Origin of the sequence: Knoellia sinensis KCTC 19936, from assembly GCF_000768705.1 — a bacterium.
GTDB lineage: Bacteria > Actinomycetota > Actinomycetes > Actinomycetales > Dermatophilaceae > Knoellia > Knoellia sinensis.
In genome coordinates this window covers 1-201,975 of record NZ_AVPJ01000007.1, presented here as the reverse complement: position 1 = coordinate 201,975, position 201,975 = coordinate 1, and the positions used below count along the sequence as shown (strand labels likewise).

Annotated in this window: 176 protein-coding genes and 2 pseudogenes; 118 read left to right on the top strand and 60 right to left on the bottom strand. The window is 68.7% G+C overall.

The window, feature by feature from the left end; all coding sequences use genetic code 11:
* Positions 1 to 293: 293 nt before the first annotated feature.
* Genes N802_RS11335 through N802_RS11310 form a run of 6 tightly spaced genes read left to right on the top strand, consistent with a single transcriptional unit; the run spans position 294 to position 6,600 of the window.
* The gene (locus tag N802_RS11335) at positions 294 to 1,304 is read left to right on the top strand and encodes a glycosyltransferase family 2 protein (protein ID WP_245613917.1); all 1,011 of its coding nucleotides are present in this window, start codon (positions 294 to 296) and stop codon (positions 1,302 to 1,304) included.
* A gap of 5 nt (positions 1,305 to 1,309) precedes the next feature.
* Positions 1,310 to 2,527 carry a glycosyltransferase gene (locus tag N802_RS11330; protein ID WP_052109839.1) on the top strand — a complete coding sequence of 406 codons (1,218 nt, stop codon included), beginning with the start codon at positions 1,310 to 1,312 and terminating at the stop codon, positions 2,525 to 2,527.
* A gap of 10 nt (positions 2,528 to 2,537) precedes the next feature.
* Positions 2,538 to 3,407: an ABC transporter permease gene (locus tag N802_RS11325; protein ID WP_245613916.1), complete on the top strand. Its 870-nt coding sequence runs from the start codon at positions 2,538 to 2,540 to the stop codon at positions 3,405 to 3,407.
* Positions 3,385 to 4,191, top strand: a complete 807-nt coding sequence (locus N802_RS11320) for an ABC transporter ATP-binding protein (RefSeq protein ID WP_245613915.1) — start codon at positions 3,385 to 3,387, stop codon at positions 4,189 to 4,191. The genes N802_RS11325 and N802_RS11320 overlap by 23 nt, the downstream gene beginning before the upstream one ends.
* Before the next feature lie 4 nt (positions 4,192 to 4,195).
* Positions 4,196 to 5,308 (top strand): glycosyltransferase, encoded by a 1,113-nt coding sequence (locus tag N802_RS11315; protein ID WP_035916195.1) that lies wholly within the window; start codon positions 4,196 to 4,198, stop codon positions 5,306 to 5,308.
* Positions 5,305 to 6,600 carry a glycosyltransferase family protein gene (locus tag N802_RS11310; RefSeq protein ID WP_156971372.1) on the top strand — a complete coding sequence of 432 codons (1,296 nt, stop codon included), beginning with the start codon at positions 5,305 to 5,307 and terminating at the stop codon, positions 6,598 to 6,600. Before N802_RS11315 ends, N802_RS11310 begins: the two co-directional genes overlap by 4 nt.
* Positions 6,601 to 6,732: 132 nt before the next feature.
* On the opposite strand, the gene N802_RS11305 is transcribed toward N802_RS11310, so the two are convergent.
* Together N802_RS11305 and N802_RS11300 are read right to left on the bottom strand one after the other, a co-directional pair.
* Positions 6,733 to 7,557: a hypothetical protein gene (locus N802_RS11305; protein WP_035916193.1), complete on the bottom strand. Its 825-nt coding sequence runs from the start codon at positions 7,555 to 7,557 to the stop codon at positions 6,733 to 6,735.
* Entirely contained in the window at positions 7,554 to 8,897 is a 1,344-nt protein-coding gene (locus N802_RS11300) for a glycosyltransferase (RefSeq protein ID WP_035916191.1), read from the bottom strand. The genes N802_RS11305 and N802_RS11300 overlap by 4 nt, the downstream gene beginning before the upstream one ends.
* 114 nt (positions 8,898 to 9,011) lie before the next feature.
* Between N802_RS11300 and N802_RS11295 the strand changes: the two genes are divergently transcribed.
* Genes N802_RS11295 through N802_RS11285 form a run of 3 tightly spaced genes read left to right on the top strand, consistent with a single transcriptional unit; the run spans position 9,012 to position 11,718 of the window.
* The gene (locus N802_RS11295; protein WP_035916189.1) at positions 9,012 to 9,638 is read left to right on the top strand and encodes an acyltransferase; all 627 of its coding nucleotides are present in this window, start codon (positions 9,012 to 9,014) and stop codon (positions 9,636 to 9,638) included.
* A complete protein-coding gene (locus tag N802_RS11290; protein ID WP_035916188.1) occupies positions 9,635 to 10,732 on the top strand; it encodes a DegT/DnrJ/EryC1/StrS family aminotransferase in 1,098 nt (365 codons plus the stop codon). Before N802_RS11295 ends, N802_RS11290 begins: the two co-directional genes overlap by 4 nt.
* Positions 10,732 to 11,718 (top strand): Gfo/Idh/MocA family protein, encoded by a 987-nt coding sequence (locus N802_RS11285; protein ID WP_035916187.1) that lies wholly within the window; start codon positions 10,732 to 10,734, stop codon positions 11,716 to 11,718. Before N802_RS11290 ends, N802_RS11285 begins: the two co-directional genes overlap by 1 nt.
* Positions 11,719 to 11,804: 86 nt before the next feature.
* Here N802_RS11285 and wecB read toward each other — a convergent pair whose 3' ends face one another.
* Positions 11,805 to 12,875 (bottom strand): non-hydrolyzing UDP-N-acetylglucosamine 2-epimerase, encoded by a 1,071-nt coding sequence (gene wecB, locus N802_RS11280; protein ID WP_035916185.1) that lies wholly within the window; start codon positions 12,873 to 12,875, stop codon positions 11,805 to 11,807.
* 85 nt (positions 12,876 to 12,960) lie between these two features.
* Here wecB and N802_RS11275 point away from each other — a divergent pair, with 85 nt between their 5' ends.
* Together N802_RS11275 and N802_RS11270 are read left to right on the top strand one after the other, a co-directional pair.
* Complete coding sequence (locus tag N802_RS11275) at positions 12,961 to 14,262, top strand: nucleotide sugar dehydrogenase (RefSeq protein ID WP_035916183.1); 1,302 nt, start codon at positions 12,961 to 12,963, stop codon at positions 14,260 to 14,262.
* Positions 14,263 to 14,501: 239 nt separating this feature from the next.
* Positions 14,502 to 16,061 (top strand): N-acetylmuramoyl-L-alanine amidase, encoded by a 1,560-nt coding sequence (locus N802_RS11270; protein ID WP_052109836.1) that lies wholly within the window; start codon positions 14,502 to 14,504, stop codon positions 16,059 to 16,061.
* Between the two features lie 45 nt (positions 16,062 to 16,106).
* Here N802_RS11270 and N802_RS11265 read toward each other — a convergent pair whose 3' ends face one another.
* On the bottom strand, positions 16,107 to 16,745 hold the full coding sequence (locus tag N802_RS11265) for a CoA transferase subunit B (protein WP_035916181.1): 639 nt from the start codon (positions 16,743 to 16,745) through the stop codon (positions 16,107 to 16,109).
* A 1-nt stretch (position 16,746) separates the two neighbouring features.
* Positions 16,747 to 17,529, bottom strand: a complete 783-nt coding sequence (locus N802_RS11260; protein WP_035916179.1) for a CoA transferase subunit A — start codon at positions 17,527 to 17,529, stop codon at positions 16,747 to 16,749.
* Positions 17,530 to 17,824: 295 nt separating this feature from the next.
* Between N802_RS11260 and N802_RS11255 the strand changes: the two genes are divergently transcribed.
* Complete coding sequence (locus N802_RS11255; RefSeq protein WP_156971371.1) at positions 17,825 to 19,651, top strand: peptidoglycan-binding domain-containing protein; 1,827 nt, start codon at positions 17,825 to 17,827, stop codon at positions 19,649 to 19,651.
* 2 nt (positions 19,652 to 19,653) lie between these two features.
* On the opposite strand, the gene N802_RS11250 is transcribed toward N802_RS11255, so the two are convergent.
* Positions 19,654 to 20,355, bottom strand: coding sequence for a TIGR03089 family protein (locus tag N802_RS11250; protein WP_035916176.1), 702 nt, complete (start codon positions 20,353 to 20,355; stop codon positions 19,654 to 19,656).
* Positions 20,356 to 20,391: 36 nt separating this feature from the next.
* On the opposite strand from N802_RS11250, the gene N802_RS11245 reads away from it, so the two are divergent.
* Positions 20,392 to 22,482: a hypothetical protein gene (locus N802_RS11245; protein ID WP_156971370.1), complete on the top strand. Its 2,091-nt coding sequence runs from the start codon at positions 20,392 to 20,394 to the stop codon at positions 22,480 to 22,482.
* Positions 22,483 to 22,603: 121 nt separating this feature from the next.
* On the opposite strand, the gene N802_RS11240 is transcribed toward N802_RS11245, so the two are convergent.
* The 4 genes from N802_RS11240 to N802_RS11225 form a co-directional block, all read right to left on the bottom strand.
* On the bottom strand, positions 22,604 to 23,392 hold the full coding sequence (locus N802_RS11240; protein WP_035916272.1) for an inositol monophosphatase family protein: 789 nt from the start codon (positions 23,390 to 23,392) through the stop codon (positions 22,604 to 22,606).
* Positions 23,393 to 23,464: 72 nt separating this feature from the next.
* Positions 23,465 to 24,223, bottom strand: coding sequence for an alpha/beta hydrolase family protein (locus N802_RS11235; RefSeq protein ID WP_035916172.1), 759 nt, complete (start codon positions 24,221 to 24,223; stop codon positions 23,465 to 23,467).
* A gap of 40 nt (positions 24,224 to 24,263) precedes the next feature.
* On the bottom strand, positions 24,264 to 25,358 hold the full coding sequence (locus N802_RS11230; RefSeq protein WP_052109835.1) for a succinylglutamate desuccinylase/aspartoacylase family protein: 1,095 nt from the start codon (positions 25,356 to 25,358) through the stop codon (positions 24,264 to 24,266).
* Positions 25,355 to 25,834, bottom strand: coding sequence for an ATP-dependent zinc protease family protein (locus tag N802_RS11225; protein WP_035916170.1), 480 nt, complete (start codon positions 25,832 to 25,834; stop codon positions 25,355 to 25,357). The genes N802_RS11230 and N802_RS11225 overlap by 4 nt, the downstream gene beginning before the upstream one ends.
* A gap of 25 nt (positions 25,835 to 25,859) precedes the next feature.
* Between N802_RS11225 and N802_RS11220 the strand changes: the two genes are divergently transcribed.
* A complete protein-coding gene (locus tag N802_RS11220) occupies positions 25,860 to 27,050 on the top strand; it encodes a RimK family alpha-L-glutamate ligase (protein ID WP_035916167.1) in 1,191 nt (396 codons plus the stop codon).
* A 139-nt stretch (positions 27,051 to 27,189) separates the two neighbouring features.
* Here N802_RS11220 and N802_RS11215 read toward each other — a convergent pair whose 3' ends face one another.
* Complete coding sequence (locus N802_RS11215) at positions 27,190 to 27,825, bottom strand: trimeric intracellular cation channel family protein (protein ID WP_052109834.1); 636 nt, start codon at positions 27,823 to 27,825, stop codon at positions 27,190 to 27,192.
* A 405-nt stretch (positions 27,826 to 28,230) separates the two neighbouring features.
* Here N802_RS11215 and N802_RS11210 point away from each other — a divergent pair, with 405 nt between their 5' ends.
* The 11 genes from N802_RS11210 (at position 28,231) to N802_RS11160 (ending at position 42,470) form a co-directional block, all read left to right on the top strand.
* Positions 28,231 to 29,463, top strand: a complete 1,233-nt coding sequence (locus tag N802_RS11210) for an MFS transporter (protein ID WP_245613914.1) — start codon at positions 28,231 to 28,233, stop codon at positions 29,461 to 29,463.
* 11 nt (positions 29,464 to 29,474) lie between these two features.
* A complete protein-coding gene (locus N802_RS11205; RefSeq protein ID WP_035916164.1) occupies positions 29,475 to 30,641 on the top strand; it encodes a glycosyltransferase family 2 protein in 1,167 nt (388 codons plus the stop codon).
* Positions 30,634 to 32,565, top strand: a complete 1,932-nt coding sequence (locus N802_RS11200) for a glycosyltransferase family 4 protein (protein WP_035916162.1) — start codon at positions 30,634 to 30,636, stop codon at positions 32,563 to 32,565. Before N802_RS11205 ends, N802_RS11200 begins: the two co-directional genes overlap by 8 nt.
* A 42-nt stretch (positions 32,566 to 32,607) precedes the next feature.
* Positions 32,608 to 33,540: a lysylphosphatidylglycerol synthase domain-containing protein gene (locus N802_RS11195; RefSeq protein ID WP_035916160.1), complete on the top strand. Its 933-nt coding sequence runs from the start codon at positions 32,608 to 32,610 to the stop codon at positions 33,538 to 33,540.
* A gap of 10 nt (positions 33,541 to 33,550) precedes the next feature.
* Positions 33,551 to 34,402, top strand: coding sequence for a class I SAM-dependent methyltransferase (locus N802_RS11190; protein ID WP_035916158.1), 852 nt, complete (start codon positions 33,551 to 33,553; stop codon positions 34,400 to 34,402).
* A gap of 13 nt (positions 34,403 to 34,415) precedes the next feature.
* Complete coding sequence (locus tag N802_RS11185; protein WP_035916154.1) at positions 34,416 to 35,345, top strand: DNA-3-methyladenine glycosylase family protein; 930 nt, start codon at positions 34,416 to 34,418, stop codon at positions 35,343 to 35,345.
* Between the two features lie 158 nt (positions 35,346 to 35,503).
* Complete coding sequence (locus tag N802_RS11180) at positions 35,504 to 37,348, top strand: DUF3556 domain-containing protein (protein WP_035916150.1); 1,845 nt, start codon at positions 35,504 to 35,506, stop codon at positions 37,346 to 37,348.
* On the top strand, positions 37,330 to 38,826 hold the full coding sequence (locus tag N802_RS11175; protein WP_035916145.1) for a class I adenylate-forming enzyme family protein: 1,497 nt from the start codon (positions 37,330 to 37,332) through the stop codon (positions 38,824 to 38,826). Before N802_RS11180 ends, N802_RS11175 begins: the two co-directional genes overlap by 19 nt.
* Complete coding sequence (locus tag N802_RS11170) at positions 38,823 to 39,626, top strand: SDR family oxidoreductase (RefSeq protein ID WP_035916143.1); 804 nt, start codon at positions 38,823 to 38,825, stop codon at positions 39,624 to 39,626. The genes N802_RS11175 and N802_RS11170 overlap by 4 nt, the downstream gene beginning before the upstream one ends.
* Positions 39,627 to 39,661: 35 nt before the next feature.
* Positions 39,662 to 40,945: a PucR family transcriptional regulator gene (locus N802_RS11165; RefSeq protein ID WP_052109832.1), complete on the top strand. Its 1,284-nt coding sequence runs from the start codon at positions 39,662 to 39,664 to the stop codon at positions 40,943 to 40,945.
* A gap of 85 nt (positions 40,946 to 41,030) precedes the next feature.
* Positions 41,031 to 42,470, top strand: coding sequence for a phytoene desaturase family protein (locus N802_RS11160; RefSeq protein ID WP_035916142.1), 1,440 nt, complete (start codon positions 41,031 to 41,033; stop codon positions 42,468 to 42,470).
* Between the two features lie 18 nt (positions 42,471 to 42,488).
* Here N802_RS11160 and N802_RS11155 read toward each other — a convergent pair whose 3' ends face one another.
* The 4 genes from N802_RS11155 to cofD form a co-directional block, all read right to left on the bottom strand.
* Positions 42,489 to 44,372, bottom strand: a complete 1,884-nt coding sequence (locus N802_RS11155) for an HNH endonuclease signature motif containing protein (RefSeq protein WP_156971369.1) — start codon at positions 44,370 to 44,372, stop codon at positions 42,489 to 42,491.
* Positions 44,373 to 44,497: 125 nt separating this feature from the next.
* Positions 44,498 to 45,091: a hypothetical protein gene (locus N802_RS11150; RefSeq protein WP_035916137.1), complete on the bottom strand. Its 594-nt coding sequence runs from the start codon at positions 45,089 to 45,091 to the stop codon at positions 44,498 to 44,500.
* 118 nt (positions 45,092 to 45,209) lie between these two features.
* Complete coding sequence (locus N802_RS11145) at positions 45,210 to 46,334, bottom strand: coenzyme F420-0:L-glutamate ligase (protein WP_035916133.1); 1,125 nt, start codon at positions 46,332 to 46,334, stop codon at positions 45,210 to 45,212.
* 7 nt (positions 46,335 to 46,341) lie between these two features.
* Positions 46,342 to 47,313 carry a 2-phospho-L-lactate transferase gene (cofD, locus tag N802_RS11140; protein WP_035916131.1) on the bottom strand — a complete coding sequence of 324 codons (972 nt, stop codon included), beginning with the start codon at positions 47,311 to 47,313 and terminating at the stop codon, positions 46,342 to 46,344.
* Between the two features lie 196 nt (positions 47,314 to 47,509).
* Here cofD and N802_RS11135 point away from each other — a divergent pair, with 196 nt between their 5' ends.
* From N802_RS11135 to N802_RS11125, 3 genes are all read left to right on the top strand, one after another.
* A complete protein-coding gene (locus tag N802_RS11135) occupies positions 47,510 to 47,773 on the top strand; it encodes a WhiB family transcriptional regulator (RefSeq protein ID WP_035916127.1) in 264 nt (87 codons plus the stop codon).
* 76 nt (positions 47,774 to 47,849) lie between these two features.
* Entirely contained in the window at positions 47,850 to 50,849 is a 3,000-nt protein-coding gene (locus tag N802_RS11130; RefSeq protein ID WP_169743420.1) for a glycosyltransferase, read from the top strand.
* On the top strand, positions 50,846 to 52,306 hold the full coding sequence (locus N802_RS11125; protein ID WP_035916123.1) for a DUF5719 family protein: 1,461 nt from the start codon (positions 50,846 to 50,848) through the stop codon (positions 52,304 to 52,306). Before N802_RS11130 ends, N802_RS11125 begins: the two co-directional genes overlap by 4 nt.
* A 25-nt stretch (positions 52,307 to 52,331) precedes the next feature.
* Here the strand turns inward: N802_RS11125 and N802_RS11120 are convergent, their stop codons facing one another.
* On the bottom strand, positions 52,332 to 52,757 hold the full coding sequence (locus tag N802_RS11120; protein ID WP_245613913.1) for a metallopeptidase family protein: 426 nt from the start codon (positions 52,755 to 52,757) through the stop codon (positions 52,332 to 52,334).
* A 60-nt stretch (positions 52,758 to 52,817) separates the two neighbouring features.
* On the opposite strand from N802_RS11120, the gene N802_RS11115 reads away from it, so the two are divergent.
* Positions 52,818 to 53,219, top strand: coding sequence for a DUF3499 domain-containing protein (locus N802_RS11115; RefSeq protein ID WP_035916119.1), 402 nt, complete (start codon positions 52,818 to 52,820; stop codon positions 53,217 to 53,219).
* 105 nt (positions 53,220 to 53,324) lie between these two features.
* On the opposite strand, the gene N802_RS11110 is transcribed toward N802_RS11115, so the two are convergent.
* Positions 53,325 to 55,715, bottom strand: coding sequence for an ATP-binding cassette domain-containing protein (locus tag N802_RS11110; protein WP_035916117.1), 2,391 nt, complete (start codon positions 55,713 to 55,715; stop codon positions 53,325 to 53,327).
* Positions 55,716 to 55,847: 132 nt separating this feature from the next.
* Here N802_RS11110 and N802_RS11105 point away from each other — a divergent pair, with 132 nt between their 5' ends.
* From N802_RS11105 to N802_RS11095, 3 genes are read left to right on the top strand one after another with little or no spacing between them, the layout of a single operon-like run.
* Positions 55,848 to 57,281, top strand: coding sequence for a phosphomannomutase/phosphoglucomutase (locus tag N802_RS11105; protein WP_035916115.1), 1,434 nt, complete (start codon positions 55,848 to 55,850; stop codon positions 57,279 to 57,281).
* A 1-nt stretch (position 57,282) separates the two neighbouring features.
* Positions 57,283 to 57,468 carry a Trm112 family protein gene (locus N802_RS11100; RefSeq protein ID WP_211254386.1) on the top strand — a complete coding sequence of 62 codons (186 nt, stop codon included), beginning with the start codon at positions 57,283 to 57,285 and terminating at the stop codon, positions 57,466 to 57,468.
* 24 nt (positions 57,469 to 57,492) lie between these two features.
* Complete coding sequence (locus tag N802_RS11095) at positions 57,493 to 58,680, top strand: SIS domain-containing protein (protein WP_035916112.1); 1,188 nt, start codon at positions 57,493 to 57,495, stop codon at positions 58,678 to 58,680.
* Positions 58,681 to 58,797: 117 nt separating this feature from the next.
* Here the strand turns inward: N802_RS11095 and N802_RS11090 are convergent, their stop codons facing one another.
* From N802_RS11090 to N802_RS11075, 4 genes are all read right to left on the bottom strand, one after another.
* Positions 58,798 to 59,346, bottom strand: coding sequence for a YbaK/EbsC family protein (locus tag N802_RS11090; RefSeq protein WP_035916108.1), 549 nt, complete (start codon positions 59,344 to 59,346; stop codon positions 58,798 to 58,800).
* Between the two features lie 5 nt (positions 59,347 to 59,351).
* On the bottom strand, positions 59,352 to 60,389 hold the full coding sequence (locus N802_RS11085) for a DUF808 domain-containing protein (protein WP_084072151.1): 1,038 nt from the start codon (positions 60,387 to 60,389) through the stop codon (positions 59,352 to 59,354).
* 123 nt (positions 60,390 to 60,512) lie between these two features.
* Positions 60,513 to 61,118, bottom strand: coding sequence for a CsbD family protein (locus tag N802_RS21050; protein ID WP_084072150.1), 606 nt, complete (start codon positions 61,116 to 61,118; stop codon positions 60,513 to 60,515).
* 111 nt (positions 61,119 to 61,229) lie between these two features.
* The gene (locus N802_RS11075; protein WP_035916105.1) at positions 61,230 to 61,535 is read right to left on the bottom strand and encodes a hypothetical protein; all 306 of its coding nucleotides are present in this window, start codon (positions 61,533 to 61,535) and stop codon (positions 61,230 to 61,232) included.
* A gap of 176 nt (positions 61,536 to 61,711) precedes the next feature.
* On the opposite strand from N802_RS11075, the gene ahcY reads away from it, so the two are divergent.
* Positions 61,712 to 63,145, top strand: coding sequence for an adenosylhomocysteinase (gene ahcY, locus N802_RS11070; RefSeq protein WP_035916103.1), 1,434 nt, complete (start codon positions 61,712 to 61,714; stop codon positions 63,143 to 63,145).
* 149 nt (positions 63,146 to 63,294) lie between these two features.
* On the top strand, positions 63,295 to 65,619 hold the full coding sequence (locus N802_RS11065; protein WP_084072149.1) for a spermidine synthase: 2,325 nt from the start codon (positions 63,295 to 63,297) through the stop codon (positions 65,617 to 65,619).
* A gap of 96 nt (positions 65,620 to 65,715) precedes the next feature.
* Here the strand turns inward: N802_RS11065 and N802_RS11060 are convergent, their stop codons facing one another.
* Together N802_RS11060 and N802_RS11055 are read right to left on the bottom strand one after the other, a co-directional pair.
* Complete coding sequence (locus N802_RS11060; RefSeq protein WP_245613912.1) at positions 65,716 to 66,084, bottom strand: DUF1304 family protein; 369 nt, start codon at positions 66,082 to 66,084, stop codon at positions 65,716 to 65,718.
* A gap of 36 nt (positions 66,085 to 66,120) precedes the next feature.
* Positions 66,121 to 67,203 (bottom strand): methyltransferase, encoded by a 1,083-nt coding sequence (locus N802_RS11055; protein ID WP_035916098.1) that lies wholly within the window; start codon positions 67,201 to 67,203, stop codon positions 66,121 to 66,123.
* Positions 67,204 to 67,273: 70 nt separating this feature from the next.
* On the opposite strand from N802_RS11055, the gene N802_RS11050 reads away from it, so the two are divergent.
* The 13 genes from N802_RS11050 to N802_RS10995 all read left to right on the top strand — a co-directional run bounded on the left by N802_RS11050 (position 67,274) and on the right by N802_RS10995 (position 80,559).
* Positions 67,274 to 67,693, top strand: a complete 420-nt coding sequence (locus tag N802_RS11050) for a MarR family winged helix-turn-helix transcriptional regulator (RefSeq protein WP_245613911.1) — start codon at positions 67,274 to 67,276, stop codon at positions 67,691 to 67,693.
* A gap of 107 nt (positions 67,694 to 67,800) precedes the next feature.
* Entirely contained in the window at positions 67,801 to 68,478 is a 678-nt protein-coding gene (gene mtrA, locus N802_RS11045) for an MtrAB system response regulator MtrA (protein ID WP_035916095.1), read from the top strand.
* Positions 68,479 to 68,627: 149 nt separating this feature from the next.
* Entirely contained in the window at positions 68,628 to 70,214 is a 1,587-nt protein-coding gene (mtrB, locus tag N802_RS11040) for an MtrAB system histidine kinase MtrB (protein WP_035916093.1), read from the top strand.
* Positions 70,211 to 71,980: an LpqB family beta-propeller domain-containing protein gene (locus N802_RS11035; protein WP_035916090.1), complete on the top strand. Its 1,770-nt coding sequence runs from the start codon at positions 70,211 to 70,213 to the stop codon at positions 71,978 to 71,980. Before mtrB ends, N802_RS11035 begins: the two co-directional genes overlap by 4 nt.
* Before the next feature lie 181 nt (positions 71,981 to 72,161).
* On the top strand, positions 72,162 to 72,359 hold the full coding sequence (locus N802_RS11030) for a Flp family type IVb pilin (protein ID WP_052109831.1): 198 nt from the start codon (positions 72,162 to 72,164) through the stop codon (positions 72,357 to 72,359).
* 78 nt (positions 72,360 to 72,437) lie between these two features.
* Positions 72,438 to 72,599: a Flp family type IVb pilin gene (locus tag N802_RS19915; protein WP_084072148.1), complete on the top strand. Its 162-nt coding sequence runs from the start codon at positions 72,438 to 72,440 to the stop codon at positions 72,597 to 72,599.
* Between the two features lie 9 nt (positions 72,600 to 72,608).
* The gene (locus N802_RS11025; protein WP_035916087.1) at positions 72,609 to 72,998 is read left to right on the top strand and encodes a TadE/TadG family type IV pilus assembly protein; all 390 of its coding nucleotides are present in this window, start codon (positions 72,609 to 72,611) and stop codon (positions 72,996 to 72,998) included.
* Positions 72,999 to 73,051: 53 nt separating this feature from the next.
* Positions 73,052 to 74,251, top strand: a complete 1,200-nt coding sequence (locus N802_RS11020) for a TadE/TadG family type IV pilus assembly protein (protein WP_169743419.1) — start codon at positions 73,052 to 73,054, stop codon at positions 74,249 to 74,251.
* A 51-nt stretch (positions 74,252 to 74,302) separates the two neighbouring features.
* Complete coding sequence (gene cpaB / locus N802_RS11015; RefSeq protein WP_052109830.1) at positions 74,303 to 75,124, top strand: Flp pilus assembly protein CpaB; 822 nt, start codon at positions 74,303 to 74,305, stop codon at positions 75,122 to 75,124.
* The gene (locus N802_RS11010; protein ID WP_035916080.1) at positions 75,121 to 76,299 is read left to right on the top strand and encodes a CpaE/TadZ family protein; all 1,179 of its coding nucleotides are present in this window, start codon (positions 75,121 to 75,123) and stop codon (positions 76,297 to 76,299) included. Before cpaB ends, N802_RS11010 begins: the two co-directional genes overlap by 4 nt.
* Positions 76,296 to 77,678, top strand: a complete 1,383-nt coding sequence (locus N802_RS11005; protein WP_035916079.1) for a TadA family conjugal transfer-associated ATPase — start codon at positions 76,296 to 76,298, stop codon at positions 77,676 to 77,678. The genes N802_RS11010 and N802_RS11005 overlap by 4 nt, the downstream gene beginning before the upstream one ends.
* 131 nt (positions 77,679 to 77,809) lie before the next feature.
* Positions 77,810 to 79,651, top strand: coding sequence for a type II secretion system F family protein (locus N802_RS19470; protein WP_052109829.1), 1,842 nt, complete (start codon positions 77,810 to 77,812; stop codon positions 79,649 to 79,651).
* The gene (locus tag N802_RS10995) at positions 79,651 to 80,559 is read left to right on the top strand and encodes a type II secretion system F family protein (RefSeq protein ID WP_035916075.1); all 909 of its coding nucleotides are present in this window, start codon (positions 79,651 to 79,653) and stop codon (positions 80,557 to 80,559) included. The genes N802_RS19470 and N802_RS10995 overlap by 1 nt, the downstream gene beginning before the upstream one ends.
* A gap of 11 nt (positions 80,560 to 80,570) precedes the next feature.
* Here the strand turns inward: N802_RS10995 and N802_RS10990 are convergent, their stop codons facing one another.
* Together N802_RS10990 and N802_RS10985 are read right to left on the bottom strand one after the other, a co-directional pair.
* Positions 80,571 to 81,200, bottom strand: a complete 630-nt coding sequence (locus N802_RS10990) for a response regulator transcription factor (RefSeq protein WP_035916072.1) — start codon at positions 81,198 to 81,200, stop codon at positions 80,571 to 80,573.
* A gap of 29 nt (positions 81,201 to 81,229) precedes the next feature.
* Complete coding sequence (locus tag N802_RS10985; RefSeq protein WP_169743418.1) at positions 81,230 to 82,879, bottom strand: GAF domain-containing sensor histidine kinase; 1,650 nt, start codon at positions 82,877 to 82,879, stop codon at positions 81,230 to 81,232.
* A gap of 129 nt (positions 82,880 to 83,008) precedes the next feature.
* Here N802_RS10985 and N802_RS10980 point away from each other — a divergent pair, with 129 nt between their 5' ends.
* The 8 genes from N802_RS10980 (at position 83,009) to N802_RS10945 (ending at position 89,362) form a co-directional block, all read left to right on the top strand.
* Complete coding sequence (locus N802_RS10980; RefSeq protein ID WP_052109828.1) at positions 83,009 to 83,467, top strand: response regulator; 459 nt, start codon at positions 83,009 to 83,011, stop codon at positions 83,465 to 83,467.
* A gap of 190 nt (positions 83,468 to 83,657) precedes the next feature.
* Positions 83,658 to 85,013: a hypothetical protein gene (locus tag N802_RS10975; RefSeq protein WP_035916066.1), complete on the top strand. Its 1,356-nt coding sequence runs from the start codon at positions 83,658 to 83,660 to the stop codon at positions 85,011 to 85,013.
* Between the two features lie 206 nt (positions 85,014 to 85,219).
* Positions 85,220 to 85,858 (top strand): ComF family protein, encoded by a 639-nt coding sequence (locus N802_RS19910; protein WP_084072145.1) that lies wholly within the window; start codon positions 85,220 to 85,222, stop codon positions 85,856 to 85,858.
* Positions 85,859 to 85,954: 96 nt separating this feature from the next.
* Entirely contained in the window at positions 85,955 to 86,614 is a 660-nt protein-coding gene (gene hpf / locus N802_RS10965) for a ribosome hibernation-promoting factor, HPF/YfiA family (protein ID WP_035916065.1), read from the top strand.
* Positions 86,615 to 86,735: 121 nt separating this feature from the next.
* Positions 86,736 to 87,452 (top strand): response regulator, encoded by a 717-nt coding sequence (locus tag N802_RS10960; protein ID WP_052109826.1) that lies wholly within the window; start codon positions 86,736 to 86,738, stop codon positions 87,450 to 87,452.
* A 43-nt stretch (positions 87,453 to 87,495) separates the two neighbouring features.
* Positions 87,496 to 88,689 carry a winged helix-turn-helix domain-containing protein gene (locus N802_RS10955; RefSeq protein WP_211254384.1) on the top strand — a complete coding sequence of 398 codons (1,194 nt, stop codon included), beginning with the start codon at positions 87,496 to 87,498 and terminating at the stop codon, positions 88,687 to 88,689.
* A complete protein-coding gene (locus tag N802_RS10950; RefSeq protein WP_035916063.1) occupies positions 88,686 to 88,997 on the top strand; it encodes a hypothetical protein in 312 nt (103 codons plus the stop codon). Before N802_RS10955 ends, N802_RS10950 begins: the two co-directional genes overlap by 4 nt.
* Positions 88,994 to 89,362 carry a hypothetical protein gene (locus N802_RS10945; protein ID WP_035916061.1) on the top strand — a complete coding sequence of 123 codons (369 nt, stop codon included), beginning with the start codon at positions 88,994 to 88,996 and terminating at the stop codon, positions 89,360 to 89,362. Before N802_RS10950 ends, N802_RS10945 begins: the two co-directional genes overlap by 4 nt.
* On the opposite strand, the gene N802_RS10940 is transcribed toward N802_RS10945, so the two are convergent.
* On the bottom strand, positions 89,321 to 90,445 hold the full coding sequence (locus tag N802_RS10940) for a GNAT family N-acetyltransferase (protein ID WP_052109824.1): 1,125 nt from the start codon (positions 90,443 to 90,445) through the stop codon (positions 89,321 to 89,323). The two genes, N802_RS10945 and N802_RS10940, sit on opposite strands and share 42 nt — an antisense overlap.
* 182 nt (positions 90,446 to 90,627) lie before the next feature.
* Here N802_RS10940 and secA point away from each other — a divergent pair.
* Both secA and N802_RS21110 read left to right on the top strand, forming a co-directional pair.
* Positions 90,628 to 93,156, top strand: a pseudogene (gene secA / locus N802_RS10935) (preprotein translocase subunit SecA); the annotation flags it as partial.
* A gap of 45 nt (positions 93,157 to 93,201) precedes the next feature.
* Positions 93,202 to 93,510 (top strand): SEC-C metal-binding domain-containing protein, encoded by a 309-nt coding sequence (locus tag N802_RS21110; protein ID WP_425402481.1) that lies wholly within the window; start codon positions 93,202 to 93,204, stop codon positions 93,508 to 93,510.
* Between the two features lie 97 nt (positions 93,511 to 93,607).
* On the opposite strand, the gene N802_RS10930 is transcribed toward N802_RS21110, so the two are convergent.
* Both N802_RS10930 and N802_RS19460 read right to left on the bottom strand, forming a co-directional pair.
* The gene (locus N802_RS10930) at positions 93,608 to 94,153 is read right to left on the bottom strand and encodes an Rv3235 family protein (RefSeq protein WP_052109823.1); all 546 of its coding nucleotides are present in this window, start codon (positions 94,151 to 94,153) and stop codon (positions 93,608 to 93,610) included.
* Positions 94,150 to 95,016 (bottom strand): LysM peptidoglycan-binding domain-containing protein, encoded by an 867-nt coding sequence (locus N802_RS19460; RefSeq protein ID WP_052109822.1) that lies wholly within the window; start codon positions 95,014 to 95,016, stop codon positions 94,150 to 94,152. Before N802_RS19460 ends, N802_RS10930 begins: the two co-directional genes overlap by 4 nt.
* Positions 95,017 to 95,089: 73 nt before the next feature.
* Here N802_RS19460 and N802_RS10920 point away from each other — a divergent pair, with 73 nt between their 5' ends.
* Positions 95,090 to 95,632 (top strand): hypothetical protein, encoded by a 543-nt coding sequence (locus tag N802_RS10920; RefSeq protein WP_035916055.1) that lies wholly within the window; start codon positions 95,090 to 95,092, stop codon positions 95,630 to 95,632.
* Positions 95,633 to 95,654: 22 nt separating this feature from the next.
* Here N802_RS10920 and N802_RS10915 read toward each other — a convergent pair whose 3' ends face one another.
* Positions 95,655 to 95,867: a helix-turn-helix domain-containing protein gene (locus N802_RS10915; protein WP_035916054.1), complete on the bottom strand. Its 213-nt coding sequence runs from the start codon at positions 95,865 to 95,867 to the stop codon at positions 95,655 to 95,657.
* Positions 95,868 to 96,122: 255 nt separating this feature from the next.
* On the opposite strand from N802_RS10915, the gene N802_RS10910 reads away from it, so the two are divergent.
* Both N802_RS10910 and N802_RS10905 read left to right on the top strand, forming a co-directional pair.
* The gene (locus tag N802_RS10910; protein WP_052109821.1) at positions 96,123 to 96,815 is read left to right on the top strand and encodes a CpaB family protein; all 693 of its coding nucleotides are present in this window, start codon (positions 96,123 to 96,125) and stop codon (positions 96,813 to 96,815) included.
* Positions 96,812 to 98,248 (top strand): CpaE/TadZ family protein, encoded by a 1,437-nt coding sequence (locus tag N802_RS10905; RefSeq protein WP_035916052.1) that lies wholly within the window; start codon positions 96,812 to 96,814, stop codon positions 98,246 to 98,248. Before N802_RS10910 ends, N802_RS10905 begins: the two co-directional genes overlap by 4 nt.
* 5 nt (positions 98,249 to 98,253) lie before the next feature.
* Here N802_RS10905 and N802_RS10900 read toward each other — a convergent pair whose 3' ends face one another.
* Positions 98,254 to 99,462, bottom strand: coding sequence for a sterol desaturase family protein (locus tag N802_RS10900; protein WP_084072143.1), 1,209 nt, complete (start codon positions 99,460 to 99,462; stop codon positions 98,254 to 98,256).
* 104 nt (positions 99,463 to 99,566) lie between these two features.
* On the opposite strand from N802_RS10900, the gene N802_RS10895 reads away from it, so the two are divergent.
* The 5 genes from N802_RS10895 to pruA all read left to right on the top strand — a co-directional run bounded on the left by N802_RS10895 (position 99,567) and on the right by pruA (position 105,081).
* A complete protein-coding gene (locus tag N802_RS10895; RefSeq protein ID WP_052109820.1) occupies positions 99,567 to 100,160 on the top strand; it encodes a TetR/AcrR family transcriptional regulator in 594 nt (197 codons plus the stop codon).
* Between the two features lie 100 nt (positions 100,161 to 100,260).
* Complete coding sequence (locus N802_RS10890) at positions 100,261 to 101,385, top strand: PQQ-binding-like beta-propeller repeat protein (protein ID WP_156971366.1); 1,125 nt, start codon at positions 100,261 to 100,263, stop codon at positions 101,383 to 101,385.
* Positions 101,386 to 101,452: 67 nt separating this feature from the next.
* Positions 101,453 to 102,883, top strand: coding sequence for a WS/DGAT/MGAT family O-acyltransferase (locus N802_RS10885; protein ID WP_035916047.1), 1,431 nt, complete (start codon positions 101,453 to 101,455; stop codon positions 102,881 to 102,883).
* A 12-nt stretch (positions 102,884 to 102,895) separates the two neighbouring features.
* Positions 102,896 to 103,309 (top strand): DUF6912 family protein, encoded by a 414-nt coding sequence (locus tag N802_RS10880; RefSeq protein WP_035916046.1) that lies wholly within the window; start codon positions 102,896 to 102,898, stop codon positions 103,307 to 103,309.
* A 143-nt stretch (positions 103,310 to 103,452) separates the two neighbouring features.
* Positions 103,453 to 105,081 carry an L-glutamate gamma-semialdehyde dehydrogenase gene (pruA, locus tag N802_RS10875; RefSeq protein WP_035916043.1) on the top strand — a complete coding sequence of 543 codons (1,629 nt, stop codon included), beginning with the start codon at positions 103,453 to 103,455 and terminating at the stop codon, positions 105,079 to 105,081.
* 104 nt (positions 105,082 to 105,185) lie between these two features.
* Here the strand turns inward: pruA and N802_RS10870 are convergent, their stop codons facing one another.
* Genes N802_RS10870 through N802_RS10860 form a run of 3 tightly spaced genes read right to left on the bottom strand, consistent with a single transcriptional unit; the run spans position 105,186 to position 106,544 of the window.
* Positions 105,186 to 105,674, bottom strand: coding sequence for a DUF2505 domain-containing protein (locus tag N802_RS10870; RefSeq protein ID WP_035916040.1), 489 nt, complete (start codon positions 105,672 to 105,674; stop codon positions 105,186 to 105,188).
* Between the two features lie 49 nt (positions 105,675 to 105,723).
* On the bottom strand, positions 105,724 to 106,248 hold the full coding sequence (locus N802_RS10865) for a hypothetical protein (protein WP_035916037.1): 525 nt from the start codon (positions 106,246 to 106,248) through the stop codon (positions 105,724 to 105,726).
* A complete protein-coding gene (locus N802_RS10860; RefSeq protein ID WP_035916035.1) occupies positions 106,245 to 106,544 on the bottom strand; it encodes a hypothetical protein in 300 nt (99 codons plus the stop codon). The genes N802_RS10865 and N802_RS10860 overlap by 4 nt, the downstream gene beginning before the upstream one ends.
* A gap of 142 nt (positions 106,545 to 106,686) precedes the next feature.
* On the opposite strand from N802_RS10860, the gene N802_RS10855 reads away from it, so the two are divergent.
* Both N802_RS10855 and N802_RS10850 read left to right on the top strand, forming a co-directional pair.
* Positions 106,687 to 111,618 (top strand): NAD-glutamate dehydrogenase, encoded by a 4,932-nt coding sequence (locus tag N802_RS10855; protein ID WP_035916032.1) that lies wholly within the window; start codon positions 106,687 to 106,689, stop codon positions 111,616 to 111,618.
* A gap of 25 nt (positions 111,619 to 111,643) precedes the next feature.
* A complete protein-coding gene (locus tag N802_RS10850; RefSeq protein WP_035916030.1) occupies positions 111,644 to 113,128 on the top strand; it encodes a sensor histidine kinase in 1,485 nt (494 codons plus the stop codon).
* A gap of 74 nt (positions 113,129 to 113,202) precedes the next feature.
* Here the strand turns inward: N802_RS10850 and N802_RS10845 are convergent, their stop codons facing one another.
* The 3 genes from N802_RS10845 to glgX all read right to left on the bottom strand — a co-directional run bounded on the left by N802_RS10845 (position 113,203) and on the right by glgX (position 120,257).
* Positions 113,203 to 113,451 carry a WhiB family transcriptional regulator gene (locus tag N802_RS10845; protein ID WP_035905910.1) on the bottom strand — a complete coding sequence of 83 codons (249 nt, stop codon included), beginning with the start codon at positions 113,449 to 113,451 and terminating at the stop codon, positions 113,203 to 113,205.
* A 261-nt stretch (positions 113,452 to 113,712) separates the two neighbouring features.
* The gene (locus N802_RS10840) at positions 113,713 to 117,945 is read right to left on the bottom strand and encodes a type VII secretion EssC family protein (RefSeq protein WP_156971365.1); all 4,233 of its coding nucleotides are present in this window, start codon (positions 117,943 to 117,945) and stop codon (positions 113,713 to 113,715) included.
* Positions 117,946 to 118,091: 146 nt separating this feature from the next.
* Positions 118,092 to 120,257, bottom strand: a complete 2,166-nt coding sequence (gene glgX / locus N802_RS10835; RefSeq protein ID WP_052109819.1) for a glycogen debranching protein GlgX — start codon at positions 120,255 to 120,257, stop codon at positions 118,092 to 118,094.
* A gap of 89 nt (positions 120,258 to 120,346) precedes the next feature.
* Here glgX and N802_RS10830 point away from each other — a divergent pair, with 89 nt between their 5' ends.
* Both N802_RS10830 and N802_RS10825 read left to right on the top strand, forming a co-directional pair.
* A complete protein-coding gene (locus tag N802_RS10830) occupies positions 120,347 to 120,862 on the top strand; it encodes a T3SS (YopN, CesT) and YbjN peptide-binding chaperone 1 (RefSeq protein ID WP_035916026.1) in 516 nt (171 codons plus the stop codon).
* Positions 120,859 to 121,653, top strand: coding sequence for an enoyl-CoA hydratase/isomerase family protein (locus N802_RS10825; RefSeq protein ID WP_035916025.1), 795 nt, complete (start codon positions 120,859 to 120,861; stop codon positions 121,651 to 121,653). Before N802_RS10830 ends, N802_RS10825 begins: the two co-directional genes overlap by 4 nt.
* 8 nt (positions 121,654 to 121,661) lie before the next feature.
* Here the strand turns inward: N802_RS10825 and N802_RS10820 are convergent, their stop codons facing one another.
* Positions 121,662 to 122,267, bottom strand: coding sequence for an HAD family hydrolase (locus tag N802_RS10820; RefSeq protein WP_052109818.1), 606 nt, complete (start codon positions 122,265 to 122,267; stop codon positions 121,662 to 121,664).
* A gap of 201 nt (positions 122,268 to 122,468) precedes the next feature.
* Here N802_RS10820 and N802_RS10815 point away from each other — a divergent pair, with 201 nt between their 5' ends.
* From N802_RS10815 to N802_RS10780, 8 genes are all read left to right on the top strand, one after another.
* The gene (locus tag N802_RS10815) at positions 122,469 to 123,260 is read left to right on the top strand and encodes an electron transfer flavoprotein subunit beta/FixA family protein (RefSeq protein WP_035916022.1); all 792 of its coding nucleotides are present in this window, start codon (positions 122,469 to 122,471) and stop codon (positions 123,258 to 123,260) included.
* A gap of 13 nt (positions 123,261 to 123,273) precedes the next feature.
* The gene (locus N802_RS10810; RefSeq protein WP_035916019.1) at positions 123,274 to 124,230 is read left to right on the top strand and encodes an electron transfer flavoprotein subunit alpha/FixB family protein; all 957 of its coding nucleotides are present in this window, start codon (positions 123,274 to 123,276) and stop codon (positions 124,228 to 124,230) included.
* 106 nt (positions 124,231 to 124,336) lie between these two features.
* Positions 124,337 to 125,515, top strand: a complete 1,179-nt coding sequence (locus N802_RS10805; protein ID WP_035916017.1) for a cysteine desulfurase family protein — start codon at positions 124,337 to 124,339, stop codon at positions 125,513 to 125,515.
* The gene (gene mnmA, locus N802_RS10800) at positions 125,515 to 126,636 is read left to right on the top strand and encodes a tRNA 2-thiouridine(34) synthase MnmA (RefSeq protein WP_035916016.1); all 1,122 of its coding nucleotides are present in this window, start codon (positions 125,515 to 125,517) and stop codon (positions 126,634 to 126,636) included. Before N802_RS10805 ends, mnmA begins: the two co-directional genes overlap by 1 nt.
* A gap of 104 nt (positions 126,637 to 126,740) precedes the next feature.
* Complete coding sequence (locus N802_RS10795) at positions 126,741 to 126,989, top strand: cupin domain-containing protein (protein WP_035916015.1); 249 nt, start codon at positions 126,741 to 126,743, stop codon at positions 126,987 to 126,989.
* Positions 126,990 to 127,086: 97 nt separating this feature from the next.
* Positions 127,087 to 128,220 carry a tyrosine-type recombinase/integrase gene (locus tag N802_RS10790; protein ID WP_156971364.1) on the top strand — a complete coding sequence of 378 codons (1,134 nt, stop codon included), beginning with the start codon at positions 127,087 to 127,089 and terminating at the stop codon, positions 128,218 to 128,220.
* Positions 128,221 to 128,702: 482 nt separating this feature from the next.
* Positions 128,703 to 130,646 carry a tyrosine-type recombinase/integrase gene (locus tag N802_RS19455; protein WP_169743417.1) on the top strand — a complete coding sequence of 648 codons (1,944 nt, stop codon included), beginning with the start codon at positions 128,703 to 128,705 and terminating at the stop codon, positions 130,644 to 130,646.
* Positions 130,639 to 131,232, top strand: coding sequence for a DUF6262 family protein (locus tag N802_RS10780; RefSeq protein ID WP_035916013.1), 594 nt, complete (start codon positions 130,639 to 130,641; stop codon positions 131,230 to 131,232). Before N802_RS19455 ends, N802_RS10780 begins: the two co-directional genes overlap by 8 nt.
* Positions 131,233 to 131,556: 324 nt before the next feature.
* Here N802_RS10780 and N802_RS20220 read toward each other — a convergent pair whose 3' ends face one another.
* The gene (locus N802_RS20220; RefSeq protein ID WP_156971363.1) at positions 131,557 to 132,102 is read right to left on the bottom strand and encodes a hypothetical protein; all 546 of its coding nucleotides are present in this window, start codon (positions 132,100 to 132,102) and stop codon (positions 131,557 to 131,559) included.
* On the bottom strand, positions 132,099 to 138,950 hold the full coding sequence (locus N802_RS10775; protein ID WP_035916010.1) for an RHS repeat protein: 6,852 nt from the start codon (positions 138,948 to 138,950) through the stop codon (positions 132,099 to 132,101). The genes N802_RS20220 and N802_RS10775 overlap by 4 nt, the downstream gene beginning before the upstream one ends.
* Before the next feature lie 241 nt (positions 138,951 to 139,191).
* Between N802_RS10775 and N802_RS10770 the strand changes: the two genes are divergently transcribed.
* The 3 genes from N802_RS10770 (at position 139,192) to N802_RS10760 (ending at position 141,494) form a co-directional block, all read left to right on the top strand.
* Positions 139,192 to 139,941 (top strand): pirin family protein, encoded by a 750-nt coding sequence (locus N802_RS10770; RefSeq protein ID WP_084072140.1) that lies wholly within the window; start codon positions 139,192 to 139,194, stop codon positions 139,939 to 139,941.
* A gap of 162 nt (positions 139,942 to 140,103) precedes the next feature.
* Positions 140,104 to 140,502 carry a hypothetical protein gene (locus tag N802_RS10765; RefSeq protein ID WP_156971362.1) on the top strand — a complete coding sequence of 133 codons (399 nt, stop codon included), beginning with the start codon at positions 140,104 to 140,106 and terminating at the stop codon, positions 140,500 to 140,502.
* A gap of 62 nt (positions 140,503 to 140,564) precedes the next feature.
* Complete coding sequence (locus tag N802_RS10760; protein WP_211254383.1) at positions 140,565 to 141,494, top strand: DDE-type integrase/transposase/recombinase; 930 nt, start codon at positions 140,565 to 140,567, stop codon at positions 141,492 to 141,494.
* Between the two features lie 92 nt (positions 141,495 to 141,586).
* Here the strand turns inward: N802_RS10760 and pdxR are convergent, their stop codons facing one another.
* Positions 141,587 to 143,005 carry a MocR-like pyridoxine biosynthesis transcription factor PdxR gene (gene pdxR / locus N802_RS10755; RefSeq protein ID WP_035916004.1) on the bottom strand — a complete coding sequence of 473 codons (1,419 nt, stop codon included), beginning with the start codon at positions 143,003 to 143,005 and terminating at the stop codon, positions 141,587 to 141,589.
* A 77-nt stretch (positions 143,006 to 143,082) separates the two neighbouring features.
* Between pdxR and N802_RS10750 the strand changes: the two genes are divergently transcribed.
* From N802_RS10750 to N802_RS10740, 3 genes are read left to right on the top strand one after another with little or no spacing between them, the layout of a single operon-like run.
* Positions 143,083 to 143,724, top strand: coding sequence for a pyridoxamine 5'-phosphate oxidase family protein (locus N802_RS10750; RefSeq protein ID WP_035916001.1), 642 nt, complete (start codon positions 143,083 to 143,085; stop codon positions 143,722 to 143,724).
* Complete coding sequence (locus N802_RS10745) at positions 143,721 to 144,722, top strand: uroporphyrinogen decarboxylase/cobalamine-independent methonine synthase family protein (protein WP_035915999.1); 1,002 nt, start codon at positions 143,721 to 143,723, stop codon at positions 144,720 to 144,722. The genes N802_RS10750 and N802_RS10745 overlap by 4 nt, the downstream gene beginning before the upstream one ends.
* Positions 144,722 to 145,732 carry a DMT family transporter gene (locus N802_RS10740; protein ID WP_052109814.1) on the top strand — a complete coding sequence of 337 codons (1,011 nt, stop codon included), beginning with the start codon at positions 144,722 to 144,724 and terminating at the stop codon, positions 145,730 to 145,732. The genes N802_RS10745 and N802_RS10740 overlap by 1 nt, the downstream gene beginning before the upstream one ends.
* A 68-nt stretch (positions 145,733 to 145,800) precedes the next feature.
* Here the strand turns inward: N802_RS10740 and N802_RS10735 are convergent, their stop codons facing one another.
* Positions 145,801 to 147,312 carry a long-chain-fatty-acid--CoA ligase gene (locus tag N802_RS10735; RefSeq protein ID WP_035915997.1) on the bottom strand — a complete coding sequence of 504 codons (1,512 nt, stop codon included), beginning with the start codon at positions 147,310 to 147,312 and terminating at the stop codon, positions 145,801 to 145,803.
* Between the two features lie 89 nt (positions 147,313 to 147,401).
* Between N802_RS10735 and N802_RS10730 the strand changes: the two genes are divergently transcribed.
* Both N802_RS10730 and N802_RS10725 read left to right on the top strand, forming a co-directional pair.
* The gene (locus N802_RS10730; RefSeq protein WP_035915995.1) at positions 147,402 to 147,899 is read left to right on the top strand and encodes a mycothiol transferase; all 498 of its coding nucleotides are present in this window, start codon (positions 147,402 to 147,404) and stop codon (positions 147,897 to 147,899) included.
* Positions 147,899 to 148,309, top strand: coding sequence for a hypothetical protein (locus N802_RS10725; RefSeq protein ID WP_035915993.1), 411 nt, complete (start codon positions 147,899 to 147,901; stop codon positions 148,307 to 148,309). Before N802_RS10730 ends, N802_RS10725 begins: the two co-directional genes overlap by 1 nt.
* Before the next feature lie 72 nt (positions 148,310 to 148,381).
* Here the strand turns inward: N802_RS10725 and N802_RS10720 are convergent, their stop codons facing one another.
* The 6 genes from N802_RS10720 to N802_RS10695 form a co-directional block, all read right to left on the bottom strand.
* On the bottom strand, positions 148,382 to 149,182 hold the full coding sequence (locus N802_RS10720; RefSeq protein ID WP_035915991.1) for an ABC transporter permease: 801 nt from the start codon (positions 149,180 to 149,182) through the stop codon (positions 148,382 to 148,384).
* Positions 149,179 to 150,075 (bottom strand): ABC transporter ATP-binding protein, encoded by an 897-nt coding sequence (locus tag N802_RS10715; RefSeq protein WP_035915989.1) that lies wholly within the window; start codon positions 150,073 to 150,075, stop codon positions 149,179 to 149,181. Before N802_RS10715 ends, N802_RS10720 begins: the two co-directional genes overlap by 4 nt.
* A gap of 123 nt (positions 150,076 to 150,198) precedes the next feature.
* On the bottom strand, positions 150,199 to 150,849 hold the full coding sequence (locus tag N802_RS10710; protein WP_035915986.1) for a response regulator: 651 nt from the start codon (positions 150,847 to 150,849) through the stop codon (positions 150,199 to 150,201).
* Positions 150,846 to 152,015, bottom strand: a complete 1,170-nt coding sequence (locus N802_RS10705) for a sensor histidine kinase (RefSeq protein WP_035915982.1) — start codon at positions 152,013 to 152,015, stop codon at positions 150,846 to 150,848. Before N802_RS10705 ends, N802_RS10710 begins: the two co-directional genes overlap by 4 nt.
* Positions 152,016 to 152,079: 64 nt before the next feature.
* A complete protein-coding gene (locus N802_RS10700) occupies positions 152,080 to 154,071 on the bottom strand; it encodes an FtsX-like permease family protein (RefSeq protein ID WP_035915978.1) in 1,992 nt (663 codons plus the stop codon).
* Positions 154,068 to 154,922 (bottom strand): ABC transporter ATP-binding protein, encoded by an 855-nt coding sequence (locus N802_RS10695; protein ID WP_211254382.1) that lies wholly within the window; start codon positions 154,920 to 154,922, stop codon positions 154,068 to 154,070. Before N802_RS10695 ends, N802_RS10700 begins: the two co-directional genes overlap by 4 nt.
* A 190-nt stretch (positions 154,923 to 155,112) precedes the next feature.
* Here N802_RS10695 and ligA point away from each other — a divergent pair, with 190 nt between their 5' ends.
* The 3 genes from ligA to N802_RS10680 are packed head-to-tail and all read left to right on the top strand — an operon-like array spanning position 155,113 to position 158,259.
* Positions 155,113 to 157,275, top strand: a complete 2,163-nt coding sequence (gene ligA / locus N802_RS10690) for an NAD-dependent DNA ligase LigA (protein ID WP_052109813.1) — start codon at positions 155,113 to 155,115, stop codon at positions 157,273 to 157,275.
* A gap of 38 nt (positions 157,276 to 157,313) precedes the next feature.
* Positions 157,314 to 157,616 (top strand): hypothetical protein, encoded by a 303-nt coding sequence (locus N802_RS10685; RefSeq protein ID WP_156971361.1) that lies wholly within the window; start codon positions 157,314 to 157,316, stop codon positions 157,614 to 157,616.
* Between the two features lie 22 nt (positions 157,617 to 157,638).
* Entirely contained in the window at positions 157,639 to 158,259 is a 621-nt protein-coding gene (locus tag N802_RS10680) for a hypothetical protein (protein ID WP_156971360.1), read from the top strand.
* A gap of 126 nt (positions 158,260 to 158,385) precedes the next feature.
* On the opposite strand, the gene N802_RS10675 is transcribed toward N802_RS10680, so the two are convergent.
* Together N802_RS10675 and N802_RS10670 are read right to left on the bottom strand one after the other, a co-directional pair.
* Positions 158,386 to 159,423, bottom strand: a complete 1,038-nt coding sequence (locus tag N802_RS10675) for a hypothetical protein (RefSeq protein WP_035915969.1) — start codon at positions 159,421 to 159,423, stop codon at positions 158,386 to 158,388.
* Positions 159,420 to 159,722: a hypothetical protein gene (locus N802_RS10670; RefSeq protein WP_035915968.1), complete on the bottom strand. Its 303-nt coding sequence runs from the start codon at positions 159,720 to 159,722 to the stop codon at positions 159,420 to 159,422. The genes N802_RS10675 and N802_RS10670 overlap by 4 nt, the downstream gene beginning before the upstream one ends.
* A 116-nt stretch (positions 159,723 to 159,838) precedes the next feature.
* Between N802_RS10670 and N802_RS10665 the strand changes: the two genes are divergently transcribed.
* The gene (locus tag N802_RS10665) at positions 159,839 to 160,207 is read left to right on the top strand and encodes a hypothetical protein (protein ID WP_035915967.1); all 369 of its coding nucleotides are present in this window, start codon (positions 159,839 to 159,841) and stop codon (positions 160,205 to 160,207) included.
* 27 nt (positions 160,208 to 160,234) lie between these two features.
* Here the strand turns inward: N802_RS10665 and N802_RS10660 are convergent, their stop codons facing one another.
* Positions 160,235 to 160,615, bottom strand: coding sequence for a hypothetical protein (locus N802_RS10660; RefSeq protein ID WP_035915955.1), 381 nt, complete (start codon positions 160,613 to 160,615; stop codon positions 160,235 to 160,237).
* Positions 160,612 to 161,046, bottom strand: coding sequence for a hypothetical protein (locus tag N802_RS10655; RefSeq protein ID WP_156971359.1), 435 nt, complete (start codon positions 161,044 to 161,046; stop codon positions 160,612 to 160,614). Before N802_RS10655 ends, N802_RS10660 begins: the two co-directional genes overlap by 4 nt.
* Positions 161,047 to 161,134: 88 nt before the next feature.
* On the opposite strand from N802_RS10655, the gene gatC reads away from it, so the two are divergent.
* The 4 genes from gatC to N802_RS10635 all read left to right on the top strand — a co-directional run bounded on the left by gatC (position 161,135) and on the right by N802_RS10635 (position 166,128).
* Positions 161,135 to 161,431 (top strand): Asp-tRNA(Asn)/Glu-tRNA(Gln) amidotransferase subunit GatC, encoded by a 297-nt coding sequence (gene gatC, locus N802_RS10650; RefSeq protein WP_035915953.1) that lies wholly within the window; start codon positions 161,135 to 161,137, stop codon positions 161,429 to 161,431.
* Positions 161,432 to 161,519: 88 nt separating this feature from the next.
* Entirely contained in the window at positions 161,520 to 163,052 is a 1,533-nt protein-coding gene (gene gatA / locus N802_RS10645) for an Asp-tRNA(Asn)/Glu-tRNA(Gln) amidotransferase subunit GatA (protein WP_035915948.1), read from the top strand.
* Between the two features lies 1 nt (position 163,053).
* Positions 163,054 to 164,580 carry an Asp-tRNA(Asn)/Glu-tRNA(Gln) amidotransferase subunit GatB gene (gatB, locus tag N802_RS10640; RefSeq protein WP_035915933.1) on the top strand — a complete coding sequence of 509 codons (1,527 nt, stop codon included), beginning with the start codon at positions 163,054 to 163,056 and terminating at the stop codon, positions 164,578 to 164,580.
* Between the two features lie 96 nt (positions 164,581 to 164,676).
* Positions 164,677 to 166,128, top strand: a complete 1,452-nt coding sequence (locus N802_RS10635) for a glyceraldehyde-3-phosphate dehydrogenase (RefSeq protein ID WP_035916213.1) — start codon at positions 164,677 to 164,679, stop codon at positions 166,126 to 166,128.
* 123 nt (positions 166,129 to 166,251) lie between these two features.
* Here N802_RS10635 and N802_RS10630 read toward each other — a convergent pair whose 3' ends face one another.
* Complete coding sequence (locus N802_RS10630; protein ID WP_035916211.1) at positions 166,252 to 166,866, bottom strand: DUF937 domain-containing protein; 615 nt, start codon at positions 166,864 to 166,866, stop codon at positions 166,252 to 166,254.
* A 113-nt stretch (positions 166,867 to 166,979) separates the two neighbouring features.
* The gene (locus N802_RS10625) at positions 166,980 to 168,155 is read right to left on the bottom strand and encodes a PQQ-dependent sugar dehydrogenase (RefSeq protein ID WP_035915919.1); all 1,176 of its coding nucleotides are present in this window, start codon (positions 168,153 to 168,155) and stop codon (positions 166,980 to 166,982) included.
* Positions 168,156 to 168,220: 65 nt separating this feature from the next.
* Between N802_RS10625 and N802_RS10620 the strand changes: the two genes are divergently transcribed.
* The 6 genes from N802_RS10620 (at position 168,221) to ilvC (ending at position 175,258) form a co-directional block, all read left to right on the top strand.
* Complete coding sequence (locus N802_RS10620; protein ID WP_035915913.1) at positions 168,221 to 169,150, top strand: 2-hydroxyacid dehydrogenase; 930 nt, start codon at positions 168,221 to 168,223, stop codon at positions 169,148 to 169,150.
* A gap of 31 nt (positions 169,151 to 169,181) precedes the next feature.
* The gene (locus N802_RS10615) at positions 169,182 to 169,730 is read left to right on the top strand and encodes a SixA phosphatase family protein (RefSeq protein WP_035915911.1); all 549 of its coding nucleotides are present in this window, start codon (positions 169,182 to 169,184) and stop codon (positions 169,728 to 169,730) included.
* Between the two features lie 55 nt (positions 169,731 to 169,785).
* Positions 169,786 to 171,486 carry a dihydroxy-acid dehydratase gene (ilvD, locus tag N802_RS10610; RefSeq protein WP_035915909.1) on the top strand — a complete coding sequence of 567 codons (1,701 nt, stop codon included), beginning with the start codon at positions 169,786 to 169,788 and terminating at the stop codon, positions 171,484 to 171,486.
* Positions 171,487 to 171,731: 245 nt separating this feature from the next.
* Positions 171,732 to 173,603 carry an acetolactate synthase large subunit gene (locus tag N802_RS10605; protein ID WP_035915908.1) on the top strand — a complete coding sequence of 624 codons (1,872 nt, stop codon included), beginning with the start codon at positions 171,732 to 171,734 and terminating at the stop codon, positions 173,601 to 173,603.
* 1 nt (position 173,604) lies between these two features.
* Complete coding sequence (gene ilvN / locus N802_RS10600; RefSeq protein WP_035915906.1) at positions 173,605 to 174,117, top strand: acetolactate synthase small subunit; 513 nt, start codon at positions 173,605 to 173,607, stop codon at positions 174,115 to 174,117.
* Between the two features lie 52 nt (positions 174,118 to 174,169).
* Positions 174,170 to 175,258, top strand: coding sequence for a ketol-acid reductoisomerase (gene ilvC / locus N802_RS10595; protein ID WP_169743416.1), 1,089 nt, complete (start codon positions 174,170 to 174,172; stop codon positions 175,256 to 175,258).
* Between the two features lie 94 nt (positions 175,259 to 175,352).
* On the opposite strand, the gene N802_RS10590 is transcribed toward ilvC, so the two are convergent.
* The 3 genes from N802_RS10590 to N802_RS10580 all read right to left on the bottom strand — a co-directional run bounded on the left by N802_RS10590 (position 175,353) and on the right by N802_RS10580 (position 177,061).
* Positions 175,353 to 175,754: a hypothetical protein gene (locus N802_RS10590; protein ID WP_035915902.1), complete on the bottom strand. Its 402-nt coding sequence runs from the start codon at positions 175,752 to 175,754 to the stop codon at positions 175,353 to 175,355.
* Between the two features lie 145 nt (positions 175,755 to 175,899).
* Entirely contained in the window at positions 175,900 to 176,616 is a 717-nt protein-coding gene (locus tag N802_RS10585) for an alpha/beta fold hydrolase (protein WP_035915899.1), read from the bottom strand.
* A gap of 103 nt (positions 176,617 to 176,719) precedes the next feature.
* Positions 176,720 to 177,061, bottom strand: coding sequence for a hypothetical protein (locus N802_RS10580; RefSeq protein WP_035915896.1), 342 nt, complete (start codon positions 177,059 to 177,061; stop codon positions 176,720 to 176,722).
* 186 nt (positions 177,062 to 177,247) lie between these two features.
* Here N802_RS10580 and N802_RS10575 point away from each other — a divergent pair, with 186 nt between their 5' ends.
* The gene (locus N802_RS10575; protein WP_035915893.1) at positions 177,248 to 181,354 is read left to right on the top strand and encodes an nSTAND1 domain-containing NTPase; all 4,107 of its coding nucleotides are present in this window, start codon (positions 177,248 to 177,250) and stop codon (positions 181,352 to 181,354) included.
* A 45-nt stretch (positions 181,355 to 181,399) separates the two neighbouring features.
* Positions 181,400 to 181,876 carry a DedA family protein gene (locus N802_RS10570; protein WP_245613910.1) on the top strand — a complete coding sequence of 159 codons (477 nt, stop codon included), beginning with the start codon at positions 181,400 to 181,402 and terminating at the stop codon, positions 181,874 to 181,876.
* A 9-nt stretch (positions 181,877 to 181,885) separates the two neighbouring features.
* On the opposite strand, the gene N802_RS10565 is transcribed toward N802_RS10570, so the two are convergent.
* The gene (locus N802_RS10565) at positions 181,886 to 182,668 is read right to left on the bottom strand and encodes an SDR family oxidoreductase (protein ID WP_035915891.1); all 783 of its coding nucleotides are present in this window, start codon (positions 182,666 to 182,668) and stop codon (positions 181,886 to 181,888) included.
* A 222-nt stretch (positions 182,669 to 182,890) separates the two neighbouring features.
* Here N802_RS10565 and serA point away from each other — a divergent pair, with 222 nt between their 5' ends.
* The 12 genes from serA to N802_RS10505 all read left to right on the top strand — a co-directional run bounded on the left by serA (position 182,891) and on the right by N802_RS10505 (position 195,464).
* Positions 182,891 to 184,474, top strand: a complete 1,584-nt coding sequence (gene serA / locus N802_RS10560) for a phosphoglycerate dehydrogenase (RefSeq protein ID WP_035915888.1) — start codon at positions 182,891 to 182,893, stop codon at positions 184,472 to 184,474.
* A 107-nt stretch (positions 184,475 to 184,581) separates the two neighbouring features.
* Entirely contained in the window at positions 184,582 to 184,911 is a 330-nt protein-coding gene (locus tag N802_RS10555) for an HU family DNA-binding protein (RefSeq protein WP_425402477.1), read from the top strand.
* 296 nt (positions 184,912 to 185,207) lie between these two features.
* Complete coding sequence (locus N802_RS10550; RefSeq protein ID WP_245613909.1) at positions 185,208 to 185,309, top strand: 3-isopropylmalate dehydrogenase; 102 nt, start codon at positions 185,208 to 185,210, stop codon at positions 185,307 to 185,309.
* A 98-nt stretch (positions 185,310 to 185,407) separates the two neighbouring features.
* Entirely contained in the window at positions 185,408 to 186,487 is a 1,080-nt protein-coding gene (locus N802_RS10545; protein WP_052109812.1) for a 3-isopropylmalate dehydrogenase, read from the top strand.
* Between the two features lie 39 nt (positions 186,488 to 186,526).
* A complete protein-coding gene (locus N802_RS10540) occupies positions 186,527 to 187,624 on the top strand; it encodes a branched-chain amino acid aminotransferase (RefSeq protein WP_035915881.1) in 1,098 nt (365 codons plus the stop codon).
* Between the two features lie 115 nt (positions 187,625 to 187,739).
* The gene (locus tag N802_RS10535) at positions 187,740 to 189,296 is read left to right on the top strand and encodes an amino acid permease (RefSeq protein ID WP_052109842.1); all 1,557 of its coding nucleotides are present in this window, start codon (positions 187,740 to 187,742) and stop codon (positions 189,294 to 189,296) included.
* Positions 189,297 to 189,298: 2 nt separating this feature from the next.
* Positions 189,299 to 190,027: a FadR/GntR family transcriptional regulator gene (locus N802_RS10530; RefSeq protein WP_035915879.1), complete on the top strand. Its 729-nt coding sequence runs from the start codon at positions 189,299 to 189,301 to the stop codon at positions 190,025 to 190,027.
* Between the two features lie 16 nt (positions 190,028 to 190,043).
* Positions 190,044 to 191,429 carry a glutamine synthetase family protein gene (locus tag N802_RS10525; protein ID WP_052109811.1) on the top strand — a complete coding sequence of 462 codons (1,386 nt, stop codon included), beginning with the start codon at positions 190,044 to 190,046 and terminating at the stop codon, positions 191,427 to 191,429.
* Positions 191,430 to 191,454: 25 nt separating this feature from the next.
* Complete coding sequence (locus tag N802_RS10520) at positions 191,455 to 192,828, top strand: aldehyde dehydrogenase family protein (RefSeq protein WP_035915878.1); 1,374 nt, start codon at positions 191,455 to 191,457, stop codon at positions 192,826 to 192,828.
* 15 nt (positions 192,829 to 192,843) lie between these two features.
* Positions 192,844 to 193,611 carry a 3-oxoacyl-ACP reductase gene (locus tag N802_RS10515; RefSeq protein ID WP_035915876.1) on the top strand — a complete coding sequence of 256 codons (768 nt, stop codon included), beginning with the start codon at positions 192,844 to 192,846 and terminating at the stop codon, positions 193,609 to 193,611.
* A 4-nt stretch (positions 193,612 to 193,615) separates the two neighbouring features.
* On the top strand, positions 193,616 to 194,344 hold the full coding sequence (locus N802_RS10510) for a gamma-glutamyl-gamma-aminobutyrate hydrolase family protein (protein WP_035915873.1): 729 nt from the start codon (positions 193,616 to 193,618) through the stop codon (positions 194,342 to 194,344).
* 10 nt (positions 194,345 to 194,354) lie between these two features.
* Positions 194,355 to 195,464: an MBL fold metallo-hydrolase gene (locus N802_RS10505; protein ID WP_052109841.1), complete on the top strand. Its 1,110-nt coding sequence runs from the start codon at positions 194,355 to 194,357 to the stop codon at positions 195,462 to 195,464.
* Between the two features lie 7 nt (positions 195,465 to 195,471).
* Here N802_RS10505 and N802_RS10500 read toward each other — a convergent pair whose 3' ends face one another.
* Positions 195,472 to 195,999: a hypothetical protein gene (locus tag N802_RS10500; RefSeq protein WP_035915870.1), complete on the bottom strand. Its 528-nt coding sequence runs from the start codon at positions 195,997 to 195,999 to the stop codon at positions 195,472 to 195,474.
* On the bottom strand, positions 195,986 to 196,261 hold the full coding sequence (locus tag N802_RS10495; RefSeq protein WP_035915867.1) for a hypothetical protein: 276 nt from the start codon (positions 196,259 to 196,261) through the stop codon (positions 195,986 to 195,988). The genes N802_RS10500 and N802_RS10495 overlap by 14 nt, the downstream gene beginning before the upstream one ends.
* A 168-nt stretch (positions 196,262 to 196,429) precedes the next feature.
* Between N802_RS10495 and N802_RS10490 the strand changes: the two genes are divergently transcribed.
* Complete coding sequence (locus N802_RS10490) at positions 196,430 to 197,737, top strand: DUF2786 domain-containing protein (RefSeq protein ID WP_169743415.1); 1,308 nt, start codon at positions 196,430 to 196,432, stop codon at positions 197,735 to 197,737.
* 3 nt (positions 197,738 to 197,740) lie between these two features.
* Here the strand turns inward: N802_RS10490 and N802_RS10485 are convergent, their stop codons facing one another.
* On the bottom strand, positions 197,741 to 198,202 hold the full coding sequence (locus N802_RS10485; RefSeq protein WP_035915865.1) for a YdeI/OmpD-associated family protein: 462 nt from the start codon (positions 198,200 to 198,202) through the stop codon (positions 197,741 to 197,743).
* 364 nt (positions 198,203 to 198,566) lie between these two features.
* On the opposite strand from N802_RS10485, the gene cimA reads away from it, so the two are divergent.
* From cimA to N802_RS10465, 4 genes and pseudogenes are all read left to right on the top strand, one after another.
* The gene (gene cimA, locus N802_RS10480; protein WP_035915862.1) at positions 198,567 to 200,195 is read left to right on the top strand and encodes a citramalate synthase; all 1,629 of its coding nucleotides are present in this window, start codon (positions 198,567 to 198,569) and stop codon (positions 200,193 to 200,195) included.
* Between the two features lie 55 nt (positions 200,196 to 200,250).
* The gene (locus N802_RS10475; protein ID WP_052109808.1) at positions 200,251 to 200,763 is read left to right on the top strand and encodes a GNAT family N-acetyltransferase; all 513 of its coding nucleotides are present in this window, start codon (positions 200,251 to 200,253) and stop codon (positions 200,761 to 200,763) included.
* Between the two features lie 108 nt (positions 200,764 to 200,871).
* Positions 200,872 to 201,327, top strand: a complete 456-nt coding sequence (gene arfB, locus N802_RS10470) for an alternative ribosome rescue aminoacyl-tRNA hydrolase ArfB (RefSeq protein ID WP_035915859.1) — start codon at positions 200,872 to 200,874, stop codon at positions 201,325 to 201,327.
* Between the two features lie 191 nt (positions 201,328 to 201,518).
* Positions 201,519 to 201,975 (top strand): annotated as a pseudogene (locus N802_RS10465) (DUF222 domain-containing protein); the annotation flags it as partial.

The window sequence follows — 201,975 nt, the reverse complement described above, 5'->3', positions numbered from 1 at the left end:
CGGGCGCGGGCGTGGCTCCCGTGCGGCGGACGACTCCGGGCGTGGGGCAGGGCGGCGAGGAGCGCTCGCAGGCCGGCGCCCGCGCGTGTCCACCGTGAAGACGGCGTCGTCGTCACCGACGGGACGTCGAGGCGCCCGCGGCCGACCCCTCTGGGGGATGGGCTGGGCGTCGTCTCCGCGAGTCGGGCGTTCGGGCATCAGCCCATCCTCCGCTGCCTGCGGTCATCGACGCAAAACGGCGCGCCGACCCCTGGGCGCGATTGACTGCCGGGGGCTGGGGGATGATCGACGCGATGAGCGAGTCCTCCCAGCCCCCACCGTCCCGCCACGGCGCGAGTCCCACGCACCCTGCAGTGAGTGTCGTGATCCCGGTCCTCAACGAGAGTCGCCACCTGCGCGACGCCGTCGGCCAGGTCCTGGCCCAGTCGTATGCCGGCGACCTCGAGGTCGTGCTCGCGCTCGGCCCGTCGACGGACGACACCGATGCCGTGGCCGCCGACCTCGCGCGTGGCGACGAGCGGGTCCGTCTGGTGCCCAATCCGAGTGGTCGGACGCCGGCAGCCCTCAACGCGGGCATCGCCGCCGCACGCCACGACATCATCGTCCGGGTCGACGGCCATGCCGAGATCCCGGAGGACTACGTCGCGACGGCCGTCCGCACGCTGGACGAGACCGGTGCCGACAACGTCGGCGGACTCATGAAGGCCGTGGGACGCACGGCGTTCGAGCGTGCCGTGGCGTGCGCCATGCGCAGCCGGATCGGTGTCGGCGGCGGCACCTTCCACGTGGGCGGGGGAGCGGGACCGGTGGACACCGTCTATCTCGGCGCGTTCCGGCGCAGCGCCCTCGACCGGGTGGGCGGCTACGACGAGCGCTACACGCGCACGCAGGACTGGCACCTCAACCTCAAACTGCGCCAGACCGGTGGGACGATCTGGTTCACGCCCGACATGGAGGTGACCTACCGGCCGCGCTCCAGCGTCAAGGCGCTCGCGAAGCAGTACTTCCAGTACGGCCAGTGGCGCCGGGTCGTGGCCCGCGAGCACCCCGACACCCTCAACGCGCGCTACCTCGCGCCCCCGGCGATGGTCGTCGGCACGACGCTGGCGACCGCGCTGGGACTGGTCTGGGCGCCTGCGCTCCTGGTGCCAGCGGCATACGTCGCAGGAATCACCGCGGGAGGTGTGGCGATCAGCGGAGGCGAGCCAGCACGGACGCGGGCGCTCACCCCGGTTGCGCTCGCGGTGATGCACTGGTCGTGGGGCACCGGATTTCTCACCAGCCCCCGCTCCTTGGGACGATGACGCCCATGCGCATCCTGATGCTCGTCGCCACGAGTCTGGCGACGGACACCCGAGTCAAGCGCGAAGCGGCGGCCCTCGTCGACGCCGGACACACGGTGCACGTCGTCGGTCGGTCGGTGCCCGAGGACTTCGTCGCAGGCCCCGGAATCACCACCTCGTCGGTCGGCACGTCGTCGGTCTTCCGCAAGGAGGGCGGGACCTCGCTCCAGGGCCGGCGGCTGCCGTGGCACCTGCGCCTCGCGCGCTGGGTCCTGCTGCCGCAGCACAGCAAGTCGTCGTTCACACGCTGGGCGTCGGGGGCCTACGAGGACGCACGCGGGCGCGAGTTCGACGTCGTCCACGCCCACGACTTCACCGCCCTCGAGGCGGGGGAGCGGCTCGCCAGAGAGCACGACGTCCCGCTCGTCTACGACACCCACGAATACTGGCCGGGCCGTACCCGTTCGCACCGCCCCACTCCGGTGCAGCGCTGGCGCGAGGCGCGCGTCGAGAAGCGGCTCGGTGACCGTGCCGCTGCCGTCATCACGGTCGGCGACGGGGTGGCCGACGCCCTGCGGCGCGACTACTCGTGGCCGCACATCACGGTCGTGCGCAACTCGTTCCCGCTGCCGACCTCACCCGACCCGGAACTCACCTCACCCACCGGTGCCCTGTATGCCGGCCGCCTGGCTCCGTTCCGCGATCTCGAGACCGTGGCCCTCGCCAGCCGCACCTCGTCGGTCCCCATCGAATTGCGCGGGCCCGCCGATGAGAGCTGGCTCGACACGTTCGAACCGGAGCAGCTCACCGTGTCACCGCCGGAGTCGGTGGACGAGGTCACCGAACGCCTGCGCCGCCTGGGCATCTCACTGGTGACGATGGCTCCGGGCTGGGAGAACAACGTCCTCGCCATGCCCAACAAGATCTTCCACGCGGTCCACGCCGGAGTGCCCATGGTCGTGAGCGACGTCGGTGAGATCGCCCGGCTGACCCGCGAGCTCGGCCTCGGTCGGACCTACGCCCCCGGTGACGCGCAGAGCCTCGTCGCGGCCCTCAACGAGGTGGCCGCCGACTACCCAGCGGTGCGCGCGAAGGTCATTGCGGCACGTGACGAACTGAGCTGGCCGCGGGACGCAGCAGCGCTCACGGAGGTCTACCAGCGGTTGCAGTCGAGGCCCTCGGGCTCCTCTACACTCGGGGAGCCCGGATCGACCGATCCGAGCGGGAGCGAGGACGATGAGTAGCGAATCATCCGTGGCTGCGCGTGAGTCGGAGAACGAGTTCACGACCACGCACCACGTGTACGAACCCCACACGGCCGGGCTGCCGCCCATCCGGTCCTACGCAACCGAACTGTGGCGTCGGCGCGAGTTCGCGGCCGCGGCCTCGCAGGCGAACCTGCGGGCTGCCAACACCATGACCGTCTTCGGTCAGCTCTGGATGGTGCTCAACCCGCTGCTGCTCGCCGGGGTCTACTTCCTGCTCGTGAACATCCTGTCAGGGGGCGGCAGGGGCATGGACTTCTTCGCCAGGCTCACGGCCGGCCTGTTCACCTTCTACTTCGTCCAGGGCGCGATGACCAACGGCGCGGGATCGGTGATCGGGGGCGGCAAGCTGCTCCTCAACACCGCCTTCCCCCGGCTGCTCATGCCGTTCTCCGCCGTCCGGACCGCGTTCTTCCGGTGGCTGCCGACGGTGCCGATCTATTTCGTCTTCCACATCTGGGCGGGCAACCCGTGGAAGTGGCAGATGCTCGCGGCGATCCCGTTCCTCTTCCTCATCGTGATCTTCTCGATGGGACTCGCCGCCCTGTTCGGCGCGCTTCAGGTCTACTTCCGCGACACCTCGAGCTTCCTGCCCTATCTCAACCGGATCTGGCTCTATGCCTCGCCCGTGCTGTGGCAGATCACGGACCTGCCCGCGCGGATGGCTGGCGTGGCACCGATCCTCGAGACGGTGAACCCGCTCTTCTCGTTGCTCGGTGGCTACACGGAGGCGCTGACGCAGGGCATCATCCCGGACTTCAAGGTGTGGGTCATCGCGACGATCTGGGCGGTCGCCTCCTTCACCATCGGTTCGCTGTTCTTCATCTCGAGGGAGCGTGAGTTCGCTGTCCGGCTCTAAGAAATCTGTTCCCACCCCGGGCATCACCGTTCGTGTCGAGAACCTCTCGATCAGCTACCGCACCACGTTCGAGCGGGTCCCGACCTTCAAGAACGCCATCACGCGCTTCGGTCGCGGGCAGCGCGCGGTCAAGGAGATCAAGGCGCTCAAGAACGTCACCTTCGACGTTCCCGACGGCACCTTCCTCGGCATCATCGGCTCCAACGGCGCCGGCAAGTCCACGCTCATGCGCAGCATCGCCGGGATCCTCCCGCCCAACGAGGGCCGCATCGAGGTCAACGGCCGCATCTCGCCGCTCCTGTCGCTCGGCGTGGGCTTCAACGCCAACCTCTCGGGTCGCGAGAACATCACGCTCGGCGGTCTCGCCGCGGGTCTCTCGCGCCGTGAGGTCGCCGACCGCGCCGAGGCGGTGACCGAGTTCGCCGGCATCGAGGAGTTCATCGACGCCCCGATGCGGACCTACTCCTCGGGCATGTATTCGCGTCTCGCGTTCTCCGTCGCCGTCCACATGGACCCCGACATCCTCATGATCGACGAGGCACTGTCCGCCGGTGACGCAGCGTTCAAGACGAAGGCCGCCGAGAAGATGCAGGAACTGCGCGACAACGCCCGCGCGATGTTCCTCGTGAGCCATTCGATGGCCTCGATCACCCAGCTCTGCAACCGCGCGATCTGGCTCCACAAGGGCCAGCTCATGATGGAGGGCGAGCCCAAAGAGGTCATCGACAAATACAACGAGTTCCTCAAGGTGGGGCCGTCGGCCGTGACCCTCGAGGACCTCTGACCTCGTGGATGTCTCGCTCCTCAGCTCGGGCCATGACGTCTCCGACGCTCGGCTCCACCGGATCGCCGCTGCATGCATCCGGGCCGGGCTCGAGGTCGAGGTGCTCGGACTCGGTGATCCCGGCGGTGCGCCCCGGGGCATGAGCCGGGTCACGTCGCGTCCGCGACCCGGCATGGTGGGCCGAGCCCTGCTCGCCGGGCGTTATGCCGCTCGCGCCGAGGGGCAGGTCATCGTCGCCCTCGACCCGGACTCGCTCATCGCCAGCCTGTTGCTCGGGCGCCCGCGCGGCCGCAAGGTCGTCGCCGACGTGCACGAGGACTATGCGGCGCTGCTCGCGGACCGAGCGTGGGCCACGGGAGTGACCGGTGCAGTGGCCCGTGGGGTCGTCGGTGTCGCCAATTCCGCTGCTGCCCGGGCGGACCTGACGTTCGTCGCGGACGAGCACGTGCCGCCGCGCACAGCCCGGCGACGGGTCGTCGTGCGCAACACCCCGGACCGGTCCATGCTGCCGATGCAGACCGAGATGACGCCGTCGGACGAGCCGCGAGCCGTCTATGTGGGTGACGTCCGGCGCAGCCGCGGCCTGTTCGCGATGGTGGGAGCACTCGCAGAGGCATCGACCTGGCACCTCGACCTCGTGGGCCCGGTCGCAGCGGCGGATCGCGAGGAGCTCGACCTGGTGCTCCGCGAGCCGGGACTGCGGGACCGGGTCACCCTGCACGGCCAACTCCCGCCGGACCAGTCGTGGGCCGTGGCTCGACGCGCATGGGTTGGCCTGAGCCTGCTCGCCGACACCCCGGCCTTCCGCGACGCGATGCCGAGCAAGGTCATCGAGTACCTCGCGTGCGGCCTTCCCGTGCTCACCACCGACCTTCCCCGTCCTGCTGCCGCCGTGCGGGATGCCGGCGCCGGGGCGGTCGTCCCGGCTGGAGCCGACGACGAGGTCGCCCTCACTGCCGCGCGGGTGCTGCGAGGCTGGTCCGAGGACCCGGGGAGTCTCGCTGCTGCCCGGGCCGCTGCGTCGGCCACCAATGGCCGTGCCCACGCCGAGCCCAGCCCCTACGACGAGGCCGCCTCGGCCATCAGTGACCTCGCCCGAGACCGGAGGACTCCATGACGACACCCTCACCCGCAGAGCGGGCACGCACTGTGGCGGCCGGCATACGACGTCGCGCGAAGCGCGCTCTATCACCCGGTGGGCGAGTGCACTCGGCCATCCCGCCGCAGGTCAAGGAGGTGCTGCGAGGCGTGCGACGACGACTGCCCGCCTCGGGTGCCCGGGTCCTCGACCGCGCCACCGGCACGACCGCGCTGCCGGCCGACAGCCACCCTCCCCGTCCGGTGGTTGCAGACGAGCCGGTGCGACTGCTCGTCGCGCCGGCGAACTTCGCCGGCCAGGGTGACGCGTGGGCCCGCTGTGCGCGCGAGCACCTCGACGGCGTCGCGAGTGTGTCGATGATGACCGACAACAAGTTCGCCTTCTCCGTCGACCAGGAGGTGCCGCCGGACGTCTATCGCGACCGTGCCTGGCAGCTCAGCCAGCGCGAATGGGCTCTGGGCACCTTCACGCACGCCCTCGTGGAGGCCGTTCGCCCCGTGTTCGGGCCCCTCTACGGCCCCACCGCGGCGGGTGACGTCGCGCAGCTGACCAAGCACGGCGTGTCCGTCGCGATGATCAGCCACGGCAGCGACATCCGGGTGCCGAGCGCGCACGCGGCGCGCTTCCCGCACTCGCCCTTCGACGACGCGGAGGACCGCACGACGACGATCCTCGAGGCTCGGGCCAAGCAGAACGTCGGCATCCTCGAGAAGTTCGACGGACCCGTTTTCGTGTCGACGCCCGACCTCCTCGACTACGTGCCCAAGGCGACGTGGTGCCCGGTCGTCATCGAGCCCGACCGCTGGGTCAGCCAGGTCCCGGTCCTCGAGCGAGAGGTACCCGTGGTCGTCCATGTCCCGAGCAGCTCGCGCCTCAAGGGGTCCGAGCTCGTCGACCCGATCATGCGGGAGCTGGAGGCCGAGGGGCGCATCGTCTATCGCTCGGTGCGCGACCTGACCCATGCCGAGCTGGCCGAGGTCTACAAGGACGCCGACATCGTGCTCGACCAGTTCGTCCTCGGCCTCTATGGCGTGGCCGCTGCCGAGGGCATGGCTGCGGGCCGGGTCGTCGTCGCCTATGTCACCGACCCGGTGCGCGAGCGTGTGCGTGAGGCCACCGGCCTCGATGTGCCCATCGTCGAAGCCGACCCCGACTCCGTGCGTGAGACCCTGCTGGACCTCCTCGCCGACCGCGAGAAGGCCAGGACCATCGCGGCTCGTGGCCCGGAGTTCGTGAGGTCGGTCCACGACGGCCGGATGTCGGCGGGCGTCCTCAGCGGCTTCCTCGGAGTCCCGGCGCCGAACGCCTGAGCGGAGTTGACCCACTGGCGTGAACCCGGCGTCCTCATCGCCGCAACCGCGCTCAGGTCGAGCGATGCACCAATGGGCGAGCCGACCACCCACGGATGGTCGGCTCGCGAATTGGTGGCTCGCTCGAGCGGTCTAGTCGCGCGCGGAGACGGCCCGGCGCCCGGCGACGGCGCGGCGGGCTGCGTTGATGCCGACCACCACGTCGGGGTGTGGGGTCCGCTGCGCGAGCAGCCACGCGGCCTTGTGCGAGCGGGCGTCGTGGCTGAAGACGACGTCGCAGGTCGCCGCGAGCTCGATGGCGTTCCGGCTGGTCGCGGTGGTGTAGCCGAACTTCGTCCCGACGTTGGGGAGCACCTTCTTGATCGCGTCACGCGTCACCACGACCGGGGTGACCTCGCTCGAGTTGATGCGGCGCTTCGCCGAGGCCTTGCCGCGCCGGTAGGTGTCACGGGCCTTGAGGCGCACGGCGTTGCTGCGCCAGCGGGCGGCCGCGACCACTCGCTCGGGGAGCGGGGTCGACGCAGGGGCGACGGACGCGGGGACCGCCTCGGGACTCGCCCCCGGCGTGGCGTCGTGGTGCTCGTGCTCCTGCATCGACTCGGGCAGCTGCTCCTCGAGCTGCTCGGTCGGCACACCCAGCTCGTCCTCGGACGCGTCGATGTCCTTCGCCTCGGCGTCGTCGTCGTCGTCGCGGCGTGCCACTCGGCGCAGCGTCGCCGCGTCCACGTCGACCTGGGCGTCAGGTCCGTCGAGCAGGGTCTCGATGCGCAGGGTGCGCTGGAGGACGCCCATGCGGGGGCGGGTCACCAGGTGCGCGACGACGGGCAGCGGCTCCTTGGGGAGCTCCCGCGCCACCCAGACGACCTCGTCCAACGGGTCGAGGCCCAACTCGTCGCGCAGTGAGTCGACGAGTCCGGCGTGGTGGCCACGTCCACTGTCGATGATCATGACCCTCATGCCGTGCGTCCTTCCAGGGAGTCGCGGCCGCCGGCGAGTTCACGCAGCGCTTCGACCCGAGGCTGGAGCTGCAGGTCGCGGGCGAACGTCAGTGAGTAGTCGCGGCAGGCCTGACGGACCTCGGGGGTGGCGTTGCGCGCCGCCTCGGCGGCAGCCTCGAGGGCTCGGGCGATCGACTCGGGTTCGAGGTCGTCGACCGGGAACCACAGTGGATAGTCCCGAAGGACGTCGCTCGCGGCGTTGCCGGGGTCGTGCACGGAGACGATCGGGAGGGCTGTCGAGGTGTATTCGAAGACCTTGCCGCTCGTGACGTACTTGCCCGCGCCGAGGATGAGGAGGCAGACGTCGAAGTTCTCGTAGACCTGCCGGACCTCGGCCTTGGGGACCGGGCCGCCATAGCTGAGGTTGACGTCGGAGTACTCGTCGATGAGGTTCAGGAGCACCGGGCTCGGCGTCGAGTAGAAACCGAGGTAGCCGCGCACCTGGGCGGTCGCCGTCGCGAGCTCGGGGTGTCGCTCATGGGCGACGCGCCAGCCCTCCGCGAACTCGGCGAGGGGCACCTTGGGGGAGACCGTCCCGATGTAGCCGAAGGAGAGGGGCTTGTCCGCTGGCGGGGCCTCGAGCTGGGGCTCGGGAGCGAACTCCGGGTCGTAGCCGTTGGCCACGACGTGCATGCGGTCGGCGATGTCGGGGTGGCGCTCGGCGTGCCACGCCCGGATGGGTTCGTTGACGAACCACACCTCGGACGACTTCTCCAGGAGTGAGCGCTCGAGCTGCTCGACCCGTCCACCTTCCTCATGGAGAAGTGAACCGTCGAAGACATCGAGCATCCACGCGTCGCGGTAGTCCATGACGTAGGGGACACCGTGCTGCTCGTTGAGGATCTGGGCCGCGGCGAAGTCGACGTTGGGGTTGGCCGTGGCCACGACGAGGTCGACGGCGTCACGAGCGTGGATCTGCAGGGCTGCCGCGCGCAGGGGTCCCCACCACGGGCCGTAGGCCGCCTCCGGGAAGTCCTTCTGGTCCTCCTTGGCCCGCCACTTGCGCCAGAGCCTCGGGGCGAAGACCCGCGCGGCGCTCCAGCGCCGCAGGTCGCTCTCCATGCCCGGCCAGTCGAACGGGATGCGCACGACCTCGATGCTCTCGTCGACCTGCTCCTCCATCGAGGGGTCCGTGCCCGTGTAGCGCTCGAACGCCTCGCGCTCGGCCGTCAGGACCGTGACGCGGCACCCGGCGCGGGCGAAGGCGTTCGCGGTCGCGAGTGCCCGGTAGACCCCGCCTGCCCGGCACGGGGGGAATCCCCATGCGACATAGAGAACGTGGGGCGACTCGTCGGGCATCAGACCTCCGGCATCGATCGATCACGCGCACGACAAGAGGTCGCGGCGCATGTGGACCTGATCGAGGATATCGGCCCTTTCGTCCCCGCGCCCCGTGGCCCCTAGTGTGTGCGCATGACCGACGCAGCTCAGGCGCAGCCCGCCGATGTTCGAATCGTCCCGTCCGCCGACGTCTCGCCCGAGGCGGTGATCGGCTCCGGCTCGTCGGTCTGGCACCTGGCGCAGGTCCGCGAGAAGGCCGTTCTCGGCAAGAACTGCATCGTGGGGCGCGGCGCCTATGTCGGCACCGGCGTGACGATGGGTGACAACTGCAAGCTGCAGAACTACGCGCTGGTCTATGAGCCGGCAGTCCTCGAGAACGGCGTCTTCGTCGGTCCCGCAGTGGTGTTCACCAACGACCACTTCCCCCGCTCGATCGATCCGGACGGCAATCTCAAGCGCGGCGACGACTGGGAGGCCGTGGGCGTCACGTGCAAGGAAGGATCCTCCATCGGCGCTCGCTCCGTGTGCGTCGCGCCGGTGACCATCGGTCGGTGGGCCCTGGTCGCCGCGGGGTCGGTCGTCACCAAGGACGTCCCCGACTTCGCCCTCGTCGCCGGGGTGCCCGCGAGGCGGATAAGGTGGGTCGGCCGTGCCGGCGTCCCCCTGGAAGCAGGCACCGAGCCGAACACCTGGGTCTGCCCCAAGACCGGTGAGACCTACATCGAAGACCACGAGAGCCTGACGGAGGCTACGAAGTGAACGAGTTCATCCCCCCGGCAAAGCCCCTCATCGGAGACGAGGAGCGCGCTGCCGTCGACCGCGTCCTGCGCAGCGGCATGCTGGCGCAGGGCCCGGAGGTCAAGGCGTTCGAGGAGGAGTTCTCCGCGCACTTCAACCTCGGTCGCGCCTGCGTGGCCGTGAACTCGGGCACGAGCGGCCAGCACCTCGGTCTGCTCTCGAGCGGCGTCAAGGCCGGCGACGAGGTCATCGTCCCGTCCTTCACGTTCGCGGCGACGTGCAACTCCGTGGCGCTCACGGGTGCGAAGCCGGTCTTCGCCGACATCGACGCCGATGACTTCTGCATCTCGCCCGCCGCCATCGAGGCCGCGATCACCGACAAGACCGTCGGCATCATGCCGGTCCACCTCTACGGTCACCCCGCCAAGATGGACCAGATCATGGCCCTCGCCGACAAGCACGACCTGCAGGTCTACGAAGACGCGGCTCAGGCGCACGGCGCCTCGCTGGGCGGCACGCCGGTCGGCGCCTTCGGCACGTTCGCGATGTTCTCGCTCTACCCGACCAAGAACATGACGTCGGGCGAGGGCGGCATGGTCTCCATCGCCGACGCGGAGATCGAGCGCCTCATGCGCCTCTACCGCAACCAGGGCATGGAGAAGCAGTACCACAACGAGGTCGTCGGCTTTAACACCCGCATGACCGACATCCACGCCGCGATCGGCCGTGAGCAGCTCAAGAAGGTCGACGCCTGGACCAAGGCCCGCCAGGACAACGCGGCCTTCCTCAGCGCGAACCTCGAGGGGGTCACGACGCCGCCGGTGGCCGAGGGTGCCGTGCACGTCTACCACCAGTACACCGTGCGCGTCCCCGAGGACCGTGACGGTCTGGCCGCCGCGCTCAAGGAGCAGTTCAACGTCGGCTCGGGCATGTTCTACCCGGTGCCCAACCACCAGCTGAAGCCCTTCGCCGGTGGCACGAACGACGCGGACCTCCCCGAGACGATGAAGGCCGCCGCCGAGTGCCTCTCGCTCCCCGTCCACCCGAGCCTGAGCCAGGCCGACCTCGAGCGCATCGTCGAGGGCGTCAACACCCTTGCCAAGGCAGGTGCCTGATGGCCAACCTGCGCGCGGGCCTCATCGGCCTCGGCATGATGGGCCGCCACCACGGCCGGGTCCTCGGCAGCCTTCCGGGCGTCGACCTCGTGGCCGTGGCCGACCCGGGCGGTGACGTCCACGGGATCGCCGGTGGTCGTCCGGTCCTCGAGAACATCGAGCAGCTCATCCAGCAGGGCATCGACTACTGCATGGTCGCGGTCCCGACGATCTATCACGAGGAAGTCGGGCTGGCGCTGGCCGAGGCCGGCGTGCACGCGATCATCGAGAAGCCCCTCGCCCAGGACACCCCGGCTGCCACCAAGGTCGCGGATGCGTTCGAGGCCAAGGGCCTGGTCGGCGCGGTGGGTCACATAGAGCGCTACAACCCGGCACTGCAGGAGGCGCGCCGCCGCCTCGAGGCCGGCGACCTCGGTGACGTCTACCAGGTCTCGACGCGTCGTCAGGGACCCTTCCCGGCACGCATCGCCGATGTCGGCGTCGTCAAGGACCTCGGCACCCACGACATCGACCTCACGGCGTGGGTCACCCAGCAGACGTTCACCGCGGTGGCCGCGCGGACGGCATACAAGAGCGGTCGTGAGTTCGAGGACCTCGTCGCCGTGACAGGTCAGCTGTCCAACGGTGTCGTGACCAACCACCTCGTCAACTGGCTGTCGCCGCTCAAGGAGCGGGTCACGATCATCACCGGCGAGAAGGGCGCGTTCGTCGCCGACACCCTCACCGCGGACCTGACCTTCTATGCCAACGGCGAGATCGCGACGACGTGGCACGACATCGCGCAGTTCCGGGGTGTGTCCGAGGGCGACGTCGTGCGCTTCGCGATCGCCAAGCCGGAGCCGTTGCGGGTCGAGCACGAGCAGTTCCGTGACGCGGTCCTCGGCAAGGAGGCCGACATCGTCACGATGAAGCAGGGTCTCGAGACCGTGCGCGTCGCCGAGGCGTGCATCGAGTCCGCCAAGACCGGACAGACCGTCACGCTCTGACGCACCTCACGACGAAGGCCCACCTCCCGCGGAGGTGGGCCTTTGTCATTCCCGTATGCCGGGTGCGCGCCGCTCGTGGACGGCGCTCAGTCGCGCGGTCGCACCCGTTCGGCGAGAGCGGCCACCGTGGCGTCGGCCGCCTTGCCGTCGCCGTAGGGGGTCGCGTCGGTCGGCTCCGGCGCCGGCCGGTCGACGAGCGAGGTGAGCTGGTCGAGGTCGAGGGCCAGGACGTTCCAGCCGAGGTCGACCGTCTCGGTCCACTCCGTCTCGGTGCGCACGGTGGTGCAGGGCGTCCGCAGGAGGAACGCCTCCTTCTGGAGGCCGCCGGAGTCGGTGACGACCGCGCGAGCGTGCTGGACCGCGGCGACCATCGCGGGGTAGTCGAGCGGCTCGACCGTGTTGAGGGAGCCCTGGGTGAGGTCGATGCCGTGCTCCTTGGCCTTGGCGACCAGTCGCGGGTGGGCCGTGAGGACGACCGGGTAGGGGAGGGCCGCAAGTCCGGAAACGATGGCACCGAGGCGCTGTGGGTCATCGGTGTTCTCGGCGCGGTGGATCGTCGAGAGGACGTAGGTGCCGGACTCCACTCCTTCGGGCAGCGGCGGCGGGGTGTCGCGGACCTTCTCGGCCGTGGCGAGGCAGACGTCGGTCATGACGTCACCCGTGACGATCGCGCGCTCGCCCAGACCTTCGGCGCGGAGGTGCTCGGCAGCGACGTCCGTGGGGGCCAGGCAGAGGTCGGCGGCGTGGTCGGTGAGGACCCGGTTGTGCTCCTCGGGCATGCGGCGGTTGAAGGATCGGAGGCCGGCCTCGAGGTGGGCCAGCGGGTAGTGCAGCTTGACGGCCGAGAGGGCCCCGGCGATGGTGCTGTTGGTGTCGCCGTAGACGAGCACCCAGTCCGGGTCGTGCTCGTCGAGGACCGCGTCGAGCTGGGTCAGCATCGAGCCGGTCTGGACGCCATGCGAGCCGGAGCCGACGCCGAGGTGGACGTCTGGGGCGGGGATCTGGAGGTCCTCGAAGAACACGTCGGACATCTTCGTGTCGTAGTGCTGACCGGTGTGGACGATGACGTGGTCGTGGCCCGCAGCCGCCAAGGCCTTGGCGATGGGTGCGAGCTTCACGAACTGGGGGCGGGCGCCGACGATGCTGAGTACCTTCACGGGCCCCAATCTAGGGGGTCCGAGCACCCGCGCCGATCTCGGTACCATGGTCGGCGTTGCCCCCTCACCTCTTTTAGGAGTTTTCGTGAAGATTGCCGTCGTCGCACTCGGCAAGATCGGTCTTCCGCTCGCAGTGCAGTTCGCCAGCAAGGGTCACGACGTGGTCGGAGTCGACGTCAACGAGGCTCTCGTCAACGTCGTCAACGAGGGCCGCGAGCCCTTCCCCGGTGAGGCCGAGCTCGACGAGCGCCTCTCGAAGCTCGTGCCCGAGGGCAAGCTCACCGCCACCACCGACTACTCGCAGGCGATCCCCGGTGCCGACGCTGTCGTCGTCGTCGTGCCGCTCTTCGTCAACGACGAGACGTGGCAGCCCGACTTCGGCTGGATGGACTCCGCGACGAAGTCGATCGCGGAGCACCTGACGCCCGGCACGCTCGTCTCCTACGAGACCACCCTCCCCGTCGGCACGACGCGCACCCGGTGGAAGCCGATGCTCGAGGAGGGTTCGGGCCTCACGGAGGGCAAGGACTTCCACCTCGTCTTCTCGCCCGAGCGCGTGCTCACGGGCCGCGTGTTCGCCGACCTGCGCAAGTACCCCAAGCTCGTCGGTGGCCTCAGCCCCGAGGGCGCGGCCAAGGCGACCGAGTTCTACGAGGCCGTCCTCGACTTCGACGACCGCCCCGACCTCGAGCGCGGCAACGGGGTCTGGGACCTTGGCTCGGCCGAGGCGTCCGAGCTGGCCAAGCTCGCGGAGACGACCTACCGCGACGTCAACATCGGCCTCGCGAACCAGTTCGCGAAGTTCGCCGAGGGCAACGGCATCGACATCCACCAGGTCATCGACGCCAGCAACAGCCAGCCCTACAGCCACATCCACCGTCCCGGCATCGCCGTCGGCGGACACTGCATCCCGGTCTACCCGCGCCTCTACCTCTTCAACGACCCCGAGGCGACCGTCGTGCGTGCTGCGCGCGAGGCCAACATGGGGATGCCGGACCACGCCACCCTCCTGCTCGAGGGCGCCTACGGCGACCTCACCGGCGCACGGGTCGCCGTGCTCGGCGCGTCCTATCGCGGTGGCGTCAAGGAGACGGCGTTCTCGGGTGTCTTCCCGCTCGTCGAGGCCCTGCGCGCCAAGGGCGCGGAGGTCTTCGTCCACGACCCGATGTACACCGATGAGGAGATCCAGGGCTTCGGCTGGACGCCGTTCCACATCGGCGAAGAGGTCGACGCCGCGGTCATCCAGGCTGACCACGCCGAGTACCGCGAACTCTCCTCGGCGGACCTCCCCGGGATCAAGGCGCTCGTCGACGGTCGCAAGGTCACCGACCCGGCCCGCTTCGACGGCATTCCGCACCGCGTGATCGGCCTCGCGACCGCAGGCTGATCCGCGCGCTCCAGCTCCACCTGTGGCCCCAACCCCCTCGCCGGGTTGGGGCCACAGCCATGTCCGTGGACATGCGAGTCCGGATCACCTGTGCGAAAGTTTCTTGCGCGAGCAGGTCCGCCGATGCAACCTGGCCACGCGGGTCTGCGTCTGTTCAGCTGACAGATCGAGCTGGCAGATGGAGCTGACACAGAAGGATCTGACACCGAACGTGTCGGACCACAACGTGGTGGGGACCCATGCGACACGAGCACCGCTGGAACGTCCGAGTCCGTCGAACCGGGGCGGCGTTGGTCGCCCTGTCGGCGATGCTCATCGCCCCGATCGCACCGACCGCACCGAGTGCGGCGTCCGAGAGGCCGGTCCCGCCGGAGCGTTCGAGCGTGGCCCTGGGCGGCGTCGACCCCCGAGCGCGGCAGGACCTGACGTCGTCGCCGAAGGTCGCCGCGGGACTGAAGGTGGCCGCGCTGTCCTCGCCCATCGGAGTCGGGCAGCGAGAGGTCGTCGGTGTCACGTGGTCGGCCGACACCCTCAGCGGCGAGGTCGGCGACCTCCTCGTGCGGACTCGCGATGACGGCCGATGGTCCGCCTGGGAGGAGCTGCACGTCGACGAGAGCCACGCGCCGGACGGCTCGACCCTCGAGGGGAGGCGTGCCCGCAGGGGCAGCGCACCGCTCGTCGTCAGCGGGGCGGATGACGTGCAGGTTCGAGTCGCGACGGCCTCGGGCCGCGCCCCTCGGGGTTTGCGGGTCGAGCTCATCGATCCCGGACGCGCTGCGGCCGATGCGAATGCCGCAGCACCGACTGCGACTGCGACTGCGACTGAGACTGAGACTGCGACTGCGGTCCGTCCGACGATCCGCACGCGGGCGGAGTGGGGTGCAGACGAGTCGATCCGCAAGGGAGCTCCGGCCTACGGCACCGTGGACGTCGGCTTCGTGCACCACACTGCCGGGAGCAACTCCTATGCGGCCGAGGACGTCCCGGGCATCATCCGGGGCATCTACGCCTACCACGTGACGTCGTTGGGCTGGAACGACATCGGCTACAGCTTCCTCGTCGACAAGTGGGGCCGTCTCTGGGAGGGCCGGGCCGGCGGCGTCGACCGTCCCGTCATCGGCGCGCACACCCGCGGCTACAACGCACACTCGTTCGCCCTGGCGACCCTGGGGGACCACCAGACGGCACCCGTCCCCGAAGCCGTCGACACGGCATACACGACTTTGTTCGCCTGGAAGCTGGGGCTGAGTCACGTCGACCCGACGAAGACGACGACTCTGACGGACGCGGACGGGTCGCCGACCAAGGTGTTCCGCAACATCTCGGGGCATCGCGACTTCGCGGACGCGACCAAGGCCACCGAGTGCCCCGGGCAGGCGCTCTACGAGCGCATCGAGCCGCTGCGACCCCGCGTCAGGTCGGCTCAGGGGGCGATGTTCTATCGCCCGCTGATCGACCGGCCAGGCTGGAGGCGGGGCGACCCCGGGGGCGTGACGGTGCGAGCGAGTGCCAGCGCGGCCCTGACGTGGAGCCTGGAGGTGAGGAGCGCTGGAGAGTCGCGGATCGTGGCCACCCGCACCGGTTCGGCGACGTCGGGGTCGGGTCTCGTTGCTCGCTGGGACGGCCTGATCGACGGTCTGCCCGCGAGGGACGGGTCCTTCGACCTGACCCTCACCGCGACGTCGGGGGAGGACCCGACGAGGTCGGTGCCGCCGTGGCGGACGACGGTCGTGGTGACGGATCCGGTCGGCGATCTCCTCGACAGGACGCGGCGGCATCCGCCTCGTGGGCCACGCTGAGAGTGTCTGCGGAGAGGGGCGGCGTTCCCCCTCTCCGCGGACGCTCTAGGCGAGCTCGAAGGTGAGCTCGGGGCCGGTCTTCTCGCGCAGCTCGTCCTCGGTGACGCCGGGTGCGAGTTCGCGCACGATGAGGCCGTCCTCGGTGATGTCGATGACGGCGAGGTCGGTGATGATGCGCTGGACGACACCGAGGCCGGTGATCGGCAGGTCGCACTCGTCGAGGATCTTGTGACTGCCGTCCTTGGCCACGTGCTCCATGAGGACGATGACCTTCTTGGCGCCGTGGACGAGGTCCATCGCGCCACCCATGCCCTTGACCATCTTGCCGGGGATCATCCAGTTGGCGATGTCGCCGGCCTTGGACACCTGCATGGCGCCGAGGATCGCTGCGTCGACCTTGCCGCCCCGGATCATGCCGAAGCTCGTGGCGCTGTCGAAGTAGCTTGCGCCGCGACGGGTCGTCACGGTCTCCTTGCCGGCGTTGATGAGGTCGGGGTCGACCGCGTCCTCGGTCGGGTAGGCGCCGACGCCCAGGATGCCGTTCTCGGACTGGAGGACGAGCTCGACGTCGTCCGGCACGAAGTTGGGCACGAGCGTGGGCAGTCCGATGCCGAGGTTCACGTAGGAGCCGTCGGTCAGTTCGGAGGCTGCGCGCGCAGCCATCTCGTCGCGGGTGAGTGCCATGTCAGTTCTCCTCGCCGGTCGTCGTGACCGTGCGCTTCTCGATGCGCTTGTCCTGAGCCTGTTCCGGCGTCAGGGGCACGACTCGCTGGACGTAGATGCCCGGCAGGTGGATCTCGTCGGGGTCGAGCTCGCCCGGCTCGACGAGCTCCTCGACCTCGGCGATCGTGATCCGTCCCGACATGGCGCAGAGGGGGTTGAAGTTGCGGGAGGACTTGTTGAAGACGAGGTTGCCGTGCCGGTCGCCCTTCCAGGCGCGCACGAGTCCGAAGTCGGCGGCGATGCCCTCCTCGAGGACGAACGTCCGCTCCTCGCCACCGAGGGCGAAGGTCCGCGTCTCCTTGGGAGGTGAGGCGAGAGCGACACTGCCGTCGGCGGCATACTTCCAGGGCAGTCCGCCATCGGCGACCTGGCTGCCGACACCGGTCGGTGTGAAGAACGCGGCGATGCCGGCGCCGCCGGCGCGGAGGCGCTCGGCGAGGGTGCCCTGCGGGGTGAGCTCGACCTCGAGTTCGCCCTCGAGGTACTGGCGCGCGAACTCCTTGTTCTCGCCGACGTAGGAGCTCACCATGCGCCGGATCTGCTGGGCTCCGAGCAGGATGCCGAGCCCCCAGTCGTCCACTCCGCAGTTGTTGGAGAAGACCTCGAGGTCGCGCACCCCCTTGGCGTGCAGTTCGGCGATGAGAACGCTGGGTATGCCGCAGAGCCCGAATCCGCCGACGGCCAGACTGGCACCGTCGCGGACGTCCTCGAGGGCTGCGGAAGCAGAGGAGACGACCTTGTCCATGGCGGTGACTCTAGTCACCCGGTGGGGCCGCTCCGATGTGGTGGGGGTCCAGTACGACCAGCCGCACATGGGGTGCGGTCATGGTCAGCAAGAATTGCGGCATTCTGGTCTGTTTGCCGGAAATCATGCGTCGGTTAACGGGGTACAACGAAGTACATGCATGTAATTCACCCGCTTCCACTTGCGTAACCCCTGTGACAAATGGGACAAATGTCGAGCCAACGTGCCAGAAGTGACTCTTGTGACGTCACGATGGCACTTCATCTCCACACCGCCCGCCCCTGAGGAGCTTCCGTTGACGCGCGCCACACTGCTGCCCACGTCGACCCGAGGACCGGTTCGTGCCCTCGGTGCCGTCTCCGTCTCCCTGCTGTCGATCCCGATGGGCATCTCGATCGCCTCGGCCGCGACGCTCCCGCCGCCACCGACCAAGCCGCTTCCGGCGGAGCTCGACATCGCGCCGAAGTACCAAGAGGGCTATCGGTGCCTCGACGGCAACAGGCCCGGTCCCGTGGCCTTCGCGGAGTTGCTCAACGCGCACTACGGCAAGCACGTCTACGGGGTCAACCGGCGGTGCGCGCTCGAGCATGGTGAGGGGCGTGCGCTCGACTGGATGGTCAACGCCAACACCGCAGCGGGCCTCGAACTCGGCAACGCCATCACGCGCTGGCTGTCGAACCCCGACTCGGAGGGTCGCCCGGGCGCCATGGCTCGGCGGCTCGGCATCAACTACATCATCTGGAACCGTCAGATGTGGCGTGCCTACGACCCCGGTCGCGGATGGGCGCCCTACTCGGGCTCGTCCCCGCACACCGACCACATCCACATCTCGTTCACCTGGGATGGCGCCTACCAGCAGACGTCGTGGTGGACCGGCAAGGCCCTGCTCGCGGTGCGCTACACCGGACCGACGACCAACGCCGGGACCCCGGTGCCGGTCACGACGCCGGTCCTCACGGCGAGCGGCTACCCGCTGCTCAAGCGCGGGGACACCGGCAAGGACGTCATGCTGGCCCAGGGCGTGCTGGGCCTCGCCAAGGACGGCTCCTTCGGGCCTGCCACCGAGACGACGCTCAAGTCCTGGCAGAGCCGGAACGGCGTCGCGGTGACGGGTCAGCTGGACAACGCGACGTGGACCAAGATGATCGGGCTCGGGCTCGTGCCCGCGCGCAACGCCACCGCGGTCGGGCCCCTCTCCGCCTACGTCAACACGACGATTCGCAAGGGTTCGACCGGCCCGGCCGTGTCCGCCCTGCAGAAGGCTCTCGGGGGGCTCGCGGTCGACGGGAACTTCGGACCGGCGACGGAGACCAAGGTCAAGGCGTTCCAGTCCGCGCACGGCATCAGCCCGACCGGTGTCGTCGCGACCTCGACGTGGAACGCGCTCATCGAGGCCACGAAGCCGGCCGCGCCGCACCCGCTCGCGCAGTACGCCGACCTCGTCCTCAAGCGCGGCTCGTCCGGGGCTCCCGTGGTCGCGTTGCAGAAGGCGCTGAAGATCACCGCGGACGGAGCCTTCGGACCAGGCACCGAGTCCGCGGTCATCGCCTACCAGAAGTCCAAGGGCATCAACCCCACGGGTGTCGTGGCTTCCGCAACCTGGAAGGCGCTCATGGGGCAGGGCTCCACCACGCCGACACCTCCGGTTCCGCCCCCGACGCCCGCGCCGGCTCCCGCGACTCCCGCAGCCCTGTCCACGGAGTTCACGCCCTACAAGTCGACGGTGCTCCAGACCGGATCCAAGGGCACTGCCGTCCGGGTCCTCCAGGCCGGTCTCGGTGGCATCGCCGTCGACGGAAGCTTCGGCCTCGCGACGAAGCGAGCGGTCATGGCCCTCCAGACTCGCTGGGGCCTGCCCGCCACCGGCGTTGCCAACATCAAGGTGTGGAACCGACTCGAGCTCGAGGTGCACCCCCTCGTGCCCTACTGGGGAACGGTCGCCAAGCGCGGATCCTCGGGTGACGCCGTCGTCGCACTCCAGAAGGCGCTGCGGCTCCCGGCCGACGGCACGTTCGGTCCGGGCACCGAGGGCGCGGTCAAGATGGCACAGCAGAAGGCCAGGCTCGCCCGCACAGGTGTCGTCGGCACGCTCACGTGGAAGGCGATCGAGAAGCAGATGTGACCTCAGGGAGCGTTGGCGCCCTCGACGCGTGATCGCTCCGCAAGGACGTCCGCCGGCGCCTCGCCGCGACTGAGCACGACGGATCCATCGGCCGCCCAGAGGGTGAGGCAGGTGGTGAGGAAGTCGGCCGTACTCGTCGTGGTGAGGTGTCGGCGCTCGCCTGACTTCTCCTGTGGCACAACAAGATCCGCGTATGCCGTCCGCTCACCTTCCGTGATCAGTGCGGTGTCGTCGTCGGCCGGCTCCTCCCACGCGGCGAACTGGTCGCCGTGGGTGCTGAGCTCCTTGGCCTCGTCCATGACGCCGGGCGGGACGGGGACGGTGGCGGCGCGGGCGAGCCCGGCGAGGGTGACGAGGACGGCAGGACCGTCAGCGGCGGCCGCTGCATCCGCGTCGGTCGTCACGAGCAGGTCGCCGGCCTCGTCGTCGAGGCTGACGGTGCCACCCACTGACCAGGTCGCGAGTGCCCAGTAGGCGGTGCGCCAGTGCGGAGGCAGGTCGAGGTGCACGACCGACCCGGGGGCGATGTCGAACTCGTCCTGGAGCGCGTTGGCGGCCTTGCTCACCCAGTTGCCGAGGACCCGGGCGGACAACTCGATGCGCTCGCCGCGAGTCGGCCCGTCGGTGTCGTCGTAGGTCGTGATCCGCGGCTTCGCGGAGTCGGAACGGAGCATCTGCTGCAGGACATCGGCGGGTCTGGTCACGGGTCCACCCTAGAGACCGGGCTAGCGTGGGCGCCCATGAGCCGCTCGGTGTCGACCGTCCACGACGACCTCCCTGCGACGAGGCTTGAGCGCGGTGCCGGCCAGTGGCTCCAGACGTTCGTCCTGGGCGCGGCCACCTGGGTCGTGGTCATGTCTCTCCTGGCCGTTCTGCTGGCCGGCTTCGGCGCGTGGTTCCCGTGGCTCGTGTTCCCGCTGGCCCTGGTCGCAGCAGGGGCGAGCGGGTGGTGGGCACACGGCATACCGGCTCGGTCGTTGCCCGTCTGGACCGCAGCGCTCCTCGCCGCCGTGAGCATCGGCGCCGGGATCTGGACCGCCGCAACGCATTCGGAGCAGGTGTTGCCCCGGCGGGACTCCGCGAGCTATCTCCAGTCGGCGATCTCCATGGCCGAGACGCACCGTCGCGTCGTGCCCGTCGAGACGTCGGAGGTGGGTGGCGCCGAGGTGCTCGCGCTCGAGGGGATCACTCTGGCCAGCCCGGCCTTCTATCAGGTCGGCACCGACGACGACCCCTCCCTCCAGCCACAGTTCGTCATCGGCCCCGGCGCGATCTGGTCGCTCGGCGTCTGGGCCGGGGGTCCGGCAGGGGCGATGCTCCTGCCCGCTCTCATGTCGGCGATCGGCATCCTCGGGATCGGCCTTCTCACTGCTCGGGTCGGCGCACCCCGATGGTCGCCCCTCGCCGCAGCGGGTGTGGCGCTCCTGTTCCCGGTGCTCCACACCGCTCGGTCGACGTACTCGGAACCCCTCGCCCTGGTCACCCTCGGTGCCGGACTCATGGCCCTGACGGTCGCAGCGCGGCAGGGTGCTCGGGGGGAAGTCGGTCGCGCTGCCCTGCTCGCGGGCGTCCTCATCGGTGGCACGGCGTTCGTCCGCATCGACGGGCTGCGCGAGACGATCCTCCTCATCCCGGTGGCGGCGCTCGCCCTGGCGCAGGGCCAGCGCTGGCCGCGCGCCACCCTCGTCGGCGCCGGAATCTCGACGGTGCTCGCCGGACTGGCGGCCGCGTGGTTGTCGGGCCAGTACCTCGGCACGATCGCCGCCAGCCTCGTGCCGCTGCTCGGGGTCGGGGTGCTCATGGGGCTGCTGACCGCCGGGTTGATGTGGTGGCAGCGTCGCGGAGGTGTTCTGCCAGTGGGGGTTTCGCGTCGTCTTCCCGACACGCTGGGGTTGGCTGTTGTCGCCGTGGGACTCTTCCTCGCGAGCCGCCCGCTCTGGCAGACGGTGCGCCAATCGCCCGATGATCCCGGTGCGCGGGTCGTCGCCGGACTGCAGCTGCGTCAGGGGCTCGAGGTCGACGGCGGACGGACCTATGCCGAGCAGACCGTGGCCTGGCTGTCGTGGTGGGTCGGCATTCCGGCGCTCGTCATCGCGCTGGTCGCCCTCGCGTGGGCGATCCGCACGGCGGCGTCGCGCTGGACCGAAGGGGAGGTTCTTCCGGCGTGGACGGGGCCGCTGCTCGTCGCGGCCGGCTCGACCGTCTTCACGCTGTGGCGTCCCGGCATCACGCCCGACCACCCGTGGGCCGAACGTCGTCTCGTCATCGTCCTGCCGTTCGTCATCGTCCTCTGCGTCATGGCTGCCGCGTATGCCGTCCGCCACCTCTCGCGGCGCGCTCCCGTTGCCGTCGCGGTCGCCGCCGGTGTGGCCCTGGTCGGGGCGACGTTCGTCCCCACCGTGATGGCCACGTGGCCCCACCGCTCCGAGCGGGTCGAGCTGGGAGAACTCGCAGTGGTGGAGCGTGTCTGCGCCTCTCTCGAGGACGGCGACGTCGTCCTGTCGGTCGACTCGCGCGCCGCCAACGAGTGGCCCCAGGTCGTCCGCGGCCAGTGCGGTCACCCCGCCCTGTCCACGACGAGGACCCTGCGTCAGAACCCGCCACGGCTAGCCTCGACCGTCGCGACGATCGACGAAGCCGTCGCGGCGGGCGGTGGGCGTCTGGTCCTGCTCGCAGCCGAGGGCACTGAGGAGCTGGATGCGTTGGGGGCCACCGACGTTCGCCAGGTCAGCGATGTCTTCGTGGCTGAGGACGATCGGTTGCTGGAGCGGCGCCCGGACGCGCTCGTGCCCCTGTCCCTCGAGATATGGACCGGCGTCGCTGGGGGCTGAGGACGGCGAGCATCAGCGCCAGGTGACCGTACCGAACTCACCCAATTGGACGGTTCGGGACGCGAGCCCAGCGGGAGGTGGTGTACCGAACTCACCCAATTGGACGGTTCGGGACGCCGGCTCAGCGGGAGGTGACGTCCTGCGGCATGCGACGGGCGACGGCGGCATAGGTCGTCCGGTCCGCGGCCACGATGAGGCCCGGCGTGGTCGACCGTGGGCCGTAGTCGAGGCCGTCGAGGTGACCCACGTGACCGCCCGCCTCCGCGACCATGAGCGAACCCGGCGCGTGGTCCCAGGCATTGGACCGGCTGTAGAGGATGAAGTCGACCTCGCCCTCGATGAGCTTGGGGTAGTCGACGCCACAGCAGACCCAACTGGGTTGCAGCGCAGGCAGATCCGCGAGGGCGTGCCCGCGCAGGGACCAGATCGAGGTGGCGCCTCGGGGGTTGTCGTCCTGACCGAGGGGCGAGCGGCTCATGCGTTCGCCGTTGCGTTCCACTCCGGACCCTCGCTCGGCGACCCAGGCGACCTCGTGCTCCGGCTGCCAGATCCACGCGCGAGTTGTCTCACCATCCTTGGTCTCCGCGATCATCACGGCGTGGTCGGGGGAGCCGTGGACGAAGTTCTTGGTGCCGTCCACCGGGTCGACGGTGAAGGCGTGCTCGGCCGCGGCGTAGCGCTCGAGGATGCTCGAGTCGGCCGAGTGTGCCTCCTCGCCCAGGACGACGGCGTGGGGGTAGGCCGCGTTCAGCGCCTTGGTGATGAGCACCTCGGCTTCGCGGTCGGCCACCGTGACGAGGTCGCCGGGGTTCTTCTCGATCACCTCACCGTCGGCGAGCGACCGGAATCGCGGGGTGATGACCTCGGCGGCCACCTGCTTCATGAGGTCGAGCACTGCCTGTGTGTCCACGGACACACACGCTTCCACACGAGGTGGGCGGACGGCATACCGGGGTCCGGTCTGACGCGGCGGCCGGAGAACTCAGTCCACGAGGTACTGGTCGGCCCAGGCGCTGATGATGCGGGCGGCCCTCTTGGCCTGACCCTTGGTGGTGAGGAAGTGGTCCGAGCCCTCGAGCGCGATGAAGTTGCGGGGGTGACGGGCGGTGAAGAAGATGTCACTCGCGTTCTTGATCGCGACGGTGTCGTCGGTCGGCGAGTGCACGACGAGCAGGGGGCGGTTCAGGTGGGTGATGCGCTCGCGCAGGTCCGCGCGGCGCACGTCCTCGACGAAGGCCTTGCGCAGCACCAGGGCCTTGCCACCCAGCGTCACCGGTGCCTCGCCCTCGGCGAGCACCCGCTCGACGACGGCGTCGTACTGGTGCTCGACGTGCGTGGGGTCGAAGGGTGCACCGACGGTGACGACTGCTCTCGCCTCCGGGATGTCGGCCGCTGCGGCGAGCACGGCGGCGCCACCGAAGGAGTGGCCGACGAGAATCTCGATCGGACGGCCGCTCGCAGCCATGAACCGGGCGGCCTCGACGGTGTCCGCGACCTTGTGCGAGAACGAGCCGTTGCCCCACTCACCCTCGGAGTCGCCGAGTCCGAGGTTGTCGAAGCGGAGCATCCCGACGCCCTCGGCGGCGAGTTGCTTGCAGATCCTGGCGGCTGCGGGGGAGTCCTTGCCCAGGGTGAACCCGTGGGAGAACAGCCCCCACCCGCGGAACTCGCCCTCGGGCAGATCGATCAGTCCGGCGAGCATCTCGCCGGAGGAACTCGGGAAGCGGACGCGCTCGGCCATCCTGTGATCGTAGGGCTCAGAGCTCGCGGAGCGCAGAGGCTCAGAGCACCGGGATCTCGTCGAGCGCGTCAAACCCCTCGGCCGCGTCGGGGTGGTCGGGTGTGCCCGGAGGTTCGGCGCCCTCGATCTCGGCGATGTGGACGAGGGCGTCGCCCCGGTTGACCAGGGGTGCCGTCGTGCGCCCGATGATGACGCCGGCGCGGTCGGCCTTGACCAGTTGCAGGGTCTTGCCGAACGAGTCGCTCAGCCCTCCGAGGCGGGTGCCCACCTCGACGCGCTGACCCAGGGTGACGTCGAGGTGCACGATGCCGCTGCGTCCGGAGCGGACCCAACCGCTGCGCCGGCTCACCAGCGCGGGAGTGGGAGCAGAGGCGTGCGCCGGGTGCGGCGAGTCGGTGGGATCGATCATGCCCAGGGCGGCCAGGACGCGCCGGACACCCTCGACGCCGGCCTCGATGGCCCACGCGTCGAAGCGCATCGCCTCGCCGGACTCGACGAGCAGCACGGTGGCGCCGCGCTCCCGGGCTGCGGCACGCAATGAACCGTCACGGACCTTGGCGTGGAGCATGATCGGGGCGCCGAACGCCTCCGCGAGCTCGCGAGTGCGCGGGTCGTCGAGGTCGGCGCGCACCTGGGGAAGGTTGGTCCGCCGGTCCGACCCGGTGTGCAGGTCGATCCCGACTTCGCACTTGTCGACGACCTCACTCATGAAGAGGTGGGCGATGCGACCGGCGAGTGAGCCGCGGTGCGAGCCCGGAAAGGACCGGTTGAGGTCACGCCGGTCCGGGAGGTAGCGGTCACCAGCCATGAAGCCGTGCACGTTGACGATCGGGACCGCGATGAGGGTGCCGCGCAGCGTCTTGGCCGACAGCGTCGCAAGCACCCGCCGGATGACCTCCACCCCGACGACCTCGTCGCCGTGGATCGCGGCGTTGATCCAGACTGTTGGCCCGTGCTCACGGCCATGGAAGACGCGCACCGGCAGGCTCACCTCGGCGCCGGTGACGAGCTTGGTGATCGGCAGGCCGATCTCGCGCGTGTGACCGGGACGCACCTTGACCGACCCGATGGCGAACGACGGACGGGATGCCCGGCTGGTCCGGCTGGTTCGGGTCGTGCCGCGTGAGGTGCTCACCCGCGGCCCCGGTTGCGGCGGCGCAGGTGCACCTTGGGCCTCGGCCCGAGATAGGAGACGGACGGGTCGACGACGAACCCGTGGCGGAGGGTCTCGCGACCGATGAGCATCCGGAATCCCATCTCGTCGCGCCTGCTCAGCGTCACCTCGGTCGTGAGCCTGCGTCGGGCCAGGACCAGCTCGAGTTCGACGACGAGGCGGTGTTCGGCGTGCCCGGAGGATGATCGGACAGCGCGCTCGTCGACGACCGGACGCTCGAGCGTGACCGCGTCCTCATCGCTCGCCTGCCAGGGGTGGATCGAGAAGCGCACCCAGGGGGCACCGTCCTGCTCGAACCTCTCGAGGTCGAACGCATGCACCGCTGACGATCTCGCGCCCGTGTCGACCTTCGCCTTGATCCACGGAAGGTTCGCGGACGGCATACGCACCCACTCACGCCACCCGACGTGGATGGTTGGATGGGTTGCTCCGTGCACCCGACCATCCTCTCAGGTACCCCTCATGAAGCTCGCCATCCTCTCGCGCGCGCCGCGGGCCTACTCGACCCAGCGACTGCGCACCGCCGCCCTCGATCGTGGCCATGACGTCAAGGTGCTCAACACCCTGCGCTTCGCGATCGACCTGTCCGGTCCGGAGCCGGACCTGCAGTTCCGCGGTCGACCGCTGTCGGACTACGACGCGATCCTGCCGCGCATCGGCAACTCGGTGACCTACTTCGGCACCGCCGTCGTCCGCCAGTTCGAGCAGATGGACGTCTACACCCCCAACACCGCCAACGGGATCTCGAACTCCCGCGACAAGCTGCGCGCCACCCAGATCCTGTCCCGCCACCAGATCGGTATGCCGGCCACGACCTTCGTCCGCAACCGCGCCGACGTGCCGGCTGCGATCGAGCGGGTGGGCGGGGCCCCCGTGGTCATCAAGCTGCTCGAGGGCACGCAGGGGATCGGCGTCATCCTCGCGCCCGACAACAAGGTCGCCGAGGCGATCATCGAGACCCTCCAGAGCACGAGTCAGAACGTCCTCATCCAGAGCTTCGTCAAGGAGAGCCGTGGGCGGGACATCCGCGCGCTCGTCGTCGGCGATCGGGTCGTCGCGGCGATGCGGCGGCGGGCCCAGGGCGACGAGTTCCGGTCCAACGTGCACCGCGGGGGTTCGGTCGAGGCGGTGACGCTCGAGCCGGCCTATGAGGCTGCGGCGGTGCGGTCGGCCCAGATCATGGGCCTGCGGGTGGCGGGTGTCGACATGCTCGAGGGCGCCGACGGACCCCAGGTCATGGAAGTCAACTCTTCACCAGGGCTCGAAGGCATCGAGACCGCGACCAAGCTCGACGTCGCCGGCGCGATCATCGACTACATCGCCAACCAGGTCGCGTTCCCCGAGATCGACGTTCGGCAGCGCCTCACCGTCTCGACGGGCTACGGCGTGGCGGAACTCGTCGTCCACACCAATGCGGATCTCGTCGGCAAGACGATCGCGGAGTCGGGTCTGGAGGATCGCGACATCACGGTGCTCACGCTCCACCGCGGGGCGACGGTCATCCCGAACCCGCGACGGCGCACCGCGCTCGAGGCGCAGGACAGGCTGCTCTGCTTCGGCAAGCTCGAGGAGATGCGGTCGATGATCCCCGAGCGGCGCCGCCGTCGCGCCAAGGTGCGCAAGCTCCCCAAGGACCCCATCCACGAGGCCTGAGTCCGTCCCGTACCGAACTCACCCAATTGGACGGTTCCGCACACGCATCCCGTATGCCGTCCGCCCGCCTCTCGTACCGAACTCACCCAATTGGACGGTTACGCACATCCATGCCGTATGCCGTTCGGCGAGTTTCGCGTCAGCGCTCGGCTTTGCGGGGGCGACCGGTCTGCCAGTCGAGGGACCAGGACGACATGCGCACGGCGATGACGACACCGATCGAGACGAGCGCAGAGACCGCAACGGGGAGCTCGAGGCTCCGCAGCACGAAGTACGTGAGGCACCCCGGGATCGCGGCCAGCACATAGAACGAGCCCGGCTTGAAGTGCTCCGGCGTCTCGTTGATGAGGACATCGCGGATGAGCGCCCCGCCGACACCCGCCACCGCGCCGACGAAGATGCACGAGATGGGTGGGAGCCCCACGGTCATGGCGCGGTCGGTGCCGAGGATCGAATACATCGCGAGCGAAACCGCGTCGAGCAGGGTGAAGGCGACGTCCCGCCGGAACCGCAGCGGTCCGAGGAGTTTGAGGAGGGGCGCGACGAGGAGCCCTCCCACGAACGCCGAGGGCAACAGCCACGGTGACGTCAGGGCGCGCACCGGCACCTGGAGGAGGAGATCGCGAAGCAGCGCGCCGCCAAGTCCGCCGATGACCGCGAGGAACAGCACGCCGACGATGTCGAAGCCCTGGCGGCGAGCGGCCAGGGCTCCGGCCAGCCCGCCAAACCCGACGGCCACGGCGTCGAGCCAGAGCGGGATCGCGAGCGTGTTCACGCGCAAAGGCTAGTGCGCCCCAGACGGGTGAGCGGACGGCATACGGGTCGGGTGTGCGGAACCGTCCAATTGGGTGAGTTCGGGACGGGAGTGGGCGGACGGCATACGGGGCGGATCTGTGTCGAACCGAGGAATTCGGTGAGTTCGGGACGGGAATGGGCGGACGGCATACGGGCGGATCTGTGCGGAACCGTCGAATTGGGTGAGTTCGGGACGGGAGGTGGGCGGACGGCATGCGGGCCGGGTGTGCGGAGCCGTCCAATTGGGTGAGTTCGGGACGGGAGGTGGGCGGATGGCATACGGGCGGGTTGTCCCGAACGGAGGAATTCGGTGAGTTCGGGACGCGAGGGTGGGCGGACGGAAACTGGGTCGTCGGGGGTCGGCCGCATGGGGCAGGATGCGCGAGTGCTGCAGCGACTGGGATTTCCACGGGTGGGGGAGCACCGCAGGTTCGTCTCGGCGATCGTCGCGGACACGATCGGCAGCGGCCTGTTCATGCCGATCACGCTGCTCTACTTCCTCAAGGTCACCGACCTCACGCTCGTCCAGATCGGTTCGGCGCTCTCGCTCTCTGCCCTCCTGACGATGCCGGCGGCGTTCGTCATCGGTTCGATGGTGGACCGCTTCGGCGGCCGCCGGATGATGCTCATCGGCAACATCGTCCAGGCCGCCGGGATGCTTGCCTACCTCTGGGTCGAGGCGCTCTGGCCGGTCGCCCTCGCGACCGTCCTGCTCAACCTGGGGCGGCAGGCGTTCTGGGGGTCCTTCGGCAACGTGGTCACCGCCATCACGAAGCCGGGGGAGCGGGAAGTGTGGTTCGGCTTCCTGCAGGCCCTGCGCAACCTCGGGTATGCCGTGGGCGGCGTCCTCGCCGGCATTGCCCTCCAGATCGACACCGAGGCGGCGTTCAAGGCGGTCGTCATCGCCAACGCGGCCACGTTCGTGCTCGCGTTCGTGCTTCTGCTCGACGTGCCGGACCACCGCTCGGTCCCAGCCGGCGCCGCCGACGAGGCGCGACCGACCGGCGGCTGGGCCATCGTCCTGCGCGACCGCGCGTACCTCCAGCTCGTCCTCGGCCAGTTGACGTTCGTCGTCGGCATCATGGTGCTCAACTTCGCCCTGCCCGTGTATGCCGCGGAGACCCTGGACCTTCCGGGCTGGCTCGTCGGGGCGATCTTCACGCTCAACACCATCCTCGTGGGGTTGGGGCAGGGCCTCATGGTGCGCTGGATGACCGGCCGGGTGCGCGCTCGGATGATGGCCCTCGCCCAGGTCTTCTTCGTCGTCGGCTACGCGATCTTCGTCCTCGCCGGGCTGCTGCCGGTGTGGGTCGCAGTGGCGGCGATGCTCGTGGGTGCCGTGATCTACACGAGCGGCGAGCTGGCAGGTGGTCCCGTCTTCAGCGCCACGGCTGCCGAGGCGGCGCCGGACCACCTCCGCGGTCGCTACCTGGGCCTCGTCCAACTCGTCTGGGGTGTCGGCGGCACGATCACGCCGGTCGCCTACACGTGGCTCCTCGAGCACGGCACCTACACGATCTGGGCCGTGCTCGGGGTCGTCGCCCTCTTCGGAGCCCTGTATGCCGTCCGCCTGCCACGCGTCCTGCCGACCGCCGGTGAGCGGGTCACTGCCGGGTAGTCTCGACAGCGATGAACGAGCACCCCGAGACCGAGGCCATCGCGATCCCCGCAGGCCCACCCCTTTCGCCGCCTGCCGCGCCTCCCGCCGCGCCTGCTGCCGTGCCTCCTGCCGTCGCGCCAGCCTCCGCACCGACCGAGCGCATCGCGGTGCGCAGCGGTGAGCTCGCGGGTGGGAGCGACGATCCGGGTGAGCTGGGCGCGGTCGGCGGGCGGACGGCATACGACCCGACGTTCCAGACCCCCACGGAACGGGACCCGCGACCGAAGACGCTCGAGGACGGCAGTCCGCGACCCTACGTCACGATCGTCCTGCCCTGCTACAACGAGGGCGCACACGTTCTCCAGGAGATCGACCGCATCACCACGGTGATGAACGCGAGCGAGTTCTCCTACGAGTTGCTGTGCATCGACGACGCGTCCACGGACAACACCCTCGAGGTCCTCCAGCAGGCGGCGCGGGACTTCGCGAACCTGCGGATCATGCCGTTCCGCCGCAACGGCGGCTCGGGCACGGCTCGGCGCATCGGCACCCAACAGGCCCACGGCGAGATCGTCGTGTGGACCGACGCCGACATGACCTACGAGAACGAGCGGATCCCCGACCTCGTCCGCATCCTGCGGGACGACGCGAGTTACGACCAGGTCGTCGGCGCCCGCACCACCGAGGAGGGCACGCACAAGTGGGCGCGCGTCCCCGCGAAGTGGTTCATCCGCAAGGTCGCCGAGTGGCTCACCAAGACGAAGATCCCGGACCTCAACAGCGGTCTGCGGGCGTTCCGGCGTGAGGTGTCGCTGCCCTACCTGCGGCTGCTGCCGGCGGGCTTCTCGTGCGTCACGACGATCACGATCGCGTTCCTCAGCAACCAGCACGACATCAAGTACGTCGAGACGTCCTACGCCAAGCGCGCCGGCGTCTCGAAGTTCCACTTCGTGCGCGATGCCTACCGCTACATCCTCCAGGTGCTGCGGATGGTCATGTACTTCGACCCGCTCAAGGTCCTCATGCCCCCGGCCCTGTGGATGATCGTCATCGGCTTCATCAAGGGCATCGTCGACATGGTGCGGCACCCGTTCTACTTCCCCGCGTCGACGGTGCTGCTCATCGTCAGCGGCATGATGATCGCCTCGCTCGCCCTGCTCTCGGACCTCGTCGTGAGGTCAAGAGACGGTGTCTGACAGGGATAACTCGGCTGCGCTCCGCCTCGCCGTCGTCGGTCCCACCCACCCCTACAAGGGGGGAGTGGCGTCGCACACGACGGAGCTCTGTCACGAGCTGGCCGAGGCCGGGCACGACGTCACCCTGGTGTCGTGGAGCCACCTCTATCCGTCTCTGCTGTATCCCGGAGAGCAAGCGGTGCCGGGCGGCGCACCCGATGTCGAGCCGTTCCCGCGGACGATCCGCGCGCTGTCGTGGGCCCGCCCCGACACGTGGATCCGCACCGGCCGACGCCTGCGCGACATGGACGCGATCATCGTCGTCCACGTCATCCCACCGGGCGTGCCGTCCAACCTCGCGGTCCTGCGCGCGGCCGGCGTGGGGCGTACCTCGAGTTCGGGCAAGGGTCCGCGCTCGATCGTCATCGCCCACAACGTCCTGCCGCATGAGTCCCGCCCGGGCGACCGCCAGTTCATGGATTCGCTCTTCCGCCGAGTGGATTCCGTTGTCGTGCACTCGGATTCGCAGGCCAAGCTCGCGACCGAGCTGGGGGCCGCGCACGTCCGCGAGCTCGACCTGCCGCCGCACCTGCCCGGTGGTCCTCCGGAGCCGCACGTCGAATCGAAGGGTCCCACTCGGCTGCTCGCCCTCGGCATCGTGCGCGACTACAAGGGCGTCGACCTTCTCCTCGACGCGATGCTCGACGTGCCCGACCTCCGCCTCACCATCGCGGGGGAGATGTGGGGCGACAGTGGTCGACGCGTCAAGGAACTCGCGGCCGACCCACGACTGGCCGATCGCGTCGAGGTCCACAGCGGCTACGTGCCCGCCGACCGAATCGCGAGTCTCATGGCCCGCCACGACGTCCTCACCCTGACCTATCGTCACGCCACCGCCTCCCAGAACGTCCTCATGGCCCGTCGGCACGGTCTGCCGGTGCTCGCCACACACGTCGGCACCTTCGGTGGCCAGGTGCGCGACGGCGTCGACGGCCTCCTCGTGCCGCCGAACGACCGCGACGCCCTCGTCTCCGCGCTCGAGAAGCTTTCCGACCGCGCGTATGCCGGCCAGTTGCGTTCCGAGGTCCGCCCGCCGGATCTGTCGGGGCCTTGGGCGCACTACGTCGGGGGCATCGAGGCGCTCGCGTCGGCCGAGTCGGATGCCTCGCTCGGCGACGATGCGTCCGTGGCGGTGCCGCCCGACACCGCGGTGCAGCGGGCCAAGGACCTCGTCACGGCCGCACGCCTTCGTCGTCGCCGCCGGCTGACGCTGCGACCGGCGGACTTCCCCGAGTGGGTGCGGGCCTCCGACGTCCTGGCCCTCGACACCGACGCCCTCGACGCCCAGGCACTGGCCCGGGACCTCGGCCTGCCGCGGTCCTCGGACGCCGTGGCTGCGTGGTCCGCACTCGGCGCCGTCGCGGCCGTGCTGCGGATCCGGGACGATGGCCGCCGCGGTGCGGTCATCGTCGACGAGTCGGGGACCAAGAGCCCGTTCTCCCGGTGGGTTCGGGCCCTGGGCTTCGAGCCGGTCGAGCTCGAACTGACCGGTCGCCGCACCTCGGTCGAGGTGCTCGACGTCGACACCGCCAGCCTCGACGTCATCGCCCGCATCCACCCCGGTGGGTGTGGCGCCGAGGACATCGACCACGCCGTCGGCCAGGCCTCCTGGGCCCTGAACTCCGGTGGCCTGCTCATCGTCACCTTGCCCATCGGCGAGGACGACCCCGAATGGGCCATCAGCCCCGCCGACGTCCGCGGCATCATCGCCCGTGCCGACGACCTGGGCCTTGTCCTCGTCGGCGACTTCGACGGCGACGTCACCGACCGCATCCGTGAGGCGTCGGCGTCGGCCCGCGAGGTGCGCGAAGCGCAACCCGAGGGTCGGCGATCGGGCGCGGCGACGGCATACGGAATCCTTCGACTCACGTTCCGTCGCAAGTGACGCGCGCATGTCCCTCGTGAAGCGCACGTCGCTGGTGAAGCGATGACCCGCAAGCGGCTCCTCGACATCGTGCGGATCGTCATCGCGCTGCTCGTGCTCGCTGCCGTGACCGTTGCGGTGTGGCGGAACTGGACCGAGGTCTCGGCCCACCTGCGCACGATCCCGGCCCGGACCTTGGCCGGGGCCTTCGGACTGGCGCTGCTCGCGCCCATGTTCTCCTTGCTCGGGTGGCGGGTCCTGCTCAATGACCTCGGCACCCGGCTGCCGCTGCCGGCGAGCGCGAGCGTGTTCTTCGTCGGCCAGCTCGGCAAATATCTCCCGGGCTCCGTCTGGAGCGTCGTCGCCCAGGCCGACCTCGGTTCGCGACTCGGGGTTCCGCGCCGGCGGATGGGCGTCGTCGGCCTTCTCTCGATCCTGCTGTCGGTGCTCACCGGCGCGATCGTCGGCATCCCCGCAGTGCCCTTGTTCCTGGCCCGGACCGGCGAGGTGAGGTCGCTGTGGTGGTTCGCGCCCGCGATCGTCCTGCTCCTGCTGCTCTGGCCACGGCTGCTCAACTGGGGCATCGCCAGGTTGCTGCGGCTGCTGCGCCGGGACCCGCTCGAGCACTCCCTCACGGCGCCCGCGATCGCCCTCACCTCGCTGTGGTTCGTCCTCGCGTGGCTCAGCGCCGGGCTCGCCATCCTTGTCCTCTCCCACGCCATGACTCCGGAGACACCCATCCGGGACCTGTTCGTCACATCGATCTGTGGGTTCGCGCTGGCCTCGGCGATCGGGATGTTCTCGGTCTTCGTGCCCGCAGGCGTCGGCGTGCGTGATGGCGTGCTGGCGCTGCTGCTCGGCGCGCTCATGCCGTTCTCGGCGGCGATCGCCATCGTCGTCATCGCGCGGTTCTTCTCGGTGATGGCCGATGTCGCGGTCGCTGCCCTCGGGTGGGGCTGGGCACGCTCGCACCACCTCCTAGGATCGAGAACATGAGGCGGCAGGCATGAGCGACAAGCCACGCGAGGAGCAGCTCGCCTACTCCAACCTCATGGGCAAGATGCTCGACGAGCAGGCCCGCCGGCAGAAGGCCGCGAAGCTCATCTCCGTCATCGCACACGGACTCGGTCGCACGGACACGCGCGGCCCAGAGGGTGCCGGCGAAGGCCCGCTGACCGGGCTGCGCGCGGTCGACGTCGGCTGCTCGGCGGGATTCATCGCCGACGAGCTCGCGCTTGCCGGTGCGAAGACCACGGGCGTCGACATCGACGAGCCCGGGCTCGCCAAGGCGCGAGCTCGCTTCGGTGACCGGGTCGACTTCCGGCTCGCGCGGGGCGAGGACCTGCCGTTCGAGGACGGGTCCATCGACGTCGCGGTCCTCAACCACATCTATGAGCACGTCGTCGACCCCGAGGCCGTCGTCGCCGATATCCACCGGGTGCTGGCGCCCGGGGGAGTGCTCTATCTCGGGATCGGCCACCGCTGGCAGATCATCGAGCCGCACCACCGGCTGCCGTTCCTGTCGTGGTTGCCGCAGAGCGCCGCCGATCGCTACATGCGGCTCACCGGCAAGGGCGAGCACTACTACGAGCACTACTCAACGCCGGCTGGGCTGAAGCGGATGTTCGCGGCGTTCGACGTATGGGACTACACACTGCCCGTGCTCGCCGACCCGGAAGCCTTCTCCGGTGGAGACGTCATCCCCGCGTGGGTGGGCAAACTGCCCGAGCAGGCCCTCGCCGCAACGCTTCCGCTCGTCCCGACCTATGTCTGGTTGGCGTTCCGCTCGCCTGCTCGACCCGCCGGGCCGGAACTGCGGGTGGCCCCGCGGCACGTTTCGCCTCCTCGCCACCGATGATCGAGCGGGATCCGTGACGTCACCAGAGCACACGCGGACCTTCCGCCCGAGCCGCCCGCTTCAACTCGGGGCGGTCGTCTCCACCTTCCGGCGGGGTGCGAGTGATCCGACCTCGTGGACCGATCGCGGCCGAACCTGGGTCTTCGCCTGGCGCGCACCCACCGGGCCGGTGACCTTGCGGCTCATCGATCATCCGCGGCTCGGTGAGGTCGAGGCTCACGCCTGGGGAGCGGGGTCGGAGTGGATGCTCGATCGGCTGCCGCTCCTGCTCGGAGAAGCTGACGACGACTCTGGCTTCGTCGCCCACCATGACCTCGTCGCGGAGGCCCATCGACGCTTCCCCGGTTGGCGCGTCCCCGCCTCGGGCCTCGTCGTGCAGGCCCTGATCCCGACCATCATCGAACAGCGAGTGACCGGCAAGGAGGCGTTTGCGGCATACCGAATGCTGGTGCGCCACAACGGAACTCGCGCACCGGGGATCGGATCCGAGTTGGGGTTGTTCGTCCCTCCGGAACCGAAGGAGTGGGCGCTGATCCCGTCCTGGGAATGGCTGCGTGAGGGGGTCGACGGGGCGCGCTCACGCCCCGCGGTCCTCGTCGCCGGTCGCGCTGGTCGCCTGGAGGAAACCGTCGGTATGCCGTCACTCGAGGCCCGTCGTCGCCTCGAGAGCGTGCCCGGGGTGGGCCGATGGACGGCGAACGAGGTCGCGCATCGTGCGTTGGGGGATGCCGATGCCGTGAGCTTCGGGGACTACCACGTCGGGAAGAACATCGGGTGGGCGCTGACGGGCAAGCCCATCGATGACGCCGGGCTGGCCGAACTGCTCGAACCGTATGCGGGACACCGCTATCGAGTGCAGCGTCTGCTGTCCCTCGCGGGTCCGACCATGCCGCGGCGCGGGCCGAGGTTCACGCTGCCGACGCACCTGCCGGGTCGGGGCTGACCTCGGGCGGTGGTCCGCCCGCCGAGAGGCGCCCTTGTCACTCGGGAACGAAGGACGCGGGGAACTTCGGTTCCCGCGGCCGTGATCCGGAACCGGCCTCCCCACCTAACTTCGGTGTCCGGTCGTCCTGCGGCCGCCGAGACAAAGGAGTCCGAGCCATGCCCTTCCTGACCCCCGATGCACCCCCGGTGGACCCAGCGGAGTTCCTCACCCGCCCGCGCCAGGAACGGCTTCGCCTGTTGGCGACGTTCTGGGCGGAGTACGGGTTCGGGACGCCCAAGATGGTGCACACGATCTATATCGTCAAGCTGCTCGTGCTCTACATCGGCGGTGGCGTGGCACTCGCGACCCTCACCTCTGACGTGGGCGGGATGTTCGACGTCGGCTCGTGGTGGAACGAGCCGATCGTCTACCAGAAGCTCGTGCTGTGGACGCTCTTCCTCGAGCTCTTCGGGATCGGTGGCACGTGGGGGCCGCTGGCCGCACACTTCAAGCCCATGACCGGCGGCATCGCCTACTGGGCACGCCCCAACACGATCCGGCTTCCTCCGTGGTCCAGCTGGATCCCCTTCACCAAGGGTGACAACCGGTCGGTCTTCGACGTCGTGCTCTACCTCGTGACGCTGGCCAGCTTCCTGTTTGCCGCCGTGTCCGGTGGCACGACGCCGGAGGGGTTCAGGCACGTGATGGTCGACCCGCGGTTCATGGCCGTTGCCGCTCTGCTCCTCGTGCTGTGTGGCCTGCGCGACAAGACGCTGTTCCTCGCGGCCCGCGGAGAGCAGTACCTGCCCATCCTGCTCATCTCGGCGCTCGCCGGCAGCCTGTTCACCTTCACCGACGTCATCGTGGCGGCCAAACTGGCCATCGTCTCCGTCTGGGTCGGCGCCTCCGTGTCGAAGATGAACGCGCACTTCGTCAACGTCGTCCCGCCGATGGTGTCCAACGCACCCTTCGCGCCGAAGTTCATCAAGAGGGCGCACTACCGTTCCATCCCCCAGGACCTCAAGCCGTCCGGGCTCGCCGCGTTCATGGCGCACGTCCTCGGGACGACGGCCGAACTCGTCGTCCCGCTCGTGTTGCTGTTCAGCACGAACTGGACGCTCACCCTTGTGGCCGTCGGTTGCATGGTGGCGTTCCACCTCTTCATCACCCAGACGTTCCCGTTGGCGGTGCCCCTGGAGTGGAACATCCTCTTCGCCTACATCGTGATCTTCCTGTTCGCGGGGTTCCCGGCCGGTGAGGGATTCGGCGTGACGGACTTCAGCGCCGGGTGGATGTTCCCGGTCCTGGTGGTCGCGCTGGCGTTCTTCCCGGTGCTGGGCAACCTCCGGCCCGACCTCGTCTCCTTCCTGCCCTCGCTCCGCCAGTACGCCGGCAACTGGGCCTCGGCCACGTGGGCGTTCGCGCCGGGCGCCGAGGCCAGGCTCAACGAGCTCACCAAGCCGGCGAAGAACCAGATCGACCAGCTCATCGATGGAATGGGCTACGACCCCGACGTCGCAGAGATGACCATGCAGATGACCCTCGCGTGGCGCTCGATGCACAGCCAGGGCCGCGGGTTGTTCTCCGTCATGCAGAACTACCTCGGCGACAACTACGAGACCTACTCGCTGCGCGAGGCGGAGTTCTGCTGCAACTCGATCATCGGCTGGAACTTCGGTGACGGGCACCTGCACGACGACCAGCTCATCAACGCCATTCAGAAGCGGATCGGGTACGCACCGGGCGAGTTCGTGGTCGTGTGGGTCGAGTCGCAGCCGATCCACAAGCCCACCCAGGAGTACTTCGTCATGGACGCAGCCCTCGGAATCGTCGAGCGTGGCACGTGGCTGGTCAGCGACTGCGTCAAGGAGCAGCCGTGGCTGCCCAACGGGCCGGTCCCCGTCACGGTCACATGGCGGCACCCGGAGTACCACCCTGCGCACGCCACCGCAGCTCACGCCAACACAGTTCACACCGACACAGTGATCGGACGGAGCGAGGCATGGCCCACGCACTCCTGACCACTGCCGTTGCCGGGATTCCCTTCGCTCGAGCAGCAGCCGACCCCCACGGCATCGCACTCCGCCACGACGATCGCGACCTCGACAACGCCACGTTTGCCGCCGACGTCCAACGCCTTGCCGCCCACTTCGGGTCGCTCGGCGTGGCTCCCGGCGACACGGTCGCAGTCATGCTGCCGAACCGTCCGGAGATCGTCACCACGATGTTCGCCGCTTGGTATCGCGGGTCGGCGATGACGCCGATCAACCCGGCGCTCACCGACGACGAAGTGCGCTACCAGCTCGAGGACTCCTCGAGCGCGGTGCTCGTCGGTGATGACCGTGGCCGAGGGCTCGCCGAATCGCTGGGAATCGCCTGGGTCGACGTGTCACTCGTGCACTCGACCGGGCAGGACGCGGCTTCCGAGGTGGAACGCGACGAGGAAGCCCTGGCCCAGGGCTCGGACTTCGCGCTGATCATCTACACCAGCGGAACGACCGGCAAACCCAAGGGAGTGCTCCTCGATCACGACAACCTCGACTCGATGAGCCGCCAGCTCATCGAGCACTTCGCCCTCGGCGCCGAAGACCGGAGCCTGCTCGTGCTCCCGTTGTTCCACGTGAACGGGTTGGTCGCCAGCGTGCTGTCGCCGTTGCGGGTCGGCGCCGAGGTCGTGGTGGGACCGCGCTTCTCCCCGGAGACGTTCTGGGACGTCGTCCAGGCGCATCGACCGACGTACTTCTCGGCCGTGCCGACGATCTATGCGGTGCTTGAGGCCCGGACGGTTGGCGAGGTCGACACGTCCTCGTTGCGGTTCGTGATCTGCGGCGCGGCGCCCATGCCGGCCGAGCTCATCACCCGCTTCGAGGAGCGGTTCGGGGTGCCGGTGGTGGAGGGCTACGGGCTGTCCGAGGGCAGCGTCGCGTCCACGATCAATCCCATCACCGGCCCGCGCAAGCCCGGCACCGTCGGTATTGCCCTGCGCGGGCAGGAGGTCGCGGTGGTATCGCCCGAGGGTGAGCCGGTGCCGGTCGGGGAGCGAGGGGAGGTCGTGATCCGGGGCGCCAACGTCATGCGGGGCTACCTCGGCAGGCCCGAGGAGACGGCGCGTGTCGTGCGCGACGGGTGGCTGCACTCGGGCGACGTCGGAGTTCTCGACGAGGAGGGCTACCTGCGCATCGTCGACCGGATCAAGGACATGATCATCCGTGGCGGCGAGAACATCTATCCCAAGGAGATCGAGGAGTGCCTCTACCGGCACCCTGCCGTCCTTCAGGCCGCCGTGATCGGCAAGCCGGACCCGACCCTCGGCGAGGTTCCGGTGGCATACGTGTCCACCCAGCCCGGGATGGTCGTCACCGAGGACGAACTGCGCGGGCACTGCGAGGCGGGCCTTGCGCGCTTCAAGGTTCCTGCCGAGTTCCACGTTCGTGACGAGTTGCCCACGAACTCCGTGGGGAAATTGGTCAAGGGTCCACTCCGGGCGGAGCAACGATGAGCACGGCAACCTCTCCCACGATGGTGATGTCCGGCGGAAGCCGGGGGATCGGTCTGGCGACGGTGTTGGCCTTCGCGCGTCGCGGCGGCAACGTGGCGTTGTTGGCCAAGACCGATCAGCCCCACCCTGCCCTTCAGGGAACGATCCACACGGCCGTCGACGAGATCAGGGCCGCGGGCGGCGGCGCCGTCGGTGTCGTCGGAGACGTCCGCTCGGAGGAGGACGTCGCCCGGTTGGTGGAGACGGCCGTGGGCGAATTCGGCGGGATCGACGTCGTGGTCAACAACGCCAGCGCCATCCACACGGGTGGCACGAGGGACACCCCAGCCAAGAAGTTCGGCCTGATGCACGACGTCAACGTGCGCGGCACGTGGCTCCTCACGACCGCGGCCCTCCCACACCTGCGCGTCTCCCGCGGCACGGTCCTGACTCTGTCTCCACCTCTGAATCTCGCGCCGCGCTGGCTCGGTGCGCACCCGGCATACACGACGTCGAAATATGCGATGACGTTGCTGACCCTGGGGTGGGCCGCCGAGTTCGAGGCCGACGGAGTCTCGAGTGCCTGCCTGTGGCCGGAGACGCTCATCGACACCGCGGCCGTGCGCAACGTCGTCGGGGGCGAGGAGGGTGCGCGCTCGCCCGAGATCATGGCTGACGCGGCGATGGCCCTGCTCGACTTGCCACATGAGCAGAGGACTGGCCGAGCCTTCATCGACGCCGAGGTGCTGCGTGGCGCCGGTGTCGCTGACCTGAGCAGGTACGGCGCGCATTCGCTCACCAAGGACCTGTTCGTCGACTGACCGCACGACCGATCGAGCTCTGGGAAACTGCATCAATGGTCGAAGTTCACACCCCCGCGACAAGCGCCGACGAACTCGTCGTCGCGGTTGCCGCACGCCTGCACCCGCAGGTCGACGCCCTCACGTCGAACCTGAGAGTTCGGCTCTCCGACCGCATCCCCGAACTCGACGGTGACGGCCCGATCGTCGACCTGCTGCACGCCAGTATCGAGGGCAACCTCGAGAACATCCTCTACTCCCTGCGGCACCGCATCGGTGTGGAGGGCGTCGAACCGCCGTCGGCGGCCTACGAGTATGCGCGCCGGCTGGCGCAGCGGGGCGTGCCCGTCAGCGCCCTGGTGCGTGCCTACCGGTTGGCGCAGCAGCACCTCCTGGAGCTGGTCTTCGACGAGTGCCAGGCGATCGAAGCCGAGCCAGATGTCCGAGCCGACGCCTATCAGCACATCATCGTCGCGCTGTTCGACTACATCGACTGGATCTCCCAGGGCGTGATCAACGTCTATGAGAGCGAACGGGAGCGCTGGCTCACGGAACTCACCAGTGCCCGAACCGGTCGGGTGGAGGACCTCATCGCGGGTCGCGTGACGGACGTCGACGCGGCCGAGAAGGTCATCGGCTACCGGCTGCGAGTCCCGCACCTCGCCGCCATCCTGTGGGTCCCCGAGACCGGGGCCCAGCAGGACCAGGTCTCCCGCTTCACTCGCTCTGCCGCGATCATCGCCGAACACGTGGAGTCCAGACGCTCGCCGTTGGTCATCCCGCGGGACCGGGCCAGTGCTTGGGCGTGGTTCGAGGTGGAGGAGAACTGTCGGATCGACGGGGACGTCCTCTTTTCGTCGTTGGCCGCAGTGGGCGGGCCACCCGTGCCGAGGGTGGCCTTCGGTCGCACCCAGACCGGAGTTGCCGGCTTCCGGGCCACCCACCAGCAAGCCCTTCAGGCCCAGCAGGTCGCCATGGTTCGCGATGACCCCACTCATGCCGTGACCTGTTTCGACGAGCCAGGCCTCAAGGTGGCGGCGCTCCTCGTCAGGGAGCTCGACACCACGCGGACCTGGGTGCGAGAGACCCTGGGGGATCTCGCTCGAGCCGACGAACACCACGAGCGGCTGCGCCGCACTCTGCTGCTCTTCTTCCAGAACGACAGCAGCTATACCGCGACCGCCGACGCGATGTTGATGCACAAGAACTCGGTCAAGTACCGCATCGCCTCGGCCGAGAAGGCGCTGGGCCGGTCGATCAGTTCGGATCGCCAGGCGATCGAGTTGGCGCTGACTGCGTGCCACTGGCTGCACCCGGCGGTCCTGATCAGGGATGAGTGAGTTGTTCGTGATGACCAAATGCTGGCCATGGATTGCGTCGTGCAGGCCATGGAGCAGCGTGGTGGCGGGACCGTAGGTTCACGCCATGGCAAACGCACTCGTGATCGGCAGCGGACCCAACGGGCTCGCCGCTGCGCTTGCTCTGGCCCGTGCAGGCGTGTCGGTGACGGTGCTCGAGGCTCAGGATGACATCGGGGGCGGAACGCGAACCGTGCAGCCTTTCGGCGACGGAATCCTCGTGGACCACTGTGCAGCCATCCACCCGATGGCACTCCAGTCGCCTGCTCTGGCGGGCCTCGACGCCTACGGTCTGACGTGGGCGTGGCCCGAACTGGACGCAGCACACCCGCTCGACACTGGCCCTGCTGGTCTCCTGCACCGATCCGTCGAATCGACTGCGGTGGGGCTGGGCGCCGACGCGTCACGGTGGCGGATGCTCTTCGGTGGGCCATCACGCACCTACGACAAACTCGCCGCTGACGTCCTTGGCCCGGTCGTCCACTTGCCGCGACACCCGCTGCTGCTGGGACGATTCGGTGCTCCCACCTTGGTGCCGGCCGCCATTCTCGCCAAGCTGTTCAGCACCGAGCAGGCGCGTGCACTGTTCCTCGGGACGATGGCGCACGCGATGCGGCCCCTCACGGAGATCCTCTCCTCGGCCATCGGCCTGGGCATCCTCACGGCGGGCCACCATGACGGCTGGCCGGTCGCTGTCGGTGGCACGCAGGCGATCACGACCGCGATGGCGAAGGCGCTGGCCGACCTCGGCGGCAAGATCGAAACCGGCGTGAACGTCACGTCCCTCAGACAGCTCCCGCGCGCCGATGTCGTCCTCCTCAATCTGGCACCACGGGCCGCTCTCGCCCTCTATGGCGACGAGATGCCGACCGCGACTCGCCGTGCCTACGAGCGTCACCGGCACGGGCCGGCCGCCTTCAAGGTCGACTTCGCTGTCGAAGGAGGCGTCCCTTGGAAGGACGCGGAAGTGGGGCGTGCCGGCACGGTTCACCTCAGCGGCGGGGCGGCCGAGATCGTCGCGAACGAGAAGGCGGTCGCCCGCGGGCGGTTGCCCGAAAGGCCCTTCGTCCTCCTGGGGCAGCAGTACCTCGCCGATCCCTCCCGCTCTCGGGGGAACGTTCACCCGATCTACAGCTACGCCCACGTCCCCGCGGGGTACGACGGTGATGCCACGGAGGCCGTCATCACGCAGATCGAGCGATTCGCCCCGGGCTTTCGCGAGCGCATCCTCGATCTGCACGTCACGAGTCCCGGTCAGTTCACCGCAGCCAACGCCAACTACATCAATGGCGACATCCTCACCGGGTCCAAGACCCCCGCAGCGCTCGTGTTCGGACCGCGTCCCGGCCGCAACCCCTACCGCACGGGCGTTCCCGGCGTATATCTCTGCTCTGCCGCTGCGCCGCCGGGACCGGGTGCGCACGGCATGGTGGGGTTCCGAGCCGCCCAATTGGCGCTGCGGGATCTCCACGTTCACGCGGACGCCGCGTTGTCGACCTCGGCCTAGCGCCCGGCTGCCCGTCCGTCAGAAAGGTGGCGGCTCGGGCTGGGCTGGTGAGGGTGGCGCGTCATCGCGGTAGCGGGCAACGGCGTCGATGAGGATGGGGGGCTGGAACTCTCCCCAGTCGGGGCGTGAACTGGGCTGCGGGGCAGGTCCGTCGAATGCGACCACGTGGTCGAGTTCCAGCAGGCGCTGGAGGGTGAGTTCGAGGAGCGTCTCGGGTCGCGCGGGGTCTTCTGAGAGAAGACGGCGCAGGATCCTCGGTGTGATGCGGCCGGGCGCCCCCTGACTCGCACCAGTCCTGTCGCTCGTCGCCGATGTGGTCTCGTGCGGGGCCGCCACCCTGGTCTCGTTCATCGGCAGGCCGGGATCCACCGGATCATGGTTCAGGCGGTCGAGGTGATCGACGGGGTGGGTATCGGTGCTCCGACCGCCGGGGTCGCCCCAATGCACCACGCCGTCCGGGTCGAGTCTGGCGCTCCAGCCGGGGAGTTGCTTGATGCGGTGGTGACGTCGGCACAGGCACATGAGATTCGTCGCGGTCGTGGGGCCGACTGGCCACGCCACGACGTGGTCGATGTCGCACGAACGCGCAGGAATCTGGCATCCGGGGTAGCGGCAGTGACCGTCCCTGAGCCGAATGAGGCGTTGCAGGGCAGGGGAGGGTCGGTAGCGTTCCTCGACCACCCCCAGTGCCGTACGGGGCGGTGGGTCGGAGGTGAGGTCGCAGGGTGCGAGGGCCTTGGGAACGTGCCCTCCGATCAGGGCACCCGTATCGGGGTGGCAGGTCAATGCGGTCGAAAGTCGTAACCGAACACGTGCGGGGAGTTTGCCGACGTCAACCACGGTTGTACCTGGACGATTCAGGCCGCCGAGTTCGACCACCCCACGGATCGCACGCCCAGCCAGTCCCGACATGGGCTGCGCGCCACCTGCTGCCTTCGTGGCACCCGCCGCGGAAGCATCGGCGACGCTCGTGATCGTTCCGTCCGGGTCACCCACCTGCGCGTCGCTCACACCCGTGTCACTCGCACCCGCGTCATCGGCTGCCAGGTCAGCCTCGCCCTCGCTCGCTGCGGACTCGGCGTGCGTCGCGTGCAGGTGAATCGTCACGTCAGCACGCTGCAGGATCAGCTGCTCCAGAGCGTCCAGCCGTGCCTGTTCGAGGGTGAGTTCACGATCGGCGCGCTGCAACTGGCGGGCGAGCTCGTCCACCGCCTGCCACATCACCAGGGACTGCTCGACGGGGACGAGTCCGTTCCATAGGTCGGCTGCGGCGGACACGCTGCGCCGAGTCAGCGCTCGCTCCTTGATCGCCTTCTCCTTGGACGCCGCGGCCACCTCGGGCGCCAGCCTCTGCACGAGCCGACGCGTTCGCGCCCCCAGCGGGCCGGCCGTCTCGCTCCACCCGCCCGGCCCGTCAAACAAGCCCAGAAGTCGGTCGACGATCTCCCGCGCGATGTCGTCGTCACACGGCATGACCTCGCGGGTGATGAGCTGCGCTCGGTACGCGTCCAACTCGCCCGAACCCATCGCGTCGACCAGACGCGGGGTCACGGTCACCTGGTGCACTGCTACTTCGACGCGACCCGCTGCCACGGGCACTGACACCCCCATCCGGGGAGCGATCAGCGAGGCGGTGTCATCCGCGATGAACCCCAGCCCATGGCGCTTCCATGCCCACCCGGACTCTGCCTCGTCGTCACGCAACTCGTCGTGGGCGGCGAGGTGCGCGATCGCGTGGGTCTGAATCCCACTGGCGATGTTGATGACCTGTTGGGACTGCTCGACCACGGTCAGCAACGCGTCCGCGTCGAGCGAGCCGGCCGCGGATGACGACGCGCTGGCAGGCGCAGCGATGGCGGCGTAGAGGTCCGCCATCGCTGTCTTCACCGCCTCGATATCCATGACCCAAACGTACTCGAACACACGTCCGATCACAAGGCTTCGGGGCGTGAATTCTGTTCTGCCACAAGCGAACACGCGCAAGTCCAAGGACCCAGGCCACACGTCGCCCCACCCGCAACAAGCAGTCAAACAGAGACGTCTGACAGCCTCTCCATCGACGCCAGCAGGCCCGCGAGGGGCGCCGGAATCGATTCGTCGGCGAGGGCTGCGGCCATGGCTCCCGCGAGCAGCTCCTTGCGCCCTGATGTCGTGCCGACGAACCGCCGCAGCTGGTCCCGCACCGGCCGCCCACGCCACACCAGTTGTCGAGTGAACCCCTCGAACGTCGTCCGTAGCTCCACCTCGTCGAGCACGGCCAGCGTTCCGTCGACCCCGAGGGCGCGCATGAGTTCGTCCTCGAGATCGCGACGGCAGATCTGGAACCCCAACCGAGGCAGCTCCTCCACGGTCACCTCCACATCGATCCCCAGGGCGACACTGTGCGCCGCCACCCCGCGCGCGAAGTAGTGCGCCTCCCGTTCATCGCACAGCCCGATGACGCGGGGGAGCGCTCGCTGTTCCGCGGCGAGACCGAGATACCGACGGACGTTCGTGGCGCCACCCATGTCGATGAGTTCGCACGGCTCATCCGCGGGCGCGACACCCCGCCCGGCCCGCAGCGCCCGCACGGCAGCGACGTCGCTCGCACCCTCGAGCAGCACCCACGTCGCACGGATCATGCCTACGAGGGTCGCTCACGACCCCGCGTGGTCGCCACACATTTCGAGCCCAACCTTCCGTATGCCGTCCGCCCGCCTCCCGCACCACCTCCCGTCCTGGTGGGAGGGACCTGGTGGTTCAGCGGGGGCTGAGGCGCGCAGTCACCGTGTGTTCGGCGGTCGGCTCGGTCGTGAAGTCAACGGTCAGGTCCTCACTTGCCCCGGCGACCTCGAGCCGCTGGGCCAGGCGCCCGAGCGCATAGGCGTCGGCGGCGCCAAGGGTCACCGTAGCTATCGGTGCGGTGTCGCTCGGGTCGGTGCTGGTTGGGCGGGTGTCGCCCGGGTCGGTGTCGCCCTGGTCGGTGACCTCAAGGTCCACGCTCGCATCCTCATCGACGAAGAGCGTCAACGCCACCACGCGGCCCACCCGATCGGCGAAGGACTCAGGACCCACCGAGCGGATCCCCACGGCCTCGGACTCCGCAGTCCCCGGAGCGACGCCCAACGCGGCACGCACCGCCTCGACGTGACCCTTGGCGAACCAGTCGGCCGGGCCGGTGCGCACCAGCCCTCGTGCCCCCACGGCGTCACGTTCGGGCTCCACGAACCATGAGTCCGGCAGCCCGCGAACCACCACTGCCGCGACCCCGTCGGCCTTCCCCTTCACGAGGTCGGCCGCGGCGGCAATCTCGTCCGCGACCGCCCGCGAGGTCACGGACATCACCCGCCCGTCCGCATCCTCCGCACCTCGATGGTCCAGCAGCACGGTCAACCCCGCCGAACCCAGGGCGAAGTCCGTGAGCCCGGCCCGCCACGGCCGCCCCGCCGTATCGCTGAGGACGACCGCGAAAGGCGTGCTGGACGGCATACGGGACAAGGAAAGCAAGGCCGTGCGCAACTCGCGCGCGCACGCATCGGGATCGCGAGGCAAGAGCAGCAACGCGCCCGAGGGGCCGGTGTTGGAGGCATCGATCCCTGCGGCAGCCATCACCGGCCCAGCCGCGGACTCGACGACCCGAGTCACCCGGTCATCCACGACCCGCTCGGCCACCACTCTGGTGGACTCCACGAGCACCAATGCCGACTTGTCAGTCCCAGAAGCGGTGAGCCCCAACGCTTTTGAGATCACCTTGCTCGACACGACGACGACGTCGCCTGCCGTCACCGGTCCGCCAAGCGCCCCCACGAGCAGCCCAGCCACGTCGTCGCCCACCACGACCTCGGGTACCCCGAGAAGGGGCACCACGGACAGAGGCCGAGTCACGAGCGCCTCACTTGCGCACGCGCTCCGCAAGCGCCAGCAGCGACGCCGCCATCCGCGCCGTGGCGTCCACGTCGGTCATGAGCAGGTCCTCCGAGTGCACGGCCGTCTCGACCCCGCGTACGCGCACGCCGGCATCGGCCGGGTCCACCAGCCACCCGTCGAGGAAGTCGGCATAGAGCCCAGCGACGGCAGCAGCGGTGGACTCCACCCCGATCGCCGACAGGCACGCATCGGCGTGCCCACGCACCGGCCGCCCCGAAATCAACGGCGAGACACCCACCACCGGAGCCTGCGACCCCCGCAGCGCGTCACGCACGCCCGGCACGCCGAGGATGATCCCGATGGACACCACCGGGTTCGACGGCGGGAGCACGATGACGTCGGCCGAGCGCAACGCCTCCAGCACGCCGGGTGCCGCCGCCGCACGATCCAGACCCGCGACGACGAACCGTGACGCCGGCACCTCGGCCCGAAGGCGCACCCACCATTCCTGGAAGTGCACCGCCTGCTGCGAGCCGTCCTCCGCGTCCAGGACGACGTGCGTCTCGACCGGAACGTCCGTCATGGGGAGCAGGGTGATCCGCTGCTCGGGCAGTCCCCAGCGCGTCGCCAGGCGCCCGGTCACCTCGGACGCCGTGAGCCCCTGGGCCAGCCACTGTGACCGGACGATGTGGGTACTGAGATCAAGATCACCCAGGGTGAACCACTGCGGGACGGCGCCGTAGGCGGCCAACTCGTCCTGGACACGCCGTGTCTCGCCGGCCCGTCCCCACCCTTGCTCCTCGTCGATTCCGCCGCCCAGGGTGTAGAGCAAGGTGTCGATGTCGGGGCACACCCGGAGGCCGTAGAGGCTGATGTCGTCACCGGTGTTGGCGATGACCGTGAGCTCGGATTCCGGTGATACGGCGTCAAGATGGGCTCGCAGGCCGCGCAGGAACCGTGCTCCGCCGACGCCGCCCGCAAGGGCTGTGATTCGCATGGGGGTCAGTCTGACCCACCCGCAAAATCGCGCGACACGCCGGTCCGTCTCAAAAAAAGACACCCGATATCAGAACTCCGCTTGACGTACGGGGATGACACGCGTGTAATTTCATCATTGTGTCCTTGGGAAGTTCTTCCCTCGTTCGGGGGAACCCTGGACACAGAGTTGGGTCGCAAGGGTCGAGGAGGCAGCGATGCACGAGTTGACGTTGATCGACGCCATGGTCGAAGAGGAGACACAACTCTCCTGGCAGGAGCGCAGTCTGTGCGCACAAACGGACCCGGAAGCGTTCTTTCCGGAGAAGGGCGGATCCACCCGCGAAGCCAAGAAGGTCTGCGTCGGGTGTGATGTCCGGTCCGAGTGCCTCGAGTACGCACTGGCCAACGACGAGCGTTTCGGCATCTGGGGTGGACTGTCGGAGCGGGAGCGTCGCAAGTTGAAGAAGCAAGCAGTCTGATGGGGCGTACGCCCACCCCATGACGCTGACGACTGCCAAAGTGCCGCCACCGGCCAGCGCGACTTACGCTGGGGCGGTGGTGCACGCGGTGGTCCTCAACTCATCGGGACCCTCCGGGCTCCGCGCGCTTCTCGACGCCCTCGCGGCATCGTCCACGCGTGCCGACCATGTGGTCGTCCTCGACTCGTCCTCGGACGACGAGGCCACAACCGTGGTCGAGTCCGCTCGATCGGACACCTTCGACATCGCGCACGAACGCATCGATTCCGGTATGCCGGATCGCGCGGCGGTCTCGCAGTGGGTCGGGTCAGCAGACCTGGCCGACACCGACCTCGTGTGGGTGCTCCCCGTCGGTTCGATTCCCGAACCCGACACCCTGACCCGACTCCTGGAGGCGCACCGCCGCAGTGCGTCGGTCGGTCTCGTCGGCCCCAAGCACGTCGACGCCTCTGCGCCGGGCACGCTCCGGTCCGTCGGCATCACGACGACCCGCACCGGCCGCGTGCTCGAGGACCCGCCTCTGGGTGCCCCCGACCAAGGGCAGTACGACCTGCGTCGTGACGTCGTCGCAGTCCCCTTCTCTGGCCTCTTGGCCACGGTGGGGGTCCTGCGCGCGCTGGGAGGGTGGGAGCGAGCCTTCGGCGACCTCGGCGGAGACCTTGACCTCGGCTGGCGGGCGCAGCTCGCGGGTCACCGGGTCGTCGTCGCCCCCGACGCCCGGATGCGGTCGGTCGCGGCGATGGGTCTGGCGACAGCCACGACCGGTGGCCGCCGACGCGCCGCACGACGTGTGGCCCTGGCACGCACACCGTGGTGGAAGGCGCCTTTCCTCGCGCTCTGGATCCTGGTCAGCTCGCTGGGAGCCGGCGTGGGCCTGCTTCTGCTCAAGCGGCCACGCGCCGCCAAGGAGGCGTTCGGCGACCTCGGCTCGCTCGACCCCGTCCGCGGCGTGGCGAGTCGCATGCGCACGCGAGGTGGGCGCGAAGTGCGCCACCGCGACATCGACAGCCTCTTCGTCCCCGGTTCCGTCGTGGTGCGCCGCACCCTCGACCGCGCCCAGGAGGCGATCCTCGGTCCGTCAGTGCTGCCCGACGAGGGTGGGCCCGACACCGACGACGCCTCGATCGTGTCCCGGGCCGCGCTCAACCCCGGCATTCTTGCCTTCCTCGCCACCGTGGTCGTCGTGGCCGCGGCCGGCCGCGAGATCGGTGGCGGTCTGATCAGCCGACTCGGCTCCGGCGTCACCGGTGGTGAGCTCATCACCACGCGCGCCACGTCGAGCAGCCTGTGGCATGCCGCCTTCGACGGCTGGCACGGCCCGGGCCTCGGGGGAGACGGCCCGGCCAACCTCAGCCTCGCTCTCCTCGCGATCCCCACGTGGGTCGTCGAGCACCTGCCGGGCACGGGCGATCTCACGTCGCCGGCGGGTGCGGTCGTGGGCGCGCTGCTCGTGCTCACGCTGCCTGCCGCAGCGGTGAGCGCCTATATCTCGGCCCGCGTCCTCACCCACTCGCGACTGGCTCGAGGCGCGGCCGCCCTCGTGTGGGCGACGACCGGCGCCGCGGGAGCCTCGGTGGCCCAGGGACGGCTCGGCGCACTGGCTGCCCTCGTCCTGCTCCCCGCGGTCTTCGCGGGCATCGTCCTGCTTGCCCGACCCACCGGAACGGCGACGGGGGCGTTCGCCACCGCGCTGGGCGCCGCGCTCCTCGGCGCCTTCGCGCCACCACTGCTCGCGCTCGTCGTCCTCGTCTGTCTCGCCGTGGCGGTCTTCGGCGGGGATGGCAGAGCCCGCATGCGCGCGCTCGCGCCGGCCCTGATCAGTCCGCTGCTCCTCGGCCCCTCGCTTCTCGAGGCGATCGACAACTGGGCGCTGGTGGCCACCGGGCCGGGGCTGAGCCAATGGGGTCCGACGACCCCCGAACCCTTGGCGCTCGCCCTCCTCCACCCGGGCGGGGCAGGCAGCACCCCGTGGTGGGTCGGTGCCGTCGTCGTCGCTGGAGGTCTCGCGGGGCTGCTCGCCTCGCGTCACGGACGGTCCGTTCCCACGGCGGCCTCGTTCGTCATGATCCTGTCGCTGGCCGGGGTCCTCGGTGCTCCCCACCTCGACCTCACGTCGCGTGACGGCGCCACGGCGGGCGCTCAGGCGATCGGACCCGTCACCCCGTGGGTGGGCACGTTCATGCTGCCGCTCACGCTCGCCCTCATCGCCTCGGCGGTCGTCGGCGTCGGTGCCTTGCGGGGTCGACGCCGAGTGACGGCCACAGCAGCACTGGGGCTCGCAGGACTCGTCACGGCCGGTGCGCTGGCCTGGTTCAGCTTTGATGCGGCGCTGCGCACCTGGTCGGACCCGCGGCCGGCCGTCGCCGTCGAGCAGGCCGTCAACGACCTCTCCAACCGCACCGTCTTCGTGACCCCGGGACCCAGCGGTGCGGCATACCGAATCGTCGGTCGTGAGACCGGAGCGCTGGCGCGCTCCCTGCCCCAGAATCTCGCCCACGACGCCGTGATCGCCGACGACGTCAGCCAGCTGCTCGACGGCACGGGCGAGGACGCCGGAACCCGTCTGGCCGAGCAGGCCATCGGATTCATCGCCGTCGCCGACACCGCGGGTGACGAGGTGACGCGGCGTCTCGACTCCACTCAGAGCCTGTCCCGGCTGGCGAGCCGTGGCGGATTCGACTTCTGGCGGATCGCCGCCGTCGGCAACGATCCTGACGTCGCCGTGGGACCGAGTCGGCTGACGCGGGTCACCGGTGACGGCACGGCCCTCGTCGAGACCACGGGCGAGCACGGCGCCACGGAGGCATCGGTCACCGCCGAGAGCGGTGACACGCTAGCCGTCGCCGAACCGGCCGCCTGGGCCGAGCACGCCAGCGTCGAGGTCGACGGGCGCGAGGTCACGGCTGCGACCGACGGTGGCCGCCCGACCTACCCGCTTCCCGCCGGCACACACGAACTGAGCATCACCGTCCCCACCGAGTACCCGTGGTGGCGCGGGCTCCAGGCCCTCATGATCTTCGTCGTGGCCTTTCTCGCCATCCCCTTCGGGACGCGCGACTCGAGGAGGAAGCGATGAACCGAGCACGCCTGGTCGGGCCGGCCCGGCTCGTGGCCACCGTCGCTGCTGCGGGCGGGCTCGTCGCCCTGGCCACGACGTCGCCGGCCTCACCCTCGGCCCCGAACGAACCGACGGCAGCGGGCAGCCGGCTCGCCCCCGTGACGTCCGCGGCGCTGTCGTGCCCCGGACCCGAGCTGAGTGGCATCGACGGCGTCGACGACATCGATGTGCCGGCTCGCATCGCCGCGGCCACCGCGCCCGAAGAGATCGTCACCGGCGACTCCGTGCTGGGTCGGGGTGAGCTCGTCATCCGTTCGGGCACGGAGACCGGGGAGACGGTCACGCAGCGGGGGATCGCGACGAGCGAGGATGCCCGATCCGGGGTCGCGAGCGAGATCGTCGCGACCGGTCCGATGGCTCCGGGACTCGTCGCTGCGCAGGAATGGTCCGTGGCCCGCGACGAGATCCGTGGACTCGCGACCGTGCCCTGTGCGGGTCCGGGTTCCGACCACTGGCTCCTGGCCGGAGGCGGCGACGCCGGCCGCCAGGAGCGGCTCATCCTCACCAATCCGGGCGCGAACGAGGTGACGGTCGACCTCACCGCTCTCGGGGCCAAGGGGCCGTTGCGCTCGCCCTCGGGTTTGACCGTCGTCCCGGCGCGTGGGCGCGTCGCAGTCCTTGTCGATGCCATCACCGGCGCCGAGGAGTCCCCTGCCGTCCGGGTGCGTGCCAGCGGAGGAACCGTCCGCGCGGTGATGAGCGACATGTGGCTCGACGGTTCGGTCCCGGCCGGTGCCGAGACGACCGTCCCCACCGCCGAGCCCTCGACCCGACAGATCATCCCCGGGGCATTCGTCGGCACGTCGGGGTCGATCCGCATCGCCGTGCCCGACCGCCAGCAGGCGGTGGTGAGCGCGCGGGTCATCGGGCCGGGCGGCCCGTCGCCGCTTCAGGGTGGCGTGATCCGGGTCGCCGGGCGCTCGACCGGCGAGTTGCCGATCAAGGGACTTGCCAGAGGCACGTATGCCGTGGAGCTCACCTCCGACGTCCCGATCGTCGCCTCGGCGTGGTCGACCGATCGGTCGGGCTCCGCGCCGGGAGACTTCGCGTGGTCGCCGTCGACGGCCCCCGCGAAGGGACTCCTCGGTGCCGCCTATCCCGAGACGGAGGAGGAGCGCATCCGACTGGTCTCGCTCGTGGCGACCGGCGGTCCGGCCAAGGCCAACGTGCTCTGGCGCGAGGACGCCGACGATGCCTGGAGTGTTCGAGAGGTCTCCCTCAACAAGGACACGTCGACGACCGTCGAGATCGGCGCAGCCACGACGGTGTGGGTCCTCCCGACGTCCGGCCCGGGTGAGATCCGGTCCGCGGTGTCGAGTGTGGGTGGCGTTCCGGGGAGCCGACTGGTCTCCGTCGCGCCCCTGGCCGCGTCATCGGTGCTGTCGAGCGTGAGCCGGGCACACCCGGTGCCCTGAGCCCCGTGAGGGCGTCCGCACACTCCTACAGGTCGATCTCCGTCACGGGAACGTTGAGGAGCGCGGCCACCTGCTCCGCGACGACCTCGCGGACGATCGCAGCCACCTCACCGTTGTCCCTGGCGCGAGTTTCGACAGGGCGCCGATAGATGACGATGCGGTGCCCGACAGCGCCACCGACGGGGACGAGCCGACCCACCGGCGCGGCCTGCTCCTCCCAGGGTGCAGGGTCGGTCGGCGGCACCTCCTCGACCGCGAATTCGACTGCGGCATAACGGTTTCCGAGATAGGGCCGGGCTCGCTCGGCCACGTCGATGACGATCTCGTCGAACGTCTCGCGGCGCGTCCGCATCGCAGGAACCGGGGGCCAGGCGAGGGGCCCGCGCGCACCGCGACCGCGGCGGTCGCGACGACGCGTGGGGCCGGAGAATCGTGGGTCGACAGGGGGCACGAGACGAGACTACGGCGCGGCAAACCCCGGCTGTCCGACCGGTGACCTAGAGTCCATGGGGTGAACGCGTCCAGGAAGTGCACCAAGACCGGGTGCTCACAGCTTGCTGTGGCCACCCTGACCTACGCGTACGCAGATCGTGCCGTCGTCATGGGGCCCTTGGCGACCTATGCCGAGCCCCACTCCTACGACCTGTGCTCCGACCACGCGAGTCGCATGACGGTGCCCCAGGGCTGGGAATACGTGCGACTCGACTCCGACGGTTATGCGCCAGCACCCGAGGTCGATGACCTCGTGGCCGTCGTCGAGGCCGTGCGCGAGCGACCCGCCGAGCCGCCCACCGTGGCGAGCGCGGTCGTCAGCTCGATGCCGCCGAACGCCTCGGGACCCGTGCCCGGCGAGCACCGCCGCGGGCATCTTCGCATGCTGCCGGGCACCGGCCCGGGCAACGTCGACGCCTGACCTCACACACCAACACACGACCCGACCTTGTGCCCCATTGGGACACGGCGCGTCGGCCGAAGGCCTCCTGCCCGTGTCCCAATGGGGCACAAGGTCGGGTGGGGGTCAGCCCTTGACGTAGTCGGCCAGGTGCGTGCCGGTGAGCGTTGCTCGCGTGGTGCCCTTTGAGCCCTTGGCCGACTGCGCCACGAGCTCGGCCGGTGTGCCCTCGAAGACCACCGTGCCGCCGTCGTGCCCCGCACCCGGGCCGAGGTCGATGATCCAGTCGGAGTGAGCCATGACGGCCTGGTGGTGCTCGATGACGATGACCGACTTGCCCGAGTCGACGAGGCGGTCGAGCAGCCTCAGCAGGTTCTCGACATCGGCGAGGTGGAGACCGGTCGTCGGCTCGTCGAGGACATAGATGTCGCCCTTCTCGCCCATCTGGTTCGCGAGCTTGACGCGCTGCCGCTCGCCACCGGACAGCGTCGTGAGCGGCTGGCCCAGCGTGAGGTAGCCCAGACCCACGTCGACGAGGCGGTCGAGGATCTTGTGGGCGGCCGGGATCTTGGCCTCGCCGTCCTCGAAGAACGCTTCGGCCTCCTCCATGGACATCGAGAGCACCTCGGCGATGTTCTTGCCGCCCAGTTCGTACTCGAGGACGGAGGCCTGGAAGCGGCGGCCCTCGCAGTCCTCGCACGGTGACTCGACCGTCGCCATGACACCGAGCTCGGTGAAGATCACCCCGGCGCCGTTGCACGTCGGGCAGGCCCCCTCGGAGTTCGAGCTGAAGAGCGCGGGCTTGACCCCGTTGGCCTTGGCGAAGGCTTTGCGGATCGGCTCGAGCAGGCCCGTGTAGGTCGCCGGGTTGCTGCGTCGTGAGCCCTTGATGGCGGCCTGGTCGATCTCGACGACCCCGTCCTGCTTCGTCAGGGAGCCGTGGATGAGCGAGCTCTTGCCCGACCCCGCCACACCCGTGACGCACACGAGCACCCCGGTCGGGACGTCGACGTCGACATCCTGGAGGTTGTGGGTCGAGGCGCCGCGGATCTCGAGCTGCCCCGTGGGCGTGCGCACCGCGTCCTTGAGCGATGCCCGGTCGTCGAGGTGGCGTCCCGTCAGGGTGTCGGCCTTGCGCAGGCCGTCGAGCGATCCCTCGAAGACGATCTCGCCGCCGCCCGAGCCCGCGCCCGGACCGAGGTCGACGACATGGTCGGCGATGGCGATCGTCTCGGGCTTGTGCTCGACGACGAGCACGGTGTTTCCCTTGTCGCGCAACCGGATGAGGAGGTCGTTCATCCGCTGGATGTCGTGCGGGTGGAGGCCGATCGTCGGCTCGTCGAAGACGTAGGTGACGTCGGTCAGCGAGGACCCGAGGTGCCGGATCATCTTGGTGCGCTGGGCCTCGCCTCCCGAGAGGGTGCCGGCGGGGCGGTCCAGCGACAGGTAGCCCAGCCCGATCTCGTCGAAGGAGTCGAGCAGGTGCTGCAGGCCCTTGAGCAGCGGTGCGACAGACGGCTCCTTGAGGTCACGGACCCAGTCCGCGAGGTCGCTGATCTGCATGCTGCACACGTCAGCGATCGACTTCCCGTTGATCTTGGACTTGAGGACGTCCGCCGTGAGCCGGGTACCGCCGCATTCGGGGCACTCCTGGAACGTGACCGCCCGTTCGACGAAGCGACGCACGTGCACCTGCATCGCCTCGGGGTCCTTGGACAGCATGGACTTCTGGATCTTGGGGATGATCCCCTCGAAGGTCAGGTTGGCGCCGCCGACGTTGATCTTGGTCGGCGGGGCGTAGAGCATCGTGTCGAGTTGCTTGTCGGTGAACTCGCCGATCGGCTTGTCCATGGGCAGGCCCATGCCCTCGAAGAGGCGGCCGTACCACCCGTCCATCGAGTAGCCGGGCACCGTGAGAGCGCCCTCGCTGAGGGACTTGGTGTCGTCGTAGAGCGCCGTGCGATCGATGTCGCTGACGTTGCCCATGCCCTCGCAGCGCGGGCACATGCCGCCCAGGTAGGTGGCGCCCTTGACCACGGACTTCTCGGTGCGGCCGTCCTTCTCGGTCGTCATGACCCCGCTGGCCTTCCGCGTGGGCACGTTGAAGCTGTATGCCGTCGGCGGGCCGACCTGGGGGTTGCCCAGTCGGCTGAAGAGGATGCGGAGCATGGCGTTGGCGTCGGTCGCGGTGCCGACCGTCGAGCGCGGGTTGGCACCCATGCGCTCCTGGTCGACGATGATCGCGGTCGTGAGACCGTCCAGGTGGTCGACCTCGGGCCGCGCCAACGACGGCATGAAACCCTGGAGGAACGCGCTGTAGGTCTCGTTGATCATCCGTTGCGACTCGGCGGCGATCGTGCCGAAGACGAGCGAGCTCTTGCCCGACCCGGACACGCCGGTGAAGACCGTCAGCCGGCGCTTCGGGATCTCGACGCTGACGTCCTTGAGGTTGTTCTCGTGGGCGCCCTGGACGCGGATGAGGTCGTGGCTGTCGGCGAGGTGCTGCTCGGGGCTCATCGGCTCTCCATCGGTGGTGCCAAACCGTCCAATTGGGTGGGTTCGGAACGAGTGGGTCGTGACGGGATACACACGCGAAGGCCCACGCTAGTAGCCACAGCCGACACGTTGCCCACGGGTAGGGTCCACTGCGTGCCTCACACCCTCTCCGACTTCGTCAAGGCCTATGACGTGCGCGGACTCGTCCCCGAGCAACTCGACGTCGACGTCGCGTGGGCGCTCGGCGCGGCGTTCGCCGAGGTGGTCATCACCCGCGAGAAGGGGACCGGCTGCGTCATCGGTCACGACATGCGCGCGTCCTCGCCCGAGCTGTCCCGAGCCTTCGGACGGGGTGTCGCGAGCCGGGGCATCGACGTCACCCACATCGGCCTCGCCAGCACCGACGGCCTCTATTTCGCGAGCGGCCACCTCGACCTCGCCGGCGCGATGTTCACCGCGAGCCACAACCCGGCGGCCTACAACGGCATCAAGCTGTGCCGCCCCGGGGCGCGACCCGTCGGTCAGGACTCCGGCCTCGCCGACGTCCGCGACCTGGCCCAGGAACTCCTCGACGGCACCGCCGAGCAGCGCCACGAGGCCGAGGGTGCGACAACGCAGCGTGACGTGCTCGCCGACTACGCGGGATTCCTGCGGGGCCTGGTCGACCTGTCCGGGATCCGCCCGCTCAAGGTCGTCGTCGACGCGGGCAACGGGATGGGCGGCTTCACCGTCCCAGCAGTGCTCGGCACCGAAGCAGGGCTCCCCGCACTCCCGCTCACGATCGAGCCGCTCTATTTCGAGCTCGACGGGACGTTCCCCAACCACGAGGCGAACCCCCTCGAGCCCGAGAATCTCCGCGACCTCCAGGCCGCCGTCGTGAAGCACGGAGCCGACCTCGGTCTCGCCTTCGACGGCGATGCCGACCGCTGCTTCGTCGTCGACGAGCGCGGCGAGCCGGTGAGCCCCAGTGCGATCACGGCCCTCATCGCCACCCGTGAGGTCGCCCGCGAGGTGGCTGCCGGCACCCCGGCCGCGGACGTGTCGATCGTCCACAACGTCATCACCTCCGCCCAGGTCCCCGAGGTCATCTCCGACCTCGGCGCCAAGGCCGTCCGCACCCGCGTCGGCCACTCGTTCATCAAGGGCGAGATGGCGCGCTCCAACGCCGTCTTCGGCGGTGAGCACAGCGCGCACTACTACTTCCGCGACTTCTGGTTCGCCGACACCGGCATGCTCGCCGCCATGCACGTCCTCGCCGCCCTCGGTGAGCAGAGCGCACCGCTGTCGGACGTCATGGGCGACTTCACGGCATACGAGGCCTCTGGCGAGATCAACTCGACCGTCGCCGACGCTGCCGCGAGCACGGAAAAGGTCAGAGAATGGGCGAAGGACAAGGACGTCGAGGTCGACGAGCTCGACGGCCTCACCCTCACCCACCACGGCGACGGCGAGGGCGACCCGATGTGGTGGCTCAACCTGCGCGCCTCCAATACCGAACCCCTGCTCCGGCTCAATGTCGAGGCAGCCGATGCGGACACGATGGCCGCGATACGCGACGATGTGTTGAGCATCGTGAGAGGAGACTGAGATGGTGACGATGGAGCCCTGGCTGCGCGAGATCCTGCGCTGCCCCAACTGCCGAGCCGAGCTCAAGGACGTGACAGGGGAGTCCGGTCCCGAGCTCGCCTGCACCTCCGAGGCCTGCGGCCTGATCTATCGGATCGACGACGGCGTCCCGGTGCTGCTCGTCGACGAGGGGCGCAAGCCGGCCTGATCGGCCGCCCGGCGCCGCACCACCATGCCGCACCTTGACGAGGCCTTCCTCGACTCCGCCGACTCGCTGGAGTCGCTCGACAGTCGCGGCACGCTCCGTGCCCTCGCGACCTCCGGCGCACAGGTCCGCCGGGCACTCCTCGCGGCGCGCGAGGCCGGGATCGACAAGGTCGCCGGGGGAGACCGGCCGCGCTCGGTCCTCGTCGCCTCCCTCGGCGGCACGGCGGTCGTCTGCGACGTGCTCGATGTCCTGGCCGAGCCGGGCTCGCCGGTTCCCCTGACGACCCGGCGCGAGGCGCCGCTGCCGGGGTGGATCGGACCCCTCGACCTCGTGATCGCCGTGTCCCAGTCGGGGCGTGCCGCAGGTCCACTGGCGCTGGCGGCGGAGGCGGCCCGTCGGGGCGCGTCCCTGTTGACGGTGGGGGCGCCGGACTCGCCGTTGGCCGACGTGAGCGCTCGAGGCCGCGGAGTCCACGTGGACATCGCCGTCGACGTGCCGACGTCACGAGCCGCGCTGTGGTCGATGCTCACGCCGGTCCTGTTGGCGGCCGACGGTCTCGGCCTCATCGACTGCTCCGAGGCGGTGCTCGAACGCGTCGCCGACCGGCTCGACGAGCGCGCCGAGGAGTGCCGCCCCTCGTCCGAGTCGTTCGTCAACCCCGCCAAGATCCTCGCCGTCGGCCTCGCCGAGACCGTGCCCGTCGTGCTGGGTGACGGTGCGTTGACCGGCGTTGCTGCCGGTCGCGCTGCGGCGATGCTGGCCCGCACCGCCCGTATGCCGGCCACTCACGGTGCCCTTCCCGATGCGGCCGCGCAGGTGGTCGCCTGCTTCGACGGGCCGTTCAGCGGATCGGGGTCCGGCGGGCAGGGCGGGGTGGGGGAGCGCGACATCTTTGCTGACCCGTTCCTCGACGGGCCACCGTCACCGCAGCTCGGGCTCCTCATGCTGCGGGACGCACCCGTGGAGACCCGGGATCCTGGCGTGGCGGAGGCTGCGCGCGAGGCCTCTCGGCTCGCCGAGGCTGTCGCCGAGTCGGCCCGCGACGCCGGGGTCAAGGTCTGGGAGGTCGAGGCGCTCGCGGGGCACCCGATCGAGCGGCTCGCGTCGTTGATCTCGTTGGGGGACTACGTGGCGACCTACCTGGCGCTCGGCCTCGGGCTCGACCCGGCGGTCTCCCGGCACGTCACCGAACTGCGCGACCGCACCACCTGAGCGCCGACCTGCCGGCGGACGATCAGCCCTCCAGCACGTGGACGCGACACGCCGTGTGGCGCCCAGATCCGGACCGAGCTGATCGTCCTGCGGTCGGGTGCCTCTGGTCCAAGCCACTCAGCCCGGCTGGGCCAACTCCAGGATCTCGGCGGTGGGCAGCACGGCGAGCGCAGCCCCGTCGACGAGCAGTTTGCTGCCGCGCACCCCGCCGCCGATGACGACCGGCCCGGCGGCCACGACGCGGGCGTCCACGAGGACCCGCCAGTCGGCAGGGAGTCCGATGGGCGTGATCCCGCCGAACTCCATTCCGGTCAGCGACACCGCGTCGTCGTGCGGCGCGAACGAGATCTTGCGGACGCCGAGGTGCTTGCGCACGACCCCGTTGATGTCGGCGCGGTCGGTGGCGAGCACCATGACGGCGGCGTAGGTCGTCTCGCCCGCTCGCTTCCCGGCCACCACCACACAGTTGGCACTCGCCTCCAGAGCGACGTCGTATGCCGCACAGAACGCCGCCGTGTCGGCGAGCGTGGCGTCGATGGGCGCCACCTCCGCTGCCGCGATGCCCGCAACCTCGCTGGCAGCCAGGGCAGCAGCCACGGGAGGCGCGACGAGCTCCGGGTGGTCAGCGGCAGGTGACCAGGACAGCGATCCGCGAGCGGACGGCATACAGGTCAGTGGTCCTTCTTGGGCACGTCGACAACCTCGCCGGTCTCGGGAACGACGCCGTGGCCCTCGTCCTCGTGCGCACCGTGCCCGCCCTTGCGCGGGATGACGTGCATGATCGCGACGACGATCGCGCCGACGATGAGGCCGAGGATGGCCGAGCCGATGGTGTTGGTGACCCAGCCGAGGACCCCGCCGAGGGCGCCGGTCGCCCCGTGCACCCACTCCTCGGCGCTGTGGACCCAGGCGTAGGGCTGGTGCAGGATCGACCAGCCGTACTCCTGCGACAGGTCGTCGAGACCCACGAGGATGATGTGGCCGCCGACCCAGATCATGGCGGCGATGCCGATGACCGAGAGAGCCGTCAGGAGCTTGGGCATCGCGGCGACGAGCCCGCGTCCCAAGGCCTTGCCACCGTCGGTGCGGCCGTTCTCGGCGAGGTGCAGGCCGGCGTCGTCCATCTTGACGATGAGCGCGACGACGCCGTAGACGAGCGCGGTGATCATGAAGGCGACGACCGCGAGGATCGCCGCGCGCGTGACGAACGGCTCGTCGGCGACCTCGTTGAGCGAGATGACCATGATCTCGGCCGACAGGATGAAGTCAGTGCGGATCGCGCCGCTCGTGATCGTGTCCTCGTCGGCGACGAGCCCGGCGTCGTGTGCCTTGTCCGCTGCGTCCTCGGCGTGGCCGCTGAGCTTCTCCCAGATCTTCTCGACACCCTCGAAGCAGAGGTAGGTGCCGCCGATCATGAGCAGCGGCGTGAGCGCCTGCGGGAGGAACTGGCTGAGCAGGAGCGCCGCCGGGAGGATGAAGAGCAGCTTGTTCTTCAGCGAGCCCATGGCGATCTTCTTGATGATCGGCAGCTCGCGCGCGGGGGAGAGCCCCTGCACGTAGCGCGGCGTGACCGCCGTGTCGTCGACGATGACGCCGGTCGCCTTGACGCTCGCGCGTCCGGCCGCCGCGGCGACGTCGTCCACAGAAGCTGCGGCGGCCTTGGCCAGCACCGCGATGTCGTCGAGAAGAGCGAAGAGTCCGCCAGCCATCAGGTCGCCTTCGGGTCGATGTCTCGGGGGAGACGTGGAGTCGATGAGTGCTCAGACTACAGAGACGACGGACCGCGCGGCCCGATCACTCGGGCACGCGCGGTCGTTGTCGCTGGAGCGGGGCTACTTGTTGAAGACGCCCTTGATCTTGTCGCCGAGTCCGCTCACGGCGTCGCCGATCTTGTCCTCGGCTGCGCTGATGGCGTCGTCGGCCTTGCGCAGACCCTCGCCCGGTGCGCCGAGGCCCGGCTCGCCGGTGTCCTCGACGTCGAGCTTCTCGGACATGGAGTCGCGTGCCGAGTCGAGCCTGTCGCCCGCGGAGTCGCGTGCCGAGTCGACCCTGTCGCCCATGGAGTCGGTGCCGGCGTCGACCCTGTCGCCCATGGAGTCGGTGCCCGCGTCGGCGTTGTCGCCGAACGAGTCACGTGCGCTGTCGACCTTCTCGCCGAGGGAGTCCCTGGTCGAGTCCGCAGCGTTGCCGACCGAGTCCCTGGCCGTGTCGAACTGCTCGCCCGCTTCGCCGCGGGCCGCGTCGACCTTGTCGCCGAAGCCACCCTCGGTGCCTTCGAAGGAGTCGCGGACCGAGTCGGCGCCCTGGCGGACGTCGGCCGTGGCGTCCTGCACGGCGCCCTCGGCTTCGAGTGACTCGTTGCCGGTGGCCTTGCCGAAGCCTTCCTTGGCCTTGCCTGCAGCCTCGTCAGCGGCGTTCCTGATGTCGTCCATACCCATGGCCTGCTCCTCACGTCTGTGCGTTGGATTGCGTGGATACCTCCAAACAACCACGTGAGAGGCGTCTGTGGGGTTTTGGGCGTCGCTCGGCTCAGGGGCTTCGCGAAATGGTCACTCCTCCTCGTCGCGGTCCTCGGAGTCCTCGTCCTCGGCGAGGTCGTCCTCCTCGTCGTCCTCGCGCAGGGCCTCCTCGTCGTCCTCGTCCTCCTCGACCTCGGTGAGCGCGGGGCGGGTCATGTCCTCGTCGGGGTCGACGGCGTAGTCGCCTCGCACGTCCTCCCATGCGTCGAGGCGCTCCTCGTCGACGTCGATGCGCACTTCGTCGCGCACGTTGTCGGAAACGGGACCACCCGGCATACGGTCGGGTTCTTTGTCCTGTATGCCGTCCGCTTCCGTGTTCTCGATGCTGTCGTTCATCGTGTGCTCCCGTCGTCGGCTGAGCGTGGGTGCGCCGCGTCACTGTGCGCACTCCATGTCTACCGCCTGAGGTCGGTAGAGTGGAGGCCGCCGGCGCGGGTGATACCCCGCTCCTCGAGTTCGCCCAGATGGGCTGCGCCGGGTCGCAAACCCACATTCAACGGAAGAGATTTCGCATGTCCTTTGACTACAAGGTTGCCGACCTGGGCCTCGCCGAGGCCGGCCGTCACCAGATCCGCCTGGCCGAGCACGAGATGCCCGGCCTCATGTCGCTGCGCGAGGAGTTCGGTGCCTCGAAGCCGCTGGCCGGTGCGCGCATCGCCGGCTCGCTGCACATGACCGTGCAGACCGCCGTGCTCATCGAGACGCTCACCGCGCTTGGCGCCGAGGTCCGCTGGGCCTCCTGCAACATCTACTCGACGCAGGACGAGGCTGCTGCCGCTGTCGTCGTCGGGCCGAACGGGTCTGTCGAGGACCCGCAGGGTGTGCCGGTCTTCGCGTGGAAGGGCGAGACGCTCGAGGAGTACTGGGACTGCACCGAGCAGATCCTCACGTGGCCCGGCGAGGGCGCCAACATGATCCTCGACGACGGCGGCGACGCCACGATGCTCGTCCACAAGGGTCGCGAGTGGGAGGCCGCCGGTCAGGTGCCGCCCACCACCGAGGAGGACTCAGAGGAGTTCTCGATCTTCAAGGCGCTCGTGCGTCGCACGCTGGCCGAGGACGGGCAGAAGTGGACCAAGGTCTCCGAGGAGATCAAGGGCGTCACCGAGGAGACCACGACCGGTGTGCACCGCCTCTATGAGCTCGCCAAGACCGGCGACCTGCTCTTCCCGGCGATCAACGTGAACGACTCGGTCACCAAGTCCAAGTTCGACAACAAGTACGGCTGCCGCCACTCCGTCATCGACGGCCTCAACCGCGCGACTGATGTCCTCATCGCAGGCAAGGTCGTCGTTGTCGCCGGGTATGGCGACGTCGGCAAGGGGTGCGCCGAGGCCCTTCGCGGCCAGGGCGCGCGCGTCGTCGTCACCGAGATCGACCCGATCTGCGCGCTGCAGGCCGCGATGGAGGGCTACCAGGTTGCTCGCCTCGAGGACGTGCTGGACGTTGCGGACATCTACATCACGACGACCGGCAACTTCAACATCATCACGGCCGAGCACATGACCAAGATGAAGAACAAGGCGATCGTCGCCAACATCGGTCACTTCGACAACGAGATCGACATCGCCGGTCTGGCGAAGGTTCCCGGTGTGGTGAAGACGGAGATCAAGCCGCAGGTCCACGAGTGGACGTTCTCGTCGGGTAGCTCGATCATCGTGCTGTCCGAGGGACGCCTCTTCAACCTCGGCAACGCGACCGGCCACCCGTCGTTCGTCATGTCGAACTCGTTCGCGAACCAGACGATCGCGCAGATCGAACTGTTCTCGAAGACGGGCGACTATGAGAAGCAGGTCTACGTCCTGCCGAAGCACCTCGACGAGAAGGTGGCGCGTCTGCACCTCGCGGCGATTGGTGTTGAGCTGACGGAGCTGACCAAGGAGCAGGCCGAGTACATCGGCGTCGACGTGGCCGGCCCCTACAAGCCGGATCACTACCGCTACTGAGTCTGTTCAGACGCTTTCCCGGTATGCCGCCCGCTCACCTCGAGTGGGCGGCATCGCCTTTCTTGCAGTGATCGTTGAGATCGGGCCATTCGGCCGATGATGCAGAGGTCCTCCCCGCGCTTAGCCTCGCGCGGACGGGAAGGACACACATGACGGACGCCACCACCACGGCAAGCCCCACTGAACGAGATGACTTCGCGGAAGAGCGCGTCCGTGCGAAGGCTTCGGGCGTCGTTCTGGGTGGGTCGACTTCGAGCCGGGTCAAGACGTCGGGTCTTGTTGCACTCTTTACCCTGACGGCATTCGTCGGAGCGGCGTTGCTCTTTGTCGTGCAGCCGCTGATCGCGCGAATGCTGCTGCCTGCGTACGGCGGCTCCGCCACTGTGTGGAGCACGAGCAGCCTCTTCTTCCAAGTGTTGTTGCTTCTTGGCTACCTCTACTCCCATGTCGCGACGCGCCGGCTGGGCTCACGCTGGCAACCGCCAGTCCATCTGCTCGTCCTGTTGGCTCCCCTCGTCGTCCTACCCGTGGCGCTTCCGGCCGACGCGGTGCCCGACATCGAGACCTCCCCGGTCCTCTGGCTTCTGCGCACCCTTACCCTCCTGATTGGCCTGCCATTCGTCGTGATCTCCACGTCGGGTCCACTCCTTCAGCGGTGGTACTCGTGGTCGGGCGGGCCGCGGGCCGATGACCCGTACTTCCTGTTTGCTGCCAGCAATGTTGGAAGCTTCGTTGGGCTCTTGGCCTATCCCTTTGTCGTCGAGCCCTGGCTCACTGTGGATCAGCAGCGCATCGCGTGGTCCACAGGCTTCGTGCTCTTCGCCCTTCTGACGGCGGCATGTGCTGTCGTCACGCGCACGCGCACGCGTGTGCAGGGGGCGGCGGCTATCCCAACGTCTCCCATCGATGGGGCTGCCGGGGCCGAGCTCGCTCTCAAGGTCAAGACCAAGGCTGATGGTGGCCGCACCAGCCGCCGTCGCCTGGTGAGGTGGACAGCTCTGAGTTTCCTGCCGTCGGCGCTCATGCTCGCGGTGACCTCGCACATAAGCACCGATGTTGCGGCTATCCCGTTGCTGTGGGTCGTCCCGTTGGCCATCTACCTGGCGACCTTCGTGCTCGCCTTCGCCCGAACAAGCAGGGCGATCTCCCCTGGCGTCGACCGTTGGGCTGTCGTTGCAACCCTTGTGGCTGCAGCGACGTATCCCTTGAAGGGCACTGCGCCGGTCTGGATTGTCATCCCGGTCCTCCTTGCTCTCCTTGCTCTGGTGGCATTCGCCGCACACGCAAGACTCGCGGCTGACCGACCCGATGTGGACAGGCTGACCGGCTTTTACCTCGCTACATCCATCGGCGGTGCACTGGGCGGTGTCCTCAATGGACTGCTGGCTCCAATGCTGTTTGACAGGGTGTGGGAGTTTCCCCTTCTGCTCGCCGTGGTTCCGTTCCTTCTCGGGCGGACGGACACGACGACCTCGCGTATCGGGGCCTACGCCTCGCGTCATTGGGTCGCGTTCACCATCGTCGCTTTGGGCTTCGTTCTTGTGCTGCGGGCGCCGACGTTCGCGGCGCTCTTGGACCAGGGGTCGATCGTCTTGATCGGGTCACTCCTCTTGGTCGGGTTCGGGGGCTGGGCGCTGAGCAGAACGGGCCGGTGGCTCGCAGCGCTCGCGCTGAGCCTGTTCATGGCAACTTGTGTGATCGGCGACGGGCGAGGGGTGGTGGATCGCGATCGCACCTTCTACGGGAGCTACCGCGTGATGTCCCAGGATGGGGGGCACCTGTTCGTGCACGGAACAACTGTTCACGGTTCGCAGGGGCAGGGGGTGCGTCGGGGTGAGCCGACGACGTACTACGCAAGGTCTGGACCCTTGGGCGATGTCTTTGCGCAGTCGGGGTTCAGCGATGTTGCAGCAGTCGGGATGGGTGTCGGAACTGTCGCCGCCTACGGTGTGCAAGGCCAACAATTCACCTTCGTCGAGATCGACTCCGCAGTGGTCGATATCGCCAAGAATCCGAAGTTCTTCACCTATCTCGAAGACTCAAAAGCGAACGTCAACGTCAAGGTCGGCGACGGTCGGCAGACCCTCGAGGAGTCACCGGATGCGTCTCTGGACCTCATCATCCTCGATGCTTTCAGTTCCGACTCGATCCCGGTTCACCTGCTCACAACGGATGCCATGCGGGTGTACGCCTCCAAGCTTCGCCCCGGCGGTTTGCTGATGGTCCATATCAGCAATCGAGTGTTCGACCTCCGGCCGGTGGTCCGTGGCGCCGCCAACGAACTCGGTTGGGAGGCGGCGCTCGGCAGCAAGGGCGAAGCGCATGACAGCGCGACAGCCAGTGAATGGGTCGCGTTGTCTGCTGACGCTGCGCGGATCGCCGCGCTGAGGTCCAAGGATGGTTGGGAGGCGCTCCCCCTGCCCTCGATCACTTGGACGGACGACTATTCCTCTGTCCTGTCTGTCCTCCGCTGAGGCTGGCAGGGCCCTGTCTGGGCCCGTGACGGCATTGGCACCTACAGCAGTCGTGCAGCCACGAGGTATCCGGCGGCAGGCGCACGGCGGCAAGCGTCATGCGACGAGGGCGAGGAGGGCGACGGCGGGGAGGAGAGACGCGGTGATGGTTCCGCGGACGCTCCCGCCTCGTGGGAGCCAGAAGCCCAGAAGGTCAGCGATTCCCATGAAGAGCGCCGCGAGCAGCATGTAGATCAGGCCGACCACGACAACCGTCGTCCCGACTGCCTCATCCCCGAAGTTCACCATCCACAGCCCGATCAGAGTCCCGACGCCGGCGAGCGCGTTGCGTGCCCCGATGCAGAACGCCCAGAGGTGGACGTTTGGGATGCCGTGCGGCTCGATGGCGAGCAACTTCTGGACCCAGGGTCTGTCGATGAGGAACGCCTCCAACGGGAAGACTCCGATGCAGACCACCGCGCTCACCGCGGCACAGACTTGGGCGACGGCGTTCACGGCTGCCTACCGAGGCACTGCTTCGAGGAGGGTGATGGGAGAGATGGTCGGGATGATCCGACCGAGCCGGAACCCGGCGCGGTCGAGCAGGGTCGTGAACTCACGCTCGGTGCGCTCACGACCGCCGACGAAAAGCAGCATGTCGAGGTCGAGGCTCTTGGCGAAGTGTGGCTCGTTGCCGGGCGGGACGACGCTCTCCATCAGCAGCAGGGTGGCCTCCGCAGGCATGTTTCGGCGAACCGTGGACAGCAGCGCCACCGCCTCGTCGTCGCCCCAGTCGTGGACGATGCGGCGCAGGACATAGAGGTCGCCGCCAGCGGGGACCGACTCGAAGAACGACCCATCCTCCAGTCGGCAACGGTCGAGGACCCCAGCCTCACGCAGGTGCTGCTCCGCGCGGGCGATCGCTCCCGATCGCTCCAAAAGCACTCCCTTGGCCAACGGCGCAGCGCCGAGCATGCGGGCAAGCAGCTCCCCGTGCCCGCCACCGATGTCGACGATCGTCGAGAACGGCGTGAAGTCATAGACCGCCTCGACGGTCGGCCAGTCCAGGGCAGCCAGCCGCGCCATCGCCTCATGGAAAACACCAGGGAACTCATCGCCCTGCTCAAGGACGTCCCAGAACGGCGCTCCCAGACCGTCCACAGCGCCCGGCAGGCCTGATGTGACGGCGTGGGGGAGTTGCCCCCAGACGGCTTGATAACTCGGGTGTCCGAGCATGAGAATGACTGGCCGCATCGACTTCGGGGCATCGGAGCGCAGCGCCCCACCCATCGGCGTGAGAGCGAATCGCCCCTCCGAGTCCTCACGGAACAGCCCGAACGCAGCGCACGCCCGTAGCAGCCGGGCGATCCCGTCCGCGCTGAGACCCAACTCGGCGGCCACTTCGCGAGCCGATCGCGCCCCGCCCGCCAGTGCGTCGGCAACCCCCAGCCGAGCCGCAGCATGGACCGCGTGCGTGGCCATGAATCCCGACGACAGTTCCAACAGCGCGATCTCGGGCGGCGCCATCCTCCGGGTCAGGCCCTGAAGGGCGGTGCGGACTGCGGTGGCAGTTCGGACGACACGCACGGGCGGGAGTCTGTTCATGGCCAACCCCTATGATCGTCAGGATTACTGACTATAATCGTCAGTGATGCTGACTATGTCAAGAGGTGCGATGGATCTCGCCACGCTCATGTTCATCTCCTACCGCGCGATGGATGACCGCGTGATCGCTGCCGCGCGCGAGGCGGGCTATGACGTGACGACCGCTCAGGGGCGCCTTGCCCAGCGGATCAGCCCCGAGGGCTCGCGCCTCACGGACCTGGCCGAGCAGGCGCAGGTGACCAAGCAGACCGCGAGCCTGCTCGTCGCGGCACTCGAGGAGCGGGGGTTGGTCGAGCGCGTGCCCGACCCGCACGACGGACGGGCTCGGCTGATCCGGTTCACCACCGCCGGACTGACAGCGGCGGCGCGCGCCCGCGAGACCGTGATGGCCGTGGAACAGGAGTGGGCCGACCACCTCGGCGTGGAGCTCGCCGACCACCTGCGCGAGGCTCTGACGCGACTCCGGGAGATCACCGATCCCTACCAGTGACGCCCCGCCACCTCGAAGGTGGCCGGGGCGCACACTTTGCTGTGCGAACATGGAGGGCCGACGCTCAGCGTCGGTCCCGCAATGTTGCCACTGAGGAAGGACCCACCGTGAAGGGTCGCGTGCTCGTCGTCGATGACGATCTCGCTCTCGCGGAGATGCTCGGCATCGTGCTGCGCAACGAAGGCCTCGAGGTCGACCACGTCGCTGACGGTTCCGGCGCGCTCGCCGCCTTCCGAGAGTCCCGTCCCGATCTCGTCCTCCTGGACGTCATGCTTCCCGGGATCGATGGTCTCGAGGTATGCCGTCGCATCCGTGCCGAGTCCGGCGTGCCGATCGTGATGCTCACCGCCCGCACGGACACCGTCGATGTCGTCGTCGGGCTCGAGTCCGGGGCCGACGACTATGTCGTCAAACCGTTCAAGCCGCAGGAACTCATCGCCCGCGTGCGCGCCCGACTGCGGCGCGACAACGAGGTCGAGCCCGAGCGACTCAGCATCGGCGACCTGTCGATCGATGTCGCAGGCCACTCGGTGAAGCGCGGGGACGAGGCACTCAACCTCACCCCGCTCGAGTTCGACCTCCTCGTGGCGCTCGCGCGCAAGCCGTGGCAGGTCTTCACCCGCGAGGTGCTGCTCGAGCAGGTCTGGGGCTACCGCCACGCCGGTGACACTCGCCTCGTCAACGTCCACGTGCAACGCCTGCGGTCCAAGATCGAGAAGGACCCGGAGCGGCCCGAGATCGTCGTGACCGTGCGCGGCGTGGGCTACCGGGCCGGGCCGAGCTGACGATGTCGGGGGCGCCCACCGCCAAAGCACCTGGCGCCGGGACGTCACCGACGCCCACGCCGTCGAACACGCCTTCGCCCACGTCGGCTCCCGTAGCGACGCCCTCTCCCACCCTGTCCGACCACGTCCGCCAGATCGGTTCACGGGGGATGGCGGGCGCACGCATGGCGGCGCGCGCCGTGGTCGCGGCGTGGAACTCATTGCTCAGGACCTGGCGGCGCTCGCTTCAGTTCCGTGTGGTGTCGACCACCGTGCTGCTCGGCATCGTCGTGGTGTCACTGCTCGGCTCCTACCTCTACAACGAGATCGCCGACGACCTGCAGAGTGACCGGGTCCGGACGAGCGAGCAGGAGGCGCGCGCTCTCACGCAGCAGGCCCAGGACCAGTGGGACAACACCACGGCGACCTCCGTGCAGGAGCTCAACCTCGTCGGCGACGACGTCGTCCGCGGCCTGACTCCGGCAGGTCCCGACCCCGGTCGCTACGTCATCATGCTGCGCGGGGCGAAGAACACCTCACCAACGCTCCTCAACGCACGAGGCACTGGCGGCATCGCGATCAGCGCGGTGCCCCAAGAGTTGCGCGAGGCCGTGGCGGCTGACCCCAGCCACCAGCAGACCAAGGTGAGCAACATCCTCATCGACGGCGGGCAGGTCCCCGCAGTCTTCGTGGGCACGGGCGTCGAGGTGCCGACGGCCGGCCGCTATGACCTCTTCTATGTCACCCCGATGACGCAGGAAGTGCGGACGATGAGTCTCATCTCCACTGCCTTCACGCTCGCGGGGCTCGCCCTCACAGTGCTCCTCGGAGCCGTGGCCTGGGTGGTCACGAAACAGGTCGTGACCCCCGTGCGGCGTGCGGCCGAGGTCGCCGAGAGACTCTCGTCCGGCAAGCTCAACGAGCGCATGGCCTCGCGCGGCGAGGACGACCTGGCCCTGCTCGGCACGTCGTTCAATGCCATGGCTGACAGCCTCCAGGCGCAGATCCGCCAGCTCGAAGGCCTGAGTCGCGTGCAGCAGCGCTTCGTCTCCGACGTCTCCCACGAACTGCGCACACCGCTCACGACCATCCGCATGGCCGGCGACCTGCTCTATGACTCCCGGTCCGAGTTCGACCCCGTCGTCGGTCGATCCGCAGAGCTCCTCCAAGGCGAGCTCGACCGCTTCGAGTCGCTTCTGGCCGACTTGCTAGAGATCAGCCGCTTCGACGCCGGAGCCGCGGCCCTCGACCTCGAACCGGTCAACCTGTGCGACACCGTCGCCGAGGTCGTCTCGGCCGCAAAGCCGCTCGCAGAACGGCGCGGCTCGACAGTCGAGATCGTGGCCGCCGGGCCGGTTGAGGCCGAGGTCGACCAGCGCCGGGTCGAGCGGATCCTGCGCAACCTCGTCGTCAACGCCATCGAGCACGGCGAGGGCAAGCCGGTCACCATTCACCTGCGTTCTGGGGAGGGGTCCGTGGCGGTCGTCGTCGAGGACCATGGGGTCGGCCTCCGCCAGGGGGAGGCCTCGATGGTCTTCACACGCTTCTGGCGCGCTGACCCAGCTCGTGCCCGCACGACCGGCGGAACCGGCCTCGGGCTGGCCATCGCCCTTGAGGACGCGCGACTGCACAACGGGTGGCTGCAGGCTTGGGGCGAGCCCGGTGCAGGTTCTCGCTTCCGCCTCACGTTGCCGCAGAAGTCGGGTGAGTCCCTCACCTCGTCTCCGCTGCCGCTCTCGCCCGGGGAGCGGTTGTGAGACGTCGCGTCCTTGCGGCCGTCGCCGCAGCGCTGACCGGGCTGCTCGTGCTCGCAGGCTGCAGCCCGAGCTTCCGCACCGACCAGGAGGTCCGTCAGGGTCTCGAGGTGCGCGGCGGTGACGAGCAGGTCGTGCGCGCCGTGTTCCCACCGCCGGGCCGCGGCGACAGCCAGGACGAGATCCTGCGGGGTTTCGTCCGCGCCGGGGCCGCGAGCGACGGCGACTACGAAACCGCGCGCCAATACCTGACCCCCGACGCCATCAAGGTGTGGGCGCCCGAGGGCGAGGTCGTCATCTACTCGACCAGCACCCCCCTCACGGTGAACGCCAAAGCCGACAACGCCGCCGAGATCTCCACCGCAGTTGAAGCGACCATCGACACCAACGGGCGCTATGTCAGCGCCGCCGTCGGCACCCGCCGTGCGATGACCGTCGAGTTCGCCCGCATCGGCGGCGAGTGGCGGATCAGCAACCTGCCGAAGGAGTTCGGGCGCTGGATCACGACCTCCGACGTCGGCGGACTCTTCCGGCCCTACACCGTCAACTACATCGCCAGTGACCGTCGTGCCTTGGTCCCGGACCGGCGCTGGTTTGCTCGAGACCATCTCCCCACGCGACTGGCGCGGGCCCAGCTCCAGCCCCCACCGGCATACCTCGCAGGTTCGGTGCGCAACGACATCCCGCCGGGATCCCGGCTCACGGCCGACTCCGTCTCCGTCTCCGACGGGGTGGCGCGCGTCGAGATCACCGGCCGCGTCCCCACCGACCAGACCCAGCGTGAGAACGTCTGGGCCCAGCTCGTGGCGACGCTCCTCCAGGACCCGACGATCCAGGGCGTCCGAATCCGTATCGGTGACACCTCGCTCGAGCTGCCCGGAGTCGAGCTGCCCGTGCGAACCGTGGCGGACGTGGGCTTCCCGTCGCTCTCCCCGCCGAACCTCGGCCGCCCCGTCATCCGTCGCGGCGCCAATCTCTTCATCCTGCCGAGCACGAGCATCATCGACCGCGACCCGCGCCGCTCGGGTCATGTCGACATCCAGCCGAACTTCCGCTCTCTCGCGCTCTCGGCTGACGGGGCGGAGCTCGCCGCCGTCGATCCTGACGGGCAGGGGCTCTCCCGGTTCCGCGGGACGACGCGCTACGAGATGGCGTTCTTCGGCACCAGCGTCGGGCACCCGGCATACGACACGCGCGGCTATCTCTGGGCTGGCGCGATCGGCCTGGACGACCAGTCGGCGAACCGCTTGTGGGCCTTCGACGTGAGGTCGGACCCGGCCACGTCGGACCCGGTGACCGCCAAGCCGATCGGAGCGGGGTGGCTGGACAAGCGTCTCGTGGTCGAGGCCAAGCCTTCCTTCGACGGTGACCGCGTCGCCATCCTGCACACCGCCGTCAACGGCAAGGACCCCCGGATCGACATCGCGGGCGTGCACCGCGGCCGGGCTGGTGAACCCGTGCGGCTGTCCGAGCCGCGGCGGCTCGCCGTGAACCTCACGGCGCTCGCGGGGCTCGTGTGGCTGTCGGACCTGACCCTGGCCACCCTCGGCCAACGTTCAGGGTCGTCGGAGAAGCGGCGCCCCCACATCATCTCCGTCGACGGCGAGGAGCAGGCGCTCGCCGAGGCGCCCACAGCCACCTCGATCACGTCGACAGGGGGTGAGCGCGACATCGTGCTCACGACCTCCATCGGGTCGGTGCTGAGCCGCGCCGGGCAGCAGTGGATCTCCCTGGGGACGGGTACGGACGTCGCGGTTCCTGCCCGCTGACGCAGCACATCCGGGCGTTGTGCCGGATCGGCCGTTCGGCCGATGCGTTGTGGCTGTTCGGCGTCGAACGGTGTGACCGTTCACCCGTTCCGACGGGGTGGGTACTTCAGCGACGCTTCATGGCGTTGGCGAGCGACTTCGCCTCCCCGGTCACACACCACGTCCTCCGAAGGAGAGTTCAATGACCAGTTCACTCATCAAGGCTCACATCCGCGCCACCGACAAACTCCGCTCGCTGATGACCAACGAGAAGGGCGCAACCGCTGTGGAGTACGGCCTCCTCGTGGCCCTCATCGCCGCAGTGATCGTTGCGACTGTCGTCCTCCTCGGCGGCAAGATCAATGGCGCATTCAAGACGATCGAGCAGGCCATTAAGTAACCGAAGCCTTCTCACGTGGGTTGGGTGGCGTTGCCGTTAGCGCGCCACCCAACCCTGAGTTCTACCTAAGGATTGAGCATGCGTAGACCCATGCGCGACTGGGATCGCGAGTTCGGCGCTACGGCCGTGGAGTATGGCCTCCTGTTGGCTGGCATCGCTGCCGTGATCATGGCGACGGTCGCCACACTCGGATCCAAGGTGTTCGGCCTCTTTGACGCCGCGACACTGTGGCCCTGGTGATGAGGGCTCATGCGCAAGCGGCCCAGTGAAACAGGCGCAGCGGCAGTTGAGTTCGCCCTCGTCTTCCCGATGCTCATCATCCTGCTGGCGGGCATCGTCGACTTCGGGCGCGCCTTCCACACCCAGATCATCCTCAGCAACGCAGCCCGCGAGGGTGCGCGCATCTACGCCTTCGAGGGCGACGCCGCAAATGTGCAGGCACGCGCACAGGCTGCATCCCCCAACCGAACTGTTACCGCGAGCCCCGGGGCACAGTGCGGCACGGTTGTGGTTGTTCCGGCCGCGTCGGAACCATTCACCTGGATCTTCTTGGACGACATTCTGACGATCCTTCCCGGCGGAGGATCATCGCTCGCTCAACCTCAGCTTTCATCCACGGGACACATGGAGTGCTACTGATGGCAAGCCACCTTAAGTCGCGCACCCGTGCCGGGAGCCCGGAACGAGGCGCGGTGACCACGATCGTGGCGTTTCTGCTCGGTGCTGGCGTTCTTCTGGGATTCGGCGCGCTGACCATCGACGTTGGAAACCTGATGTGGGAACGACGTCAACTCCAGAACGGTGCAGATTCCGCAGTTCTCGAACTGGCACGTGTCTGTGGAACCGACACCACCGGCACCCAGTGTTCTAATTCAGGAAGCACCTTGATCGCGCTTGAGAAGCAAGTCGATGCGAACGCTGCCGACGACCGGGCACAGGTCGGCCCCATCTGCGCGGAAAAGGCCGATGGCGACCCGTGGCAACTTGGAACCGATGACTGTGATCCCGGGTTGTACGGCACTGTGACGGATTGCCCCCCGCCTACGGCCAAACTTGACGGGTTTCCCTTTGTGGAGTTGCGGTCCCGCACGGAGTCGGCAGGCGCCGACCCCACGATCCTGCCGTACTTCCTTGCCCAGACCATCACGGGATCCCAAGGGTCGTCCGTGAGTGCCTGCGCCCGAGCGGCCTGGGGTGCTCCAGCGGGCGTCTCGCTCAAAGCCCCGATCACGATCTCGCAATGCGAGTGGGACCACGCAAGCGGCTCGGGCACCAACTATGCAGCGGCACCCGTCTACGGCAGCGGGAACCCTTGGGGTTACGGGGGGTCTGGGCAGCCAGCCCTGCCGTTGGCCAACGAGGTCCGCCTCTACATCGCATACAACTCCATGGATCCCGGAAATCCGTGCGAGAACTGGAACGGTCACGACAACCCGGGGGCGTTCAGTTACTTGGAGGGTTCTGGCTGTTCCAGCGCGGTGTCGCCACCGTTGTGGATCCAGGGCAAGCCTGGCAACAACTGGCCTTCGGTATGTGGTGACCCGGCTCCCCTGCTGGGAAAGGTCATCGACATTCCCGTCCATTACTGCATGGCCAACGTGCCTGGATCATCGTCACCGAGTGGCACCCCGCCATCATCCTCGCCGCTGTGTGGGCAGGGCAGCGGTCAGACCTGGTACTACGTCAAGGGCTGGGCCAAGTTCTACCTCAGCGGCTACAAGGTCAGCGGAACCGGCCACCGCATCAACGGCGGAACGGAAAGTTGCAACGGCGGTGGGTCTCGCTGTCTTGCCGGCTGGTTCGTCTCCGGCGTGATCAACACCGACACCGTCGTGGCGCCCGTTCCCGGTGACAACGATTTCGGTTCCATCGGCGTCGTCCCCGCAGGGTGAACAAGCCGGCCCACTTCTGTCTCAGCACCATCACCGATTGAGAGCACACCCATGAAACGCAGCATGGCCATCATCCTCGCCACGGCACTGGCATTGGTCGGAGCGATTCTGGTCCTCGTCTACGTCCGAGGAGCAGACAGCCGAGCCGTTGAGTCGCAGCAGCCGCGGAAGGTCTACGTCAGCCAGCAACTCATCCCATCGGGCACGTCGCTCAAGGACGCCGTGCGGCAGGAACTGATCGTGCAGACGACCGTGGCTGCGAAGGGCCAGCCCGCTGGTGCGCTCACGCAGATCACGGACGGTAATCGTGAACTCGTTGCTACCGTCGACATTGCGCCGGGCGAGTACATCCAAGAAGCCCGATTCGGCAAGACACAATTGGGCACGAAGGCCATAGAGGTTCCTGGTGGCATGGTCGCGATCTCGGTCGAACTCACGGACCCGGCACGGGTCGGCTCCTTCGTCACTCCCGGCAGCAAGATCGCGATCTACGAGACGCACAAACTCGTGAAACTTCCTGGCGTCTCGGAGGCCGACAAAGCCTTCAATGACTTTGAGTTCAAGGGGACCAACGTTCTCCTCGGAGATGTCCTCGTCATCGGCAAGGGCGAAGCTGCCCTGACCCCGGGGCGGACCTCGTTCGTCAGTGACGAGGACGAGAAGGCGGCCGATGAGCAACAGAACCGTCAGCCGTCGTTCCTGGTGACGGTGGCCGTCTCGCCCACGGACTCGGTGCGACTCGTGCACGCCATCCAGTCCAGGACTTTGTATGCCGGTCTGCGCGGATCGGACGTCACATTCGACAAGGTGCCGGGGCAGACCGACCTTACGCTTGGCGGCACCACCCAAGGTGGCTCAGGGGGTGCCCAGTGAACATCCTCTGGGACCACGATCCGGGCGCACCTGAGAAGTACCGTTTCGCGCTCGGCGGGGACGTCACGTTCCTAGAGAGTGCGGCTGCGGTCGGGCGCGCAGTTCAGGAGCACTCCGAGATCAACCTCGTCGTCATCGGACCCGAGGTCGCTCTCGACTCGGCCTGCGATCTCGCCGAGGCGCTGAGCCTCGACCGGCCGCACGTCGGGGTGGTCGTCCTCCGGCATCGGCTCGAGGTGAATGCGCTCAGCCAGGCTCAGCGAGCCGGAGTGCGTGAAGTCGTGGGGTCTGAGGATCTCCAGGCCGTGGCCGACGCGGTCCGCCGTAGCCACGAGCTCACCGCTCGCCTGACCGGAGCAACGGACCCGGGTGGCGGTGGGCGGCACGCACGTGTGATCACGGTCTTCTCGGCCAAGGGCGGTGTCGGCAAGACGACGCTGAGCACCAACCTCGCCGTCCACTTCGCCGCGACGGGTGCCAAGACCCTCCTGATCGACCTCGACCTCGCGTTCGGGGACGTCGCCATCAGCCTGCAGTTGCTCCCGTCGTCCTCCATTGCAGACGTGGCATCAATGAGCGGCCACCTCGACCCTGCGGGTCTCGCGTCACTCGTCGTGAAGCATGCTGCGAGCGGCCTCGACGTCGTCGCTGCTCCGCAGGATCCGGCGCAGGCAGATCGCGTTCCCGTGAGCAGCATCGCGGAGTTGTTGCGGGTTGCCCGCACGGAATACGACTACGTCTTCATCGACACGCCGCCGAGCTTCACCGAACATGTTCTGGCGGCCTTCGACGGGTCGGACCTGTCAGTCCTTATTGCGACGCTCGACATCCCGGCTGTGAAGAATCTCCGACTCGCCCTCGACACGCTGGACCTGCTCGGGCACCCGGCGGACAGCCGAGTGATCGTTCTCAACCGTGCAGACGCCAAGGTGGGCCTCCGTGCTGAGGACGTCGAGACGGTGCTCAAGCGCCCGATCGGCGTCTCGGTGCCGAACAGTTTGGATGTACCAGCGTCCATCAACCGGGGTGACGCGATTGTCCTTACCTCACCCAAGCACCCGGTGAGTGCTGCGCTCCGCAGCCTTGCCGAGCGCCATCTGCGGGTTGAACCCCTCTCGACTTCCAGCGAAGAACCGAGTCGCCGGGGCCGCGGGCTGCTGAGGAGCCGTCGATGAGTCTCGCCGATCGCCTGGACAGTGCCCGCAGTTCTCAGTCTGCAGCCGAGCCCAATCAAACCGTCGCCGGCCCGACGCGACGTGCCCGCCATCGCCGTGGAGAGGACCCCTTCGCGGGCGTGAAGGGGCGCGTCCACCAGACCCTTCTCGAGTCTCTCGGTGCCAAGCTCTACGACCCTCACCTCACCGAGGGCGAGATCGCTTCGAACGTGCGACTTGCGCTGTCCGAGGTGATCGCGACTGAACAGAAGCCGTTGTCGCATGCCGACCGCACGCGAATCGCGCAAGAGGTCTCGGACGACATCTTGGGGCATGGGCCACTGGAGCCGTTGCTTCGGGACCCCGACATCACGGAGATCATGGTCAACGGCCCTGACCAGATCTACATCGAACGCCTCGGCAAGATCCACGCGGCGTCGACGACCTTTGCTGACGATGCTCACCTTCGTCGCACGATCGACAAGATCGTCTCGCGCGTTGGTCGCCGTATCGACGAGGCCAGCCCTTTGGTAGATGCGCGCCTGCCCGACGGCTCTCGCGTCAACGCTGTGGTCGCGCCGATCGCCCTCGATGGGGCGATGCTGACGATCCGAAAGTTCGCCACGGACCCGTTCACCGACGCTGACCTCATTGCCTTCGGAACCATGTCAGCGCCCGTCCGCGACTTCCTCCACGCGTGCGTTGTTGGACGTCGCAACATCATCATCTCTGGTGGAACCGGCTCCGGGAAGACGACCACGCTCAACGTCGTCTCCTCCTTCCTCCCTGAGGATGAGCGCATCATCACCATTGAGGACGCCGCAGAGCTGCAGCTCCACCAGGAGCACGTCCTGCGGATGGAGTCCCGTCCGGCGAACATCGAAGGCCGCGGCGCCATTGCGATCCGAGACCTCGTCAAGAACGCCTTGCGTATGCGGCCGGACCGGATCATCGTGGGTGAGGTCCGTGACGGTGCCGCCCTGGACATGCTTCAGGCGATGAACACCGGGCACGACGGCTCGATCACGACTGTGCACGCCAACAGTCCACGCGACAGCTTGTCGCGCCTCGAGACCATGGTCCTCATGGCCGGCCTTGAGTTGCCCGTCCGGGCCATCCGTGAACAGGTCGCCAGCGGTATCGACCTCGTCGTCCAGCAGCAGCGACTCAAGGACGGCACGAGGCGCATCGTCGCCATCACGGAAGTTGTCGGCATGGAAGGCGACGTCGTCACCATGCAGGATCTCTTCACCTTCGACTATGCCGCTGGGCGGGACCAGTCGGGCCGATTCCTGGGTCATCTCGTCAGCACGGGTCTGCGGCCCAAGTTCACGCAGGATCTTGCAGATCATGGTGTCGAACTGCCCCCACACCTGTTCGTCCGCGGAGTTGGCCCGTGATTTCTCGCCAGATGAACTGGGGTCGGCCTTCGGGCCCTCTCGCAGCCCTCGTTGCGTCCATTCTCTTGGGGTGGATGGCTCCTGGGGTTGCGGCTGAGCCGTCGGGACCCCTGCCCGCCACCCTGAGCGATGTGACGCGCGCCGGCGACGACGTCCTGGGAGTGCTCACGGTTCGCGCCGGTCGGTCCGACGCCGAGATCAACGCCTCAAGCCTGACGGGCACGCTGGGTGACCAGTCCGTGACGGTTGCGCTCGAACCCATCAGCCGGACACCTCGGCGGGCGATGCTTGTGGTTGACACCAGCGGGTCGATGGGCGAGGAAGGGATGCGAACAGCCCGCTCAGCGGCGAAGTCGTTCATTGCCGCGGCACCCAAGGACGTTCTCGTGGGGCTCGTCTCTTTTGCGAACACGTCCGGAGTGGACGTGCCCCTCACAGTTGACCGTGCCCGGCTGGGTCGTTCCGTGGACGCCTTGCAGTCCAACGGCGAGACGGCGCTCTACGCTGCGATCCAGACAGCAGCCAAGGCTCTCGGGCCGAGCGGCGAGCGAAGCGTCATCCTGCTCAGCGACGGCGGGGACACGATGGCCAAGAACAAGGCAAGGGATGCGGAGGCGGCCGTCGCGACCCTGACGAAGGGCGGGATCCGAGCTGAGGTCGTGGCGTTCAACACCGATGAGACCGACACCAAGGTGCTCGACCGCTTCGCAGCCGCCGGCGGTGGCTCCGTCGTGCAGGCCGGCGATGACAAGGCAGTCACGGCAGCCTTTACGGCGGCAGCGAAGACGCTGGACAACCAGGTCAGGTGGCGCCTGACGCCACCGGCCAGCTTGGCCGGGCGCCAGCAACTCGTGTTGTCAGGCAGCGTCGGACCCCAACCGTTTCGGGCGGTGACTGACGTCGACCTCGGCAACCTGCGTACCAGCAGCCCGACTGACCCCCCGGCCGGCGGGACACCTCCCACGAACGGCGCTCCCGCGCAGTTCGAGGCGCCGGCTATGTCTTGGATGCTCCCTGCTGCGATCGGCGCACTGTTCCTGGGTCTCTTCGGTCTCGTGGCCGCACTCCTCGCTCCGGCATTCCAGTCGAAGCGATCGAAGCGCGTCGCCGGCGTCGAGGTCTACCTTCCCGAACGGGAGATCACGGCGCGCGCTCGGCGCGATCGATCGCCCAGCGCCCTCACGACGAGCCTTGTGGCCTTCGGCGACAAGCGCATGGCCGATAGGAAGTCCACGGGCAAGACCATGGCTCTCATCGAGCGAGCCGACCTGCCGTTCCGGGCCGGCGAGTGGTGGGTCATCAGGATGGTGGCGATCGTCGTGGTGGCCTCGATGGGCTTCCTCCTGATGGGCGGGTGGATTGGCCTCATCCTTGGAATTCTGCTCGGGATTCTGCTTCCGGCCATCGTCCTCCGGATCCTCGCCGCACGCCGGGCCAAGCAGTTCGACAACCAGCTGCCTGACGCGCTGATGCTCGTGTCGAGCAGTCTGGGGGCTGGCTTCAGCCTGCATCAGGCCCTCGACGCGGTCGCCAAGGACTCGGCCGACCCGCTGGCCAAGGAATTCTCCCGTGCCCTCGCCGAGGCCCGCATCGGTGCTGAGGTCGCCGACGCGCTGGAGCGCGTCGGCGAGCGCATGGACAGTCAGAACACACGCTGGACAGCGATGGCCATCAAGATTCAACGCGAGGTCGGCGGCAACCTGGCCGAGACTCTCAGGACAACGGCCCAGACGATCCGAGATCGGCACTCCTTGACGCGGCACGTCGCGGCACTCTCGGCGGAGGGCAAGCTGTCCGCCTACATCCTGATTGCGCTGCCCATCGGGCTCTTCGTCTACATGCTGATGGTGAACCGGCCTTACGTGGCTCTCTTGTGGACGACGCCCCTCGGGCTGCTCATGACTCTCGCCGCTGTGGCCCTCCTGGCAGTCGGCACGTTCTGGATGTCGAAAACGGTCAAGGTGGAGGTCTGATGCTGTTCGTACTGGGTTTCGGGATCATCCTGGCGGCCATCGGCGTCCTGGCCGTGTCACTGTCCACTGGCGGACCCACGGGTGTGGCCCGTTCACTCGTCCTCATCGAGCACAGCCTCGACCGGAGGGAGGTCGCGAAGGCCGAGTTGAGTGGCAGAGACCGAATTCTCATCCCTCTCCTCGACGCCACCCGCGGCCTGGCAACAAGGCTGTCCCCCGCCGGAACCACCGACCGGATTGCTCGCCGTTTGGACCGCATCGGCAACCCACCGGCGTGGCCCGTTGAGCGGATCATGGGTGCCAAGGGTGCGGCTCTTCTCGTGGGCGCTCTGTTGGGCCTTGTCTACGGTGGCGGGCTCACCATCAAGAGTCTGTTCCTGTCGGCGGTCCTCGGCGCAGGCCTGTTTTTCCTTCCCGACGTGCTGCTATACAACGTGGCACTGCGCCGCAAGGATGCCGTGCAGCGCAGTCTGGCCGACGCTCTGGACATGCTCACCGTGTGCGTAGAAGCAGGCCAAGGTTTTGACGCAGCACTCCTCCAAGTCGCGCGCTCCGTGGAGGGACCCATCGCCGGCGAGTTCGCTCGGGTGATCTCGGAGATCCAGTTGGGCAAGAGCCGCGCTGACGCCTTCTCGGCGCTGGCGGATCGTACCTCGGTGGCCGAGCTCAAGAACTTCGTCAGCGCCCTCGTCCAAGCGGATCGCCTCGGAGTCCCCATCGCCGGCGTGCTCCGCGAGCAGGCCAAGACGATGAGGCTGGTGCGGCGGCAGCTCGCCGAGGAGAAGGCTCAGAAGGTCCCAGTCAAGATCCTCTTCCCGCTGATGCTGTGCATTCTCCCGGTGCTCTTCATCGTGGTCATGGGCCCCGGCGTGATCCAGATGATGGAAGCCTTCTCTGGACGCCTTTGATCGACGCTCCGTCAGGGGTCTGGCAAGATGCCGTGCTTCTGTGCCTGCACAGCCAGGCCCGCGCGATTGTGCACACCGAGTTTGTCGTAAACCTTGCTCACGTGGGTCTTGACCGTCGAGCGGCTCATGTAGAGCCGCGCGGCGACCTGGTCTACGGAATGGCCCGCAAGCAGGGCAGCAACGACCTCTCGCTCGCGCGGCGTCAGAAGGTCGGCAGGGGCGCTGCGGCGACGCTGCAAAGCCGCGGACAAGCCTTCGGCGCTGAACGCGCCGGGTTGACGGTGGGCATGGAGAATGGCGCTGAATACATGTTCGGCGGGTGCAGTCTTGAGGACGAGCGCCGAGGCCCCACTGTCCAGCGCGCGTATCAGGGTGTCGTCGTCATCGAGCATGGTGAGGACCACGAGACCAAGCTGTTCGGAGGCGACACGCAGTTCGCTGACGAGATTGAGTCCACTTCCATCGGGGAGATTGACGTCAATGACTACGACGTCGGCACGGCTCCCCGGGTTTGCGCTGCGCGCCTCGACGAGACTGCCTGACTGGCCCACCACCTCGAGTCCATCTTCGCCGTTGATGAGATGGGCCATTGCCTGTCGGATGGCCGCGTGATCATCGACCAGATGCACTCGAATCGCCATCGGGCCAACCCCTTCCGTCGTACGTTCCTTCAGCGAGCACTCACTGCCCCGGTCACCGTAGCGCCCCGGTTCGGCCCTTTCCGGTCAGGCGTGGGATCACTCGGTTCAAGGGGCACGACAAGTACCACCCGCACCACAACGCCGTCCTCTGAGCGTTCGGGAAGCGAGACATCGGCACGAGGAACCATGGCTGTATGCGGCAGCAGGCTCTCCAACGTCAGATGTGTCGCACCATTGTGGGAGGCGACAAGGGTGACGGTGTCGGCGCGGGTCTGCAATTGCACCGAGACTCTTGTCGGATCGCATTCTGCGGCATCCCGAAGGACCGCGTTGACGACGCGGTACAGCGCCAGCTCTGCACCCGTGCCGAGATCCTTCGGTGTGGCTCCCAGCGCGGCGACGGTCGGGACACCCGTAGCAGCTCGGAAGGCTGCCAGCCGGGTTTCGATGGCCAGGTGGGCGCGCGGCACCGACGGCACCCGGCGCCGCAGGTCGGTGATGTGCAGACGCACGTCCGACGCGACCTCCGACAAGCTCGACCGCACCTGCGCGATGAGGGGTTCGAGGTCAGGCTCGCGCTCCTGCACGAGCATCCTCACCGCGTCGAGCTGATAGCCCAAGGCGGCGATCTCCTGGCCGATCCCGTCGTGCATCTGACGGCTGAGCCGGTCACGCTCCTCGAAGAGGGCTTGATCCCGCAGCCAGGCGAACAGGGAGGACAGTTCGATGAACGTCTCGTGGTGGCGGGCGACCCGCCTGCCCAACGCCACCTCGGCGTCGGTGAACGGTCGGTTGGTCTGCCGGCTCGCGATCAGGAGGCCGATGACCGAGCCGTCCCTCGCCGACAGAGGTGCTGCCAGAAGAGCCCTGACCCGGCCACGCGAGTCCTGCCACTGCGGGATCGCTATGGCCTTGCCCTCCCAGACCATGGCCAAGGGGGAGTCGGGCGTGTCGACTTCCGGCCACTGTTCACCCCAGCTACCTGACAGGGCCCACGTCTGGGCTCGGCCGTCGGGGTCAGCCACACTCACTTGGCCACTTTCCGCGGATAGTTCGCGTACGAAGTGCGATAGGGCGTCCTCAGCATGAGCAGGTCCGTCGAATCCACGATTGAAGCCCGTCGCCAAGTGGGTGAGGTGCTCCAGCATCTCCGCGGCCTCACCTGCACGCAGCTGCCCCTCGTCAGTCCTTGCGTGCCGCGAAGCGAAGGCCCACGCGACGAGGAACGCGCCGATCGACACCAGCCCAACACGCTGCTGGAAGGTGATGGCTTGGGGCGAAGTCAGGAGGTCAGTTCGCGACGCTATGAGGAGGGTCAAGACCAGAACGAGCGCTGTGACCAACCCAGCGCCCAGCGGACGGAGTCGCTGCCCGGCCATCGCCGCTGGGACGAGCAGCAGAACGAGTGCCCCGGGACCGGCACTCACCGCCGCAGCGCTCGCCAACCCCGCAACCGCGACGACCGTCCACTCCGCCAGGTGACGTGAACGCAGGATCGGCACCGGTCCGTCCAAGAGATACGAGGCCGTGATGTCGACGAGTACGACCAATAACGCCCACGGGAGGAGTCCCATCGACCCCGTCGCGGTGTGGTTCAGGAGGACCGCGATGGCGGCCAGACAGACACGCACGAGGAGTCCAATGGGAACTCTCAGCTGGCGTGGCGTTTTCGACGGCACGTGGCTCCTCAGGGGTTTGAGCCGGAGCAACGAACAGGGGTTCTCGCCATGGTCCTTCATCGCTGGTCATTTCGGACCGGTTTCGCCGAAGTGCGCCACGTGCCGAAGATGCATCGTCATAGTTGAGCCGTGCACCAGATTCGCGAGGGCTTGTGGTCGGAGGCGGCCGTCAGGGTCGTCATCGCTGATGATCACGTGCGTCACCGCCAGTTAATGGCGATGGTGCTGGCTCTCGACCCGCGGATCACCGTCATCGGTCAGGCATCGGACGGGGCAGAGGCCGTATCGATGGTCGAGGACCTCGAACCAGATGTCGTGCTTCTCGACGCACGCATGCCCGGTGTCGGAGGGGTCGAAGCCTGCGCGCGGATCGGGCAGTTGGCTCCTGCGACACGGTGTCTCATGCTCACGATGGCTGACGACCCTCAAGAGATCGATGCTGCGCTCGCCGCTGGGGCAACGTCCTACCTCTTCAAGTCCGTGGAGTCGGGTGTGATTGTGGAAGCGATCCTCCGTGCGGCCGCGACGGGCGCGGGTCCCAACCGTAGTCCGGCGACTGCTACCGTCCCAAGTGCCGCCTTATCGTGACCCGCGCTGAGTCGGGAGAAAGCACTTTGTCGATTTGACTCAGCGCGACGGGGCAACCGGGAATCATCTCCGTGTGAGGACCGAGCAGGCGAGTACAGGGACAGCGCAGCGCGGACCGAAACTGCCCGCAACTCGGCTCCAAGAGGAGACGCAGGACCGACCAAGCGCTCTGCCACTGATCTTGCGGCAGATGCTGCCGGGCCTGGTGCTTTTGATGGGCGCCGTCAGGGCCTTGCAACCCGTGTCCGACCCTGACACCTTCTGGCATATCGCCGCTGGTGGATACCTCTGGGAGCATTGGGCATTCAGCGGGCCGGACCCGTGGAGCGACATGTCCACCCAGCCTTGGCGCCTGCATGAGTGGCTTCCCCAGTTGGGAATGAGTGCTCTGTACGACGCCGCCGGATTGCCCGCGGTTGCGTGGCTCCTCCCCGTGGGAGTGGTCGCAATCCTGCTGAGCCTGTGGTGGTGGCTGCGTAGATCTACGTCCCTCCTGATCACGGCCCTGTTGATGGCGGTGGTGTTTGTCGGCATGAGCGGCAGCCTTTCCCTCCGGCCGCACCTCGTGACCTTTGCTTTGACTGTCGTTACGTCGGGGGCGTGGCTGCAGACCTCGCTGGATGGCAAATCTCGCTGGTGGCTGGTGCCCGTGACCTGGGTCTGGGCCTGCAGCCATGGAATGTGGTTCATCGGGCCGATCATCGGGGTCGTCGTGGTTGTCGGCATGTGCCTTGATCGCCGCCTCGACCTTCGCGCATGTCTGCGGCTGGTGCTCGTCCCCATCGCGTCCGTGATAGCCGCGTGCCTAACCCCGGTTGGGCCGGGACTTCTCCTCAGCCCTTTCGAGGTCAGTGAATACACGTCGTACGTCCAAGAGTGGCAGTCCCCATCCATCCGCGACGTCGGCTTCGCTGCGTTCGTGGCCCTGTGTGGCGTCCTTGTGCTGATCTGGGCGCGGCGGGGGCGGCCGGTTCCTTGGGTCAGGGTCCTCCTCGTAGGCAGTGCGGTGGGCTTGGCACTCTTGTACGCCAGAACCGTGCCCGTGGGCATGGCCATCCTCGCGCCGGTTGCCGCGCTCGAGATTCAAAAAGCCACCCCGTTGCTACGAGAAAAGGTCAGCCGACGCGAAGTCGGCTTGACCTTGGGGGCCGCACTGGCTGGTCTCACACTCGCAGGCGCCCTAGTACCCAGCACATCAGCAAAGCCCGGTGCCGGTGCGAACGACCTCGATTCGCAGTTGTCGACCTTGCCAGCGGGAACGACCGTGTGCAACGACTACGTGCTCGGCGGCTGGCTGATCTGGAAGCACCCGAATATCCGTCCCGCAGTCGACGGCCGAACCGAGATCTATGGACTCGACTACTTCAAGGCTTATCTGAAATTCCAGTCGGGGTCTCCGGGCTGGGAGGAGTACGTCGGCCGGGTCGGTTGTTCCTTCGCATTGCTGGCACAGACGGACGCTCCCGCCGCTGGCCTTGTGCATCAGCAGGGCTGGTCCGTCGTCCGAGCAGGCGAGAGATATGTCCTGCTCAGGGCTCCTAACTGACTTCTCCACAGGGATTGGCGTCCTGCGGAAGTTGTCCACAGATTGATCTGATGGGCTAGCGGGTGAGCGGGCCTGTCGCGCAGGCTGATTGGGTGCTAGCCGCTCTCGTCGACCTCGTCCTTCCCGCCACATGCGCGTTGTGCCACGTGCCGGGCGGGCCGTTGTGTCCGGGCTGCCGGAGTGCCGCGACCTCGTCCCTCCACCCGGTGCCGCGCCTCACCATGCCCGACCCGATTCCGCCCGGTATGCCGTCCTGCTGGGTTGCCGGGGAGGCGAGCCGAGCGCTCAGGGCCGTTGTCACGGCATACAAGGACGAAGATCGGCGGGAACTGCGCGTGACGCTGTCGCAGTGGCTCGCGCCAGCTCTGCGCGCGGCCGCGTCGTCGAGCCCGGAGCTGCGGCGTGCCCTGCGGGGGAGGGGGCTGCTCGTCGTGCCCGTGTCGGGATCGCCCAGGGCGCGGCGCAGACGAGGGGACGTGCCCCTGCTGCCCCTGGTGACCGATGCCGTGAGAGCCCTGCCGGGCAGGGTCGTCGTCGCCGAGGTGCTCGAGCCGACCCGGGTGACACGTGACCAGTCCAGCCTCTCGGCGACCGAGCGGGCCACCAACCTCGGCGGTGCCATGGCTGTGCGGGTCAGGCACGGGCCCGTCGTCGAGGGGGCCATGTGCCTCGTCGTCGACGACCTCGTCACGACCGGAGCGACCCTCGCGGAGGCCGCTCGGGCGCTTCGTGCGGCGGGTTCCGGGCATGTCGTGGCGGCCGCGATCGGGGCCACGAGGCGACACGCCGAGGTTGCCAGCAGATTGCCAGTCCCATCCCTTGAAAGGGTCCGAGGAGGGGTCTAACGTCAGTGCATGAGACGACTCCTCCCCCGGAGGTGGTGCCGCCGCCGTTAGCCCTCGACAGGCACAGACAGGCACGCCCAGACCCTAGGAGGACTAGTGGACATCGTCGTTACCGGACGTCACACGACCGTCTCGGACCGATTCCGGCAGCACATTGCGGACAAGCTCGACAAGGTTCAGCAATTGGCCCCCCGCACCCGCCGGATCGAAGTCGTGATCAGCCACGAAGCCAATCGCCGCCAGTCCAAGGCCTGTGACCGCGTGGAGATCACGTGTCACATCAAGGGACCCGTCGTGCGCGCAGAAGCGTGCCAGGAAGACAAGTACGCCGCCCTCGACGTCGCTCTCGAGAAGCTCCTCGAGCGACTGCGCCGCAAGCACGACCGCACGGTCCGCCGCGGGCGCCACCAGGAGTCGGTCGCCAGCGCGACCGCGTTCGTCCCGCCCGAGCCCGCCGTCAACGGTGCCGAGGCCGACGAGGACGACGGCGGAGTGTTCGGCGACTCGCCGATCGACGTCCGCGAGAAGGTCCACAGTTCGGCCCCAATGACCCTCGAACAGGCCCTGCGCGAGATGGAGCTCGTGGGCCACGACTTCTACCTCTTCCACGATCTCGAGACCGACAAGGCGAGCGTGGTCTACCGCCGCCGCGGGTGGTCCTACGGCGTCCTTCACCTCGAGCTCAACGGCGAGGCCCCGGCGTCCGCCGGAGCATCCGCCGACGACACCGATCGGGAGCGCGCTGCGGCGTCCTGACGTGCGACGCGGCTACGCCGTGACCCGCACACTCGGTCACCTGCCAAAGGTGCCCCGAAGTCGTCATTGACAGTTGTCCAATGGCCGGACAGGAGCGGGCTCGCCGTGTCACTATGACGCAGTGAGCCCGCTCCAGTCCGAGAACGGATCGCGGTCCTCGTCCGTGGGGGACGCCAGCGACCGAATCCGCATCGTCATCGCCGATGACCACGACCTCTACAGGCGTGGCATGCAGGCAGTCATCGGACTTGAGCCCGACCTCGAGATCGTCGCTGAGGCGGGCTCCGGGGCCGAGGCGGTCGAGAAGGTCTTCGAGTTCGACCCCGACGTCGTCCTCCTCGACGTGCGCATGCCCGGAAACAGCGGCATCGAGGCCTGCACGGCGATCAAGGAGAAGGCGCCGCGCACCAAGATCCTCATCCTCACCGCCTCCGACGACGAGTCCGACCTCTTCTCGGCGATCAAGGCCGGAGCGAGCGGCTACCTCCTCAAGGACCTGCCGACCGAGCAGATCGCCGACTCGGTCCGTCTGGTCCACTCGGGTCAGTCGATGATCCCGCCGCACATGGCCAGCCAGCTCATCGCGGAGTTCTCGCGCCTGAGCAACGAGCCCCCCAAGGAGGCTCAGTCCGGGCCGCGCCTCACCGACCGTGAGCTCGAGGTGCTCGCGCTCGTCGCCCGCGGCAAGGCCAACAAGGAGATCGCATCCCAGCTGTTCATCAGCGAGAACACGGTCAAGAACCACGTGCGCAACATCCTCGAGAAGCTCCAGCTCCACTCCCGCGTCGAGGCTGCGCTGTATGCGCTGCGACGCAACCTCATCGAACCTGACGCGTAAGGCGGAGATGGGCCTGTCGGTGGCGGCCGACATGATGGGGTCCATGCGACTCAGCACGATTGCCGCGCGCCGCATCGCGCTCGCCGCACAGGGGTTCGGGATGTCCCGGCCGGAGCCGTGGTCCGCGACGTCGCGCCACGTGCAGCGGGTCATCGACACGGTCGGCATCGTCCAGATCGACAGCGTCAACGTCGTCTCCCGCAGCCACTACCTGCCCTTCTTCTCCCGGCTGGGGCCACATGACAGCGCCCTCGTCGACCGGGCCCGCGACCGGGCGCCGCGCCGCCTGGTGGAATATTGGGCGCACGAGGCTTCGCTCGTCCCCCCGGCGACGTGGCCCCTCCTCAACTTCCGGATGCTCCGCGCCCACGACGAGTCCTGGGGCGGCATGCAGAGCGTCAAGCGCAACCACCCCGAACTCGTCGACGCGGTCCTCGCCGAGGTCCGCACCCGGGGCCCTCTGACCAGTCGACAACTCGAGGCTGCACTGGCCCATGACCTGCCGCGCGAGCGCGACCAGTGGGGCTGGAACTGGTCCCTCGTGAAGCAGGCGTTGGAGCACCTCTTCTGGGCAGGGGAGGTCAGCTCGGCCGGACGCACCAGCCAATTCGAACGCCGGTATGCCGTCCCGTCCCGCGTCCTTCCACCGAACCTTCGCGACGTGGCTGAGTCACCGGAGGCACGTCCCCGCGACGACGAGGCGTTCGTCGACCTCATCCGGATCGCCGCCCGCGCCCACGGTGTCGGCACCGAGCAGTGCCTGCGCGACTACTTCAGGCTCAAGCCCGAGCAGGCCCGACCCGCCATCGCCTCGCTCGTCAAGGCGGGTGAGCTGGAACCGGTGACGATCGACGGATGGAAGCGGCCGGCATACCTCCATCCGAGCGCACGGCGACCACGACGGATCTCCGCGCGGGCGCTGTTGTCTCCCTTCGATTCCCTTGTCTGGCAACGGGATCGAACGTCTGCGCTCTTCGGGTTCGACTACCGACTCGAGATCTATGTGCCCGAGGAGAAGCGGGTCCACGGCTACTACGTGCTGCCCTTCCTCCTCGGCGAGGACCTCGTCGCACGCGTCGACCTCAAGGCCGACCGTGCGGCTGGTCGGCTGCTCGCGCGACGCATCACGTGGGAGCCGGGTCGCGGGGGAGCTGACGACACTCGCGAGCTGCAAGAGGAACTGAGCCTCATGGCGCAGTGGCTCGGTCTCTCGGGTGTGTCACACTCCAGCGCATGACTCTTGGAGCGGCTGAAGCGGTCAACCTTGCCGTGTCCGTGGTGGTGCTGCTCGGCGTACTCGCTCTCATGGCCTGGGTGCTGATCCGCACTCGTGGCCGGACGCGGACCTGGGGCGTCGTGGGGTTGGGCGCGTTCGCGCTCCTGGGTGCGATGTCGCTGACGAGGCAGGCGCGTGGCGATGAGTCGTTCGACGGACTGTCGGTCGCGCTTTTGCAGAACGTCCTGGGCACCGTGATCGCCATCGCCGGGGCCCTGATCCTCGGACGTGCCGTGGCCACCGCCGCCCGTGAGGAGGGAGGGCGATGACCCCTCAGATCTTCGGGATCGTCTCCACCCTGCTCTCGCTGGCGTCGTTGGCCACTTTCGCGGGACTGGCCTTCATGCTCAGGCGGGGGTCCTTCGCGCGTCGGGGGCAGCTCGGCGCCGCTGGCTTCGGTGTGATCGCGCTGGGCATGGTGGCTCAATGGCTGATCAACATCGCCACGCCGTGGATCCCCGGCTTCGGCGAAGGGCTCCTGTCCGCCATGATCGTGATCACGTCGGTCCTGGGCGCCGCAACACAGCTCACAGGTCTGGGCCTCATCGCGTTTGCGCTCACCCGGCCCCACGCCGAGCGGTCGGCGGAGACGTCAGGAGCGGATGAGCTCCCAGTGGTCGGCCGCCGTCACTGATCCGTCCGGTGCGGTCGCAGCCTTCTCGTGACCCCAGCGGGTGAAGCCCGTCGACTCGAGCACCGCGTTGCTCGCGGCGTTGTCGGCGGCGGTCTCCGCGACGAGTCGGCGCAGTCCGAGCCCACCGTCGTCCTTGGCGGTGAAGGCGTGGTGCGCGGCCAGTCGCGCTGCGGCCTTGGCGGCGCCGCGGCCTCGTGCTGACGGGAACAGGAAGTAGCCGAGCTCCGCCGTGTCGCCGTCGGCGAGCGCGCCCGCGTGCACGAAGACGAGCATCTCGCCGAGCGCGCGATCGGACTCGGCGTCGGCGATGCACCAGTTCACGCTGGAGCCGCGGGCCATGAAGAGGCGGCGGCGCACGAGCCAGTCGTCCCACGTGTCGGGGGTCGGGATCGCCCGGGCCGGCAGATGGTGCGCGGGGTGGTCGTGTGCCTCTGCTCTGTCACGGTCGGCGTCCCGCCACGGGCGGAGGCGTATGCCGTCCGCCTCCAGAACCGGGGGAGCGATCCACTCCGTGCGTGGTTCCATCGCGTCATCCCGGCCGAGGCTGCCGAACCATGCGTCGACCAGCTGTCCCTCGCCGTGGGCGACGTGCTTGGGGAGGGTCGCGATGAACTCGAAGCCCGCCGATCGTGCCGGACCCCACGAGGCGAAATTGCCCACCTCGGCGTACCAGTCAACCCGCTGGCCGCCGGCGTCGAACCAGTATTGGCAGACGAGCTTGAGGGCGCGCGCCATGAGGCCCCGACCGCGACCGTCCGGGTGGAGGCCGTAGCCGATCTCCATCCGACCGGCCTCCTTCGGGCGCAGATCGATCGTGCCGAGGAACCGGTGGGCGCGGTCCGTCCCGTCATCGGCGACGTCCTCGATGGCCCAGAGCTGGTCGCCACCGGTGTCCCAGCCCTTCGCGATCTCACCGATCCATTCGCGGCCCATCTCCGCCGTGTAGCCGCGCGGCACGGTCGTCCAGCGCAGGCTCTCGGGGTCGGTGCACTGCTCGACGATGCGGTCGACATCGTGCTCGGAGTGGGCTCGGAGGCGCACGACGCCATCGGTGAGGGTGGGCACGGAGTCCGGGAACGGCATACGGGAATGTCATCACGGAACGCCGACAGCCGGAACCGATTCACCGGCCCGGCTCGTTGGAAGACGGTGGAGACCCGCATCAGGTGTGGTCCGGCCCACTGACTCGACTACCCTTGGCAGGTCTCGTCGACTGTCAACGAGGCGGCCGAGCGAGACATTGTGTTCAACGAGGAGTCCAACCCGTGGTGAAGATCGTCGAGAAGCTGCTGCGCGCCGGTGAAGGCCGGACCGTCAAGAAGCTCGAGAACATCGCCGACCAGGTCAACGCCATCGAGGACGACTTCGTCGCGATGAGTGACGACGAGCTGCGCGGCATGACCGACGAGTTCCGGGCACGTCTCGCCGACGGCGAGACCCTCGACGACATCCTCCCCGAGGCCTTCGCCGCGGTTCGTGAGGCGGGTCGGCGCACGCTCGGCAAGCGCCACTTCGACGTCCAGATCATGGGTGGCGCAGCGCTGCACAAGGGCAACGTCGCCGAGATGAAGACCGGTGAGGGCAAGACCCTCGTCGCGACGCTCCCGTCCTACCTCAACGCGATCGAGGGCAAGGGCGTGCACGTCGTCACGGTCAACGACTACCTGGCGGAGTACCAGGCCGAGCTCATGGGTCGCGTCCACCGCGCCCTCGGCCTCGAGACCGGCTGCATCCTCGCGAGCATGACGCCCGACCAGCGGCGCGCCGAGTACGCCAAGGACATCACCTACGGCACCAACAACGAGTTCGGCTTCGACTACCTGCGCGACAACATGGCGTGGTCGACCGACGAGCTCGTCCAGCGTGGCCACAACTTCGCCATCGTCGACGAGGTCGACTCGATCCTCATCGACGAGGCACGCACGCCGCTCATCATCAGTGGCCCGGCCGACCAGCCGACGAAGTGGTACGGCGAGTTCGCCAAGGCCGTCCAGCACCTTGAGCGTGGTGAGGACGGCGACAAGATGCGCGGCATCCCGAGCACGGGTGACTACGCGGTCGACGAGAAGAAGAAGACCGTCGGCGTCCTGGAGCCCGGCATCGAGAAGATCGAGGACTACCTCGGCATCGACAACCTCTACGAGTCGTCGAACACCCCGCTGATCGGCTACCTCAACAACGCGATCAAGGCCAAGGAGCTCTTCACCCGCGACAAGGACTACGTCGTCATGGACGGCGAGGTCCTCATCGTCGACGAGCACACGGGCCGCATCCTCAAGGGCCGCCGCTACAACGAGGGCATGCACCAGGCCATCGAGGCCAAGGAGGGGGTGACGATCCAGAACGAGAACCAGACGCTCGCGACGATCACCCTTCAGAACTACTTCCGCATGTACGACACGCTCTCGGGCATGACCGGTACGGCCATGACCGAGGCCGCCGAGCTCAACTCGATCTACGGGCTCGGAGTCGTGCCGATCCGCACGAACCGTCCGATGATCCGCAAGGACCAGGCCGACCTCGTCTACCGGACCGAAGAGGCGAAGTACAACGCGGTCGTCGACGACATCGTCAAGCGTCACGAGGCCGGGCAGCCGGTCCTCGTCGGCACGGTCAGCGTCGAGAAGAGCGAGTACCTCTCGGAGCAGCTGCGCCGCCGCGGGGTGAAGCACAACGTCCTCAACGCCAAGCACCACGAGCGTGAGGCCGCGATCGTCGCCGACGCCGGTCTCAAGAGTGCGGTCACCGTGGCCACCAACATGGCCGGTCGAGGCACCGACATCATGCTCGGTGGCAACCCCGAGTTCATGGCCGTCGCCGACCTCAAGTCGCGTGGGCTCGACCCCGTCGAGACGCCCGACGAGTACGAAGCTGCCTGGGACGCCGCCCTCGAGGCTGCAGAGGCACGCGTGAAGTCCGCGCACGAGGAGGTCCAGGAACTCGGCGGCCTCTATGTCCTCGGCACCGAGCGCCACGAGTCGCAACGCATCGACAACCAGCTGCGTGGACGTTCCGGTCGTCAGGGTGACCCCGGTGAGTCGCGGTTCTATCTCTCGCTCCAGGACCACCTCATGCGGCTCTTCAACGCCGGCATGGTCGACCGTGTCATGAGCACCGCCGGCATGGACGACGAGACGCCCATCGAGTCCAAGATGGTGTCGCGCTCGATCCAGTCGGCGCAGACCCAGGTCGAGGCGCAGAACTTCGAGATCCGCAAGAACGTCCTCAAGTACGACGACGTCCTCAACCGCCAGCGCACCGTGATCTATGACGAGCGCCGCCGCGTCCTCGAGGGCGAGGACCTCGAGGAGCAGATGCGCTTCTTCGTCACCGACGTCGTCGGTGGCTATGTCGACGCCGAGGCCGCCGAGGGTTTCGGCGAGGACTGGGACCTCGACCGTCTCTGGACCGCGCTCCAGGCTCTCTACCCCGTCTCGCTCACTCAGGAGCAGGTCGTCGAGGCTGCGGGCGGTCGTTCCGGTCTCAAGGCCGACACGCTCAAGGAGGAACTGCTCTCCGACGCGCACCACGCCTACGACGCTCGCGAGGAGGCCCTCGGCAGCGAGGTCATGCGCGAGGTCGAGCGTCGCGTCATGCTGTCGGTCCTCGACCGCAAGTGGCGTGAGCACCTCTACGAGATGGACTACCTCCAGGAGGGCATCGGCCTGCGCGCCATGGCCCAGCGTGACCCGCTCGTCGAGTACCAGCGCGAGGGCTTCCAGCTCTGGCAGGCGATGAACGAGTCGGTCAAGGAGGAGACGGTCGGTCTCGTCTTCCACGTCGACGTCCAGGTCGAACAGCCGGCCCAGGTGGCGACCGCCCCGCAGCACGTGTCCGACATGTTCGGCGGGCTCGCGAGCTCCGAGGGCGACGGGACGCAGGAGCCGGACTTCGTGCCGAGCGATGCTGCCCCGCATGTGGAGGTCGCCGGAGTGGGTCTGGAGCGTCCGCGCCAGCCTGCCCAGCTGCACTACGTCGCTCCGTCGGAGACCGGTGAAGCCGAGGAGCGCGACGTGCCCTTTGGTGGCGGGGGTGTCAGCAGCAACGGTGGTCTCACTGCCGAGCAGATGGCCTCGACGCCGAAGAACGCACCCTGCCCCTGTGGCTCGGGCAAGAAGTTCAAGATGTGCCACGGCAAGGACGCCTGACCGGCTGCCCTCAGCTCGACTCATTGCCCCGGGACCACCGCAGCGCGCCGAAATCTGGTGCGCGACGGTGGTCCTGGCGCAAGAGGTCGTCGGTGTCTCAGCCGATCTGCAGTGCTTCCACGCGCCAGCGGCCGTCCTGTCCGGCGAGGCGGGCAGCCATGGCACGCACCCGCACGCCTTCGCTGACGACGACCGCGCACTCGGCGACGCCGTCGGCCGGCTCGCACACGCGCACCGAGATCACCCGGGCCCGCTGAGCGGTGGCGCGCGTTCCCGACGCGCGGCGACGGGCGGCGAGGGCGCCCCGTCGGGCGATCACGGCATAGACCTGGGGCGTCGTCCAACGGACGACCTGAGCCGCGGGGCGCAGCCCGGACATGACCTCCACGATCGCCTGGGCGATCTGGGTGACCCACTGCCCCGGCTCCGGGAGGTCGGCCCGGGCCGTCCTCTGGGGGCCGAAGAGCTGCTCGTCGCTCGCGTGGGCGAGGTCGACGGCCAGGGCGTCCTGGACGTAGGCCGGGTGGCCGACGTGGTCGGCCGACCGTCGGAGTGCCTCACCGAGGGGGATGGCCGGTGGGCGCGGCCCGGGGGCCGGGATGACGTTGACGGAGCGAAGGTGGGACGTCACGGTCGGGCTCATCGGGTCACACTCGCTGTCTGCTCAGGGCTGGGGATGCGGAGGATCTGGCCGGGAAGGATGACGTCGGGGTCGTCGCCGATGCGGTCACGGTTGGTCTCGAACCACAGGGGCCACGACCGCGCGATTTCGGCGTCGGTCGCATCGGGCCCGAGGTGACGCGCAGCGATCGACCAGAGCGAGTCGCCGCGGTGGACGACGACCTCGAGCTCGGGAGCGTTCGACGGACGGCTGCCGAGGAGTCCGGGGTCGGCCTGGGGGCGGACACGAGGCGCGCTCGGGGTGAACCCGGGAGCCGGCGCGGGTGAAGGCTTCTGGGACGTTGCGGCTCGAGTCGCCGGTCGGGTGAGGCTCTCGAAGCCCGCCTCGGGCGCGGTCCCTCGGGTCGGCACGAACCCCGGGTCGGCGACCACGGTGACCCCTCCGGGACTGTCGGTTGCGGAGGCGACGGTGCTGCGTGGCGCGGCAACCGCTTGGGTGGGTCCGCCGGCGACTCCGATGCCGACGCCGAGGATGAACGCGGCGACGCGCCGCGCCAGTGCCGGGGTCAGGCGATCGGCGCAATGCCCGGCCAGAAGTCCGAGGCGCCCGGGAGCGTGGGACAGGACCTCGAGGGCGACGCCGACGAAGAGCCATGCGCCGACAGCTGCGGCGAGCGTGGCCAGGGCCAGAGCCAGCACCTCATCGACCGCGGCGGGTCCAGCCGCCGTGACACGAGCGTGCGCCCAGAGCCACGCCACCGCGAGGAGCCACGTGGCGGCGCCCACCACGACCGCAGCGAGCAGCGACGTCACGAGGAGGCGACCAGCGACGGTGGCGCTCGAGGCCTTTGAGTGAAGTTTGATGCTGTTTGCTGCGGTTTGCATGATGATGACCGTATTTCATGCTGATGGGGTGCGCAAGGTGTGGGCAGGAATTCGTGCCTCTACGCTCGGCGCCATGCGGTGGGACCAACTCTTCGACGACCTCGAGGCACAACTCGGCGCGGAGGAACGCCGAGAGCGCGACTCCGAGATCGCCGATCGAACGCGTCGGGAGCGCGCCAGCGTCGAGCTCGCGGCACGCTGCGCGGCGGCGGTGGGGGAGCGCCTGCGCCTGCGGCTCGTCTCGCGCACGCAGGTCCAGGGCGAGCTGCTCGACCTCGGGGATGACTGGCTGCTGCTCCGGCTGGAGACCGGTCGTGAAGCGGTTGTCCCGATTCATGCCGTGGCGGGGATCGTGGGGCTTCCCCTGCGCGCGTCGGCAGCGCGGACGGCCCGCCGGTTCGGGCTGGGCTACGCCCTGCGCGGGTTGTCGCGCGACCGGACGCCCGTCGCCCTCACCGACACGAGCGGTCAGGTGCTCACGGGCACGATCGACATCGTGGGCGCGGACTCACTCGACCTCTCCGAGCATGCTCCGGAGGAGAGCCGTCGGACCGAGAACGTGCGTGGTCGACAGACCGTGCCGTTCGCGGCGGTGGCGCTCATCGAGGCTCGCTGAGGGGCTGTCGGCGCCTGTCGGCTCAGTCGTCGCCGTTGGCGCGGACGAAATCCCGAGTCTGTGAATACATCCGCTGGATGTAGTCCTCGAGCACCGTCGTCTCGACCCGCCACTGGCCGCGCCCGCCGACCTTGATCGCGGGGAGGTCACCGGAGCGCACGAGCGCGTAGGCCTGTGCCGAGGAGATGTCGAGGATCTCGGACACCTCGGTGAGCGGGATGAACCGCTTGGCCACGGCTTCTCCTCTCCTGATGTGCGTCTCGTCGCCGACCCGAATCCCGTATGCCGGCCGCACCAGTCGTGCGTCTCGCTCCAGTTTGCCACGCACGGCCTCGCCCGCCGGGGCAGTTGTCCACAGGGCGCGCCTCAGCGGGTGGTTGTCCACAAGGGGTGGCCCTCGGCGCGCATGATCGGCTCGCGTGGGCCACAATCTCTGCGGGGGGTTGGGTTCGCGATCCTCCACGTCCCTGCCCGATCGCCGACTCGCCTCATGGAGCACACCACGATGAGTGACCTGCCCACGCCCTCAGCCCAGAGACTGCACAAGCCGTCCTGGCGTGACAGCCGACTCCTCATCGGGCTCCTCCTGGTCCTCGCGTCGACCGCGATCGGCGCCTACGTCGTGAGTCGCGCAGACGATCGAATGCCGATGTATGCCGCGAAGTCCGGTCTCGTGGCCGGTCAGCCACTCACCGCCGACGACGTCGTGCGGGTCGACGTCCAGCTGGGCGAGTCGGCCGGCGACTACGTCAGCGCCGGAACGGACGTGCCGCCGGACCATTTCGTGCTGCGGGAGGTGCGTGCCGGCGAGCTCATCCCGGCGACCGCAGTCGGGAGCCGCGACGAGGCGACGGCACAGCCCGTGGCCCTGCAGGTCGACGCGACGTCGGCCTCCACCCTCCAGGTCGGCTCGGTCGTCGACGTCTATGTCAACCGGCCCCTGCCATCGGCCAAGGGGTCGATCGGCTCGACCGGCTTCTCCGGGCCCGTGCTCACCCTGGCCGGTGTCACGGTGGTGGCCGTGCCCCAGGACGGAGGGGTGATGGGCGGATCGGGGGACACCCGTGCCCTGCAGATCATGGTTCCCAAGGACAAGGTCAAGCAGGTCGTCGGCGACGTCGACCTGGGCGCCAAGATCACCCTCGTCGCGGTCCCCGGCGCCACCACCCTGAACGCATCATGACGACCGCTGTCATCACGGGGGTCTCGCACCACCACGAGCAGGAACTCGTGGCCGCGCTGGACTCCGCAAGCGCCGCGAGCGTCGTGCGCAGGTGCGCCGACGTCGCCGAACTCCTGTCCACCGGCGCCTCGGGTGTCGCGGACGTCGCCATCGTTTCGGCGGACTTCCGTGGTCTGGACCGTGACGCCCTGCGGCACCTGTCCGGTCACGGCGTGCGCGTGGCCGGGCTCGTGGCGACGGGAGACGACGCCGCCGAGGCTCGGCTCCGACAGTTGGGAATCACCGCCCTCCTTCGCCCGGGGACCGAATCCGACGAGCTGATCCGCGTCCTCGAGGCACTCGCAGGCGGGGGCGCCGAGATGGGGCTGCCCCGACCAGGAGCCTCCGCGGACGTCACCACGTCAGCTGGCGGCCCTGCGTCCGCCCGGGGCGGATTCGAACTGACCGATGGCGACCTCGCTCGCTGGCTCGACGGCAACAACGACGCCGGTGGCAGCGGACTGGGCAGGTTCGGCCACGATGCGGGACCGGTCGACGCGGATCCAGTCCCCGAGGGGCCGAGGCGAGGCCGCGTCACGTCTGTCTGGGGTCCCATCGGGTCGCCGGGGCGCACGACGATCGCGGTCACCCTGGCCGCAGACCTCGCCGCACGCGGCGTGCGCACCCTGCTCGTCGACCTCGACACGTGGGGCGCCAGCATCGCCCAGTCGCTCGCCCTCATCGACGAGGCGCCCGGCGTCGCCGCCGCGGCCCGCGCTTCAGAGCAGGGCACCCTCGACAGCGCCTCGCTGTCCCGAGTGGCACCCGAGGTGACGTCCGGACTCAGGGTGCTGACCGGCATACCGAAGCCTGATCGATGGCCTGAACTGCGAGCCGCGGCAATCGAGGACGTCCTCGAGAAGTCGCGGGGGCTCGTCGACCACGTCGTCGTCGACTGCGGGTTCTCCATCGAGGACGACGAGGAGTTGAGCTACGACACGGCGGCGCCGCGACGCAACGCCACCACCCTCGCCGCACTGGAGGTCAGTGACAACCTCGTGGCGGTGGGCGCCGCCGACCCGATCGGCTTGCAGCGGCTGGTGCGTGCGGTGCAGGACGTCGGGGTCGTGCCGTCACCCGAGCCGATCATCGTCATCAACAAGGTGCGAGCGTCGGCCACCGGACCCAAGCCCGAGCGGGCGATCACCGAGGTCCTCGGACGATTCGCCGGACTCGAGGACCCTGTCTTCGTCCCGTGGGCACCTGACGTGTGCGACGCCGCCCTGCTTGCCGGGCGCAGCCTCGTCGAGTCCGCCCCGACGGCGGAGATCACCCGCGCCGTCTCACGCGTTGCCACTCGGGTCCACCCGGAGGTCGCGTCGGGCACGGAGGCGCTGTCCGGGCGCGGCAGGGCGAGCGGCCGTTTCGGGCGCGGGTCTCGGCGCACGGCCTGATCGAGTCAGGCTGCGCCGATCGCTGCCGGTGACATCTCCCGTGGTGAGTCGTCGGGGTTGCGGGGTTCAGGACTGTCGTCGAGTTCGATGCGTCGGTCATGGGCCCAACCCGGGCCGCGCAGCAGGAAGGACCATCGGTCCCGCCAGGTCTCGGAGCGGGCGATGTCGGTGAGGATGGCCCGCCACTCGTGGGTCGCGATCGTGACCGGGTTGTCGGTGTTGATGTTCTTCGTCAACCCATAGACCGGCCGGGCATCCTCCTGCTCGAACGTGCCGAACAGCTTGTCCCAGATGATGAGGATGCTGCCGTGGTTGCGGTCGAGGTACTCGCTGTTGCTGCCGTGGTGCACGCGGTGGTGGCTGGGGGTGTTGAGGTAGCGCTCGAGCCAGCCGATGGAGCGCACGGCCTCGGTGTGGATCCAGAACTGATAGATGAGGTTGAGGGCGCGCGCTCGCTCGATGAGTTCGGGCCGGACGCCGGCGAGGGCGAGCAGGCCGTAGGGCACATAGATCGTGAGGGTGTCGGCGACCGGCTGCCGCAGGGCCGTCGACAGGTTGTAGCGCTCGCTGGAGTGGTGGACGACGTGCATGGCCCACAGCCAGCGCACCTCGTGGTCGGCGCGGTGGTTCCAGTAGTAGATGAGGTCCCAGCCGAGGATCGCGACCGCAGTGGCCGCTGCCCCGGAGCCCAGGTCCGCGCGAGTGGCACGGAACATGCGACGGCCCGTGGTTTCGGCACCCCAGAGAGCGGAGACGCTGACGACGGTCGAGGCGACCGCGGTGACGGCGGCGCCCGCCGTGATGCGCCGCAGGACTGGGGGAGTCGCCTCCATCGTTGCCGTGGTGGTCTCGCGGGCTGCCTGGAGTTCTCGTGGGTCCCAGTCGGGGACGGTGCCGGCGCGCGGAAGGCCGGTGCTCCGGTGCCGTCGGATCACGTCGGCGGCCGTCGTGGCAAGACCGGCCGCGACCGCAGTCGCCATGAGTGCCTTGGCGTACTTGCCGCCACGGGGCTCGACCGGGCCGAGCAGGTGGCGCGAGACGTGGGGCGCGATGAGGCTGCCCAGACCCATCGTCAGGTTGGCCATGGTGTCCGCGAACTCGTAGTCCCCGGCGCGCGTCCCCGGCTCCACCGGGTGCTTGCGCTGCCAGACGTATTCGGCAGCCATCGCGCCCACATAGGCGGGGATGGCGAGGACGGTGAGGTCGAGCTTCATGCAGAGGTCCTTGCGGGGCGCGGGCAGGTGTCAGACTGCGGGGGTCGGGACTGGAATTGACCATAGGGTCAATTCGGTCGAACCACAAGATCTGGAGTCGGTGGATGGGCGAGGCCGGGACCAAGGGCGTGCCGCGGGAGGACCGCCGGCGCCAATTGCTGCACGGCGGGATCGAGGCTTTCGGCCGACAGGGCTACGCGCAGGTGTCCGTGGCCGAGGTTGCCGCGACGGCGGGGGTCTCGAAGGCGATGGTCTATCACCTCTTCGACTCCAAGGAGGGTCTGGCTCTTGCCTGCCTGGAGGAGGTCGGTGCGCCATTGGTCTCCGCCGTCCGGGACGCCCAGGTCGCAACCGACCCCGTCCCACGGGCGCTGGACACGCTGGCGGCGATCTTCGGCGTTCTCAGCGAGCACCGATACGGCTGGGCAGTCGTCTATGACCCGTCCCTGCCTGTCGGCAGTGCCGCGGCGGCTGCGGCGGAGGCATACCGCGACGAACTCGGCTCGCTCGGCACCACCGGCAGCGGTGAGATCGTCAGGGCCGCCGGTAGCGACGACCCCTTGGACCACGAGTTCGTCGACCGGCTCTGGCAGTCAGCAGTGGCCACGACGATGCGGTTCTGGCAGGAGCACGACGAGTTGACGGCCGACGACGTGATGGAGCGCTGTGCTCGCTTCCTGAGTGTCCTCGCACGCTGAGGCGTCCTACGGATTCGGCCGAAGGCGACCCGTCGGCGATCACGCGCTGTCAGGATCGGGACGTCGGCGCTCCGCCGACCTGCCAGGTCTGGGAGGCGCCGTGTCCACTCGATACAGCCGAGGGGAGGGGCGACGGGCCAGTGCAGTGCCTGTCGGGGTTGTCCTCGCAGCAACGCTCCTGGTCGCCGGGTGCAACGGAGGCATGTCGACGACGGATCCCGTGGCTCGGGCCAGTGGTTCGTCGGCCGTGTCCACGCCGCAGCATGTCCCCTTCGCCCTGCCGCCGCCGAGTCCGCCATCGGCTCCGTGGCCAAGCGGCCTGACACCCTCCGCCATCATCGGGACCGGCGAGGGCGTGGCCGGCGTGCTCAACGTGGAGGGAGACACGATCTGGACGGTTGTCGACGGTCACGCGGTGAACCTCGACGCAAGGACAGGAGCACAACTCTCCTCCTTCCCGGTGCAGGGTGGAGTCGATCGGATCGCCGTGACCGGTGAATGGGCTTGGGCCACAGGCGAACTCGCTGGCGTCGTCGTCCAGTACCACCTGCCCGACGGGAAGCAGGGCAACGTGGTCCCGGCGCTGAAGCCCGTGGACCTCGTGATCGCTCACGGCTCGGTGTGGGTCTCGCAGCACCACGAGGGGACCGTGCTGCGCATCGACCCGATCACCGGCCAGACCCGAGAGGTGCAGGTGGTCAAGAAGGACAGGGCAGGCCCGCAGTCGCTGTTCGCGGACGACGCCGCGGTCTACGTCACGGTTCCACGTGACCGCGCGCTCTATCGCATCGACCCAAGGACGGGGGCAACGGCGCAGCTCCGTGGCGAGGCGTTGGCCTGCGGTGGCATGGAGAAGGTCGGGGCCGTGATCTGGGCGACCGGGTGCTTCTCGGGCCAGCAGGTCGTGGGCTTCGACACCACGAGCAGGCGGTCTGCAGGGAGCATCTCGCTCGGTGAGCGATACAGCGAGGACGTTGCTCTGGTCGACGGGTTCCTCTGGGCCTCGATCGCGGTCGAGTCGGACGTGACCGGCGAGATGGTCACCGACCGGACGGCGCTCGCCCTTCTCGACCCGCGGAGCAGGAAGGTCGTCCGAACGCTGGAGCTCCCCGACGGTGGAGGGACACTGGCCGTGGCCGGGGGGAAGCTCTGGGCGGTGGGTCGGACCGGCAACACGATCCTCGGCTTCGACAGCTCCGACCTCGCCAAGGCGGCGAGAGGGTGATGCGTCGCACCGGTCGACCGTGCACGCGTCGTGCCGACTCGGCCCGCGAATCTGACACGATGGGGCGGTGTCCGACCGCCTGAGCACCCTCGACAACAGTTTCCTCGCGCTCGAGGATCCGACCACCCCCATGCACGTGGGATCGGTGATGGTCTTCGACGCACCGACCGAGGGCTTCGACTACGACCGGCTCGTCGGCATCATCGCCCGTCGCATCGCCTATGTCCCGCGCTACCGGCAGCGGGTGCGGACGGTGCCCGGCCGGGTGGCGAATCCGGTGTGGATCGACGACGAGCGGTTCGACGTGACCTACCACGTGCGCCGATCGGCGCTGCCGCGGCCCGGCGGTGACGAGCAGCTCGAGGAGCTCATCGCGCGCATCCAGCCGCGGCCACTCGACCGCACTCGGCCGCTCTGGGAGGTCTATCTCGTCGAGGGGCTGGCCGAGGACCGCTTCGCGATCATCACCAAGACCCACCAGGCGCTCGTCGACGGAGTCAACGCGGTCGACATCGCACACCTCATCCTCGAGGACTCGCAGACGCCGAGCGCCGAGAGCGTCGACGACACCTGGCGTCCGAGCCGGGAACCGTCGCACACCGAACTCGTCGTCAGCGCGCTCGCCGACTCGGTGCGCACGCCGAGCCAGATCGTCGACACGGTCCAGTCCGGCATCACCGACGTCAAGGCCACCGCCGGACGCCTGCTCGGGACGGCCGGAGAGGTCGCATCCACCCTGGCCCGGGCGTCGACGTCGCCGGCCCCCACGTCGCCGTTGAATGCCCGCATCGGCAAGGCCCGCCGCTTCGTCATGGTCGGCACCGACCTCGACGACTACAAGAAGATCCGGTCACGCCTCACCAAGGGTGCCTTCGCCGACGACGTGACGATCAACGACGTCATCCTCGCGACGATCACCGGTGCCTTCCGCACGTGGCTCATGACCCGAGGAGAGAGCGTCCATGGTGGGACGACCATCCGGGCCATGGTTCCCGTGAGCGTCCACGACGAAGAGGGTGACCCGTCCAACGGCCGCCAGCTGGATGCCGCCTTCGTGGACCTGCCCGTGGGGGAGCCCGGTGCCTCGATGCGCCTGCACCAGATCGCCTTCGCGATGCGCCAGCAGATCGAGGCGGGTCGCGCCGTCGGCGCCGACACCCTCTCCGGACTCGGCGGCTTCGCCCCACCCACGATGCACACCCTGGCGGCCCGTCTCGGTGGCGCCATGTCGCGGCGCCTCTACAACGTCGCGATCACCAACGTGCCCGGCCCCCAGCACCCGCTCTACATCGCCGGCGCCCAGATGGTGTCGACGTACCCGGTCATGCCGCTCAGCGCGTCCAAGGGACTCTCGATCGGCCTGACGTCCTACGACGGTGGCGTCTACTACGGCCTCTACGCCGACCGTGACGCCCTGCCCGACACCGACGTCCTCGGCCAGTCGATCGTCGATGGGCTCCAGGAGCTGCTCGAGGCCCCGCGCTCGCGCGCCCGCTGAAAGGACCCGCCCGTGCCCCTCGTCCGCGTCTATCTCCCCCTCGACTCGGCGACCCTCGCCGGCCTGCGCACCTCTGGCGAACTCGCCCCGGCACCCGTCGCGGCACACGCTGCCCTGCCCGCCGTGGCGCGGCCCGGACTCGGGAACGACGAAGAAGATCGAGAGTATGCCGCGTGGTCGGCTGCCGCTTCTGACGCCGATTCCGTTGCGGCGCAGGGCAATCGGCGCGTCATCGCGTCGGCTGATGTCGACGCGGCGGTGGTGAGCCGGATCGATGAGAACGGGACGGCAGTCGAGGTGGGCAGCGCCGTGCCGCTGCCGCGGATCGCGTCGTTCCACATCGATGAGGAAGCCGGCGGCGATGTCGCCGACCTGCTCTGGTACGACGTCACCGAACTCGACGACGTCATCGCCCTTCTCGGCTGACCCCCGTCCCGCAACGTCAGCGGGAACGGCTGCTAGGGCGACCGTCGGCACTGACGCAAGCGGAAGGGGCGGGAAGTTGCGCGCGTCACACCGTGGGAACATGGGACGAAACCTTCACCCACACGGAATCGAGGAAGCCACCGATGGACGCTGTGACCCACGTCCCCGCCCCGACCAACGAACCGGTTCGCGACTACGCGCCCGGGAGCCCTGAGCGCGCCGCCCTCGAGGTGGCCTTGGCCGAGGTCGGCAGCACCACCTGGGACCTCCCGCACACCATCGGGGGCAAGCGGGTCGAGGGCCGTGGCGCCAAGATCACCATCACCCAGCCGCACGCCACCAAGAAGAAGGTCGGTGTCCTGCGCGACGCGACCAAGGCCGATGCCAAGGCCGCCGTCGATGCCGCCCAGGCCGCAGCCCCCGCGTGGCGCGACATGTCCTTCGACGACCGTGCGGCGATCCTCCTGAAGGCGGCCGACCTGCTCGCCGGTCCCTACCGCGCCAAGGTCAACGCGGCGACGATGCTGGGACAGAGCAAGACGGCATACCAGGCCGAGATCGACAGCGCCTGCGAGCTCATCGACTTCTGGCGCTACAACGTGCACTTCGCGCGCGAGATCCTCGAGCAGCAGCCGCCGGCCAACGCGCCCGGCATCTGGAACCGGACGGACTACCGCTCGCTCGAGGGCTTCGTCTACGCGGTCACGCCGTTCAACTTCACGGCCATCGCGGGCAACCTGCCGACGGCTCCGGCCCTCATGGGCAACACCGTGGTGTGGAAGCCGTCGCACACCCAGCAGCTCGCGTCGCAGTTCGTCCTCGAGATCCTCGAGGAGGCCGGCATGCCCCCGGGTGTCATCAACCTCGTCGGCGGCCACGGCACCGACGTCTCGGACGTCGTCCTCAAGCACCCCGAGTTCGCTGGCCTGCACTTCACCGGCTCGACCCGCGTCTTCCAGCACCTGTGGCAAGAGATCGGCTCCAACCTCACGACCTACCGCCACTACCCGCGCATCGTCGGCGAGACCGGCGGCAAGGACTTCGTCCTCGCGCACCCGAGTGCCGACCCCGACGTCGTGCGCACGGCGCTCATCCGTGGCTCGTTCGAGTTCCAGGGCCAGAAGTGCTCCGCCGCTTCGCGTGCGTTCATCCCGAGGAGCATCTGGAAGGTCATCCAGAAGGACCTGGTCGAGCTCACCGAGGGTCTCTCGATGGGCGACGTCACCGACCTGTCGAACTTCATGGGCGCCGTCATCGACGACCGCGCCTTCGCCAAGCACAAGGCGGCGATCGACCGGGCCAAGGCTGCGAGCAACATCGAGATCGTCGCGGGTGGCACCTACGACGACTCCGAGGGCTGGTTCGTGCGTCCGACGATCATGGTCGGCGAGGACCCGCACGACGAGATCTTCACGACCGAGTACTTCGGTCCGCTGCTGTCGGTCCACGTCTATCCGGACCGCCAGTTCGGCAAGATCATGGACGTCATCGACAGCGCGTCGGCCTACGCCCTGACCGGCTCGATCATCGCCCAGGACCGCGCCGCCGTGGCCGAGGCGAGCCACCGACTGCGCTTCGCCGCCGGCAACTTCTACATCAACGACAAGCCGACCGGTGCCGTCGTCGGGCAGCAGCCGTTCGGTGGTGGCCGCGCGTCCGGCACGAACGACAAGGCCGGCTCGGCGCAGAACCTCCTGCGTTGGGCGAGCCCGCGCTCGATCAAGGAGACGTTCGTGCCGCCGAAGAACCACACCTACCCGCACATGGGCTGACGCCCGCACGCGAGCCGCGACTTTGTGCCCCCATGGGACACGCGACGGAGGCCTTCGGCCGACCAAGCGTGTCCCATGGGGGCACAAAGTCGCCCATGGGGCCGTCAGCTGACGCGCTGGCGGAGCAGGTCCGTCTCGGTCCTGGCCGCGAAGAGCAGGGGGTCGGACGCGGCCTTCTCGAGCTTGCCGCCGATGAGCGGGACGCTGACCTTCACGTCGCCGTCGATCTCCTGAACGCTCCCAGAACCATTGGGGGACAACCGAACCGTGCCCTTGAGCGTCATCGGCGCGCCCTTGATCTGCACGTGCAGTTCGGCCACGCGCGTGCCGTCCGGCGCGGGCGAGCCCCACGTCTGGACCTCCGCGATGGTCAGTGTGGAGCCCACGAACGACCTCGCGATGTCGGGCAGGTCATCGGTCGGCAGGACGCGCTCGCTCGTCATGGTCGTGCGGTCCCCAGACGTCTCGACGCGGGACGTCCAGTCGCCGGTCGTCGTCGCCTCGCACTTGGCGTCCTGGAACTCCTGCGAACTCATCACGGCCCACACGTCGTCCACGCTGGCGGGGTACTCGGCTCGATGGGTGAACTTCAAGAGGTCTCCTCACATGTGACGGGTGCAGCCGATCCTCTCACCGAGGCGCTCACCCGAGGCGTAGTTCGCGCGCGAGGCGCTCGAGGTCATGGGTCGATCCGGCGACCTCGGCGAGGAGGCGGTCCCGCCGCCGACGATGCTGCGCCAGCAAGGCGTCCAGTTCCTGCTGCAACGCGGCCCGAACGCCCTCCCGCTCTCGCGCAGCCGCGGCGTCAGCTTCGCCAGTGACGCCCCACCCGAGTCCGATGCGCTCGCCCTCCACGGTGAGGCCGGCAGCCGCGACGGACTCGACCAGACGACGAGCGCGCGTCTGGAGCTCACTCAGCTCGACGGCATACCCCTGAAGAACCGCGCCCACCGCGTCGGCGTGCCGCGCGCCCTCGGCGAGGGCCGCGAGGGACCGCGTCCCCTCCTTGCGCGTGCGGACCGACGTCGAGGTGCCCCACACGGCCTTGAGCGATGTGTATGCCGTCGCGCTGCGTTTTCGTGCCGCCACCAGATCGCGGCCCGCACGCCGTGCAACCGCACCGGCCGCTGCCAGTGACCCGGGGTCGCCGGGGACCGGGGTTCTCATCGCGGGTCCGAGGGGAGCGACGCGGTGGCAGCCGGCGCATGGGCCGCGACAGGCTGGTCGTGACGCCTGGACACCCGCGACAACGTGGTGAGGTGCTGGGCGGTGACCTCGTCGACGGCACGCAGGAGATCGACGACCTGGTCGATCCAGCCGTCCACGGCCTGCTGGGCGTCGGGCTCGCCCATCACGACGAGGCACGACAGGAGGTCGGCCTCCGCCGCTGTGACCCTGTCGGACAGGCCGCCGAGAGCCGTGCTCACCTCGGCGAGCGCGGAAGGGTCCAGCGGCGTGGGCATCACCTCACTGTAGTGCGACTGGTGGGTAACCCGACCCGTCATCCACAGCCCCCATGCGATGAGTAGTCTCGGTCTCGGACACTGTGACGTGTCTCACCGAGGGCCATCGGTGACGTAGCGAACTAAGGAACTGCAGCGCACCATGACGGAGTCATCGGTCCAACCCCGATCGACCACGCTCGACACCATCGTCACGGCGTTCGCCGAGGTGGACGCACGGCCTGACGGGTCGGTCGTCGTGTCTCGGTACTTCCGCCACGTGCCCGACGAGGAGCTCACCGCTCGGCCGCCCGAGATGCTGGCCGGGACGCTGAAGTCCCACCTCGAGCTGGCGGCGACGCGCGTCCCGGGTTCGGCTGCCGTGCGCGTCTACAACCCCACGACGGAGACCGACGGCTGGTCCAGCTCGCGGACCGTCGTCCAGGTCGTCACCGACGACATGCCGTTCCTCGTGGACTCCGTCACGGCCTCGCTCGTGCAGCGCGAGATCGACATCCACCTCGTGATCCACCCGCAGATGCGGGTGCGTCGCGACGATGCCGGTGAGCTCCTCGAGGTGCTCGATCGGGGCAGCGCCGGGGCCGGCGACGCAGACGGCGTCATCACCGAGTCGTGGATGCTCCTCACGATCGACCGACTGGGCGACGAGGAGGCCCGCGCCACGATCACGGGTGCCATCGAGAACGTGTTGCGTGACGTCCGTGAGGCCGTCGAGGACTGGCCTGCGATGCGCACCAAGTGCCTCGTCATCGCCGCCGAGCTCGAGGGTGCGCCGCCGGCGAACGTGGACCGTGCCGAGGTCGAGCAGGCCGTCGCGTTCCTGCGTTGGATGGCCGACAACCACTTCACCTTCCTCGGCTACCGGGAGTACTCGCTGGAGGCCACCGCCGAGGGCGACGTCATCCGACCGCTTGGCGGGACCGGACTCGGAATGCTGCACGAGGACCCGCCGGCGGACAAGGCGATCAAGCCCCTCTCCGAGCAGTCGAGTCGCAAGGCCCGCGAGCGGGGGGTCCTCGTTCTCACGAAGGCGAACTCGCTCTCGACAGTGCACCGCCCGGCATACCTCGACTATGTCGGTGTCCGCACCTACGCACCCGACGGGACCACGCTGGGGGAGAAGCGCTTCCTCGGTCTCTATGCGTCCACCGCCTACACCGAGTCGGTGATGCGCCTGCCCGTCGTCTCCGAGAAGGTCAAGGCGGTCCTCGAGCGGTCCGGGCTCGCACCCGACTCGCACACCGGCAAGGATCTCGTCGAGGTCCTGGAGTCCTACCCCCGCGACGAGCTCATCCAGGCCAGCCCGGACCAGCTCTTCGAGACGGCCATGGCGGTCACCCAGCTGCAGGAACGACGACGCACCAAGCTCTTCCTGCGCGAGGACGACTTCGGTCGCTTCGTGTCCTGCCTCGTCTACATCCCGCGTGATCGCTACAACACTGGCGTGCGCACACGGATGGCTTCGATCCTCAAGGAGGCCTTCGGCGGCGAGAGCGTCGAGTTCACCGCGAGCGTGAGCGAGCGGGCCCTGTCGCGACTGCAGTTCGTCGTCCGGGTTCCTGTGGGGGAGCGCGTGCGCAGCCTCGACGAGGCCCAGCAGGCCGACCTCGAACGGCGCCTTGTGGAGGTGAGCCGCAACTGGTCCGACCGCCTGGGAGACGGGCTGCGTGACCGGCTCGGCGAGGTCGAGGGCGACCGCCTGCTCGACCGCTTCGGCCGAGGCTTCCCCACCGCCTACGAGGAGACCTTCTCCGTCGTCCAGGGTGTGGCCGACCTCAGCCACCTCGACCGACTCGGGGACGATCGGCGCACGAGCGTCGCGCTCTATCGGCCGACCGACTCGCCCGAGAACATCCGCCGCTTCAAGCTCTTCCGCGTCGACCCGCTCTCGCTCACCGACATCCTCCCCATCTTCACCGACATGGGTGTCGAGGTCGTCGACGAGCAGCCCTACGAGGTGACGCGCTCCGACGGTTCGGAGCTTCACGTCTACGACTTCGGGCTCCGCGTCAACGACCCTGAGATCTGGTCCGGGGTGACCCACGAGGAGTTGCGCGACCTGTTCGAGGGTGCCGTGCTCGCGGTGTGGGATGGCCGGGCGGAGTCCGACGGGTTCAACCAGCTCGTCCTCGCCGCGCGCCTCACCTGCCGTCAGGTCGTCATCCTGCGCACGGTCGCGAAGTACCTCCGGCAGACGCAGGCCACCTTCAGCCAGTCCTACTTCGAAGACGCCCTGGTCACCAACCCCTCGATCGCCGCGGACCTCGTGGCCTTCTTCGAAGCGCGGTTCGACCCGGACCGCTTCGCGGGTCAGGCCGATGAGGACCGGGAGGCTGAGTCCGAGGCCATCGCCACCCGCATCAGGGCTGCCCTCGACGACGTGAGCTCGCTCGACGAGGACCGCATCATCCGGTCCTTCCTCGCGGTGATGCAGGCGACCCTCCGCACGAACTTCTTCCAGCACTCCGGTGCAGCCGCCGCCGGGAGCTCGGATGCGGACTCGCCCGAGACGGAGCCCAAGCCCTACGTCTCGCTCAAGCTCAATCCCAAGGCGATTCCCGATCTGCCGGCTCCACGGCCGGCCTACGAGATCTGGGTCTACAGCCCTCAGGTGGAGGGCGTGCACCTGCGCTTCGGATCGGTGGCGCGCGGAGGCCTGCGCTGGAGTGACCGGCGCGAGGACTTCCGCACCGAGATCCTCGGCCTCGTCAAGGCGCAGATGGTCAAGAACGCCGTCATCGTGCCCACGGGGTCCAAGGGTGGCTTCTATGCCAAGAAGCTCCCCGACCCCGCGGTGTCCCGCGAGGCCTGGCTCGCCGAGGGCCAGTCGGCCTACCGCACCTTCATCTCCGGTCTGCTCGACCTCACCGACAACCGCGTCGGCACCGAGATCGTCCCGCCCGAACGCGTCGTGCGGCACGACGGGGACGACCCCTACCTCGTGGTCGCGGCCGACAAGGGCACGGCCACCTTCTCCGACATCGCGAATGGTGTGGCGCAGTCCTACGGCTTCTGGCTCGACGACGCCTTTGCGTCGGGTGGCTCCGCCGGCTACGACCACAAGGCGATGGGCATCACGGCGCGCGGCGCATGGGAGTCCGTCAAGCGGCACTTCCGCGAGATGGGGGTCGACACCCAGTCCGAGGACTTCACGGTCGTCGGTGTCGGTGACATGAGCGGTGACGTCTTCGGCAACGGCATGCTGCTGTCCGAACACATCCGCCTCGTCGCGGCATTCGACCACCGGCACGTGTTCGTCGACCCCGATCCCGTCGCGGCGACGTCGTTCCAAGAGCGCAAGCGGCTCTTCGAGTTGCCCCGTTCCTCCTGGGACGACTACGACCGTTCCCTCATCTCCGCCGGTGGCGGCGTGTTCGCGCGGTCCCTCAAGTCGATCTCGATCACCCCTGAGATGCGTTCTGCCCTGGGCCTCGACGACGACGTGTCGACGATGACGCCGACCGAGCTCATCCACGCGATCGTCCTGGCGCCGGTCGACCTCTTCTGGAACGGCGGGATCGGCACCTACGTCAAGGCTTCCACCGAGGACCACCTCGCCATCGGTGACCGCGCCAACGATCCGATCCGCGTCAACGGCAGCGAGTTGCGTGTCAAGGTCGTCGGCGAGGGCGGCAACCTCGGGCTGTCGCAGTTGGGGCGCATCGAGGCCGCGCTGGCTGGCGTGCGCGTCAACACCGACGCCATCGACAACAGTGCGGGCGTCGACACCTCCGACCACGAGGTCAACATCAAGATCCTCCTCGGTGATGTGGTGCGCCGCGGCGACCTCACGACCGAGGAGCGCAACACCCTCCTTGCGTCGATGACCGACGACGTCGCCGACCACGTGCTGCGCGACAACTACGAGCAGAACGTCCTGCTCGGCAACGCGCGGGCCCAAGAGGTCTCGATGGTGCCCGTGCACGTCCGGCTCATGGGGTGGCTCGAAGGGCGCGGTGAGCTCGACCGTGGTCTCGAGTTCCTCCCGAGCGACGCCGAGATCGAGAAGCGTGCGTCGGAGGGCCTGGGGCTGAAGTCACCCGAGTTCTCCGTCCTCGTCGCCTACGCCAAGTTGGCTCTCAAGCGCGACATCCTCGAGAGCAACCTGCCCGACGACCCGTACTTCAGCGCCACCCTGGCCGACTACTTCCCGGCAGCACTGCGTGAGACGTATGCCGCGGAGCTCGGAGAGCACCCCCTCCGCCGCGAGATCATCACCAACTCGGTCGTGAACTCGATGGTCAACCGCGGCGGCATCACCTTCGCCTTCCGGGCCCAGGAGGAGGCGGGAAGCACGCCGGAACAGGTGGCCCGCGCCTACATCGTGTGCCGTGAGGTCTTCGGCCTGCGGACCTATGTGGAGGCGATCGAGGCGCTCGACAACCAGCTCCCGACGCGCGTCCAGACCGAGCTCTATCTCGAGTTCCGCCGACTCCTCGACCGTGCCGTTCGATGGCTGCTCGTGGCGCGCCCGTCGGGCCTCGACATCACGACCGAGATCGACCGGTTCACCCCGGTCGTCGAGGCGCTGGCACCGCGGATCCCACAACTGCTGCAGGGCACCGAACGCGAACGCGTCACCACCCAAGTGGGCCGTTGGACGAACGCCGGCGTTCCCGAGGACCTGGCCCAGCGGGGTGCCTCACTGCTCGACAGCTACTCCTTGCTGGATGTCACCGAGATCGCGTCGGACCTGGGCCGCCAGCCCGACGAGGTGGCCGAGGTCTATTTCAAGATGTCCGAGCGCTTCGGGATCGACGCCATGCTCAACCGAGTCGCGGCGCTCCCGCGCGACGACCGTTGGGACGCCCTTGCGCGCGGAGCCCTCCGCGACGACCTCTACGCCGTGCTCGAAGCGGTGACGCGCAACGCCTTCGAGTTCAACCGCGATCTCGACGGCGACGGCGTGGTCACCGCGGACGAACGCATCGACGCGTGGGACGTGGCAAATGCCGACGGTGTGACGCGGGCCAGCGGCCAGCTCACCGGCATCCGGTCGCTCGAGAAGCCCAACATCGCTGCTCTGTCGGTGGCCCTGCGTGCACTCCGATCCGTGGTCCGTTCGGGGAGTTGAGAGGCCGAGGATCTAGGCTCGCCGAGTGAGCACCCTCGCCGAATCCCTGCGCGCCTCGACGACGCTCGAGGACCACGAGATCGAGTGGGTCCACCTCGTGGTCGGCGACTGGCAGCTCATCGCCGACCTCGCCTTTGCCGACCTCGTGCTCTGGGTGCCGTCGGGCCTCGATGGATGGAAGGCCGTCGCGCACGTTCGCCCGAACACCGGGCCGATGGTCTTCTATGAGGACGTCGTCGGACGGACGTCAGGGCGGTGGCGGGACCCGATCCTCAACGAGGCCTACCGGCGTCGGCGCATCGTGGCCGGTCGCGAGCCCGAGCGCCAGGGCGAGATGGCAGTGCGCGAGCAGGCCATTCCGGTGGTGCGAGAAGGCCGCGCGCTCGCGGTCATCACGCAGCACACCAATGTTGTCAGCGGCCGCACGCCCAGTCGGCTCGAGCTGACCTATCGGCACCTGGCCCAGGCGATGACCCGGATGATCGCCGCGGGGGAGTTCCCGAGCACGTCGGCCCCCACGGGTGCTCGGCGTGGGGCCCCTCGTGTCGGAGACGGTGTCGTCCACCTCGATCTCGATGGGGTGGTGCTCTATGCCAGCCCCAACGCCATCAGTGCGATCCACCGTCTGGGTCATCGTGGTGACGTCATCGGCGAGGTGCTCGCCACTGTCGTGGCGGACCTCCTGCAGGAATCAGGGTCGCCAGCCGACGAGTCGCTGGCGGTCGTCATCACCGGGCGTGCGCCCTGGTGGACCGAGGTGGGGACGCCCTCCGCAAGCGTGACCCTGCGCGCGATCCCGCTCACCGACCAGGGGGCGCGCGAAGGTGCCATGCTCCTGCTGCGCGACGTGTCCGAGCTCCGCCGTCGTGAGCAGGAGCTCATCACCAAGGATGCGACGATCCGGGAGATCCACCACCGGGTCAAGAACAATCTCCAGACCGTCGCTGCCCTGCTGCGCCTGCAGTCCCGGCGGATCCCCGACCAGACCGCACGCAACGCCCTGGACGAGGCCGTGCGGCGGGTCGGCACGATCGCACTGGTGCACGAGACCCTCAGTCAGGGGATCGACGAGACCGTCGACTTCGACGAAATCGCCGTCCGTGGACTGCGAGCGGTCGTCGATGTCGCGGTCACGGAGCACCGCGTCGATTCGCACGTGAGCGGGTCGTTCGGGCGGATGCGCGCCGAGGATGCGACCTCGCTCGCGATGATCGTGTCCGAGCTGGTCCAGAATGCCGTGGAGCACGGACTGGCGTCGCGCGGCGGGACGATCTCGGTCGAGGTCGAGAGGTCCGAGGTCGAACCCGGTGTGGACGGGCTCACGGTCACGATCACCGACGATGGGACGGGCCTCCCGGCCGGCTTTCGCCCTGTGCTCGCGGGGCTGGGGACGCGCATCGTCACCTCGCTCGTGCAGGACCTTCAGGGCAGGATCCGGTGGGAGCCGGCGAAGCCGCAGGGGACTCGGGTGGAGTTCACGGCTCGGTTGAGGCCCCTGTCGTCTCGCTGAGGAGGGGGCGGCGGTGCGCGGACACAAGAACGGCCTCGCCCGATGGCGAGGCCGTCGAGTGTGTGAGCTGTGGGTCAGCCAGCGCGGCGGGCGCGGGCATTGCGGCGCTTGAGTGCGCGTCGCTCGTCCTCGGAGAGACCGCCCCAGACGCCAGCGTCCTGACCGGACTCCAGCGCCCACTTGAGGCAGGTGTCAACGACTTCACAGCGGCGGCACACGGCCTTGGCTTCCTCGATCTGCATGATCGCCGGGCCAGTGTTCCCAATGGGGAAGAACAGCTCGGGATCCTCATCGAGGCAGGCAGCGCGGTCGCGCCAATCCATGGGTGGTGCTCCTTGTCCGTGGAGTTCAGTGGTGCTGGCCGCTTGCAGGGGGAGCAAGAACCAACGGCGGTTGCGTCCTTGCATACCAATTCGGACGTAGACACGCAGACGTCCGAACCTTCAGCCTAGACCCTGCGACCCAATTCCGCACCGGGTTCGGGGCACTTATTTCCGTCGAACCCGGGATATCGGGCTCGTGGGGCTCAACGCGCGGCCGAAGTGATGCGTTCCGTGACGGCACCGGCGGGGCTCCGGCGGCGCTCACGCTGCGGCCTGCAGGCGGCTGCGCGATCGAGCCACCTGGACCTCGGTCTGGTGACGGCCCGAGACGAGGAGCGCCCGGCCCGGCACCGAGGCGAGTCCCCGAGGGGCTCGAATCCCCAAGGCCTCGCCGTCCGAGGGAGTGCGCGGCGCGAGGAGGATTCCTGCCTGAGCCCGCGCCACCGCGTGCAGCAGGCCGCGGAACTGGGTGACGGCCGCCATGGGGGTGCCGACCGCGACGACGAGGCCCCCGTCGCGGTCCACGAGGGAGACGATCTCGGTGAGCACCGGTTCGACGGGGGTTCCGTCGATGGCGTCGGCGTCGTCGACCAGGACGGCGAGGTCGGGGTGCGCCCGTTTGGCTGCAATGAGGGACTCGGCATCCCAAGGGTCGACGATGACGAGCAATCCGGAGGGTCCGATCTCGCCGGGGTCGACCTCGGCGGAGGCCCCGATCCGCCCACCTCGACGCTCGATCACGGCGACCGGTCGACGCGACATCAGCAAGGACCGGGCCAGTGTCGCGAGGGTCGTGGAACGGCCGGACCGGGCGTGCCCGAGGACGAGCATCCTGCGCCCGTGCTGCTCCGGATCCCAGGCCGCCACGGACCCGGTCTCCGCGGACAGGCCGAACGGCACGGGACCCGGACCGGCCCAGAGGTCAGGGCCATCTGCGCGGGCGAGCAGGTCCGCGTGGTCGATCAGGTCGGGCAGTTGAGGGAGCCTGAACGGCTCGCCCAGGGACGTGCCACGGGGCGCGGCCTCGGCGCCGGGGTCCCGCAACGCGAACTGGACCTCGACCCGGTCCCGCAACCACAGGGCCCGCCCTGGCACCCGGCTGGACGGGAGGTCGCGACGGGAGAGGCCGGCATACGTGGCATCGGCCGGGTCCGCGAGGGGGAGCAGGAAGGTTTCGGTCGCGATCGCGGTCAGGCGACTGCTCAGCACGGATCGGTCGCCCGTGATCACCGCGCGCAACCCGGACTCACCGGAGCGGAGGAGATCGAGAACAGCGTCGCGGATCCCGTCGACGGCGACCTCGGAGTCGGAGGCGAGGCGGTCCCATCCGTCCACGAGGAGGAGCACCGGGGTTCCGGGGGCCGAGAACCCACGTGTCGACCGCGCCTGCAGTCGGTCGAGCAGTCGGCGCAGCCGTGAGGCGTCGTGGCCGCGCACCACCGCTCCGACGTGCGGCAACGACTCGAGGTCAGCGAGTTCGCCCGTCGTGTCGATGACGTAGACGTGGTCAGGGCAGGCGGGGTCGGACACGTGAGCCGCGAGGATCGTGCGCAGGGCGCTCGTCCGGCCGGAGCGCGGACCCCCGGCGATGAGCCAATGACCGTCGGCGCCATGGGTGAACGGGGCCTGACGCTGTCGGCTCGGATCGTCGAGCAGGCCGAGGGCGTCGGGCCCCACGTCTGCAGCGCTGAGCTCGTCGGCGAGGGGCGGAAGCCATGGGCGGTGGGGTGTCGGCACCCGCTCGTGTCCGGCGGCAGTCCGCGCGGCGGACGCCAGGGCTGCGAGCCCGGTGGGCTCGGCGTCGAGTCCGCCGTCGGTCGAACCGCCTCCTCGGGGCTCTTCGCCCGGGACGACAAGGGGACGACCGTCGGCACCGAGCACCGCGAGCCGTGCTGTGGCAGTGGCGGACCCGGCCCCGACGCGCGCTGCCTGGAACTCGACCAGTTCGCCATCGCCACCGCAGGCGATTCCGCGGCCCGGACGGTCCACGGGAAGGCGCGCGGCGTTCGGTGCCCCGATGACGTCGGTCGAGTCGGCCACGTCCCGCACGCGCATGGCGATGCGGAGGTTGACGTTGGCCTGGATGTCGGCGGTGATCGCCCCAGCGGGTCGCTGTGTGGCAAGCACGAGGTGGACGCCCAAGGACCGTCCGACGGCGGCGAGGGACACGACACCGTCGACGAAGTCCGGGAGCTCCTCGGCCAAGAGGCGGAACTCGTCGATGACGATGACGAGTCGTGGCAGACCTCCCGCGCGGCGTCGGTGGTCGTCGAAGTCTCGCGCGCCGGACGCCGCCAGCAGTGCTTCGCGTCGATGGATCTCGGCCGTGAGGCTCACCAGGGCGCGGCGGGCAAGACCTTCGTCGAGGTTGGTCACGAGCCCCACGGTGTGGGGAAGGTCAGCGCACTCACCGAAGGCCGACCCGCCCTTGTAGTCCACAAGGACGAAGGTCATGTCGGCCGGCGAGCTGTGCAGGGCGAGCGACGTGACGAGCGTGCGCAGGAGCTCCGACTTCCCCGAACCGGTCGTCCCGCCCACGAGCAGGTGCGGACCGTCCGCTGCCAGGTCGACCACCCAGTCGTCTCCGGCGAGGCGGCCGAGGCGTGCTCTCGGTGCACCGTTTCCGGCACGCCACTGCCGAGCCACGGCCGTCGGCGAGATGGTGACGCCATCGGTGAGTCCGGGAAGAAGGTCGAGGAGGTCGACGGAGTCGGGCACCGTGTCGCCCCGGCCGGAACCGTCCACGAGCGGCGCGAGCGCACGGCCGACCCGTTCTCCCCACCACGAGCCCACGACGTCGGGGCGGAAGGACGGCACGGGGGCAGCGCCGTCCACATCCAGCCGAGATGTGCCATCTGCGGCCCCCTGCCCGACCCCGACGACGGCGCGGCACGAGGCGGGGAGTGACGCTGCGGTGGGTGCGCCGACCACGGACCACACGCCGAGGGCGTGCCCCCGCTCCAGCAGATCGGCGAGCTCTCCGGCACCGAGATCGGCCCCCGCGTCGGGGAGCACGAACAGCACCGCGGGGTGTGTCGCCTGGCGACCTCGCTCGCCGTCTCCCTCGCGGGTTGCAACGAGATGCCGGAGGGCGTCCAGGCACGTCGCACGCTCACCGTATGCCGTGGTGTGCGGAAGCCACTTCGCCCACGAGAGCGCGTGCCCGGGGCCTTCGGCCTGGACGATGATGTGCACGTCCCTCGGCGAATGCAGGACTGCGACCTGTCCGAGGACGTGGCGCACGATCCCATCGACCTCATCCCGGGGACCAGCGATCCCCAACCCACCGACCGCTCGAAGGTCCACTTCGACCGGGAGGTCGGCGAGCAGCGTGTGCTGGACGGGGCCGCCCCCGGCGGGCGCCCACCCGACCCGGGAGGGGAGCTCGCCGACCCCCAGGCGTACCCGTCCCACGTCGGCGGCGTTGCTGCGACGCTCCCAGAGGCGGGTCCCCGGTCCCAGTGCCGTGGTGAGCACGGCCGCAGGGTCCGGGACGTCCGCCCAGCGCTGATCACGCTCGAGTCGCCGCAGGGTCGCGAACTCGGACTCGCGCTGGGCCAGCTCGTCGTCGTGGGCGGCCAGTTCCCGGGCGTAGTCGCGGCGCCGACCCCAACGGTCGCCGAGCACGTTGCCCACGAGCATGAGTGGCGACAGGAGTGCGAAGGCGAGCATCTGGGGCCCGAAGAAGGCGGCGAGCACGCCGGCGAAGGGCAGGGGGAGTGCGGCCGCGACCCAAGGGATACGGCCCGCGTGCGGCGGGGTCGGAGGCGTGGGCGCCGACACGGCCACCGTGAGCTCGGGCGGGCGGGGGCGCGGTGAGCGGTTCACGGCGACGTGACCGTCGCCCTGGGACGCCGTCGGTGACGTCGTGCCGAGCGATCGCATCACTCGCAGCATGGAACCGCCGATGGAGATGGCCTCGGACCCGTCGAGGTGGGCGCTGGCGCCGTCGCGCAGCACCATCTCGCCGCACCGCGTCCCATTGGTGGATCCAAGATCGACCACGTGAATACCGTTGTCCGCAGGCGTGATTCGGGCATGACCGCGACTCAGGCGCACGTCCGCCAGACTGAGACCCAGCCCCGCGGACCGCCCCACGACGATGCCGTCCCGCGGGATGGGCACGCGGCGACCGGCATCCGGGCCAGCCACCACGACGAGGTCCATCGGCGCCGATGACGTCCGCGACGGAGACGTGGGCGGAGTGGGCGATGTGGACGGGGTCGACGCGTCGTCGAGGACCAGCGTCGCGCCGTGCACCAAGGGTGGCATCCCGAGCAGGGCGTCGGGGGCCACGCCGACTCCCCGGCACGCGATACGAGCAGGGACCGTGCCCGTGATGTCGGCGAGCAGGGGGAGCACGTCGGCCACGGTGGAGCCAGCCGGGGCGGTGATGCGGACGTCGATGCTCTCGTCCCGGCGGCGAGCGGCCCGAACCGTGACGTCGAACGACAGGGTGGGACTCGCTGCGGGAGCGGACGGCGGACTCGGCATGTCCAGAACGGTAGGGAAGATCGGCGAACCGGCCGCGGACTTTTCCACAGGGTCGACGCGGCGGTCAGGCAACCGCACCGCCCGGCAACCGGACCGCCCGGCAACGGCACCTTCCGGCGACCTGACCGCCCCGGAGGTGAGTGCTCTCAGGTCGGGTCGGTCACGGCATACGCGCGCATGCTCAACGGCGCGAAGGTGACGTCGGTGCCGGCGCGGGTCACCTCGCCGTCTGCGGGCCGCTCCCACGTGCTGTCCCACAGGAGCCGATAGGCGGACAGTCCGGGAGCCTCCGGCAACGACACGGCCTGCTCGTCGAGTCCACCGTGAAGCACGACGAGCACCGACTCGTGGCCCAACCAGGCTCCGTTGACGAGCATCTGCAACGTCCGTTGACCGGGAGCCGACCAGTCCTGCATGGGCGAGCCGTCGGCGGCATACCAGGCGAGGTCGATCGACCCGTCCTCGTGGACCTCCTTGCCCTCGGCCCACGTGCGCTGACGCAGCGCCGGGTGCTCGCGCCGGATCGCCGTGAGGTGCCGGGTGGTCGCGAGCAGGTCCTCCTGCCACGGCGCGAGATCCCAGTCGAACCACGTCGTGGTGTTGTCCTGGTTGTAGGGGTTGTTGTTGCCGCCCTGGCTCCGCCCGAGCTCGTCGCCGGCATTGACCATCGGGATCCCGGACGACAGCAACAGCGTGCCGAGCAGGTTGCGCATCGAACGGCGCCGGAGCTCGTTCACCTGTGCGTCCTCGGTCGGGCCTTCGACCCCGTGGTTCCAGGACCGGTTGCCGTTGGAGCCGTCGTTGTTGTCCTCGCCGTTGTCCTCGTTGTGTTTTTCGTTGTATGCCGTGAGGTCGGCAAGCGTGAACCCGTCGTGCGCGGCGACGAAGTTCACCGACGCGGTGGGGCCGCGATCGCGGGTCCCGAACAGGTCTCGCGACCCGGCGAGGCGGGTGGCGAGGTCCTGGACGCCGTGCGGCGCCTGGCCGGGGACGCCGGGACGGTGGTCAGCGAGCCAGAAGTCCCGGACCGAGTCGCGAAAGCGGTCGTTCCACTCCGAGAATGGTGGGGGGAACTGGCCGGTACGCCAGCCGTGCATGCCGACGTCCCAGGGCTCCACGATGAGCTTGGTCCGGGACAGGACGGGGTCGGTGCGCAGGCCGACGAGGAACGGGTGGTCGGGGTCGAACTCGTCGGTCCGCCCGCGCCCCAGGGCCACGGCGAGGTCGAAGCGGAAGCCGTCGACGTGGCACTCCTGCACCCAGTAGCGCAGGGAGTCCAGCGCGAGGCGGCACATGACTGGGTGCCGCAGGTCGAGGGTGTTGCCGGTGCCCGTGACGTCGATGTCGCGTCCGCGCTCGTCGAGGCGGTAGTAGGCCCGGTTGTCGAGCCCGCGGAACGACAGCGTGGCGCCGGTGCCGCTCGCCTCGGCCGTGTGGTTGTAGACGACGTCGAGCAGCACCTCGAGGCCGGCTGCGTGGAGGAGCTTGACCATGCCCTTGAACTCGTCGAGCACTCCCTGCGGGTCCTTCGCCGCGGCGTAGGGCGCGTGTGGCGCAAAGAACCCGAGGGTGTTGTAGCCCCAGTGGTTGGCCAGGCCCTTCTGGACGAGGAACGGCTCGGACGCGAACGAGTGGATCGGCAACAGCTCCACGGCCGTGATGCCCAGTGAGGTGAGGTAGGCGATGGTCGCGGGGTGGGCCATGCCGGCATAGGTGCCGCGGAGCTCCTCGGGGACGCCGGCGAGCTCCATCGTGAGGTTGCGGACGTGCGTCTCGTAGATCACGGTCTCGGAGCGCGTCACCTCTGGGGGCGCATCGCCTCCCCAGTCGAAGGACTGGTCGACGACGACGGAGCGGGGCATGTCGGGGGCAGAGTCGGAGTCGGAGCGGGCGAAGCCGTCACCCTCCCACGACGCGTCGTCGACCACGTGGCCGAACACGCTCGGGCCAAAGCGGACCTCTCCCTCGATGGCCCGCGCGTAGGGATCCATGAGTAGCTGGGCGGGGTTGTGGCGCAGCCCTTGCTCCGGATCCCACTCGCCGCCCACGCGGAAGCCGTAGCGCTGGCCCAGACCCACGTCCGGCACGAACCCGAACCACCAGCCGAAGGCATGGTCGACCAGAGGGATGCGCCGCTCCGTGGTGCCGGCGACGTCTCCCGGCTCGAACAGGCAGAACTCCACGGATTCGGCGTGGCCGGCATAGACACTCACCTCGACGCCGCCCTCGACGACCGTGACGCCGGGAGCTGGCGGTAGGTCGCGGGGGATGCGCAGAGCGGGAGCGGCGGCGGCGGACGTCAGAGGCGTCATGGGTCGCAGCCTAGAGAGGCCATGTGACGGTCGCATCGTTTGTGCTGCCTCCCGCGCGCGTCGGATCGCACCCGTGACAAGGTGGACCCATGAGTGATCCGACCTCCCTCCCGAACTTCCCGCCGCCCGCCGACGAGCACCCCCTGCGGGGTCGCGTCCTCGACGTGCTCGTCGACATGGGCGCGCAGCCCAACATCGACACGGACGGCGACGTGGCCTATCAGGCCAACGAGCAGACGGTCTTCGTCCGGGTCACCGAGGGTGACCTTCCGGTCATGCGGATCTTCGGCCAGTGGACCCTCCCCGACGAGGTCGCCGCCGACGCCACCAAGGTCTCCCAGACGTGCAACGAGGTCAACCTCTCCCTCAACTGCGTCAAGACCGGCGTCGCCAACAACACCCTCGTCGTCACGAGCGAGCACCTCGTCGTCCAGGGAGCCGACCTGTCGACGCTCGTCCAGGTGAGCACGTCGATCATCCTCTCGGCGGTGCAGCTGTGGCACGAGCGTGCGCTCGGCCTCGAGCCGGGTCAGGGTGCCCAGGGTGAGCAGGGTCAGGAAGGCCCCGACGTCAACGGGTCCACGCCCGGCCAGGGTCAGTCGTGACGGAGGTCGTGCGCCTCGAGGTCGAGGACGGCATCGGCATCATCCGGCTGGACCGCCCGCCGATGAACGCGCTCAACGACGAGGTCCAGCGCGGAATCATCGCCGCTGCGGCCGAGGCGACCGAGCGCAAGGACGTCTTCGCCGTCATCCTCTACGGCGGTGAGAAGGTCTTCGCCGCGGGTGTCGACATCAAGCAGATGGCCGACTGGTCCTACACCGACATGGTCGACCACTCCGCGCTCTTCCAGGACTTCACCAAGGCACTCGCGGCGATCCCCAAGCCGACCGTCGCCGCGATCACCGGCTACGCCCTCGGTGGCGGGTGCGAGGTCGCCCTCGCGTGTGACTTCCGCATCGCGGCCAAGGGCACCAAGCTCGGTCAGCCGGAGGTGTTGCTTGGCGTCATTCCGGGTGCAGGTGGATCGCAGCGCCTTGCGCGCCTCATCGGTCCGGCCAAGGCCAAGGACCTCATCTTCACGGGACGCTTCGTCGACGCCGACGAGGCCCTCGCGATCGGCCTCGTCGACGAGGTCGTCGACCCCGGTGAGCGGGGCTCCGAAGCTGTGCTGGTCGCCGCCAAGGCAAAGATGAAGCAGTATGCCGGCGGGCCGGCCTACGCTCTTCGCGCCGCCAAGGAGGCCATCGACTCGGGTCTCGAGACCGACCTGCAGACCGGCCTCGAGATCGAGCGGATGCTCTTCGCGTCGGTGTTCGCCACGAAGGACCGCACGACCGGCATGAAGTCCTTCATCGAGAACGGGCCGGGCAAGGCAACCTTCGAGGGCGCCTGAAGTCTGCGTCAGGCGTCGATGAGCACGTCGTCGACGAACGTCCGGAACTCGTCGACGCCCACGTAGCGGTGTGACCTGATGCCGAGGATCTCGGCGGTCGCGATGTTGACCGGCGAAGCATCCACGTAGGCGATCTCGCTGAACATCAGGCCGTTGCGCAGTGCTGCCCGGCTGAACACGTCCGGGTCCGGCTTGGCCAGCCCCAGCTGGGCGCTGCTCATCGCATCGTCGATCTCGTCGGTGAGTCCTAGGCGCTCGAGGTCGTCCTGGAGGCGGTTCGTGGCGTTGGTGAGCAGCACCACCCGCACCGTGGTGCGTGCCAGGCGGACGACGTCGAGCACGTCGGGATCGACCCGACCGACTGGCCCCATCCACGCCTGCACCGCGGCGCGCGCCGTGTCGACGTCGTCGAGGGAGAGATTGCGCGCCACGGACTCGCGCCACGTCTGGTCGTCGATCGTCCCCGTCAGCGCCGGGTCGAACCGGTGGGGGGCGAAGGCCGCGAGCGCGAGGGCCCCCGCCGGGAGGCCGTAGCTCGCCTCGACGGCCTCGGTCAGGGTGGGGTCCCAGAATCGGAGGACACCGTCGAGTTCGAGCAAGAGCACCTTGAACACAACGCACCTCCCAGCGCCACTTCTTGACGTCCCTTTGATGGTCTCTCACCTGCCGCCGCGTGTGGGCCGGAGCACAGCGGTAATCCTTTCTGTGCCCACCATCACGCCCGAAGGATTATCGCGACGGGGAGCACCCGGCATACGCTCGTGGAAGGGCGTCAAGCCCACCGAAACCAACCCCGAGAAGAGGACGAGGCACGCATGAACATCGTCGTCTGCGTCAAGTACGTGCCCGACGCACAGTCCGACCGCACCTTCAACGAGGCCGACAACACGACGGACCGTGAGGGCGTCGAGGGTCTCCTGTCGGAGATCGACGAGTACGCCGTCGAGGAGGCGCTCAAGCTTGCCGAGTCCGGCGAGGGCGAGGTCACCGTCGTCACCGTCGGCCCCGACCAGGCTGTCGACGCGGTCAAGAAGGCTCTCCAGATGGGTGCCGACAAGGCCGTCCACGTGAGCGACGAGGCCATCCACGGCTCCGACGCCGCCGCGACCTCACTCATCCTCGCCGAGGCCATCAAGAAGGCCGCGGGTGGCAGCAACCCCGATCTCGTCCTCATGGGCATGTCGTCCACGGACGGCGTCATGGGTGTCGTTCCCGCGATGGTCGCCGAGCGCCTCGGCCTGCCGCAGGTCACCTACGCCTCCGAGCTGACGCTCGAGGGCGAGTCGGTGACGATCCGCCGCGACGGCGACGCCGCTTCCGAGACGATCGTCTCCAGCCTGCCCGCGCTCGTCTCGGTCACCGACCAGATCAATGAGCCGCGCTACCCCTCCTTCAAGGGGATCATGGCCGCGAAGAAGAAGCCCGTTGACACGTGGACCCTCGCGGACCTGGGCGTCGACGCCGGCCAGGTCGGCCTTGACGCCGCGTGGACCAAGGTGACGTCGTTCGCCAAGCGTCCCCCGCGTGAGCAGGGCCAGATCGTCACCGACGAGGGCGACGGTGGCACCAAGCTCGCCGAGTTCCTGTCCGCCCAGAAGTTCCTCTGAGGAGAAATCACCCATGGCTGAAGTTCTCGTCCTCGTCGACCACGCCGGCGGCAAGATCCGCAAGGCGACCGCCGAGCTGCTGACGATCGCCCGCCGCCTCGGCGAGCCCTCCGCCGTCTTCATCGGCCCCAATGCCGAGACGGCGCAGGTCACGCTCGCCAAGTACGGCGCCCACAAGGTCTACGTCTACGACGCCCCCGACGCGCTCGAGTACCTCGTCGCCCCCCAGGCCGAGATCCTCGCGTCGGTCGTCGAGAAGACCTCTCCGCTTGCCGTGCTCATCCCGAGCAACTCGGCCGGCAAGGAGATCGCCGCCCGTCTCGCCGTCCGCACCGAGTCCGGTGTCATCACCGACGCCGTCGACGTGGTCGCGGGCGCCGAGGGCGTGGAGACGACGCAGTCCGTCTTCGCCGGTTCCTACACGGTCAAGGCGACCGTGACCAAGGGTGCCGCGATCGTCGCGGTGAAGCCGAACTCTGTCCCGATCGAGCCGGCCCCCGCTGCCGGCGCGGTCGAGAAGATTGAGGTCACCCTCTCGGACGCTGCCAAGGCCGCGAAGATCACCGAGTCCAAGCCCAAGGCTGCCACCGGCCGTCCCGAGCTCACCGAGGCGTCGATCGTCGTCTCCGGTGGCCGTGGCACCGGCGGTGACTTCGGCCCGGTCGAGGAGTTCGCCGACAGCCTCGGCGCCGCAGTCGGTGCCTCGCGCGCCGCCGTCGACGCTGGTTGGTACCCGCACAGCAACCAGGTCGGCCAGACCGGCAAACAGGTCTCGCCGCAGCTCTACGTGGCCGCGGGCATCTCCGGTGCCATCCAGCACCGCGCCGGCATGCAGACGTCCAAGACGATCATCGCGATCAACAAGGACGAGGAGGCCCCGATCTTCGAGCTCGTCGACTTCGGCGTCGTCGGTGACCTCTTCACCGTCCTGCCGCAGGCGACCGAAGCCGTCAAGAAGGCCAAGGCCTGAGTTCGACTTATTGCCCGTTCGGCCAGTCCCAGCGGCGGTGCGCCGCGCGCGATGGTGGCCGAACGGGCAATAAGTCGTTTCTGTTTGGCGAACGTAGGATTGTCCGGTGAGTGTGTATCTGGACCATGCAGCGACGACCCCGATGCGGGCGTCTGCTCGAGTTGCGTGGATCGAGCAGAGTGAGCGGGGCGGCAACCCGTCGTCGCTCCACACCTCCGGCCGTGCTGCCAGGGCCGTCGTGGAGGAATCACGCGAACAGATCGCCGGAGCGCTCGGCGCGCGGCCGTCCGAGGTCGTCTTCACGTCTGGCGGCACCGAGGCCGACAACCTCGCGATCAAGGGCACGTATGCCGCCCGCCTCCACTCCGTGGGCGCCTCCCGACTCGTCGTGAGCGGCATCGAACACCACGCCGTCCTCGACCCGGTCGAGTACCTCGTGAAGCGTCAGGGGGCCGAGGTCACCTGGCTCGAGCCCGACCGTGACGGACACATGGCGGTCGACGACCTGCGCGCGGCGCTCACGCCCGACCTCGACGTGGCCGTCGTGAGTGTCATGTGGGCCAACAACGAAGTGGGCACGGTGCAGCCCGTGGCCGAACTCGCCGCCGTGGCCCGAGAGCACGGCGTGCCGTTCCACACCGACGCCGTCCAGGGCGTCGGTCAGGTGCCCGTCGACTTCGCCGCCAGCGGTGCCGACCTCATGACCGTGTCGGCCCACAAGGTCGGCGGTCCCGTCGGCGTCGGGGCCCTGCTCGCGCGACGCGACGCGCGACTCGTGCCTCTCGTCCACGGAGGGGGGCAGGAGCGGCAGGTGCGGTCGGGGACCCTGGACGCGGCCGGCATACGGGCGTTCGCCGTGGCCCTGGTCGAAGCGGTCGGCGAGCGTGAAGCGCACGCCGCGCGGCTCACGGCCCTGCGCGACCGCCTCATCCTCGGGGCGCTCGGGCTCGGTCTGGGCATCTCCGTGAGCGGGTCCTGGTCCGAGGGTGATGCGGCGGGTCGGCTTCCGGGCAACGCCCACCTGCTCGTTCCGGGATGCGAAGGCGACTCGCTGCTCTATCTCCTCGACGCTGCCGGCGTCGAATGCTCGACCGGGTCTGCGTGCCAGGCCGGGGTGCCGCAGCCGAGCCATGTGCTCCTGGCGATGGGCTACCCGGAGGCCGAGGCGCGCGGGGCCCTTCGGCTGTCACTGGGGCACACGTCGACAGAGGCGGATGTCGCTGCGTTCCTCGGCGCCCTCCCCGGCGTCGTCGAGCGGGCTCGACGTGCGAGCGGGGCAGCCTGATGCGTGTCGTCGCTGCCATGAGCGGCGGAGTGGACTCGGCTGTCGCGGCCGCCCGGATGCTCGACGCCGGGCACGAGGTCGTCGGCGTGCACCTGGCGCTGTCGCGCTCGGCGGCCACGCTGCGCGAGTCGGCACGTGGGTGCTGCACCATCGAGGACGCCGGAGACGCGCGGCGTGTGGCCGACCGGCTGGGGATCCCGTTCTATGTCTGGGACATGGCCGAGCGCTTCCAGCGCGACGTCATGGAGGACTTCGTGGCGGAGTACCAAGCCGGGCGCACGCCCAACCCGTGCCTGCGCTGCAACGAGTCGATCAAGTTCGCGGCGCTGCTGGACAGGGCGCTCGCGCTGGGGTTCGACGCGGTCGCGACGGGTCACTATGCGCAGATCGTCGAGCGCGATGGCGCCGACGGCGAGGTGGTGCGGGAGCTGCACCGGGCAGTGGACGCTGCCAAGGACCAGTCCTATGTGCTGGGCGTCCTCGACGACGAGCAGCTGGCGCGGGCGTTCTTCCCGCTCGGCGACACGACGAAGCCCCGGATCCGCGAGGAGGCTGCCGCTCGCGGCTTCTCCGTGGCCAAGAAGCCGGACTCCTACGACATCTGCTTCATCGCCGACGGCGACACCCGCGGTTGGCTCACGTCGCGACTGGGGGAGCAGCCCGGCGAGATGGTCGACGCCGTGTCGGGCGAGGTGGTGGGTGAGCACCGGGGGTCCTATGGCTTCACGGTCGGCCAGCGCCGTGGCCTCGGGCTCGACCGGTCGTCGCTCGACGCCGAACCGCGCTATGTCGTGGGTGTCGAGGCGTCGACCAACCGCGTGCTCATCGGCACCCAGGACCTGCTCGGGGTCGACGTCATCGAGGCCGACCACGCGCGCTGGTGCGGCGCCGCGCCGGTCGGTGAGGTGCGCGTCGGAGCGCAGGTGCGGGCCCATGGTGAGGAGTACCCCGCGAAGGCCTGGGTCGACGAACACGACCCCGAGGTGGTGCACGTGCGGCTCGACTCGCGCATCCGTGGCGTCGCTCCGGGCCAGTCGGTCGTGCTCTACGACGGGACGCGTGTCGTCGGATCGGCGACCATTGCCTCCACCGACCGCGCCAGCGTGACCTCCCCCCGCTGACCTGCGCCACTGGGGCCGGGGTCTTGTGGGCTCGTGAAGGCTTCAACTAGGTTCGGCCAGAGGTGAGCCGCCGCATCCGGCGACGACCGCGCGAGGGAGCTGTCATGCCAGCAGTGACTGTCGAGAACATCCTCGCGCTGCCCCGCGTCGCGGAGCCTCGCGCCGACGCGGTCACCAGACCGGTCAGCGGCGTGACGACGGCGCCGCAGGGCTTCGAGGGGGAGGGCTTCCCCGTCCGCCGGGCCTTCGCCGGCGTCGACCTCGCTGCCCTCGACCCCTTCATCCACATGGACCAGATGGGTGAGGTGGAATACGCGCCGGGCGAGCCCAAGGGCACGCCGTGGCTTATCTGAATGGACCGGGAGCCTTGATTGACGTGAGAGCCTGGAGCCGGACACGCCGTGGCTCGAAATAGTCTGGACGTCTTGAGGCACGGGTTACCGTCACGGAGTGCCGCCGTATGTCGTGGAGAGGGCCCGCAGGTCGGGGGCTGCTGACACGTGGCTCGTCCTGGATTCGGATCTGCGCGTGTTCGTGCCGGCGCGGGACTGGGTCGTGGCGCTCGAGGCGGCGGGAAGATCTGAGAACACCCTCAAGTCGTATGTGCCGTACGTGGCCATGTTCTTGAACTACTGCCACGACTCGGGCATCGATTGGGCCAAGGCCAGTCTGCGGCAGCTCGTCCTGCTCAGGCACCTCGTTGAGTCATCGCCGACGCGCTACGGTCGGCCTCCCGCCCCGGGAACGGTGTCCCTGATGTTCACGGCGATCCACAGTTTCCTGCAGTACGCGGCGTCGAGCGGCCTCATGGGGGCCGCGGTGTTCGCGCGGCTGAGCACTGACTCCACGTTCATCGACTACCTCCGTCCTGGGCAGCTCGAGGGCGAGCAGGGCCAGTTCCGGCGGCGGAACGGGAGGTCGAGCGCGCTGAGAGTGAGCAACCCGCGGCGACCACCAGAGGCGCTGTCGAGCCGTGAGCTGGACCAGGTCTTCAGGGCCTCGAGGACTGCCCGTGATGACCTCCTCGTGCAGCTCATGCTCGATACGGGTGTCCGGATCGGTGAGGCGATCGGGTTGCATCGAGGCGACATGCACTTCCTCAGCGATTCGACCAGCTTGGGGTGTCGCATCTGCGGCCCGCACGTGCACGTGCTTCGACGGCGGAACGAGAACGGGGCATGGGCGAAAAGTGTCCACCCTCGGGCAGTGCCCGTCACCGATGAGGTCGTCGACGCCTACCGCGTCTATCAGTTTGAACGGCACGTACTGGTGCCCGATGACTGCTCGGAGTTCGTGTTCATCAACCTGTACTTCACCCAGAACCGGACCTCGCCGCTGCGCTACCGCAACGCGAAACGGTGCTTCGATCGGTTGGCGCGAAAGTCGGGCGTCGAGTTCCGTCCGCACATGCTTCGGCACACCTACGTCACCGACCTCATGGACGGAGGCGTCGACATCGCCACGGTGGCAGAGCTCGCGGGCCACGCGAGCCTGGCCTCCACGGCCGTGTACCGGCACACCTCAGATGCGGGGAAGCGCGAAGCACTCACGGCCCTGCAGGCAGCCCGGTCGAGGACCCGCTGATGGCACGGCCTTCCGGTGGTGGGGGTGCACTGAGAGTCCTGGCGACACCAACTCCGCAACCCGGCGAGACCTGGACGGCGTTCGTCACCCGCCACCTCGACGACGGGTGGAGACCGAGCGAGTGGCACGAAGAAACGCACATCTTCGCCAGTGACCAAACGAACCCGAGGACGATCGCGTACGGATGTATGACCCCCGGATGCGACACGGCCGCCATCGTCAAGAAGGGCCACTGTGCTCGCTGCCGCAATGCAGTCTCCCGCGGTGAAACGCCGGTCGCCAAGCCCTTGGACGACGCCGTGTGCGGGCAGGGGCGAGTCCCGGGATGCGAACGGGTCCGTTGCGTGCATGGGCTCTGTCGCCGCCATTACAGCGCCCTCCACAAGGTCGGCGGCACAAAGTGGTCCGACGATGCAATCATTGCGTGGGCGATGTCGCAGACCCCGTTGCCCGCGTTGGGCGAATGCGATGTCGCCGGATGCGTGAAGCAGCGAACTGCGGGCAACACGGAGCTGTGCCGGACCCATCACGCCGAGGCACGCAGCCTCGATGTCGAGCCGCGCATCTTCGCTTCACAGGCTCGCCGTGTCCTTCCCGCGCACCATTTCACGTTGGAGTACTGCTCAGAGACACTGCGGGCCGAGATTCTGTACGGCCTGCAACGTCGCGACCTGGCCGAGTTCGCCGTGGCCCCGTTCCTGATCCGACAACTCATGCCTCACATCGAGTCCTGCATATCCCTCTTGGACGTCGACACCAGCGTCCTGCCTCACAAGGCCGCGCAGTGCGTCGACAACCTCCGGCCCTACGTCGCGGAACTGCACGACCGCTACACCGGCACCGATGTGCTGGCCGGCGACGTCTGGCCACCTCACGCAGAGTTCCTCTTCCCGTCATCGCAGGAACGCCGAGTTGTCCCACGCACCGGCTGGGACTGGTGCGACGTGGACTGCCTCTGGCTCCGCGACCTGGGCAAGCGCTACGTCGCGGACACCCTGCCGCGTCGTGAGGACGTGACGCAGTACCTGAGGGCATGCAAGGCGGCCTCGGCCTCGCTGCGGGCAACCCCGGCCTTTGACGATCGCACCCAGGCCGACCTCCGCCACATGACGCGCATCGTGAAAGACCTCGAAACTGTCCGCGGCCTGTCCTACACCGAAGCCACGCGCATGGCTGGACGGCTCAAGCAGATGCTCCTGCACTGCAGGACTTCCGGATACATGGCCGGGATACCCGAGGGGTTCGCGTTCCACCCGATGCACCGGATGCGCAAGCAGAACAAGACCCAGCCGTACGAGGAGCCCGGTGACGCGATCCCCGAAGACGTGATCGCCTTCCTGGACGACAACCTGGCCTCGTTCAAGCCGAACTTCCGCAGCAGCCACCGCGCCGATGGCTGGACCAACGACGACTACGGCCACCTGTGGCAAACCATCTACAAAGTCCTGCGCGACACCGGCCGGCGGCCCTACGAGGCCACGGAACTGCGGTTCAACTGCCTGCGTGACGTCGACGACGAGGGCGGACTGCTCATCTGGGACAACCGCAAGGGAAAGCGCCTCGGTCGCAGGCTCCCCATCTGGCGGAGCACTGTCGACATCATCCTCGATTGGCAGGAGTTCCTGCGATCCAAGGTCCCCAATCCTGACCCCTCGGGGCCACTGTTCCCCATGCTGACCGTCCGAACCACCTTCACGCGACCAGTCACCAGCGGCTACTTCGGGCAGGCGTTCCGGAAGTGGACGAGCAGCCTAGACGAACTACCTCAACTCCTGGCCCGGCTTGACGCAGCGGGCGATCCCTTCCTTGACGAGCAGCTCGTCCTCTACGGGTTCCGGCACGCGTACGCCCAGTTGGCCGCGGACGCGGGCATCGATCCGGTGATCCTTCAAGAACTCATGGACCACCGCAGCCTGGACACCACCACCGGCTACTTCCACGTCAGCCGCAAGCGAAAGCGTGAAGCCATCGAGGTGCTCAACAAACTGCGCGTGGACACCCACGGACGCAGCCGCCCGGTCCGCGACCTGGAGGCCTACGAACGCACCGAAGTGGCCACCATCCTGGGTGGATGCGTCGAACCATCCAACGTCAAGGCCGGAGGACGCAGCTGCCCCATCCGATTCCAGTGCGGTGCGTGCAACCACTACCGACCCGACCCCACCTACATCCCCGAGATCGAGCAGGAGATCAAGAACCTGCGCGCCCAGATCGCCATCGCCGAACTCAGCGCCACCCGGCCGGTGGTGGAGAACCTTGAGTACAACGTCGGCATGATGCAGGCCGTGCTGCGGAAGATGCACGAGAAGTTGACCACGCTCACACCTGAGGAGCAGGCCATCTACGAAACCTTCCACGCCGAGATCCGGAAGAGCCGCCGGTTCCTCGACCTCATGGTGATCGATCGAAGGAGTCAGAATGCCTGAGACCGCCCCCATGGCAGAGGCCCGCCGCCGTGACAGCGCGGTCAAACGTGGCCGGGTCCTGCGCGCCATCGAGGAAATCGAAGCCGAAGGTGGCGTGATCACCCGGGCCTCCATCACCGCGCGCGCACGAGTCAGCACCCACATGGTCTACAAGGTGCCCGAGCTTCGTGCTGTCGTGGACGCCGCAATCACCCGTGCCCAACAATCGGCTCAAGCCCAGCCAGGCGCGGTGGACGCTGCCACAGTTGTGGGGCTCCGCACCGACCTTGCGTTGGCCAGGGAACACCTGAAGGATGCGCAGCATGAGGTCGCACGTCTCCGGCGACGACTCCAGGAATCGCTCGGCGCCGAAGTCAGCACGCATTCCCAAGCGGAACTCGTCGAACGCATCCACGACCTCGAAGGGGCCGTCGCGGCACTGAATCGAGAGCGGGAGGAGACCGGCCCGCAACTCCGGCGGTTGACCGACGAAAACCAAGAACTAGCAGCGCAGGTCCAAGCTCAATCGGACGCCAATCGGCTACTCATGAGAGATTTGTCCCGGCTTTCCGGAGTAGTCAGTTCCCCCTTGGCAGATCGTGCGTAGACCGCGTCGGTGGCAATGCGACTCACCGTGGCTATACCGGTTTCGACATTCGGATAGCACGAGAACCATGGCGAGTCGAATAGATGTTGCGGCTCATGAGGTGTCGTTCTGGACTGGTTGCAGCTGATTGAAGCGTCCAACCTACCCACCTGGAGGAACTCTTCGAGCGGTGTGCCGGTTGGCTCGAACCGGGCCCGGCCGAGGATGTGGTCTGTGTTCGCACTTCCGAACTGGGTGACCGGCCAGGCCCGCAGAACGGCTGGAGACAGACGGGACGACTCCCCCGGTGGATGCCACGCCGGATTGTTCACGAACGGCGAAGACCTACCCGTGAAAGGCGCGTGTTGGTGGCTTAGGGCTCATGCCTGGATCCCAGACCACGGTCTTGTCACCAACCGTCGACCAGCCGACACGCCACGGGACGGTAGGCATCGCGGCACCCAAGACGGTCAGAGCTCGCCTCTGCTCAGAGACTCGCGATAGAAGCAGATCGACGATTAGTTCTTCGCCGTGAGCCTCAAGAGTCAGCATGGCGTAGTCCCGCATCCTGTCGAATGTGGTCGATGGATGACCAAACCACCATTCCGCCGACACCACATCAGCAAGGTCGACGTCGACCGCCTGACCACCTGAAACGATGCTGATGTGATCGCGACGAACGACGACGCGGTTACGCCGTCGATGTCGTAGCCACAGGCCCGCCCTGATCAGCCCACAACCTAAGAACACCGCCGAAAACAGGAGCGCATCCTCGCTAACCGGTCGGCCCGCGCCTAGCAGTCCAGCGATGGCGATCCCAAGAAAGGGCCAGGAGCCCCAAACTGCCCCCAGAAGTCCATCGGGAAGCACCTGTGCGTCGCTGCTGTTCAACGGAGGCCTCTGTTGACGCGAGGGCGCCAGCTCTTCCGGGAAGCGTTCCGGTAACTCCTCCGATTCCATGCGCTGTAGCCGTGGTTGGAGGCGCCGCTAGCCGCCAGTCCGTGAACATGGGCGGACATGTACCGCGCACTGCGCAGCACACCGAACCGCCGCGACTTCTTCGACAGCCTCCGGCTTGCCTTGTAACTCTTTGCGACCCAGAGGCCTCGCGTCAGGCCGCGGCTCACCAGACCGCCACCAAACGCCGATGCAGCGGCGTTAATGGCCCAACGACCCGCTTGGCGCCGGTTTCCGGAGTAAGCGTAGGATCCAGCAAGGTACGCACCACAGGCCGTTCCCGCGAGTCCCGGAGCCCACCCGCATGCTCCTCGGAACCACCGTGCGCTCCGCGAGTTACCGGCACCCCACCTCATGATGTTCCGACCCCACTTCTTCCATTTCTTCCACTGTCCGTCGGTGTCGGATTCATTGATGGGGTCGTTGGGGTAGTTGTAGGCGGTGTCGTTGCCGCCGGGGACCGGGTCGAGTGACGTGAAGAGTCCTCGTGCCGCGTTGTAGAACCGCACCCCCATGAGGGTGAGCCCGGCGGTGGCGGTACTGGTGGCGCGTTGTTTGGCACCGAGCCAGCCGTACCCGAGGGGCCCGTCGACCGCATCCACATCCGCGGCGGAGGCCTTGTTGCCGTGCTCGTCGTAGGCGGCCCAGCCGGTGACCGCGGTCGCCGCGGTGTCGCTGGTTTGGGCGGCCGGAATGTCGACGGTCGTGACAACATCGCCGTGCGGGTTGGCGAGGGACAGGGACAGGCCGCCGTCGTCGTTGATGGTGGCGGACAGGTCGCCGCCGAGGGACTCGGTGAACCTAGTCGTCGACGAACCCTGGGGTCCGGTGGTGTCGATCCAGGCGGGGTTGTCGCCGTCGTCGGTGTACCGCCGGGTGGTCGTAGTGGTCCCGGACGGGTCGGTCGTGGTCTGGACGGACCGTCGCCCGCTCGCGTCGAGGGTGAACGTCGTCGACGTCCCGCCCTGGGCGACGGTGCGGGGTTGGTCGTCGTCGTAGTAGCCGAGGGTGATGTTGCCCTTGGTCGGGTCGGGGGCGTCGACGGCGGGGAGGGTGGTTTGCCGCCCGAAGGTGTCGTAGACGTAGGTGCCGGCGCCGCCCTTGCCGGTGGTGGGGCGGTCCGCATCGTCGTACCCGGTCGTGGCCACGGTCGTCGAGGTGCCGGTGGCGGTGCAGTCGCCGCCGGCGCGCGTGGTGGTGGCGAGCTGGGTGCGACGCCCGTTCTTGTCGAACGTGTACGCCCTTGTCGCACACGAGGCGACCAGCTCACCGGCGCCCGGGTCGAGCGCCGAGGAGGCGTCCTCGACAGAACTGAGGCGTCCGGCGAAGTCGTACCGGTACTCCCGCCCGTAGCTGGAGGCCTGCCCGGCCGCGTCGGCGGTCCAGTCGGTGACGTCGTCGATGGTGGCGACCCCGTTGCCGTTGTCGAACGCGGCACCGGTGCCGGTGGCTTCGAACCGGGCCCGGCCGGCGGCGTCGTTGACGGTCGACCAGGTGAGCCACGGCTGGTCCTGCACCGGGGTGCCGGGGGTCCAGGTGGTCTCGCCGGTGTCGGGGTCGATGGTCTCGGTCACGGGGGTGACCTGGCCGAGGTACTGCAACCCGACCGCCTCACCGGCTTCGTCGTACGTGGTGACCTGGGTGAGCTGGCCGGGCAGCGTCTGGCGGGTCATGTTCCCGTCGGCGTCATACGTGGCACCGTAGGTCAGGCTCCCGGCGGTGCCGCCGCGGGTGACCGTCAGGGACGTGGTCAGACCACGGCGCTCACCGTCGCCGTCGTACCCGTAGGTGGTGGTGCCCTTGGCGTCGGTGACGGTCTTGACCCGGCCGGCCGCGTCGTAGGCGGTGGTGACCGGGCCGGCGTCCCCGGACTGGCTCGTGACCCGTCCCCACCGGTCGTGCGTGTTCGTGGTGCGGCCGGTCCCGTCGGCATCGGTGCCGCCGGCGTTGAGGTGCCCGGTGTAGATGACGAGCCCGGTGGTGGTGTCGTACTTGGTGTACGTCCCCGGACGAGCCGTGGAGCCGGTGATCCCGGACGCGACCACCTTCGAGGAGACGGCGCGTTCGGCAGCGTCATACGTCGTGGTGGTGGTGCGGGTCGAGGACCCGGAGGTTTCGACCTCGCTGGTCGGCTTGAGCCACATCGAGTACCCGGTCGTGGCGCTGTCGGGCAGGGTGGTCCCGGCCGGCTGGGCGGCCGGGTGGGTGCGGCAGGTCAGACCGGCCCACTCCGGCCTCCCACCACACGCGGCGTTCGGTGCGCCCTGGGCCGCGACCGTGTAGTAGGCGGTCTTGGTCGCCCCGGCATCGTTACCGTTGGAGAGGGGTTGGCGGGTGTCGGTGACCCGACCCATCGTGTCGTACCGGGTGCTCTTGACGATGTTCCCAGCGCTGTCGCCGGGCTTGACGGTGGTGGTGCGGGTCGCGGTCCCGAGGGCCCACCCGTCGCCTTCGGTGGCGTCGGCGGTGTCGTGCTTGCCGTACTCGGTCTTGGTGGTGGAGTGGACCTCGAGGTCGGTCGCGCCCGATGCCGCGACCGCGTCCGAGACACCCGTGGTTTCGGTCGTGGCCAGGGAGTACCGCTGCCCGGTGGCGGGGTTGATCCCGCCGTTGGGTGCGCCCTCGTCGTACAGGGTGCGGGTGTGCGGTCGCGCCGGGACGGTGGTGCCGTCGGCCAGCGACACGGTGCGGGCGGGCGCGAACGTGTCGGTGACGCGGGACCCGGCGGGGAGGATGACCTCGCCGGCGGCGTTCTTCTCCTCGGCGTTGAACACGGTTTGGGTGGAGAGCGCGTTGACCTGGTCGACGCTCCAGGCCGGGTTGTCCCGGGCGGTCTGCGCGGCGGACGCGTCGAGGGTGCGGATGACGTTGTCGTGGGCGTCGTAGTCGGTGGAGGTGATCAGCCACCTGTTGACGCCGTAGGAGGCGGTGTTGACCGTGTACCCGAGGTCGTCGACGTAGGACAGGTCCGCGTAGGTCCAGTCCGTCCCGCCCCCGCTGGTGGGGCCGGTGTAGTCCTGCCCGAAGACCGCGAACCCGGTCACCGGTTCCTTGGCCTGCCGGTACGCCGTGTCGGCGTCGTCGACGGTCGGCAGCCCACTGCCGGAGGTGGGGACGTCGTAGACGTACCGGCTGGTGGTGACGTCGGCGCCACCGGCGGCCGGGGCTTCCTTCGCGACTTGGGTGAGGCGACCGCCCGTGTCATAGGTGAGCTTGGTCGCCGCCAAGCCAGCGGAGGCGACGGACGCGATCCGGGTCGTGGCACCGGACCAGGTGTAGGTGGTGCCGAGCCCCGAGCGCGGGTCGGTGACGCGCACGAGGCGCCCCGACATGTCGTAGTCGTAGACCGCGACGACGGTGGGCTTCATCGACGACGTGGCCGGGTCCCACAGTTGCGCCGTGACCGACTTGACCCGCCCGGTGAAGTCACCCGGTGTGGTGCCGGTCGCGGTCATGGTCGTGGCGTAGGCGACGTCGAGGGCGCGGCACCCCTTGACCAGGGGCCCGCTGGTGGGGCAGGACGAGCCCGCGAGGCCGTCCGGGACGGGGGCGACGATCCGGGTCACCCGCCCGGTCGCGTCGTGACCGAACGTGGTCTTCCCGGTCTGGCCGGGTTCGCTGATCGTGTCCGGCTTCCACACCGTCGCCGACGCCGTCGACGGTGCGGCAAGCGGCTTCCAGGTGGTCGCGGTCCCGTCCTCCTCCGTCAACGTGAGCACCGTGGACGTGCCGGTGCCGGTGAGCTTGAGCAGGGTGCCGGAATCCTCGGTGTCATCCGTGCCTGCGTCGTAGGTGGTGCCCGCGGCGGGGTAGGTGCGGGTCCCGGCCGGGTTCACATAGACCAGCGGCTCGCCCTCCTCGTCCATGAACACGATCGAGCCGTCGACGCCGGTGTTGTCGACCACGGTCAGCCCGGCCAGGCCGGCCTCGCCGCCGTCGAGGTTGGCGGTGAACCCGGGCCCGAACACACCCGTCACCGGGTCGGACGGCCAGTTCGTCACGGACCCGTCTCCGGCGAAGGAGGTGTGGGAGCGGGAGATGGAGATGTCACCGGTGTACCCGGGCACGGACACGTCGGTCCCGGACAGGGACACCTCACCGGTGTACTGGGCAACCTGCCCGACCCCGGCGTCGGCGACCGGGTACCCGGCCCCAAACGCGTGCGGCAGCCTGGTCACCGTCACCGGGGACTGGGACCAGGTGCACTGCGTGCCGGCACCCGACCCGCCGCTGTAGATGAAGCACACCTGCACGTCGAGACGGACCGGGGTCCGGGACGGGATGTCCGCGGACGCCCCCGCCTCCCGCACAGCCGTGGTGAGGTCGAAGATTCTGTTCTTGTACTCGGCCGGGACGGTCGTCGACCCCGGGGTGATAACCGTCTCCCCGGCGGCGGCGTCGGTCCAGCCGGTGGTTTCGTTGCCGGACCCGGCGACCCGCCACTGCACCTTCGCCGACACCGCCGTCGCGGACCCGCGCGGGGCGCCGCCGGCGTCGACCTTGATCTTCCCGGACGACGTGGTGCCGTCAGTCGGGACCGTCATGGACGCGGCACCCCACCCGAACCCGTGCGTGGTCGTCGGACCGGGCACCAGGGACCGCCCGATCGGGGTCACCGTGATCTCGTGATACCCGCGCGCCGAAGCCGGGTACTTCTTGGTGAAGTGCACCTTCGTGGTGTCGTTGGTGGCGGTGATCCGCAGCGGTTCGGGCTGGGCGACGCCGTCGACGGTGAGGTCGAGGTAGCCCGGGGCGGAGTAGCCGCCATTGACACCGGCCGCGGTCACCGTGCAGGTGACCTCACCGGTCGGGTCCGTGTCGGTCCACGTCCCCGCGGCGTACCCGCGGTCGCAGGACACCGCCGCCGCCGGTGGGGCGCCCGTCTGCAGGTAGAAGGTGCGCCACGGCGACCACGTCCCGTTCCACAGGCCCCGCTCGTCGCGGACCGCGGCCCGCACGTACCAGGCCGGCTGCGACGAGGTGTTCTGCGCCAACGCGGCCGGGACCTCGCACGACACCGTCGCGGCCGAGTTCCCCAGAGGCGTCTCGCACGAGGTGACGCGTGAGGCGGCGGCACCGCTGGTGTCCTTGTGGACCTCGAACGTGACCCGCACCTTGGAGGCGTCCGGGTCGGTCGCCGACGACTCAAACGCCGGCTTGGTGTCCCTGGTGAACACGTACGACGTGCTCGTCCCCGGGACGGTGTACGTGTTCGCCCCCGCCACAGTGGGCAGGGCGGCCGCGTTCGGCTTCCGGTTGTACGTGTATGTGACGTACGGGTCCGAACTGGACTCCAGGGAGTAGAACTTCTTCCACCCGTTGTTGTTCGTCTCCGACGCCGACAGCTTCAACGACCCATTCGCGGCACCCGAGGACGCCCAGCCCTGCGCGACCGGGGTGATCGGCACCGAGATCCGCCCGGCGGCGCATCCGGTGGCGCCCTTCGCAACCGACACGGATCCGGCCAGCGCATACTGGGTGGGCTGGTTCCCCCACGTCGTGGAGGTTCCGGCCGCACCGGAGTTGTGCGCCGTCACTGGCATCGCGGTGCACGAGAACGAATGGAACTCGTACAAGCTCAGCGAGGCCGCGGTGATGTCCTTGCCCTGCATCCCGGCAATGGGGAAGTTCAGGTACGAGCGGGCGACGTCGGCGCCGCCGTTGTAGGTGCCGACCCGCAGCTCGGTCATCGTCTGCGGCGTCGTCGACTCCGCCCACGACTTCGACACGAACGTGTCAAAGCTGGTCGTGATGCTGGTCCCGGTCGCGTAGGTCGGGTCGATCGTGACCGGGAACTCCCGGTCCGGGTCGGTCAGCCACTCCCGATCCGGCGTCACGGTCAGCATCGCGTTCCCGGGGTTCTTCTGCGCCACGGTCATCGTCACCGGGGACTCGTTGACCCGGTTCCCCGACTTCGCGTCCACCTTCGCGTCCCACGCCATCGGCGCCGCGAACGACGACACCACCGCGTCCTTGTTGTCGACGAACGAGACGCTGCCGTCCTTCTCCGCGCGGGCGATCAAACCCTTGGTCCTGAGCGGGAAGCTGAACGACACCGGTCCTTCGCCGGCCTTCGCGACGAGGGCGTCCCGCGCCGCGGCGGTCTTGATGACCACATCGGACTCGAACCCGGACCGGCGCGAGTGCACCACGAAATCCACCCCCGGCAGCACCTCCGGGTACGTCGCCGACTCGTCCTTGATCACCGGTGTCGGCAACGCGCCCGGCCACGCCATGGAGACGGTCCGGCCGGACTTCTCGTCGACCGCGACCGCATCAGACCCAGCCGCCGCCTTCGCACCCTTGCCCGCGCCGGCGGTCTTGCCGGCCAGGGACAGCCCGGCCGGGTGACCCACTGCGCCAGCGGTGCCATCCGACTTGCCCTCCAGATCGAGGTTGACGTTCACCCAGGCCGCGGTCTTCGGGTCCTTCGCCTTCGGGTCCTTGAACCGGATCGGGCCCTGATGCTGCTGCGTGGTCCAGGTGCCGTCCGGGTTCACCCACGTCGACGACGACCCCGACCGCAACCCCTCGACCTCGACCCGGCTGCCTTGTGCCTTCGCCGCGACCCGCGCGGACACCGCGTCCGGGCGCGAGGACACCGTCGCCGCCGGGGCTTTCGCCGCCGGGGCCGCGGCAGCCGTGGCCGTGGGGGTGGCGTCCGCGATCGGTGCGATCGTCACCACCAGCGCCGCGGACGCGGCATACGCCACACCCCGCAACGCCGGCCGGAACAGGCCACCGACATACAACCGGTCGAAGAAACCTGAGGAAGCCGTCATGGCCCAACCCCTGAACTACGAACAGCCCCCCAGCAGGGCCAACTAGCGAGAACAGTGAAGGCAAGAGTTGCTCTCCCGCAACTTGAACGGCGAACTTTTACTCTGCCTTTACCTGCTCCATGAGCTCTTGCCCGAGCGAAGCCCTTAACGCATCCGGCCACTTTCATCGGCCCGTGACTCACGTGGCTCCACGCGAGTGAACGATGAAACCCGAGGTCACCGCCCATCCGATCCTCGAATCATGCAGATAACGTGGAACCCGCACCGCGGGTTCGAGACGGTGACCTACATCATCGACGGGACGTTCGTGCACCGGGACTCGCACGGTGGTGGCGGGCAGATCACCAATGGCGACACCCAGTGGATGACCGCAGGTTCAGGACTGCTCCACATCGAGACGCCGCCGGAGTCGTTGGTCCTGAGCGGAGGCCTGTTCCACGGACTCCAGCTGTGGGTCAACCTCCCGAGCTCGCTCAAGATGTCGCCACCGCGCTACCAGGACATCCGAGGCGGCGACGTCGCCCTCCTGTCGAGCCCCGACGGTGGTGCGCTCCTGCGGCTCATCGCCGGCGACCTCGACGGTCACGGCGGCCCGGGTGTGACGCACACGCCCATCTGCATCGTGCACGCCACGCTCGCTCCGGGAGCGCAGGTGCGCCTGCCGTGGAACCCCGGCTACAACGCCCTGGTCTATGCGCTGGCCGGCCGGGGCACCGTGGGGAGTGAACGGCGCCCGATCCACATGGGTCAGCTTGCCGTCCTCGGGGCCGGTGCTGTGCTCGAGGTGGCTGCCGACGACACGCAGGAGAGCCGCAGCCCCAGCCTCGACCTCTACATCATGGGTGGGCAGCCCATCCGCGAGCCCGTCGCGGCCTATGGCCCCTTCGTGATGAACACGAGGGCTGAGCTCATGCAGGCGTTCGAGGACTTCCAGGCAGGGCGACTCGGGACGATCCCGACGGAGCCACATCCCGGCCACGACGTCCTCTGACCCAGGGCGACGCCTGACCCCTGAGGCCCGTTCCTGCGCGGTTGGTGCCAGCCGCGCACAGGGTGACCAGCCGCGCTGGCATGCGGTCGTTGTCAGACTCGCGTTGGACAGTTTCCAACGTGAGGAGTGGTCGTGCCGGGTCGGTCGTCGAAGGGTCTGCGGATGCACACTCTGGCTGAGAAGCAGCAGTTCGTGAAGGAGTTCCACGAGTGTGTGGAGTGGGGCGCGAAGACGGAGCTGTTGCGTCGGTGGAATCTGCATGCTGAGGTGGGTCGCCAGTGGGTCATGGCCGCCGAGGAGGGCCGTTTGGGCCCTGCAGCACCGACGAAACGGTTGAACATGGGGAGTGAGCAGCGGGCCCGCTTGGTCGCGTTGGAGCGGGAGAACGAGCGGTTGCGCGCCAAGGTTGAGGCGGCTGAGGCGGCGTTGGTGATCATGGGAAAAGCACACGAGCTCTTGGACGGGACCTTGAAGAGTTCGCTCGGGCAGGACGAGGTCCCGGTGTCGTTGATGAGCGTCGAGGAGTATCAGGCCTGGCTCGACAGGTACAAGACCTCCTGACCGACGCGGCCGCGACTGTGGCTCGGGCGTGGTCGACGTCGCGGGCCTGTCAGCTGTTGGGAGTGCCTCGTTCGACGTTCTATCACCGCCAAAGCAAGGGCCCGCTCGCCGACCGTGTTGCGTCCTTCGCCCGCGGGCACGTGGTGCAGCCGCACGCGTTGACGCAGGACGAGATCGACGCGGCCGTGCAGGTGATGACCGACCCCGACCTCGCGGACGCGTCGGTGTGTCAGGCGTACTGGATCGGGTTCGACGCCGGCCGCCTGACGTGCTCGCAGAGCGCGTTCTATCGGATCGCTCGCACCCGCGACCTGGTCGGTGACCGCCGCCCGTGCCGTCCGCGTGGCACCGGCCCGGGCCGCCCGAAACCGGTCGCAGCCGCGGGCGAGGTGAACCAGCTGTGGTCCTGGGACATCAGCGAGCTGCGCGGCCCGGGCCGGGTCCGCTACCACCTGTTCCTGGCCATCGACGTGTACTCCCGCTACCCCGTGGCATGGCGAATCGAGCACCGCTCCCTGCACGACCACGCCGTCGACATGTTCACTGATGCGTTCGGCCGTTGTGGCCTGCCGCAGGTCCTGCACGCCGACAACGGCACCCAGATGCGCTCGACCGAACTACGCAACCTCCTGGCCGATGTCGTCGACGCTTCGTACTCCCGGCCCAACGTCAGCGACGACAACCCGTTTTCGGAGGCCCTGTTCAAGACCATCAAGTACGACCCCGGCATGCCCGAGCACTTCGACTCCATCGAGCACGCCCGAGCGTGGATGACCCAGTTCCTGGACCACTACTGCCGCGAGCACCGTCACGTCGGCCTGAACCGGCACACCCCGCACGACGTCTTCACCGGCACGGCACACAAGGTCCGCGACACACGGCAAGCCCGCCTCGACCAGCTCCACACGGCATACCCGGCTCGCTACGCCAAAGCACCCAGAGCACCCCAGCTCCCCGACCCCACTGGCATCAATCTGTCCAAGACAGGTTGACAACTTCCGCATGTGTGCGCGGCTGACAAATGTCTGCGCGGGTCGCCCCAGCGGCGCAGAAATGCGCGGTGGCGGGCCGACCGGGGCCAATCTCAGTCGAGCCCCGCGGCGAGGGCGCGCACCGCGACTTCTGCGCGCGACTCGGGGAGGCCGGCATAGCCGATGACCAGTCCGCGACGGTCCGACTCCACGGCATAGGCCGACAACGGGTTCACCGCGACGCCGTGACGCAGGAGTGAGGTCGCGACCTCGTGGTCGTCGACGTCGTCGGGCAGCATCAGGACGAGGTGCAGTCCGGCGTCAACGCCGCTGAGGCCGTGGTGGGGGAGGTGACGCGCGAGGGCGGTCACCAGCCGAGCCCGCCGACCGGCATACGTCCGCGCAGCGCGCGCATGGTGAGCGGCCAGGGACCCGTTGGCGATGAACTCGGCGAGTGCCTCGCCGGTCATCTCGTTGACGACGAGGTTGCGGCGCTCGAGTTCGAGGCGCACCTGATCGCGCAGATGTCGCGGGGGAGCGACCCAGGAGACGCGCAGCGTGGGGACAAGGATCTTGGAGGCCGTGCCCATGTAGAGCACGTGGTCATCGGCACCCTCGAGTGAGCGCAGCGCCGGCAACGGGGAGACGTCGTAGCGGAACTCGCCGTCGTAGTCGTCCTCGATGATGAGGCCCCCGGACTCCTGCGCCCAGTCGAGCATGGCCGTCCGGCGGACGACCGGCATTCGGGCGCCGAGAGGGTACTGGTGCGAAGGCGTGACATAGACCGCGGCGTCCGTGGGCCGGAGTTGGCCCGCGTCCAGCCCGTCGTCGTCCACGGGCACTGAGCGCGTGCGAACCCCGTTGTCGGAGAAGGCAGTCCACGCTTCGACGTAGCCCGGGTCCTCGAGAGCCACGGTGCGACCGGCGAGGTTGAGGGCGGACGGAAGCGCCTGCAAGGTTGCGCTGACACCGGGTGTGACGAGGAGGTCGTCCTGATCGACGGCGATGCCGCGACTGCGCCGGATGTGGTCCGCGAGCACCTGTCGCAAGCGACTGTGCCGTGGGGCCTGGTCCATGTCGTTCGTCGGGACGAGGGAGGCTGCGTGTCGCCACGCCCGCCGCCACGCCGCCTGGTCGAGGAAGCCGACGTCCGGTCGGCCGGGACGCAGGTCGAACCGGACTTCGTGACGCGGAGGTCGAATGGGCGCGGTGGGGCAGGGCTCCATGGGCTCCACGGACGACAGGGCCCCGGCGCGGGCGGCACGATCCGCGCCCGTCGCGATCTCCGCCCCCGAACCCGGACGCGTCTCGATGAATCCAGCCGAAGCCAATTCGTCGTATGCCGCGACGACCGGTCCGCGGGACACCTTCAGTTCCGTGGCGAGCACTCGCGTCGAAGGGAGTGGATCCCCGGGTCGGAGTCGACCCTCACGCAACTCGGCCACGACGGCATCCGCGATCCGGTGACGCAGCGGTCGGTCGCCGCCGTCGAGAGTGAGTGGCAGGCTGACCGAGCGGGGAGCGCGAGGCACGTCCCCAGAATACTGGTCCTGTGTGTCTGTCGATAGTGGTTCTCATGGGTGATCCACTTTGCGACGATCATGGAGCCATGCCCCAGCTCGCCCTGAACCGACTCCGTGAGCGCGGCAGCACCGAACGTGCTGCGCTCGACGCCCTCCTCGACGATGTCCTCGCCGGCACGCTCAGCACCGTCGTCGACGGCAAGCCGTGGGTGGTGCCGATGCTCTTCGCACGTCAGGGCGACCGGATCCTGCTCCACGGATCGACCGGTGCCGGGGCGCTGCGCCACGTCGCCGCAGGTGCGCCGGCGGCACTTGCCGTGATCGCCGTCGACGCCCTCGTCGTCGGACACACGACGTTCGACTCGTCCGCCAACTATCGCTCAGCGGTCGTGCATGGCACGCTCACTCCGCTTCCCGATCGGGAGCGAGCGGAGGCACTGGATGCCCTCTCCGAACGGATCCTGCCCGGACGGAACGCGGAGGTCCGCCCCATGACCCGGCAGGAACAGGCGAAGACCCTCGTCATGGCCATGCCCATCGTCGACGGCGAGTTCCTCGTCAAGACCCGTTCCGGGACGGCGAGCCCACCCGACGAGCACACCGACGCGTGGCACGGCGTCGTCGAGCTGCGGACCGTGGCGCTCGACCCCGCCCCAGCACCCACCTCCACCGCCGAAGAGGTGCCCCGTTCCGTGCTCGACTTCGCCGGTGCGAGAGTTCTGGCGTGACATACGCATCCGGAGTGGGCTCTTGGCCAGGCGAGTCGGCACGAGAAGCAGTCGTCACCGTGCGAGACCTTCTCGTCGACGCGGACGGACTGGGCATGCCCTACCTTCCCGAAACCCCTTCTCGCGGGCCGGGATCCGACATGATCGGCCGATCGGCGGCGCTGCTGGCCGACCTTGCCGTCGACCTCCAACCGTCGGGCTGGCGGTTCACCGACCGCCCCGGCCGAGACCTCGCTCGGGCCCGGTCGTTCTGGCGCCAGGACCTCGACGAGCTCGCAGAGGCCTACGACGGGTATGCCGGCCCGCTCAAGATCCAGGTGGCCGGGCCGTGGACGCTCGCCGCGTCGATCGAGCTCAACCGGGGCGAGCGGTCGGTCACCGACGAGGGAGCCCGCCGGGACCTCGTCGGGTCGCTCGCCGAGGGCGTCCGTCAGCACGTCGCCGAGGTGCGACGCCTTGTGCCGAGTGCCACGGTCACCCTCCAGATTGACGAGCCCTCCGTCGTGTCCGTCCTGCGCGGCGAACTCCCCACGGCCTCGGGCTACGGTCGCGTCCGCGCGGTCGACCGCGCGGAGGTCGCACGCGGCATACAAGAAGTTCGTGACTCGCACGATGGTGATGTCGTCCTGCACGCGTGCCACCCCGCGGCGCCCGTCGAACTCCTCGCCGGCACGGGAGTCACAGCTCTCTCGCTCGACCTGACCGACGCCTCACCGCAGCGGTGGGAGGCGATTGCGGCCGCGGTCGAGTCCGGAACCCGGCTGTGGGCCGGAGTGGTCCCGACGACCGAAGCCACCTCGTCGGCAGACGCCGTCCGCGCGGCCGTCTCACGGGTCGCGGACGGGTTCGGTCGCGTCGGGCTGCCGGTGTCGTTGCTCGCCGACGTCACGGTGACACCGGCATGTGGCGTCCCGGGACTCACACCCCGGGGGGCCGTCGCCGTTCACCGTGTGGCGGTGGACACCGCCCGAGAACTCACCGACAAGGAGCAGGGCTGATGTCACCGGCACCGCGGGTCCCCTGGCAGGCGAAGTACCTCGCCCTCGTCCTCATCTGGGGGTCCAGCTTCCTGCTCATGAAGGTCGGCCTCGAGTCGCTTTCGGCGGTCCAGATCTCTGCTCTGCGTCTGGTGACGGGCGCAGCGACGATCCTCGTCCTGCTCTGGATCCGTGGTGGTTCGTTGCCACGCGAGCACTGGGTCTGGGGCCACCTCATCGTGACCGGCTTGCTCCTCGGCACACTGCCCTTCACGCTCTTCGCCCTCTCGGAGACCAGGGTCAGCTCGGCCCTCGCCGGCATCGGCAACTCGACGACCCCGATCGCCACGGTGCTCGCGACGATCGCCTTCCTGCCCGGGGCACGCACGACTCGCCCCAAGGTCGTCGCGGTGGTCATCGGCTTCCTGGGGGTCGTGACGATCATGCAGCCCTGGTCGGCAGGTCGCCCCGACCTGCTCGGCTTCGGCATGGCGGTGCTCGGTGGTGCCTGTTATGGCCTGGGCTGGACCTACAACCGGCGCTTCCTGGCCAGCGCCGACCTCGGCGGACTGAGCCAGCCTGCTGCGACCTTGCTCATGGGCACCATCCTGATGATCCCCGTGACGCTCGTGTGGGGGCTGCTGCAGCCGCGCGGCATCTCGTCCATCTGGGCCTACGACCAGGCGCGGCTCGGCACGTCAGGGATCGAGGCGGGCAGTGCTGGCGGAGGTTGGCCGTGGCTGCCGCTCCTCTGCATCCTCGCGCTCGGGATCATCGGCACCGGCGCGGCCTACATCCTCAACTTCGACGTGATCCGTGGTGCGGGTCCGATCGTCGGCTCGACGCTGACCTATCTGATCCCCATCGTGTCGGTGCTGCTCGGCGTTCTCGTCCTCGGTGAGTCCCTGGGCGTCTGGCAACTCGTGGGCTTCGTCATCGTCCTCGGCGCCGCGGCGGTCATCAACGCCCCGGCCCGGCGGGTGGCCACACCTGCGGGCGCGGCCGAACTGACCCCGACCGGGTCGAGATAGTACGAAACGCCGACCCCGCAGCCTGCGGATCGGCGTTTCGTACTACTTCGACTGGCCGGGAGCCCGGATCAGGACTCCGCTGGCGCCTTGACCTCGCGCCGCAGGATCTTGCCCGTCGGACCCTTGGGGAGTTCGTCGAGGAACCACACCTGCCGTGGGTACTTGTACGCCGCGATCCGCTCCTTGGTGAATTCGATGATGTCGTCGGCGCTCGCGGTCGCGCCGGGCCGCAGAGCCACTCCGGCCCCGACCTGTTCGCCGAGCAGATCGTCGGGCACGGCCACGACGGCCACTTCGAGGACGTCCGGGTGCTGGTAGATGACCTCCTCGACCTCGCGCGGATAGACGTTCATGCCGCCTCGCAGGATCATGTCCTTCTTGCGATCGACGATCGTGAAGTAGCCCTCGTCGTCCTGGGTGGCCATGTCTCCGGACCGGAACCACCCGTCGGGGATCGCCTCAGCAGTCGCCTCGGGGTTGGCCCAGTAGCCCTTCATGATGTTGTCGCCGCGGATCGCGATCTCGCCGACCTCGCCGTGGGGGACCTCGTTGCCGTCGACGTCGATGACCTTCATCTCGCAGCCGGGGATGGCAAGCCCGATCGTGCCGGGCTTGCGCTCGCGGTCTGGCATGTTGAACGACGCGACGGGCGACGTCTCGGACAGGCCGTAGCCCTCGAGGATGACGCAGCCGAACTTCTCCTCGAACGCCTTCATCACCTCGAGCGGCATGGCCGACCCGCCAGAGGCGCACGTGCGCAGGGACGACGCATCGAGTGAGTCGGCATCGGGGTGGTTGAGGATCGCGGCATACATCGTCGGCACGCCCTGCATCACTGTGACCTTTTCGTCGCCGATGACCTTGATGGCTGCGGCCGGGTCGAAGCGAGGGATGAGCGCCAGCGAGGCGCCCACCCGCACAGCGGCGTTGAGTCCGACCACGAGGCCGAAGACGTGGAAGAGGGGCAGGCAGCCCATGATGACGTCGTCAGACGTGAGTTCCTGGATGACCTCGGCGCAGCGCTTCGCGTTGAGGTTGACGTTGTCGTGGGTCAGCTCGGCGCCCTTCGGGCGGCCCGTCGTGCCTGACGTGTAGAGGATGATCGCGGTGTCGTCGCCATCGCGTTCGGTCGGCTCACTGATCGGCTCGCCGCCTTCGAAGGAGCCCTCGACCGGCCCAAGCGGACCGCACTCGACGATGCGCGTGCCCGAGTTCTCGGCACCCTTCGTCGCCTCCTCGACGAAGTCCGGCCACACGAACGCGACCTTGGCCCCGGAGTTGGTGAAGAAGAAGTCGATCTCGCCGGACTTCAGCAGGGGGTTCATCGGGACGACGACGCCACCGGCGAGGAGCGTCCCGAAGAACGCCACGGGGAACGCCGGAACGTTGGGAAGGATCAGCGCGACGCGGTCGCCGGGCTCGATCCCGTTGGCGCGCAGCGCTCCCGCGAGCTTCGCGCCCATCCCGTGCAGTTGCTGATAGCTCAGGTCCTGTCCGTTGATCTTGAGCGCCGGCTTCTCCGGCATGGCCGATGCGGTGCGGACGAGGTTCGATGCGAGGTTGGACTCTGCGCTGCCCATGGTGACTGGCTCCTTTGCCTGGCGGGGTCGCGGTCATTGTGACCCGGGTATCGCCTCTTGGCGAGGTGTGCGCCTGAAAGACTCACCTGGTGATCACGATCGACGAGTACCTCGCCTTCTGCGACAAGGCCTTGAACGGGTATGCCGTGTGCGTCCGTCAGTTGGGCGACGCTCACGTCAACGCGTCGCTCACCGATTCCAACGGGACCGCGATTGAGGGGTCGAACTCGGCCTTCGCCCTCGTGGCGCACATCGTCGGTGTCATGGGCCGGTGGGGGAGGACCGTCAACCGAGGCATCGTCGTCCCGCGTGACCGCGACGCCGAATTCACGGCGACCGGGACGGTCGACGAGGCGTTGGCCCTCCTGGACATGGCGCGGACTCGCTTCCACGAGGACGCGCGAGCCGCAGATCTGGCCGCAGCGCCGGTGAACCCGCCCACGGAAGGTGGGCGGACGGCATACGCGACGCAGGGTGCCGTCCTCGTGCACGTCTATGAGGAGCTGGCCCAGCACCTCGGCCACCTCGAGATCACGCGCGACGCCGTCCTTGCCTCGGAGGCCCACGCCGACGGACGAGATCTCTGATGGGCTGGTTCTGGCTCTACGGCATCGTGTTGCAAGTGGCCCCAGGCGCGGTCGGACTTGCACTCGTCCTGCGCCATCCGGGCCGGGGGCGCTGGCGCACGTGGGCCCTCGTCGGCTTCGGTCTCTGGGCCGTGTGCGGGGTCGCTCAGATGGCCCTGAATGCTGTGGTGTTCACCTCGACCGACCAGAGTGCTCAGGGGCTCGGGACTCTGGTCGGGTCCGTGTCGTCGGCCCTCGTGTTCCTGACCCTGATTGCGTGGGGCTTCGTGATTGCGGCGCTCCTCGCAGGGCGCAGCAACGGCCCAGAGGCGGTCGGGGCTGAAGAGCCGTCGTCGGCGGCAGATCGGTCGTCCGACGACCCACTGGCCTACGACCCGGCGGACTTCATGCCGCCGCGCCCCAGGTCGTGATGCATGCGCACAGACGACACCGGCCGGGACTCGCGAGTGCGACGTCCCGGCCGGGTCGTTGTGGTGTGGTGACTACTTCACCTCAGACCTCATGACGAACCGCAGGCCGAGCAGTGCCGGGAGGGCGAGCCACAGGCCCGCGGTGGTGGCGACCTGTGCCCACTGTTCGCCGACCGGTGGTCCTTCGAAGAGGAACGACCGGGCGAGCTCGGCGTCGACCCAGGGGCGGACATCCGCGAAGTCCGGTGCGTTGCTGGCCAGGATCCCGAAGATCGTCGGGAGCACCAGGGTGATCACGAAGTAGGTCACCAGTGCGACGGGCGTGCTCCGGAAAAGCAGGCCCAGCATCGTTCCGGTCAGCAGGCACAGCAGGCTGCCGATGATGATGGTGCCGAACTCCGCAACCGAGACGTCCCAGACGAGATCGGTGCCGGCGATGGCCGTGCCGGCGACATTGCCGAGCACTCCCACGACGAGCGCGACCAGCATCGCGGCGATGCCCACTATCACCGAGGAGATCGTCTTGGCCAGGATCACGCGCCGCCGGTGCGGGACCAGCGTGAACGTGGTGAGCCCGGTGCGCTGACTCCACTCTCCGGTGATCGACAGGATTGCGATGATCGGGAGCAGGATGGTCATCGGGAAGCCGATCGCCTTGGCGAAGGTGTTGTGAGTGAGTTGCTCGTCGGGCGCGAAGAGGACCGTCGCGATGGTGGCGAGCACGCCCAGAATCACCATGCTGGCCATCAGCCAGAACCCTGAGCGGGTGTTGAACATCTTGCGCAGTTCGACCCGCACGACGCGGGCCAGTGGGACCGGTGCGAGTCGTGCCTGATGCTCCTCGCGAACGTGGGTGAGTGCGGTGGCGGTCATGCTGCTGTCCTTTCTCGTGCTGTGTCTGCGGTGAGCTCGAGGAACCTGTCCTCGAGGCCGCCCTCGGCCGTGCGCAGGTGAGTGAGAGGCACGCCCGCAGCCAAGGCGAGTTGCCCGACCACGGCGGGTTCGGCGTCGGTGCTGACGGTGCCGTCCGTGGACACCGACGTGTCATGTCCCGCGGCGTGGAGCGCCCGCCGCAACGCGCCGAGGTCCGCGGTTCCGACGAGGCTGCCGACACCGCGGAGCAGGTCGGCCTTGGAGCCCTCGGCGACGATCCGGCCGGCGCCGATCATCACGATGTCGTCGGCGATGATCTCGACCTCGCTGAGCAGGTGCGAGGACAGCAGAACCGTCCCGCCCCGGTCCGCGAAGTCGCGGAGGAGGTCTCGCATCCAGCGGATGCCTGCGGGGTCGAGCCCGTTGGCAGGTTCGTCGAGGATGAGGACGCCCGGGTTCCCGATGAGGGCGGTGGCGATCCCGAGGCGCTGGCGCATTCCGAGTGAGTAGTTGCCGACCCGGCGCTCGGCCTCGGTCGCGGTCAGGCTGACGAGGTCGAGCATCTCGTCGACGCGCCGGGCCGGCACGCCCATCGTCTGCTGGGCGATGGTGAGGATCTCCCGGCCCGTGCGGCCGGCGTGCTGGGCTGAGGCGTCCAGCATGACCCCCACTTCGAGACCGGGGTTGGGGAGGTCCGCGAACCGGCGTCCGGCGATCGTCGCCGTCCCCGTCGTGGGCTTGGTGAGGCCGACCATCATCCGCATGGAAGTCGACTTGCCGGCTCCGTTCGGGCCCAGGAAGCCGGTGACTCGGCCCTCCTTGGCGGTGAAGCTGACGTGGTCGACGGCGACGGTGGAGCGGTACTTCTTCGACAGGTTGTCGATGGTGATCATGTGCTGATTCCTTTCTGGAAGGGATGCCATCGACGCTAGGGACGTCGCCGCCCGGGCGCGTCGTCGAGACGTCGTGTCCGTGGTGCGACAAAAGCAGGAGGGGGAGTCGTCCTCGGGTGTGACTCAGGACTGCTCGAACAGTCCGCTCTGGTAGGCGAGCACGATCGCCTGGGCTCGATCCCGCAGGCTGAGCTTCTGGAGCAGCCGCGTGACGTGGGTCTTCACGGTGGTGTCGCTGATGAACAGCTCCTCGCCGATCTCGGCGTTGGACAGCCCGCGCGCGATGAGCTCGAACACCTCGACCTCGCGAGCGGTGAGCTCGGAGAACCCCGCCGGAGGTGCCTGGTGGCGGGCGCTGGTGAAGTGCCGGATGACCCGCGTGGTGACGGCAGGTGAGAGCAGGGCCTCGCCGGCCGCGACGGTGCGAACGGCGGCGAGCAGTTGCTCGGGAGGGTCGTCCTTGAGGACGAAGCCGCTGGCCCCGGCGCGCAGCGCCTCGAACACGTAGTCGTCGAGGTCGAAGGTCGTGAGGATCAGGATGCGGGCGGTCGTGTCGGTCCCCAGAATGCGGCGGGTGGCCTCGAGCCCGTCGAGTTCGGGCATGCGGATGTCCATCAGGATGACGTCCGGGTGGAAGCGCGCTGCCTGGGCGATCGCCTCACGACCGTTGCCCGCCTCGGCGACGACGTCGATGTCGGTCTCGTCGGCGAGCAGCAGCCGAAAGCCTGCGCGCACCATGGACTGGTCGTCGACGACGAGCACCCGGATGGTCATGGCGGATCGCCGCCCAACGGGAGCCGTGCCCGGACGAGGAACCCGCCGCCCGGGGCTGGTCCGGCCGTCATCTCACCGCCGAAGAGCTTGACCCGCTCCCGGATGCCGACGAGACCGTGTCCTCGTACGTCACCCGAAACCGTCTCTCCGGCGCCCGAGTCGAGGACCTCCAGACGAAGCTCGTCGTCGCCGTAGTCCACGGTGACGTCTGCCGCGCCGGACCCTGAGTGCCTGAGGCTGTTGGTGAGACCTTCCTGCAGGATGCGGTACGCCGAAAGGTCGAGGCCCGGTGGCAACGCAGACGGCTCGCCGACGATCCGAAGCCGCACTGCCAGACCGGCTGCTTCGACGTCGTGCACCAGGCGATTCACGTCGGCCAGTCCGGGATGGGGCATCAGCTCCGCCGGGTCGCCGTCCTCCCTCATCGCGTTGAGCAGGCGGCGCATCTCCATCAGTGCCGTCCGGCCCGCCTCCTCGACATTCTTGAGCGCCTCCCGGTCTGCCTCGGCGCTGTCTGGCATCCGGTGCCGAACGGCTCCGACCTGCAGCATGATCACGCTCAGGCTGTGCGCGACGATGTCGTGCAACTCGCGTGCGATCCGGCCGCGTTCCTCGGCGACGGCCACCCGCGCCGCAGCCTCCCGTTCCCGCTCCGCGCGGACGGCACGTTCCTCGGCGGCTTCGGTTCGTTCGGTGCGTTCGCGCAAGGCCCACCCGACGAGCCACCCGATCCCGAACGTGACAGGGACGGAGATCAGGTCGTCGGTGGTGGAACCGGGTCCGTTGCGCACCACGGTCACGGCCCCCGCCAGGACGATCACCAATCCCAGGCGGGAGAGCCACACCTTGCGCTGAGACCCGAGCAGGACTGCGGCGCCCATGCCAGCGACGAGGATGCCGGCTCCGTTGACGATCAGTTGTCCGTCGAGGAAGGAGAGCGCGGTGCACCCCAGCCAGAGCGATGCCGGCGCCGCGAAGGGGAAGCGCCCCCGGGCCAGCAGCCCCAGTACCGCCGCCGTGATTCCGACGAGGCCGAGCACGAACCGGGGCCCGCTTGGGTGCTCGAGGTCGTCACGAACCACGGTCCACACCGCGGTCACCACGGCGATGACCACGACCAGCAGGTCGAGGCCGTGTCTCGCGAGGAAGGCCGTGGCTCGGCTCACGCTTTCACGGTACGACTCCGGTCACCGCAGCTGCGTCCATCCAAAGTAGGAGGACGCAGCTGGGTCACTCGTCGCGCATGTCCCGGATGGGGTTGCGGCGGATGTTGCGCAGCAGCGGCGGGGTGATCGCCACGAGCGACATCAGGAGGATCCCCGCCAGAATCGCCCAGAACACCGGCCCAGGCACCCCGAGGAAGTGGAAGCGCGCGTCGCCGTCGAAGACGCCATAGGCGAGTTGCGCGGCCCGAGTCGCGCTCTGGGTGAACAGCACCTCGATGGCGACGACGATTGCTGCCGCCAGCAAGCCAGCGAACAGGGCGATCCTGAGCGCGACCCAGATGGAGTACAGGACATAGACCTTGATGATGTCGGTGCGCTTGGCACCGATCGCGCGGAAGACGGCCGTCTCGCGGCGGGAGTCGGCGATGACGCGGCCCATCATGGCCCAGATGATGATCGTGGCCACTCCGAAGAGCACCCCGAGGATGCCGATGAGGAACGGACGTGCCTCGCGTGCGATGTCGTCCACGACGAGGTAGCTCGTGCCGTACGTGCCCACGGAGAAGGGCTTGCCGCACTCGGTGTAGAAGTCGCCGCCGAAACCGCTCGAGCTGCCCGGGCAGGCCTGGGACTGGATGAACGCCTTGGCTCCCTCGACCGTGGGGAACGACGCGATGTGGGCAGCCTCCGGGCCCATGGGCCCGAACATCATGAGCTGCTCGGGGGTCTGCGGGGGAGGCGTCTGGAGCAGGTCGGCATGCCGAAGCTGCGCCGGAACGGCGGCCAGCAGGTCTGCGGGGATGAGGGACCCGTAGCCGTAGTTCGTGCCGACGATCCCGGAGATCACGGCGTCCAAGGTGCTGCCACCGGACTGCTGCGTCGGGAGGACGCCGACGATCTGGAACGTGAGGAGTTCGGCGCGAGGTTCGACGGTTGGCGAGACCTCGGCGTCGAAGGCCGCGCGATTGGCATCGGCCCTCTTCTCACGTTCGGTGCGGCGGTCGGACGCGACCGTGACCTCACCGCAGGGTGTCTTGGGCAGTTGGAGGGTGCGCGCGGGCTTGACCCAGCCAGGCGTCTTCGCGTTGGCAGCGGCATCGGCGGCCTGCTGTCGCGCCTCATCGATCCGTGCGTGCTCGGCGTCGTTGCGGTAGCAGGCCGTGAAGGTCACGCCATTGGCCTTGTCGCGGACTCCGCGATACCAGTCGATCTGGCCCGCACTGTCCCGCGGGCGTTTTGAGAGGTCGAGGCTCTTGCCCAAGGTGGTGACGACGTCGTCGACAGGCACGAGGACCGGGATGCCCTTGGGGGTGGCCCGAGCCGCATTGGGCTCGGCGATGAACGCGCGGACGAGGTCGTCGTCCATGATCGTGAAGCTGGATGAGGCGATGCTCGAGTCCATGGCCTCTTCGGGCACCGACCCGTCGCTCACCGCCGTCGTGTCAGCGGTCTTGGTGAGGTCCTCCCGCCCGTCCTTGAGGTACTTCAGCCCCAAGGTCTGCAGGTGCTTGGGGCTGTAGGTGTCCGTGGCGCCGGCGCCACGGGCGGCAGCCGTGAACGCCTCGGGGGTGCTCTTCGAGTTCTTCTGGGCGTTCGCCACCACCTCGACCATGCGGCGCTTCCACACGACCGACTCCTGGTTGACCATCTTCCGCTCGGAGGCGGGGATGCTCGGGTCGCCGTAGGGGTTGTCCACGACCGCCGGAGTCTCGCTCTTCTCGTCGTAGTCGTCGATGCCGTACTTCTTCGCGGCGGCCTTGCGCTCAGCAAGGTATGCCGTGTGCGCTGCTGCCATTTCCTTCACGAGTTTGGGGTCCTCGGGGAAGGGGTAGAGCTGCTCGGACGGGATGACGGGCGTGGCCTGCACGAGGTAGCGGCCGCCGAGGTTCTGGTCGGCGAAGCGGTCGACACTGGCGGAGGTTCCGTAGAAGAGCAGGACTCCGCCACCGATGATGCCGAAGAGCAGCCCCGAGACGATGGTCGTGACGAGGAGCCGGATGCGCTTCGAGCGGACTTTGGTTCGCGCCAACGTGATCGAGTCGCGGAAGCCGATCATGCGACCACGCCCTCGGGGACGATGCGGCCATCGCTGAGCCGGATCGTGCGGTCTGCCCGCCGGGCGAGGTCGTCATCGTGGGTGACGATGACGATGGTGGTCCCGAACTCGTCACGAATTCGCTCGAAGAGCTCGATGATCGAGGCGCCGGTGGCGCTGTCGAGGTTGCCGGTCGGCTCGTCCGCGAGCAGCAGGGGCGGCCGATTGAGCAGGGCGCGAGCGATGGCGGCGCGCTGCATCTGGCCTCCGGACATCTCGCGGGGCAAGTGCTTCGAGCGGTCCGCGAGGCCCACCGCTTCGATGAGGTCGCCCGCGTGTGCGCGGCGCTCCTTGCGGGGCGTTCGGGCAAACATGCCCGGCACCTCGGTGTTGGTCGTCAGCCGCAGGAACGGCTGCAGGTAGAAGAACTGGAAGACGAAGCCGATCGTCCGGTTGCGGAACCGCGACAGCTTGGCGTCACTGAGCTTGCCGATGTTGACCCCGTCGACCATGACGGTCCCGCCGCTGGGCTTGTCGAGGCCGCCAATGAGCTGCAGCAACGTGCTCTTGCCGCTGCCACTGGCCCCCGTGAGGGCGACGAACTCTCCTCGGTCGATCTCGAGGGACACCCCGCCCAGGGCGGCGACTTTCTGCCGCCCCATCCGATAGGTCTTGTGCAGGTCGGTGACGGTGATGATGTGGTCCCCCGACCGCTCCCGTCGCGGCCGTCGCGGGATGGGCGCCGGCGCCGGCGCGGGATGGTGCGCTCGCAGGGCCGCGATGGCCGCGTCGACGTCACCGCCGAACGAGGCGAGGAAGTCGGCGACCGACACCTGGTGCGGTGTCATGGCGTCGCGATATGGATCCGTCATCGAGCCCCCTGGCTTGAACGAGCAGTGGGAAGAACTGTGACACATACTCGGTATGTCGGGGGTGTATTGGTGCAACGAAACGCAACCGTGATGCGCGGACGACGGCGCGCGGACGGCATACGTCAGGGAAGCCGTCCAGCGGTCCGATCGCGCTGACGTTGATGTCGGTGGTGTGCGGCAGGATGAGCGCGTGACTGAGAGCGACCTTTCCGTGGTGTCCGAGTCCGCCGGTGAACCCGCAGCCGAGGTGCCCGAGGAGGTCCGACACGAGTGGACCGGCCTCGCGGAGCAGGCGACCGCGCACCAGTTCGCCTACCACGTCAAGGACAGCCCGACGGTCAGCGACGGCGAGTACGACACCCTCATGAAGCGACTCAACGCGCTCGAGGACGAGTACCCGTCACTGCGTACCCCGGAGAGTCCGACGCAGACCGTGGGTGGCGCGATCTTCTCGACCGACTTCCAGGCCGCCGATCACCTCGAGCGGATGCTCAGCCTCGACAACGCCTTCTCCCCGGAGGAGATGCTGGAGTGGAACGCCCGTGTGACGCGGGACGCCGGCAACGGCTTCCACTACCTCTGCGAACTCAAGATCGACGGGCTCGCCGTGAACCTTCTCTACGAGAAGGGCAAACTCACCCGCGCGCTCACCCGCGGTGATGGCCGGACGGGCGAGGACGTGACGCTCAACGTCCGGACCGTGCACGGCATACCGACCGAACTCAAGGGGACCAGGAAGCACCCGGTGCCGGACCTCGTCGAGGTGCGCGGGGAGGTCTATTTCCCGATCGAGGCGTTCGCTGAGCTCAACGCGCAACTCGTGGAGGCAGGCAAGCCGCCCTACGCCAACCCGCGCAACACGGCCGCAGGATCGTTGCGGCAGAAGGACCCTCGGGTCACGGCGAGTCGACAGCTGCGCATGCTCGTCCACGGCATCGGCAAGCGCGAGGGCTTCGCCCTCACGAGACAGAGCGAGGCGTATGCCGCGTTGCAGGCGTGGGGTCTGCCCGTCTCGACCCATTTCCGGGTCGTCGACACGATCGAGGCGGTCAACGAGTTCATCGTCTCGACGGGGGAGCACCGGCACGACGTCGAGCACGAGATCGACGGGGTCGTCGTCAAGGTCGACGAGATCGCGATGCAGCGGCAGCTCGGTGCGACGTCGCGGGCACCGCGATGGGCCATTGCCTACAAGTACCCGCCGGAGGAGGTCAACACCGTCCTCCTCGACATCCAGGTGGGCGTCGGGCGAACCGGTCGGGTGACACCGTTCGGCGTCATGAAGCCCGTCGTCGTGGCGGGGTCGACGGTCGAGCGAGCGACCCTCCACAACGCGACCGAGGTGGCGCGCAAGGGCGTGCTCATCGGCGACACCATCGTGTTGCGCAAGGCCGGCGACGTCATTCCCGAGATCCTCGGCCCGGTCGTCGACCTGCGTGACGGCACAGAGCGCGAGTTCGTCATGCCGACCGAGTGTCCTGCGTGCGGCACGACGCTCGCCCCGGAGAAGGAGGGCGACAAGGACATCCGGTGCCCCAACACTCGCGCGTGTCCGGCGCAGCTCCGCGAGCGACTCTCGAGCCTCGCCGGGCGTGGGGCGTTCGACATCGAGGCCCTGGGCTACGAAGGTGCCGTGGCGCTGCTCGAGTCCGGGGTGCTCACTGACGAGTCAACGCTCTTCGGACTGACCGAGGCCGACATCGCGCGCGTCCCGCTCTACACCCGCGCGGCAAAGAAGACCGATGCCGTCGAGGCGGTCATCGACGGCAGGGTGCTGTCAGCCAACGGCGCCAAGCTCGTCGCCAACCTGGCCTCGGCCAAGAAGCAACCCCTCTGGCGGGTCCTCGTGGGGCTCTCGATCCGCCACGTCGGACCGACGGCGGCTCGAGCACTCGCACAACACTTCGGCTCCATGGACGCGATCCGGGCCGCGAGCGTCGAGGAACTTGCTGGCGCCGAAGGGGTCGGCGGCATCATCGCCGACTCGGTGCGCGACTGGTTCGACCGCGAGGGTAACGACTGGCACGTCGCGATCGTCGACCAGTGGGCCGCCGACGGTGTGCGCATGGAGGACGAGCGCGACGAGTCGATCGAGCAGACCCTCGCCGGGCTCACCGTCGTCGTCACGGGGTCGATGGAGGGCTTCAGCCGCGACGAGGCCAAGGAGGCCATCCTGAGCCGTGGTGGCAAGGCGTCGGGGTCGGTCTCCAAGAAGACCGACTACGTCGTCGTCGGCCCGGGCGCAGGGTCCAAGGAGACCAAGGCACGCGAGTTGGGGCTGACGATCCTCGACGAGGCCGGTTTCGTCACCTTGCTCGAATCCGGTTCTGCCGGGGCTGGGTCCGAGGCGTGATCACAGGGCTACACCCTGATCGTGCTGTCGCTGTGTCGATGCTCTTGAGCTTGGCGCTCTTCGGCGGAATCTGGCTGTTGGTTGCCGTTCCCCTTGCCAGGGGGGTCGTGGCGGGTCTGCGCGCAGGCGAGTGGTGGCGCCCCTTCGAGCAGAATGCCCGCGGTCGCTACGGGATCCTTGCGAACTCTCGCTCCCTGGCGTCCTTCAGGGCGCCCGCACCCCACAGGCGCACGATGCTGGGTCTCGTGACGCGATGGTTGATCTGGACCTACGTCGTTGCCGGACTCGGCTACTACCCGCTCATGCTGGCGATCAGGTTGGCACAGCTCGGCGGGAGTTGAGAGGTGGAGCAGCCTGAGCGCCGTGACCCACGGACCGTCCGGCAGACTGGGTGGGGTGGAGGACATGGAGCAGCAGGACCGAGACAGTCATCCTGCGCCCGTGATCATCGGACCGCCGGGGTGGATGCGTTGGTTCGGGCCCATCCTCCTTCTTGGGGTGTGGCTGGCGATGATGTCTGTCGTGGTCTTCGCCTTCCGTGAGCGCGACTGGATGGCTCCTGTGCGTGACTCGGGGCTCGGCGTGGTCGGGGCAATCGTCGGGTGGGTCATCGTCCTGTTCTTCCTCCTGATCCTCCCACCCAGCATCAAGGTGCTCCTCACGTATCGCTCTGTCCTGGACGTCAACGGTGTCGAGGCACCCTTCGGTCGTGGCCGCTTCGACCTCCCCGAGATCGAGACGGTTCGTTGGGTGCCTCAAGGAGGGCCGGTCAATGCCGCGAACCGCCCAGAGCGGTTCGAGGTGCTTTCCGAGGCGTCAGGACTCATCGCCCGAGTGACTCGTGCTGAGGCCGACTGGGATGCCGCGGTGGCGATGTTGCGTCATTGGGCGTCGATACGCCCTCAGGTGGTCCGAGATGAGTCGACGGCCGCGGTCCTGGGCGTGGAGCTGGTCTCGAACGCTGGACACGACCGACTGGACTGACGACTGACGTGGAACGTCCCCTTGCGCTCTTGGCCTTTGGTGCTCGTCACGACCCTTGACGTCATCCCCGTCATCCCCGTCATCCCCGTCATCCCCGTCATGCGCGGCATCGGGCTTTCTCAGTCCTCAGCCGCTCGTGACCGGCTCCCGGTTCGTCTGACGGTCGACCGCTGCCGAGATGGCCTTCAGTGCGTCCATGACATTGGTCGGCTTCGCATTCGTGAGCGCTTCTGCGACTGCCTTGTCGAAGAGTGCCGGGTCGCGGTTGATGAGCCACTGGTACTGCTGGCGCGCCTGGACGACTGCCCACTGCTCGCTGACGGTGGCCTTGTCGATGCCGGGGATCTTCTTGAGCCAGCCGCCATCCTCGTTGAGCACAGAGCGCCACTTGAGGTTCGGGTGGTTCGGGACGCTGTAGCGGTCACCCAAGAACCGCGGGATGTCGTTGAGGATGTCCTTGAGCTGGCTCACGAGGTCGTCGAGGTCACGCACCGAGTTCTTCAGCCCCTTGATTTTCGGGATGATCTCGGACGCGAGAGCGGATACGCGCGTCGTTGCCTGGTGGATGACGAGTGGGGTTGCGGCGCCCAAGGTGATGACGAGCTCGGCGACGTAGCTGCAGATCGCCCCCACGATCTGCGAGAGCGCGTCACGAAGCAACCCGTGGACGAAGGCGACGATGACGGCGCAGGCCTCGAACCCGACGGATACGGCACCGGTGCCGACCTCGAGCAGTTTGAGCTTGCGGAGCTCATTTCGCACATGCTCGCGATAGGCCTCGATGTTGGGGCCGGTCATGCCCTCCAGGCTCCTGTTCGACTCCTCCCTGAAGTCGTCCCGAACACCACCCACACCAATGGAGACGTTGAGCCACGTGCCGGCGAAGGCCTTGACGGCTTCGGGGTTGCCGGTGAGGTCGTCGAACCACCCCTTGATCGGGTCGAGGTGGTCGATAATCCAACCGATCCCGGCAGCGAAAAGGCTTCCGAGGGGGTCTGAGATCGTGGCCGCGACGTCGAAGCCGGCGGCCACACCCGAGAGGGCGAAGTCGACCCAGCTCTCGTCGTTGATGGCGTTCACCACGCCCATGCCGGAGTCGAGCAGGCCGGCTCCACTGTGCCAGCTGCGGGCCTCCGGGTTGACGACGAACGGGTTGTTGCTCACTTCTCTGCCGCCTTGCTGACACGACTCTTGGCAGAGTCGTCGTCGCTGTCGTACTGCCTGACGACCTGCTTGAGGTTCCTCATGGTCTCGGTCATGTCCTTGGAACTGTTCTCGACGCCACGCTGCGCCGCGCCCGCGATCGCCGTCGCCGCGCTTGCCAGGAAGACGTTGATGAGGCCGAACGCCTGGGAATCGAGCGTGGTCTCCCCCGCGGAGGCAGCCGCGCTCAGCCGAGTCGTGTAACCGCCGACCTCCTTGGCGTGACCGCCGATGTCGTCCGGTCGTACGTGAAACTGCATGTCTGAGCCCCTCCCATGGACAGTGTGCGGAGTCATCCTAGGGAGCCGTCGGCGGTGCGGCGATGGGGAGCACTCCCCATCGCAGGAGCATGGCCTGGCCGAGTTAGGGTCGCTGCGTGCCAACCGAGACCGACACTGACTTCCTTGTGTGGGGCGCGCGCGTTTTCGCACTCCTCGCACTCCTCGGCGTCGCGGCCATCTTGGCCGCCGTGTGGTGGGTCATCGTCCGACCCGTCATCGCGGAGGCCTTGCGGGCGCGTGAGGCGGGGGACTGGTGGTTGCCCTTTCTTCCCCAGTCGGACGGGGGTTATGGGCCGCTCGCCGAGAACCACTGGTGGAGCGCGATGCGAGCCCCGCAACCCGGGAGCAGCGGGGGTCTCCTCATCCGATGGGGGTTCTGGACCATGGTGTCCATCGGGCTGACGCTGGGGATGGCCCGAGCGGTGTGGCAGTTGGCCCGGCTGGTCGTGCGCGCCTGGTCCTGAGGCGCGGTGGCGGACCAGGCGTCGGACCTATTCGACGAAGCCGAACTTCGTGGCCAGCGACGAGCTGATCGACGTGACCTCTCCCGAGTCCTCGCCAAAGGTCGCCGCGGCGCTCTGACGGATCTGGCGAGACACGTCCCTCTGCGCCTCGCCGACTGCAGCCATGATGCTGCGTGCCACCGCGTCCCCACCTTCCCGGCAGGCTGCTGTGGGCACGGTCAGAGCCCGGAGCCCTCCCGACCCGGTCACCTCGGCGCGTACTCCGTCCGCGACTCCTTCTCCGGAGAGGCTGTCGACCTCGGCGCGCCAGGCGAAGGCCGCGCGGGCCTTGGCGACGGCACGGTCGAGGTCTCCCTGAGCGGGGATGTCGCCTTCGAGGCCGCCGTCACGTGATCCGGGGGCGCTCACCAGGTGCCTCCGTCCGGACCAGAGGTGTTGGGCAGCGCCTGAGTGCTGGGGGCCGTGAGGTTCGCGCCGTACTCCTGGCTGACGATCTGCGCGGTGCGCGAGTCGGCTCCCCAGGCCTGGGCGGTCAGCGCCTCGGCCTGCTGCACGACGTCGGACTGCGCGGCGCGAACCGCGGTGAGAACGCCGAGCTCGACCACTCGGCCGCCCTTGGAGGCCACGACGTCGGTCACGCTCAGTCGCCGCAGCACTCCCTCGGCGTCCACTTCGACGGAGATCCCACCTCGCTCGGCCTCGCCTGTCCCGGTCAATGCCATCATCTGGGCACTCCAGTCGGTCGCGAGTCTGGCACGTTCCTGTGCCGCTTCGACGGCGCCGTCCGGATCGTCCCACCGGCGCGCGCGACGCCGGTCTTCCTCTGGAGTCGTGGACATGGCGAGCACCCTACCCACGTGCCACAAGGGTCAGCGGACGGTCGGACCGCGGCAAGGCCTGCCTCGGATCCCGCCTAGACTGGCGCGCATGGCTGAACTCTCCCGCGACGACGTGGCGCACCTCGCCGGTCTCGCCCGTATCGACCTCTCCGACGCCGAGCTCGACAAGATGGTCGGCGAGCTGGGCGTCATCCTCGAGTCCGTGGCAACCGTGCAGCAGTCGCCGATCGAGGGTGTCGAGCCGATGAGCCACCCGATGCCGCTCGTCAACGTCACCCGCCCCGACGTCGTGCGCCCGAGCCTCGGCGCCGAGGCCGCCCTCGCGGGCGCCCCCGAGGCCGACCAGCAGCGCTTCTCCGTTCCCCGCATCCTCGACGAGGACTGAAAGCCGCGCGTATGCCGTGTGGTGAGCACACGGCATACCTCACCGTTCTTCCCCGCACCGCCACAGACTCAAGACCGCAAGGACCGACGTGACCACCGATCTGACCCGCGCCAGCGCCGCCGATCTTGCCGACCTCCTCTCCAAGGGTGAGACGAGTTCGGTCGAGGTGACCCAGGCGCTGCTGAACCGGACCGACGCCGTCGACGGCGACGTCCACGCCTACCTCCACGTCGACCGTGAGGGCGCCCTCGCGACCGCGCGTGACATCGACGCGCGCCGTCAGGCGGGGGAGCAGCTGCACCAGCTCGCCGGTGTGCCGATCGCGGTCAAGGACGTCATGGCGACCCAGGGCCTGCCGACGACGTGCGGCAGCAAAATCCTCGAGGGCTGGATCCCGCCCTACGACGCGACGGTCGTGACGCGCCTCAAGCAGGCCGGTATGCCGATCCTGGGCAAGACCAACATGGACGAGTTCGCGATGGGGTCGTCGACGGAGCACTCCGCCTATGGCCCGACCCGCAACCCCTGGGACCTCGAGCGCATCCCCGGCGGTTCCGGCGGTGGCTCCAGCGCAGTCGTCGCGTCGTTCCAGGCGCCGCTCGCCATCGGCACCGACACCGGTGGCTCGATCCGGCAGCCTGCGGCCGTCACGGGCACCGTCGGCACCAAGCCGACCTATGGCGGTGTCTCGCGCTACGGCCTCGTGGCGCTTGCGTCCTCGCTCGACCAGGCCGGCCCGTGCACCCGCACCGTGCTCGATGCCGCCCTCCTCCACGAGGTCATGGGTGGGCACGACCCGCTGGACTCGACGTCGATCAATGCGCCCGTCCCGGCCGTCGTCGAGGCTGCTCGCCGCGCCGACGTCAAGGGCATGAAGATCGGCATCGTCCGCGAGCTCACCGGTGAGGGCTTCCAGGCCGGTGTCCAGGCACGCTTCGACGAGTCGGTTCAGCACCTCGTCGATGCCGGAGCCGAGGTCGTCGAGGTCTCGTGCCCGAGCTTCACGGCGGCCCTCGCGGCCTACTACCTGATCCTCCCGAGCGAGGCGTCGTCGAACCTCGCGAAGTTCGACGCCATGCGCTACGGCCTTCGTGTGCTCCCCGAGGGCCTCGACGACCCGAGCGCCGAGCAGGTCATGGCGGCCACGCGTGACGCCGGCTTCGGTGACGAGGTCAAGCGCCGCATCATCCTCGGCACCTATGCGCTGTCGTCGGGCTACTACGACGCCTACTACGGCTCGGCCCAGAAGGTGCGTCGCCTCATCGCCGACGACTTCAACCGTGCGTTCGAGGCCGCCGACGTGCTCGTCTCACCGACCGCGCCGACGACCGCGTTCAAGTTCGGCGACAAGATCGACGACCCCATGGCGATGTACCTCAACGACGTCGCGACCATCCCCGCCAACCTCGCGGGCGTCCCCGGGATGTCGCTGCCCAGCGGCCTCGCCGACGAGGACGGCCTTCCGGCCGGCTGCCAGATCCTCGCGCCCGCCGCTGCTGACGAGCGCCTGTATGCCGTGGGCGCAGCTCTCGAGCAGCGCTTGCTCGCGTCGTGGGGCGGTCCACTGCTCGGCCGCGCACCCGAACTCTCCGCTGCACGCTCGACCTCGATGGGGGCCTGACATGACTGTTGTGGACACCGAAGCAACGATCTCCTACGACGACGTCCTCGCCTCCTTCGACCCGGTCATGGGTCTTGAGGTGCACGTCGAGCTCGGCACGAACACCAAGATGTTCTGTGGCTGCGCGACCGAGTTCGGCGCCGAGCCCAACACCCAGGTCTGCCCGGTCTGCCTCGGCCTGCCCGGAGCGCTCCCCGTCGTCAACGAGACGGCGGTCGAGTCGGCGATCCGGATCGGTCTCGCGCTCAACTGCGAGATCGCGGAGTGGTGCCGGTTTGCCCGGAAGAACTACTTCTATCCGGACATGCCCAAGAACTTCCAGACGTCGCAGTACGACGAGCCGATTGCGTTCAACGGCTTCCTCGACGTCGAACTCGATGACGGCACGACCTACCGCGTGGAGATCGAGCGCGCCCACATGGAGGAGGACACGGGCAAGTCGCTGCACGTCGGTGGCTCGACCGGTCGCATCCACGGTGCGACGCACTCGCTCGTCGACTACAACCGTGCCGGGATCCCGCTCATCGAGATCGTCACGAAGCCGATGCTCGGCGCGGGGGAGCGGGCGCCAGAGGTCGCGCGTGCCTATGTTGCCACCCTGCGTGACCTGCTCAAGGCGCTCGACGTGTCCGACGTGAAGATGGAGCAGGGCTCGATGCGCTGCGACGTCAACCTCTCACTCATGCCCAAGGGCTCGACGACCCTCGGCACCCGGACCGAGACCAAGAACGTCAACTCGCTGCGCTCGGTCGAGCGCGCCGTGCGCTACGAGATGTGCCGCCACGGAGCAGTCCTGCAGGCTGGCGGCTCGATCCTCCAGGAGACGCGCCACTGGCACGAGGACACCGGCGCCACGACGTCCGGTCGCCCGAAGTCCGACGCCGACGACTACCGCTACTTCCCCGAGCCCGACCTCGTTCCGGTCGCGCCGTCGCGCGAGACCGTTGAGTCACTGCGCGCCACGCTCCCCGAGCCGCCGGCGCAGCGCCGCAAGCGCCTCCAGTCCGACTGGGGCTTCAGCGACCTCGAGATGCGCGACGTCCTCAACGCCGGCCTCGTCGACCTCATCGGCGAGACCGTCGATGCGGGCGCGACCCCGGCCGGCGCGCGCAAGTGGTGGTCCGGTGAGATCGCCCGCCGCGCCAACGCCGAGGGCGCGACCGATGTTGCGTCGTATGCCGCGGAGCGCTCCATCACGCCGGCCCACGTCGTCGAGCTCGAGGGCCTCGTGAAGGCGGGTCGTCTCAACGACTCCATGGCGCGTCAGGCGTGGGAGGGCGTCCTCGACGGTGAGGGCACCCCGACCGCCGTGGCCGACGCCCGCGGACTTGAACTCGTCCAGGACGACGGCGCCCTCGAGGCGGCGGTCGACAAGGTCATCGAGGCCAATGCCGATGTGGCTCAGAAGGTCCGTGACGGCAAGGTGCAGGCCGCAGGTGCGCTCATCGGTCAGGTCATGAAGGAGATGAAGGGCCAGGCCGACGCCGGCAAGGCCCGCGAGATCATCCTCGCCAAGCTCACGAGCTGAGGCTCGACGCTGTGAGGCCGGGGTGAGGTCAGCCACCCCGGCCTCTGTCGTGTCAAGAGGTGGTCCACGGGGACATTAGACTGAACGCTCGTGACGATGACGCAACAGAGCACCCCAGCAGACGAGCACCTGGCCGAGTGGGCCGACCGGCAGGCCAAGGCCGAGGCGATGATCCCCCTCGTGGGCCGCCTCTACCGTGAGAACGGCGTGGTCACCTCGATCCACGGCCGTCCCCTTCTCGGCCAGTCCACGACCGACATCCTCAAGGCCCACCGGTTCGCGCGTCGTGTCGACGTCGAGCTCGACGTGGTCGACACGCTTCCCGTGCTCGAGGCGCTCGCGACGCTCGACCTCGGCCCGGCGTCGATCGACATCGCCCGCCTGCACCGCCGTCGCCTCGAGGCCGGTGATGGCGTTGCCCTCGAGGAGTTCCTCCGCAATGAGCTCGGTGACGTCGTCGGTCAGGGTGGCGGCGACGCTCGCCCCAGCACCGATGTCGTGCTCTATGGGTTCGGTCGCATCGGCCGACTGCTGGCACGCATCCTCATCGAGCACGCAGGCGGCGGCCACGGCCTGAAGCTGCGCGCCATCGTCGTGCGCAAGGGCTCCGACGACGACCTCGCCAAGCGGGCCAGCCTGCTGCGCCGCGACTCGGTCCACGGCTCCTTCGCCGGCACGATCACCGTCGACGAGGAGAACAACACGATCTTCGCCAACGGCACGCTCATCCAGGTCATCTACTCGGACAACCCCGCAACCGTCGACTACACGGCATACGGGATCAACGACGCGATCGTCGTCGACAACACGGGTCGCTGGCGCGACGAGGCGGGGCTCGCCCAGCACCTCGAGTGCCCCGGCGTCGCGCGCGTCCTCCTCACCGCGCCGGGCAAGGGCGACCTGCCCAACATCGTCAGCGGCATCAACGACGACGCGATCGGCGACGACGACCGCATCGTCACGGCGGCGTCATGCACCACGAACGCCATCGTGCCGGCCCTCAAGGCGATCAACGACGAGTACGGCATCGTCGGCGGCCACGTCGAGACGGTCCACTCGTTCACCAACGACCAGAACCTCATCGACAACTTCCACAAGGGCGAGCGCCGCGGTCGGTCCGCCGCGCTCAACATGGTCCTCACCGAGACGGGTGCCGCCAAGGCCGTCGCCAAGGCGCTCCCTGAGCTCGAGGGCAAGCTCACCGGCAACTCCATCCGGGTCCCCACCCCGGACGTGTCGATGGCGATCCTCAACCTCACCCTCGACAAGGCGGTCGAGCGCGAGTCGCTCAACGACTACCTCCGCCACACGTCGCTCTACGGTGACATGCACAAGCAGCTCGACTTCATCGACAGCCCCGACGTCGTCTCGACCGACTTCGTGGGCAACCGTCACGCCGGCATCGTCGACGGCCGCGCCACCATCACGTCCGGCGATCGCTGCGTGCTCTATGTCTGGTACGACAACGAGTTCGGCTACTCCTGCCAGGTCGTGCGCGTCCTTGAGGAGATGGCGAAGGTCCACCCCCCGGCCTTCCCCCGCGTCTGATCCGCGCCACCGCGCCGCCGACGGGCCCCACGCCCGGTCGAGAGTAGAAGAAGTCCCGCCCCGGGCGTACCGGGGCGGGACTTCTTCTACTCTCGACTGCTTCTCAGCCGAGGCGACTCACCTTCAGCGGCGGCCGCCGCCAAGGAGGCCACCGAGCACGTCGAGGATCGAGCCTCCAGCCTGCTGCTGCGGTGCCTGCTGGGTCTGCGTCGTCCCGCCACCGACTGCTCCGCCGAGCACGTCCTGCAGCATCGAGTCCAGCGAGCCCGGACCACCCTGGGCCGTGTTGTCCGTGCCACCGGGGGCCGGCGCGGCACCGCCACCGCCGAGGCCGCCGCCGCCACCCTTGAGGACCTTGTTGGCGATGTAGGACAGGACGATCGGGGCGAGGATCGGGATGAGCCTCTTGACCAGGCCACCGCCGGCGCCGGTGCCACCGAGCGCGGAGTAGACCTGCTCCTCGTTGGACCCGAAGATGTGCGAGGCGATCTTCTGGCCATCTGCCTCATCGACCTGACCGAGGTCGACGCCACCCTGGAGCATGTCGTCGTTGTGCTGGCCGAGTGCCTCGAGGAGCGAGCTCGCGCCACCCGGGTCCTGTGCGTTCGCCTGGAGACCGCCGAGGAGCGCGGGCAGGGCCGACTGGGCGGCCTGCTGCACCTCTTGCGGGTCGGCGCCGACCTGCTGCGCGAGCTGGTCGATGGGAAGGTTCTGAAGGATCTCGTCAACTGCGGCCATCGTGTGGTGCCACCTCTCGTGGGTCCGGTGGGCTTCGGCGCCCACCACTGCACTCAACTTAACCACCACGCCGCCGTGAGCGGGGAGTTCGCTCCGATCGGCGAGCCAACCCCTCAGCCGACCGGAACCCGCACGATGCGGTCGTCGCCGGGCCGCGGGTCGCCGCGGAAGGTGTTGTTGCTCAGGATCCACAGACTCCTGTCCGGTGCCGTCACGACGTCCCGGATCCGCCCGAACCGGCTCTGCAACAAGCGAACCGGCTCGCCCGTGCGCCGTCCTGCATCCACGGGAACCTTCCAGAGCGACTCGCCCCTCAGGGCTGCGAGATAGACGGCGCCATCGGGACCGACGACGATTCCGCTGGGGGAGGCGTCAGACGTTGCCCATTGCGCGATCGGGGCGACGAAGTCCCCACCGCTCTCGATGCCCTCGACCTCGGGCCAGCCGTAGTTCTTGCCGGGCTCGATGGCGTTGAGCTCGTCCCAGCTGTTCTGACCGAACTCACTGGCATACATCGTCCCGTCCTCGGCCCAGGCCAAGCCCTGGACGTTGCGATGCCCCAGGCTCCAGACGCGGCTCCCAGCGAACGGGTTCCCCGGCGCGGGCGATCCATCCGCCGTGATCCGAAGAATCTTGCCGCCCAGGTTGGCCCGGTCCTGTGAACGCGACGGCTCGGCAGCGTCTCCCGTCGCGACGTAGAGGAACCTGTCCGGACCCCACGCGATGCGCCCGCCGTTGTGGTTCCCAGCCTTCGGTATGCCGGTGAGCACCGGTGTCACAGAACCGAACCCATCTGCCCCGAGGGTCGTGCGCACGACGCGGTTGTCGCCCTCGGCGGTGAAGTAGAGGTGCACGGTCGAGTCCGTGGCGAACGTCGGTGACACGGCAACGCCGAGAAGGCCGCCCTCTCCGCTGGCATCGACGCCTGCGATGTTCCCGAGGCTGGTGCGGCTGCCGTCGGGGGCGACCCGGACGACCTCGGCGCGGTCGCGCAGGGTGACCAGTGCATCGCCGTCAGGAAGGAAGGCGATCCCCCACGGCACGTCCAGGCCCGTCGACACGTCGGTGGGCGCCCCGGTCGGGATGGGTCCAGTGGGTGTGCCGGTCGACGTTGAGGTTGGAGTGGGCGACGGTGCCGTGGAACTCGCGGAGGCCGGGGGAGAGGTCGATGGCGGTTCAGTCCCATCGCCGGATCCGCCGCACCCCACCAGCACCAGGGCGAGGGTCAGGCCGACTCCGGTGGGGACGATGCCACGGCGGGCGGGGAGCGCGAGGTGAGCGGACGGCATACCCGATCCTGTCGTGAAACAGCCCGGAACTCCATGGGAACGCCGCCGTCGCCTAGATTCGGGCCATGCTCGTCGTGTCGTTCCCGGACCCTGTCCTGCGTGATGCCGTCGGTGAGGTCGGCGGCATCGAGGCGGTCCTGTGGGATCCGGGCTCGGGCCCGGCGCCGGACGACCGCATCGAGGTCGTCGTTGCCCCCTATCTGGGGGCGGCGGAGAAGCTCGCGCCCGTCGCCGACCTGCCGAACGTGCGACTCGTCCAGCTCCAGTCGGCCGGGTTCGACGGGGTGCTCGAGGTCGTCCCGGAACACGTCCCCGTGGCCAACGCAGCAGGGGTCTATGACGCGGTGACGGCGGAGCTCGCCGTAGGGCTGACCATCGCCTCCCTGCGCGGAATCCCTGACGCGGTGCGGCGGGGGGACCAGGCTCAGTGGGTGCCGCTCGGGCAGCGCACGTCCTTGGTCGGACGTCGCGTGCTCGTCGTCGGCTACGGAGCGGTCGGGAAGGCGATCGCCCATCGTTTCAACGCTTTTGACGTGAGGCTGACCGCCGCGGCGTCACGCGCAAGGGCCGGCGACGACATCGTCGACACCATCCACGGCATCGAGGAGTTACCCGACCTCCTGCCCCACCAGGACGTGGTCGTGGTCATCGTCCCGCTCAACGACTCGACCTCAGCGCTCGTCGACGACGACTTCCTCTCGGCGATGCCGGACGGGGCTCTCCTCGTCAACGTCGCCCGTGGCCCGGTCGCCGACACCGACGCTCTCGTGAGGCATGCCGGACGTCTCCGACTCGCCCTCGACGTGACCGATCCTGAGCCGCTGCCCGACGGCCATCCGCTCTGGTCGGCCCCCGACGTCCTCATCACTCCGCACGCGGGCGGCAACACCGACGCGCTCGTGCCGATGATGGCCGCCTTGCTGCGCGAACAGCTCGGTGGGCTGGCCCAGGGACACGAACCACGCCACCTCGTCAGGCCGATTGTCAAGACCTGACAACCTCGCCGGGGCGGGGCAGACTCAAGGCATGACGGCTGCTGCTGAGGACAGGACGCTCGTGCTCGTGCGCCATGCCAAGGCCGAGCAGGGCGGCTATGACAACGACCACGAGCGCGAACTCACCAAGCGCGGGATGCGTGACGCTCGCGAGGTGGGCCGGTGGCTCTGTGACCAGGGCATCGGGGTCGACGAGGTCCTGTGCTCCACGTCCGCGCGCACCCAGCAGACCTGCGAGGGCGTGTGGCAGGCCGGGTGCTCGGAGGCGGACGTCCACCACGACCGCCGTATCTACAACGCTTCTGCCGAGCGGCTGCTCGAGGTCGCCCGTGAAGCCGACCAGGACGCCAATGTCGTGATGATCGTCGGGCACGCACCCGGCATACCGGCCCTTGCGTCGATTCTGGCCGAAGGCCAGGGAAGCGAGCGGGCGCACGATGCCCTCAGCGAGGGCTACCCGACGGCGGGAGTGGCGGTGCTCCGCTTCTCCGGTCACTGGTCCGACCTTGCTGCAGGCGTCGCGCGCCTCGACCGCTTCCATGTCGCGCGGGCCGACGACCGCGAGTCCGCCGAGGCCTGAGCCGGAGAGTGAGATCGGCGTCCCACCCCGTGGACACGGGTCCTAGAGTGACCCCATGAGCGACCAGCCCGACATCAAGCCCCGTTCACGCGACGTCACCGACGGCCTGGAGAAGACCGCCGCTCGAGGCATGCTCCGGGCCGTAGGCATGGGCGACGACGACTGGGTCAAGCCGCAGGTCGGTGTCGCGAGTTCCTGGAACGAGATCACTCCCTGCAACCTCTCGCTCGACCGCCTCGCCAAGGCCGTCAAGGACGGCGTGCACGCGGGCGGCGGCTACCCCCTCGAGTTCGGCACGATCTCCGTGTCCGACGGCATCTCGATGGGCCACGAGGGCATGCACTTCTCGCTCGTCTCGCGCGAGATCATCGCCGACTCGGTCGAGACGGTCATGAATGCCGAGCGCCTCGACGGCTCCGTCCTCCTGGCCGGCTGCGACAAGTCCTTGCCGGGCATGCTCATGGCCGCCGCGCGTCTCGACCTCTCGTCGGTCTTCCTGTATGCCGGGTCCATCCTTCCCGGGATCGCGAAGCTCTCGGACGGCTCCGAGAAGACCGTGACGATCATCGACGCGTTCGAGGCTGTGGGTGCATGCGCCGCGGGGAAGATGTCGCGCGAGGACGTCGACGCCATCGAGCGTGCGATCTGTCCCGGCGAGGGCGCGTGTGGCGGCATGTACACCGCCAACACCATGGCGTCGGTCGCCGAGGCGATGGGCATGTCCCTGCCCGGATCGGCCGCCCCGCCCGCCACCGACCGCCGCCGTGACGGGTTCGCCCGCAAGTCCGGTGAGGCGGTTGTCGAGTTGCTGCGGCGCGGCATCACCGCGCGTCAGATCATGACCAAGGAGGCGTTCGAGAACGCCATTGCCGTCGTCATGGCCTTCGGTGGCTCGACGAATGCGGTGCTCCACCTCCTCGCGATCGCGCACGAGGCCGAGGTCGACCTGTCGATCGGCGACTTCCAGCGGATCGGCGCGAAGGTCCCGCACCTGGCGGACGTGAAGCCCTTCGGCCAGTTCGTCATGACGGACATCGACCGGGTCGGCGGTGTGCCGGTCGTCATGAAGGCGCTCCTCGACGCCGGACTGCTTCACGGCGACGCCCTCACGGTCACCGGTCGCACCGTGGCCGAGAACCTCGCCGACATCCGCCCGCCCGACCCTGACGGCAACGTCGTGCGGGCCATGGCCGAGCCGATCCACAAGACGGGCGGCCTGACGATCCTCTCGGGGTCGCTGGCTCCGGAAGGCGCGGTCGTGAAGTCGGCCGGCTTCGACACCGATGTCTTCGAGGGCACTGCCCGCGTCTTCAACGGTGAGCGCGCGGCCATGGATGCCGTCGAGCAGGGTCAGCTCAAGCCGCAGGACGTCGTGGTCATTCGCTACGAGGGCCCCAAGGGGGGACCCGGCATGCGCGAGATGCTCGCCGTCACCGGTGCCATCAAGGGCGCGGGCCTGGGCAAGGACGTCTTGTTGCTGACCGATGGCCGTTTCTCCGGCGGCACGACCGGGTTGTGCGTCGGTCACGTCGCGCCCGAGGCGGTCGACGAGGGCCCGATCGCGTTCGTGCAGGACGGCGACGGAATCCGCCTCGACGTGGCGAACGGCACCCTCGATCTTCTCGTCGACGAGGCCGAGCTCCAGCGCCGCCGGGGTGCCGGTGTCACGCACCCCGAGCCGAAGTACACGCGCGGCGTGCTCGCGAAGTACCGCAAGCTCGTCGGCTCCGCGAGCAACGGCGCCGTCTGCGACTGATGCACCGCCACGTCCCACGACGCGACCGCATCGTGGGACGTGGCGTCTCACACATTGACACGGTGTCCACGGCGGGGGAGAGTCATCACGTGTCCCGAATTCTCGTACTTCCCCCGGCGCCCGGCCTCCTCTGACAGGACCGGCCAGGCGCCTCCCTCCATCGTCCCCACCACGTGGGACGGGAGGGTTTTTTTGTGGCCACACGCAGGACCCAGCAAGCACCCACGACCGAAGATGGTGACGACGTGAGCGAGACCCACGCAGCCTCCCCAGCGCCCACACCGGCGCGGCTCGCCGAGCAGGCCAGAGCCAAGGCTCCACTCGAGGTGACCGGAGCCCAGAGCCTCGTACTCTCCCTCGAGGCCATGGAGGTCGACACGGTCTTCGGCATCCCGGGCGGTGCGATCCTCCCGGCCTATGACCCGCTCCTCGACTCGGTCAAGGTGCGGCACATCCTCGTCCGTCACGAGCAAGGCGCTGGGCACGCGGCCGAGGGCTACGCCTCCGCGACGGGCAAGGTCGGCGTCTGCATGGCGACCTCCGGACCCGGCGCGACGAACCTCGTCACTGCGCTCGCGGACGCCCACATGGACTCGGTCCCGATCGTCGCCATCACCGGTCAGGTGGCGAGTGCCTCCATCGGCACGGACGCCTTCCAGGAGGCCGACATTCGGGGCATCACCATGCCGATCACGAAGCACAACTACCTCGTCACCAATGCGGCCGACATCCCACGCGTCATCGCCGAGGCGTTCCACATCGCCTCGACGGGCCGCCCGGGTCCGGTGCTCGTGGACATCAGCAAGGACGCGCTCCAGGCGAAGACGACGTTCTCGTGGCCACCGCGGATCGAGTTGCCCGGCTACCACCCAGTGACCCGTCCGCACACCAAGCAGATCCGCGAGGCATCCAAGCTCATCGCGGCTGCTCGCCGTCCTGTGCTCTACGTCGGCGGCGGCGTCATCCGGGCCGACGCGAGCGAGGAGTTGCGCCAGTTCGTCGAACTCACCCAGATTCCGGTCGTCACGACGCTCATGGCGCGCGGCGCGCTGCCCGACAGTCACGAACTGCACCTCGGCATGCCGGGTATGCACGGCTCGGTCGCCGCGGTGACGGCCCTGCAGAAGTCCGACCTGCTCATCACGCTCGGCGCCCGCTTCGACGACCGCGTCACCGGCCAGCTCGCGTCGTTCGCGCCCGAGGCCAAGGTCATCCACGCCGACATCGACCCGGCCGAGATCTCCAAGAACCGCAAGGCCGACGTGCCGATCGTGGGCTCCTGCAAGGACGTCCTCATCGACCTCATCGAGTCGGTCGACTCCGACATCGACGCCGGCCGCGCCGGTGACTACGCCGAGTGGCGGGAGCGCACTGCCGGCTGGAAGCGCGACTTCCCGGTCGGCTACACCGAGCCCGAAGGCAGCACCCTCGCCCCGCAGTACGTCATCGAACGACTCAGCGCGATCGCCGGTCCAGAGGCGGTCTACGTCGCGGGCGTCGGGCAGCACCAGATGTGGGCGGCACAGTTCGTGCAGTACGAACGTCCGCGTGCGTGGCTCAACTCCGGTGGTCTCGGGACGATGGGGTATGCCGTGCCCGCCGCCATGGGTGCCCAGGTCGGCGAGGCCGACCGCACCGTGTGGGCGATCGACGGTGACGGCTGCTTCCAGATGACCAACCAGGAGCTCGCGACCTGCGTCATCAACAACATCCCGATCAAGGTTGCTGTCATCAACAACAGCAGCCTCGGCATGGTGCGCCAGTGGCAGTCGCTCTTCTACAACGAGCGCTACTCCAACACCGACCTGCACACGTCCGCGGACGGGTCGCGCATCCCCGACTTCGTCAAGCTCGCGGATGCCTACGGCTGCGCCGGGCTGCGATGCGAGCGACCCGAGGACGTCGACGAGACGATCCGTCAGGCGATGGCGATCAACGACCGCCCCGTCGTCGTCGACTTCGTCGTCCACCGTGACGCGATGGTGTGGCCCATGGTCCCGGCGGGCGTGAGCAATGACGCCATCCAGGTCGCCAAGGACACTGCGCCGCAGTGGGACCGCGAGGACTCCGAGGCGCTCGAGCAGGACGAAGACGCCGACAACAGCGAGGAGAACTGAGATGTCGCAGCACACCCTGTCGGTGCTCGTCGAGAACAAGCCCGGTGTCCTCGCCCGCATCGCGGGCCTCTTCTCGCGGCGCGGCTTCAACATCCACAGCCTCGCGGTCGGTGAGACCGAGCACGAGGAAATCTCGCGCATCACGGTCGTCGTCGACGTCGAGGATCTGCCGCTCGAGCAGGTCACCAAGCAGCTCAACAAGCTCGTCGAGGTGCTCAAGGTCGTCGAACTGGACGCGTCGTCGGCCGTCCAGCGCCAGGTCATGCTCATCAAGGTCCGGGCCGACTCGGCGACTCGCAGCCAGGTCCTCGAACTCGTGCAACTCTTCCGCGCCAAGGTCGTCGACGTCGCCACTGAATCGGTGACGATCGAGGCGACCGGTCACGGCGACAAGCTCACCGCATTGCTCGGAGTGCTCGAGCCCTACGGCGTCCGCGAGCTCGTCCAGTCGGGCATCGTCGCCATCGGACGAGGCCCCCGATCCATCACCGACCGCGCCCTGCGCGGAGCCTGAGCACCACCGCCCGCGAGGGACCCACGAACGCGAGCACACGGCATACGCCGCAGTGCTTTTCAGCACCACAGACCAACGCAATCACACACGAGGAGAAGCCGAAATCATGGCTGAGATGTTCTACGACGACGACGCCGACCTGTCGATCATCCAGGGGCGCAAGGTCGCCGTCATCGGCTACGGCAGCCAGGGGCACGCTCACGCCCTGAGCCTGCGCGACAGCGGAGTCGACGTGCGCGTCGGCCTCGCCGAGGGTTCCAAGAGCAAGGCCAAGGCCGAGGCCGAGGGTCTGCCGGTCAAGTCCGTCGCCGACGCGACCGCGGAGGCCGATCTCGTCGTCATCCTCACGCCCGACCAGGTGCAGCGCACCGTCTACGCCGACGAGATCAAGCCCAACCTCAAGGAGGGCGCCGCGCTCCTCTTCGGCCATGGCTTCAACATCCGCTTCGGCTACATCACGCCCGAGGCCGGCTCCGACGTCATCATGGTCGCCCCCAAGGGCCCCGGCCACCTCGTGCGCCGTGAGTACGTCGACGGTCGTGGTGTGCCGGTGCTCGTCGCCGTGGAGCAGGACGCGTCGGGTGCCGCCTGGGACCTCGCGAAGTCCTACGCGAAGGCCATCGGTGGCCTGCGCGCCGGCGGTATCAAGACGACGTTCACGGAGGAGTGCGAGACCGACCTCTTCGGTGAGCAGGCCGTCCTCTGCGGTGGCGCGTCGCAGCTCGTGATGTATGGCTTCGAGACGCTCGTCGAGGCGGGCTACCAGCCCGAGGTCGCCTACTTCGAGTGCCTGCACGAGCTCAAGCTCATCGTCGACCTCATGATCGAGGGTGGCATCGCCAAGCAGCGGTGGTCGGTCTCCGACACGGCGGAGTACGGCGACTACGTCTCAGGCCCGCGCGTCATCGACCCCTCGGTCAAGGAGAACATGCAGGCCGTTCTCGCGGACATCAAGAACGGCGCGTTCGCCAAGCGCTTCATCGACGATCAGGACGCGGGTGCGCCCGAGTTCAAGGCGCTGCGCGAGAAGGGTGCTCAGCACCCGATCGAGGGCACCGGCAAGGAACTCCGCCAGCTCATGTCGTGGGTGAAGTCGGCCGAGACCGACAGCGACTACGTCGAGGGTTCGGCCGCCCGCTGAGCCTCAACTTTTGCTCCCCATGAGGGAACGTGAAGGGTCCGGAGGGAACATTTCCCTCCGGACCCTTCAGTTGACCTCCGGCAGCATGCAGCCCTCACGCGGGGTGGGCCGCGTGGCGGTGGTGGCGGACCGATACTGCTGCTGCCAGGGCGCCGGCGGCTGCCATGCCGCCCAGGGCGCCGAGACCGATTTGGAGGTAGTTGACACCGCTGTCGGGGAGGGTGATCGCGGCCGGGCCTGGTGCCGGCGCCGACCCCTTGTCCTTGCGGAGGTCGTCGAGGTTCTTCTGGATGATCTCGCTCTCGAAGACCCTCCGTTCACTCGAACTGTCGTGGACCTTGACGTCTGCCGGTGAGAGAGTCGACGTGGTGCCGCCCGGCTGGATCGGCCCTCCAGAATCCGGCTTGGCGAAGGCCGGGCTCACGGTGAGCAGTCCGGCAACGGCGGTGGTGGCGAGGATCCCGGCTGCCCGCCGGGTAGTGGTGCTGGTGCGCATGACGCGTCCTTTCGTGGGTGACCGGCGGACCGATCGGAGACCGGACCCGGTCGGGTCTGGCACCCACTACTGGACTCCTCAGGGGTATCGGGGCGGTGCTCTGCCGGTATCCGTCTGGTATCGGCAGGCGCCCGTGACGCCGGGGTCAACCCTGCGCGGCGGCGGCGATCGCGTCGGCGAGGTCCTGCGGCCGGCTCCACATCGGCCAGTGGCCGGTGGGGAGGTCGACCAGGCCGAGGTCACGGAACCGGGCCACTTCGGCGAACATGGGGTGCCCCTGCTGGGCGAGGCCCATCATGGCCTCCGACGGGATCGAACTGGCGATGATCGTGCTCGGCACGTCGAGCCGGGCCTCGTTGGTCAGCTCAAGCACTCCCATGAGAACCCCCGGCGGCACGGGCACGGCCCGTGTCCGGAACTCCTCGAGGGCAGCCGGGCTGATGCCCTCGAGGCTCGCGCCCCCGGCCTCGAGGTCAGCGAACTCCGGTAACTCGCCCGGGGTGTCCCCAGCGGACTCGTCGAAAGCCGACCCGTCGGCAGCGGGACCGCTGTCCACGTAGACGACGCGGCGCACGGACTCGGGCGCCCGGTCGCTGACACCCGTAGCGACGCGACCTGCGCCGCTGTGCGCGACGAGCACCGGGGGAGTGGGCTGTCGGGCAACAGCGTCCGACAGCGCATCGATCTGATCGTCGAGCGTCGTGTCTTCGCCGTCGCCGTCGCCGGGGGACGTGCCCGGGAGCGAGACAGCGTCGACGGTGAACCCGAGGTCGGTGAGCCTGGCTTCGACGTCCGCCCACGCCCAAGCGCTCAGCCAATGTCCGGGGACGAGAACGATGCTGGGCAAGGTGGTGGTGTCCATGTTTTCGACCCTAGGTCTGGGCACCGACACGCGCGAGGCCATTAACGCGACGTTCCCCCGGAGCGTCTCCGGGGGAACGTGCTGACCGCGCCCTCACGCGCGCTCATGCGGGGTGGGCCTGGTGACGGTGGCGGGCGGAGGTGGCTGCGATGACGCTGCCGACCACGACCATGCCGCCCACGACGCCGAGCGCGACCTGCAGGTACTCGATGGCGTTGTCGTCGGTGGGGACCAGCGAGCCGGTACCTGGGGCAGGTGCTGGCACGACCGGGGTGGTGGTGCCCTGCTGGTTCTCCCAGATCTTCATCTCGGCGGGGGAGATGGTTCCGTCGCCGTTGAGGTCGGTCTCGGCGTGGGCCGGGGTCATGGTGATGAGCCCGGTGAGGGCCATCGTGGCGAGTGCCGCTGCGACGCGGCGAGTGGTCCTGCGGTTGTCAGTGCGCATGACGCGCTCCTTCCTGGTGACCGGCTTGGTCGGTCCGGAACCGCCCCGGGCGGGTGCGGCTTGTGCACCATTCGAGTGCAGGCAGATACCGGTCTGATGCCGGATGTCGGCTGCCCTCGCTGTCTCGATATCGGCTCGATATCGGGGCAATTGACAGGGTTCTGAGAGGGGCGGACATTGAGCACCATGGGCATAGCCGTGCTCGGTCCGCTCCTCGTCGATGACCACTACGCACTGTCTCCGCGCGACCAAGTGGTCCTCGAGGCACTCGTCGCTGCCGGCGGTCAGGCGCTGAGTGCGGAAAGCTTGGCCGAGGCCCTGTGGGGCGAGGTTCTTCCCGCGTCGTGGAAGAAACTCATCCCGAGCAGCATCCTGCGCATCCGCAAGCTCCTCGGTTCCGACTCCATCGAGACGACGTCCCACGGCTACCGCCTGACCGCCCACGGTGATGCGGTCGACGCGGTGCGCTTCGTGCGCCTGGTGGACCGTGGTCACTCCCTCTTGGCAGCCGGTGATGCTGACCGAGCGCGCCACGTGCTGAGGGAGGCCCTGGGGCTGTGGCGAGGTCGAGCGCTGGCCGAACTCGCGGACTGGGAGCCCGGCCGCTTCGAGGCGGAACGGCTCGACGAGATGCGCCGAAACGCAGAAGAAGCGGTGCTCGATGCAAGCCTGCGTGCGGGCCTGCATGCCGAGGTGATCGCGGAGGCGCGGGCCAGGGTGGCGCAGGAACCGCTGCGAGAGCGTCGCTGGGCCCTGCTGGCAGTGGCCCAATACCTCTCGGGGGAGCAGGGAGATGCCCTCCAGACGCTCCGGGACGCACGCCGTCACGTGGCGGAGGAACTCGGGCTTGATCCTGGTCCTGAGCTCGCCCAGCTGGAGGACGCGATCCTGCGGCAGGATGCCTCGCTCGTCGCAGCCGTCGCCCTACCGGAGCCCCGACCCGAGAACCCGTACCCGGGTCTCCGAGCTTTTGACGTTGACGACGGGGAGTACTTCTTCGGGAGGGAGAAGGAGCTCGACGAGTGTCTTCGCCGACTCCACGAGTCCGGTGTGCTCGTGCTCGTGGGGCCGTCTGGTTGCGGCAAGTCCTCCCTGGTCCGAGCGGGCATCATCGCCTCGTTGCGTCGTGACGGGCGTCGGGTCGAACTCCTGCCGGTGCGCGACAGGCCGGTCGAGGCGTTGCACTCCGTATTGGCCGGGCCACCCGGACGCACGTTGGTCGTCGACCAGTTCGAGGAGGTCGTGGCTTCGTGCAGCGACGACCGCGAGCAGGCCACCTTCAACTCGGGCCTGGTCGAGTTCGCCGACACGGGGAGCCTGGTCCTCGCGATTCGCGCCGACCACGTGGGCGACGTCGCCGAACCTTCCGCCCTGGCCAGACTCGTCGAACGCGGCCTCTTCCTGCTGGGCCCGATGGACGAGGCGTCCCTCCGGGCCGCAATCGAGGGCCCGGCGGCAGAAGCGGCCCTCGTGGTCGAGCCAGGCCTCGTCGACGTGCTCGTGGGCGACGTGTTCGACGAGCCGGGGGGCCTGCCGATGATGGCGCATGCTCTCCACCAGACCTGGAAGGGCCGCGAGGGTCGCACCCTGACCGTCGACGGATACCGCGCGTCCGGCGGCATCCGAGGAGCCGTCGCGCGATCGGCAGAGCGCGTCCACGAAAGTCTCGGTGAGGACCAACGCGCGGCACTGCACGACCTGCTGCTTCGCCTGGTGTCCGTGGCACCCGACGGAGAGCCGGTCCGGAACTGGATCCCGGCGCGTGTCCTCGGGGCGGGGGAGGTGCAGGAACTCGTCGAGGTGCTCGTGCGGGCCCGGCTCGTCACGGTTGCGGACGGGGCCGTCGCAGTCGCCCACGAATCCCTGGTCCGGGCCTGGCCTCGCCTCAAGGAGTGGCTCGACGACGACATCGAGGGCCAGCGGGTCCTGCGTCACCTCGCCGGCGCGGCCGACAGTTGGGACAGCCTCGGCCGACCCGAGAGCGAGCTCTATCGCGGTGTCCGGCTCAGCCGAGCCCTGGAGTGGAGGCGGCGGTCGGCGGCGAAGCTCACTCCTGTTGAAGAGGTGTTCCTGACCGATTCGGAACGCCGCGACGCCGAGGAACTCTCCCGGGAGACCGCGGCTGCTCGCCGACGGCGCAGGCATGTCATGACGACGCGCGGTCTCGTCGCGGGGCTGACGACCCTCGCCATCGTGGCCGCCGTGACCGTGGCCTTCGGGGTTCGCCAGCGGGACGAGGCTGCCCGAGCAGCCGCCGCAGCCCGAACGATTGCCGCCGCCCACGACGGCAAGGACCCGGCCGTTGCCGCCTTGGCCGGGGTCGAGGCGATCGGCCTCAGTGACGGTGCAGAGACGCGGAGCGCACTCCTGGCGGCCCTGCAGCGATGGCCCGCCCTGATCACGTCGGTGCGCGTGCCGCAAGCCTTCGAGATCGCCGTGGGGGCGGACGGCTCTCTGGCTCTGGCGGAGGGAACGCACGTCTCGATCCGGGACCCTGCCTCCCTTGCCGAGACCGCACGCGTCGCGCATCCTGCGAACGGCGTCGCCTTCCTCGGCCGGGGTGACGAGGTGGCCATCAATACCTGGGACGGGGACCTTGGCGTCGTGAATCTGGCCACCAGGGCACGCGAACCCTTCACAGGCATGTCGGCTGATGGATTCTGGGGCCTCTCGGCGAGTGGCGACGGCACGGTTCTGGGGGCCGCGGGCTGGCAGGCCTCGACGGACGAGAGTCGCCTGTCCGTGTGGCAAGGAACGCGGCTCGTGCGAACCTTCCCCCCGCAGCGGATCGGGGCAGGGCTGTTGAGCCCCGACGGCGCCACCCTTTACGCATGGGTCGAGTCGCCGCCGGCACTCTTCGCTTTCGACGTGGGGAGTGGACGCACGATCGGGACGGCCACCGCCGCCGCATTGGGGAAGGGCGTCGTGGACGGCGTGGTCCACGGGCCCTTGGCGATCAGTCCCGACGGCCGCAGCCTCGCCCTCGGTGGTGACGAGGTCCTCGTCATCGATGCGTCGTCCCTCAAGGTCACGAGGCGCCTGCCGAACCCCACCGACTTCACCCGCAGCCTGGCCTTTTCCCCGGACGGCTCCAAGCTCGCCGGTGGCGCCGAGGACTTGACCGTCACGGTGTGGGACGTCGAGGGGGCCGGGCGCGAGCGCATCTCAGGGTTCTCGGAGGACCTGTCGAGTATGGCGTTCAGCCCGGACGGCTCGACGCTCTACACGGTCACTCTCGACCGGCTGAGCGCCTGGGACGTCAGCGGCGAGCGTCGCCTGCTCCAACCGGTCGTTCCGGGGGGACCGGAGAGCCATGGGGACCTTGTCGTTCCGTCGCCCGACGGAGAGGTCGTCGCGTTCTCCTCCCCGACTCCCGGATCAGGGGATCGTGCGGAGACCATTCAGCTCCTCGACGTTGTCGCCGGCAAGATGCTCCCGCCCCTTGAGGGCATCTACCAGAACTGGGGTGTCTGGCGACCACCTGACTTCGACCAGCTTGCGGTGCCTGGTGACCGGACGATTCGCGTCTGGGACTGGCGCAGCAGTACTCGCGTCATGGAGAAGGACGTCGGAGTCGGAGCCATCGAGGCCCTGGCCTACACGCCCGATGGGCGCGGTCTCGTCGTCGGGGAACGTGCCGGGTGGGTCTACGAAGTGGACGCCGACACGCTCGTCCCCGTCGGCCCCCGTGTCCACGTGGACGGCGACCTGCGCGAGGTGGTGTGGGGTGGACCGGGGCGGGCGGTGGTCTTCCTCGAACGCGATCAGAGCTACGGCTTCGCGCTCGTGGACGTCGAGGCCGGTCGTGTCGTCCGGCAGCAGGATCTCGGCTTCGACGCTGGCCATGCCGACGTTTCCCCCGATGGGCGTCTTCTCGCCATCGGCGGCACAAAGGGGGCGTTCGGCATCGTCCACCTCGCCACCGGGGACTGGCTGAGGGAGCCAACGACCGAGCACCAGGACTCGATCGGCCGGGTGTACTTCTCGCCCGACGGCGCCCGGATCGTCACGACCGGACACGACGGATGGGTACGGGTCTGGGACGGCCTGACGGGTGACCAGAGCGAGTCCATCCTCGTCTCACGAGTACGCACGGCCGCGTCGGCAGTCTTCCTTCCGGACAGTCGGACCCTGCTCCTGGCGGCGGCCGATGGCACTGTCCGGCGCTGGGACACTGACCCGCGGACCTGGGTTGAGTTTGCCTGTGCCCGGGCGGGTCGCAACCTGACGACCGACGAGTGGCGGGGCATCTTCGGCGAGTCAATCCCGTACCGGAAGACGTGCCCGAAGTAGTAGCCCCAGGGTGGCAGTGAGGGTGGCCTTACCTAGAGTGTCCCCGTGACTGACTTCATCGACGACTGGCCTTTGTGGGCGGTCTTCGTGGCGTTCTGGGTCATCGCCATGCTGCGCTCGAACGCGACCTACTGGGCCGGCCGTGGGCTGCGCGCCGGGGGTGGGCACACCCGGCTGGCCGCAACCCTCGACCGTCCAGCGGTCCACCGGACCGAGGCTTTCGTGGATCGCTGGGGAGCCCCGGTGGTGGCCATCAGTTTCCTCACCGTCGGGGTCCAGACCCTCATCAATGCTGCCGCCGGCGCCCTCCGGATGCCGCTTCCGCACTACCTGCCCGCGACGGCCGTCGGCTCCCTGCTCTGGGCCACCCTCTACACCTCCGTGGGGGCCGCCCTGTGGGCGGCGCTGACCGGAGGCTCCTGGTGGTGGCTGCTCGTGGCACTGGCGGTGCTGGGGCTGGTGGCCGCAGCGACCGAGTGGCTCAGCCGGGCCGCGAAGCGCCGATCCAACTCGACAGTCTGACCCTGCCCGTCAGATCGCTGTGTGCATCGCCCGGGGGAGTGGGCGCGGCTGCGCGTCGAGCCACTCCTCGAAGGTTTTCCCGCCGGTCTCGACGTCTGGGCGAGGGAGGTTGTTTCCTTCGGAGAAGCCGCGCATCACCCCGCCGATGGGGGGTACCCGAACCATCCGCGGGGGCTTGCGTCCGTCGTGCGCCGCGATGAGCGCCGAGATCGTCGAGAGGTCGTATGCCGTGGGGCCGGCGAGGTCTGTGGCGCGCGTGAACCCGCTGGGCGTGGGTCCAGTGACGTGGTCGGCGAGGCGCTCGGCCACCCAGTCGATGTCGACCGGTTGGATGCGCATGTCCCCGAGGCGGAAGGCCACCGGCCCCACACGCGGAGCGCCGCCGACGAGGGCAGCCACGGGGTGGAACTGGGTGGCCCGCACGATGGTCGCGGGCACGCCTGCGACCTCGAGAGCCGTCTCCGAATCGACCTTGGCCCGGTACAACGGGTAGTGCGTGAGGTCCGCCCCGACGATGGAGATCGAGACGACATGGGCAGCGGACCCGAGTCGGCTCAGCGACTCACCGATTCGCCGGGCCCCTGCGACGTCAACGCTCTGGGGCTTCACATAGGAGCCTGCCGCGTGGACGACGGCGTCTGCCCCGTCGAGCACGGCTTCAAGCCCCGCGCCGGTCGACAGGTCGACCCCGGACCGTCGGCTCGCCGAGACCGCTTCGTGCCCCCTCGCCCTCAGCACCCTGACGACGCGACCACCGAGGTCGCCCGATCCACCTGTCACGACGATGCGCATGAAGACATCCTGCTCCCCCCACGACGCCTCAACTCACTGGGCGACGAGGCAGGCATCACATCGCGGACCCGTGCAGCGAGCCGGCGTTGTGTCGTGTCACATACCGGTCGGCACCATCCACATACTGAACGCGGCCCTAGACTCGGGGCTGCGCACAGCGTCGTGCCGCCCTTTCCCGTGACCCCCTACGGACCCCATCCCGTGAACCCCTAAGGACTGCACGTGAGCAAGCCGATCGTCCTGATCGCCGAGGAACTCAGCCCCGCCACCATCGACGCCCTCGGACCCGACTTCGAGGTCCGCAACACGGATGGGTCCGACCGCTCCCAGCTGCTTCCCGCGCTGGCCGATGTCGACGCCGTGCTCATCCGCTCGGCGACCAAGATGGACGCCGAGGCCATCGCCGCGGCCAAGAACCTCAAGGTCATCGCCCGCGCGGGCGTCGGCCTCGACAACGTCGACGTGCCCGCCGCCACCCAGGCCGGCGTCATGGTCGTCAACGCCCCGACCTCCAACATCACGAGTGCCGCCGAGCTCGCGGTCGGCCTCCTCCTTGCCACTGCCCGCAACATCGCCCCGGCCAACCAGGCGCTCAAGGGTGGCGCGTGGAAGCGCAGCAAGTACGGCGGTGTCGAGCTGCTCGACAAGAAGGTCGGTGTCGTGGGCTTCGGTCGCATCGGCCAGCTCGTCGCCGAGCGCCTCAAGGGCTTCGGCATGGAGATCCTCGCCTACGACCCCTACGTCTCCGCGCAGAAGGCCGGCCAGCTCGGCGCCCGCCTCGTCACCCTGGACGAGCTCCTCGCCGAGTCCGACTTCATCACGGTGCACCTCCCCAAGACCCCCGAGACCGCAGGTCTGCTCGGCAAGGAGGCCTTCACCAAGGTCAAGCCGTCGGTGCGCGTCATCAACGCCGCCCGTGGCGGGATCGTCGACGAGGAGGCGCTCGCCGAGGCCCTGCGCGACGGCCGTGTCGCCGGCGCCGGCATCGACGTCTTCGCCACCGAGCCGACGACCGAGAGCCCGCTCTTCGAGCACGAGTCCGTCGTCGTCACGCCGCACCTCGGCGCCTCCACCGAGGAGGCCCAGGAGAAGGCCGGCGTCGCCGTCGCGAAGTCCGTGCGCCTCGCGCTCGGTGGTGACCTCGTCCCGGACGCCGTCAACGTCTCGGGCGGCGTCGTCGCCGAGGAGGTCCGTCCGGGCATCGACCTCGTCGAGAAGCTCGGCCGCATCTTCACCGGTCTGGCCGGGTCGGTCCCGGTCCAGCTCGACGTCGACGTGCGCGGCGAGATCACCGAGCACGACGTCTCCGTGTGGGAGCTCGCGGCGCTCAAGGGGATCTTCACGGACATCAGCGAGGACCCGGTCACCTACGTCAACGCGCCCCTGCTCGCCAAGGACCGCGGCTGCGAGGTGCGCCTGCTCACCGACGCCGTGTCCGAGGAGTTCCGCAACACCACCACCCTGCGTGGCACCCTGGCCGACGGCACGACGATCTCGGTCGCTGGCACCCTGACCGGCCCCAAGATGGTCCAGAAGGTCATCGGCATCGACGGCTTCGACCTCGAGGTCCCGATCAGCGACCACATGGCCTTCTTCTCCTACAAGGACCGCCCCGGCGTCGTCGGTGTCATCGGCCGACTGCTCGGCGATGCCGATGTCAACATCGGCGGCATGCAGGTCGACCGCGACGACTCCGGCACCGCCCTCGTCGTCCTCACCGTCGACAACAAGATCCCTGCCGACGTCGTCAAGGCGATCGCCTCCGAGGTCGACGCAGAGGTTCAGACAGTCGATCTGGTGGACTGAATTCGCTTGTGACACAGCGTCTTTGACGCGATTCACGTATGCCGTGTGCTCACCTCTCGTGGGGAGCGCACGGCATACGTGTGTCTGGGCAGTTGTGAGGACTGTCGGTGTCTGTGCTTAGGGTTGGGCGTCAATTGCACGCAATTCAGGAGGGTTCGTTGAACCGTACGGAGCTCAAGAACAAGGTTGCCGAGCGCGCTGAGGTCAGCGCCGCCGACGCCGACCGCGCCATCGACGCCGTGATCGGCGCCATCACCGACGCGCTCGTCGACGGCGACAAGGTCTCGCTGCCTGGCTTCGGCATCTTCGAGACGCGCAGCCGCGCGGCTCGCACCGGCCGCAACCCGCAGACCGGTGAGGCCCTCGAGATCGCGGCCAGCACGTCGGCCGCCTTCAAGCCGGGCGCCGAGCTCAAGCGCAAGCTCGCCAAGGCCTGAGGCTTCACGCCTTTCACGTATGCCGTGTGCTCACCCTCTCGGTGAGCGCACGGCATACGTGCGTGTGGAGCCTGAGCGGCTCCGAATGTGCACGTGAGACGACATCTCACAACGTGGAAGGCCACTTCCCGATAGTTGGACGTCCTCCTAACCTCGAAGGCATGCAGCGGCAGGTACTCCTCATCGCCAGCCGCGGCGAGGTCCGGTAGTCAGCTCCCTCGCCGCGGAGACCCCGCGACGCCGCTGACCGGTTCGCCCACACGACGGGCTCGAGCCGACCGACCTCCACCTGCCACATGTCACAAGGACGGAACACCATGAGCGAAGAAGCCAAGCAGGCGCAGCGCGCCCTGCAGGAGTCGCTGGACCTGCGCGACCAGGACCACACGGACGCCTGACCAGCACCAGCGAAAACCCCGCCGAGCATGCGCACGGCGGGGTTTCGCATTGTGGGACCGCAGTCCCGCATGACGAGATGAGTTTCTAAGGTGATGCCATGACGGATCGCACTGCAGCGGACACCCCCTCGACGGACATCAACCTCGCGGTCATCGCGGGTGACGGCATTGGGCCCGAGGTCGTCGACGAGGGGCTCAAGGTCCTCGAGGCTGCCACCGCCGGCAGCGGTACCAAGGTGAGCAGCACGGCATACGATCTCGGCGCGAAGCGCTGGAACGCGACGGGCGAGACCCTGCCTGACAGCGTCCTCGACGAGGTGCGCGGCCACGACGTCATCCTGCTCGGCGCCATCGGCGACCCGAGCGTCCCGAGCGGTGTCCTCGAGCGCGGCATCCTCCTGCCGCTGCGCTTCGCCCTCGACCACTTCGTCAACCTCCGCCCGGCCAAGCTCTTCCCCGGTGTCGAGAGCCCGCTCGCCGTCGAGCGCGTCGCCCCGAACGGCATCGACTTCGTCGTCGTGCGCGAGGGCACCGAGGGTCCCTACGTCGGGAACGGCGGTTCGCTGCGCACCGGCACCCCGCACGAGATCGCGACCGAGGTGAGCGTCAACACGCGGTTCGGCGTCGAGCGCGTCGTTCGCGAAGCCTTCGCTCGCGCCCAGGCGCGCCCGCGCAAGCACCTCACCCTGGTCCACAAGCACAACGTCCTCACGCACGCCGGCCACCTGTGGCGGCGGACGGTCGAGGAGGTCGGTGCTGAGTTCCCCGACGTCGAGACGGCCTACCAGCACGTCGACGCGGCGACGATCTTCCTCGCCACGGACCCGGGGCGCTTCGACGTCATCGTCACGGACAACCTCTTCGGCGACATCATCACCGACATCGCGGCTGCGATCGCGGGTGGGATCGGTCTCGCCGCGAGCGGCAACATTAATCCGACAGGTGAAGCCCCCAGCATGTTCGAGCCGGTCCACGGCTCCGCGCCGGACATCGCCGGCCAGGGCAAGGCCGACCCGACGGCGACGATCCTCTCGGTCGCGATGCTCCTCGAGCACCTCGGTCGGACGGACGAGGCGGCGCGGGTCGAGGCGGCTGTTGCGGCGGATCTCGCCGAGCGCGGTGGGCAGGTACGCACGACGAGCGCCATCGGTGACGCCGTCGCAGCACGCCTGTCATAGGCTCGAGCAGAGCCCCCGCAGCCTTGGAAGGACCCTGAGATGACCGACCTCTCGTTCAGCGTCGAGCGACGTCCGGACCCGGCCACCGACGAGCGTCGCGCCGAGATCCACGCCAACCCCGGCTTCGGTGTCCATTTCACCGACCACATGGTCTCGGCGACGTGGACCAAGGACGGCGGCTGGCACGACGGGCGCGTCACCGCCTACGGTCCGATCCAGATCATGCCCAGCGCGGCGGTGCTGCACTACGCGCAGGAGATCTTCGAGGGCATGAAGGCCTACCGACACGAGGACGGTTCGGTGTGGACCTTCCGTCCCGAGGCCAACGCGGCGCGGATGGCCCGCAGCGCCCGCCGGCTGGCCCTGCCCGAGATCTCCGAGGCCGACTTCATCGGCTCCCTCAAGGCTCTCCTGGCCGTCGACGAGGCCTGGGTGCCGCCGGCCGACGGCAGCGAGGCCAGTCTCTATCTGCGTCCCTTCATGTATGCGTCGGAGGCGTTCCTCGGCGTGCGCCCGGCCAACGAGGTGACCTACTCGGTGATCGCCTCACCGGCTGGTCCCTACTTTGCGGGCGGTCTCAAGCCCGTCAAGCTGTGGATCTCGCAGGACTACGCTCGCGCAGGTGCGGGTGGCACGGGCAACGCGAAGTGTGGTGGCAACTACGCCTCCTCACTCGCCGGCCAGCTCGAGGGCATCGAGAACGGGTGCGACCAGGCCGTGTTCCTCGACTCGGGGACCCACGAGTACATCGAGGAGCTCGGGGGCATGAACCTCTTCTTCCTCACCAAGGACAACGAGCTGATCACGCCCGAGCTCTCCGGCTCGATCCTCGAGGGCATCACCCGCAGCTCGATCCTGGAGCTGGCCAAGGACCTCGACCTCAGCCCGGTCGAGCGCAAGGTGCCGATCCAGGAGTGGAAGGACGGCGTCGCCTCGGGCGACATCGTCGAGATCTTCGCCTGCGGCACGGCCGCCGTCATCACGCCTGTCGGTGAGCTGCGCTGGGCGGGCGGCTCCGCGCCGGCCGTGGGCGGCCCCGAGGGTGGAGAGGTGACGCGCGCGATCCGCTCGCGCCTCCTCGACATCCAGTACGGCCGCTCCGAGGACACCCGCGGCTGGATGACCCAGCTGGCCTGATCCAAAAGGTTCAGTCCAGAACCATTGACGGCGTATGCCGTGGTGGTGTTTGCTGTCCGTCATTGACGTTTCGGGACAAAGAGGTTCTGAAACAGACCTTTGATGGGGAGTGTTCATGGCGACAGAGGTAGGTAGCGGCACACAGCAGGGCGGCCCGGGTGGGCACCATGACGACGAGGCCATGCTGGCCGAGCTCGGCTACAAGCAGGAGCTCCATCGTGGGATGAGCGGCTTCAGCAACTTCGCCGTGTCCTTCTCGATCATCTCGATCCTCGCGGGCTGCATCACGACCTACTACCTGGCGATGGATGCCGGCGGCCCGATCGCCATCTCGATCGGCTGGCCACTCGTCGGCATCTTCGTCCTGTGCGTGGCCCTGGCCATGGCCGAGGTCTGCTCGGTCTACCCCACGGCTGGTGGGCTCTACTTCTGGGCCGGCAAGCTCGCCCGTCGCAACAAGCGCATCTGGGCCTGGTACGTCGGCTGGTTCAACTTCCTCGGCGAGGTCGCCGTCACGGCGGCCATCGACTACGGCGCCGCAGTGACCTGGATGGCGTTGCTCAACCTCGTCTTCGGCGTCGAGGTCACGCTCGCGTCGACCTTTGTGGCCTTCGTCGTCATCATCGCCCTCCACGGGCTCCTCAACACCTTCGGCGTCAACCTCGTCAAGGTGCTCTCCAACGTCAGCGCTTGGTGGCACCTGGTCGGTGTCGCGATCATCGTGGCCGTCCTGTGGCTCGTCCCCGACCAGCACCAGACGCTCGAGTGGACGTTCACGGAATACCGGAACGCCACCGGCTTCGAGGGCACGATCTTCGGGATCCTGCCGTACGCGTTCCTTGTCGGTCTGCTCATGGCGCAGTACACCTACACCGGCTACGACGCCTCGGCCCATGTGGCCGAGGAGACGATGAACGCGTCGGTCGAGGCGCCGAAGGGCATCGTGCGTTCCGTCTGGGTCTCGATCCTTGCCGGTTGGGTCCTCCTCGTGTCCGTCACGGCGGCGATCCAGGACTACGACGCACAGCGCGCCACCGAGACCGGTCTTCCGCCGGCGCAGATCTTCATCGACGCCGCTGGCGCTGGACTCGGCAAGACGCTTCTCTTCATCTGCGCCGTCGCCCAGTTCTTCTGCGGCATGGCGTCGGTGACGGCGAACTCGCGCATGTCCTATGCGTTCTCGCGGGACAACGCTCTGCCGGGCTCGAAGCTCTGGTCGCAGGTGAACCCGCGCACCGGAACCCCGACCAACTCCATCTGGCTGTGCGTCGCTGGCTCGATCCTCGTCGCCCTGCCTGCGCTGTGGAGCATCGTGGCCTACGCAGCGGTGACCTCGATCGCCGTCATCGGGCTCTACATCGCCTACGTCATCCCGGTCTACCTGCGCCGCACCCACCCCGACTTCCGTGTCGGCCGCTGGAACCTCGGCAAGTGGAGCGCCCCGATCGGCTGGATCGCCATCGTGTGGGTTGCGATCATCGTCGTGCTCTTCATGCTCCCGGCCTACGCCCCCGGAACCTGGGGTGACGCGACGTTCAACTACGCCCCGGTCGCGGTCGGCGCGGTGCTGCTCTTCGCCACGATCTTCTGGTTCGTGCGGGGACGCAAGCACTTCATGGTCGACGTGCCCTCGGGCCACGACACGAAGCCGGCCGCCGAGATCTTCGAGTGAGCGTGACCGCACACCCGCAGGACGAAGGGCGGCTCTCCGACGCCGTCCTTCGTCCCGCGACCTCCAACGTCTTCGAGTCGGCGGTTGAGCAGCTGGCCACGGCCATTCGTCTCGGTGTCCTCGTCGACGGCGAACAACTGCCTCCGGAGCGCGAACTGGCGGAGCGACTTGGTGTCTCGCGCAACACGTTGCGCGATGCCATTGCTGCACTGCGTGACAGCGGCCTCGTCGAGACTCGACGTGGGCGTGGCGGCGGGACCGTCGTCACCCACGTCCCGCCTCAGCCGGGGTCGTCGACGGCCCCCGTCCGCCGGGGTGCGGCCATGGCCGACGCGCTCGACTTCCGGCGGATCGTCGAGCCGGGCGCCGCCTGGCTGGCGGCCAAGCAGTCTCTCTCGGGAGACCAGCGGTCGTGGCTCGTCGAGTCCGCTGAAGCGGTGCGCACCGCTCCGGATGCGGGTTCACACCGCATCGCCGACAGCCGCTTCCACCTTGCGGTGGCGACCGTGTCGGGATCGCCGATGCTCATCGAGTCGGTGACGCGCGCCCAGGCCGCACTGGGCGAGATGCTCGGCGCGATCCCGGTGCTGCCACGCAACATCGAGCATTCGTGCCAACAACACGACGCCGTCGTGACCGCGATCCTCGGCGGCGACGCCGAAGCCGCCCGGGCGGCCATGGAGGAACACTGCGACGCCACCTCAGCCCTGCTCAGAGGACTCATCGGATGACCAAGGAGATCGACGCATGAGCGGATCCATCCACACCGGGGGACCGAAGCACCTGACCCTCAACGACCTGCGAAGGGGCACCTCGAGCGGCGAGATCGACACCGTCATCGTGGCCTTCACCGACATGCAGGGGAGGCTCACGGGCAAACGGTTGCACGCGGCATACTTCCTCGAGCATGTCCTCGAGGGCGGGGTCGAGGGCTGCAACTACCTCCTCGCCGTCGACGTCGACATGAACACGGTCGACGGCTACGCGATGTCCTCGTGGGAGAAGGGCTACGGCGACTTCGAGTTCGTCCTCGACCTCGACACCCTGCGGCGGACGCCGGGCGCGCCCAACTCCGTGACGATCCAGTGCGACCTCGCGTGGCTCGACGGCTCGGGGCCGGTCCGACAGTCCCCCCGAGGCATCCTCAGGGACCAGGTGGAACGCGCTGCCGAGCGGGGGTGGCAGGCGCTCGCCGGGACCGAACTCGAGTTCATCGTCTTCGAGGACAGCTACGAGTCGGCCTGGGACCGCCGCTACGTCGGACTCACCGGAGCGAACCGCTACAACGTCGACTACTCGATCACTGGAGGGACCGTCGTCGAGCCCCTGCTCCGGGACATCCGCAACGAGCTGTATGCCGCGGGCGTCACCGTCGAGGGTGCCAAGGGGGAGTGCAACTTCGGGCAGCACGAGATCGGCTTCCTCTACGACGAGGTCGTGCGCACCTGTGACAACCACGTCATCTACAAGACTGCGGCCAAGGAGCTCGCCGCAAGGCACGGGATGTCGCTGACGTTCATGGCGAAGTACGACGAGCGCGAGGGCAACTCGTGCCACATCCACCTGTCGCTGCGTGGGCTCGACGGGGAGACGGTGTTCTCCGACAAGGAACGCGACGGTGGGCAAAGCGTCCTGCACGACCAATTCCTCGCCGGGGTTCTCGCGACCATGCGGGAATTCACCTACTTCTATGCGCCGAACATCAACTCCTACAAGCGGTTTCAGCCAGGGTCCTTCGCACCCACGGCCATCGCGTGGGGACGGGACAACCGCACCTGTGCGCTTCGCGTGGTCGGTCATGGTGCCGGGCTGCGCATGGAGAACCGCGTGCCCGGCGGTGACGTCAACCCCTACCTCGCCGTCGCGGCGATGCTCGCTGGTGGCCTCTACGGGATCGAGAACGAGCTGGAGCTCGAGCCCGCCTTCGAGGGCAACGCCTACAACTCCGACGTCGCCACCGTCCCCTCGACCCTCCGCGAGGCCCGCGACCTCCTCTCGGGCAGCTCGATCGCCCGCGAGGTCTTCGGCGACGACGTCGTCGACCACTACGTCAACGCCGCCGACGTCGAGCTCAAGGCCTACGACGCAGCGGTCACCGACTGGGAACGCATTCGCGGTTTCGAGCGGCTCTGAACACTTCGGAAAGGACATCCCTGCAGTGAGCACGCATGACGTGATCAACCCGGCGACCGAGGAGACGGTGCGCAGCATCGACCTCGTCGGTGTCGAGGAGACCGACGAGGCTGTGGCCCGCGCGGTCGAGGTCGGCCCCCAATGGCGTGGTCTTGCTCCCGCCGACCGCGGCCGTCTGCTGCGGCGCTTCAGTGCTGTCGTCGACGACCACCTCGAGGAACTCGCCCTCCTCGAGGTCGAGAACGCCGGACACACCATCGGCAACGCGCGGTGGGAGGCAGGGAACGTCCGTGACGTCCTGGCCTACTACTCGGCGGCGCCGGAACGCTTGTTCGGCAAGCAGATCCCCGTCGCGGGCGGCCTCGACGTCACCTTCAAGGAGCCGCTCGGCGTGGTCTCCGTGATCGTGCCGTGGAACTTCCCGATGCCCATTGCAGGCTGGGGTTTCGCACCCGCGCTCGCGGCCGGCAACACGGTCCTCCTCAAGCCCGCCGAGCTCACGCCGCTCACGGCAATGCGCCTCGGCGAACTCGCGCTGGAGGCCGGCATCCCCGAAGGCGTCTTCACCGTCCTCCCCGGCAAGGGGTCGGTCGTGGGGGAGCGGTTCGTCACCCACCCCGATGTCCGCAAGGTCTGCTTCACCGGCTCGACGGCCGTCGGCCAGGGGATCATGCGCAAGGCCGCGGACCAGCTCAAGCGGGTGACGCTCGAGCTCGGCGGCAAGTCGGCAAACATCGTCTTCGACGACTCCGACCTCGACGCCGCTGCCGCCGCCGCGCCGATGTCCTTCCTCGACAACGCCGGACAGGACTGCTGTGCCCGCACGCGAATCCTCGTGCAGCGCAACGTCTTTGACGCGTTCATGGAGCGTTTCGAGGCCGCGATGAGGGACGTCCGAGTCGGCGACCCTGGTGACGAGGCCACCCAGATGGGGCCACTGGTGAGCGCTGGTCAGCGAGAGACGGTCCGAGGCTTCGTCGAGAACTCCGACGAGACCGTCGACGTCGCCTTCCGCGGCAGCGCTCCCGAGGGCGATGGCTACTGGTACCCACCGACCGTCGTCCTCCCGACCTCCACCAAGGACCGCGTCTGGCAGGACGAGATCTTCGGTCCGGTCGTGGGGGTCATGCCCTTCGACGACGAAGCCGATGCGATCGCCAAGGCCAACGACACGGCATACGGGCTGTCGGGTTCGATCTGGACCCGCGACGTCGGGCGAGCGATCCGCGTCTCGCGCGCGGTCGAAGCGGGAAACCTGAGCGTCAACAGCCACAGCAGCGTCCGCTACTCGACCCCTTTCGGGGGATTCAAGGCGAGCGGGATCGGACGCGAACTCGGACCGGACGCACTCGACGCGTTCACCGAGGTCAAGAACGTCTTCATCAGCACGGACAACTGAGAGGTATCACCACACATGGGAACTCGTCTTGAGGGCAAGGTCGCGGTCGTCACCGGAGGGTGCTCCGGCATCGGACTCGCGACCGTCCGCCGCTTCGCGGAGGAGGGTGCCAAGGTCGTCATCGGCGACCTCGACGACGCGAACGGTGAGCGCATTGCCGAGGAGGTCGGCGGTGCCTACGTCCACTGCGACGTGACCTCCAAGGAGGAGGTCGACGCGCTCTTCGCGACCGCCAAGGAGAAGTTCGGCAGCGTCGACATCGCCTTCAACAACGCCGGGATCAGCCCACCCGAAGACGACTCGATCCTCGACACCGATCTCGATGCGTGGCGCAAGGTGCAGGAGGTCAACCTCACCTCGGTCTACCTCTGCTGCAAGGCCGCGATCCCCTACATGCTCGAGCAGGGCAAGGGCTCGATCATCAACACGGCCTCGTTCGTTGCGGTGATGGGCGCGGCGACGTCGCAGATCTCCTACAGCGCGTCCAAGGGTGGCGTCCTGTCGATGTCGCGTGAGCTCGGTGTGCAGTTCGCCCGCCAGGGCGTGCGGGTCAACGCCCTGTGCCCGGGGCCGGTGAACACGCCGCTGCTGCGTGAGTTGTTCGCCAAGGACGAGGAGCGCGCGGCGCGCCGCCTGGTGCACGTGCCGATGGGGCGCTTCGGTGAGCCCGAGGAGATGGCCAACGCGGTCCTCTTCCTCGCGTCCGACGAGTCGAGCTTCATCACGGCCAACACGTTCCTCGTCGACGGCGGCATCTCCGGCGCCTACGTCACGCCCCTCTGACGTCATGGCTGCCCGTCCCGTCATCGGCGTCACGTCCTACGTCGAACCCGTCGTGCGCGGTGACTGGGACGGGCAGCCGAGCACCGTCCTGCCGCACAACTACGTCGAGCACCTCGAGCGCGCTGGTGCGTCGGTGGTGGTGTTGCCGCCGCGGCTGGATGCTGACGACGCCCTCGTTGCAGGCCTGCTCGCGCGACTCGACGGTGTCGTCATCGCTGGCGGCGCCGACGTCGAACCCAGCCGGTATGCCGCCGTCCCCGACTCCCGGGTCCAGTCACCTCGCCCGGACCGGGACGCTTTCGAACTGGCCGTGGCGCGGGTGACGGCGGAGAGTCGCCTGCCGTTGCTGGGGATCTGTCGCGGGATGCAGGTCATGGCTGTGGCTGCTGGCGGGACGCTCGAGCAGCACGTGCCCGATCGCGTCGGGCACGACGAGCACAGCCCCTCCCCGGGGGCCTACGCGTCGCATCCGGTGACGGTCGCGGAGGGCAGTCGGCTCGCGGACATCCTCGGTGCCGGGGCCCACGTGGTGCCGACCTATCACCATCAAGCGGTGGCTGCCCATCCCGGATATGTCGCAACGGCGTGGCACGAGGACGGGACGGTGGAAGCGATGGAGGACACGGCATACCCGTTCCGTCTGGCCGTCCAGTGGCACCCGGAGGCGGGGGACGACGGACGACTCTTCGAAGCGTTCGTGGCGTCGTGCGGCGCGATCGGCGGTCGTGAGTGACACTGATGCCGTGAGAGCACCTGGAATCGCGATCGCCGCTGGAGGTGTCGGGCTCGCCGCCTGGCTCATCAAGGCAGGGCGCCCCGTGCCGGAAGCCATGGGTGGCCGCGCCACAGGAGCGCGGGCAGCGCGCATGGCGGCTTCGCCCGAATGGTCGAACGGGAGGTTCCACAACCAGCAGTTGCGGTTCGAGCCGTCGTCGCGGTCGCTCGCGGGTGGTCTGAAGGACTTCGTCTCCGGACGTCAGAGTCGGCATCCCGTCGGTGACGTGCCCTTGGTCCGAGGCGCTCTGGGGGCGCTGCCCGAGGGAACGCGCGTCACGTGGCTGGGGCACTCGACGGTGCTGGTCCAGATCGACGGTGCGGTCGTCCTGCTCGACCCCGTGTGGAGTGACCGCTGCTCGCCATCGCAGCAGGTGGGTCCGCGCCGGTTGCACCCCGTGCCGGTTGCGCTTCGCGACCTGCCGCCGGTCGACGCCGTCGTGATCTCGCACGACCACTACGACCACTTGGACATGGACTCCATCAAGGACCTCGCGCGACTGCGACACGAGACGCGGTTCGTCGTCCCGCTCGGCATCGGCGCCCACCTCGAGAAGTGGGGTGTGCCCGCCGACCGGATCGACGAACTCGACTGGCATGAGGACACCAAGGTTGCGGGCGTGCGTCTCGTCGCGACTCCTGCACAGCACTTCTCGGGTCGCGGCCTGTCGCGCGATGGGACGCTGTGGGCCTCGTGGGTGCTCGAGGGCGAGACCAGCAAGGTCTTCTATTCGGGTGACACCGGCTACTTCGTGGGATTCGCGCAGATCGGCGAGCGCTACGGCCCCTTCGACCTGGCGCTGGTGCAGGTCGGTGCCTATGACACGGGCTGGCCGACGATCCACATGACGCCTGAGCACGGTGTCGAAGCAGCCATGGACGTGGGTGCCGCGGCGATGGTGCCGGTGCACTGGGGCACGTTCAACCTCGCGTTCCACCCGTGGAGCGAGCCCATCGAACGGGTCCTGGTCGAGGCCGAGAGGCACGGGATGCGGGTCGTGGTGCCGCGGCCGGGGGAGCCAGTCGACGTGTCGGCGCTGCCGGATGGGCCGAGTTTCTGGTGGCGCTCGGTCACCTGAGGCTGAGTCAGCTCTCGGCTGGAATGCCCGTGTCGCGGACGAGGTAGATCCACGGGAGTGCGCGGCAGCCGACGACCCAGCCGTCCTGCTCGTAACGCTTGAGGGAGCCGGTCCAGACGACACGCTTGTGCTCCCACTGCGTGGGTGTGTGCACCATGAGGTGGCGGAGCATCCCGGCGCGGATGGTGTGCCACCCCCGACGACCGGCGATCTCGAGCTCGGCCATCTCGTCGAAGGCAGTGACGGGGCCGAGCCACCGCTGTTCCGCGGAGGGGGCGTCTGCGCCGCTTCGATCGCCGAAGCGCTGCTGGACGGCCTGACGACTCATGCCGAGCTCCGTTCCGATGGCGGCCCAGCTGTGGCCACCTGAGCGAGCGGCGCCGACCGCCTGCTGCAGGAGGTCACGAGCGGCGCTCTCAGCCGACGCGGCATGCCGGACGAGAGCGAGGGGGTCGTCTTGTGGTGCTGCCCTGAGGATCGCGGTGCCGATGGCCTCGACAAGCTCGGCGTCCGGGCCGGTCTCAGCGGTCGTCACGGCTCGGCAGCCAGAGGTCGTCGTCGCCGGGGCGCTCGTGCTCGGAGTCGGGGTCGGGGGTCTCGCGTCGCGCCCACATCGCTGACCCGAGGAGGTAGGCGCCGAGGACCATGAGCGCGACGGTGGCGCCCTGGAACAGCCCCTTGTCGAAGCCGTCCCTGCCGCGCGACAGGAGGAAGGCGGCGAACCCCAGCACGACGCAGAGGGTGCCGGAGGTGAGGTCGGTCGCCTTGGAGGTTCGGAGACCCAGAGTCTTTGCCATGCGTCAACCGTAGGTTGACAGAACGAGCGTGTCAACTGAACGTTGACACCGTGTGCACAGATGCTGGATTGCACCGTGGTCATCCACAGATCGCCCTGCGGCGGGGCGCGCCGTCCGAGGGCGCTGCCATGCTGATGCCCTTCGTCGATGCATCCAGTGGGGGAGACCATGCACCACAACACCGAGCCGACCAGAGGCTCCGAGTCCGAACTTGTCGCGCGAGCCGTCCACGCCTTGGGGAGCCACCGGCCGCGCCTTTTCGACGACGTCACGGTGGAACTCGCCACTCGATGTGCCACGGGCGTCGGCGCCCACGCGGTCGTGGCCACAGTGGTCACGCTGATGCGGGACGCCGTGCGGGCGGCGTGGGAGCGCGGTTGGCAGCCGAGCGACATCCAGCGGATGGGCGCAAGGACGTTGACGGCGCCTGAGCAGGAGGTGGCACGGGACGTGATGGCCGACGAGCTCGATCGCTACGCCGCGCAGACGGTCGACCCGCGCTGGCTCGGCCAGCTCACAGCGATCGAGAGCCGGATCTGGTGGCAGCGCTCTCAGACATGGCTCGATGCCCGACGTCGCAGTGGGACCGACTGGCTCACGCTGGTGACCCAGTCGATGGCCGTCCTGCACCTCGTGCAGACGCTCCCGAGCATCGAACGGCTGACACCGCTCCCCGGGGAGGTCCGACCTGCCCAGGATGGCAACGGATCTGCTGGCGACCGCCGCGCGACGCTCGCGAGCGTCGACGTGCGGGTTCTCGAGCGCGTGCGGATGTTGCTCGCCAAGGCGGAGTCGACCACCTTCGAGGCCGAGGCAGAGACCTTCACTGCGGGAGCTCAGGCACTGATGGCGCGGCACAGCATCGATGCCGCACTGCTCGCGGCGTCGGCCGGAGAGGAGAGCGCCGAGGATGGGCCGCAGGGGCGCCGAATCGGGATCGAGTCGCCCTATGAGGGGCCGAAGGCGTCCCTCCTCAGCGCTGTGGCGTCGGCCAACCGGTGCCGGACGGTGTGGACCAAGGAACTCGGCTTCGGGACGGTGATCGGCTACGAGGCAGACCTGGAGTCGGTCGAGTTGCTCTTCACTTCGCTGCTCGTGCAGGCGAATGCACGCATGCTCGCCGAGGGCAAGCGCGCCGACTTCCGCGGGCGGAGCCGCACGCGGGCCTTCCGGTCGAGCTTCCTCACGGCCTACGCCCACCGCATCGGCGAGCGTCTCCGCGAGGTCGCCAAGGCCGAGATGGAGTCGGCGGCCCCGGAGGCGAGTTCGAAGGGGCAGGCGCTCGTGCCGCTCCTGGCGGCGCGCAACAAGAAGGTCGAGCAGACCGTGGGTGAGTGGTTCCCCTCACTGACACGGAGGCGGACTCAGCCGGTGCGTGACGCCGAGGGGTGGCACATCGGACGAGCTGCGGCAGATCAGGCGAGCCTCGACGGGACAGCACCTCGAGACCGGGTGGGACGACGACGCACGGGCTGAGGGTCAGCGGGTCTTCCCGGCTCGCACCATGGCGACCGTCTTGGCAATCCGATCAGTCCGGGTCTGCTCTCGTTTGGCCTCGGTGACCCAGCGGACGTACTCCTTGCGATGCGAGTAGGCCAAGGCCTCGAACGCCTTCTCCGCCGCGGGATCCGCCGCCAGACCCGCAGCAAGGTCGTCGGGCACCTCGACGGTGCGCGGCTTGAGGTCCGCCACGATGTCGAAGGTCACCTCGTCGCCGATCTCGACCCCGGCTGCGGCGCGGTTGGCCTTGCTGAAGCCCACGATGTTCTCGCCGCCCATGCGTGCCAATCGCAGTGGGATCTCCTTGCCCTTGATCGTCACGATGACGGGGAAGACCTTGGCCCCTTCACCCATCGCCGCGACCTGCTCGTCGGTGAAGGCGAAGCCGCCGGCGGGGCCCATCGGCTCGAGGACAGCGGTGAGGTGCAACGTCTCTCCCATGGAAGTCGAGCCTAGCCACGGGAGGCGGGCGGACGGCATACAGAAGAACAACACTCGCGATGACCGCGATGTGGACAGTCCTTCCCGGCCTGTGCCGGCGCGTGCCACGCTCTCCCCGTGACTCTCATGTCCGTGGCCACCGCCACCGTCATTATCGACTAGCGCGACGAACACACAGTTCGTCGCGCAGACCTCCCACACCCGGGGGGTCTTTTTGTTTGGTCGATGACGGTGCGCCGGAGTCGCCCGGACAAACGTTCAGTCGGCCACACCCCGGCCCCCGAACGGCAGCGCTCCTCGACAATGGCACCTGAGAGACCAGCAGTACCGAACCGATGCACGAGACCGATCGAGGCGAGACACGATGAGTGACCTGCACGTCTACGACACCACGCTGCGCGATGGTGCCCAACAGGAGGGGCTCAACCTCTCCGTCGCGGACAAGCTCGCCATCGCCTCGCACCTCGACGACCTCGGCGTCGGCTTCATCGAAGGTGGCTGGCCCGGCGCGAATCCCAAGGACACCGAGTTCTTTGCCCGGGCCGCCACCGACCTCAGGCTCAAGAACGCGACGCTCGCGGCGTTCGGTGCGACCCGCAGAGTCGGTGGGAAGGCCGCGACCGATCCGCTCGTCCGGGCGCTCGTCGACAGCGGGGCGCCGGTGGTCACCCTCGTCGCGAAGTCGCACATCGGTCACGTCGAGCGCGCGCTCCGGACGACCCGCGAGGAAAACCTCGCGATGATCCGCGACACGGTGTCGTTCCTGCGCGGGGAGGGGCGGCGCGTCTTCCTCGACGCGGAGCACTTCTTCGACGGGTATGCCGTGGACCGCGCCTACGCTCTCGAAGCGTTGCGCGCCGCGTTCGAGTCCGGTGCCGAGGTGGCTGCGCTGTGCGACACCAACGGCGGGATGCTCCCCGGGCAGGTCTGGGACGTCGTCACCGACGTCGTGGCAGCCCTTGCTCTCGGATCGGGGCCGGGCGGCGGGGCGTCGGGAGACGCACGCCTGGGCATCCACTGCCACAACGACACCGGCTGCGCGGTCGCCAACTCGATGGCCGCCGTCGGCGCCGGCGCGACACACGTCCAGGGCACGATCAACGGCTACGGCGAGCGCACCGGCAACGCCAACCTCGTCACCGTCATCGCGAATCTCCAGCTCAAGGAGGGGCGTGAGGTGATGGACCCGCACCTGCTCCAGGAGTCGACGCGGATCAGTCACGCGATCAGCGAGATCACGAACGTGCCTGCCTATTCGCGCCAGCCCTACACCGGGGCGAGCGCGTTCGCGCACAAGGCAGGCCTCCACGCAAGCGCGATCAAGGTCGACCCGGATCTCTACCAGCACCTCGACCCCAAGCACGTCGGCAACGACATGCGGATGCTCATCTCCGACATGGCCGGTCGCGCGTCGATCGAGCTCAAGTCGCGCGAACTCGGCTTCGACCTCGACCCGGAGGACGAGGAGGACAGCGCGCTCGTGCAGAAGGTCCTCGCCCGGGTCAAGGAACTCGAATTGCGCGGCTACACTTTCGACGCCGCCGACGCGAGCTTCGAACTGCTGCTGCGCCGTGAGATCGCGGGGGCGCTGCCGACCTTCTTCGACATCGAGTCGTGGCGGGTCATCACCGACTCCCGACCGGACGGCGACGCGCTGTCGGAGGCGACCGTCAAGCTCAGTGCAGGTGGCAAGCGCGTGCTCCGCACCGGCGAGGGAAACGGTCCAGTCAATGCCTTGGACCAGGCGTTGCGGCTGGCGCTCGCGACGGCCTACCCGGAGATCGAGCACCTCGAACTCATCGACTTCCGCGTGCGCATCCTCGATGCAGCGCACGGCACCGATGCGGTGACGCGGGTCCTCATCGAGACCAGTGACGGGGAGACGACGTGGGAGACCATCGGCGTCGCACCCAACATCCTCGAGGCCAGTTGGATGGCACTCGTTGAGAGCGTGACCTACGGGTTGTTGCGGGCTGGGGTGCCAGCGCGCTGACGTCCGCGGCCAAAGTCGGTGGAGCACGCCGTGTGCCGTCAGCGAGACTGGGCCAATGCCGATTTCGCTGGAACTGCCGGACGTCCGATTCCACCAGTCGTGGAAGGACATGATCGAGGAGTTCGGGAGTGGGCCGATGGACGGCAGCGGCTATTTCGCGGCGGTCGACCATGAGTTGGACGTCGACACGATGGCGGAGATCGTCGTCGACCGGCGCGCGCAGGAGCTGCCGGACGGGCCGCGCCCCGAGGGTCACGTTCCGTGCTCCTTTCGCTGGATTGCCGATGGTGATGAGCTCGTGGGTTTCGTCGCCGTCCGGCACGACCTCGATGACTTCCTGTTGGAACAGGGCGGTCACATCGGCCACTCCGTGAGGCCGAGCCGGCGCGGTGAGGGGATCGCCACGGAGGCACTGCGCCAGGCAGTGGCGTTGGCTCACGCAGTGGAGGTCAGCCCGGTGCTGGTCACGTGCGACGAGGGCAACCCATCGTCGCGAGCGGTCATCGAAGCCAACGGGGGTGTCTATGAAGACAGTCGCCAGGGCACGCGTCGCTATTGGATCCGCTGAGGTGGGCCACGACATGGACATTGACGAGGGTGTCGTCGACGGCGCCGGTTCGACGACCAGGGGGAGTTCCATGGCCGAGCTGTGGGCGGCGCGAGCCGCCTCTCTGCTGTGAGCTCTGGCACCGGCGACCTCGTCGTCCGTCCCGGCCCGGGGCTCCCGGGTGGTCTCGTCATCGATGCGAGTGAGTTGGCCGAGCGGTTCAGTCGCTCGTCCGGTCCAGGTGGTCAAGGGGTCAACACGACTGACAGTCGCGTCGAGCTCACCTTCGATCCGGGGGCCTCGACGTCGTTGCGGCCCACACAGGTCGAGCGGGTTCTCGAAGTACTCGCAACGAGCCTGGTGCAGGGCCGGATCGTGGTGGTGGCGACCGAGCACCGCTCCCAACTCCGAAATCGCGCGGCGGCGCGGGAGCGCTTGGGAAACCTGTTGCGCGATGCACTCGCGCCAGCGCCACCGGCGAGGCGGCCGACCCGTCCGACCAAGGGGTCACAGCGCCGCCGGCTTGAGTTCAAGAAGCGCCGTGGCGAACTCAAGTCCGGCCGGGGTCGCGTGATTCCGGACTGAAAACCGGTTTCCGTATGCCGTCCGCGCACCGTGCCAGCATCGCTGTCGGTGGTGGGTGGTGCACTGTGTTCGTGGCCCGGTCATGGGGCTTGTTCGGGATGCCCTGATCTGTGCCAGTGCTGTTGTGTCCCAATGGAATTCGCCTGTGGACAGCCCACAGCGCGTCACCGAACGCGTGTACGATTTGAGGCATGGGAACGACACCGGTGACGACCACACGTGAAGCGCAGGTGCGCTCGGTGGTGTCCTCGTTGGCCGACGTGAACCCGGAGGGGTTGACCGAGGCCGAGCGGGTCGCGACGGTGTCGGCGTTGGAGGCGATCAAGGGTGCCGCGGCCGCGGCGCAGGCCCGGCTGACGCAGGCCGCGGTCGTGGACCGGGAGGCGTTGGGTGAGGACTCTCGCAGCGTCCGTGCCGAGATCGCGCTGGCCAGGAAGTGCTCGCCGACGGTGGCGGACCAGCACGTCGGGGTCGCGCGGGCATTGGTGGAGGAGATGCCACACACCCTGGCCGCGTTGACCTCGGGGGAGATCAGTGAGCGGCGGGCGATGATCATGGTCCGCGAAACGGCGTGCCTGTCGCGGGAGCATCGGGCGCAGGTCGACGCCGACCTCGCACCGAAGCTCGGGTCGTTGGGGGACAAGGCGT

What these genes read in the sequence shown, in the direction of transcription:
- N802_RS11170 (WP_035916143.1), top strand. Translation starts at nt 38,823, where the DNA reads ATGAGCACGGCAACCTCTCCCACGATGGTGATGTCCGGCGGAAGCCGG.
- N802_RS10900 (WP_084072143.1), bottom strand. Translation starts at nt 99,462, where the DNA reads ATGAAGCTCGACCTCACCGTCCTCGCCATCCCCGCCTATGTGGGCGCG.
- N802_RS10585 (WP_035915899.1), bottom strand. Translation starts at nt 176,616, where the DNA reads ATGGACACCACCACCTTGCCCAGCATCGTTCTCGTCCCCGGACATTGG.
- N802_RS10735 (WP_035915997.1), bottom strand. Translation starts at nt 147,312, where the DNA reads ATGGGCAGCGCAGAGTCCAACCTCGCATCGAACCTCGTCCGCACCGCA.
- N802_RS11100 (WP_211254386.1), top strand. Translation starts at nt 57,283, where the DNA reads ATGGTGACGATGGAGCCCTGGCTGCGCGAGATCCTGCGCTGCCCCAAC.
- mnmA (WP_035916016.1), top strand. Translation starts at nt 125,515, where the DNA reads ATGCGTGTCGTCGCTGCCATGAGCGGCGGAGTGGACTCGGCTGTCGCG.
- N802_RS11160 (WP_035916142.1), top strand. Translation starts at nt 41,031, where the DNA reads ATGGCAAACGCACTCGTGATCGGCAGCGGACCCAACGGGCTCGCCGCT.
- N802_RS10590 (WP_035915902.1), bottom strand. Translation starts at nt 175,754, where the DNA reads ATGCGCACCAGCACCACTACCCGGCGGGCAGCCGGGATCCTCGCCACC.
- N802_RS10955 (WP_211254384.1), top strand. Translation starts at nt 87,496, where the DNA reads ATGCGACTCAGCACGATTGCCGCGCGCCGCATCGCGCTCGCCGCACAG.
- N802_RS10510 (WP_035915873.1), top strand. Translation starts at nt 193,616, where the DNA reads ATGGCTGCCCGTCCCGTCATCGGCGTCACGTCCTACGTCGAACCCGTC.
- N802_RS10905 (WP_035916052.1), top strand. Translation starts at nt 96,812, where the DNA reads ATGACGACCGCTGTCATCACGGGGGTCTCGCACCACCACGAGCAGGAA.
- N802_RS10630 (WP_035916211.1), bottom strand. Translation starts at nt 166,866, where the DNA reads ATGGCCGCAGTTGACGAGATCCTTCAGAACCTTCCCATCGACCAGCTC.
- N802_RS10685 (WP_156971361.1), top strand. Translation starts at nt 157,314, where the DNA reads ATGCTCTTGAGCTTGGCGCTCTTCGGCGGAATCTGGCTGTTGGTTGCC.
- N802_RS11085 (WP_084072151.1), bottom strand. Translation starts at nt 60,389, where the DNA reads ATGGCTGGCGGACTCTTCGCTCTTCTCGACGACATCGCGGTGCTGGCC.
- N802_RS11235 (WP_035916172.1), bottom strand. Translation starts at nt 24,223, where the DNA reads ATGGCCGAGCGCGTCCGCTTCCCGAGTTCCTCCGGCGAGATGCTCGCC.
- gatC (WP_035915953.1), top strand. Translation starts at nt 161,135, where the DNA reads ATGGCTGAACTCTCCCGCGACGACGTGGCGCACCTCGCCGGTCTCGCC.
- N802_RS10725 (WP_035915993.1), top strand. Translation starts at nt 147,899, where the DNA reads ATGGGCTGGTTCTGGCTCTACGGCATCGTGTTGCAAGTGGCCCCAGGC.
- N802_RS11295 (WP_035916189.1), top strand. Translation starts at nt 9,012, where the DNA reads ATGACCGACGCAGCTCAGGCGCAGCCCGCCGATGTTCGAATCGTCCCG.
- N802_RS10940 (WP_052109824.1), bottom strand. Translation starts at nt 90,445, where the DNA reads ATGCCGTTCCCGGACTCCGTGCCCACCCTCACCGATGGCGTCGTGCGC.
- pruA (WP_035916043.1), top strand. Translation starts at nt 103,453, where the DNA reads ATGGACGCTGTGACCCACGTCCCCGCCCCGACCAACGAACCGGTTCGC.
- N802_RS11075 (WP_035916105.1), bottom strand. Translation starts at nt 61,535, where the DNA reads ATGAACGACAGCATCGAGAACACGGAAGCGGACGGCATACAGGACAAA.
- N802_RS11055 (WP_035916098.1), bottom strand. Translation starts at nt 67,203, where the DNA reads ATGAACAGACTCCCGCCCGTGCGTGTCGTCCGAACTGCCACCGCAGTC.
- N802_RS11030 (WP_052109831.1), top strand. Translation starts at nt 72,162, where the DNA reads ATGACCAGTTCACTCATCAAGGCTCACATCCGCGCCACCGACAAACTC.
- N802_RS10670 (WP_035915968.1), bottom strand. Translation starts at nt 159,722, where the DNA reads ATGCAGTTTCACGTACGACCGGACGACATCGGCGGTCACGCCAAGGAG.
- N802_RS21050 (WP_084072150.1), bottom strand. Translation starts at nt 61,118, where the DNA reads ATGGGTATGGACGACATCAGGAACGCCGCTGACGAGGCTGCAGGCAAG.
- N802_RS10740 (WP_052109814.1), top strand. Translation starts at nt 144,722, where the DNA reads ATGTCACCGGCACCGCGGGTCCCCTGGCAGGCGAAGTACCTCGCCCTC.
- N802_RS10535 (WP_052109842.1), top strand. Translation starts at nt 187,740, where the DNA reads ATGGCGACAGAGGTAGGTAGCGGCACACAGCAGGGCGGCCCGGGTGGG.
- N802_RS11150 (WP_035916137.1), bottom strand. Translation starts at nt 45,091, where the DNA reads ATGATCCGTGCGACGTGGGTGCTGCTCGAGGGTGCGAGCGACGTCGCT.
- N802_RS10865 (WP_035916037.1), bottom strand. Translation starts at nt 106,248, where the DNA reads ATGAGAACCCCGGTCCCCGGCGACCCCGGGTCACTGGCAGCGGCCGGT.
- N802_RS10490 (WP_169743415.1), top strand. Translation starts at nt 196,430, where the DNA reads ATGCACCACAACACCGAGCCGACCAGAGGCTCCGAGTCCGAACTTGTC.
- N802_RS11175 (WP_035916145.1), top strand. Translation starts at nt 37,330, where the DNA reads ATGGCCCACGCACTCCTGACCACTGCCGTTGCCGGGATTCCCTTCGCT.
- glgX (WP_052109819.1), bottom strand. Translation starts at nt 120,257, where the DNA reads ATGACGCCTCTGACGTCCGCCGCCGCCGCTCCCGCTCTGCGCATCCCC.
- N802_RS10720 (WP_035915991.1), bottom strand. Translation starts at nt 149,182, where the DNA reads ATGACCGCCACCGCACTCACCCACGTTCGCGAGGAGCATCAGGCACGA.
- N802_RS11300 (WP_035916191.1), bottom strand. Translation starts at nt 8,897, where the DNA reads ATGCCCGACGAGTCGCCCCACGTTCTCTATGTCGCATGGGGATTCCCC.
- N802_RS11190 (WP_035916158.1), top strand. Translation starts at nt 33,551, where the DNA reads ATGAGCGACAAGCCACGCGAGGAGCAGCTCGCCTACTCCAACCTCATG.
- N802_RS11245 (WP_156971370.1), top strand. Translation starts at nt 20,392, where the DNA reads ATGAGCCGCTCGGTGTCGACCGTCCACGACGACCTCCCTGCGACGAGG.
- N802_RS11265 (WP_035916181.1), bottom strand. Translation starts at nt 16,745, where the DNA reads ATGGCACTCACCCGCGACGAGATGGCTGCGCGCGCAGCCTCCGAACTG.
- N802_RS11165 (WP_052109832.1), top strand. Translation starts at nt 39,662, where the DNA reads ATGGTCGAAGTTCACACCCCCGCGACAAGCGCCGACGAACTCGTCGTC.
- N802_RS10830 (WP_035916026.1), top strand. Translation starts at nt 120,347, where the DNA reads ATGAGTGATCCGACCTCCCTCCCGAACTTCCCGCCGCCCGCCGACGAG.
- N802_RS11090 (WP_035916108.1), bottom strand. Translation starts at nt 59,346, where the DNA reads ATGCCGTCCGCTCGCGGATCGCTGTCCTGGTCACCTGCCGCTGACCAC.
- N802_RS11005 (WP_035916079.1), top strand. Translation starts at nt 76,296, where the DNA reads ATGAGTCTCGCCGATCGCCTGGACAGTGCCCGCAGTTCTCAGTCTGCA.
- N802_RS11305 (WP_035916193.1), bottom strand. Translation starts at nt 7,557, where the DNA reads ATGAGGGTCATGATCATCGACAGTGGACGTGGCCACCACGCCGGACTC.
- N802_RS11220 (WP_035916167.1), top strand. Translation starts at nt 25,860, where the DNA reads ATGAAGCTCGCCATCCTCTCGCGCGCGCCGCGGGCCTACTCGACCCAG.
- N802_RS10920 (WP_035916055.1), top strand. Translation starts at nt 95,090, where the DNA reads ATGCGGTGGGACCAACTCTTCGACGACCTCGAGGCACAACTCGGCGCG.
- cofD (WP_035916131.1), bottom strand. Translation starts at nt 47,313, where the DNA reads ATGCGAATCACAGCCCTTGCGGGCGGCGTCGGCGGAGCACGGTTCCTG.
- N802_RS10620 (WP_035915913.1), top strand. Translation starts at nt 168,221, where the DNA reads ATGCTCGTCGTGTCGTTCCCGGACCCTGTCCTGCGTGATGCCGTCGGT.
- N802_RS10775 (WP_035916010.1), bottom strand. Translation starts at nt 138,950, where the DNA reads ATGACGGCTTCCTCAGGTTTCTTCGACCGGTTGTATGTCGGTGGCCTG.
- N802_RS10495 (WP_035915867.1), bottom strand. Translation starts at nt 196,261, where the DNA reads ATGGCAAAGACTCTGGGTCTCCGAACCTCCAAGGCGACCGACCTCACC.
- N802_RS10810 (WP_035916019.1), top strand. Translation starts at nt 123,274, where the DNA reads ATGGCTGAAGTTCTCGTCCTCGTCGACCACGCCGGCGGCAAGATCCGC.
- ilvD (WP_035915909.1), top strand. Translation starts at nt 169,786, where the DNA reads ATGAGCGACCAGCCCGACATCAAGCCCCGTTCACGCGACGTCACCGAC.
- N802_RS10550 (WP_245613909.1), top strand. Translation starts at nt 185,208, where the DNA reads ATGTCACAAGGACGGAACACCATGAGCGAAGAAGCCAAGCAGGCGCAG.
- N802_RS10575 (WP_035915893.1), top strand. Translation starts at nt 177,248, where the DNA reads ATGGGCATAGCCGTGCTCGGTCCGCTCCTCGTCGATGACCACTACGCA.
- N802_RS19460 (WP_052109822.1), bottom strand. Translation starts at nt 95,016, where the DNA reads ATGCAAACCGCAGCAAACAGCATCAAACTTCACTCAAAGGCCTCGAGC.
- N802_RS10715 (WP_035915989.1), bottom strand. Translation starts at nt 150,075, where the DNA reads ATGATCACCATCGACAACCTGTCGAAGAAGTACCGCTCCACCGTCGCC.
- N802_RS10990 (WP_035916072.1), bottom strand. Translation starts at nt 81,200, where the DNA reads ATGGCGATTCGAGTGCATCTGGTCGATGATCACGCGGCCATCCGACAG.
- N802_RS10770 (WP_084072140.1), top strand. Translation starts at nt 139,192, where the DNA reads ATGCAGATAACGTGGAACCCGCACCGCGGGTTCGAGACGGTGACCTAC.
- N802_RS11195 (WP_035916160.1), top strand. Translation starts at nt 32,608, where the DNA reads ATGACCCGCAAGCGGCTCCTCGACATCGTGCGGATCGTCATCGCGCTG.
- N802_RS19915 (WP_084072148.1), top strand. Translation starts at nt 72,438, where the DNA reads ATGCGTAGACCCATGCGCGACTGGGATCGCGAGTTCGGCGCTACGGCC.
- N802_RS11050 (WP_245613911.1), top strand. Translation starts at nt 67,274, where the DNA reads ATGGATCTCGCCACGCTCATGTTCATCTCCTACCGCGCGATGGATGAC.
- N802_RS10780 (WP_035916013.1), top strand. Translation starts at nt 130,639, where the DNA reads ATGCCTGAGACCGCCCCCATGGCAGAGGCCCGCCGCCGTGACAGCGCG.
- N802_RS10475 (WP_052109808.1), top strand. Translation starts at nt 200,251, where the DNA reads ATGCCGATTTCGCTGGAACTGCCGGACGTCCGATTCCACCAGTCGTGG.
- N802_RS10895 (WP_052109820.1), top strand. Translation starts at nt 99,567, where the DNA reads ATGGGCGAGGCCGGGACCAAGGGCGTGCCGCGGGAGGACCGCCGGCGC.
- N802_RS11330 (WP_052109839.1), top strand. Translation starts at nt 1,310, where the DNA reads ATGCGCATCCTGATGCTCGTCGCCACGAGTCTGGCGACGGACACCCGA.
- N802_RS11155 (WP_156971369.1), bottom strand. Translation starts at nt 44,372, where the DNA reads ATGGATATCGAGGCGGTGAAGACAGCGATGGCGGACCTCTACGCCGCC.
- cpaB (WP_052109830.1), top strand. Translation starts at nt 74,303, where the DNA reads ATGAAACGCAGCATGGCCATCATCCTCGCCACGGCACTGGCATTGGTC.
- mtrB (WP_035916093.1), top strand. Translation starts at nt 68,628, where the DNA reads ATGGCGGGCGCACGCATGGCGGCGCGCGCCGTGGTCGCGGCGTGGAAC.
- N802_RS10625 (WP_035915919.1), bottom strand. Translation starts at nt 168,155, where the DNA reads ATGCCGTCCGCTCACCTCGCGCTCCCCGCCCGCCGTGGCATCGTCCCC.
- N802_RS10485 (WP_035915865.1), bottom strand. Translation starts at nt 198,202, where the DNA reads ATGGGAGAGACGTTGCACCTCACCGCTGTCCTCGAGCCGATGGGCCCC.
- N802_RS11285 (WP_035916187.1), top strand. Translation starts at nt 10,732, where the DNA reads ATGGCCAACCTGCGCGCGGGCCTCATCGGCCTCGGCATGATGGGCCGC.
- N802_RS10845 (WP_035905910.1), bottom strand. Translation starts at nt 113,451, where the DNA reads ATGGATTGGCGCGACCGCGCTGCCTGCCTCGATGAGGATCCCGAGCTG.
- ilvN (WP_035915906.1), top strand. Translation starts at nt 173,605, where the DNA reads ATGTCGCAGCACACCCTGTCGGTGCTCGTCGAGAACAAGCCCGGTGTC.
- N802_RS10580 (WP_035915896.1), bottom strand. Translation starts at nt 177,061, where the DNA reads ATGCGCACTGACAACCGCAGGACCACTCGCCGCGTCGCAGCGGCACTC.
- N802_RS10750 (WP_035916001.1), top strand. Translation starts at nt 143,083, where the DNA reads ATGCCCCAGCTCGCCCTGAACCGACTCCGTGAGCGCGGCAGCACCGAA.
- N802_RS10545 (WP_052109812.1), top strand. Translation starts at nt 185,408, where the DNA reads ATGACGGATCGCACTGCAGCGGACACCCCCTCGACGGACATCAACCTC.
- N802_RS10815 (WP_035916022.1), top strand. Translation starts at nt 122,469, where the DNA reads ATGAACATCGTCGTCTGCGTCAAGTACGTGCCCGACGCACAGTCCGAC.
- N802_RS10945 (WP_035916061.1), top strand. Translation starts at nt 88,994, where the DNA reads ATGACCCCTCAGATCTTCGGGATCGTCTCCACCCTGCTCTCGCTGGCG.
- ahcY (WP_035916103.1), top strand. Translation starts at nt 61,712, where the DNA reads ATGTCCTTTGACTACAAGGTTGCCGACCTGGGCCTCGCCGAGGCCGGC.
- N802_RS10950 (WP_035916063.1), top strand. Translation starts at nt 88,686, where the DNA reads ATGACTCTTGGAGCGGCTGAAGCGGTCAACCTTGCCGTGTCCGTGGTG.
- N802_RS11310 (WP_156971372.1), top strand. Translation starts at nt 5,305, where the DNA reads ATGACGACACCCTCACCCGCAGAGCGGGCACGCACTGTGGCGGCCGGC.
- N802_RS10855 (WP_035916032.1), top strand. Translation starts at nt 106,687, where the DNA reads ATGACGGAGTCATCGGTCCAACCCCGATCGACCACGCTCGACACCATC.
- N802_RS10975 (WP_035916066.1), top strand. Translation starts at nt 83,658, where the DNA reads ATGCTGCCGGGCCTGGTGCTTTTGATGGGCGCCGTCAGGGCCTTGCAA.
- N802_RS10700 (WP_035915978.1), bottom strand. Translation starts at nt 154,071, where the DNA reads ATGATCGGCTTCCGCGACTCGATCACGTTGGCGCGAACCAAAGTCCGC.
- N802_RS10910 (WP_052109821.1), top strand. Translation starts at nt 96,123, where the DNA reads ATGGAGCACACCACGATGAGTGACCTGCCCACGCCCTCAGCCCAGAGA.
- N802_RS10795 (WP_035916015.1), top strand. Translation starts at nt 126,741, where the DNA reads ATGCCAGCAGTGACTGTCGAGAACATCCTCGCGCTGCCCCGCGTCGCG.
- N802_RS10565 (WP_035915891.1), bottom strand. Translation starts at nt 182,668, where the DNA reads ATGCGCATCGTCGTGACAGGTGGATCGGGCGACCTCGGTGGTCGCGTC.
- N802_RS11065 (WP_084072149.1), top strand. Translation starts at nt 63,295, where the DNA reads ATGACGGACGCCACCACCACGGCAAGCCCCACTGAACGAGATGACTTC.
- N802_RS21110 (WP_425402481.1), top strand. Translation starts at nt 93,202, where the DNA reads ATGTTCGGCGGGCTCGCGAGCTCCGAGGGCGACGGGACGCAGGAGCCG.
- N802_RS11125 (WP_035916123.1), top strand. Translation starts at nt 50,846, where the DNA reads ATGAACCGAGCACGCCTGGTCGGGCCGGCCCGGCTCGTGGCCACCGTC.
- N802_RS11095 (WP_035916112.1), top strand. Translation starts at nt 57,493, where the DNA reads ATGCCGCACCTTGACGAGGCCTTCCTCGACTCCGCCGACTCGCTGGAG.
- N802_RS11335 (WP_245613917.1), top strand. Translation starts at nt 294, where the DNA reads ATGAGCGAGTCCTCCCAGCCCCCACCGTCCCGCCACGGCGCGAGTCCC.
- N802_RS10930 (WP_052109823.1), bottom strand. Translation starts at nt 94,153, where the DNA reads ATGAGCCCGACCGTGACGTCCCACCTTCGCTCCGTCAACGTCATCCCG.
- N802_RS10765 (WP_156971362.1), top strand. Translation starts at nt 140,104, where the DNA reads ATGCACACTCTGGCTGAGAAGCAGCAGTTCGTGAAGGAGTTCCACGAG.
- N802_RS11025 (WP_035916087.1), top strand. Translation starts at nt 72,609, where the DNA reads ATGCGCAAGCGGCCCAGTGAAACAGGCGCAGCGGCAGTTGAGTTCGCC.
- N802_RS10515 (WP_035915876.1), top strand. Translation starts at nt 192,844, where the DNA reads ATGGGAACTCGTCTTGAGGGCAAGGTCGCGGTCGTCACCGGAGGGTGC.
- N802_RS11135 (WP_035916127.1), top strand. Translation starts at nt 47,510, where the DNA reads ATGCACGAGTTGACGTTGATCGACGCCATGGTCGAAGAGGAGACACAA.
- N802_RS11180 (WP_035916150.1), top strand. Translation starts at nt 35,504, where the DNA reads ATGCCCTTCCTGACCCCCGATGCACCCCCGGTGGACCCAGCGGAGTTC.
- N802_RS10710 (WP_035915986.1), bottom strand. Translation starts at nt 150,849, where the DNA reads ATGACCATCCGGGTGCTCGTCGTCGACGACCAGTCCATGGTGCGCGCA.
- N802_RS10655 (WP_156971359.1), bottom strand. Translation starts at nt 161,046, where the DNA reads ATGTCCACGACTCCAGAGGAAGACCGGCGTCGCGCGCGCCGGTGGGAC.
- N802_RS11260 (WP_035916179.1), bottom strand. Translation starts at nt 17,529, where the DNA reads ATGGACAAGGTCGTCTCCTCTGCTTCCGCAGCCCTCGAGGACGTCCGC.
- N802_RS10860 (WP_035916035.1), bottom strand. Translation starts at nt 106,544, where the DNA reads ATGCCCACGCCGCTGGACCCTTCCGCGCTCGCCGAGGTGAGCACGGCT.
- N802_RS11270 (WP_052109836.1), top strand. Translation starts at nt 14,502, where the DNA reads ATGCGACACGAGCACCGCTGGAACGTCCGAGTCCGTCGAACCGGGGCG.
- N802_RS10695 (WP_211254382.1), bottom strand. Translation starts at nt 154,922, where the DNA reads ATGACGGATCCATATCGCGACGCCATGACACCGCACCAGGTGTCGGTC.
- N802_RS10995 (WP_035916075.1), top strand. Translation starts at nt 79,651, where the DNA reads ATGCTGTTCGTACTGGGTTTCGGGATCATCCTGGCGGCCATCGGCGTC.
- cimA (WP_035915862.1), top strand. Translation starts at nt 198,567, where the DNA reads ATGAGTGACCTGCACGTCTACGACACCACGCTGCGCGATGGTGCCCAA.
- gatB (WP_035915933.1), top strand. Translation starts at nt 163,054, where the DNA reads ATGACTGTTGTGGACACCGAAGCAACGATCTCCTACGACGACGTCCTC.
- N802_RS10525 (WP_052109811.1), top strand. Translation starts at nt 190,044, where the DNA reads ATGAGCGGATCCATCCACACCGGGGGACCGAAGCACCTGACCCTCAAC.
- N802_RS10615 (WP_035915911.1), top strand. Translation starts at nt 169,182, where the DNA reads ATGACGGCTGCTGCTGAGGACAGGACGCTCGTGCTCGTGCGCCATGCC.
- N802_RS10635 (WP_035916213.1), top strand. Translation starts at nt 164,677, where the DNA reads ATGACGCAACAGAGCACCCCAGCAGACGAGCACCTGGCCGAGTGGGCC.
- N802_RS10540 (WP_035915881.1), top strand. Translation starts at nt 186,527, where the DNA reads ATGACCGACCTCTCGTTCAGCGTCGAGCGACGTCCGGACCCGGCCACC.
- N802_RS10840 (WP_156971365.1), bottom strand. Translation starts at nt 117,945, where the DNA reads ATGCCGAGTCCGCCGTCCGCTCCCGCAGCGAGTCCCACCCTGTCGTTC.
- N802_RS11110 (WP_035916117.1), bottom strand. Translation starts at nt 55,715, where the DNA reads ATGAGCCCCGAGCAGCACCTCGCCGACAGCCACGACCTCATCCGCGTC.
- N802_RS11205 (WP_035916164.1), top strand. Translation starts at nt 29,475, where the DNA reads ATGAACGAGCACCCCGAGACCGAGGCCATCGCGATCCCCGCAGGCCCA.